The sequence below is a fragment of the Halioxenophilus aromaticivorans genome (genome assembly GCF_042850945.1).
Taxonomy (GTDB): domain Bacteria; phylum Pseudomonadota; class Gammaproteobacteria; order Pseudomonadales; family Cellvibrionaceae; genus Halioxenophilus; species Halioxenophilus aromaticivorans.
Genome location: NZ_AP031496.1, coordinates 5,702,643 through 5,933,328 on the forward strand (window position 1 = coordinate 5,702,643; position 230,686 = coordinate 5,933,328).

Below are 230,686 nucleotides of genomic sequence, written 5' to 3' on the forward strand. Positions count from 1 at the left end.
GCGAGATTATTGTTACTAAAACCAATCTCAATGGGGAAGACGTACTCTACGCTATAACGCGGGATATCTCTGAGAAAAAGCGCCTAGAGCTAGAAACTGCCGCCCAAAAAGAAACCTTCGAAACGCTGTTTAATGAATCCGTGGATGGCCTGTGCCTACTGAATGAGAAATCCTATCTGGATTGCAACCAAGCCTTTTTAACTTTGCTTGGCTTTAGTAAAAAGGAAGACATCATTGGTTTAACGCCGATCGATATATCGCCAGAGTTCCAAAGCGATGGCCGGGCCTCTGTAGATGCGGCGGCTGCCATTATTCAACACGCTTTTACGCAGGGCTCCATCCGCTTTGAATGGATCCATAAAAAGGCGGACGGCACCGAGTTTTGGTGCGAGATTATTGTTACTAAAACCAACCTCAATGGAGAAGATGTACTCTACGCAATTACGCGGGATATCTCTGAAAAGAAACGACTGGAATTAGAAACCGCTGCACAGAAGGAAAACTTCGAAACGCTGTTTAATGAGTCTGTTGATGGCTTGTGCCTGTTAAATGAGAAATCCTACCTGGATTGCAACCAAGCGTTTTTATCGTTACTTGGCTTTAGTAAAAAGGAAGACATTATTGGCTTAACACCCATTGATATATCTCCCGAGTTCCAAAGTGACGGCCGCGCCTCTGTAGATGCAGCTACAGCCATTATTCAGCACGCATTTACTCAGGGCTCCATCCGCTTTGAATGGATCCATAAAAAGGCCGATGGTACTGAGTTTTGGTGCGAGATTATCGTTACCAAAACTAACATAAACGGGGAAGATGTACTCTACGCAATTACGCGGGATATCTCTGAAAAGAAAAAGCTGGAAATCGCGATCAACGACCGCAACGCTGACTTAAAGACGGCCAATGATAGCCTGGAGGAGATGCTGGAAGATCTGCGCCGCACCCAGGACAAGCTGGTGGAATCAGAAAAGATGGCAAGCCTTGGCTCTTTGGTGGCAGGTGTCGCCCATGAGATCAATACCCCCATCGGTATCGGTTTAACCGGCGTTACTCAGCTGATGGAAGAAAGCCGTGATATTCGCCAGAGCTATCAAGCCGGCAAGATGACTCAGGATGATTTTGAGGAATTTCTTGATAGCACCAATGAAATATCCGATATCGTTAAAAAGAACCTGGACAGGACAGCGCATTTGGTGCGTAGCTTTAAACAGGTAGCGGTGGACCAAACTTGTGAAGAAGATCGCCAGATTAATATCAAAACCTATATCGACGAGGTAGTTTTTAGTCTCGCCTCGGTACTTAGAAAGGACAAAGTAGATGTTGCCATCGATTGCGACGCCCACCATGAGGTTATGACAAACCCAGGGCTGCTGTCACAGGTTTTAACCAATCTTATTGTCAATTCAGTGAACCACGGCTTCAGTTATTCCAACGGTGGAGCTATCAGCATAGGCGTTAGCAAAACAGCAGACGATGAGATACAGATCGATTACAAAGACAACGGCCGCGGCATCAGCCAGGAGAATCTACCCAAAATATTTGACCCATTTTTTACCACTCGCCGCAACCGAGGAGGAACTGGATTAGGGTTAAATATAATCTACAACATTATCACGGGCCCCCTGGGCGGCTCCATAGAATGCCATAGTAAAGAAAACGAGGGTGTTCAGTTCCTTGTAAAGTTCAAAGTGCAAAGCTTGTAAGTAAGTTATAGGTAGACTCCTAAGCCAAGACGCTAGCAAGACACCCATAGATGAGCACATGCATTTCTCTGTCCAGGGGTTCGCTCCCTTTCCTTTATCGCTGCTATGGGTGTCTCGATTGTACTCTGGCTTCAGTGACGCCCTTGGGGGAGCTATCAGTATAGACGTTAGCAGAACAGCAGACGACGAAGTACAGATCGATTACAAAGATAACGGCCGCGGTATCAGCCAGAAGAATCTACCCATGATTTTTGACCCATTTTTCACCACTCGCCGTAACCGGGGAGGAACCGGATTGGGATTAAACATAATCTACAACATTGTTACCGGCCCACTGGGCGGCTCCATAGAATGCCATAGTGAAGAAAACGAGGGTGTTCAGTTCCTTTTAAAGTTCAAAGTGCAAAGCTTCTAAGTAAGTTATAGATAGACTCCTAAGCCGCACCATCAAAACAAGACACCTTCACAAAAAGAGAATTTAACTAGATTTAGACTGGGTGCATTGTCTAGGCGTCTTGCCTAGGCGACTCTCCAAAAGGCGATTGCTAACAATGAATTGGCCATCAGCTATTGTTACTGTTCAATATTTTACGACTGTTGGCTTAAGCCGCTACCCATTTCTTTGGGAGATCAAGCCATTCAGGAGGTTGACCAATGCTGTAGCGATAGGCTTTCGCTTTAATTCGTTCAGGTGGATGTCTTAATAAACTGCTATAAAATGGTCCCAGGCAGCGGATATCAATTTTAAGGGTGTATATTATTGTATGCGGGCAGCGTTGCCCCACATGCGAGACGACGGCGGGAGGATTGTTGTTAATATTAGTTCTGGTGCAGCCAATCGCGCGTTAGTTGGCTGGAGCCATTATTGCTCCACCCAAGCTGCAGCAAAGAAATTAACCGAGATAGCTCACAGAGAATTACATCAGCACAATATTCGTGTAGTGGGTTTATCGCAGGGCACTGTAGCCACTGACTTTATGGCAACGATACGCGACGCAAAAATAAATGCTGTAAGTGATTTAGACTGGGTCAGCCATATACCTCCTCACTGGACGGCAGAAGCAGTCGCATTTTATGCGGCGACGGAAGCGGCGCATTCGCTGGAACCGATTTTTCAATAAAAACAGACGAAGGCCGAAAGCTTGTGGGTTTGCCTATCACTTAGCGAGATCTCTCTTGGCGAGACACCCATAACAAAATATTTTCTCAACGGTGCTTGCCTTACTGCGGGTTGCTTTTTCTGTCGTCTGGAATTCAATTCTATACAAACCTGCTTTTATTTAACGTAGCCGATACTAAAATCGCGAAAAAGATTAACTAACCGAACAGTTCATTGACCATGCTTAGTCAGAGTCAAAGATAGTGACCCAACGTCGAATACAATGTATTTGTATAACCAACCATAAAAAAATAGCCATTGCACACTTTGTGCAAATTAGTACGTTTTTTATGACCCCCTTACCTTTAGTTGACTCTCGAGCCAATTGTGACTTTTAGGTCATAGATTTAAGGTAGAAAGATACATCTAATTTATTTCGTACACAAATCGTATTCGTAAGCCCGAAATACGTTACAATCTTTTGCGCCATTTACCTCACTGCAAACACGGATAACGCTTGTCTATTTATCTGGTGTAAGTCACCGCGATAAAGACAAGCACTAAATAACTCAAAGAAATAAACAATATAACTCACGAAGTGAGCAGGAGTTCACACATGAGAAGACGCCGCCTTAGAAGAATAAATACACCCAATTCGCACGGCAATAGAATAAAACCTAGGTTTGTCCTTCATCCAATAGTCCACGCGATAAGCCAATACGTCAAATGTACTGTCAAACCTGCAACACCGGCCACCAGCTTAGCATTACTGATGATGAGTTCTAGTATGGCCAGCGCCGCAACATTTCAAGTCAGCAACACCAACGACTCGGGTCCGGGCAGCCTGCGCCAAGCCGTATTGGATGCCAATATCAATCCAACGCCAGATGAAATCATTTTTGATTCCTCGATTGGTAACACAATTGCTTTGACCAGTGGCCCAATTGAGATCCGCGATGCACTCATAATTACCGGGCCAGGCGCTCAAAATCTCACTATTAATGCTGGGCACAGTTTCGATATATTCGATGTACCTGGCGGCTCAATATCTAATCCATATACAGTAAGCATCTCTAGCTTAACACTGGCTAATGGTGTAACAGCCATCGATGCGGATTCATATGGCGATGTGGAGCTTACGGTGGCAGACAGTGTTATCACTGGCAGCTCTGACACGGGCATCTATCTATCGGCGTATACTTGGTCTGCCTCACTCGCGGTTACCGATACAGTTATCACCAATAACGAAGAGTACGGCGTACTTGTTAGTGGTAGTCGTAACTCTGGCTATCATCAAGCAACTCTGGAAAGAACCAGCATCGTTGACAATACAGGCTACGGAGTAGTGAGTGTCGCTGCCCAAGTGGATGTCATCGATAGCGATCAAGCAACTCTGGAAAGAACCAGCATCGTTGACAATACAGGCTACGGAGTAGTGAGTGTCGCTGCCCAAGTGGATGTCATCGATAGCGTTGTCAGCGGCAATAGCACAGGATTAGGAGCGGCAGCTGATTACTACACCCCCGGCGTACTTTCAGTCTCGGAAACGACAATAACCAGCAATCTGTCCCATGGTGTACAGCTTTTTGATATTGGGAAGCTGACCTTAGAAAACTCAACGGTGGCTAGCAACGGCGGTGCGGGTGTCTATAGCCCTCCACCCGTGGGTTTATACGTAGCCCGAGCCAGTGCACACATTTTAGATAGCACCATTTCCGATAACAGCGCTGGTGGTGTGACGATGGATGCTATTTATAATGAAATCATTCTTGAAAATGCCACCATCTCCGGTAACCACAATGGGCCGGGGGTCCAATTTGATTTGACCTATGCCTATGAGAGTAGCCACATAACTAATAGCACTATCACGGGTAACGATTTGGGCGGTATCAATGACCTTACGTCTGCCTCTAACAGCCGAGAAATTGTGCTGGAAAATTCCGTTGTTGCAGAAAACGGCAGCGGTGATGACCTATTAGGCACCGGCACCTATACCGTACACCATTCGCTGATACAAAACCCAGGCACTGCCACACTTGTGGAACCGAGCCCCGGCTCAAATATTATTGGCGTAGCCCCGATGCTGGGTACGTTGCAAGACAATGGCGGTACCACGCTCACCCACGAGCTGCTGAGCGGTAGCCCTGCCATAGACCAGGGCGAAAACCTTAGCTGCTTAAACACAGACCAACGCGGTATAGTCAGGCCGCAGGATGGCGATAGCGATAATCTGGCTACCTGCGACATGGGTGCTTTTGAACTCGCCGGTTCTAGTACGTCAACGGGTGTAATTGGCGACCGCGTGTGGCGAGATATTAACGGCAACGGCGTGCAAGACACGAACGAACCAGGCTTAGCGGGTGTAGCCGTGAAATTACGGATTAACTGTGACGCCAATAATACCCTCACCGCTATTACAAATAGTAACGGTGACTTCCAATTCGATGGCTTAGGCGTGGGAACCTACCAGTTGGAATTTATCAAGCCTGATGGCTATAGTTTTAGCCCCTATATTGCCGCCGGCGACTACCGTATAGACAGCAATGCCGACCCAGCAACCGGGCTGGACCAATGCCGCTCGCTGAGCACTGGACAAAGCCGCCTGGCCTTGGATGCTGGGCTAGTACCGAGCCTCGCGGATGGCAGTGGTATCATGGGCAACTACGTTTGGAGTGACGACAACGGTGACGGCACACAGGACGCCACCGAACCCGGCCTAGCCGGCGTAACCGTGCGATTGCATATCGATTGCAACCCCACCACATGGTTGAGCACATTCACAGACGCCAATGGTGGCTTTATGTTTGATCGACTGCCGGTCAAAAATTATCGTTTAGAGTTCGTCGCTCCCGATGGCTTTACCTTCAGCCCGCCTATTGCCGCTGGCGACTATGACCGTGATAGTAACGCAGACCCAAACACCGGCAGAGATAAATGCCGAGCCATGCCGGAAGGACGAGAAAGGCTGGCATTAGATGCCGGGCTGGTTCCCTCTGGCTTAGAAAATTAGCCTCGACGATAGTTATATCAATAGCGCCCAAGGCTCAATAACTCACGGCTAAGCACTGCGTAAATTACTATGGCGAATTCGGCATCGGACCTAGGCACTCAGCCATTGCGCAGTGTTTTTACATCAACGCTGCTGGACATCTTTAAGCAGCTCAATATCAGCTTGGTTGTTTCAACCTACCAGGCTGGTAAAGTCATTTTGGTACGGCACGACCAAACGACAAACGCTATAAATACGCATTTTCGTAATTTCGCCAAACCCATGGGCATCGCTGTCAAGGATAACCGCTTGTGTATTGGCGGTACCAATACCGTGTGGGAATACCGCAACCTACCCGCTGTAGCCGCCAAGCTAGAACCGTCTGGCAAGCACGATGCCTGTTACCTACCCAGCAGCAGCCACATCACAGGGGATATTGACGTACACGAGATGGCGTGGAGCGAAGATAACCAACTCTGGTTAGTGAATACTCGGTTCGATTGTTTGTGCACCATCGATACAGAGCATAGCTTCACCCCTCGTTGGCGCCCCAGCTTTATATCTGCGTTAGCACCGGAAGACCGTTGCCACTTAAATGGTATGGCACTGGTTAATGGTAAACCCAAGTATGTAACGGCATTAGGCAAAAGTGACACAGCACAGGGTTGGCGCGATGGTCTGGCAAAGGGTGGCGTATTAATCGATATTGAAACCAACCAGACCTTACTGGCAGGCCTGTCAATGCCACACTCGCCGCGTTGGCATCAGGATTGTTTATGGTTACTTGAATCCGGTAAAGGAGCTTTAACGAAAGTCGATATTAACAGCGGCGCCAGTAGCGCTGTGGCCAATTTAAGCGGCTTTACTCGTGGTTTAGATTTTTATGGTCCCTTGGCTTTCATAGGATTATCTCAAGTGCGAGAAAGCGCTTCTTTTGGAGCCATACCCCTTGTGGCAGAAACAGAAGAACGCACTTGTGGAGTATGGGTGGTACACGTTGAAACCGGACAAACGCTGGGATTTCTGCGCTTTGAATCTGGGGTAGAAGAGATCTTCGACGTGCAAATTATTCCCCACAGCCGATTCCCGGAACTGCTGGAATGGGACGACCCCAAGGTCAATAGCTCTTACGTTATTCCTGAAGAGGCCTTGGCCAAGGTGTCGCCGTCATACTAAGAAACTACAATGAAGTCTTACTGGCACACCCACTCAAAAAACATCTTGCTGAGACATCCACTCAAAAGATAAATTTGCTTAGAGTAGGTGTCTCGATTAGTAGGCCGTCTAGTCCGAGTACTTGACGACTGGTGCGCCGAGTCTCCGGGCTATTACCTTTACTATCCCAGCCGGCGACAAAATACCCCGGCATTCCTAGCCTAACCAAGACACCCATACAAAAAAGCAATACTTTAATTTAAGGTGGGTGTCTCAACTAGAAAGAACTTAAGGTGGGTGTCTTAACTAGAGACATTGAGGGCTATGCTGGCCTCAGAGAGGATTTGAAAGGAACACGCTACCAAGCTAATAATCCCAAAATCGTATCAATGGGTATTGGTAAACAGGGCGTTAAAAGCGTAGTTAGTGGAGGCTTTGTCGTTAGCATTTTAATATCGGCTGGCTTTCACTCGGTTGATCAACTTCTAGATGATCAACGTACCTGGCATGATTTCGTCGGGGGGGTAGCAGTAGATGTAGCAGTCGCCGCAGTATCTTCTGGTATCGCTTGGGGAGCAGTCGGAACATATGTAGGCGGTGCGTCTGCAATGGTGGCCGTCGGTCCACTTCTTGCTATCGTTGCAGTCGGCACACTTGCTACTTTTTTTATTTCCAGAACAATTGATACCGAATCTCTCGCCGATATAATGGCCAACAGTCTAGAGACCTTGGAAGCTGGCATCAGATCTGAATTGGAATCTACTCGCAGAGAAATCAACAGAGTGGAAAAAGAGTATAAGTCAGATCCTCTGGGATTTCTCCATCGATTGTTTGGTATTCCCAGAGTTGGATTAAGCTCTGCACGTCGTTAAAAATCGTAATGCCTAACTCAAATGATAGTCCTTCAAAGCTAGGTATAGCATTACTTGTAACCGTTTTTGTCGGTTTATTGGTTGGCTATTACTTTCGTCTGTTCAAGGAATTATCCGCACTAAAATTGATTAAACTACAGGCTGCAGCTGTCAGTTTGGACTCTGCAGTTATCCCAATGCTAGTTTTTGTGCCGACCATTTTTGTTTTACTGGCGGGTTTTATCAGGCGATGGCAAGGAAAGTTGTCGGATAAAGAAACTACAAGCGGGTTAAGGTTTATCGTTTTCAGCCTACCTCTGTTTCTATTGGTATGGGGTGTTTATGGTTGGCACCAAAATCGTTGGCTAGATTCGGCACATTACCAGAAGTGCCAATTCTTAACAGGGTCTAGCTTTGGAGCTCCTTCTGTCTGGGTGCGGGAGGAACCTTACTGCATCCAGGGCGCACATAGGGTAAACAGCGAGCTTGTAGAGTGGGCAGGCCAGGAAGCGCGCGCTGGAAAAGATGTCAGCGTAGATGAGTTTAAAAATAAGATTGCCGAGCTAAACCAGCCTAAAGCGCGCTCTACGGTATCTCGAGCGCCGGGGGAGTAGCGTCCCGACAAAAACATCAGAAGCTTCAGAAGCTATCAAGACACCCACGCCTTAGTGGGCGTCTTGGCAAGAACCTGTTAGTGGGTGTCTTGGCAAGAACCGCTAAAGGTATTTATTGGCTTAATTTTACTCGGCTTTCCTGTCGCGCTGATTTTTGCTTGGGCGTTTGAGCTGACGCCCGAAGGTGTTAAGCTGACCGAGTCCGTCGCTGATGGCGAAAGCATCCATAAAGAGACAGGCAAAAAGCTCGAAATTGCTATCTTGGTTGGAATCGGGCTAATTGTCGCGCTGTTTGGTTACCAGCAGTTTACGGCTTCCGATTCTTCGGTCACAACCAATTCCGCCACTAATTATTCCGGCAATGGGCCCGCCGCGGGCGTAGGCGGCGATTCTATCGCAGTGCTTCCCTTCGTAGATCTCTCGCCAGATGGCGACCAGGAATATTTTTCTGATGGCATTTCTGAAGAAATCCTCAATGTTTTAGTGCGCATTCCGAAGCTGAAAGTAGCCGGTCGTACCTCTAGCTTCTCATTTAAAGGTAAAAATCAAGATCTACGGGACATAGGTGCGGCGCTCAATGTTGACCATGTTTTGGAGGGCAGCGTGCGCAAAGCTGGCGCTCGGTTGCGCATAACCGCCCAGTTAATTCGCTCCAATGATGGCTTTCATGTGTGGTCGGAAACCTACGACCGGGAATTAACCGATATCTTTGCCATTCAAGATGACATCGCCAAAAACGTGGCCGATGCCATGGCGAAATCACTGGGTATCGCTGCGGGCCAATCTCTAGTGGGTTCACGTACCGATGATCCCATCGCCTACGATAACTACCTCAAGGCACACGAACTCTATCGCCAGCGTGGCGAAGACAATTTGCGTAAGGCGCGAAATTTATTGGCGGATGCCATTGCCAGAGACCCAAACTTTGCCGACGCCTGGGCGGAGATGGGGCTGATCTTGGAGACTTACCCTTGGTACGTTACTGGGTATAGATATGACAACAGCGAATTGTGGGCATCTGCGCTAGACGCTGCAGAACAGATGGCTCGTCGTGCGTTGGCGATTGACCCGGAGAATGTGCAAGCCCTAAGCGTGCTGGGAGAAGCTTATACTCAGAGGCACGATTATGTGCGGGCGTTCGAATACTATGACCGAATAAGTGCCTTAGGCGCGAACATAGTTGTGTTAGGCCCTTGGGCGCAAACCTTGATTCAAGTGGGTTATTTTGACGAAGCCGAAAAAGTCGCCCGGGCTTCTGTGGCGGTGGACCCGCTAAATGCGATAGAGCAAAATTCGTTGGGCTGGTCGTTAGCCGTACAGGGCAGGTATGACGACGCCATGGCTGTGTGGAGTAATCATATCGATCGAGATACGGAATACCGCATCACCTTCCCTTACTTTAATTTAGCCCGTCTCTTCATTGTTTTGGGTCGGTATCAGGACGCCAACGACCTGATTGAACGAGTGTTTAAAAACAGCCCAAATTATTCCGAGAGCGAGCGTGAGCAAAACCTGGCGAGCATGGCCAATCTGCGCAAGTTGGCTGCTGGCGACCTAACACCGGATGAGTACGTAAAAATCGAAGGTGACCCGGTATTGGCCTATACTTCAGAGTCGCTGATTAAACAATTAAATGAACCGGCGCCAGCCGTAAAAAAACTTGAAGCGCTTTGGTTGAAAGATGATGTAGAACTAAAGCTGTTCATGCTCACCAACGACAGTTACGAAATTGCATTTCAGAATCCAACCTGGCAACAAGCGGTGCGCGATAGCGGCGTGTTAAAGCTCTGGCAAGCTCGTGGCTTTCCGTATTTTTGTGAGGCAAAAGGGGAAGACGATTTTCAATGCTATGCGGATCGCGTGCTTCGGAAGCAAACTTAAATTGAACCCGATCTCTGCGTCCAGGAACACCGCTTTGACTCACCAATTACCCAGTCATTTCAGTTTGTTGATAGGTGATAATTAATCCAGTGGCACTAGCTCGAAATCGACGAAATCTTCCCAGTTCTTAAACCACTGATAGAAAAGATCTATGTCATTGGACTCCATCAACTGGTAGCAGATATTGAGCTCTTTATTTACCCAAGAGTTAAGGTAGTAAAGCCCGCTGGGAAACATCCGACCCTTGGCGTCGTACCTTTCATAATTGGCCTCTAAACATCCTTCTTTAAACCGCTCTACAACCATGTACTTCTTCAATACCGAATTCCTCAGAAGTGTGTTCAAGTGTGATAAAGTACCAGCATATTCAGTACCTGTCTCTTTAAAAAAGATGTCTGTCCCACTGTAGAGCAGCAAGTCATCAGTTTTAAACGCCATGGTTTCTCATCGTATTTCGCCATTGTTCTGAGTTTTTTTACAGTCTGCCCCGGTTGCAGCTAAAGGTTGTTTTGTTCCTTGGTATTGTTCCGTTATCTGAGATGGGTGTCTTGCCAAGGAGAAGTTCTTGTCTAGAAATTTTGTGTACATCAATCATGCTTTTAGGTCCCCAATCAACAATCCAGCATTACCCTCAAGTTAATTGACCGCTAAGTTAACCAGCCAATTAATAAAAATATGCGCCTGTTGCTTTAACCTACCGACAGATATTAATCTTGAGGTTACGTTATATCTGTTTTGTTGACGCCGCAACGCTAGCCTATTTTGCTATTTTTATCGTCCTGCATTTCAACCCTTCCTAGAACCGCAGACTGGAGGCCGGTCAATCACATGTCTGATTCAGCCAATAAGCACGAAGACCAAACCATTGATACCCGTGATCTAAAAGAGTCGATGATAGAGATTGAAAGTCGGTTCTTAAAAATTGCTTCAATACAGACGATTCTATCCGTAGCAGCGGTTTTCACCGGTGTTATTGCACTCTACGCAGCCTTAGTGGAGTCCCACGCGGTACGCAAGCAAACCACCGCATCGGTATGGCCTTACGTACAAGCAATCACTCGAGATAACGACAACGGCGAGGCCGCCTATGTACGAATTTCGCTGAATAATGTTGGTGTTGGGCCTGCCAAAATGCAGCAGTTAGAGGTTCAGTACAAGGGCCAGGATATCGGTGGCTGGGAGCCTTTTATTGCGCAACTGGATAAAACAGCCAAGCTTGGTATTAACTACGGCAAGAGCGACGTTCAAGATAGGGTACTAGCCCCAAAAGAGACTCTGTTATTATTCCAGACAGATGAATACAAACTGGCCCAACTTCTCCAAAAGGCAATTGCTAACAATGAATTGGCCATCAGCTATTGTTACTGCTCTATTTTTGACGATTGTTGGCTTAAGCACCTGCCCGATTCTTCTGGCAACCAGCCAATAAAGGAGGTTGATCAATGCCCTACAGCTGCATATTCACTTTAGCGTAATAATGTAGGCGTCTTATTTTTTAGCGTTAGTTTTCAAATAATAATTGCAACATGCACAAGTAGTGCATGATAATCTTCATTTCTTCGTCATAAGTCTCGCGGGCCGATCACATATTTTCGTAATTTTTTGGCAGCGGTAATTGAGATTAAACAATGATTCTCCGCCGAGTGATCGAACATGTAAAAAATCAGCAGTGGATATCTGTTTTTCTTGATTTTTTAATTGTTGCTCTCGGTGTTTTTATTGGCTTCCAACTGGAATGACCAACGTGCGGTCTATAATAATCTTGTTGCGCAACTCGTGAATGTCGAATTAGAAATGTGCGAAAATATAAATCGATTGTCCGAATCTAACGATTACATGAAAAGCCAGGTGCAAAACCTCAGAGTATTGCGCGCCTTTATGGCAGCGCGAGACGAATCGATCTCCGACGATAAGATTTACTCCAATATATGGAGCAGCATCGTTATATACGCTATCAATATGCGCGAAACTGCAACTGAGGCCATGCAGTCCTCCGCCCTGTTTGTGAGAACTGCGGCGCCTGAACTCATCGACGCGTTGGCACGCTGGAATGATACTGTCAGAAGATTGCGCCGCGAGCAGGAAGACTGCCTTAGCTCACGCAACACACTTGTTATTCCGTATATCCTGGCGCACTTTCCTAACGGTTCAATGGCCCAAATCGTGCAGGCTGCCGCCGACTTCGTCGCGCCAAGTCAATATCGCCTCGACAGAAAGGCACTGGCCGGAAACTGGGAGTTCGATAATCGCATCGTGGCCCGCCAAGTCTGTGTAGTACAGGACCTCAGCAGCATCGAAGCCCCTTCCAGTCACGGCCATCGCATTATTGAATCCATTGCCTTGCAAAGGAAGTCGCAATGATTCTGCAACGCCTCGCCACCGCCATCCGCAAACAAGACTGGTTCACGGTGGTGATCGAAACACTCATCGTGGTGTTCGGTGTGTATCTTGGTATTCAGCTTGGCAACTTTAACGCGGCGCAGAATGCGAAGGCTGAAGAAGCGCGGATCATCGAGCGGCTGACCGAAGATTTTCAAAAACAGGAGGAAATCCTCATTCGCCGGGTCGAAATGGCACAGGGCTTCTTGCAGACGGTGGATGATTTGCAACGGCTTATTATAGCCGGCGAAGAGCCGGACGATTCCAAGGTCGTCAGCGATTTGCTCTACCGGCTAACTGGGACGCTGACCCGCGAGGCACCACCAGCGAGCTACGAAGAGCTCGTCTCTTCGGGAGGATTCTCACAGCTAAGCGATGCCGGCCTCAGAGCAGCGTTGTCCAATTACGGTCAGACCAATGAGCTTTGGGCCTATGTCGAGGGGCAACCGCTGGCGCTGATTGATCCGAACTCGGCACTGGCACAATCGATGTGGCTGTCGGAAGACTTTATGGCAGTAACAGAAACGATTGGAGAGCAGCCCAGGGTGGTGGTGTTCGAATATGACTGGGAAAAGCTCAAGGCTGCGCGCCCGGCGTTGGTCGGAATGGCTGCGTATTTTATAACGGGCCGGGTTCGTCATGAGCGAGATCTGGCCGCTGTGCGAATTGTTCTGAGTGCGCTGGAGGCCGTGGAGTGATCCTACAACGCCTAGCCACCGCCATCCGCAAACAAGACTGGTTCACGGTGGTGATCGAAACACTCATCGTTGTGTTCGGTGTGTATCTTGGTATTCAGCTCGGCAACTGGAATGCAGCCAGCAATGCCGCACGCGAGGAGACGGTCATTCTTGAACAACTTCACAGCCAGTTTGAAGATTTCGTCGCTATTACCGAAGTTCGGCTCGAGCAACAGAGAGACAGCCTCAGGGCGACGGACCAGCTGCTGGAGGTGATTGCCACCGGCAAAGAACCCGATGACCGCAACCTGATGATTAATATTCTGCAGCGTGCAGGGCGGCTCAAAGATGCGCCGACGGCGCCTACAACCTTGCTGGAGCTTATCTCTTCCGGCCGTCTGTCTGAGCTTTCATCGGCAACTCTGCGTGGCCAGCTCACGCAATTTCAACAACAGTTGGCTGAACATCGAAACATTGCGGCGATTGCATTACATCGCATTTCCGACCCAACCACAGGCCGGCATAAAGCGGTGATATCGAAACCCTACACTTTAGCCGAAGTCGTCGATTACAACTGGGAACTGATTCCGGAGATGCGCGCTGAACAGCAGGTGCTGCAAATCGGAAAATACCATCTCACCGAACAAATGGCGGGCCTAATCGAACTTGCCAAGGCGATCCTCTCTGAAATCGAGGCAGTGCAACCGTGATCCTCCGTCGCCTTACTCAGCACATCAAAGCCCAGAACTGGTTCGCCGTAGTTCTAGATTTTATTATCGTCGTCGTGGGTGTGTTTGTCGGCCTGCAGGTTTCCAATTGGAATGCCAGCAGGCAAGGCGAATTGAGCCGCGAGTATTATCTCGAACGGCTGGCCACCGATCTCTCCCAAACGATCGCTTTGTCAGAAAGCCTAGAAGAAAGCGCTTTAAAAAAGTCGGCGATCATCGAGCGATTTACGGTAGCATTGAACGACACAGAATCTCAAGCAGATGAACTGGTGGCGGCAACGCGGAGCTACCTGAGTGAAGGCACTCAGTTGATCGGGTTCGGCATAATCTGGGGCACCTATGAGGACTTGTCATCCACAGGTAACTTTTCTGTTCTGCAAAATCAAAAACTGGTCGAAAGGCTGATCAATCTCAGCACCTTTTTTGACTACATGGCCGATAGCTATCGCGTGAACAGCGACTGGATTTTGCCTTTCGACACGAGCCTAGCCAGTGAGTTCGACTGGATGCGATACGAAGACAAAACAGCGCAGCTCTTCCCGGTACTTACACTCGAAGAGCAATCGGCCGAAATCCGCGTAAATGCCACATTGCTGCGCCGCCATGCAGCGCTCCACCATTGGTTCCTCGATTATTCCGTGCGAGCAAACCAGGACAGTATCGCTAAATCCCGACAGGTTCTAGGCATGGTTCAAGGAGAAAGGGGAATCTTCAAATGATCCTCAGACGCCTTGCCAACGCCATTCGCAAGCAAGACTGGTTTACGGTTTTTATTGAAACGTTAATTGTGGTGTTTGGTGTTTATCTTGGTATTCAACTGGGTAACTGGAACTCCGACAGCGCAGCGACGCGCTCTGAGCGAGCGGTTCTCATGCAGCTGCACGGTGAGTTGATTGCGGCGAAAGTCCAAGTAGGACCGGAGGGTTTCTGGTATGTCGATGACTATCCAACCACAATGAAAGCACTTCTTACCGCCTTTTTTGATGGTGATAATAAACTGCCAGCAGGCGCGTTGTGCAATGCCGTGTCGACGTCACATGTTCTGCTGAACGTCGTTGGTGAATTGAGTGCAGTCAGTGAACTGATTTCGACGGGGCGCCTCAGCAGTATCACTGATCCTGAACTGCGAAGTGCTATCGCATCTTTTCATGAGCTGAGCACCAGAAAAAAAGACCGCCTGCCAGAACTGAGCGCGAGGACAAATATGTTGCCCAACCTATTTCCTAATTATTTCTCACTGCGGGCCATCTGGGATGACACGCAGGGCCAGGTTAGGTGGACCTCCAAGTGCGATATCGAAGCGATGCAGGCCGACCAAAGCTTCCGCAATCTTTTGGCGATCAATGCGGATGCCTACGATGGCTGGTACAGAATGTTCATCGACAGGACCGACAAAGGAACTGGATGTGCTGCACGCGCATACCGACAGGGTTCTGGGCATCGTGCATGACGAGGCGGTGGAATGATACTCCAACGCCTTGCCAATGCCATTCGGAAACAAGACTGGTTTACCGTCGTAATCGAGACCTTGATCGTGGTGTTTGGTGTGTATCTTGGTATCCAGTTGGGTAACTGGAATACAGCGCGGAATGCGAAGGCAGATGAACAGAGGATTATTGAGCGGCTCACGCTCGACTTTATATCGCAGGAAAAACTGGTGCTGGACTATATCGACATGGCGCAGGCAATGCTCGCGGATATCGACGAACTGGCCACACTACTGGAAATGGACCAGCCGCCAGAGGATAGCAATCGCGTAAAGCGGATACTCGTCAATATGTTTGGCGTTAGCACAAAAGTAGCGCCGCCGCCGAGCTTTGACGAACTCGTCGCCTCGGGCGGATTTACTCAACTCAGCTCCATCCCACTTAGGCACGCACTCGCGAAATACGGGCAGACCAATTCGCTCTGGGTTTATGTAGAGAATCGGTCAGCAGCGGTGAAGGAACCGCAGTCGCCGCTGGTTCGAGCGCTGCAATATCGGCCAGGCTATCTAGGGTCTGGGGATGAGATCAATAGTCTTATTTACGACTGGGAAAAACTGAAGCAGGCAAAGCCGGATCTGCTTCTTGTTATCATCAATCTCGTCCAGGCGCTCGACCGCCATCAGAAAGACCTTGCGGCGGTACGCAATGTCCTAGACGCATTGGAGCGTGAACAATGATCCTCCAGCGTCTTGCCTTCGCAATTGGTAAACAGGATTGGTTCACGGTGGTTATCAAAAGTAAGTAATCAAGACACCAACAGAAAAGAATACAGGGACCGACTTTAAGGTGGGTGTCTCAGTTAGAAGAAATAGGTGTCTCAGTTAGAAGAAATACGCTACAGCGAGGCTGAAATACTTTCTGCCAAGCTTGTGGCTGGCCTGTCAATCAGCTTGCTAAGGGTTTTACTGCTATCTGCCAAAGCGCCTTCGGCAGCGCATGCGTCGGAATCCGCCAGAATCTCTGCAAAAGGTTGGGGTAGGCCCGCCACCGTGGTTAAGAACTCTAGGTAGCTCTCTTTGGATTGGTTTTGGTACTGCACCGGCTTGCCGCTTTGGCGGGCGATTTCTGCCGCGAAATCCGCTAGGGTGTATGCCTCATCGCCGGCTAGCTCATAGGTTTTGCCTGCATGGCCCTGGGTGGTTAGCACCACTGCGGCAGCCTCTGCGTAATCTACACGGCTGGCGGTGTTAAGGCGGCCTTCACCGGCGGCACCCACCACAGCACCAGTGGCCACAGCCGTGGCGGCGCCCTGGGTGTAGTTTTCGGTATACCAGCCATTGCGCAATATCACCGCTTGAATGCCAGAATCCTTAATCATTTGCTCTGTTTCTTTATGCTCCTGGGCCAAGATCATGGGCGATGTATCTGCCCTCAGAAGGCTGGTGTACACCAGCAGCTCCACGCCGCTGTCTTTGGCTGCATTGATCACGGCCTTGTGCTGGCTTGCCCGGCTTCCAACTTCACTACTAGAGATAAGCAAGAGCTTGGTAACCCCAATTAATGCGTCTCTTACCGTGGCAGGTTGGTTGTAATCAGCGTGCCGCGCCTCTACACCAAGGCTTGTTACTACTTCCTCGTTTTTCTGCTGGCGAACTAGCCCAACGATGGTTTCCTCCGGTGTTTTTGCTTGCAATGCCTTCAATACGAGCTGGCCTAACTGACCATTGGCGCCGGTAACTGCAATCATGTCTTTTGTCCTCTGCTATCTATTCAGTTGTGTTGCTGGATATGCAGGGGATTATGGGCCACAATTTAAGCCATCATAAGTGGGTACAATTGGAATAGGGAGTTCGGTTTATGAGTACAATCAGCAGCGCTCATTTACGCCCACTGGCAACCTTTGCCACGGTAGTGGAGTGCGGCAGCTTTGCCAAGGCGGCCAGAATGCTCAACAGTAGCCGATCTCGGGTTAGCGAACAGATCACCAAATTGGAAGAAGACTTGGGAGTGCGCTTGTTACAGAGGTCTACCCGGCAACTCAGCATCACGCTAGAAGGCCAGCAAGTCTATGAGCAGGCCCGGCAGCTTGCACCGGTGATACAAGGGGTAGAATCCATACTAAACCCGGCTCAACCCAGCGGCAGGGTTGCCATAACCATGACCCACGACATCGCCCACAAATTTCTACTGCCCATCTTGGACGATTTTAAAAACGCCTATCCCAAGGTGGAATTGGATTTAGTGTTGGACGATGCCCGGGTGGATATGATCGCCGAGCAGATCGACTTAGCCATTCGAATAGGTATTCCCAGGGACGAATCTCTGGTTGCACGTGTTATGCACGAGGAAAAGTTTAGCCTTTTCGCCAGTAGTACCTTCGCTGAGCAACATGGGCCCTTTAAAACCGTCAGCCAACTAGAAAAACTGCCCTGGGTGGTATTAAACCAAGCCAGTCACAATGCCATTTTGCATTTACAACAAAGAGGCAAAAGCATCGTTGTTAGGCCACAGCATTACACAGGCTGCAATTCCCCATTGATGGTGCAACAAATGGTACTGGCCGGGCTTGGCGTCGGTGCGTTATTGCCCGGTACCGTGAAAGCCGAGTTAGCATCCGGCAACTTGGTGCAGGTTCTTCCGTCGGTCACCAGTGAATCGGTGGTATTTTCACTGGTGTATCCTTCTCGGCGCCAAGTACCGGCAAGAACCAGAGCATTAATAGATTTTATATTGGGTGCCAAGGTATTTGGGTAGGAGATAGAGCGTCGCCAATGTCGGCCCTCTGCCACCAATCACACTCACTTCACTTGGTGATTTTCAATGCCATTAATATAATTGCGTGGCGCCAACCCGCTCAACTTAGCCAACTTTTGCCAAGCTAAAGCTTTCTCTAACACTGTTCACATCTTCCACTCAGATAATCTCTAAACAAATAAAGACCAGATCACAAAAAATTCGTTTAAAAGATAATAGCTTGTATTTTCGAGGAGATCGCCGCCAAATAATATGTAATCTAGTTATGATAAATATTCATGCGCTCTGCCCTAGCAGAGCCCTTCAGTAGTACCACCCAAATGCCACTTATAAATCAACGTCCGCACATGAGAATGAATCAAGAAGCGACAGCTTAAGCGATTTTTTAAAAAAACAAAAAAATGAAATTACTTTTATCTTGCCCTAGCAAATACCGATACTAAATGGAATGGCGACGGAGTATTAACAAAAAACACGACTCATTCATCATTATATTTAAACCTACTTAGCAAAATATTAAATGGAGTGCTGATTCGTGAAAGCACCCATAAAACTCGTCACCTAGCATGCTACACGGCTCATAAATTCATTTCGTTGAATTTCACCGAGACAAGAAATAGAGCCTCTTCATCACTAACGTTACCTGCCCAATTAACGGTAGTAAAAAGCAGTTCAATTATTTTTCTAGAATTCTGTCACTCCAAAGGTGGCTGCAATTACTCTCTAAAGGTATATATCAATGGCTACAAAACAACCATTTAAGATTCTCTTGGCATGTGCTGTATTTGCAGCAACAATGAGCCCGGCTACTCAAGCGCAAACGACATGCCCGTCCGATGCCATCTGCCGAGATGACCTGGCACCGGGAAAGTATTCCGAGCGTGGTCCTTACGGTTACGACAGCTACAGCATGCCTCTGTTTTCAACTCCTGGTGGCGCAACTGTATATTACCCTGAAGATGCTAAACCACCTTACTCCGTCATGGTATTTTGTCCTCCATATCTAACACAACAAATCGGTTTTAGAGAATGGGGACCTTTTTTTGCCTCACACGGGATAGTTACTGTTTTAATGGACACGACAACAATCTATGACCAAGTAGATTCGCGCTCCGATCAACAAGCAGAGGTGTTAGACGCGATGAAACTTGAACACACAAGACGAGATAGCCCTTTACTGGGAAATCTTGACCTAAATCGTTTTGGTGTCATCGGCTGGTCAATGGGCGGTGGTGCAAGCTGGATTAATTCTGTAGAGTATCCAGAATTGAGATCCGCTGTGACGCTTGCAGGCCATAACCAAACCTCATTAGACCCAGATTCCCGTGGACGCAACACTCGAATACCTACCATGATCTTTAACGGTGCATTGGACACCACTATTTTAGGCGGCTTGGGCCAGTCTGATGGCGTTTATGACAGCATTCCCGCGGGTACACCCAAAGCCTTTTATGAAGTCGCATCGTCCGGGCATTTCGACTGGGGTTATCCTACTCAAGCGAATGACTACGTTGCCGAACTAGCTTTAGCGTTCCAAAAAGCTTACTTAGATGGCGATTTACGGTGGGCACCGTTTATTGAGCGACCTCGCTTTGATGTTTCAGAGTATGAAGAGGAAGACATTCCTAATTAAGCTTTTGTCGGTATTGGGTCGGGTTATTTAATCGCCTGGCCCGATGTACAACACTGGTTACGTTGTGAAATTTAACCTGAGGAGAAACAGTGAAATATATCACAACCATAATTTTCGCTACTGCTATCATCGCCGTTGCCATAGGCTCCAACAAGCATCTTAACAGTGCAGTTCAAAAGCCAGCCCCTCAGGCTGTCAGTTTACAAGAGGAGTCTATAGCTAACCAAACCAGTACATCTGTGATTAGTCAGCCAGCGAGCGCTCGTAATAAGCGAACAACTTCTGTGGACGCTTCCAAAGAAGCAGAAACTGATGAGGCGATAGAAATAAGCAACCAAGATAAGATTATCGATCAAGCGGTTCAGCTATTTCCATTGAATGATTCCGATGAAATCGAGCTGAATGACCACTCCAAGAATTATCTTAACCAAATATACAATGCCCTCGCCAGCCGAAATAGAGATAGTCGATCAAACGAGGCCACATTGGCAGAGCTGCAGTCTCAACTGGAAAAGCAGCTGCCCGATAAGGTCTCAACTGAAGCATCGGCATTGGTAGGAAACTACTTCGCTTACCGCCAAGCAGAGCAGAAAATACTGGTCCCGGAGCTAAGCGGAGAAGATTTAAAAGCCTATTTTTTACAAACCAAACAGCTTAGACGAGCCTACTTAGGAGAAGAAATTGCTCAACTGTTATTTAATCAGGAAGAGCAAATGACACACTACATCATAGACTCACAAATCGTTCAGAGCGACGACACTCTTAGCCGAGAAGAGAAACAGGAGCGCATGAATCAACTTCAGGTTGCATATAATGAAGTTTCCGGAATAAATAAGCGTAATAAAACAAATAAAGAACTCAACGCGCGGGAATAGAAGTAGCGAGCTTACACGTAGCCGAAGCTAGACCAGCAAAGATATATTGGGTTTAATATGCCGCCTTAGAAACGGGCGTCTTGCACCGTATAGCTTTTTAATAATAGCAGGCAAGACACCCACGGCATCGCTATCTACGCTGCCTTGGTCGAGGCCTGCTGTATTTGAACGTCAAGTTTAATTTCGCTGTTTTTTTGCTACTTACATACAACTGCTCGGCTCCTCCGAAGCCAGCGTTTGCGAAAACTAGGTCTGGCCTACGATCGCCATCAATATCACCAACTTCCGCATCGAAACTGGGGTCTAAAATCTCCGGTAAATACACATGGGTCATATCGACGAAAATTCCATTGCCCGCATTGATATAACAGCGGTTTTGCTCGCCAAGAAGTATGTGTGGCGGCTCTCCGGATCTCTCGCCTGCGTTCGCAATGACCGCATCTAGCCAGCCGTCGTGGTTCAAATCCACTATATCCACATCAATACTTGTATCCGCTAATTTAGGTAAATTGGTGCCGGTAACGTCGGTATAAAATCCATGACCATCATTAAAATACAACCTATTTTGCTGACTTCTGCTGTTGGTTACGAATATATCTTTATCGCCGTCGCGGTCCATATCTGCTAATACGATATGCCTGCTAGCATCGCTTATCGGCGGGAGCCTAGTATCTGTTTCATCAACAAAATAACCTCCACCTGTGTTTACCAGAACTTTATTCTGCCCATCATTTGATGAGACTAGGTCTTTATCGCCATCATTATCAATATCGCCGAAACTAAAACCGGTGGTTTGATCCAACGCACTGGGCAACCTTAGGTTAGTTTCATCAGTAAATTGACCAGTACCATCGTTAATGAATAGCCTATTCTGCGCGCCTATACCCCCTGGGATCGGTAGCTCATTAGCAAGGAGAATATCCTTATCGCCATCCTGATCTAGATCGAAGAAATTGACTTCCAAACTGACATCGTCCAATGGGTTAAAAGGAGGCGGCGGTAAGGCTTCCGAGCTAATGTCGATAAAGCTGCCATAGCCATCGTTCAGCAGCAGTTGAGTTGGGCCAACGTTGGCGATTACAGCATCTACAAAACCATCGCCATTAATATCCGCAAAATCCACATCTACGCTACTGTTTGCTATCTGAGGTAACCGGATAATAGTTTCATCTTCGAATAGGCCATCGCCGGAATTTATTAAGAGTCTATTTTGAACACCCACAAAGCCCGCGGTACCCTCTGCCACAAAGATGTCTTTGTCACCGTCATTATCAACATCTACCAGATCAAGATCAAAGCTGTCTGCAGAGTTCTCATTTGGATCCATAGGCAGCAATAAAGTGCTGTCCAGGTACAAAGGAAGTGATGTTGGGTGCCATCCTTTATGAGAGCTCTTTTCAAACACCTCAGTAGAAACGCCCTCAGCCAACGAGGCATCGACAAATAATAAAACACTCGCAAAGACCACAGCATTACCTGCACGTGAGCGCATAATAATCTCCTCCAGGATAATTGAAGTAACAGCATGAAAGTTATTTTTTTGCGCATAACGCAGAGCGCCCAACCCAGTTATTTTATTTATTCCCATATAAAATATGGCCAGAACACATGCGCTATTTATTTGGAGTGCTTTGTTTAGTACTGAAGTCCCACTTAGGTTGCCATCCCGTTATACGCCATTCGGCATTAATCTCGTTATACGCATACTGCGAATCTTCCTGTCTGTCGCAAAGGATATAGTCAAGATTCCTATCAAGACACCCAAATACGTTTTACCCATATATGTATTGATAGGAAATCGCCGAATAACTTCGGTATAGCGCGTGTCCATGCTCGAAGCAAAGTATCCGAAGCCCCTTACCTACTTAGATAGGGTCATAGCGAGCTTTTGGCGATTGGATTTTTTAGCACTGTTTTTTTGGACACGGTCTCGTGTGAGAATACCCAGCACCCATCCGAATATTCCGTGAAGGGCCCTATTCTATATCGGACAAGGCGATTACGGCGCCGCGGCTCACGGCCTCCAATAAAGCTACGATCTTTCAGCCCGGCCGGTATCTCGTTCCAATCCATTCTGTTGCCATCAAAGCGGTAGATGCCGTGCTTGTAGTCGAAATAGAGCAGCTCCTGTTCAAACGGGACGAGCTTAAGCGGCGTCGGTATGCCCGAGGTGACCTAAATATTCAGATGCGGCTCCAGTGGAAGCACGAGGTGATTATTAAAGCGGTGCAACGCGTAGTCGGAGGCTAGGATGATTTCACCTCGAAACCACGCTGCCGATAGAAAGCTCGCCATTTCCGTGCAAGTGGCTTGGCGTACAAGCGACCCGACTACCGAACCAACGTAGAGTAACCCATCGCAACCATAAACCCAGAGCTCCCCCGAAGAATCGGCAAACAGCCCCGTTGGCCGACCTTCGGTTTGTGGTTGCAGCGGGGTTAGACCACCCGCGTCAAGTTGCAGCACCTGGAATTAATGGGTAGCGGCACGGCCCTGCTGGCCCGCCTGATTGGCCTCGATGACCGCCATCATATCTTCTATGGACATGCCATCCTGCAGGGCGCCGGGCTGGAAAGCAGGTGGCGGATCGCTGCGACACAATAGCGCCGCATCACCACCGGCGAGCTCGGCAACAGCAACAACCCGCGTCCGAGGGGTGATTCCCTCAACAGCACCAACCATGGGCACCGCCTCCCAACACTCACCATCGCAAGAAATATAAAGTTGTGCGCCATCTCCGCCCACCACAATCTGCTCTGGGCTTGAGCAAATGGCCCAGGTCTGCCCGCGCCCGCCTGGGCCTGCCAAGCCGGCTCCGGGAATCACGCTACGGGATACGCCTTCGGCGGTGGTGGTACAAACATCGCCCTCGTTACTGAGCGCCATAAGCACAGGCATGGCGCCCTCGCGCATCGCCGGGCGATAACACAGGCTAACGATTTCCCGCTCAATGTCGATGCGCTGCCAAGCCTGTGGCGAGCGCGCGTTGTATTCGAGCAGGATTGAGAAGGGATCGTCGAGATCTGGATCGGCAACCACAACGGCAAACCGTTCTGGGGAGCTGGCCGCAGCTACTTGCAAAGTCGGGGTCCACATGGGTTAGTCCTTTTTAATCGCGATAGCCGTGCCGAGGCAACTTGCACTTTTCGGGGCAGAAACGGGCAAGTCCGAGAAAGCCAATCGTACACGTATGATGGCGCTCAGCCAGCCCGGCCGTTAAGTCTATCGACATCAAATCGCTTAACAATATCATTCTGCCGGATAAGAAATTTTGGCTGTGTATCGGCCCCTCCTCTTCACCTAGCGTTTGCTATGAATCCGCAATGCTATGGATCAGACAGGACAAGCTAGGGCAGCTATAAAAGCATCGCCAGTCCAGTCGCTCGGGTACCGCCTCCTAACATTCTGCACGATCCTAGGTAAGTTCGACCATAAAACCAATCCTTTAGCAAAGGATCTCGAGAGAGGTCACGACACTCGTACACTCCGCATCATTATCGAAACGTGGGAACCTTTATACTTTGCTCAAGATAGTTGAATTTAAGTTATAACAACATTTGCAATGCCGGCTAGCGACTGACTGCCACTCTGTGACATGATTAGCGTCAGCCATAAAAGGAATTTTCTCGGTATGACTCCTAAATTGATCTTCGCCAGCGTCGCAACCTCTACGATGATGCTTTTGTTACTCGGCTGCTCGGATGACAGCGGTACTATGCAAGCAGCGCAGTCACAACAAAAGGCCCCATGCCAAGAAGCAATACCACAATGGTGGCGGAACAGCAGCTTTAACGATGGCCAAGATTTGTCTTTTTATCACTTAGCCAATTACTTTACTGAATTCCGTGAAGCGGAACAGAACCTTTGCCTGGACCCAGGGGCCGATTTAAATCAATTACTCAGCTCGGGCTTAAGCGTTGATGCAGCCGATGCCAGCGGTAGAACTGCTTTAATGCAAGCTTTGATCTTTCACGAAGGACAGCAGCCAACACAGTTTATAGATTGGTTACTAAATAATGGCGCAGCCGTAAACCAGGCCGATAACAATGGGGTAACCGCTTTGTATTTTAGTCCTAACGGGGTTATTACCGAGTTGTTGATAAACCATAACGCCGAAGTTAAACACCGAGATGCGAACGGCAGAACGCCGTTTATGGCTAGGCTCGCGGGCAATGGCATCACCGAAGAAGAAACGCAGCTATTGTTATCACAGGGCGCCGAGGTTAATGCAAAAGATAAATACGGGCTAACGCCGCTGCTATATTTAACTTCACAATCCAGCACAGCCGTTTCACCTAAAAGCATCGTAGGGGTATTAGTACAAAACGGCGCAGACATTGCCACTACCGATGAACAAGGCGCAACCGCATTAATGCGCGCTACCTACGCAGTGGAGTTCTCTGCATTGGCCGAAGCTCTAATCGAAGCTGGTATCGATGTGAATGCAACCGACAACAACGGCAGAACAGTTCTTTTTTATATCGTCACTAAATTTGGCGATTTCTATCAACGAAATAGCGACATTGCACCCGGTGACAGCCGCAACCTAAGGCCCATTTTGGATTTGTTAAAGCAAGCCGATTTGGATTTCAATATCGCTGACGACGATGGGTATACGGCGATAAATTACGCGCTGAAAGCAGACAATACCAATATCGCCAGTTTGCTAGAAGAATATGGCGCAACGCCCTAATCGAAAATCTGGCCATACATTGAGAACATGGATCAGCAAAAATACCCGCCTGGGACCACCGATCGCCGCAGTTTTTGCCTTTGACAGGGCGATACAGGCGACTAAATCACTCACCGCCTGAACCAATTCTCTTACTGTTTACTAAGACCCTAGAGCTTATCCCGACACTCACTTTCGTTTACGCTCACTTCATTTTTCTTTATGCTCTGCTTGCCTTCAGGCACGGCCACTGAGTGAAAAAGAGGCATGGACTGATTGACGTAATACATTGCCAGATCCAAGACTTTGTCATCGATACATTGCATTAAGTCTTTAAAAACAGTCGGCTCAGCTTTCTTCTTAACTTTCTTTTTGGTTATGCTAGTTTTGACTCGAGCTATTTTGAAGTAATACCTAGATTCTTCCGCCACTCTAGTTGGCTGATCCGTTAAAGTAAAAACCAATGTTGACATCGCCCAGCGGTTAAAATTATTACCGAAGATACCGCTACCGGGCAAATAATAGCTGCAGTACATACCAGCGCACTCTTGGCTGTTTTTTATGTGTAAGTAGTGCACTGGCTTACCATCCTGAGGAACATCTTTCACATCAAAATAAACATTACTATTGGATTTAGATTTTACGTACTCTGTTACAGCTTGCGAACGAGAGTAGCCCAACTCGATGTTATCCTTGGCAGAATCAAATACGGTTAATCCCGCCCACTGAACCATAAATGTATCATCTAAGTTATTAACAACAACCACTCGGTCACCTTCATTAAAATTAAGTGGTGCGTTGGTGGTTGCACAGGATGGCAGCAACGAGGCCACCAAAAGAATAAAGAACAGCTTTCTCATAGGTTTATTCCACTTCTGTTTTTATTGAATACTGAAGTTAACAAATTATGTTGTTTTATGGGACTCGCAGCCTGCGTACATTTTGCACAGGCGCACTAGGATTTATTACGATTAATAGGATGTTAGTGCTTTTGTAATATCGAACGCCGCATCGTAGCGGCGTTTTCTAGAAATACTATTGCAATGATATTAATGCAGTTTCTTGCTTGGTAGTTGCATCTTGTACGCGCAGGAATAACCGGCCATTTTTGCGGAAGACAGTTGCGAATTCTATTGGCCCACCAGCACTTACCACCGGCGCCACATGGTAGACATCGGCATTCAGCTTTTGCCATGCGCGAGTTACCACTCGGCCTGCATGTGAGTCTAGGATTTCGACTTTATTTTTAGTCTCGATTTTACCGTTAACCAAGCCGCGCTTACTGGCCAAAGCAGCTATCTCTGGTAGACCATCTCCGGTAACGTCGCCAAGCACTGCAGCACTTGTTAAATCAAACTGCCAGTTTAATCCCTGTACATTACTGACAATACCCGCGGCCACATCAACGGTAACGCTTCGTTTACCCGTACCGACTAGTTTCTCTTGGAAAAATACAAGGTGGTTTAGGCCCAGCGGCTGTAACTCCTCTCCGGTGGATTGTTCAGCAAAATACGATGGCTGGTAGTTTTTACCTGCCCATATGTTTTTTACTAACTTACCGTTTAGGCCTCGTATTTCAACTTTTGTAACACCAGTAACGGCATTAAAGCCAAGCATCGCAAGCTCTGGCTTACCATCAGCGTTGGCATCTGCTACTAGGGATAGATCCATTGGCTCAAAGGTAGGATTAAAAGAAACACTGGTGATTAACTCACCGTTATAGCTGTCTTTTACTTCTGCATAAGTACGGTTTTCTCCACGGCTTAGTACGGCTATTTCAGGTGAGCCATTGCCATTTTGGTCTGGTATAAGCGCCCAACCCTTTGGTGTGAGCTGACTCCTAAAAGATAAAAAGCTAATCGGCGTATTAGTTTCGCTATCAACAATTTGTACGCCGCCAGTGAATTTATCGAATGCGGCAAGCTCTGGCGAACCATTTCCGTTTAAGTCGTTAATGGCTTTTAGCGGCGCTGGGTTTTTGATGATATCGAAGGATACTTTTGTGCCAAGCTGGCCACTACCACCGTACACCACCTGAGCAGATACCCATTCTTCTCCCAGCCAGCGATCATAGGTAACCGAGCTTACTGCGTAGTCTGCATTGCCATCGGCATTTATGTCACCAAGAGAAACCACGGAGTGATTTTTCCATTGTCCCACGAACGCATCCGATAACTTTGCTAACCGATAGCTATCCTGGCCAGCGCTAAACTCTTTTAGCCCGTACATTAAAAAGGTATCGCTTTCAGTAATGGCTACCTGCGGTTTGTACTCGGTGTTTAACGGCGATTTAAAAGACGCTAGCTCACTGGAGTACTTCAAAGTACCGTCTAGATCGTAATTTACGTAGTGTATCGCTCCAGAGGGCGACAGCGGCTGATAGAATAATTCTATACCTCTTTGGCTAACGCTGAGGTTGTTTTCCGCAGATATGGGTATTAAAGGAAAATCAAAATCTTGCGGTTCAGTTTGCACCAGCACGCTAGTGGCGCCACTTTGCTGGTACCTAACGATTCGATGATAGTCTTCACCGCTTAGGATATAAGACCAAGCATCGCTGGTGGCTACAGCCTTCTGCCACATCTGCCCGGCACCGCTTTCGTGGGTGTACAAGGCACCATTAAACCACTGAATATCTTTAACCACGCCCAACGTTGTTAGGTCACGCATATAGGCGCCATCGGTTTGCAGTAGATGGATTTTAAAGTTATTAGGGTTTACAGCAGCGATGACATCATCAGCAACCACTAAATTAGAAATAAGGTTATTTTCTGGGGCCTCTTCCAGGATGTACTGCCATTGCTCTTGGCCGTTAGAATCCAAGCCCATCAGAGTGGTTTCGTAATTGCTGAATGTTTGAGTACGGTAGGTTAAGTACACCCCATTTTCGTCTGCCGCTATCGCTGACAGAGTACCATCAACGCCCCGCTCCCACCGCAGATCGCCCGCGTGCGAATAGGCCAGTATCCAATAGTTTCTAGTGGCACCCTTAGAAATTATATAAACGCCGTGCTGATTAACGGCTAAATTGGCGAGGCGGGCGGGATAAATTTCGTTAGTATCGACACCGCTGCTCAAAGCGAATGGCACCGACCAATTGCGCTCGCCTTTGTGGGTAAACTGGACTAGTTCGCAACCCGGGCATTCGAAAGGCTCACCTTGCTTGTTGGTAACTACGGTATACAGGTAGTTACCGTAGGATGTTAGTCCGTGGGCGTGCTCTGCCGCCGGGTCATCAGCGGTAACGGACCGCTCCCAGCTAGGCTGCTCGGCCCATGCGGCTGTAGTTGTGAGAGCCAAACTTGCATACACTAGGCTCACCAAAGCCAGCGCCCTGCGCACCGAAATACCTTTTAACTGCTGCACACAAAATCCTTTTGATACCATCAAGATTACTTACACCGGCCAATTCTGATCGATTTTTAACCATAATGTGCCTTGGGGCTTATATTTTAAACACATCTACCTAAAATCAACAAAATAAGCTTTGTTAAGCTTCTTTGGGCTCCTTGTAGCCTCATCATTCGATGAATATTCGGGCCTTACTCACTCCTCTTGCTCCCGCCTATGGCTGTTACACAAGTACGCTGTAACCACCTATTATCGAATTGGTCACGTTCTTGCTTAAGTTCTTGTTTGAGTCGTTATTTAAGCCATTGCTTTGATTCACTCGTGCTTCTGCAAAGGGACTACATGGGGTTAGATACATTTGCTTAGGAATACAGGTTTAATCCGATCATTTCGATCACGACGGCTGTATGACGATACTGGCAGGTAATGCTATAAGCTAAACGCAACTGCCTCGTTTTGACAACTGAATTCATGCACGAGCTGCCACATATTTATAAATATTACACAGCGGCTTTGCACATTTAATAAAAACCCGGCTACGCCCTCACAGGCCGCAGCCATTACAAAACAAACACACTATGGAAATTCAAACGCTTTTAGAAGATAAATTTACCAGCATGTGGCTGGGCTTGGTTAAGTCACTGCCTTTAATGGCCATTGGCTTTACGGTATTGATTCTTACCGTGTTGCTTGTAGCTATTATCACTCGCGTCGTAAAGCGTGCGCTTAAGCCCACTCGGCTTAGGCCATCGCTGCAGGATTTGATCGTTACTCTGGTGCGTGTTGGCCTTTGGATCGTGGGTATTTTAGTGGCTACAACAGTGGTCTTCCCATCGCTTACCCCTGCCAAGTTACTCACAGCGCTAGGCCTTGGTTCGGTAGCGGTTGGTCTAGCTTTTAAAGACATTTTTGAGAATTTTTTCGCTGGCGTGCTTATTATGCTGCGCCGGCCAATGAGTCTGGGCGATTTTATCGAGTGTGATTCTATCAGCGGTAAGGTTGAGCATATATCCTTACGTGAGACTTACATCCGCCAAACCGACGATCAACTGGTGCTGGTGCCCAACAGCTATTTGTTTAAAAATCCGCTTAATGTCGTTACCGATAAATCCTTGCGCCGTTATCATATTGTGGTAGGTGTGGCGTACGACGAGGACGTTAGCCAAGCTCGGTCGGTTATTAAAAAGTCGCTCAGCGGTTTGAGTACCATCAACGAGCAAAAGGGCATAGAGGTATACGCCAACGAATTTAACAGTTCATCGGTGGATTTTATCGTGCGCTGGTGGGCAGCGCCAAGACCCATTGAAGAGCTACAAACCAAAGACGAAGTGGTTACTGCGGTTAAGGCAGCACTGGATAAAGCCGGCATTGAAATACCATTCCCCTACCGTACGCTTACCTTTAAAGAGCCGCTGGCCATTAACGGCTTGCAATCTGATCCCGACCAAGCGAAAGCCGAAGCCCAATAACCTGGATTTAACAACCTAGGGCATTTAGCTTTTGGTTAGTGCAGTTGCCTTTTCTTTAGCAAGGTTTGGATAGCGGCATGCAAAGACTGCGAGGCAGCGCTGATTGCACGGCGCTGCCGTTGTGTTTCGATGTAGGTTTGATCAAGGTATGATTAGATTTAATCTACCCCCACAAAGCTAGGCAGTTGATACGGAGCCAGCACGCTTGCCACCTCCTTGGTTAAAACGCGAACAGTGATTTCATGCTGCATATCTTGCTACACTTTTTAGTGCCCGCCGCTATTTGCGCAATATTCTTTCGATCGCACTGGAAAACAGCCTACCTAATTATGCTGGCCACCATGCTGGTGGATATTGATCATATTTTTGCCAACCCAATCTATGACCCTACCCGCTGTAGTATTGGTTTTCACCCGCTGCATAGGCTTCCGGTTATCGCGCTGTATGGTTGCTTGTGTTTTTTGCCTAAGACCAAGCTGCTGGGTATCGGCCTTGTGATACATATGGGGTTGGATTCGTTGGATTGTCAGTTTACCAATGGCCACTGGTTAAACGTTTACGCCGGCGATTTTTGATTGTCCGATATGAGTGCCTGCTGTGATTTTACCTGCATCGTATATCGAGCCCGCTTCATATTAGCAGGTGTGGATTTTTTATTTTGTGGCGGGATTTTTTTGAATACTGATCTAAACTTTAATCGTTATCTTTGATGCACTTGTGAAAGTACGATTATGGAACAGAAAAAGAACGTAGTAATAGAGCAGTTGGATGAGGCCCTTGAAGAACGGCAAAATCCAGACAGACGCAAGATCGATCTGGGCTTCCATGGCCATGCTGAGGCCGAGCGGCGCAAGGGTGACCGCCGTAAAAAGGATGAAGCCAGTAACGATTAATCCGCTATAAAACTGTAGCTTGCCCTGGTTGGGCTTAGCAGTAGGGCTCCTCTTTAAGCCACTACCCTGGGCACCCACGCGCGTGCCCAGGGCTGGTGTTGTTGAATCAAATATCTACTCACCTTTTCTTGTACATACCCAAAAAGTACGGCGAGCCCGTGCAATGCTTTTTCTGTTTGAATTCCGAGCGGCGTAAACGCAAAAAGGGCGACCATCACTGGCCGCCCTTTAGCGGTTATTGCAGGTTAGCCTTTGCTTAGCTAACGGCTTTACGCTGCTTAAGCACGCTTAACCACTCGGCTTTTGCCAAACCGACGTGTGAACAGGGTTAGCATCAGCGCGAACAAGCCAAGTGCACCAAAAGCACCGGAGCCGCCACCGCCAGAAGAGGAACCTCCGGCACTGCTAGAACCACCAGTGTTGCCACTGGCAGGCACACTCTCTTCACCAAAGGAGCCTGGGTCAGAGTCCACTACGTTAACCAAGCCATCCTGGTCGGCGTCGGTGGTATCGGTTACGGTACCATCGCTATTAGCTTGGCCATCGCCTAGGTTACCGTTGTCGATGTCGTAATCACCGGCACCGTCGTTGGCGTAGTTGTCGCTTTGCAGGTCACGGTAGTCCGGCAGGCCATCGCTGTCGGAGTCGGTGGGGTTGTCTGTAGTGCCTTGGTCAGCTAGGTCATCTACCTGAGCGTTACCGTCGCTATCCTCACCGCCAGATTCACTGATATCCGACAGGCTGTCGTTATCGGAGTCTAGGTCGCGGTAGTCTGGAATGCCGTCGCCATCGGTGTCCAAAGGCTCGTACACATCGCTGATGCCGTTGTTGTTAGCATCGGCGGTGGGACCACCGTTGTCGGCGTCTATAGCGTCGTCAATGCCGTCGCCGTCGGTGTCGGCACCAGAGAACGGCGGCACGGTTTCGTAGGCTTCTACGCTATCTGGGATGCCGTCGTTGTCGCTGTCGATATCCAAGTAATCCGGCGTACCGTCACCGTCTGTGTCGGTGTCTTCGGTGTTGGCAGGGTTGTTTTCTACTACATCTGGGATGTTGTCGTTGTCGCTGTCCAAATCCTGGAAGTTGGGGATGCCATCACCGTCGTCGTCGGCTACGGTGCCTTCTTCGCTATCACCCACGCCATCGCCATCGGTATCAAAGGTGACCAGGGCTTGTTTTTGCACGTTCTGGCGGCCGTTGCTGCTCTGGGCGGCCGCAGCGGCGATATCGATAGAGATATCCGTTTGCGTGCCGTCTGGGGTAACGGTGGCGGTGTACTCAGCGCCGGAGACCGCGGTGAATTCGCTCAATGTAGCGTTGGCCAGCGCAATATCGTTGGCGTCAAAGCCGGTAACGTCTTCACTGAAGGTAAAAGTTACGGTAAACGGATCGTTGTTGGTAAACGAGCCCGGCGCGTCCAATCTGGCGACTAGGTCGGTAAGGTCACAAATGGTGCTGCTTAGGCTGGTAATGTGGCCCTGGGCCGGGTCTGCCATGGCTTCAAAGGAATCACCAATCACCAGCTTTACGCCGTAATTGGCCACAAGACCATCGATAAAGTCCTTCACCTCGGTGTAGACGCTGCCGGTGTACACGTCTGCGGCTTGGTCTATCAACACCAACACCAGCTCGGTACCACCGTTTAAGGCCACGAGATCGGCAATGGCGGCTTCCCAGTCGGCACCACCACGGTTACCCGCTGCTGCACCTTCGCCAATGCTGCCCAATTGATCTTGGTTGGCATCGGTAAGCAACACCGCGATTTGCGATGCGCCACTACGGCGGCCGTTGTCGGTAACGCCGTCGGAGTTGGAGTCGGTATTGTCGCCAATGCGCTCTGCCAAATCTTTGGTAGCCCGGCCCAGCCAGGTACCACCGGCGTAGTTACGCTCTTGGTACAGCTCGCGTATGCCGAATAAATCGCCATCAATCACAATGCTGGTGTCGTCGGCAAGGCCATCGCCATTAGGGTCTAGCAGGCCGGTATCGCCGGTATCACCAAAGGTGGCTGTTGCGGGCAAAATATAATCGAATGCACCCTGTGCGTCAGACCAGCCAAAAATTGCTGCCTGGGTACCATCGGCGGCGCTGAACGTAAATTGATCCGTAAGTTGATAGAGAAAATCCAGCGCGTAGATACCTTCTTCGTCTACCACACTGTCTGATTCATCGTTGGCAAACCAAACATCAGCCTGCCCGCTACAAGATTGGGTTTGAGCAAACGCAGGTTGGCTCATCGCGGCCACCACGGTTGCTGAAAAACTAGCCGCTATCATTAGCTGGCGCTTATCAAGCACTGATTTTCTAAAAGGCATACTTAACCTATCCATTTTCTTTTAAATTCCTGCTGAAGCCTGGCGATTGTTTACGCAGCACTTATATACACTAAAGGAGAACAAGAAACACCATTTCATGTTAAACCTAGCAAGTAATTGTAAATTCGCCAGTTTGTTAGGAACGAAAAGAAATAAATGATGGATTAGCTTATTTTAGCGGCCTCTTATTTTGTATGAACATACAACTGCTGATCAGTTTTTGTTCGCTGCTGCGGATTTTCGTAGTGGTTGGATTATCTTTCTTAGAATTTGCCTTTTGGATTAAAACGCTTGGATTAAAGCGCTAGCTAAAACGCGGCTGACGCTTACCGTTGAGTAACACACCCAGCCAAGTACTGCGCACAAATAAGGCGTAGGTGAGTGTACAAATAATAAGCGCCCCCAAGGAGGAAATTAAAAACTCCAGCACCAGCCCAAGCGCAACGTTCATTAGCGCGTATTGGATCAGCAACACAATGGGTAGGTGGATTAGATATATCCAGTAGGAGGCATCGGCCATATAGCGCATAAAACCTACCCGAATATCCAGGTAGCGTTTGGCCAGGATCAACCCAGCCATACTCATTGCAACAGCAATATAGGCGATGCATAACATTAACCCGGCCCGTACCGGCCAGTCTTGGTGGGTGGTTTCTAGGGTGACTTCTTTGGGCACCATAAAAGCCATGGCAATGTACAACGCAACGGAGCCTACTGCCAGCCATGGCAGTAGCGGTTTAAAGCCGGCGACTACGCCCTGGGAATTAAACAACACAAAGCCGTAGGCGAAAAATAATCCGTAAAACAAAAACGGCCAAAGTGTGGGAATAAAACTTTCCGGCGGGTAGATTGGCACAATGGTTAAGCCCAGGCCCGGCAACAGCACCAGGGGTAACACCAGCACCACCGCCCAGGCCGGCATGTTGGCAATGCGTTGCCGCAAACCCGCAAGCGGTAACTTTTGCGCAATACAGGCCACGGCGTAAAACATTATTAAATAGTACAGAAACCAAAGGTAGGTCGTCGTCAGGGGTGGCTCGGATTGATCCGGCGAATCCGCGGCATTGGCGATCAGCCGCAATAAAGGCGGTAGCTCTCCGCCTTGTTCAATTAAAGCCAAAATAGGAATAACAATCGCCGCGGTTACCAAGGGCCAAAAAATAACAAACGGCAAACCCACCCGCAAAGCTCTGTTTTTGGCAAAGGCTTTTACGCCGCGCTTTTGCATCAGCAGGGCAGCAAAAAAACCGGCCACAATAAAAAACAAAGGCATGCGAAAAATGTGGGTAAAATTATTAATAACATCCACAGCCGGGTGCTGCTCCACACTGGCTGACATCCACACCTGGTGCATTATTGGGCTATAAGCCAAACCCGCGTGGAAGAACACCCCCATAATCATCACTATTGCACGCAGGTTGTCCATGTAGTGCAGCCGGTCGTTACTCATCCTTAAGGTCCTACCTCTAAAGCCAAAAGTTTAGTGCATTGTGTATTGCAACGACCTTAGCACGAACCTCTGGTCAACAGAGCTAGCGCATGTTCATTTTTGCCACCGGAGTCTCTTTATTTTTAGGTTTTTGTGAGAATTTAAATTTGCAAAGGCTGGAGAGACCACTGGTCAGATATTTATGTAGCTGTTTGTAAGCGAGTGTAATAATTTATTTGGACATCTAACGATAAAATACGGGCCATAAAAAAAAGGGCGATAATCGCCCCTAAAAAGAAAACACTAAAAGTTATTTCGTATAACGCTCAGTGCGTTTATCACGAATTACTCCGGCCCAGTTTAAGCCGAAAGCAAAATCGTAACGGTTGCCCTGGCTATCCACGTAGGGTTGCATATCCATGGGCACGTCTTCTAACTGCAGCTCTACGGTTTTCATATCCAACGGCATTTGCATGGGCAATAAACCGCTGGGTTCTTCTCTGCCGGTGATCATATCGGCGATGGCACTGACCTGCACACCAAATTCGATAATGATGCTGTCTACCAAAGGCTCTACATCGGCAAACACCATGGGGTTGGTAACACTAACCACCAAAATAATGGGTTTATCACCCATGGTGGCCCGCAGTTCTTTTAGCATGGGCAAATCCAATCGGCTGTTGGATAGGCCGGTTTTGCCTTGGTAGCTACGGTTGGTAATTTCCGGGTCGACCACTGGGTCGCCGGCGGCAATGCTGTTTTTACGGCCGTGTTCGGCAACGTAATCTTCGTGTTGCAGGCTGATGGGTAGGTAGCCATTGCCGCCTTCGGCGCGGTCTTGCTTAGAGTAGCCACTACTCACCGGGCTTTTGACAAACACCAGGGCAAAGTCGGCTTCGGCTGGGGATTCACTCACTTCAAAATCCTTGGCCAGAAGTTTTCTGTCGATAAGGTATTTTTCTTGCGGTGGATCTTGGAAGCCAAAAAAGTTGGTGGTTTCTGGGAAGCTGTTTTTAGGAACGTACACCACCTTTTTATCCTTGGCCAACGGCAAGGTTTGGTCAGCGTTTTTAATCATCACTAAGGATTTTAACTGCGCGTCGTAACCGGCTTTCATAAAGTCTGGCTGGCCCACGGTTCGCTCGGTAGTGTCGGCATCGAGGTAGGGGTTTTCAAATAAGCCCACTCGAAAAATATTTTTTAACAAACGCACGGTAGAGCGCTCAATGCGCGCTCGGGCGGCGTCTGCGCCGTATTTATCTTCCAACATTTGGAATGCGGCTAACACCGGTTGCATATCGTTGTTGCCACCGAATTGATCCAACCCGGCTTCCAGTACTTTAAAATGACGCTCGGCAATGCTGAGCGTTTCTACGCCCCAGCTTTTACCGGCAAAGTCTCCTGGGCTTGCGCCTTCGTCGCCGGTGATCAACCAATCGGTACACACTACGCCGTCGTAGCCCACTTGCTCGCGCAGTAAATCATTGATGATGTATTTGCTGAAACCGTTGCCCACGTTTTCACCGTAGGCGGTATCTTGGTCGTATGAGATGGTGTAGTAGGGCATCACCGCCGAGGCCATCTTAGTTTTGCCTTTAAGGTTAAAGGCACCCTCTACAAACGGTTTTAGATGGGTTTCAAAGGCGTTACCAGGGTAAACGCCAAATTTACCAAAGGCAAAGTGGGCATCGCGGCCAGCTTCGCCGGTGCCACCACCGGGCCAGTGCTTAACCATGGTGTTTACGCTGTGCCAGCCCCAGCCGCCGCCAATTTCATCGCTGCCTTCACTGGTTTGGAAACCATCGATATACGCTTGGGCCATGTCCGTGGCCAGTTGTGGGTGGCCGCCGAAGGTGCCGTAAAAACGGCTCCAGCGCGGCTCTGTGGCCAAGTCTATTTGCGGCGAGAGCGCGGTGGTAATGCCCAGGGCGCGGTATTCTTGACCCGCTATTTCGCCAAACTGCTGGGTAATACTGGGCTCAAAGGTAGCGGAAAGGCCCAGCTGCTCGGGCCATTGTGAAATGGTACCGCCGGAGCCAGCGTTGTATTCGGCATCTTTGCGCGCACCGTGGCGAGGGTCTGAGCTGTTGTTGGCGGGGATGCCAAAACCTATGCCCTCGGCCAGTTGTTGCAGGTTGTTGTTCCAATTAGCCGCCACGCGGGGGCTCTGCACCGAAGTTAACAACACATGTCGCACATTGCTTTGGGTGATAAATTCCAGTTGCTGATCAGACAACGCATCCGCCGCCGCACCGGATTCAGAAAACGGCTTGCCGCTATAGGTGGCGGCAAAATAGCCCTGCTCCGGCGCTGGGATGGCTTGGTGACGGCTGTACAGCATAAGGCCGGCGATTTCTTCTTTGCTTAGCGCAGCGGCCAGGCTGGTGGCCCGGGTAGTGGCATCTAAACGCCAGTCTTCATAGGTATCCAGCTCGCCGTTGCGGTTTAAATCTTTAAAGGGCAGGCCATCAATTTCTAAAATACTCACCCCTGAGCGCGCTGAGTAGCCCAGCGTTGGGCCGCCGGCAACCACCACGCGCCTGATATCGCCGTCTGGTTCGCTCTGCGACCAGCGGTTTTGCGGCTCGCTACAGCCGGCTAGGATGATTGCGCTGGAAGTCAGGGCCATATGGAGTTTAGAAAGTTTGAATTGCATAGCTTTGCCTTTGCCGTTCGCTTGTTTTTAGATTTATATTCATATTGGGATGAGGAATAGTTGGGCTGAGGAATAAAAGGCACGCCAGTGTGTTTTAGAGCTTATAAACCAGCGCCGTGTGCCTTCTCACTACCCATGGTGCGAATCTACAGGACTGACCTAGAGTTTGTAATGACACCGCTGTCATTGTTGGTTAAAAAAACGACCGATATAGAATAAAAAGACCTCTATATACCCTCAGCTTATACTCCTAAAGGCTGTTGGCCATCTGTATACGCGGTTAAGTATCTGCCCGAGCATTAGCGCCACGCTTGTATTCCGATTGCCAGAAAGGAGCCTTTGATAGTGCAATCGCCCAGACTATCCAGACAATTAAAGGCTCGACATTTTCCACCCCAACACTTACTCGTTGGCACCCAACCCGGGCCTTTGCCCGGCCCTGCCTCTGCTCGCTCAGCCCTTGCCAGTTGATTTATGATATATCGTATCATAAAGTGGCCACCCCACTATCAGCACACACCACCACGCGAACGAGAGATTCATACCATGACCAGGGATCACGGCCAGATAAAAACACTCACCCAATTCATCGCCCTTGCCAGCGGCTTAACCGCACTCTGCGCACCGGCAGTTGCCCAAAGCGAAAAAGACGCCTCGTTGGAAGAAGTCTTTGTTGTTGGCGAGCGCCGCGCCTACCAAGGTAATATCAGCCCCATGGAAGCACCGGCGGCGGACCAGCTAGTCGACCTAGAATTACTGCGCGATGTCGGCGCCATTAATTTGGATGAGGCGTTGGATTTGTCTGCTTCGGTAGCACGCCAGAATAACTTTGGCGGCCTTTGGAACAGCTTTTCTGTGCGTGGCTTTGCCGGCGACATCAACCTACCCAGCGGCTTTTTGGTCAATGGTTTTAACGCAGGCCGCGGCTTTGGCGGCCCACGGGATATGGCCGGTATTGAGTCGGTTGAAGTGTTAAAAGGCCCTCGTTCGGCCCTGTTTGGCCGAGGTGAACCCGGCGGAACCGTCAACCTGGTTACCAAGCGGCCCCGTTTTGAAACCCAAGGCGAAGTGCGAGCTACAGTTGGCCGTTGGAGCCAACACCGCATTGAAGGCGATGTGCAAACCGTACTTGGCGCTGGCGACAATGTGGGTGTGCGCGTGGTCGGGTTTTACGAAGACGCTGAGAGCTTCCGTGAAACCGTGGAAACCGAAAAACAAGGTTTTTACCCCTCGGTAACCTGGAAGGTTTCGGAGAATACCAGCCTCAGCTACGAGCTAGAATATACCAACCAAGAAATCCCCATGGACCGAGGTGTGGCCTACAGCGAAGAGTTTGGCTTTACTCCACGGGAGACCTTTGTAGGCGAGCCCAGCGATGGCCCCATTGAGACCGACGTTTTAGGCCACCAACTTGAGGCGCAACACAATTTCTCTGATACCTGGAGCCTGTTGGTTGGCATGGGCTACCGAGATACAGAATTTGCAGGCAACGCTTCAGAAACCAACTTCGCCGGCCGCCAAACCTACTTTGTGGATGGCCAGACCCTGTCTCGTTTTTTCCGTTATCGTGATTTCGACTCTGAATATTCTGTGCTGCGCGCGGAATTAGCCGGCGAGTTTGAAACCGGCACACTGCGACACCGCCTGTTGGTGGGTGCAGACTACGATAAATTCGAAAACAACATGTTGATACTGCGCTATCGCCCAGGCTATTTCGATGCCGCCACCACGGATGTCAGCAGCCTAGACCCAGCAGAGTATTTACTGTTAGATATTAATAATCCGGTGTACGGGCTGTACCCGCAGCCTGTGCCTGGCGCCAACACCAACCGCAGTGAAGTGCTTGAGGGTAACGGTGTTTATATTCAAGATCAGATCGACATCAGCGACGATTTTCAAATCCGGCTGGGCGGCCGCTACGATGATTTTGAGCAAGATCTCACCAACAACCTGGCAGACCCAGTAACCACCACAAGCTCATCCGAGACACGGTTTTCGCCGCAGGTGGGCGCGGTGTATTTGGTTAACGATGGCTTGAGTGTTTACGCCTCCTACGGCGAAGGATTCCGCCAGCAGACTGGCTCCAACTACCTGGGCAATCAGTTCGACCCTAACATTACCGAATCCGCCGAAATTGGTTTGAAATTAGATTTAGGCAACTTTAATGAGGCCGTTGCCGGCACGGTAATGCTGACGTTATTCCAAGTTTATCAAAGCAATATTTTGGTGAACGACGACCGACCAGAGGCAACCGCAGTGGGCTGGTTCTCTCGCTCCGCAGGCGAGGCTCGCAGTCAAGGGTTGGAGTTTGACGCTAACTTAGAATTCGTCGGCGACCTTAGCCTTTGGTTATCCTACGCCTATACTGACGCGACTTTTACCAACAGCAACCCGGATAACGATTGGGGCTCTACCATTGAAAAGGGTGACCCGCTGATTAACTCACCGGAAAACCAAGCCAGCCTGCACATCAGCAAAGGGCTGACCTTAGGTGGCATGCCTGCCAAAATTGGTGGTGGCGTACAGTACACCGATGAACGCCTGGGTTGGACGGCCTTCGATTTTTACCTACCCAGCTACACCACCGCACGCTTTTTTGCCCAACTGGAGCCGGTGCAAGGTTTAGTGGTACGAGCGGATTTGGATAACGCCTTCGAAAAAACCTACTACACCAACTCTTACTCGGATGTGTGGGTGCAACCGGGCAGCCCGAGACGCTACCGCGTAACGGCTTCGTATTCTTTTTAAACCGTAATTAAAAAAAGAAACCACAACGTCGATGGTTAGCGCCATCGACGTTGCGGCGGTTACCCAATTGCGGGTCATCAGTTGGCTATTTCTCCGCGTTCTAACTCAAACAACGATTGCAAAATGCTCTGCCATTGTTCGTATTTTGCATCCAGGTCGCCACTGAGCGTGACCAAAGAATCGTTTACCTCCAACACCGTAGGCAACACTTCGTTATTAAACCCTTGGGACAATTCGTTAATGTATTGCTCTTGGGTTCTAAACCACACGTAGTCGCCGTAAACGTGTTTCATGGAAGGCAAGGTGCCGCGTTGAAACGGATATTTTTGATCCTTTGCGGCGGCTTCTTCTTGCCGTAAATAGATGGCCATTTCTCGCCGGTATTGCCGCCACAAAGTGTATTTGTTTTTCATTTGGGTAAATAAACGCTGATACTGATCGTTTTCAGTATCGATAAATAAATATTCGTACTGGCGTATTTTTAACACCCGTTGCAGCATTGGGTCTTGTTTCGAGGGCAGCCGCGTAAGTTGTAGCAGGCCGGACTCATCCTGGGTTAAATATTCGGTGAAGGTGGCCGGCGACAGGCGCGCGCCGTAGCGCAGCACCGCTATTTCGTTGATGGCCTGTATTTGTGCCGCACTGAGCGTGGCTTTTACGTTTTGCAAATCCGCCGCGATTCGATTAAACAAACCCTGAAACGGATCTTGTTTGGTTTGTTCATAATTTTCTTCCACCGCCATGGCGGAATACTGCTGGTTGAGCCATTCGCGGTTGGTGCTGTCCACCGCGCGAATGGTTAACCGAAGGTATTCTCCATCGGATTGTTCGATGACGCCGGTAATTAATAATGGCGAGAATTCCGTTTCTGTGACGTTGTGAGCCAGGCCTGCCGGCGAATTTTGCGGTGCTTGGTTGCCGGCCATGGCTCGCACCCGGACCACGCCCCATTCGCCGCGGGCGTTCAGCGTTTGCAATAGTACAAACGGCAAATAGCGAGATTCGGCTTGGCGCACCAGGGGCTGAATACCCGCGCTTCGATGCTTGGCGGCGTCTTTGGGCACGTTGGGGTCGAATAGGCCGATGTCTACATCCAGTAGCGGTGTGTTATCCGGCTGGCTGGTTTGGCCGTAGGCATTGTTTATCGGCAACAACACCAAACCCAGCAACTGAAAACCGAGTAAAAGCCAAAAAGCCCTGGGCCGAGGGGCGGGTGCAACGGGGAATCTAAATATCTTCTTCATCTGGGGCAGATCTCTTTGTACACACTTTGCCTTTGGTTAAGGTCTGCACACATTGGTAGGGGTTGGGCACGCCTTCAAATCGGCGGTAGGCGCGGCTGAGCGAGAAGGGTTCTGCGGCTTTATCGTAATACAGCGTGGTGGTGACCTTCATGTGTTCGCCGGTACTCAGCAAAGAGAACCGATGCAACAGCGTCAGGCCCTCCGGCAGGCTCAGCTGGAACACCAACTCGTCGCCATCCCAGCCACAGCGCTCTTGGCCAAAGTTGTTATCAAAGGTTTGCGGCTTTTCTTCACCGTATTCGCAATCCAATGAGAAAGTCTCTTCCCGCTCTATATGAATCGCGTTATAAGTTTGGTCCACGCTCATCACCACGATGCGAGACACCTCATCCACAAATTGCGCCATGGCTAATACAGTCTCGGCCCGGGCAGACAAACCACGGCCACCGCCGGTGCCCACGCTCAACCGACCATCGGCCCGCACGCTGGCGCCGCCCTGGCGTTCGGCCTCTTTGCGCAGGCGATAGAAGTTGTTCTCCAACCGCTCCTGCACGCCGTCTTTAAGGCTGTAGTCCAACTCCCAATGACCAGAGAAATCCACCCGTTTGATGGGTTGGGCGGGCTGGGGCTGTGTTGGGTTTTGACCACATGCGCTAACCAATAGAGCCATTAAGGTGAGGGTGATGTATCTGAATATGCGCATAGTGTGAGTGACTGCGATGGCTAGAGCCGCGCCTGTTGTCGCCGATTCCTTAGAAGTGGTATTGGATGGTATAACGAGCGTTGGGTTCAATCAAAAATAGCCGCCTACTCTAACCTGTACTCGAGCTTTGTTCTGACTAGGCCCCAAGTAACCTATCTTCCAGTGACACCACGGAGCAAAATGGCATACCCTAGGTTTAAGTATTTGGCCCGACAGTACTGACGGAGCCGCTACGCAATAGCATAAACTTAGCTTATATTTCGATTTTCTCATTGACCAAATTTTGTATACTTCGAAATAATAGAGCAGCCCCACCCCCTAACCTTAAGCATCGCATTCGCTATCAACATTCTGGATTTCCCGTTACATGGTAAGCACAAAAACAAGCGAGAGTTATAGTCATGGTCGACAAAGTTAGCGCGTACCTGGCGGTACACGGTAGTATTTATGAAAACATTCGCTTTGCAGATACCAAAGCAACCGCAATAACAGCTGTTAATCTCGCGGTAGTGGGTGGGTTGTACTCACTGGATATATTCAACAACTTAGCAATCGTTTCTTTTTCCATCGCTTGCGCTGCTTTTTTTGCTCTAGCCCTATCAATTATCTTTTCTATGTGCGTAATCCGGCCTAGAGGCAACACCACCGCCAACACGGCGGTGGGCCAATTGACTGACCCCAATAAAATCAAGGCCATCTCCTACGAGAGTTTTCGCAAACGTATGGAGCAAGCGAATGAATATGAAATAATAAATCATATTGGCATTCTCATTTATGACAGAAGCGTTACCAACGATAGAAAGTACCGCTGGCTGTCCTGTCAAATATTGAGCAGCTTCGCCGGCTGGGCGCTGTCTTTAACCAGCATACTTGTGAAGTTACTTAACTAGCGATGCGCGCCTACTAGCAATAGAGAAACGGTTTAACGTTGTACTAATTGGCATCACAATAACACTGCGTATGAAGCGAGGCGGCAATGGATCAACAAGAAGAATTAAATAAGCTGCGTGAAGAGGTATCCGATCTTAAACAGAAACTAAAAGATGCAAACAAAAAGAAACCCTTCTGGGACTTCTCAAGTGGAAAGGATTGGATAACGCTTCTCAGTTTACCAATGGCTGTCATTTTAGGGCTTTATTCGTTTTACGACAATGTCTGGCTGCGTTTTCGCGGGCACGACGCTGAAACCGTGAGCCAGGTTATCGATGGCTTGGCCCAGCTACAGGCTCTGGATCAATCGACCTTTGTAAAACAAGCCGACGGAGACTCCGCTGGTGCCGGCGCAATAGATGCAGCACAAAAAGGCCAACGAGAGAGATTAACAGCGCGGGCATTTGCCTACTGGCAGCGTAGCCCAGAGTTTTTCCAACGCGGCGAGTTAGATACCCTAGCCCATCATTTAATTCTGCAAAGGCGAACAAAAGACGCCATTCAAATTTTGGATTCCCTATCAATGCAAGCCAATGGCGCCTACGACAAAACCGATTTATGGCTCAAAAAAGCAAGAGCCTATGGCGCCGAAGGAGATGCATTTGATCTATTTTTAGCGCGCTCCTCTTTGGATCGCGCTCTAATGCAGGCAGAATCCATTAACGCCCGAGGCACACGTAACTCAGCAATAACTAACATCACGTTTTACCGTGTTTTTATGGAACTACAGAACGAACAAGATTGTAAATACATAACACCTTATATCACGCCACTTGCGGAACTCAATGCAAGCGGCACGGATGCGCAGAGTAGCATTGATGAACAAATAGCGCAGTTAGTGGACATCCATAACCATCGATGTCGTGATGAGTGAGCCTTTGTTGTTTAATCTCTCAGCGCCGCTTAGCCAAACATCGTGCTATACGCTACATTTATTTTCTGTGGTTGGCATACAAATTCAACACAAACTGCCCAGCCGGCCGTGCCCGATAGTCATTAACCACACATTGCATGGCCTGGGGTAATTCCTCCAGTGCAGGCATGGTGGCGGGGCATTGCGGTGGTAATAAAATAGGCGCAGCCAAAGCGGCAAAGGTGATGTCCGCTGCGCTAAGGGCATCACCTACTAAAAATTCTCTGCCGTCAGCAATGATGGTTTCTACTTTATTAAAAACGCTGTCCACTTGGGCTAATGCCTCATCGGTGGCGCTTTCATCGGCGCGGTACATTTTGCGAATTAATTTTTGCGCCCTGGGGATTATAAACGGCACCACCAAGCCCTGCCAAAAAGGCACCTTAGTGCTCCATATTTTACGCAGTAATTTTGGCTCGCTAAGCAGTAGCGAATACGCCCAACGGCGCACGCTGGTGCCCAGCTCGGCGTCGAAGAGCGCTTCCAGGGCGAGGATTTCTGCTCGTTGTTGTTCGTTGCTGGTGTACAGCGGTTGATTATCAGCAAGGCCATTCAGGTAGTTGAGAATATCCGATGAGTCTTGCATCGAATTACCAGCGTGTGCCAACACCGGCACGGTGGTGCCACCGTATTTGGCCGTGGCCTTGCGATGAAACGCCGGCGCGTAGGCGGCTTCTTTGTAGGGTATGGCTAGGTGGTCCAACGCCCAGCGTACTTTTTCGCAGTAGTGGCTTACCGGCAGGGTAATCAACGTAGCGGTTTCCATGGCATGTCCCCAAGTTCGTAGTCAAATTACGTTATCGCGCCACTGTAAGGGTTCTTTACCAGTGGGTCTATGGCGCGCGAGCAGAGTCATCCAAAGTGGGCTATTTTACTACTGTATCAGTTGGTTTTGTTACTAAGCGGCCTTCGCCGCCGTGCTATATTCCGCACATCTGGCCACGCGTGCGGCGCGTAAACCTACCGCTAACGTAGGCCTTGATAACCATCTTGATACTGAGCATCTTGATAAATAAAAGAGAGACGACATGGCCCTGCCCGAGATACTGAAAAACCGACTCCAGCTACCTCTGGTGGCTTCACCCATGTTTATCGTTTCCGGCACCGAATTGGTGATTGAGCAGTGCAAGGCCGGCGTGGTCGGGTCTTTCCCATCGCTCAACGCCCGTGGCGACGGAGAATTTGAACAGTGGCTGCAGCGCATCCAGGCCGCCCTGGCCGAACACGATGCCAGCCACCCTGAGCAACCCGCCGCGCCCTATGCGGTCAACCTAATCGTGCACCGTACCAATCATCGCCTAGAGGAAGACCTCGCCATTTGTGTGAAGTATAAGGTGCCCATTGTGATTACCTCGCTGGGCGCGCGCGAAGATGTTAACCAAGCCATTCACAGCTACGGCGGCATCGTACTGCACGATATTATCAACAACGAGTTTGCCCAAAAAGCGGTATCTAAGGGTGCGGATGGCATTATTGCGGTGGCCGCAGGCGCTGGTGGGCATGCCGGTACCTTATCGCCCATCGCTTTGGTGCAAGAGATTCGCACCTGGTTTGATGGCCCGCTGCTGCTCTCTGGCTGCATGTCTACCGGTGCCGGTATTCTTAGCGCACTGGCCATGGGTGCGGATTTGGCGTACATGGGTTCGGCGTTTATCGCCACCGACGAGGCTAACGCCGTGAGTGATTATAAAACCATGATCACCCAATCCGGCGCCAAGGATATTACTTACACCAGTGCGTTTTCCGGCGTGCACGGCAACTATTTGATTCCTTCCATTATCAACGCCGGGTTAGACCCAAACAATTTGCCCGAGGGCGACCCGGCGCAATTGGCCAAAATGAGCGACACCAATACGGAAGTAAAAGCCTGGAAGACCATTTGGGGTTGTGGCCAAGGCATTGGCCCGGTAACCGAAGTGGTACCTGCCAAACAACGCGTGGCCAATTTAATCGCTGAATTTGCCGCGGCTAAACAGGCGTTAAACGCCAAGCTTTAAATGTGCAATGGGCCAAGGCAAAAACCTTGGCCCGTTTTGAGTTGCTAGATTTTCTACTCCAAAAACGCACCATCCTCATACAAAATCGGTATCGCGCCGAAGCCGCTTCTGGAAATACGTAACCCCTGCACAAACACAACATCGCCATCACCGCTTAGGGTAATTGCGATACCAGTGTTGCGCTCATCCACGGCAACAATATCCACGCCCTGTTCCAATACAATGGTGTCTTCATCGATATTAAAGTCGGCGATGGTGTCGCGCTCTGTAACGCCGTTGTTAGCCGTACTGCCAAACAAGAAATAATCACCGCCGCCCTCACCGAAAATTCCGTCGGCGCCGGCCAAGCCATCGATGGCGTCCGCATCGTCCGTACCGAGCAGGCGATCGTTACCAGAGGTGCCTAACACGCTGATTAAACCGTTGCCGGCAACAATGGGTTCGGGGATGGGCTCTGGCTCTGGTGCTGGCGGCTCTGGCTGAATATCGGTGATGGAAAATGCATCGCTTAAGCGAATAGTTTCATACTGGCCGGTGCTGGTAACGGATGTATTGCGGAAAATTACTCGGTCGCGGTCACTGCCTTGAAACTGCAACACAAAATTACCGTTGCGTGCCCGAGCAGAAAAAGTGCGCGCACCGTGGTCTATCACCAGCACGTCGCGGCCAGGTTCAAAATCCAAAATAATATCTCGGTTGCTCACGCCATCATTAACGTCGGCTCCCACCACAAAAAAGTCACCACCGTCGCCACCGGTCATGCGGTCTCGGGCACCGCCTTGACTTATAAACACATCCACGCCATCGGTACCCTGCAGACGGTCATTACCATCGGTGCCCAAAATAATATCGTCCTCGGTGGGGGCTGGGTCTGGCGCAGGTAAGTCCACTTCGGTAAAACCAAAATCAGACCAATTAAGCGCGTGATCAATAGCGTCCACCGCCACCACATCGACCACCTCATCAATGCTTCTGCCAGCTGCCGCCAGGTCGTCTTCGCTCAGCAAATAATATCGCACGCTCACACCAAAATTTAACACCACGGGGTCGTGCAACCCGCGTACATTTTGCAGTGGCTGGCCATTGTTAAAAAACACCACCAGCGAACGCTCCGTGGTATTGGCGTTAAAAAACTGAAACGGGTTGGTATTTATCGGATTGGTAGACAGGGCGATAACCGCTTCGTCGGCATTATTGCCACGAATTAAATCCGCGTCCAATAACACGCCATCGGCAACACCGCTGTCGGTGAGCTCTGCGCCAAGAAACGATTGGAAGAAATACTTGCCTCTAAATTCGGTATCACTTTGCGCCTGGGCAGTGGTGGCCAAGCCGCCTATCGCCATGGCCATTGAAATAGCAGCTGCGATTTTTTTTACGGTTTTCATAGTATTGCCTTTTAGCCTGTGGGCCAGCGCCCGGGCTATTGTGGGCTGTATTCTGGCGCCGGTAATTAATTAAAGAATCGCTTGCTCTCTATGGGTTGAGTGCGCACGCAGCTTAAAGCAGGGTTAGGGGCGAGGTTTCCCGAAATTTACACGTAAATGTACATTTGAGTTTGGATTTCTAAATGAAACCAATAGCAGGCCGCTATGGCATTCGGCTAACGTGGGTAATGCATGGGCCAGCGATTGATATAGACAGGCGTTAAAAAGGGCAGTCAGGCCGTAAACCAAACGGCGGCGGGGCGCGTCCTACGGACTCGTGATGAAGCTATACCGATGAAAATTCATTTAACTATCCAACTACCGAGGACTCCATGTTGTTAAAAACACCACTGGTGGCGATAACCGCAGCCGTTTTACTGCAAGGGTGCATTATTGTGGATGGCGACCACAGTTGGCACGACGACTCAGGCTGGAAGAAGCAACAGGCCCGAAATGTCGAAAATATTGGCCTGCTGGAACTCAACAGCTCCCGGGCTCAGGTGATGGACATTATGGGCCGGCCGGATTTTACCGAGGCATTTACGCGCGGCGACAAAGACTTTTACGTACTCTACTACCGCACCCATCGCCACAAATCCGATGGCGAAACCAGCAAGAGTGAAACCACACCATTGGTATTTGAGGATGGGCGCTTGATTGGTTGGGGGGATGAAGCCATGCAGTCGGCTATTGTTTATTGACGGCAAGAGTTGTCTTTCCAGCCCCACGTTCGACACCGGAGTTATTAACCGATAATAGTGACTCGGCTGTTCGTATATTAGCACCTTACTTGCAAAATCAATATAATAGACGACAATTGTGGTTGGCTAATCGCCTGGGAGGGGCTTGCCTGGGATCATCCCAAACAAGTCCGATCATAAAAATCATAGATAGGGATTATTAAATGAACTTTCGCCCCGCTGCCATCATCTCATTGTCGTTTATGCTTTTTGGTCTATTGAGTGGGTGCGCCACCCAAGTTACAGAAACCCCCGCTAAACCAATGCGTTCTTCCGTACCCTTTAGCGAGTTTGAAAACGTCGTTTTAGTTGAGGCGGAGCTAGCACCACCCTATACCGGCCAAGGCGCCAATGAGAAGGCCGCTAAAAAAATTAACGAAGTACTGCTGGCCCAAGTAACACAGCAGTTGAATAATGTTAAGGCTGTGTCACTGGCTGATTTTGCATCGAACAGTTACGACAAAACCAGCACCCCCAAAACAACGTTAATCATCAAACCACTGATTAAACAAATCAAATTTATTGGTGGCGCGGCACGTTTCTGGGGAGGCGCCATGGCGGGTAGCTCTGTAGTCGTAATGGATACTATCTTTATTGATGCGGCCACCGGCGAACAGATAGGCGTCTATGGCAATTATCGCAAGGCCGGTGCCTACACGGATGCCTTTGGGATCCAATCAAACGTTATGTTACACAATGCTGCTGAAGACGTAGGCATGTATATTTCCGCCAATCTTTAGGCTCTGCCCCAACAACAGCCAATATCACTCTACGGTATTGGCTGTCTTTCTTCCTCCATATTGCCTTTCCTTTCGTGGTCGTTTTTAATCTCTGTTCTAGATAACGTGAGTACACCAGGATGGATAGTTTCTTACAAGCCGCCTTAGATGAAGCCCGGGCCGGATTGGCCGAGGGCGGAATCCCAATTGGGTCCGTGCTGGTTTTAGATGGCAGGATAATTGGCCGCGGCCATAATCGCAGAATTCAACAGGGCAGTGCGGTATTGCACGCGGAGATGGACTGCTTTGAAAACGCCGGCAGGCTTAGTGCTGCACAATATCAACGCTGTATTCTTTACTCCACTCTGTCACCCTGCGACATGTGCAGCGGCGCGTCACTTCTCTACAAGATCCCTAAAATCATCGTTGGCGATAACGTCAACTTTACGGGGCCAGAAGATTACATCCGCAGCCGAGGCATAGACGTAGTGGTTATTAACGATGCCGAATGCATCGCTTTAATGAGCGATTTTATCCAGTACAATGCCGCACTCTGGCACGAGGATATCGGAGAATAATAGCCAGCATTCGGCCGGTTTGACTTGCATCACGTTGACTGTGCATTAAACACGTATCATTCGAGTTTCTACATACCACACAGTGAGCGCCTGATGGACCAATACAAAAAAATGGCCGGCACAGCGGCGGTGTTTATTTTGGCCAACAAGCACGCTAATTCGCCGGTGGAGCGGGACGGTTTTCAGTGGAGCGCGCAGGAACTGCACCTCGACCAGCTGCCTGCGTCCCTCAACCGAGAGCAGGCTATCGCAACCAGCCTCGCCTTAGAGGGCTTAGAATCCTACAATCCACCGGCCCACGGCGATGTACGCTTTGTAACGGCGCTGAATGCTGACTTTGCCTATATAGATTCGACTAAGGGCTGGGTGGAACTGGACTAGGGTCTGTTTTCAACAATACAGGTTTCTGTTGGTTTACCAGCGTGGCACAGGGAATAACCAAGCAATTTAACGGTTTAACTCATTCAATTTACAGGCAACAAAATACGGTTTCTATCGTACCACCGCGCTAGAGCACGGATTTTCCACGCTATATAAGCGCTATCAGCCACCGCTTTGCATTGCTATTGATTTAGGGAAGCCACGTGTTTGGAGTATTGTTACTGACGCACATATTAGCCGCCACCATTTGGACCGGTGGCCATATTATATTGGCGACCTTAATTTTACCCAAAGCCCTGAAGCAAAAATCGCCCGCGATCTTACTCGAATTTGAAGCTGGCTTTGAACGAGTCGGTATGCCTTCTTTGCTCATTCAAATTGCCACGGGATTAGCCATGGCCCATCGAGTACAACCCGATGTTACTCAGTGGTTCAACCTATCAAACCCATTAGCCCACCCGATTTTAGCCAAAATCATTTTGCTTACGTTCACTGTAATGTTCGCACTCCATGCCCGCTTCAGAGTCATTCCCCACTTATCACCCAGCACACTGCCTGTTATGGCTTGGCACATAGTTCCGGTAACGGTGATTTCTGTGTTGTTTGTGGCAGTTGGGGTTTCGTTTCGTACCGGCTGGCTTTATTAATTCGTTTTCGCCTCACCCTGCTCCTTCACACTTCAACGATATGGGTAACCGACAGAAGCTGCAATTGCAGTGAATGCGCGTGTTAATTAAGTTGCGTGGTTACCTACGGATTTAGTTTCTCGCCTTGGTATTGAAAAGTTAAATCGCCCACAGTGTGTGTAATAATGATTTGATGTGATCGCCTATTGTTGTGCAGTGCGTGTTGTGTAGCGGGGATCGCTTCAACGGTAATAAAGCCAGAGGTTATCAAGGAACTCAAGATGGCCATTGTTAATACAAAGTTATTTGCACCCAGGGCCAGTGTATCGGCGGTTGAGCGACCAGCGCTGGAAGCTGAACTAAACCGAGGATTAAACCTACCGTTTACCCTGGTATGCGCCCCGGCGGGCTTTGGTAAAAGCCAACTGCTTAGCACCTGGGCCCAGAGCGGCGCGTTGCAATTCGGCTGGCTACAGTTAGAAGCCAGCGACAGCGACCCCATTCGATTACTGCACTACCTCACCGCGGCTTTGCGCAGGGCACAGCCCGCTTCCATGACCACCACCTGGGGCTTATTGGAATCCGCCCAGAGCGGTACACAGGACGCAATTTCCCTATCTTTTTTAAACGACGCCTGCGATTTGCAAAGCGACCTAGCGCTGGTGTTGGACGACTTCCACACTCTGGATGACCCTGCCTGCGATGCGTTAATCGCCCAATTAATTGACTACGCGCCACCGCAATTGCATTGGTACATTGCCAGCCGCGAAGACCCCAACCTGCCACTGGCCAAGTGGCGCGCCGATGGCCATTTGGTTGAAGTGCGGGCCAATGATTTGATGTTTTCCGAGGCCGAGGCAGAAATCTTTTTCCGCCAATGCATGGGCTTGGCGCTACCCAGCGAAGCAAGCCAGGCGCTGTGCCGTCGCACCGAAGGCTGGGTTGCCGCACTGCAACTGGCGGGTTTATCACTTAAAAATAAAACCGACATCCAATCGCAGGTGGCCGCGTTTACCGGCTCTAACCGATTTGTGACCGATTATTTGATGACGGAGGTTTTGGCCAACCTGCCCAGCAGCACCAAAGCATTTATTGCCAGCACGGTGTATTTACCGCGATTTACCGTCGAATTGTGCAGTGCGGTGCTGGGCCATGAGGTGCCGCACCAATTGCTGCAGGAGTTAGAGCAAAACAACGGTTTTGTCATCGCTCTGGACGACCAACGCCACTGGTATCGCTATCACCACCTGTTTGCCGATGTCGTCGCCAATCAACACAGCCAATTGGGCTTAGATAAACACACCGTACTAGAGCGAGCCGCCCATTGGTTCCACCAAAACCAATTACCCCTAGAGGCTATTACCACGGCTCTGGCTTGCCACAGCCCAACGCTGTTGGCCGATCTGATAGAGCTCAATTGGCCGCAACTGCGCAGCCATCACAGTGAGGCGGATTTTTTATTGTGGATGCAACAACTGCCACAAAACGAGATTGAGCAGCGGCCGGTATTAGCGGCCCTTTACGGCCTGGCGTTGTTATCGGAAAACTTCCCTCTGGGCCAACAGTATTTGGCCGTGGCCGATGATGGCACCGCCAACCCAGTCATTGTTAACCCCACCGCACAGCAATCCGTGGCCGGTATTGTGGCCATTGGCCAGGCTTACATCAGTGGTGCCCAGGGCGATTTTGTGGCCACCATTGAACACACAGAAACTGCCATCGCCTGCTTGCCGCAACAAGATCACGTTTGGCAGGGGGCAGCCCGTGCCATGCGCGGTATTCAGTATTGGTGTACCGGCCAGCTGGTCGATGCCGTGGCGACCTTGCGCCTGGCGTGCAAACACATGCTGGCCTCGGATGACGCCAGCGCGCAAATCTCCACCCGTTTTTTGTTGGCCTCTTGCCTGCGCACCCAAGGCCGACTCAACGAAGCCACGCAAGAAGTCAGTATTGGCTTGGCCCAACTGCAAAAGCTAAACGGTGTGTTTCCCCAGGGCAGCGTCGACTTGATGGTGTTGCGGGCGGAATGCCATATTGAGGCCAATGAATTGGATGCAGCAAGACAACTGCTGGAGCACGCCGAAAACCTGGGGTCAGCGGCGCAACTGGCCGAGAGCAGGCATCGCCTACCCATCGCCCGGGCCAGCCTCGCCCTTGCACAGGGCAATTATTCGGCAGCCATGGCCGAACTGAATCTGGCAGAGAACATAAAAAGCCACTCGCCGGTTATTGAATTCACCCCCATACCGGCACTCAAGGCACTGTTTGCACTGGCCCAAGGTAAGCTTACCGATGCCGAAGATTGGGCCGAAGCGCAATTAGCCGCAGTTGATTCGCTTAGCCCGCAAGACATCACCCAAGAGAGCGCCAGCAAACAGTGGGTAGTGGCGGTGTATTGTTTGCGGGTGGCCGGCGCTACAAGCAGCGGCCAAAATAACCAGCATTATTTAGCCACCGCCGAATCGCTGCTGGCCGCACTGACGCCCTGGTCCGAGCAACTGGGCAGCCACGAATTCTCCATTGACATAGCCCTGGCAAACGCCGAGCTTGCCTGGTTACAACAGCACAAAAAAGCGGCACTACAGCAATTAGAACGAGCCCTGTTTCTGGCCCAGGAGTACGGCTACCTGCGCGCACTATTATCAAGCCCGGTGGTGGTAAAGCTGTGGCCAGACGTCAATACCGGCCAACTGCAAGCCATCCACAATAAGCTCAGCGCCTTACTGTTTAGCCCCGTCGCCAGCGCGCCGGCTTTAGCCGAGCCCCTGAGCGATCGTGAACTGGACGTGTTACGCCAATTGGACAGCGCCCTAACCGGACCAGAAATCGCCGATACATTGTTTATTTCCCTCAATACTTTCCGCACCCACAGCAAAAATATCTACTGCAAATTGGGCGTCAACAGCCGCCGCTCAGCCGTTGCCGCAGCTCAAGCTTTAGGGTTGCTAAGTTAATACCCCCAAGTTATTTCCCCGCACGCCGGCCTCGACGGCTTCCTATAAAAAACTAATCACCATCAAAATCACATCATGATGTGATGTGGTGAGCCGGCCGGATTTCTACCATAGCCTCATTCAAAACAACACGAGGCAAGGTTATGAAATCTCACACAGCATTGATCACAACATCCGTTTTAGCCGCGGCTTTAATTGCCGCATCTGCCGGCGCCCAGGCCGAACAACGTCCGGTGCAAAGCCGATTGTTTTTGGGCACCAACAGTTTGGACTCCGACTGGGGCGTGCACGATGAGCAGGGCGTTATTGGGGTTATTACCGACATTAAAGCCAACAATTGGCCGGTGGCCATCGCCGCCGATGTGTTTGGGGCCGGTAACGAACACAAGCGCAGCGGCAACAAAAGCGAAGCCTATGTGGCCAGCGCACATTTAGGGCTACGGCTTAAGTGCGACGACCAAAGCAGCTGGCTACGCCCCTATGTGGGAGCCGGTATCGCCCTGGCCGAGGCCGAAACCAAACCCAATACCGATAACGACGGTGGCATTGGTTATTGGGTAGGCATTGGTGCGGATATTCCCTTGGGCGAGCGGTTATCCATAGGCGCGGATTTGCGCTATTGGGACGTTGACGTGGAGGTATCCAATTCTGCCTTAGAGGCTAGCAGTCTCAACGCCGGTGGCTCTCAGTTTGGCCTCACCTTGGGCTACTCATGGTAAGCCAACCGCTACAGGTGGAATTAATTTTTAACGCCCAACTGGCGGCCCACTGTCAGGGCTTATTGGCTGGGTTTGTTTGGACCTACCACGGTCAACAAACCCGAGCCCAAGGCAGTGTAGCCGACCAAGCAGCGCTGTTTGGCGTTTTAAAACTGATCCGCGATTTACATTTACCCTTGGTGGCGTTTCGAGTGCTCAACCAGTAGCCCGTCGCCACCGGTTCACATAAGGCAAACACAATGACCACACACAATCGATCTTTTGCACCAACATCAAAACAACCCATGGCCAAATTGTTACCCATCGCCGCCACCGTTTTACTTTGCGCCTGCGGAGGTGGTGGCGGTGGTAGCAATTCTTCCAACAGCAGCAACACTGGCAACACCCCAGATAACACCACAGGCAATAACGACAGCATAGCCGCACAATACCAAGGCACTTGGTTGGCCGAGGCCTACGGCAGCGCGTTTAAAATTGAAGACGACTCACTGGCACTGTACCGCTTTACCAATAACTATTGTTTTTTAGAAGAGCAGTTTAGCCAAATCGATAACGAAGACGTGCAGCGCGCGTTAAGAATTAATGACAGCGGCCAGATGGAGTGGTATTCACAAAACGGCGACGCCGATTTTGGCGCGCCATCTCATCCCTATAATGCGGCCAGTGATTTACCCGCGGCCTGCCTGGACGGTTTAGAACCGGTACTTGGCCAAGCCGGCTACGATAATAGTGCGGCCTATGTGTACGACGTATTTAGGGATATTTTTAGCCAGTACTTTGTGGACTTAGAAAAAGTCGGCGCTACTTGGCATTCCCTGGCCGACGAGCTTCGCTATCAACTGCCAGAAAGCGCCGACGATGACGGGTTGATTGCCGCCCTGGATGCCCTGTTGGCGCCCTTGGCCGACACCCACAACTACGTGGAACTGCCCAACGGCCAAAGCCTGCGCAGCTTTACCAAGCCCACACTGGACCAAGTGCTGATCAGCGAAGCATTACAGCTGCTGGGCATCACCACGCCGGTGAACGCCAATGACCTCACCAGCCAGCAAATCGACGATATCACCTATTATGTGGACTCGGAGCTAGAACTGATTGAGGCCATCACTTTGAATTACGCCGAGCAACCGGAGGACATTCAGCGCTCGGATAACGGCTTAGTGACGTGGTTTAGCAACCAGGGCATCGGCTATTTACACATTGCCGCCATGACAGGCTACGGCGATGACGACGCGGCAGAGCTGGATGACCTGGCCAGCACCGAAAGCGCCATCGATCATATCGACGCCATCATGGACCAAGCCCTCACCGATTTAGCCGATGTGAGCGCGTTGATTATCGATGTGCGCACCAATGGTGGCGGCAATGACTATATCAGCTTGGCCATCGCCAGCCGCTTCGCGCAACAGGATGTGCTCGCCTACCGCAAGCAAGCACGCCTGGGAAGTGCGCGCACCGAGCCCATGGATGTGGTCATCAGCCCCCGTGGTAACATGACCTATGCCGGCCCGGTATACCTATTGGTGTCGCCCAACACGGTGTCGGCTGCGGAAACCTTTACCTTGGCGATGTCAGCCATGAGCCAGGTCACCCTGGTAGGGGAAGCCACCCACGGCGCCTTTTCCGATGTGCTGGAATGGACTCTGCCCAACGGCCTGCATATTGGTTTATCCAACGAGTTTTACCTCACCCCCGAAGGTCAATGGCTGGAGGGCCAGGGCGTACCGGTAGATATTACGGTGCCAAGCTTCAGCCTAGAGGCCCGTGCCAACCATCAAGATGACGCCATAGAAGCCGTGCTGGAGCAGCTTTAACCGGACTATCCTGTCAGGTCTTTCTATCCAGCGAGCCACATCTGGCTCGCTGGTCAGCAATCCGTAACCGACCGTAAAAATCCCTCTTCTTATAGCGCCAAAAGGAGCTAATTGGCGTGCCAACCTTAGAAACTGTTCTATAGTTAATCGGGTATAGCGTTAATTTTGATCGAGTTGCGGCCCATCTTGGCCGTGTTCAGAGATTTTATATGGGTACACGAGCCAAGATACTGGGAATATATGGGCTACTGCTTGCCACCGGTATCGCCATTTCATCACAGATCTTTTTCTCGGGCCGGGCCATCCAAAAGACCACGGATGGCTTGCTTAGCTCGAACGTGCCCCTATTGGCCGACATCGGCGTTATTAAAAGCTCATTAATAGAATACGAGCGCAGCCAATACGAGTACTACGCCACCACCGACCGTAGCGCCATGCTGCGGCAACAGGCCTCCAGCTACCCCCGTTTAAAAGCGGCGCAAAAACACATTGCCACATTGATACCCAACGAGGCACGCATTGCGTTAGTGAGCAATCACATAGACTCCATGGTGGCACTAAGCACAGAGCTAGACGGCGTGTTATCACCGCGCCAAGTCGACTGGGATAAAGCACGCCACTTATTGGGAGACATCACCTCCGCTAACCAACGTGTATTACCGCTGCTGAATGATTTAGAGCGAGAATCCCAGGCGGCGCTGCTCGGCACCTCGGATTTGGTCAGTGCCAGCACCGGCGTTACCGCCAAAATGGTGTTTGCGTTTTGTTTTTTGGTGGTCATCGTCGCCGGCCTAGTGGGTTACTACCTAGAGCGCTTTATCCGGCTGGCGGCAGACCGGCGCTTTCTAGCCTATTACGACCCGCTCACCAGCCTGCCCAACCGGCAGCAATTTGAATCGGAAACCGAAGATCTAAGCCCAGTAAACGAAATCGGCATGCTGGGCTTATTTAAATTAGATCGGTTTAATTTGGTGACCGCAGGCCACGGCCTGGCGGTGGGTGATGCCATTATCCAAGCCACGGCGCTGCGCATCCAAAAACACCTACCCACCGGCGGCCAACTGTTCCGCTTCGAAGGTGCCACCTTTGCCGTGCTGCTGCCCTTTTTACCGCACAAAAGTTGGTTTGAAGAATTTATCCAAAGCTTTGAACAGCCGTTACAGGCGCAACACGCGGAATTTTATTTGTCTATCAGTGTGGGTTACTGCGTGGTACCCGACGATGGCGAAGACTACCACTCGCTCATGAAAAACGCTGATGCGTGTTTATCCCGCGTTAGCAGTGAGGGCGGCAATGCCTATCGCCGCTACACACCGGATTTATACCAGCTTGAACAAACCTGGTTCACCCTGGAAAACGAACTGCGCGAGGCCATCAACGACCATCAATTACAGTTGTATTATCAACCTCAGGTGGACGCCAAAAGCCTAGAAATTATCGGCATGGAGGCGTTGATCCGCTGGCACAGCCCAGAGCGTGGCATGGTATCGCCAGCCTCGTTTATTCCGCTGGCCGAGCAAACCGGTTTAATTGTGAAAATAGGCGATTGGGTACTGCGCGAGGCCTGTAAGCAAGCTTTGCTGTGGCATAAGGCGTTTGAGCAAGATTGCGTGGTGGCGGTAAACATTTCGCCCAAGCAATTTATTCACCCAGACTTTGTTGCATCGGTACGGCAAGCCCTACAAGAAACCCGTGTCCCCCCGCACTTAATTGAGCTGGAAATTACCGAGGGGGTGATGATGGAAAACACCGAACAGAGCATCGATATATTAAACCAGTTGAAAGGGTTGGGACTATTGCTCTCCATTGATGATTTTGGCACCGGGTATTCATCGCTGGTGTATTTAAAACGGTTTAACATCGACAAACTCAAAGTAGACCAAGCGTTTATTCGTAACCTGGGCACCGACCCGAAAGACGAAGCCATTGTCCGGACTATTATCGACATGGCTCAGAATTTAAATCTAAGCGTGATTGCCGAGGGCGTTGAAACTTTAGAGCAACAAGAAAAACTGCAAGTATTTGGCTGCAATGAGCTGCAGGGCTATTTAATTTCCAAACCCAAACCTGCCAACGAGTTAGTCCACTTTTTTAAACCCTTGGCAGGGCAACACCATGGCAAGGCCAGCCGCGCACAACCTAAAGAAAACTCAATACAAAACAAAAACACCGGTATAGCCGCAAAACCGTTCCAGCGAAAAGATTGCGGATAGCAAACCCTAGCGCTTTCGCCTTGCCAAAAATACATCCCCCGGTTTAAACAACCCAAGCCAAATTGTTGGATAGTAATTCACTCTATAAAATCCTGCGTTAAAAACTGCCACTCGATAACAATTTATCGCCGCTTTTTATTTTAGTGGTAATAATATGTGATACCTTCTGTGGAGCAATGGTGGACAAATGATATCAACTTGCTCGATTTATTTCGGTTCGCATCCAACTTCGTCCGGCGAATCGGTAGAGCCGGTGATTTAATAAAACGAGCCCGTGTTCCGCCAGAAAAATTAATCATAATAATTAGAGATAGCACAGGTGCAGCAAAACTCCCCTTCGGCCAAACAAGAGTGGCAAAATAATTGGACGCTGGTGCTGGCCGCCTCGCTCGGATTTTCTTTTTTTACGGTATTGTTGGCAGCCACCGGGCTGTTTATGGGGCCACTGGCCGAGGAGTTTGGCTGGAGCCGAACCTTACTCTCCTCCGGCCCCTCCATTGCCACCATTATGACGGCACTGCTAGGCCCGTTTTTAGGCATGTTAATTGACCGCTTTGGCACCCGCCGGGTGGCTTTGCCCGGTCTGCTGTTAACCACCGCCTCCATTGCTTCCTTCAGTTTGCTCAATGGCACCCAGGCCCAGTGGATTATGCTGTGGGTGATTTTTGGAGTGGTGTCGGTGACCATTAAGTCCACCGCTTGGACCACCGCCGTGGTAGGTGTGTTTCAAACCTCACGCGGGTTGGCTTTGGGTTTAACCTTAGCCGGCACCGCGGTAGCGCAAAGCGTGGTGCCGCCGCTGGGTAATTTTTTGGTCACCGAGTTTGGCTGGCGTGCCGGATTTGTGTGGCTCGCACTGGGTTGGGGTGGAATCACTTTTATTATGTGTGTGCTCTTTTTATACGACTTACGCGACCGCCAGCGCACCCAGGCCAAACAAACCTCTAGCCAGGCCAGTGCTTCTACCGCCTCTCAAACACCATTGCCAGGCCTAACCATCCCCCAAGCCTGGCGAGATTCCGCCCTGTGGCGGCTGGCCATTTCCAACTTTGTGGTCATGATGTTAACTATGGGCTTGTCGGTGCACTTGTTTCCGATTCTTACCGAGGCCGGCGTATCGCGCGCTAACGCCGCCTGGCTGGTGGGTTTGGCCGGTTTGGCAGGCATTGCCGGCAAGCTAATCACCGGTGTTCTATTGGATCGGTATCGGCCCAATTGGGTGGGTGGGCTCACCCTGGCCGCAGCCTCAGTGACCTTTGCTCTGCTACTGGACGGCATTCGCTCGCCGGGGCTCATCTTGTTTGCTCTGCTGGTAAACGGCTATGCAGCCGGCACCAAAACCCACATCACCGGCTTCCTTACCGCCAGCTACGCTGGCATGAAAAACTTCGGCACCATCTATGGGGTTATGGCCTCTCTGATGGCTCTGGCCGCGGGCATGGGGCCAATGCTAGCGGGTTTAATCTACGACGGTACGGGTGACTACCGCTGGTTTTTAATCGCCGGGGCAGTGGGATGTGCTTTGGGTGGGGTGTTGATTATGAGCATGCCGCGATACCCCGATTGGCAGCAAGCCGAAACGTCTGAACAGTAGATATATTGCTCAGCAGAATAACTAACCAAAGACTTGCTTAACCGGGGAAATAACCCGCATTTAGGTGCGGTTAGTTCCGCCGCACATTGGTGATATAAACGCCATATTTTCTGCTTTAGCGGCCATTTTACGGTTGGCGTTAACAAACCGCTTACATTCATTCCGAGGGCGGTGTACAGTTCGTTAACACACTGCGCATTGGCCCTGGAAGAGTCGCGTTTATCGTCTTTATGCGTAAACAAACGTCTTTATACGCCACTGCAAATACAAAACGAACGCCGGGAGCGTTAGTTGCCAGCCGAGGCAACTGAATGGATACCCATGAACAACATCACCACCGCGATCAGCGCCTTAGTGTTAAGCGCGCTTGCTGCTCTGCCCTCAGCTGTTTTCGCTGCCGGGCCAAGTAGTGGTGTAGTGTATTCCGGCGATCTGCAGTTTAACCTGGGTTACGGTGAAGAAATCGCCGCCAATGAGGCCGATCAAAAGCTCACCGCCGAAGGTCAAACCAATTTACTCAACGATGGTTTTAAGCTGGTGTTGCCGCTGGATTCCATGGGCACCAACACCAGCACCGCCACACTAGACCCAGCGCTAATGGGCGCCATGGGGTTATCCGCAGAGTTTGTGTCGGCGGACATCAGCCAAAATTTTCAGCCATTAGCCGTGGGCCTTAGTCACACCAGCCTGGAGGCAAACTACCTGGGCGATCAATTTTTATCACTCAAGCAGTGGTCGCCCCACCTTACCGGATTTATTGGTGAAAACGTTTCGGTACGCACGGATTACACTCAGTCTCAGAAAAGCTTGGGCGGCCGCCCCGGCCGGGACGCCAATGTAGACTCATTGGGAGCCAACATCTCTTGGTTTATCAACGGCGCCAAGGCTTACTTTTCCCTGGGTGCCAAATACGACACCGAAGACGCGGTGGACCCAGAGCACGACTTCAACGCCAATACCATTAAGCTCAAACTGGCCAAGCATTTCCCGTTTATGACGCGCAGCGGCATCATAAAATTGGGCGCCAGCTACGAGCAGCGGCTGTACAAAAACGGCATTTCTGAACTGGGCGAGCCCAGGGAAGAAGGCCGAACCCGTTACCAGGCCGAGTTGGAGTTGCCTCTTACTCAGCAGTTACAATTGATTGTGAATGCCGAGTTCGCCGACCACGAGTCTAATTTCGCCGAAGCCGAAAACACCAAGTACGTGACGGGCGCCGAGTTAAACTTCAGTTTCTAGCCCCACCGCAGTAGTCCCATGCCCAATATCTATCACGCCCCAGAATCGCACCGGGTTAGCGAACACACCACCGACTGGCAAAAAACCAATTGGTGGCTGCTGGGTGTGGCGCTGCTCATCGCCTACCTCGGGGTAACCTACTTATCTTCCTTTGTTAACAATCTACTGGTGCATCTTTGGGTGGAGCCAACCTCGGTGCTCTACTGGCCGGTACGCTTAACCAGCGATTTATTGCAAAGCTCAGGTTACTTGTTTATTGCCGGAGTGTTATTGGCCCGTGCCACCCACCGCTGGCGCTATTGGGTGTGTGCCACGGTGTGCGCTTTTTTTATGGTAAACACTTTCCGCATTATTGGCTGGCACCATATTATTTTTGAGATGTGCGACTACCACTGGTACGACATTCTAAGCGTGATTAAAACGCCCGTTGCGCTTTTTGGCGGGTGTGTGGTGGGCAGCAAAATGAGACAAATGCCATAATCCTTTGCCCCCCTGCCGACGCCGTTAAAAGCGCTGTTCTTCCGCGTCGTTTCGCTCTAGAGTTTGAGCTGTTAATCTGGCCTCGGTGATCACTGTAGGCCCAAACCGCACAGACGCACAGACGCACAGACGCACAGACGCACAGGAAGGAGACCGCAAATGACAAGCTTGAAAAGTATTTCAGACGTTAACGGTGTAAAGCGGCGCAGCTTTATTGCCATGGCCGCCTTCGCCGGAGTTGTTGCCGTGCCGGTCGGCGCTAGGGAAACCAAGCACGACATGCACAAACATCACGCCGGCCATTCTAAAAATGCTGGCCTAGTGGATGCCGCCATAGATTGCTCCAAGAACGCTATGGTTTGCCGCAATCACTGCATTGACTTGTTGCAAAGCGGCGATGTCACTCTGAGCGACTGCCTCTCTGTGGTAAACGACACCATCGCCATGTGTGATTCTCTGGCTCAGCTGGCCTCTTCAGAATCTGCCCATCTGCCATTAATGGAAAAAGCCTGCTTAGCCGTCTGTAAAGACTGCCAAAAGCAATGTGATAAACACAAAGACCACCACCGAGTGTGTAAAGACTGCATGGAATCTTGCTCAGAACTCATCGGCTTGCTGGAATCCCGCTTGGGCTAAACCGCCAATACCTCAACCGGCGTTATTATCGTGTTGCACATAGATTAACTCATCGGTGGCAAACCCTAACGCTTTGGCCTTGGCTACGAACTGGTCGATCAGTGCCTGGGGCGGGTTGGGTGTGCGGCTTAAAAACCACAGGTAGGATTTATCCGGCCCAGAGATAAACGCAAATTGGTAGTCGTCTTGGTCTAGCTCAAACACGATGTATGAGCCGTAAAACGGGCCAAAAAAAGACACTTTTAAAAAGCCGTGGTCGCTGTCGTTAACAAAATAGGCTTTGCCCTCGGCTTCGTCCCAGGTTTGCTCTTCTGCCGAATAACCGCGATTGATCACCTTTACACCGCCATCATCGCGCAGGCTGTATTCAGCCGTCACATTGCTCAGGCCACGCTCAAAGGAGTGATCCAAGCGAGCTATTTCGTACCACTTGCCGAGGTATCGCGGTAATTCAAAGTTGTTGACGGGTTTTACACCCTCGGGCTGGCTAACACAGCCGGCCAGTGCCGCTAGTAGCACTGCGAGTAAAGGTAAATTTAAGTAGGACGGTAAGGCGAAAATTTTCATGCGTGGGGCTCTTGTAGCGAAAAAGTCATAGTAAACGTTACAGAAAACGTCATAGAAAAGATCATTGAGAGTAGGGCAACATCGCTGTATTCGCAGCCTGCGTGTTTGCAGATCTTTTTCCATCAGCTAAGGCCTAGTTCAGCAATCCCCACGCCAACCTCAGATAGCACCTCGCCCAGCATCTCACTTAGCACCCCAGATGTGCTTACCCACCCGGCCCCACAAACATGCCCACCACCGCGGTGATGACCATGGCGGCCACGCCCCAAAACGCCACTCGACTCATGGCGGGTAGTACTCTGGCGCCGCCCACCTTGGCGGATAACCAGCCCAACAATACCAAACTGGCTACGCTGGCCACGGCTACCCACAGTGTCTCGGCGTTGGCCGGCGCCAGCAAGGCACACAGCAACGGCAGCCCGGCGCCCAGGGTAAACAGCGCGGCAGAGGAGCCTGCCGCCAATAGCGGCCGTTCATGAGGCATGCAAATGTCTAAAAATATCTAGAAATGTCTAAACTACGGTTTCTTAGACATTCGCCAGGACTTGCCGTCAGGCTCAATGACACCCTCTTGTTTCAAGGCCTGAAGCAGGTTTTTGACCTTATTATCCTTTTGGGTGGCATCCAGAACATTGGGCAGCTTGTCTAAAAGAAGCCTGTTAATGTCTACACGCTTCGCTGTGCCGGATTACTTTAAAAAATGAAGGTAAACAATAGTTGTTCTCATTTACACCTAAAATTGCTTGATATTTTGCTAACCGACTACCATAATATCGACACGCTCTTCGGAGCTGGTTGAACCTTTACCTAGTGTTTTGGTTCGTGGCTGCGCCTCAGTCGCCGTTAAGACTGGGGCTTATCTCCCTCCTTGTTTCGTTTCCACCAAAAAACTCGTTCTCTTAATCCGCTCAAGATAGTCTTGGTCTGCTGGAAATGCAGTGACAAACCAATGTGGGCCGCCCGCTTTCCTTGGGTCATCAAATACAACTACATACTTTTCTTCAACGACGACCAATGTTCTACGCTTTGCTGTTTTACCACGATCGGTTTGACGAGATTGGCTGTAGCGCTGAACCGTTCCCGCAGATAGAGCCAGCACTTCTTTTATCCACAATATTCGTCTGGCACGCTTTTTAGAAAAACCGCCATCGTGAATTCCTGCACTGGTTCGGTAATTGGTAGGCTCAGTAAAAGCATGATCAAAAGCACCCGCACCAAACTTGTAGGTTACACCGCACCAATCAGTAAACACTCTAGCATTGCCATTTTCATCATGTATGTAAGTTTTCAGATATACCTCGCGGTATTTTTCTATCAGCTCTTCTTCAGTATCGGCTTTTAGACGCAACTGCGGCCACAGACTTTCTGTCACGGCTATCGTCCCTGCCAATTGAAGATGTTAAAGTTTCGCTCGCCTTTGGTCGTGGTGTAACGCAGGCTGCCTTTCCCTAGTGATTTGGCAAACTCATCTACAAACGCTGATTTGAATGCACTCGCATTGGTTCTGTTTTGCATTTCGTTCCAGCTGTAACCGACGGCTCCCATCAATAAATCAGAGAGCTGTATTAAAGGCTGATTATGTGATTCTACCGGCTCTAAACAGGCAAGCTTGGCACGGCCAGATAATTTGTGAACCAGAATCTGACGCAACTCTTCAAAGCGCGTGCTGCACGCATTCTGCTGCCAATCAAGATAAACATGATAAGTATCGCCGGGCTGCAACCAATGAACCAGTAATTGGTAGTACAGCTTGTAAAACCCAAGCTCTTTATCCCCATCGTTCCACTGTTCGTGATCGAGCTGCCTACGATCGACCACAATACATCGGAACGAAAGCGAATTTTCTTCAGAAAATAATTGAATAAGGTTCTGATAGAATTCAGCCTTGTTAGGGGACAATTTTTTCCAGCCAAATTCGGTCTTAATGCCATGCTTGGTCATCAAACCATGTAAGCGCCCAACAATGCGGTGTTTTTCTTCGCGAGGGCATTGCAGCGCACCAATAACTATATACGGCTGTGACGGGTCTGAAGTGTGGCGACTTTCATCGCAGTAGACGTTGTAAATTGTCATTTCCGTTCCTTAGACTTTTTTCGCCAACTCAAAATGGAAGCCTAAAGCAGCGTCTTCTGGCTTTTGGTCTTTCAATGTCAGCCGGACGAACTTATCAAGCTCAAATCCTTCAGCAAAATCATCGCTTGGGATCATGTCCGAATTTAGCGCGCATGTGTATTGAAAGTTGCATTCCAATCCTTTCCGATGGGCATGCATCAGTGCGAGCGCTCTTTGCCGAGAGTCAACACCATCAAATATGCTACTATCATGAAATAGAAAATCTATTCCGTCTCTTTGTCGCATTAATTCAACGAGCATCAAGTCGTAGCAGAAGATTTTCATCTTCCCAACGCCTTCGCTACTGCTTTTGTTAATTTCAACGTCAAATTTATAGCCGTTGTCTGTCGTATTGATAATCAGGTTGCCTGGCTCATCGTACAATGCCTGGGAGTTCTCATTGAATAGCGAAACCGCACTTTCCCAATCGGTTCGGCTCTGCTCATAATCACGCTGCAACTTGGTTTCCAGCTCTATTTTTGACGCTTTGATATCCTTTTTATGCTGTGCTATATCGCGAATATCAGCAATCCTGCTCTTTATGGCTTCAAGCTCACTTTTCTTTTCAATAACGCGTTCCTGGAGAATCGAAAACTCCTCTAGAGCGCCATGAGTTTCTAGCAGCTTTAAAATATCTGCTCGTTTGTCACATGCAGCCTTTATGCTAGCGTCGCTCGAAGATAATTTATTCTTGAGTTGGGATGCCTCCGCCTCTAAAAACAACTTACGATTCTGAACAATTGCCTTATGAAACCCTTTGGCTTCATCAAGTGATCTTTTGATGCTGTCAGCGAAATGAACACCTGCTTCGAGAAAAAGCTTTTCAACCGAACCACTGTCAGGCATATGTTCTTCTGAAACCGCTCTCTCGTAGCGCTCTAACTTTCGCCTAAACATTAAAGCCTTGTTGGTCAGATCGTGTATTTCCCCGGTTAATTGGTTTGCCTGATCCTGAAGCTCTTTGTACTGAGGATGCACATTAAAGCTTTTTAATGCATCAGATTTCTGCTTAAGTTCCCGCTCTATTCGAACCCGTTCCGCTTCTAGTTCGCCTTGAGTTGCACCGATACCAGCTTTGATCGCAGCGTTTAATGCTTTGGTGGCGCTTTCTTTCTCTCTAATTTCCTGTGCCTCTGAAGCGTGAAGCCAATTCAAGCCAAGAAGAAAAGCATTATTTATTTGCATGTCATATGCTTTCTGGTTTCTAAAATGCTTGAAAGGATCTGTATAAGCATCCGCTCCTTTCCTTGTGAAATATGAAACCAGGCTTCTAAACGAAGGTGCGTACTTTGCTGAAGCTTCATCTTGAATTCTGAACAAGCACTTTCCTAACAGATTCCTCCAGTCGTCATTCTTGTAAAAAATTACGCCTTCAGAATCTTTTTCTGGCGCTATTAGTAAGTTAGACACATCGCCAATAATCTCGATAATCTTAGCGTTCGAAACGCTACGCTTGGCGGTTAAAGTTGTGCCGCACAGGTCTAGGCAGATGTAAAACTCCCAGTCTTGCAACTCATCTTTCGGAAGACTTAAACGATGCAGATCAGCTCCAAGGCAAAAATGGACAATGTTCAATAGCGTAGTTTTGCCCGCACCATTGCGAGTATCTTTTTGGCCAGATTCCAAGGTTCGCTCAGCAAGGATGACATTTAATCCAGCCGAAAATTCAACAGCTTTAAACTGTTTGTCGTTTGCCCATATTTTGTGAATCATCCCTGTACTCTCACTATTTTATTATTGTGCAAATCTACGAGCCCCAGCAGATACAAAAAATCTAGAGCGAGAATAAAGCGCTCAAAGCTTCCAACGGCATTGATTTTTTTAGCTGAGTCCCAAAGCGCTGGTAAATTGCCATTTTTCTCAACAAGAGGGAGCAATGCTGCGCTAATTCCAATTAATGCCTCATCTTCACGAAGGTATTTTGAAGGCATGATCATTTCTCAAACACCTCGCATAAATGAAAAAGGTGGCTTAATATCGCCAACCCTGCCGCCTGCTGCCTAAAACCTTTCTGTCCTGCTTGTGCGAATTCCAACATTGAAGCAAAAAGCTCATCTCCAGATAAGGTTGTCTTAAGTTCCAAATACTTTTCTTTGAAGCCACTTTTGAGCCTTTCAGGAAAATCTTCATCAACATTGGTGGCCATATTGGCGAGAAATCTTTCTACTTCATGGCTTTTGCTTAATCCCATGGCAATATCTGAACGCACGGTGTCAGAGAGCCCATTCTTGTTGATCTTTTCTTCGGGAGGTATAACTTCAAAGCTGTCACCATTTGAAGAATGTTTCCCTGATGCCAGTGCTTTCGCCGCAATCTCTAGCTCCGAAAAAGAGACCTCAGACATACCCTGATCAAGTTGTTCTGCCACCCAAGATTCATGCTCAGCCTTTAAAACAAATAAAAGCTCTGCAGGGTAGTCTTTCTCTTGCTTGTCTATCTTCGTGTGGCAAGTTGGGCAAAGGTAAATAAGATTGTCGTAATGGTTTCTTTGCGCATCTTTCATATTTGCTCGGTAGCGAGCAGAAGCAGGTTTCGTTTTTGTGCCAGGGCTTTCGCCATAAATATGAGCTGCCTCACCAATGATGGCGGGATTAGAGTTTTGGCCATCGGAAGTCAGAACCTTTTGGCAGTCCTTGAAGGCACACCGCCCCCCACTTTTGAATGCGAGGAAGACTCTGGTTGGATAGCTTGCACTCATACTCCCTCCTTAGAGCTCGCCTTTAAAGGCTGAATCGAGAATCGATGCTTTCAAATTTTTTAAATCTTCGATTTTATCAACCAATTCAGTTTTTACAGGATTGGCTAACTGATTAATTTTTGATAGCTCACCTACTATTCTCTTTTGCTGTTCTGCTGACGGCACTGGAAACTTAAAATTCTGAAAGTCTTTATATTTTAGGCTTTCAACTGTAACGCCACCTTTCACCAATTCAGACAAAATGAACGACTCATAACCTTTCAACATATGTTGTGTATATTCTGAGGTGATCCTTTCACTAGGAATGAACACTTTGATATCTTGGTTTACTGTACACTCAGTTTCGTTTATACAGACTGGTAACGTATGCCGCAATATTCCACTTCGAGCCACAATTAATAAGCTTCTGGGCGGAATAAATTTAGCTGATGAACCCGAGACGCCTTCTTTCGTTATTTTCAATTCGGAATCAGTTATCACTGGGGATTTCATGTCCTTGGGTGTAACCCAAAGAATTTCTCCATTCCAAAACTCAGATTTGCTCTTTGACGGCGTGCCGCCACCAGAAAAAGAGCCTAGCTCTTCCAGTGACAATCTTTCATATTCTTTAGATTCATCGCAAACCAATGAACTCAATGTTGATTTAAACAACGCATCAGCCAGTGTGATACTTTCCCGCAAATGCTCGATGGCGGTATCGATGCGGGTGAGCAGCGCATTGAGTTTTTCGACGATGCGCTTTTGTTCGCCTTGAGGAGCCACAGGTACAATAAACTCTGAAAGTTTTGTGCCGTTGATGTTAGGCTGAGCTGCGCCTGCGGCATTCTGACCAACAACCTCCCAGTAAGCAGGTGTTAGGAAGAAATAACTTAAATATTCTGGAATAATGTCCTTCTTGTTTGGAACAATTCTAATCAGGTAAGATGCGAATACGGCACCCTTTGGAGCATTCTTGATTAGAATAGATTTTCCCGCAGTTGCACCACTACGGGCAAAGATCAAGTCATCATCATTCAACGCGTACTTGTTGATTTCTTTTTCTTCTAGCGATACAGTTGGAACTCCCTGCCAGTCGATCTTTCCATCTTGAATATCAGTAATACGCAAGAACTTTGCGTTACCGTTACTTTCTGCTTTAGCTGTGTGTCCATACTGGATATTATGGCTAAGCTTCTTGACTGAATGCCACTCCCATCCATCCGGTAGTGAATATAAAACCTGCTCCATGCTTATTTCTCCGCCAACAAATCTTCAATTTCATCCAACAGCCCTGATACCAGTTTTTCCTTGGTGCGGATCTGCTTAAGGATATCGTTTGGCGCTAAATGCTGGGTATCTTTCTGTTTAGCTGGGTTTTTAGCCGATAAATCATAATCATCAGCTAATTTACTGGCAGATATTGTCCATGAGCGTTCAGTTGTTTCACGGCCGTTATAAAGCTCAACAAACTCTTTTAGGTGATCATCGGTGATCGGTTTGTTTTTGGTGAGCTTTTGCTCGGTTTCGCATTCGTAATACCATACATCGCTGGTGCCGCCGCTTCGCTCGAAGAACAGCACGTTGGTTTTAACGCCGGAATACGGCAAAAACACACCAGCGGGCAGACTTAAAATGGTATGTAAGTTAAAGTTTTCCAGCAGTTCTTGTTTAACTTGCTTAAAGGCGCTGTTGGTTTGGAATAGCACGCCTTCTGGTACTACGATTGCAGCCTTGCCGCCACTTTTCAGGGTTTTCATAAAATGCTGTAAAAACAGCAGTTCGGTGGCATTACTCTGGATAGGGAAGTTTTGCTGTATCTGTGACTTTTCTTTGCCACCAAATGGCGGGTTAGCCAGAATAATGTTGTAACGATCCTTTTCCTGAATGTCGCGGATATTCTGAGTCAGCGTATTACCGCGGAACAGGTTGGGTGATTCGATGCCGTGCAGAATCATGTTCATCATGCCCATCACGTAGGCGAGTGAGGTCTTTTCATATCCCCAGTACGCATCCGCGCGCTGGAAATCATACTCTTCGCTAGTTAATTCCCTTCCTGTTCTTTTTTTAAATGGCTTAGGTTTGTTGTACTCAAATGCTTCAACTAAGAACCCACAAGAACCCGCTGCTGCGTCATAGATTTTTTCAAGTGGTTGCGGGTTTATCGCTTTAACCATCGCCCGCACTACTGGGCGAGGAGTATAAAATTCTCCGGCGTAGCCGCCAGCATCCCCCATGTTTTGCAATAAGCCTTCATATACCTGTGACAGTTCGAACATGTCGTCGTCGGATTGAAAATCCAACGTATCGACAATATCTAATACTTCGCGCAGGGTATGGCCGGAAGCGATCTTGTTGTCCAGGTACTGAAAGATAGCGCCAATTTTGTAGGTAAAAGATTTTGGATCTGCGCCAGTTGCGGCGGCATTAGCAAAGCTTTTCAGATACGGAAATAGCTGATTGTCGACATAATTGGTAAGGTCATCTCCGGTTTTCGCACGTGCCAGGTCCAACTTACCATCAGCTGTTTTAGGGCAGGCCCAGTTTGCCCAGCGATGCTCGTCATCTAATACTGGCTGATAGTCTTTGCCGGACAATACCGCTTCGTCTTCTTTATCTGACTCGTAATCATCGAGAAACCTCAGGAACAAAACCCAGGATGTTTGCTCTGTGTAATGCATGGCACCGCTGATGCCATCGTCACGGCGCAAGATGTCGGTAATGCGGTCAATTTTCTGTTGTAGTGACATGCTTAGAGTTTTCCGATAATAAAATTGTACATATTAGTGATGTCTTCGCTGATTTCTGAGGGTGGAATCAGGTCGATATAGGATTGGAGCTTGCCAATGTCTAGTCCAACACCTTCGGTATTGATCAAAGGGTCGATGACACTTTTGGCATTCAATCGCCGGATATCAGCGTTATCACCTGGGTTATTTGGTTGTAAATAACATGGCTCTCTTAACAGTTCAGCGTTATTGATTTGATCTAAAACACCGTGGTGCTGCAATGCTGAGTGTGAAAGCAGATAGTTTTTGATTTCACGGCGTTTCCACGCAAGCAAATAGGATGTCACCCTCATGTCTTGCGGCCAGCGAATGGCATTCAGCAATTCACGGTACACTTGCCCATTCACTTGAACGCCATTAGCGGCATTCCAATCGAGGGCTGCCTCATCCCGATCACAAATCATAAAAATTTTGGTTGTGACCAAGGGGGATTCGATCTTACTGAGACCGTGGAGCCAATCAATCTTGCCCTTGCCAAAAGTTTCGTTAGCAGTAGCGTAGCTGGATGACTTTTTCATGGCATGCACAGCGGCTAGACGGTCTATGTCTAGCCCTGCACGTGCCGTAAGTTTGGTGAAAATAATCCAATCGTTGTAATCATCTAGTAAGGCAATGTTAGGTAGCTTGCCACACACTTCAAATTCCACCGATTTCGCGCGTGACAATACACTCAGGCGATTGATCAATTGCTTGATTTTGTTTTCTTCGCTGATTCTGCCTTTTTCAACCACTTTAAGGTGCTCAATACGATTCTCTTTGGCTGAAATGGAATCGAGTAAGTGTGTAGTGGTGATGGCGTGGCCTTGGATGCTGTGGAGAAGCCCCCAGAGCTTTTCGACGTTATTATAGTGAAGGTGCGAGTCTGCCTCATCAAATAAGAACAGGGTATTCTCTGAGTCGAATAGGTCAATTAGCGCATATAGGAATAGGAGCTGGTATTCTCCATCACTAAGCTGATCCAGCTCAATTCCCCCTTTGAGAGTAAGTTTTAGGCCATCTCGGCTAATAAAGTAATTATTGTCGGCTGCTTGTGTGAAAAATGCGACAGTTGGATTAAAGCTATGGTTTTGATTGGCTTCCTCATTTTCACTTCGATTAAAATATGAAGCTGAAAACAGTCCATCAGAACCCAAGGTATATGTATTCGAACGTAGTGCCCCTTCAAATTCATAATTGCGACTTATGTTATTAGAGATAAAGCTTTGAAGGCTCTGAAAGTAATCAGTGGCTCTCGCCGAATTTGAGTCAGTCCCGGACTCTTCTTTTTTTTGTTCTACCTGAATAAAGCCAGCATAATGTTTACTTACTTTAAATTTAAAGGATATTTTTGTAGATACGTCTGACTGGGGAGGACCCGAACTTTCCTCTAGATAAGAGTTTTCTCTGAGAAAATACCTAACTTTTCCATTTGCGTGTAAGCAGGTTGCGAGGAAAATCAATAACTTCGACCAAGACTTGTCATAATAAAAGCAATCTAGCTTAAGGCTTTCCTTTCTTCTTCGCTTTCTCTTGAGGTGAGCATTGAATTTTTGCGAATAGGATTCATTTTGCCCTGATGAGAAGCACACGACCTTAAGATTTTCATGATCCAGCCCGGCTAGTCGTTGTTCAAATACCGACTGCAAAATACTGGATTTGCCTGAGCCATTCTCGCCGATCAGCGTAGCGACCTTATCAATTCGCAAGGTCTGTACTTGTCTATGCAAAGGGTTAGGGGCTAAGTTCAGTTCCATTGGTTAGCTCACGTGGTATAACTGGTGTTGTAGTTGTTTGAAGGCAGCGAGTAATTGCGCAGGTTTGCCACCAAAGGCCATGGAGGCATCTTTAGTGGTGCCGAGGCCGGATAGCTCAATCAACGCTGGCAGGCGCTCACGCGCCAGTTCTGTAACGCCCGTTTGCTCGTAGCGGTTCAGAACAAAATGCAGGAATTGCTTGGCCTTTTTCTGTTGGTACTGGTCAAAGAAGGCGTTATTGGCTCGTACTGCTTCTGCTCGTGATTTGCGGGTAGCCATGGGTTGTTCGAAGGCCAAAAACGCCAGCAGGTCAAACATGTCGCAGTCGTCGGCTTCGAACATGCGGCGCAAGGTTGAGAGCTGCTCTTTATCAAAGCCCGCTTGTACCAATTTAGCCAAGAGTTGTTCGCGCAGGTCTGGGTCTGACCAGATTTCACGAAGCTCATCAACGCTCGTGAACAAACCTGGCAGCTGTTGAATTAATCGTTCAACAAACTCCTGAATAGTCAGAGGCTTGCCATTTTCGTCGATATAACGGGTTTCAATATCGATAACCTTAAGCTCGCGGTGCTTGCCAAGTTTTACCTTTAACCTCGGGCGCGGCTCACCTGGCTCTGGTTCCGGTCTGTCGCCGCCTTCGGGCGGCTCTGGCGTGTAGGGTGGCGGTGTCGGTTCTCGGGTTCCGCCTGGCTCTGGCGCTTCGGGCTCGCCATCCCATTCCTCATCATAAAAGTTGTTGGTCGCACCCCGAAAATCCACGATGGTGAAGTAGTCCTTACCATCAAAAACTCGTGTACCGCGCCCCACAATCTGTTTGAACTCCACCATGGAGCCGATGGTTCGATCCAGCACCACATTGCGCACATTGCGGGCATCGACACCGGTAGTGAGCATTTGTGATGAGGTAATAATGGTTGGGATGTCTTTGTCGTTGTCCTGGAATTTTTCCAGCAGTTCGCGGCCGACCTTGCCTTCGTCGCTGGTGACTCGTACACAGTAATGCGGGTCTTTTACGGCTTTGTATTTATTAATCATGTCGCGCATGGTCAGCGCGTGGTTTTGGTTCTCACAAAAGACGATAGTTTTTTCCAGCGGGTTGATGTTTTGTAAGATGGCTTTGGCGACCAGTTCTGTGCGTTCATCAACAATAATTTTGCGGTCATAGTCTTCGACTTGATACAAATCCTGACCAGATTCACCTTCGACGATCACGTCATCTTTGGTGAGCACCAATTCATCCAGATTGGTTCTAACTCGCTTAACTCGGTAGGGAGTCAAGAAGCCATCATTGATCCCGTCTTTTAGTGAATAGACATAAGCAGGCTGACCAAAGTATTCATAGGTATCCACGTTGTCCGTGCGTTTCGGCGTAGCTGTTAAACCCAAATGCACGGCACTGCTGAAGTGGTCGAGAATAGCTCGCCAAGAGCCCGCTTCATTGGCAGCACCACGGTGACACTCATCAATCAACACCAGATCAAAGAAATCTTTGGGATAGGCTTTGTAATAGCCATCGATGTTTTCCCTTTCTGCAATCGCCTGATAGATCGCGAAAAATATGTGGGCATTGGTTGGCACCACACCATTGCGTTTACGTACTTCTTCCCCGTTGATTTTGATCAGGTCTTTTTCATAGGGGTTGAAGGTGTTAATGGCTTGGTCGGCCAGGATATTACGATCAGCCAGAAACAGAACACGTGGCCTGCGTGAGCCAGGTTGGTTACGGTTCCAGCGAGCCTGGAAAACTTTGTGAACGATTTGAAAGGCGATGAAGGTTTTACCGGTACCGGTGGCCAGCGTGAGCAAAATGCGGGATTTGCCTTGACCGATGGCATCTGTTGCCGCATGAACTGCCAGCTCTTGATAATAACGTGGCTGCATGGCCCCTTCTAAATGGAAAGGGACATTTCTTAACTCCTGACTTAAATCTGTTGTTTCTCCGGCATAACGCTTTTCCAGTTCAGCAGGGGTTGGGTAAAACTCAATGTAGTCCCCTTTACCTGTTTCCAGATCGAATTCGTAGGTTTGTTTACCGTTACTGGAATAGACGAAACGAACACGGAGTTTGTTCGCATAGTCAATGGCCTGTTGCAGGCCTTTGGTTGGGTGATCGGATTCTTTTTTGGCTTCTACTACAGCCAAATAACGGTTGTCTTTGTGAAGCAAGTAATCCACGAAGCAACGGCGCCCACGTACTCCTCCGGCCATCTTTCTACCGTCGGTGAAGTAATGCTCCCGAATGATATTACTCGGCTGCCAGTCCGCTGCACGTAATGCAGGATCGATATAATTTGCTCGGGTATCTGCTTCAGATGCCATCAGGCCACTCCTTGGTCACTGGGGTTTGGCACCAACTCCAGTAGGTCGCCCACAGTGCACTCGAATAGTACGCAGATCTGTTCAATTGCTTCCAAATCCACTTTCTGTGCCGTTTCTTTATAGAGCAGGGTCACCGTGGCCCGGCTTAACCCCGTTTCTCTGGCAACGTCGGCAATACGCATCTTGCGCTCGCCCATCATGCGGGCGAGATGGCAGCGGATCATGGCTGTGCCTCTGGCTGGTAATCAAGTTATCAGAATAACAAAGGAGCATACCATGACTTTGATATTTGCCTGGCATTTTGTGAGTTGAAATTGAATTATGTGTGGCTGGTTTATAATGAATTGGATAATGGATTTCTAAATTACGGGGAGTTACGCGCCATACGCGTAATTACGCAAACCATACATAATCGCGCGTAATTTAAATCTCACGGCAGAATAGGGAGGCAAATGTGGTGTAGTAATGCGTACAGGTACTATTGCAGGTACAGGTTTGGGTTGCTGTGAGGAGTAGCTAAGAGGAGGTTGTTTCGAGAAGATTTTGCTATTTGGCGTGCGGCCAATTTTGCTTACCTATGGAAGCATAACCAGGCCAAAGCGGCCCATTATGGTTTCAATACCAAAAGGCCATTGAGAGTAGGGCAACACCGCTGTATTCGTAGCCTGGGTGTTTGCAGATCTTTTTTCATCAGCTAGGGCCTAGTTCAGCAATCCCCACGCAAACCTCCCTGAGCACTTTCGGCACACCTACCCACCTGGCCCCACAAACATGCCTACCACTCCTGTGATGACCATGGCGGCCACACCCCAAAACGCCACTCGGCCCACGGCGGGTAGTACTCTGGCGCCGCCTACTTTGGCGGATAACGATCCCAACAACATTAAGCTGAGCACACTGGCAACAGCTACCCACAGCGCAACGGCATTGGCCGGCGCCAGCAGCGCACACAGCAACGGCAAGCCAGCGCCAAACGTGAACAGAGCGGCTGAAGAGCCTGCCGCCAGCAACGGCCGCGCTCGGCCACTGGCGGAGATGCCAATTTCATCCCGCGCGTGGGCACCCAGGGCGTCGTGCTGCATTAATTGCTCGGCCACGGTTTGGGCCAAATCCGGCGCTAGGCCACGCTGCACATAAATAGCGGCCAGCTCCGCCACCTCTGCCGTGTAGTTCGCCTGCAAAGCACGCCGTTCCATGGCCAAGTCTGCGAGCTCGGTATCTGCCTGGGAGCTCACCGACACGTATTCGCCGGCGGCCATGGACATGGCTCCGGCGATAAGGCCAGCGGTGCCGGTGAGCACAACTGAGTGTTGGTCCACACCGGCGGCGGCCACACCAATAATTAGGCTGGCGGTGGACACAATGCCGTCGTTAGCGCCCAGCACGGCGGCGCGCAGCCAAGAGTTGCGGTGTGATTTGTGAGCGTGGCGGGCAACGCGGGGCATGGCGATTATTGTTCGGCTATGTCAGCGAACGTGGCGTTGGTGGACGCCTGCAATAGGCTTGGGGCCAGCTCTATTTCCAGGCCGCGCCTACCGGCACTGACGAAAATGGTAACCTGGCCTTGGGCCGATGCGTCTATCACCGTGGGCAGGCGTTTCTTTTGCCCGATGGGGCTAACCCCGCCCAGAAAATAACCGGTGGTACGCTGCACGCGTTGCTTATCCGCCATAGCCACTTTTTTCACACCCAAGGCTTTAGCGCAGGCTTTTAGGCTTAGCTGCTGGGCCACCGGCACAATGGCTACCGCCAATTGATCGTCGTGGGTATTCACTACCAGAGTTTTAAATACCTGCTTAGGGTTTAGGCTGAGTTTTTCGGCGGCTTCTAGGCCATAGGACTCGGCGTTGCTGTCGTGATGGTATTCGTGCACCGTAAACTCAGCGCGTTGTTTGGTCAGCAATTTAATAGCAGGGGTCATGGCGTGTGTTCTTTGAGGGGTTCTTTGAGCGGATAGTTTTAGCTGGGCATACTATAAACCACAGCTAACCTTGCTGAAACGAGCCGGCAGCCAAACACCCCCAAGCCGCCACCCCGGCCAAGTTTGTGGCAGAAACTGCAGCTAGTCTTTTGACTTGATTGCGCAGGTATTAATGCCCAATAGTTTATACGCCGGGCAGAAATTCAGCAGGGCGGTGCCAATGGCGGCGCCGGCCACAACAAACAAAACCACCTTTAGCCAAATGGCCCCCGCAATAAAAAGGCCAATGAGTAAGGCAACCACACCAAACGTAAAGCGTACTTTTTTATCCTGCTCACCGACATTATTCATGGTCAACTCCGTCTTTTGCTGGAAAGAGCCACCAGTGTAGCGCTGCCTAATATCCAATAAGTGATTTGAATCAACCAGGATGTGCTTCGCTGCTATAGCCTGCGGCCTATAGGACTGATTCGCCGGGGGCCCATAAATATGCATGGGCCAAACGCAAAGAACCCGGCCAAGGCCGGGTTCTTCTGTACTAGCGTTACGGAATTAGTAAGCCTTTTTGGAAGCCAATCTAAACGGTGTTAACAATAGGATTTTGATATCCAGCAGTATCGACCAGCGGTTGATGTATTCCAGGTCACAACGTACACGATCTTCCATTTCGGAGATGTCAGCAGTCTCCCCACGGTAGCCTCGGATTTGTGCTAGGCCAGTCATCCCGGGCTTAACACGGCCACGAGCCATATATTGCTTGATTTTGTCGCCGTAGAAATCGTTGTGCGATATCGCGTGGGGGCGCGGGCCTACCAAGCTCATGGTGCCAAACAGTACGTTAAACAATTGCGGCAACTCATCCAAACTGCTCTTGCGCAGGAAGTTGCCAATACGGGTAATGCGTGGGTCGTCTTTACAGGCTTGCTTCACCACGGTTTCTGGCTGATGCACGAACATGCTGCGGAACTTCCACACCTTAAAAGTACTGCCATCCCAGCCGTCGCGCTCTTGCTTAAAGATAACGGGGCCTTCGGATGAACGCTTAACCAAAAACGCCAATACCAGAAACACTGGGCTCAGAAGTGCAATCAAAATTGCAGCACTAACTCGGTCAAATGCATTTTTTACAAAGTTTCGAGCGCCGCTGTAGTGTGGTGTTTCGTTCAGAGTGATCAGCGGCAAGCCGGCCATTTCACGCACACAGTGGTTCAGCAGTTCAAACTCATAAATGTCCGGCACCCAAATGATGTCGACCATTTTTTCTTTCAGTGCGTTGTATTGCTCTAGCAATTGCGGGGTTTCCTTCATGCTTAGGGCAATATAAACGCGCTTAACTTCTTTTTTGTCGATCAACGAGATCAAGTCATCGTGATTGAAAATGGAGCGAACATCGGTTGGCAGATCGTAGGCGCGCTGGCTGTTGGAGAAGTCACATACGGCAACCAGTTTTTCGTCCAACCAGATATTACCAGCCATGCGAGAAGCCAACTGATACACGATATCGCCGGAACCGACGATCACCGAATTACAAGCCTCGCTGGCCACGCGGTGAGCGTGCAGTTTGTAACGCGCTAGCGCCACGGCCACTAGGCCCTGCAGGCAGAAGCCACTGATGGCCCAGAAGATCATTATCAGACGCGATACATCATCGGAGCTCTTGGTGGCAAAACCAACAGCGGCCAATAACAAAAGCACGGCACCCCAGGCGTTGAACAAGCGGCGTAAACCAGCAAAGCCGCGCAGGCTGCGGCGGCCAATACCGAAGGTGGGATATACGATGATCATCAACAAGCAAGTAACCACCGCCAAGTAGCGGTAGGTGCTGTGCAGATAGTATTCACTGCCGAACGTAATATGGGCTAATAACGGCGCTACACCGGCGATAAGGTATAAGCCGTATTCAATCCATTGATACACGCTGCTGTGGGTTTGTAAAAGGCGCTTATGTGACATCCGCGCACTGTCGTGTTGCTCACGATAATTGATGAGCTGTTGCGGGAGTTCCCTGGCTGCGGTCATTAACGAGGTCCTTTCTGATTTTGTCAGAGCCTGATAAATATAAATTCCTGGTGTTTCAGTGTTGCGACAAGAAGTTCTATCTCGCTTTACACTTCTTACCAAAAGTGTGAACTAATTCACAAAATTATTGTGAGGTGTAGGTTAGCGGTAGCGCTAACGTCTCTCAAGAGCACTTTAAAGCTATTTACTTCTAACAGTTTGGTTTCTTATTTCGAATCTTATCGACTGCTAATTCTAGCGCGAAAGAAGCTAGAAATTACTATAACTATAGTTGATAAGCTATTGATTAGGAGCCTATTTGACAACTTTTTACTTTTAAAACCAATACTGGACTAGGGCCAGTTTCAGGGCTCAACACTTAATATGGTGTGAACCCTAAAAACAGACTAGGTGAAGGCGTGCTATTCGCCAGTCGCAGGCTGCTCTTATTTGATAGTTAAGCAAGTGTTTTGCCAACTAGCTCACAGAGCAACCGCTTTGACAAGGGAGGGAAGCGATTACTCGGGCTGCCACTCCAGCACTTTAACGTGGTTGGTTTTACCGCCACTACCTGAGATGTCGCCACAGGTGATAACAACCTTTTGACCCGGCTCCAAACCGCCTTGTTCGGCCACCGTGTTCATTGCAGATTGGTAGACGTTATCGCCATTTACCGTGACATCGTAGAAGATTGACTTCACGCCGCGGTACAACGCCATTTTACGGCAGGTAACGCGGTCTCGAGATAAGCCGTAAATGGGTAGACCAGAGGCGTGTCTCGACATGAGCAATGCAGTATTACCAGACTCCGTTAAGCAAATGATTGCGCCAACATTGTCCATGGAGTTGGCAGCATATATGGCTGACATAGCAATGCACTCATCTATGTCATAAAAGTTACGATCTTGCCGATGATCGGTAATTTGCACATCTGGGTGCTTTTCTGCACCAACGCAGGTCGCCGCCATGGCTTTCACGACTTGCTCTGGGAAAGAGCCCGTTGCCGTCTCGGCGGACAACATCACCGCATCGGTGCCATCCAATACCGCATTAGCCACGTCGAATACTTCGGCGCGGGTTGGCACGGGTTGCTTGATCATGGACTCCATCATTTGGGTGGCGGTAATCACCGGCTTTTTAAAACGACGAGAGAAACGAATGATTTTTTTCTGGATGCCAATCAACTGAGGATCGCCAACTTCTACACCCAGGTCACCGCGGGCAACCATGACGGCGTCGGAGGCCTCGATCAGCTCTTCCAAGGTTTGCTCATTGGCAACGGCTTCAGCCCGCTCGATTTTACTGACCACGGCAATGGATGAATTGGCAGCCGCCAACGCCTTGCGCACCGGATTCAAATCGGCGGCACAGCTTGGAAAAGACACGGCTAAATAATCGAGCTCTAATTCGATGGCCAGCTGCATGTCTTGTTCGTCTTTGCTGGTGATGGCCGGCGCCGACAAACCACCGCCCAAGCGGTTTAAACCTTTGCGGGATTTTAACAGGCCACCATCAATTACCTTGCAGGTCACATCGGGGCCAGACACGGCCAAAACCTGCAGGCGCAGCAAGCCATCGTCGAGCAGTAAAATGTCGTCGGCTTTCACAAACTCCGGCAAAGGTTTATAACCCACTGGGATGCAGGTATCGGTGGCGGGTTTGTCGTCGTCGATGGTGAGTGTAATTTCACTGCCATTAACCAATACCACTTCACCGCCGGCTAAATCACCGATGCGAATTTTAGGGCCTTGTAAATCACCCAAAATGGCGGCGTTGCGGTTTTTTTCTTCGGCTACGCTGCGAATTATTTCGGCCTGCTTGCGGTGCCCCTCCGCTGAACCGTGTGAAAAATTCAAACGGAACACATTAACACCGGCATCCAGCAACTTAGCAATCATTTCTGGGCTAGAAGAAGCAGGGCCTACCGTAGCCACAATTTTCGTGCGGCGTAGATAACTAGACATAGGTCGTCCTTTATTATGGAGAATGGGTGCGCGAGGGGGAGCTGTATAATACAGCTTTTTAACGAGTTTTGTGCAACTAAAGTCTAGTCCAGATAGGCAAAACTTCCATCGGTGGTAGGTATTTAGGCCAAGTTGTGAACCCACTGCTGGCACTGCAGTTAACTGCAACAAAATGCAACAGCGCCATGGCCTGGCCCAGCCACAGAATTGCTAATACAACCAGCGAATCAACAACCCTGCCAGCACCATCCACACTAGAATCACCACCGCAGCCGCCACAAAACTCACCGGCTTTTGATTCACCCCCTGCGCCCGTTGCAACGCCCGCGCTTTAACCGCCGCCGGCACCAGCCACAGCACCAGCGCTAACCCCAAGGGCACAATCAATAGATCGTCCAACAAGCCCAAAATTGGAATAAAGTCCGGAATCAGATCAATGGGGCTCAGGGCATAGGCAGCCACCGCAAAAGCCAGCAATCGCAGGTAGGCAGGCGTGCTGCCATCACGGGCAACAAAATACACCACCAAAATCTGGCGCTTAAGCGCCTGGGCCCAGGCTTTAAGTGCTCGCCACATAACAAAACCTACAAAGATAATATCCACTTGAAATCAGAGTTCAGAGTCGGATAACAACGAAGGTGATAAATAGAACAAGCCAATAGAAAGCCAGCGCAGGCTTCTCAACCGCCTCGGTCAAAGCCCGCCCTATAAGACAGACTTCAACCAGCAGGCAGACATCAGAGCGTTAAAAACAAAGCAATGATGTCAGACAATAGTGCCACCGTGTTATTGGCACTAAGTAGAGAACAAATTAAAGCAATGCCTCGATCCGATCCATAATATCGGCCATACGCCGCGCCGTGGCTTGATAGGGCTCAGGCGTGGCCATATCCAAACCGGCTTGTTTTAAAATATTGTAAGGATGATCGGAGCCGCCGGCTTTGAGTACATCGATAAAGGCATCGCGCACCGCGGTGTCACCGGCCAACAGTTGCTCGGCGAACCAGGCCGCACCCGCCATGGACGTGGCGTATTGAAAGACGTAAAAGTCGTAGTAGAAATGCGGAATGTAGGCCCACTCGTTGGTGTATACATCGTCAATTTTTAACACGCCTTCATCGTGGCCGTGGTATTTTTTCAACAGCTCACCGTACAGCTCAGATAGCTTGGCACCGGTTAGCGGCTCGCCGGCTTCGGCGGTTTCGTGAATCAGTAACTCAAACTCGGCAAACATGGTTTGGCGGTAAAAGGTACCTCGCACCGACTCCAACGCCTGGCCCAGGTAAAAGAGTTTTTCTTCTTTGGTTTCGGCCCGCTCAATTAAATACTCCTCCAATAAAATCTCGTTGATGATGGAGGCAATTTCAGCGGTAAAGGTGGAATAGTCGGCTTTTTCAAACGGCTGATTGTCGTTGGCCAGCATGGAATGCACGGCGTGGCCCCACTCGTGGGCGTAGGTGGATAACGACTCGTAGTCATCGTTGTGGTTGAGCAGCACAAACGGATGCACATCGTAGAGCGAGCCATTCATATAGGCGCCGGAACGCTTGCCCGGTTGCGGATACACGTGGGCCCAATTGGCGTTAAGTGCGGTTTCCAAACGCGAGTAGTATTCATCGCCCAATGGCTTTAGCACCTCCAGCGTCATACGTTTGCTGGTGTCTAAATCGAAGGTTTTATCCAGTTCCACCAGCGAAGGATAGATATCGTAATAGCGCATATCGTCAATGCCCAGGATGCGGCCGCGCAGGGCAAAGTAGCGGTGCAACACCGGCAGGCTGTTATTAACTTCTTTAACTAAGGTGCGGTACACGTCCTCGGGCAGATGCTCTTCTTCCAACTGTTGCTGCAACACAGAATCGTAATTGCGCGCCTTGGCCAAAAACACGTTGGCCTGCACTTCGGTATTCAGAATTTGGCCCAGGCTGTCTTGGTAGTCGTCCCACACCTGCCAAAAGGTATCGAACACTAATTTGCGGTCTTCACGGTTGGCGGTGCTGCGGCCCCGGGCATAGCCGGCCTGGTTAAGCAGTAGGGTTTCGCCGGTGGAGAGCATGACATCCGGCCAGGGCATGTCGGCGTTGGCCAACAGCTCGTATATTTGATTGGGGCTGGTGAGCACATCCATGGCCGAGGCCAGCAATTGTTCGCCTTGCTCGTCCAATAAATGGTCGGCCTGCTCCAAGGTGCTCAGCAAATAAAAGTCGAACGGCTCTAGCCGCTCCTCGCGTTTAATATACTTATTTACTTTTTTAGCGCCCAACGACAGGATTTCGGGCTCCAACCACGCCAACGCTTGGCCATAGCTGGAGTACACCGAACGCGCTTTGGCCAACATGGCTTGGCTTTCCGCCACGCGTTGATCGGCATCCATGATTAGGTTGGCGTAGACATAGGCGCGCAGCAGTTCCTTTTGCACACCGGAAATCTGCTCCAGCGTATCGGCCATGGTGCCGGCGTTTTTGCCCAGGGAGCCTTTTAGCTCTGGCAAGCCGGCGATGCGTTTCTCCAGCTCGGCGATGGCATCGTGCCAGGCGGCAAGGTTGGGGTAGATTTCAGTTAGGTCCCACGCCACCACTGGTGTCGACGGCTTGGCCTCAGCCTGCGCCACCGTGGGCTGCCAGGCAAAAGTCGCCACGGCGGTTACGGCCGCCATGGCCAGGGGTAGGATGCGCTGTTTTAGGGTGGCTGAGTTAAGGTTTGCTAACGCCATGCTGATTGTGTTCCCTATGTTATATGGTGTGGTGTGGCTTGGCCGATCATTGCCCTGGGCAGTGGCCTAGTCCCGGCGTAGTCCCGGCTTAAGTGGCCCGGCTTAGTTTTTCGACGAAATAGACAACAAATTCCGCAGTTAGTGTGGAGCTAATCTGGTGGCGGCCCGAGCATAGGATGCTGTAAAGCCACAAAGGGTTGCTTACAAAGCTTGCTGGGCTGACGGCCTGTAAGCGCTTCTATATAAACTCCTTTTATATAGAAGAAGCAACGAAGTCCGCCAACAGGCCCACGGCCTCGGATTGATTATTGCTGGGCCGAGTTAAGCTCACCCCCACGGTACCCAGGCTGGGTAACAATGGGCTGGGCTTTAACACACTGAGATTTTCCGGCACCGTGCTGCGCGCCAGTGGGGTAATGCCCAGCCCCTCGTTAATGGCGGCGGTAATGCCCGATAAATCCGGGTTGGTGTAGGTCACCCGCCAGGACAGGCCTTCTGTGCGCAGCCGCGCTAGGGCTCTGCCGCGATAAACACAGCCGTCCGGAGCCACAATCAGCGGGATGGGACTGTTCTCGGCCAGGCTTTCCCGGCCGTTGCCCACCCACACCAGCTCCTCTTCTTTAACTAAGGCATTACCGGCGGTCTCTGGCCGGTCGTGCAGGGCCAGCACCAAATCAAATTGATTACGCTGCGGCTCACTGAGCAGGGCTTTGCTTAAGGCACTGGTGACTTCTAGGGTAATGTTGGGGTAGGCCCGGGCAAACTGACCCACAATTTTAGGCAGTACCGTGGTGGCAAACTCGCTGGGGATACCAAAATGCACCCGACCAATGACCGCCGTGGTTTGGAACTCGGCCAGTAATCGGTCGTTGAGCGCCAGTATTTGCTTGGCATACCTGTAAAGCACCCGGCCGTGGCTGTTAAGCTCTACCGGCGGGCCAACACGCTCCATTAACTTTTGGCCAACAAAATCTTGCAGGCGTTTTATTTGCAAACTTACCGCCGGCTGCGAACGCCCCAACACATCGGCCGCCGCCGTGTAGCCGCCACTTTCCACCACCGTTACAAAGGCGCGCAGCAGGTCGGATGGTATGTTTCTCATCGCTTCGCCACCATTTACATTGTTAATAGTTGGATTATAACTATTAATTAAACTTATTGGCGGCCGGGCTATACAATTGCGGGTTTTTCCACCGCCCAAACCGTTTACTCCGAGGCCCAGTTATGACGCAGGACGCCGAACTACTTACCACCGCGCTGAACGACCTACACATTTCGCTGGGCGCCAAGATGGTGCCATTTGCCGGTTACAGCATGCCCGTGCAATACCCAGCCGGGGTTAAAAGTGAGCACTTACACACTCGAAATGCAGCGGGTTTGTTTGATGTATCCCACATGGGCCAAGTGCTGGTGCGCGGCCCCAATGCCTGCGAACAGCTGGAGAAACTGATCCCGGTGGACCTGGGCTCCTTGGCCATTGGTAGCCAAAGCTACGGTGTTTTTAGCAATGAGCAGGGCGGCATACTGGACGATTTGATCATTGCACGCTGGGCCAAGAACTTGTTCTTTATTGTGGTCAACGCGGCCTGCAAACACCAAGATATCGCCCACCTAGAGCAACACCTGGAAGATTGCGAGGTGGATTACCTGGAAGACCGCGCACTACTGGCTCTGCAAGGCCCCCAGGCCGCCGACGTCATGGCGCGCTTTAGCGCTGAAGCCTGCCAGCTGACCTTTATGCAAAGCGCGCAAATTACCATCCAAGGCTTGGACTGCTTTGTTAGCCGCTCCGGCTACACCGGCGAGGACGGCTTTGAAATCTCTGTGCCCGCCGCAGACGCCACCGACTTTGCCGCCCAACTGCTGGCCGAGCCGGAGGTTGAAGCCATTGGCCTGGGTGCCCGGGACTCCTTGCGTTTAGAGGCTGGCCTGTGCCTCTACGGTCAGGACATGGACGCCGGTACCAACTTGGCCGAAGCCAATCTGTTGTGGTCCATCAGCGCTAAGCGCCGCGCCAAGGGCGACAACCCCGGCGGCTTTTTAGGGGCCGAGGCACTGTTTGCCGCCCAGACCAACGGCGTGGCCAAAAAGCGCATTGGCTTTGAAGTCAATGCCAAAACTCCTGTACGCCACGGCGCTGAAATTGCCGACCAACACGGTACCGTAGTGGGCGAGGTTACCAGCGGCGGGTTCGGACCAAGCCTAAACAAACCAATGGGAATGGGGTATGTAAGTACTGACTTGTCTAAGTTGGGTACCGAGCTATTTGCCATCGTGCGCGGCAAACAGGTGCCCATTACGGTGGCCAAAACACCGTTTGTGCCGCAGCGTTACTACCGCGGCTAACAACCCTCGTTATTCACTATCAGCCGCCAGCCAGAAGCCGCTGGCGGGCGACTGCTAAATTATCCACACCACTTGTTTAGGAACCACCATGAGCGTGTTGAGCGATACCCCCAACTGGCAAGACTTTTCCCATCGCCACATTGGCCCCGAAACCCGTGAACAGCAACAGATGCTAGAGGTCTTGGGCTACGCCACCATGGCGGAGTTTATCGCCCAGGTGGTGCCAGAGAATATTCGCCAACAAACGCCCAGCCAGCTGCCTGCACCCTTGGCCGAAACCGATGCCCTGGCAGCATTGCAGGCAAAGGCTGCCAAAAACCAAGTGATGCGCTCATTCATTGGCCAGGGATACTACGGCACCTACACGCCGGGGGTGATTTTGCGCAATATCCTGGAAAACCCCGCCTGGTACACAGCCTACACGCCCTACCAGCCAGAGATTTCCCAGGGCCGCCTGGAAGCGCTGTTGAACTTCCAAACCATGATTACCGAGTTGTCTGGTATGGACATCGCCAGTGCCTCCCTGCTGGACGAAGCCACCGCCGCCGCCGAAGCCATGACCCTGTGCCAGCGCATGGGCAAAAACAAAGGCAAGGTGTTTTTTATCGATGAACACTGCCTGCCGCAAACCATCGAAGTGGTACAAACCCGGGCCGAGCCGCTGGATATTGACGTTCGCATTGGTAACCCATTCAAAGACATCACCGACGACTGCTTTGGCGTGCTGTTGCAGTACCCCGGCGTAAACGGTGAGGTTGCCGATTTCACCGCCGTTATCGAACAGGCCCATGAGCACAAAACCCTGGTGGCCGTGGCCGCCGACCTGCTGAGCCTGGTGCTGCTGAAATCCCCAGGCGAGATGGGCGCGGATATTACCGTGGGCAGCAGCCAGCGCTTTGGTGTGCCCATGGGCTTTGGTGGCCCCCACGCCGGCTTTATGGCCACCCGCGAAGCCTACAAGCGTTCACTGCCCGGCCGCTTGGTGGGTGTATCCAAGGATGCCGATGGCAATACTGCCCTGCGCCTGGCCTTGCAAACCCGCGAGCAACACATCCGCCGCGAAAAGGCCACCAGTAACATTTGTACCGCCCAGGTATTGTTGGCCGTGCTGGCTAGCATGTACGCTGTCTACCACGGCCCACAGGGGTTGCGCGCCATTGCCCAACGCGTGCACGCCAGCGCCAGCGCGCTAGCTACCAGCCTGAAATTTTTGGGGGTGGAGGTGTGCAACGAGCAGTTCTTCGACACACTTACCCTCAACACCGGCAATAAAACCGCCAGCATTCATGAGGCCGCCCACAAGGCCGGCATCAATCTGCGCCACATCAACGGCGAGCAATTGGGCATTTCGGTGGACGAGACCACCAGTGCTGCGGACATCAACGCCTTGTTGAGCTTATTTGGCGGCAGCGAGCTGGACGCCGAAGCCGCTATCAACAACGCCGACTGGGCCATTGGTGAGGCCATGCGCCGCCAGGGCCCGGCGCTGCAGCACCCAATCTTTAACCGCTACCACAGCGAAACCGAAATGCTGCGCTACATCCGCAGCCTATCGGACAAAGACATCGCCCTGGACCGCGCCATGATTCCGCTGGGCTCCTGCACCATGAAGCTCAACGCCACTAGCGAGATGATCCCGGTGACCTGGCCGGAGTTTGCCAACATTCACCCACACGCGCCGGCGGAGCAAACCCAGGGCTACGTGGAGATGATTACCGAGCTGGAGCAACAGCTGTGTGAGATTACCGGTTATGCCGCTATTTCCCTGCAGCCCAATGCCGGCTCCCAGGGCGAATACGCAGGCTTATTGGCCATCCGGGGCTACCACCGCGCCCGCAATGAAGGCCATCGCAATATTTGTTTGATTCCGTCATCCGCCCACGGCACCAACCCAGCTTCGGCGCAAATGTGCGGCATGAAGGTGGTTGTGGTTGCCTGTGACAACAACGGCAATATCAACGTCGACGACCTGCGCACTAAGGCCGAAGCCCACAGCTCAAGCCTTGCCGCGATTATGATTACTTACCCGTCCACCCACGGGGTGTTTGAGGAATCGGTAACGGAAGTGTGCGACATCGTGCACCAACACGGTGGCCAGGTGTATATCGACGGCGCCAACCTAAACGCCATGGTAGGCTTGTGCCAGCCAGGGCAATTCGGCGGCGACGTATCCCACCTCAACCTCCACAAAACCTTTTGTATTCCCCACGGTGGCGGTGGCCCCGGTGTTGGCCCTGTCGCGGTAGCCGCGCATCTGGCGGAGTTTTTACCGAATCATGCCGCCCACGCCAGCAACGAGCAGGGCGTAGGCCCGGTATCCGCTGCGCAATACGGCAGCGCCAGCATTCTGCCCATTACCTGGATGTACATTCAAATGATGGGCGCCGATGGTTTGGTACGCGCCACCGAAGCGGCCATTCTTAACGCCAACTACATCGCCCACAAATTAAAAACCGCCTACCCAGTGCTTTACACCGGAGCCAGCGGCTTGGTGGCCCACGAATGTATTTTGGATTTGCGCCCGTTAAAAGACATCACCGGTGTTACCGTAGATGACATCGCCAAGCGCTTAATTGACTACGGCTTCCACGCACCGACCATGTCTTTCCCGGTGGCCGGCACCTTGATGATTGAGCCCACCGAAAGTGAACCACTGCAGGAGCTGGACCGCTTTATCGACGCCATGCTCACCATCCGCCGAGAAATCGACGACGTACAGCAAGGCACCACCGATTACGAAGACAGCCCACTGCACAACGCACCCCACACCGCCCTTCGCCTACTGGCCAGCGACTGGCAACACGGCTACAGCCGCGAGCAAGCGGCCTACCCCGTGGCCAGCCTAAAGCTGAATAAATACTGGCCGCCGGTGGCACGGGTGGATAACGTGTACGGCGATAAGAATTTGGTGTGTGCTTGTTTACCGATATCTGAATATGAGTAATTAGTTTGCGATTCAAGTCATGCGGTTGTGGGTGTAAACTAACGTAGCGGGACTCAATTGTAGTTTCGACATAAAATCACACTAAGCGCAAAGCAATGAACGACTACGACAACCTACCCGATGTACGCGATGGCCTGAATCGTAAAGAGCGGGCTATTTTGTATTGTTTGCATGAAACGCAAAAGGAGATGGGAGGGCGTAATGTGCCCACTATAATGTTGTATGGCCGGGTGTGTGAGTTGGTGGATATTAGCCAGCAGGAATTCCAAATCATACTGGCGCGCTTTACGGGTCTAACCAAAAATTCTAATAGCCCATCGCACTCCGGTTGAGAGGCTTTCACTTCTGATTTGAAATTCAGCACTGACCGGAGTGTTTAATGCCCGCTCTTTAAGCGGATTGTTAAGCAGAATGGGCCGATGGCGGCGCTGGTTCTTCCGCTTGTATCGAATTTCCGTTGGCCAAGCGTGACATCAGCATGGAATATTCTGTTTCGATAACCACCAGTAAGTCCGGCCAGCCGGTGGTGTTTTCGGTGCGTGCTTGCTGCTCAATATTGAACATGATTTTTTGCAAGCGGGGTGCACACAGGCTGGCGGCAGCACCTTTAAGGGTGTGTGCCAGCCCGGCTACTTGTTCTAGGTTGTTTTGAGCCAATTCCTGTTTTAGCTCGGTTATCTTTTCTGGCGTAGATTCTTTAAACGCATTCACTACCAGCTCAAAATGCTTTTGCCGTTGATTGACTTTGTTCATCAATTTGTCGGCGTCCCACACGTCTGAGCTATCTGCCGTTTTAGTTTTCTGCTGTGGCCCTGAGGCGGGTGTATCGGGTTTAGCCACGGGCCGGGCCAACCATTGGCGCAGTACCCGTTGCAAAGAATCTTGCTCAATAGGCTTGGTAATATAGTCGTCCATTCCGGCGAGGTCGCAGCGCTCTCTGTCACCGGCCATGGCAGCGGCGGTTATAGCGATAACAGGCACCTCGCGGGCGGCGTGGCCGGCATCTCCGGCGCGAATTTGTTGGGTGGCGGCGTAGCCGTCCAGCACCGGCATTTGGCAATCCATAAACACCAAATCAAAGGGCTCTTCGGCATCGTGTAAACAGCGTACCGCGGCTGCGCCGTCGGCGGCGGTTACCACCTCCACTGTGTAGTCTGCCAGTATCCCTTCCAACACCGCGCGGTTTGTGGCGTTGTCATCCACCACCAGAATTTTCGCAGGCCTACCCTGGGCGTTTAATGTGGTTACCACACCAGGCTGCAAGCCGGGAGCAGGTAAATTGCTGTCTGTGCACTGTAAAGCAGGCACCAAATCGGCGACGACCAACGCATTGTATAGATCCACCGGTAACACCGGTGCGAATAAGGTTTGCTGCTGTTCGCTTTCCTCAAAGCTCTCGGGTTGGCGCAGCAAGGCGATTACCGGGCAACGATGGGCCAATGACTGGGCCAAATCCTGGCGGCAGATGATGGCGTCAAAGCTGGTGGGGGGAAGGGATTTAACGGTGTCGATGACATCGACTAAGTTTGCTCCCCAGGCGGTTAACTGCCGGCTGATCCCCTGAGCAACAGCTGGAGTTATGCCCACTAAAGCTATGCTAATACCTGACAGGGAATCGGTGGGCCAGCCGGTGATTTGAGCATCTTCGCAGGCCATGACCAAATGGAATTTAAACGTGCTGCCCTTTTCTTTTTCACTAGTGACGGTTATGTCTCCGCCCATGAGCCGGCACAATTGCCGCGTAATGGACAACCCTAAGCCCGTGCCGCCGCGTAGCTGGACAATGCCATCGTCTTCTTGGGTGAACGCATCAAAAATGGTTTCTAAACCAGTGGAGCTAATACCAACGCCGGTATCCTCTACCTGGCCTTTAAGCACAAACTTGCCGTTGCTTTGCAACTCCGTGGACAAAGTGATTTTGACCCAACCCTCATCGGTAAACTTTATAGCGTTACTTACTAGGTTAGTGATGATTTGACGAAACCGGGTGCTGTCTCCCAACAGATAGAAGTGTTTCACTTGGGAGGTGTCTAAAATTAAATCCAGCTGTTTTTCTTCTGCGGTAATGGCCAGGGAGGTGACTACGGATGAGATCACATGGATTAGATTGAACTTTTCCTGGCCGACATCCAACTTGCCAGCCTCTATTTTGGAAATATCCAACACGTCGTTAATTAACCGCGCCAACACTTGGGCACTGTTTTCCGCCATTTCAAAATAGCGTTGCTGGGTTTGCGGTGGGTTGTCTTTTCTTAACAACCGTAGCATACCGATAATGCCGCCCAGCGGAGTGCGTATCTCATGGCTGACATTGGCAATAAAATTACTTTTCGCTTTGCTTGCGGAGAGTGCTTGATTACGGGCCTTTTCCAACTCCTGGGTTCGTAGCTGAACTTGCCTCTCCAAAAGTTCGTGCGTTTCTTTGGCGGTTTCGAGCTCAGTTAAGTCACGTACGATGGCAGCAACCCCCACTACGGCGCCGGAGTTGGATTTCACAGGAGACAAAGCGATAGAAGCAGTAAAGGTATTTCCATTGCGGCGCAGTACATCAACCCGGATAGGATCTAGATAATCACCATCAATAATTTTCTCGATGGAGCTTTGTATTCGGCTTTGGTCGTCAACATCAAACAGCAAATTGACCAGATACTGCCCTTCCGCCTGGCGTCCAGAATAGCCAATGATATTGTGGGCAGACGTATTCCAATTAATAACTTTTCCTTCAATATCTGTGGCTACAATCGCATCTACTGAGCCATCCACAATGGCCTCAAACCGAGCACGTACCTCGGTTAACGCCAGTGACTGTTTCACATTAGACTGATAGTACAAAATAAATGCAATAACGATCACCAGTATACCAGCGCCGATAATTAGAGATTGCGTACTCTGGGCAAAAATAAGCGATTGGTAGGTATCAAAAGGTAGCCCAACGACGATATTTAAAACGATGTTACGGTCGTGTCCGCCTAGGCGAAGGCGATCGTATGAAAAGAAATAGGTGCTATTGGTGACGGTGTTAGTTTGTTTTACCAACTGGCCAAGGTTCACATCCCAATTAAAAGGAGCGAACTCACTATCCCAGGTGGCTGATTTATCGAATTCGTACTCAAACGCTTTGTTTCTGTCTGGGTGAATCAAAAACCCACCCACGTCGTTAGTCAAGTAAAGAACTAGCTCTTGGGGCACGCTTTGCTCAATCTGCTTCAGCATTATGGAGGCATCAACATTGATGACAATCATGCCGAAGATATTCTGCGCTTCATCGTAAATCGGCAAACCCAAACGTAGGGTAGGAGTTTCTGGCTGGGCTACTTGGCCGAACTCTCGATTTAAGTCGATACTGGAAATATAAGTTTGGCCGGGTGGCTGGGCGGCAATTTTTTTGACGTAGCCTCTATGGCCTTTCGCCTGGAGTTTGTCTTCTGTAATCGACACGATATCGTTGTTTTGCCGCTCTACCCGAACGATTTCCCGACCATCATCGGCCAAACCAATAAAGCGGGCTTGAAAGACTTCATTATTGTGCTTTAAAAATGCCTCAAATATGATTTGTAAACGCTGCACCCACAGAGCACTGGTAGTGCCGTCGAATGGATCTACGCCATTATTTTCGCTGGCACGTACGATACCTTGGATGGGTGGGGTAGCGTGTAAAAATTGTATTTTGGTTTTGGCATTTTCAATGGTTTGGGATATAAATTCGACTTCGCTTTGGATAACCCTATCAATGTTTTGCTGCTGTTGATTTAGGATCCTATCACGTGCACCAAAGTGCAATAGAAAACCCACCGCAATACTCACAGTGATTAACAGAGTTATCGCGCAATAGGATCGATTAACGCTGTTAAACTGCTGATTTTTTATACCACTCATAACCATTTAAACACTGTATTCATTAAGCAATCTTTGCATCACCAAGCCCAGGCCATCATAGATCAGAACTCACTACACTGCGGCACTGGACAAACTACCGTTTATTTTCTCAATTACTCTAGGCAGGCTGGAGAAGGGTACGGGTTTAGCGTAGTAAAACCCTTGCACCAAGCGGCAGCCTCTTTGGGCGATAAATCTCTGTTGCTCTGAAGTCTCAACACCCTCGGCCAATACCTCTAGGCCCAGCCCGTCTGCAATGGCGGTAATGGCTCCGACGATGGCGGCGTTTTCTTTGCGATCCAAAGACATAAATGCGCGGTCTATTTTAATAACACTGACCGGATATTTGGCAACGTAGGACAAGCTAGAATAGCCAGTTCCAAAATCATCAAGGGCCAGCGCCACCCCCATGCGGTTGAGCACGCTTAATTTGCTGCACACACTTTCGGATTCGTTTACCAACAAGCCCTCTGTAATTTCTAACTCCAAGCGATTGGGTGGCAGGCCGCAGCGGCGCATGGCTAAATCCGTTGCGCGGATAAAATTAGGGTCATCGAATTGGCGGGGCGAAACATTAACCGCGACGGTGTAATCCTCTTTATGCTGTTTGCGCAGTGTTTGTATTTCTCGGCAGGCTTTGTTTAACACCCACTCACCTAACGGCACTATTAAGCCGGTATCTTCGGCAATGGGCACAAACTGGGACGGGGGTATCATACCTTTCTCTGGGTGAGCCCAACGAAGTAATGCCTCCACGCCAACCACTTTGCCGGTTAACAAATCCACCTGTGGCTGGTAGTACAGCGACAGTTCTTCTTTCTCAAAGGCGCGGTGTAAGTCTTGCTCCAGAGCAATGTGTTTGAGCTTTTTGTCTGCTAGCTCCTGGGTAAAGGCGGCAAACGAGTTGCGGCCGCTTTGCTTCACCTGGTACATGGCGATGTCCGCGTGCTTGAGCAATTCCTCTACGGTTGTGCCGTCATCCGGCGCCATGCTTATGCCGATGCTTGGGGTTACTTTAATACTGGTAGCGCCAAGCCTTATGGGCATCCCCAGGGCATCAATGACTTTTAGCGCTACAATCTCCATGGCTTTATGGTTGGCGATATCGTCTAAGATAATGACAAATTCATCGCCGCCCATGCGGCATACCGTGTCGCTATCGCGCACGGTTTTTTGTAGGCGCTTGGCCACTTCTTTTAGTAACTCATCACCAGCTAAGTGGCCTAGGGTATCGTTAACGCGCTTAAAGTGATCCAAATCGATGGCCAGTATGCCGGTTTTAACGCTGTGGCGTTTGGCAAGGCATACCGATTGGCTGAGACGGTCGTGCATTAGAGCGCGGTTGGGCAATCCGGTAAGGCTATCGTGATGTGCCAGGTGCTCAATATAGTCGTTGGCCTTTTTCTGTTCGGTAATGTCATAGGATACAAACAGAAAGCCGGAGGGCTTGCCGTCTTGATGGCGCATCACCGTGGTGGTGAGGTTCACCGGTAGGGTTTGGCCATTCTTTTGCACGTAGGTCCACTCCTTACTTTCTATAATACCGTGCATGGCCTTTTGAGTGAGGGCGTTAAACGTGGTTTTTTTACTCTCGGTTAATTCAAAATGGGTTGCTGCCAAGTGCTTACCAAGCTCTTCCCTCTCGTGCAAACTCAGAATATTCTGCTTGTGCACCAGCTCTTCCTTGCTGTAGCCCAGTGTGTTTTCAAGCGCAGGGCTAACGGCGGTTATGGTGCCTTCTAAATCCGTGGCTACTATATTAAAGGGCGAGTATTCGATAATGGCGTGCTGAAGCTCCGTGGCCTTACGCATGGTTTCTTCGGCTTTTTTACGCTGGCTGATATTCACCAGGGTAAGCAGCTTTTTTATTTCGCTACCAATATCAATGCTGCTCACCGATACCTCTACCGGTATCACCGTGCCTTCCGATGTGGTTATTTCTATATCTTTTGCATTGTTAGCATTCGCGTCGGGCGTGGCGTGCAATAAATTTTTAAATTCAGCTAGCGATTCGGTAGCAATAAAGTGGTTAACGTTGACGCCCACCAGCTCATCCACCATGGCGCCCATCAGTTGACAGGCGGACTCATTGGCTAGGAACAACTCGCCATCTTCATTAATGGCAGTAATAGCCACCGGCGCCTGCTTTATGACGTCGTGCAATGCGTACTGCACCTGCTTGCTGCTGGTAACATCGGTAAAACTTAGCACGTAGCCGTTGTCGCCCAAACGGACTGACCTTATTTCATAGATGATTTCTGCAGCGTTGTATTCCAAAAACGAATATTGGCCTTCAATTAATGACTGTATTTTTTCGTCGATTTCAGCGTCTGTTTTGCAGCCATTTACCGTGCCGACTTCCGCCAGTAGAGCTGCTAGGTCCAACGTGGTATAGCCAATGGAGTCCAGTAACGCATTGCCTCCACAGAGGGATTTGAAATAGGTGTTGCAATATTGCGCCCGTAGGCTGGCGTCTAAGGTGACTACTCCCTGGGCGATAGCGTCTAACGTCAAGCGAGAGATTTCCCGCTCCCGTTCCAAATCATTTTCCAACCGTGTGGTGCGCTTATCCAGCTCGTGCTTTTTCAGCGAACGCTCTAATACCGAACCGATATAGCCAACATAGTTGCCGTCGCCATCTTTTGTTATAAAGTCTACGGCGCCATTGTTGAGCGCATCAAACGCTAGGCTTAGATCGTTGGCGGCGGTCATAATCACCACAGGAATGTTAAAGTCTGCCCGCACAATGGCTTTTAATAGCTCCACCCCGCTCATGTTTGGCATGTAATGGTCGGTGAGTACAATGTCGAAAGACTCAACCAATAATGTATTAAGCGCCTCTCGGCCATCTTTTACGTGGCAAACGAAGAAATCCTCACTCTCCAATAACGGCACGATCAATGCCGATTGCACGGGGTCATCTTCTACATACAGCAAACGATTGGACCGGGTGATTATTTCAAAGGTTTGGCCGTCATCGTTGGCTACGTTCAGTAGGGTCGAACTGTTTTTCATTCCACGCCTCGATACTCACAAATTGCGATGTAATTCATAGTATAGCGGCTGACACACAACAGCCACGGGCCCACAATGGCGACCAGAAAAACACAGCCTTTTAGATAGTAATTTCCTATGAGGTAATATGCGCCATTGATGTTGAACAAAATAAACCAGCAGATAAACATCCGCTTTTACTTTAATCACTTCACAGGCCAACCTTGTATACACACATTTTATGCAAGGCTTAATAAGGCCCTTGTATGACTGGACATTCTTGCTTTTCGATCTTCTTAAACTTTTTTTACATTTACAATAACTACATGGCAGCGGAAACCTTGCCACTCATTGCATTGGGTTCCATACCTGCATCGCTGCTCGGTGCACAATCCTTTTTCAATATATTCAGGCTATGTTTCGTAGCACTTGTCGTTGGTCTTGCAACAACCTGTCTTATGTAACAATCTGAATTGTCTAGTAAATTATTTATTTTATACAATCATGCCTATAGTTTTTTTCAATAGATGCAACGATTGCCTTCAGGTCGTTTTAAGCGACCACAATCGGCTTGAGTGAATTTAATGTCAGTATTGATGCCCAATTTTTCATAGCAAAGTAGTGACTAGTTTTTAGGCTGGTCAGTTCTTTTCGCTATATAATTCGCACTGTTAACCTTATAACCGTTGGCCAGATTAGGCCTGTTAGCTCCAGGATTAATGTTAATGAGTCACCCCTTCGATGCGGCCATTGTTGGCGGCGGTGTAAAAAAGATTTTAACCACACTTCATACCGTGCGTCGCATGGGCATTCGAACCAGCGCCAGGGCCTTAAATGCCAACAATGCCTGTAAGGCTTGCGGTTTGGGTATGGGTGGCCAACGAGGTGGCATGACCAACGAGTTAGGGGAGTTCCCGTCGGTTTGCAACAAAAGCGTGCAGGCCCAATCCAGCGATAACCGACCGGCCATTCCCGAAGCGATTTTTGACCATCCCATCGACGAATTTAAAAAGCTCAGTGGCTGGGAGATGGAATCTTTGGGCCGGCTCAACACGCCGCTCATTAAAAGAGCCGGGGCACAACATTACACCCCCACTAGCTGGGCCGAGGCGTTGCGCTTTGCGGGCGATGCCCTATTAGCCACCCAACCCCAACGCAGTTTTTTCTACGCCTCTGGCCGCTCATCCAATGAGGCCGGGTTTGTGCTGCAGTTAATGGCACGATTATTTGGCACCAATAACGTCAACAATTGCTCCTATTATTGCCACCAAGCCACCGCCGAGGGTTTGGCTAACAGTATTGGCAGTGGCACGGCTACCGTCGAGTTAGCCGACTTATCCGGTTGCGATTTTATATTTGTTATTGGCGCCAACCCGGCCAGTAACCACCCCCGGTTTATCCATCAGTTGCAAGCCTGCCGCCAGCGCGGAGGCCAAGTTATTGTTATAAATCCTGCCAAAGAACCCGGCTTGGTACGCTTTGCCGTGCCCAAAAGCGTTAAATCTCTGATCGCCGGCGGCAGTGAGATTGCATCCGATTATTTACAGCCCAAAATCGGTACCGACCTCGCCCTCTTCACCGCCCTGGGCAAAGCCGTGCTGGAATTACGCGGCGAGGACCAGGCCTATATTGATGCCTACACCACCCACTTTGTGGATTACCGCTCACAGTGCGAGCTCAGTGATTGGGACGACCTGTGCACCATATGCGGGGTTAGTAAGCAGGCTATTTTTCGGGTAGCCAAAGCTTACTGTAAAGCCAAGCGCGCTGTGTTTGCCTGGGGCATGGGCATTACCCAGCATCAAAATGGTGTGGACAATATAGAAGCCATTGCCAACCTGGCGCTGATGCGCGGCATGGTGGGCAACCGTTATTGTGGCCTGCTGCCGCTGCGCGGCCACAGTAATGTGCAGGGCATAGGCACCATTGGCGTGGTCCCGGTATTAACAGAAGTGGTATTCGACAACCTAGAGAAGCATCTGCAGGTAACGCTGCCCTCGCAGCCCGGCCTGGATACCTTGGCCTGCCTGGAGGCTGCCAGCCGTGGTGAAATGGACAGCGCAGTATTGATGGGCGGTAATTTGTATGAGGCCAGCCCGGATAGCCGCTGGGCACAAACCGCCCTTAACAAGATTGGCTTTAAATGCTTTTTAACCACGACGCTGAACCGCGGCCATGTGCATGGCGTGGAAGACGGCGATGTGGTTATTCTGCCCGTCACCGCCCGTGACGAAGAGTGGCACGCCACCACCCAAGAATCCATGTTTAATTTTGTACGTCTTAGCGATGGTGGTATCGAGCGGTTTGATAACGTACGCCCGGAAACGGAAATTTTATGCGACCTAGCCAACCGCTGTATTGAACACAGCGCCATCGATTTCCATCAATTTAAATCCCACGGCAATGTGCGTAAGGCCATTGCTGCCACTGTTCCTGGTATGGAGTTGTTGGCCGATATCGATATCGCCCGGCATGAGTTTCACGTTAAGAATCGCCTGCTGCACAAGCCTAAGTTCCACACCGCCAACAAGCGGGCAAGGTTTACGCGTCACTGCTGGGACCCAGCCCTACTCAACAATGAGCAATTTCCGTTTCGACTGATGAGCGTGCGCAGCGAAGGCCAATTTAACTCCACTATTTACGAGCAGTGCGATACCTACCGCGGCGCAGACAAACGCTGGCTGGTGATGTTAAACCCAAAAGATATGGCCAATGCAGACCTAGCCGCCGGTGACTTTGTGCACCTACATTCGCCCTATGGCACCATGCGCGATGTAGAGATACAGCCTTTTGATCTGCCCTGCGGCAATGTCATGGCCTACTACCCCGAAGCCAACGTATTGGTTGGCCGCGAGCGCGACCCGCGCAGCCAAACGCCGGCCTTTAAGTCGGTGGCCGTGGCCATTGAGGTTGCCCTGCGGCACAGCGAAGCGTAAAGCGGTTGTAAAACTACACGGCCATTATGGCCATTGGCTGGCGCCTTTCATAGGCACTGTGGTGACGGTTTGCTATCATCCGAGCTTTGTGGCGCCAATTATGCGCTGACGATTCACTCAAAGGGGACACTCACACGGTTTTGCCCGTACCGTCTTGTAAAGGAACATTCCATGGCTCGACTTGCACAACTTGTACTGATTACTTTCGCCCTGGCACTGGCCGGCTGCTCCACCGCCTACTACGCTGCCTGGGAAAAACTCGGCGTTGAAAAACGCGATCTTATGGTAGACCGGGTGGAAGACGCCCAGGAAGCCCAAGAAGACGGTAAAGAACAATTTGCCACCGCCCTGGAGCAGTTTAAATCCGTGGTTGAATTTGATGGCGGCGACCTGGAAGACTACTACGATTCGCTCAACAGCGAATTGGAAAATAGCCAAGAAGCCGCCGAAGAAATCACCGGCCGCATTAACGATGTAGAAGACGTAGCCGAGGATTTGTTTAAAGAGTGGGAAAACGAGTTGGATCAATACACCAATGCCAACTTCCGCCGCGACAGCGCCGCTAAACTGAACGAAACCCGTAGCCAATACCAGCGCCTAATCACCTCCATGCGCAGAGCCGAGTCTTCCATTGAGCCCGTGCTGGCGGTATTGAATGACAACGTGCTGTATTTAAAGCACAACCTAAACGCCCGTGCCATTGCCTCGCTAAAAGGCGAACTGGCTACGGTTAATCAAAACGTGGATAAACTGATGTCCAATATGCAGGCGGCCATCGATGAATCCAACTCGTTTATTCAGTCGCTAAATAACTGATCAGCACACGGCAGCTTTGCCGTTTAACTGCTGAACACTAAAAAGGGCAGCCTAACAAGGCTTGCCCTTTTTTATTGCCACTCAATTAAGCAATGGTTTTATTTATTGTCGTAGCGGTTGTAATCCAGCCAACCGGCGATGTCCGGTTGTTGACGATGGTACTGGTTGTGCAAATCATCACTCACTTGCCAAAAGTCGGCGTTGGTGCGGCGCACGCCGTATTTATCCACCAGCTGGGTGTAGTCGCTGTCTTTTTCCATGGCAACCAGGTCATCCGCGAAGGCCGACAACTGCTGTTCGGTAACCGAAAAAATAACATTGGGGTAATCGCCCACCAGGCCATGGGTTACCGTAATGGTATCCTCCGATGGCATACGGTTGTCTTTTTCATCAAACAAACTGGTAATGTTTAAGTGCGCGCGGTTAGCCAATACGCTGAACAATTGCTTGGCGCCGTTGCTTTGTTCCACCATTAAAATAGACGTTTCTGATAATAGTGCCGCCGGCGCACCTTTAGTATTTTGCACGCGCAGTAGCGGCTGTTTAATGCCGTCGGCCACCTCGGCACTGGCGAGGTTATAGCGCTGGGATACGGCAGGCCCAATGCGATCTTGTATGCGCTGGTATAGCGCTTGTTTTGGATCTTCGTCGCCATACTCAATCGCCGGCTCCGGTAATTCCGCCAGAGAGTAACTCAGCAAATGTTTGTGTAGGCGATCGGATGACTCTCGGTACCAGTAATCTCGCACGGCGGTGCGTTGCGCCACTGGCAGCAAGGTTAAAAAGTTCAGCTCGCCTTCAATACGCAAAAAGTCCATGTACAAGCGGGTATTGAGCTGATGGGTTAAATTACCGTACACATCGAAATCCACTGTTAGTAAATAGTGGATACGCTCCAACAATGGATAGTCAATTAACCAAGCAGTTTTGGGTGGATTACCAATAATGCCCTTGCGCACGGCGGCATCGTCGAAATTTCTGAACACCGTTAATGCCGCGTTTTGATTGATCTGGTTGCCGTCCCATACCAAGTTCATATCAATGGGTTGTTCGGTAAAAAACTGCTGCAGCTTTTGCGATTTGGCTTTTTGGTATTTCAGATGCAATTCGGAGTAGGTGGTCCAATAAGACAGCAAACCTCCGTTGCTTCCTTGCTCACCGGGCAATCGGAGATTGGAAGCCTGTTGTTCTAAAAAGCCATCCAACATAGGCGCTGCGTTGGTATCAGGGTTAACAAAAAATACCCAGAAGTGATCGTTAATCACGTCCACTGCCACTTGGCCTCGGCACACCGGGCCTTTGATAAAACCGGCGATGTAAAAATGCGCTTCTTCCAACAAAAATCGGTAACGCGATCGCGCTGGAATTTGTTCAAAGGTCACAAACGGATTGAAGTTTTCTTGTTGGTAACCGGGTAGAGAATTCACCTGGTATTGCGGGGTAAAAAATAATTCTGTAATCCACTGCTCCCGCTTATCGTTTAACGCATAGGGCAGGTGGGTTTTACTGACCAACTCTACTGGCTGATACTGTAATCGATAATAAAATTCGGTAGTGCCGGGGTGGTCTGAAGGAATGCGCGTAGCAATAACATCAATGGCTTGCCCCGGCGGGGTTTTAGAGCGCACCACTTTAAAGTAACTGCGGTTATCTGGTTGCGGTTCTACTTGGTCAAAAAACAGATTGGCCAAAAATAGGTGCTCGTAAAAATAGCGGGCAAATAGGCGAGACTTATTATCAGTTTGGTTTAATAGCGCCTCCCATTTTTCCACCGCCGCCTGCAGGCCGGTACTGAGTGGCTTGGTCTCTGGCAGCCAAGCGCCATCGGCCACCCACTGCTTAATGGTTGCCGTTTGTTGCTCGTCTAGGCCAGGCAGGCCGTAGGGCATTCCGGCTTCCGGGTAGGCTTTGGCGTAGTAGTCGAAGGTTTCTACCTTGGGGCATTGATTCTCTCGGTTAAGGGCAAAATCAAAATGGTCTTCGCTGAGTATCTTGTCGCCGGGCAGCGGGTGGCGGGCTTTCAAATCCAGCACTTTAGCCAAAAGGCTGCCCTCTAGGTTGGCCTCCGGTTGATCTCGGCGCTCGTTAACTACCGGGTAAAAGCCGCGCTGGCGCCAGCCGTCGGTGTCGGGTTCATCCACAAATAAGCGGGTGGGATCGGAGGCGGTTAAGCGCTTGCCACGGTACACAGGGTAGTCGACTAGGCCGCGGTCAATACCTTGGGCCGAGCTGAGCTTGAGCTGGCAGGGAGCATCGTAACAGGCGTGGCACACCACACAGCGGCTATCCAGAATAGGCTTTACCTCCTGCTCAAAAAAATCCACCTTGGGGTTCGATTCCACCAGCCGATCTTTGGTTTCCGGTTCACCGTATTGGCGATTAAACTCGTGGTAGGTGTAAGCCGCGCAGGCAGTGAGAGCTAAGCACAGAGCGAACAGTGTAATGCGGTTAACCCGCCTAAAGAAAAGGGCCATAATCTCTTGTAGTAAAAAATGTCTTGCTTAAAAATAGTCGTCTTTGTGTAGTGTCTTTCGACGGTTATTTGTGTTAGTCACTCGCTGGGCGATTTAGCCTAAATACTCGAACAGCATAGGCTTTAAAATCGCCAGCACGGTGACGATAAACATCCAAAATAACCGCCACAACAATTACCACCCCGGTGATCACCCGCTTGGTGGGTTCAGAGGCTCCCACCTGGGCTAGTCCGGTTTGCAACACGGCGATAATCAACACCCCCAAAAAGCTGTTAACCACCGAGCCACGGCCGCCGGCTAGGCTAGTGCCGCCAATCACCACCGCCGCGATGGCAGATAGCTCAAGGCCAATGCCTGCGTTGGGGTCTGCGGATTCTAAATAGGCCACATGAAATAAGCCACCTAAGCCTGCCATTAACCCCGAAATCACAAATGCGGCAATTTTGATGGGCGTTGTCTTAATACCCGATAACCGTACCGCTTCTTCATTGGTGCCCACAGCTATTAAATAACGGCCAAACACGGTTTTAGATAACACCACTTGGCCAATGACCACCAACAGCACCGCCAACACCAGGGACGGTGATAGCCCCAGGCCCGGTAAAGGTGTAGCAATAGCCGAAACCGAGGCCCCAAGATAGTGCGTCTGCGAGCCGGTTGTTAAATAGGCCGCACCGCGCCCAATCTCTAACATGCCCAGGGTGACAATAAACGAAGGGATGGCCCAGTGGGCACTGATAAAGCCATTGATCAAACCACAAACAGCTCCGGCCATTACCCCTACGCAGGCAGCCACCAGGATGGATTGTTGCCAGTCCACCAGCACCCAGCCAATCAACGCCCCGGACAGCGCCAATAGCGACCCCACCGACAAATCAATGCCGGCAATCAGCAGCACAAAGGTCATTCCAATGGCAATAACGGCCAGGGCGGGTATCTGGTTGGCAATGGTGGTGAAGGTTAACAGCGTTAAAAAGTGATCACTCAACAGGCCAAAAAGGCCAATGAGAGCCAGCAAAACACAGAATAAACCCAGGTACTCCCAGGGCAGGTAGCGCAGCGGTGATTTCATAGTGAATTTTCTTACAGGCTAGGGCCAACGGACGCTTGCGGACGCCGGCCGGGTATTAGAAAGTTTTCGCAGGCTGCGGCCATAAGCTGCTCTTCGCTCCATTGGCCGCGGTTAAATACCCGAGTGATTTCGCCGGCAGACATCACGGCTATGCGATCGCACAAATGGGTCAGTTCTTCGCTTTCACTGGAGACCACTACAATGGCCTTGCCAGCACGGGCAAGGTCGTCCAACAGTTGGTAGATCATGCGCTTGGTGTGCACATCGATGCCGCGGGTGGGCTCGTCAAACATCAGCAGGTCGCAATCGCGCAGCAACCAGCGCGCAATAATGGCTTTTTGCTGGTTGCCACCGCTGAGCTCGCCAATGGGCTGGTCGATATGGTCGCATTTTATAGCCAGTGCCTGCTGCCAATGCCCGGCGGTGGCGGCCTCTTTTGTGCTGTTGATCCAGCCCTTGCCGCTTACCGTGGACAGCTTTGCCAAGGTGATATTGTGTTTGATGGCCAGCGGCAACAGCGCCGCCTGCTGCTTGCGGTCTTCGGCGATCATGCCAATACCTGCCGCCACCGCTTGGGCTGGGCTTGCCGGTGCGTAGGCTTGCGCCTTCTGGGCCCTCGTTATTGTCATTTCGCCCTGGCTGCCCGCCGGGGCTAGGTCGGCCCCAAAAATGGCCCGCAATAGCTCGGTACGGCCGGCGCCAATCAAACCGCCGATGCCCAAAATCTCGCCCCGGCGAATGGTTAGGTTGATGTTATTGAGCAGCGGCGGGCGGCTTACCTTGGTTAGGGTAAGTAGGGCATCGCCCGGGGGCCTGGGAGCAAAGTGTTGCGCCTGGTCGCTGGCCACACCGGACATATCCTTCACTATTTGCTCGGCGCTGATGTCGGCCTTGGCCTGCCGGGAGACGATATTGCCATCACGCAAAATGGTTACCGTATCGGCGATGCGCTCAATGTCTGCCAGGCGATGACTGATGTATAAAATGGCCACTGCCTGTTTTTGCAAACGCCGAATTTGCTGAAACAGTATGTCGATTTGTGGGTCGGTGAGGGCAGCGGTGGGCTCATCCAGCAGCAGTATTTTGCAGGGCTGACTGATGGTTTTGGCTATTTCCACCAATTGTTGTTGGCCCACCCCCAAGCGATGCATGGGTGTCGTTGGGTCTAGGGATTCCAGCCCCACCATGGCCAGGGCTTGGCTTGCCTGTTGGTTGAGCCTTGGGTAGTCAACAAACCCCCAACGCTTGGGTAAATGTGCCAGGCCAATGTTCTCTGCCACCGACAGCTGGTTAATTTGCGACAGCTCCTGGCGCACCATGCGCACACCCAGGCGTTCGGCCTCGGCCACCCCCCCGGGTTGGTAGTCCAAACCCTGCAGGCGCATACTGCCAGTGCTGGCCGCCAGTTGACCACTGATGATATTGCACAGGGTACTTTTCCCGGCACCGTTGGCCCCCATTAACGCCAGCACCTCACCCGGAGCCAGCGTTAAATCAATGCCTTTGAGCACAGCCGCGTTAAAGGTTTTGCCCAAGCCGTGCAGCTCTAGCAGGCTCATGGCGTGGCGGCTTTGGTAATCAGATCCACCGGGGTTTTCTTATCTTTGGGTTGGCCACCGGCCAGTATCTCCAGCGCAAAATCAATCCCAAACACCGCCAGTTGGCCACCGTACTGCTCCGCCGTGGCCACTAGGCGATCGTTGGCCAGCAGCTCTTTGGCGGCGGCGATATTATCGAAGCCAACCAGTTTAATTTGCTCGGATTTACCGGCCTGTTTCAGCACCGCTGCAGCGCCCAAGGCCATGCTGTCGTTGGCGCACAAAACGGCCGCCAAGTTAGGGTATTCGTTGACCAAAGCCGAGGTAATGGTGCTGGCTTTGGCCTGTTGCCAATCGCCATTTTGAACCGACACCACCTTCATACCCGTTTGCTGCATGCTGTCTTCAAAGCCGGCCTGGCGCTGTTGGCCGTTAAAGGCGGTGGCAATACCGGCAATAATGGCGACCTCGCTGCCGGGCTGCAGTTGCTTGGCCAGGTAGTCACCCACCTTTTTGGCCCCGGCCCGATTATCCGGCCCCACAAAAGGCACGCTGAGGTTGGCCTGCTGCAGTACCGACTGATCCAATTGATTGTCGATATTCACCACCACAATGCCAGCGTTTACCGCACGCTTTAACACCGGCACCAGCGCTTTGGAATCCGCCGGGGCAATCACAATCACATCCACCCCAATGGCCATCATCTGCTCTACCAAGGTCACCTGCTGGGTAAGGTCGCTTTCGTCTTTGATGCCGTTAACAATTAGGTCGTATTGGCTGCTGTGCTCAGCGTGGTGCTGGCGAGCACCATCGGCCATGGCCACGAAGAATTCGTTGGCCAGGGATTTCATAATCAGCGCTACCTTAGGCCTTTGCACCTCGGACTGGCCGTTAGATTCCGTGGCGCTATCGCTGCAGCCTAGCAGGGCGCAGAACACCGAAATTAAAGCAAATAAAGAAAATGCCGAGCGCAATCGACTTCGCGCGGTACATCGTCTCACCGTACTAATTAATAAAAAATTCAAATAAAAGCTCATAGAAGCTCCTCATAACTTGCTACAAACCTAAACCTTTGTTTGGTTCGTGATGTATCTAACTTCTCCGAATACACGGTAGTACTATAAAAGTACTACATAAAATTGCGGATTTCTCATACTTCGAATGAATTTAGCAGTCAGCCCATACCGACGGACCGACGGGCGCTATTGCTGTTGAAGACTTAATTCCTCGCTGAACCAATTTTACATTTTAACCTGTGTTGGATGTTCGATTTCTCGAGAACAGGCATTAAAAATAAATTCAAACCCTGTAGCTTGTGTAAAAAAACTAAAGGAGCAAAACTACTATGGAAATCGTTACCATGACACCAGCTGCACGAAGAGAGCTTGAGCGAGCATGTTCAAAACAATCTAATTGGAATGACTTTGGTTATTGGATTGGTAAAGGTAATGCACCAAATTGTTTTCAACGAGAACACGATAAAAGTACCATCTCACGCGTAATCTTCTTCCCGTCCGATGACAGCGCAAGTCGTTGGAACTCTGCGTGGGAAAGAGAAATAAGGCACGGCGGACATTGTGGCACCGTGGGGTTAACTGTAGCCGTCACGCTAATATCTTCCGCTGGAGTCGGCGCAGTAGTTGGGACCATTGCTGCTATTTTTAAAGATGAACTCCAAGCTAAACTGTTCTACCCCAAAGTCGAGCGAGAATGGTCCTGCAACATCTGTTTCAATCACGAATATCGTTGGGCTCCGCACCCATCTGAAAGAAAAGAATTTTATCAAACCATTGAAGCGAAGATTACCGATCACAATGGAGAAATCGTATCTGAGTTTGATAAAGCCTACGCCCATTGATTCGATAACGTACCACAAGAGCTAGCAATTAAGCTCAGTACCGTTAGGGACTCCACTAAATTCATCAGCTTCTGACCCTGCACTTCATCAACAAATCGTACGTCGCTGACCCGTAAATGCATAAAATAGCAATAACAAGAGCCTCCTTATTCGGTATGAAGAGCAAGCTTACAACCGTACAAACCACTACTATCAAGAATAATCGTATGGTCTTTTTTGGATCAAATCGCCACATGCAGATTCCGCTAAGCTTTTTGTTGAATAAAAGATCCAAGGTGTAACGCCAGCTTAACAGGTTTCGTTGAACTATCGAACACACAGCACCATGTTGGAGCTCTAGCTTGCTCAGTGTCATCACCATAGATAACTAAGGCTAGCCTACATCGCTTGCTTTCCAAAGTGGTAGCAACACTCAATCATGTGCCTGCAGCCAGCAGCGCCTGGATTTCGGCGCGGTTTGGCACCGAGCTCATGGCACCGGCGCGGCCCACTGATAGCGCGGCAGCGGCGCAGCCAAATTGCACGGCATCGCGCAGCGCGGCACCTTCGGAGAGGGCCACGGCTAGGCTGCCATTGAACACATCACCGGCTCCTGTGGTATCCATCACCGGCACATGAAAGCCCGGCGCGGTGAAGGTTTCGGTTTGGCTGGCAACGAATACGCCGTCGCCGCCCAGGGTTACAATGACCACCTGAGGGCCTTTTTTCAACAGTACCGCCGCGGCTTTTTGCATGTCGTTGGCATCGTTGATTTTAAAACCGATGATTTGCTCCATCTCCACCTGGTTGGGTGTAACGATATCGCTGTAGGCCAACAGAGCAGAATCCACCGCGGCCGCCGGTGCCGGGTTAAGGATCACTTGGCTGCCAGCGGCCTTTGCCGCCTGGGCAGCTGCCACCACGGTGGGCATGGGGATTTCCAGCTGGATTAGAGTGTGGCTTGTGTTGGTCATTAAGCCAGCCACACTGCTGATGTGATCGCTGGTTAAGCCCGCGTTAGCGCCATCGGCCACGCCAATGCAGTTTTCCCCTTGCTCATCCACAAAGATCAGGGCCGTGCCGGTGTTGGTCTGTGGGATGGTAATCAGCCCCTCTAGGCTCATACCCAACTGACCAAGCTGAGCCCGAACCTGCTGGGCTACGCCATCGTCGCCAAGCGCCGACACAAACAACACCTCAGCGCCGGCTTTAGCCGCAGCCACCGCCTGGTTGGCGCCTTTGCCGCCCAATGAAAACTGACTTACGCCACCGGCTACGGTTTCTTTTGGCCGTGGTATGCGCGGCAGCTTTAAGGAAATATCCCAATTTGTACTGCCAACCACAGCGATTTTTGTCGCCATTTTATACACTCCTGAAACCCATTTGTCGGTACTGTGTGATCCCGTGCCTCGTGTTTGACGAAGCAATGCACATAAGCCTTATAGCAAAAGCGCCCACTGGCCTCTTGTTCGGGAGCGAATCGGTACTTGCCAAGTAGTTAAAATTTCAGTTTACTCGCCTGCCGCTGTGGTTTTGAGCGTACGAAGAGTAATAAATTAACGTCTTTTTACGACAGGTACCGCATCAAAGCTTTGTATTGCGTATCAGCACATGTTTTGGCTGGTTTCTAGCTGTTAGCATCAAAAGTATTAAGAATTGCAGCGTTTTTATTTACCATCCTTGCGAATGAGAGAGTTGTTATGAAGCCGAAGATTTGGCAACAAATGTGTGTGTTGTCTTTGTTACCCGCATTCACCGGTTACACCCAAGCCGCTGGTTTTAAAGTGAATGAATACAGTACCAGTGCCCTGGGAGCCGCCAACTCCGCCGGCGCCGCGCAAGCCAACGATGCCACCACGGTGTTTTCCAACCCCGCCGGTATGACGCAACTGTCCAAGCAGCAGGTGATTGGTAACTTCAGCTTGATTGATATCGACGCCGAATTCAGCAACAACGGCTCCTTCGACGCCGCCGGTCAACCCGTTGCTGGCAGCAGCGGTGGCAACGCCGCGCCCCTTTTGCACGTACCTGCTGGTTACTGGGTAAAACCGCTCAACGACACCATGGCCGTGGGCTTGGGTATTACCGTTCCCTATGGCTTAACCACCGAGTACAACAGCAGCTTTGTCGGCCGTTACGGCGCACTGGAATCCGAGCTGCTCACCGTAGATTTTAACCCTTCGTTTGCCATGGAACTAAGCGATAATTTCTCCGTTGGTTTTGGTGTATCCGCCCGCTACGCCGACGTAACACTCAGCAACGCCATTGAATACGGTGCTGTGTGTTTCAGCGCTCTGGCGCCAACCTTGGGTGCCGCGGCACCGGCTGCGTGTGTGGCCAACGGCTTGGCCCCGCAGGCCGTAGACGGAACCGTTGAGCTAGCCGGTGACGATTGGGGCTTTGGTTACAATATTGGTGTGTTGTATCACACCGATTCCTTTAAAGTTGGCGCGCAGTATCGCTCAAAAGTGGAGTTCGACCTTGAAGGTGACGCCAACTTCACTAACCCGGCCATTGTAAACGCCGTTTTAGGGGCAGGTGGTGCTTTTGCGGATACCGGTATTACCGCCGAGCTAAACCTGCCAGAAACCTGGAATTTAAGCGCCGCCTGGATGATCAACAGCCAGTGGACCATCATGGCCGATTACCTACACACCCAATGGTCTCGCTTCCGTACTCTAGCGGTGGAATTTGATAACCCAGCCCAGCCCGACTTAGTAGAAAAAGAGCACTGGGATAACGTTGCTCGTATTTCTGTGGGTACCGAATACAAGCACAACGACCAGTGGACTTTCCGCGCCGGTATTGGCCACGATGAAAGCCCGGTGCCAGACGAGTACGCGCGCCCACGCATCCCCGATTCCGACCGCTTTATTTACGCCGTTGGTTTCGCTTGGAGCCCAGATCAACACTGGACGGTGGACGCAGCTTATAACCTGCTGATTGCTGACGACTCTGACTTGGCCAGTGAAGGCAACTACGGCGAAACCTTAATTGGTAGTTACGATTCCACCAAAGTGAATTTGTTAAGTGTGGGCTTAACCTACACCTTTTAAATTATACTTTTTAACCTTCGGCGTTTTGCCGATGCTTAGACCAAGGGCCGCACATGCGGCCCTTTTTTTGTTATTTTTTCTGTTTGCTATTTTTTCGCCAGCCAACGATCCAGTTGATCGGCGAAGGCTTTGCGATCGGATTGGCTGAAGGCCGGGGGTCCACCGGATTCAATACCGCTGGAGCGCAGGGTATCGAGAAAATCGCGCATGTTTAAACGCGCTTTAATATTGGCTTTGGTTAACAGCTCTCCGCGCGGACTGAGCGCCTTAGCTTGCTTGTCTATTACCTCAGAGGCCAGGGGGATATCGCTGGTAATCACCAAATCTCCGGCGCTGACGCGCTGCACAATTTCGTTATCGGCTACGTCGAAACCGGCGGTCACTTGCACCGATTGAATAAACGGCGACTTAGGCACCCGCAGAAACTGATTGGCCACCAAGGTAAGTGGTGTTTTGGTTCTGTCGGCGGCGCGGTAAAGAATTTCCTTTACCACCACCGGGCAGGCGTCCGCGTCTACCCATATATGCATAGTGTTACCTTACTGCTGTTTGTAGACCTTACCGGCTTTCATCACAAAATCGACATCCAATAACTCGCTGATGTCGTCCAAGGGAGAGCCGTGGGTGGCGATAATATCCGCCGCTTTGCCGCGCTCCAAGGTGCCTAAGGCGGCGCTTTGGTCAATTAAGTCTGCAGCATTCACCGTGGCCGACTTTAAAATGTCCATGGCCGGCATGCCAGCTTCAAACATGAGCACCGCCTCTTGGGCATTGATACCGTGCCGCGATACGCCACTGTCAGTGCCAAAGGCGATATTAACACCGGCTTGGTAGGCCTTGGCAAAATTGCCTTTCATATCGCCACCCACTTTGATTGCCTTGGCTTTGATTTCTTCGCTCAAAAAATCCGACTCATTGGCCATTTGCACCACGGTATCACCGGCCAATAAAGTGGGCACCAAATAGGCTCCGGTTTGTTTAAACAGAGCAAAGGCCTCTTCATTGGCGTAGGAGCCGTGCTCGATGCTGGCCACACCGGCCTTGAGGGCGGCAATGATACCGTCTTCTTGGTGGGCGTGGGCAGCCACTTTTTTACCCATGGATTTGGCCGCTTGGACAATTTCTTTGAGTTCATCCAACGCCATTTGTTGGCCGGTGCCGGTGTCACGGTCGGTTAAAACACCGCCGGTGGCCGACACCTTAATCAGATCTCCGCCGAATTTAACGGCCCGCCGAGCAGCTCGACGACAGTCGTAGGGGCCATCGCAAATTTGCTTACTTGTGTAAAAATCCAATAGGTCATGTTTCATGCCACTGACGTCGGAGTGGCCACCGGTGATGCCCACACCACCGGCGGCAATGATTCGGGGGCTATCCACCCAGCCTTCGTTCACGGCCTTGCGCAGGGCGTACATTTGCTGTTCGTCGGAGCCCACATCGCGCACGGTGGTAAAGCCGGCCAGTAAGGTTTTTTTACCGAAATGAATGCTGCGCATGCCAATCTCTTCACTGGACATTCGCAGATTTTCGCTGTCATTTTTGGGGCTAATTTCAAACTGGATATGCACATGCATATCCATTAATCCCGGCATCACAAAACTGTTTTTTAAATCGATGGTTTGGCTGGCGGTAGGCACCTCGTTAAAGCCTGGCGTAACCGATTTAATAATGCCATCTTCTATTAACACGGTGTGCTGTTCCAGTGGCTGCTGCCCGGGCACCGCCAGTAATTTTCCTGCATAAATGGCGATAGTTTCCGCATTAGCTTGCGCCGCCGTTAGCAAAAGCGCAGACGCAAAAGCGAGAGTGCCTGGGAGGGCCAAAGCCCAGCGCTTTAAGCGTAGATTTGAATCAGAATGCATGGTTGGATTCCCGTGATTTATTAGCGCCTAGCCTTAGGTGTTTGGTTGCAAGCTAGTTAACCTTCATGACTATTTAAGGTTGATAAAAAGAGGTCGCCCATCACTGTTGAAACAGCGGGCAAAGCTAAATGCAATTGGGCTGGCGCCGTGTTCGGCAATGTGGGCCAATTTCTTTCTTGCCTCGGCAACACTGGGTTTATGCCCCTATGACAGATACCATAACGCTACATAACGCTAGATGAAACTTGAGATGCTCAAACCATTCCTTGCGACGGCGCATAATCGCTTTATGGTCCGCTTTGCGGTAAATAACAGCCATCAGCGACTCACAATCCTGCCAAACAGATAGATTAAAACTGTAATGGTGGTCGCCGGGGAAGGCTCTTCATCGGACTCGCGGTCGGCATCGCTAAAACGCCAAATAAAGCCCGGGGCAGCCTCGGCCAGCGAATTAACACGATCAATATTGTTTGCAAAGTCTTGGTTGGCTGGATCATCAGCCGGCAATATAAAGCGAGCAATATTGACTTGGGCTAGTGACATCGGCATCGGCAGATGTATCAGGCGCTCTGCTTTTGGTTTAAGCGACGTTTTTGAAATGGCCGATTTGCCGCTATTTCACAACAGTGCCATTTCACAACAGTGCAATTTCACAACAGTGCCATTTCACTTCAGAGCCAAAAGGTAAAGAAAGTAACCGCTAGCCTAGGCTAGCGGTTATATTATTAAGAGCTGGGATTGGCTTGTTTAAAGGCACGAATGGCATCGTTAAATTTATTGGCTAGAGTTTCTTCGGCATTTACCGCGGCGTTGTATTTATCGGTTAACGCTTGATACTCGGCTTTGATGGCCTTTAATGCTGGCTTATCACCACCGCTGGCCAATTTAGTTTTGCTGGCTTCGATGGCTTCGTTTAAACAGCCTAAATATTCTGAGTTTTCGGTTTGGAAGGCCGTAACCGCTTCCTTACCTGCTAACATGGCCTGCATGTCGGCATTTTTACCATTCGGTAATTCGGGCATAGCGGGTAGGCTACAGTCTGTGGCCCACACGGTAGATACTCCCAACATCAAACAGATAAACGCTGCAATCTTGGTCGCTTTCATGTCTCTTCTCCTAAGATATCGTCCTGTGGTTGTTATTATTTGGTTAGATTGACTTCGCTGTCTTTGGTTCTCGGATAGGGTCTTGAATTTCGGTTGTCGATAACGTGATTCACCTCCGCATGACCTAAGCACTTAATAACCCATGACTCTCTGTGGGCTATTTGCACGTACAGGTGCGGCCTATGGGCGCCAGCTGTCATCGCCACCAAAGTTAGTTTACCCCATGCTCAGCACAGTGCCTACCTCGTAGCTCGCCAGTTAGGTAAAGGCCTGTAAAATTAAGGCTGTTGCTGGCGCTCTATTAATGCCTCTAATTGATGCACTTCTTGCAATAGCTGCGCATTTAATAGGGTTAATTGCTCGGTGACGCTCTGCTGGGCGTATTCGATTTCGCGCATTTCAGCCAAGGCCTGGGCGCGGTTCTGTTGGTTACTGTTATTATTTAAAATAACTTGTTCAAGCACCTGTTTTTGTTCGTAATAATTGGCTTGCTGAATTTCCAATGCGTCGATATCACTGGCCAATTGATCAACGATTTTTTGCTGCTGATAACGCTCTAACCCGTCGTGATAGCCCAACTCAAATTGCGCTCGGGTACCCAGCGGGCAAAAGGTTGGCATGGCAGCACCACGGTTGCCCACGGACAAGCCATTGCTGTAGTTGCAATAGCGCGTTAGGCCCTCATCGTGGCCGCGTTCATAGGCGGTTAAATCCGGTGTAATATTGACCTTGGCACAAGCCTTTCGGTGGCGGGCTAGGTTGTTTCTGGCTTTGCCGTTACTGCCGTCTTCTAGGCCAATTTGGTACCAATCGGCATTTAAACACTCTTGTTTGGATAAACTGGAACAGCCGGTAATCAGTACCAGCAACGATGTTAGTAGCAGCCCCTGCCCACATCGAATCAACATGCGACTTTCCTTGTGTTAGCAACTTGTTAGCGTTTGTTATAGTGCTTTATGGTAAACCATATCCTTGCTAAACCATATTCGACGCCAGTGCTTGACCAGTACATGAATAGACGAGAAACGGCAGGCCTGCCGTTTCTCGGCCAAGGTTACGCTAAGGCTTTATCGATAGCGCCGCTCAAAATGGGATCGCTGGGCGTCATATCCGGTGCAAAGTGCCCGATGACTTCACCGTTACCATCCACCAGAAACTTCTCAAAGTTCCACATTACCTGACCATCCACCACGTTGATGCCGTAGTTTTTTAGTTTTTCTTCAAAACCGCTGTCCGGTGAGGTGGTGCGCTCTGGCATGGCGTCAAAGAGAGCGCTGTAAAGTGGGTGGCGGTCGTCGCCGTTGACCTCTATTTTGGCAAACATCGGGAATTCGATACCGAATTTCATACTGCAAAACTCTTTAATGGCCGCCTCATCGCCGGGCTCCTGGCCACCAAATTGATTGCAAGGAAAACCCAATACCTCTAGGCCTTGGTCTTTTTTCTCCTTGTAGAGCGCCTCTAGGGCTTCGTACTGCGGCGTTAGACCACACTCCGATGCGGTGTTAACAATGAGTAAGGTTTTGCCTTGGTAATCGGCCAATGACTTGGTTTCGCCATCGATGGTTGTAACATCAATACTATGGATACTGGACATGAGTTTCCCCTGGGTTGCTTCGACTGTTGTTGTGAATGTAATGAAACGATATCGGTTATTTATTGGCCTGGGATTGCAGTTTTTCTAGCAGTTCTTTGATATCCAAACGGATGCCATTGAGCCAATCCAGGGGCGCGTCTAGCTTGCACACCATGGATTGTGGAACATCTACCGCGTCTTGCATTAAAGATTCGCCCTTGGCAGTGATGTCGATATCCACTCGGCGCTCATCATCTAAGTTGCGATTGCGCATCAACAGGCCGGCCAGCTCCATGCGTTTTAGCATGGGGGTCAGCGTGCCAGAGTCCAAATACAGTAATTTTGCCAATTCACCCACGGATGTGGTTTTGCGCTCCCACAACACAAGCATAACTAAGTATTGCGGATAGGTTAAACCGAGCGGCTCGAGTAAAGGGCGATAGGACTTGGCCACCAAATTAGCGGCAACGTGGATAGGAAAACACAGCTGGTTTTCCAGTTTTAGATGCTCTGGAATATCGGCCATGGGCAGACCTTGGCAATGCGCCTTGGGACAATTTCATCAACGATAGCACAAAATTATATTGTGCACCAAGCATTATTTTTGGGGCGGGATATCCGGTATTAGACCGCCTTTATGGCTTATCATCCGGCGTAGATACAGCAATTTATGTCTAGTGTCCTCCTGCCAGGACTCACTGTGGCCCAGCCGCCGTTCAACCCATTTACTGAAAGAGCGGCGCGGCGCATAAGAAGCTTCACCAGTGGTAAGCTCCGCAGGTTTATTCGGGTTACCGGCCCAGGTTATGTTTATTTGGCTTTCTTTTCGTAAAAAATAGATGGCTCTGGGGGATTGTTGGCCCGATGACGGATCCAGCGCCACCGCTGCAACACCTGCAAAAGATGAAAGTAACTCGGTATCCATATCACGCAGTAAAGAGTCTGTAACAAACACAGGTTGCCCACTTTTGGCCATGTGTTTTTCCAGCGCTGTTAACAAGCTTTCCTCCACCGACTCACCATAATATTCGTAGAGTGAACCCCGATCCACTACGATGGCATCGCAACCGATTTCTCGTTTTAGGGTGCCGAATAGAGCCGCTATTGTCGGTTCTTCGGAACTCATTGAGTCTCGCGATGCGAAGTGGACTTCGCAGGTAGATTGATACATGGCATGGCGTAGGGAGCGATCTCTCTGCAAAACCACCAAATAGCGATCTATTTGGAGACGGATGTGTTCTAAAGTTGGCAAATTAACCCAGCGGCGGGCCAGTGAGTGGCAAGTGATTAACGCAGACAATTGCCCCGCTACAACAACAGCAAAGGACACCGAAGAATTAACACCCATGTTGGCCATATATTGTTTGTGGACTGACGACACACTTCGCAGATCTACCTTGGTTAGATCTAAACTTTGATAATTGCCATACACAAGTTGGTCAGGCTCGTCGACGTCGACGATTTGTCGCCAACCATTTTGCACGTACAAATTGCGTGCAATTTGAGGAATGTCGCTGGCCGGGTAGCGTAAATCCAAATAACTGCCCAACTCCTTATCGGTTACAACTTCCTCAATCACCACTCCGTCGCCATTGGCTGCAAATTGGTAGTACATCACTCGCTGATGACCGGTGACCTTTTGCACCCAGTTGAGTAAATGCTTGCGATAGAGCTGCGGCTTGTTTACCTCCGCAGGCGGTGTAGGCAAATCGGCGACTTCGAATTGGTCTTGGTGCTTATAAAACTCAAAGTAAACCGAGTCATTGAAAGGGATCACGTTCACATCAAAATAGGATCCTTTAGTGCCAGCTCGTAAAACCACGTAGGGCCCCTTACTGGCGCTGTGTGCTAATTCTTTTATCCAATCCGGGGCAGCCGACGCCACCGACAGCGGTTGGCCATGGATATCAAACTGCGAAAAATTAGCAGAGATATGGGTGACTGTTTGATTAACATCGACCACTAGCAAGGCACCATGCCCCTGTATCTTTCCGCTTTTATGCAACTGCTCATTTTCGCAAGTCGCAATAAAATGGTTCTGCGTCTGCACGTCTTGAAACCCCATTTTTATGAACGCCGTAGCTCTCTAAATCCTATTGGATCAGTCGTTCGAAATCGCTTATTTCTAAAGGCTTGTTAAACAAAAATCCTTGAACATGGTCACAACTGTTGGTGGTTAACCAATCAAGCTGTTGTTGCGTTTCGACACCCTCAGCGACCACGCTCATTTTTAATGCCTTAGCTAACGACAAAATCGCCAAACATATCGATTCGTCGCTTTCATCTGTACCCAAACCATCCACAAAATCTTTGTCGATTTTAACTTCGCACAGAGGTAGATTCTTCAAATACACGAGTGAAGAATAACCTGTGCCAAAATCGTCTACCGCGATACCAAAGCCGTTTTCACGTAGGGTCTCTAGGTTTTGTTTGGCAATCGGGCCGCGATCCATCATCGCCCCCTCGGTGACCTCAATTTTGAAATAATTGGCCGGCACTTGGTATCGCTGAATGATTTTGATCAATTGGCTAACAAAGTCCTCCCGCTGTATGACCCTGGCAGACACATTAAACGCCAAGGTAGGGATTGCATAGCCCAAGTTGTGCCAGCGTGCAGCAAGAGAAATAATAGTCTCACACACAAAATTGGTTAGCTCTAGTATATTCCCGTTATTTTCCGCTAACGGAATAAATTCAGTAGGCGCTATATTGCCCAGAACGGGATCGTGCCAACGTAACAGCGCTTCCGCTCCCACTAATTTGGAGCTATCGCTGGTGGCGTATTGCGGTTGTAAAACCAAGCGGAACTGATTCTGCCGCAAACCATACCGCAACGAGCTCTCTAGATCAGATTGTCTCACCAAGGTGGCGCGCATCTCTTCGTGGAAGAACTGGTATTGATTGCGGCCCAATTCTTTTGCCCGATACATAGCGGTGTCTGCATTTTTGAGCAACCCCAGTGCCGTAGATTCATCGTCGGGGAAGACTGAGATACCAATACTGGCAGAGGCAAATATTTTGCGTACGCCTGCGTCTATTGGATCTGATAAAACTTCCAATATGCGCTCGGCGATACTGTTTACATCAGCGACATTTAAATCGTTAATCAATACCGTAAACTCATCGCCACCAAAACGCGCTACGGTATCCAAAGTACGCACCAAGCCAGATAATTTCTCCGACACCCCTCGCAAAAGTACATCGCCGACGTCATGACCTAGGGTGTCGTTGATAGATTTAAAGTCGTCTAAATCAATAAACATCACCGACACTGTACCTCCGCCACGCTCGTAACGAGCCAGGGAATTTTGCAACCGATCCATAAACAAGCTTCGATTAGGTAAGCCTGTAAGTGAATCATGGGTGGCCAGAAATTCCACCTTACGCTGCGAATCCTTAAGGTTACTGATATCCGAGAACACTGCTATGTAATACTGCCGCTTGCCGTCGCCGTCAGCAATCTCATTAATGGTGATCCACTCTGGGTATTTATCGCCATTTTTACGTTGGCACTCGATCTCGCCCTGCCATTGGCCTACATCGTTAATTCGCTCCAAAGCTTTACGGTAAATCACTTCACTGCTGGAACCTGTGCTAAATAAAACATCCATGCTTTTACCAATAACTTCATCGGGTAGATACCCAGTGATTACGGTAAACGCATCGTTGATAGAAGTAATGGTACGTTGTAGGTCGGCCACTACAATGGCTTCTCCAGCTTGTTGGTAAACCTGCGCCGCAATTTTAAGTTTGTCTTCCACCATTTTTTTATCAGTGATGTCTTCGGTTTCAGTAATAATACTGGCCGGCTTACCACTGGCATTACGCAACACTTGACGGCGTGTGCGGTATATTTTATTGGAAGCGCTAGTGTTAAGCCGGCTTTCGGATTCAACAACATCCAAAGAAGCTAAAGCGCGTAAATCGTTAGACCAAACATCGGATGCGTAGGTGTCCGGAAATAAATCAAAATCGGTTTTATCTATGTAGTCGTTACTGTCGATATTAAACTCTTTAATAAATGCTTTGTTGGCAAATTGGTACTTACCGGCCATGGTTTTCATGGCGATTTGCACCGTGGTATTTTGCATTATTAATTGAAGCTTGTTTTCAGACTCGTACAGTTTTTGCTCAATTTCTCGCACATTGGAGACATCGGTTATGGTAACAGCGATAAACGCTACTTCGTCGGAATCATTTAATGCCGGGTTGAGCACAATCTTGTAAGCACTATTATCGGTGGATATGTATTTTTCGGCTTTATTTTTAGTTTCTATAACACCTTCAATTAGATTGATTAAGCCACGCAGGTAGGGCGGTGCGTTAAGCTGGGTAATTTGCACCATACTGTAATTACCATTGATAGAATACAATTTACGTGCGCCAAAGTTCATGCGGGTGATATTGAGTTTTCTATCCACCATTAAGAAGGCAGCTTCAAACGAATCGTATAGGTGCTGGTATTCATTATTTAGCTTGGTGAGCTCTCGTGTTTTAGCATTAAGTTGTTCATTTAAGCTCAGCAGCTCTTCGTTAGTAGCTTGCAACTCCTCATTGGTGGCCTCCATTTCTTCGTTGGCCGCTTGCAGCTCTTCGTTTGACGCTTGGGCCTCTTCGTTCAGTGACTGCATCTCTTCGTTGGCGGTGGCCAACTCTTCAATCAGTGTGTGCAGTTGTTCACGCGTTGCTGATAATTCGTTATTGTAACTGTTCTCATCGGATTCGCCTTTTACAAGTAGATCCGGCGGGTTAGCATCGGTGATCAGCAACAATACTTGGTCATCTAAGCGGGAGTTCGGGTGCGATAGAGACACCCGGCAGTGTTTATCGCCCACCGGGATGGGGCCGTATTCTTGTACTTCCGTGGACTTATTTAATTTATAAAGTGCGGTGAGTACGACGCTTTTTAGCTCGGGTATGATGGCTTCGATAACGTTATGGGTGCGTCTACCCTGCCGTAGCATTAAGTACTCGTCCGCCGCGCCGGAAACCTGGCTTATATCGCCGTCTTTGTTCATCATAGCGGCGGCTGCGTTAAAGTGTTTGGTAACCGCCCTAAGTAATACCTCCGGCGGATAGCTTTTAGATTTGTCTTTCTTGGGTTTTCGTCGTACGGCGAAATTTTCTTTTTGTACCGTATTGGTTAACGCTTTTTCAAATACTCTTGCCTTGGCATCGATGGGCTTGTAGAGTTTATCCACCACGGCGATACTCTCGGATTTACCCAAAAATAAAAGGCCATGGTCTTTTAACGAATAATGGAATCTGTTTAACGCTTTGTTTTGTAGAAATGACTCTAAATAAATTAAAACATTGCGACAGGTGATTAAATCCATGTGTAGGAAGGGCGGATCATCCAGCATATTGTGGCGCGTAAATATCACACAGTCTCTTATCTCTTTATTTACAATGTAATAACCGTCTTTGAGTGAACGAAAATATCGGGTTTGGTATTTCTCAGGTAGGGCTTTAATAGCTTCTTCCGAATAGACACCCTTACGGGCGATTTCCAAGGCGTCTTCTAGTAGGTCTGACGCAAATATCGATAGCGAAACGCCGGATAAGTCCGCATCCCGCATTATTTCTTTGAATAGAATCGTTAAGCTGTAGGCTTCTTCTCCGGTAGCGCAGCCAGCAACCCACACTCTGATATCGTCTTCGTCTTTAACCTTGTCAACCAATGTCTCCAACGACTTGCGCAGTACATTAAAAGCCGCGCGGTCACGAAAAAATGAGGTTACCGAAACCAATAAATCGTTGGACAGCTTTTCTACTTCGTTTTCGTTAACCTTCAAAAAGTCGACGTAGGCTGATATCTCTTCAATACCCAGATGGACCATGCGGCGTCGCACTCGGCGCGATATGGTGCCGGGCTTGTAGCCAGTGAGATCCACTTGGCCCAGTGTATTAATGCATTCAATAATTTGGTTTAAATCCGACCCGTTGTAACTAGCGTCTGCGTCTACCACATAGTTATCTGTGGTTTCCATAAGCCGGTAGGCGATTTCTTCTGGGGGTAAAATGTTATCCGTCAGCTCCATTTCCTGGGCTGATAGGGGCATACCGGAATACTTAGCAGAGCCGGGCTCTTGAATAAAACATTGGCCGCCGGCATCGTGCAACGCTTTTAGACCATCGGAGCCGTCGTTACCGGTGCCAGATAACACCACACCTACTGATATTTCTGGTTGTTCTTCAGCAAGGGATTTAAAAAAGGCATTAATACAGGGCAGGGGAGTTCGCTCTTGGGGCGGATCCATAAGCATGATACGGCCATAACGAAACACGGCATTTCTGTTTGGTGGCACCACATACACTCGGCCAGGTACGGGCTTGGTGCGGTTTTTTATTGGCTCTACTACAAGTAAGGTTTCCCTGGCGAGTAAATCGGGTAATAGCGTAGTGTGCTTGGGTGACATATGTTGTAGCACCACCACAGCAAACTTGATATCTGGTCGGAGCACGGACAAAAATTGCTTGGTAGGCTCTAAGCCACCTGCGGACGCACCCACGCCCACTAAGGGTACCGGTTTATGTTCAGCCATCTTGGATCCTTTTCGGGATTTACTATCGGTAGGTCTTTGCCCGGTACCTCTGGGGCTCCATAGCCAGCAGAGCTGATATCGTTTTTATTCTGCCAGTGATTGTTATTATTACCTTATTTATTGCACTTCTGAACATTTATGTGAAGCCTTTAACGAAAATGGCGCGCCGTTCATTGTGACTAAACTGACAGCCCGGCGTTATTGTATTTATTAGCGGGGCTTATATTGGTTGGTTTTCTTTATTTAATTATTTTAGGCAAAAAAATTGTTGGACAGCAGATGATAAATAAACGGATAGCCGGGTTTTAAAAAGCCCACTCGCTGACTTAATCCAATACACCGTGCTGGTGTGCTAGTGGCCATTTTTAATGCCGCGGCTGGGCTTACTGCGGTAAACACAGCGCAATTCTTTACCGCCGCCTGCATGTCCAAACACGAGCCTGCGAGGGTGCCATCGGCCACAGTAAGTTTGCCATTGGCTTTTACGATTTGTTGATCCTCAAAGCCAAAACGGATTTGCTCACTGCCCACATGGGCCATGGCATCGGTGACTAAATAGGCTCGCTCCTCACCCAGTGCTTTCACCGCTGTTTTTATGGCAGCAGGATGCACATGATGGCCATCGGCAATGATACCGGCGTAAAGCGAGTCTGACGCCAGTGCTGCACCCACCATGCCCGGAGCCCTGCTTTGCAAAGCTGACATGGCATTAAACAGATGAGTAACAGACGTTGCCCCGGCCTCTATGGCCGCCAACGCAGTATCGTAATTGGTGTTGCTGTGGCCGAGGCTAACCGTCACGCCCTGACGAACAAGATCTTTAATCACATCCGGCGGTACGATTTCGGGCGCTAGGGTAACCATCACCTTGCCCAAAATTTTTTGTGTATACAGTGCCAAGTGTTTATCGGATAACCCCACAAAGCGCTGTTTATTGTGAATACCGGCCCGCTCTTTGCCCAGATGTGGGCCCTCAAAATGAACCCCTAAAACACCCGCCTTACCCTGATTGATGTAATCCGCCACCGCCTGGGCCGCAGCTTGTAATATGGGCCAGTCACTGGTGATTACGGTGGCGAGCAGGTGCCGAGTGCCGTAATTGAAATGAGCGTCTACCATGGCACTAAGGGTGGCTATGGTAGGCTCTTGGCAGAACAGTTTGCCGCCACCGCCATTGACCTGTAAATCCACCAAGCCGGGCACCACTATGCCGGGTAACGGCGTATGGCCTTCGCCAGCCGGCTGCTCAGTGATTGAGGTAATAAAGCCGTTATCCACGATAATTTCCACCGAGGATAAAAACTCTTCGCCGTTAAATAGCGTTTCTGCCCAATAACTTAACATGGCTTAGCCTCGGCTACGTGCAGGTTTTTAGCCAATATAATGGCGCCGGCCAAGGGGCTGGTACCGGGCGACGATAACGCCCGCTGTACCGCTGGTGATAAATAAGCTTGCAGTGCTTTGCTCATGCCGCCGGTAAGGGCAACTCGGACGGCGCCCATGGATTGTACTCTGGCCACCAGTTTTTCGACGTAGTCACAGGCCTCTTGAATGATGGCGAGTGCCAATTCGGATTGTTCAGCATATTGGAACACCGTAGGCGCAAGGCTTGCGAATTGAGCCGGCACTGCTGCGCTGTAGTTTTCAAAAACCGACTCACCATCGTGGCACTGGATTTGGGATTGGACTGCCTTCAAAAACTTGCAGGCAGGTATCAAGCCATCAAACATTTGCAGTAAGTATTCAATACTCTGGGCACCCAACCACGCGCCGCTGGCTTGGTCGCCCAGGGTTAGGCCGTAACCGCCCAATTGTTGGTGCTGGCCAGCATGCTGTACAAAGGCCGCAGAGCCGGTACCAGTAATGATGATGGCGCCGTCTGCACCGGCGTGAGCACCGGCGCAAGCAATGTGCATATCGCTGGTGATGTAGGTGTGTTCAAACGGCGATTGCCACCCGTCGATGCCACGCTGGCCACGGGCCATATTATATCCAGCCAAGCCTAAAACGCATTGGGTATGTTGGTAGTCTGCCAGGCTAAACTGGTCGCCTGCGGCGGCAATGGCCTGGTTTATTGCGGCCTCAATATTAGCAAGGGCCCGGCCCGGTTCTGAGGCAAGGTTGGCAGGCCCGGTATTCGCAGCACCCAAAACTTCCCCTGCGCTGTTCTCCAGCCTCGCTCGGCAGGTAGAACCACCGCCATCTACGCCTAAAAAGAATGTCATATTAAAACTCTGCGCCGTGGGCGGTAAGAAACGCTTGCTGCGATTCAATTAAACCGTTGCGCTGGGCTCCGCGAAAGCTGGCGCCGCTAATGTGAGCATCGGCGTAGCCATGGCGAATAAACTCAGTGGCATTTAGCAAACAATGGTCTAACGTGGCCTGGGTTAAATCGCAGCCCATCAGCAGTACGCCGTCTAAATCGGCACCGGTTAAATCGGCTTGGTGTAGGTTGCTTTGCAGCAGGGATGAGTTGGACAAGTTAGCCTCACGCAGATTGGCCGCCGTAAAATTGCAGCCTTGCAGATTACAGTTTTTTAACTGCACTCCGCGAAGATCAGCGCCGGATAAATCTAAGCCAGACAAATCCAAGCTTAATAACACTTGGCCGTGATACTTTTTAAAATTGAGCGATTGGCGCAGCTTGGTTAACTCTTTAGTGGTTAAATTACCACTGACATAACGCTGCTCGAGTTGGTAATCGGCATTGTTGTGATAACCACCTCGCTCCCAAAAGCCCAGTTGATCCTGGGCGATAAACTCTATGTGTTTAAGCCATTTTAAACTTTTATAAAAATACCGGCTAGGCGCAAAGGTGCGCACGGGAAACCCGTGTTGTGGTAACAGAGGTTGGCCGTTGATTTTGTGGGCCAGTATCAGGTTCTCTTGCAGGCACACCGCCAGTGGTAGCGATGTATCGTGGTTGCGATGCGAGTAGGCCACAAAGCGCACAAACTGCGTCTGCGGCGCAATGGCCAATGCGCTGAGCAAATCCTTAAACAGTACGCCTGTGAAGCTATCTTGTTGTCGGCTCCAGCGAGTGACGCAGTGAATATCGTGGGTCAGCTCGGTTTGCGGCATGGCCAGCAGATCGTCAAAACCGATCGTCTGGCCGTCATTGCCACCACCAGCGAGAGTAAGCCGCCAGTTTTGTTGGTTGAGCTCTTGGTTAGGCGCTTGCTCGCCAACCACGGGGAATTTTTGGGTGAGTTGCTGACGTGCCGGTAGTAGTCTATCCAAACCCATGGCCATCTCCCAGCCAGCTTGGCGTACATTGCCCCGGGCGGGCTTGGTCTGCTACATTTACGATATTGATCGTCATTAATGGATGGTGCCTAGTTTGCGCTCTTGGTTTGGCCGTTGTCTTGTTAGTACCCTGGTGATTGCGAGCCTTTTGCTGCAATCCTGGCTGGTGCACGCCTGTAACGAGCCCGCTAAAGCTCAGGCTGCTGCCGATAAGCATGCACACTCTTTAAGCGCGGATACTACCACAGGCCATTGCCGCGATGGCGGCGTTGAGCCAAATCCCGTGGTTAATAGCGAACAACATCCGTCCGCTGATGATGCCTCGAAGGATTCAAAAGCCCCCTGTGATCATTGCGATCACGGCCACTGCAGCAAAGCACCCTCGGTAACCGCCAATGCCGCGCCGCAGGCGTTGATACGGCACTGCACTAGTTGCCTTAATGGCAACAGCCGATTGCCCAAAGCCCCCATCACCAACCTAGAACACCCACCCAAAGTCGCCTAGCACAGGGCAAATCCGCCCTAATTTCGTATAAACCGGCCTTAATTTGGCCGAAATGCTTTCTTTTTAGTTGAGATTCTCCAATGCGACGGCTTTTTACCGCCACAGTACTGCTTGCTGTTGGCTTAGGCGCTGGCTATTTTGCTGCGCAACTTCAACCCGGCAACCACAACGGCGACACCCCAACCTCCGTCAAGCCCCTTTACTGGACGGCACCCATGGACCCCGATTACCGACGGGATGCTCCAGGCAAATCGCCCATGGGCATGGATTTGATTCCGGTGTACGACGAGGCTGCAGAAACAGAGCAACCCGGCACCGTTGCTATATCACCCACGGTGGTCAATAACCTGGGCGTGCGTACCGCTGAAGTGGGCTTAAAGGCGCTCAACCCCAGTATCAAAACCGTGGGCATTGTGCAGTACGACGAACAGCAACTAGAACACCTACACCCCCGGGTAGCCGGTTGGATAGAGCAGTTGTTTGTGCAATCCACCGGCGACACCGTAGAACAAGGGCAGCCGCTGTTTTCTCTCTACTCACCGGATTTGGTGTACGCACAAGAGGACTTACTGCAAGCGGTAAACCAGGAAAACGCTCGGCTGGTAAAAGCCGCCGAGGCGCGTATGCGGGCGCTGAAAATACCGGAGTCGCTCATTCGGCAGGTGCGCAGCCAGCGTAAGGTTCAACAACGGGTCACCTTCTACGCTCCCAAGAGCGGGGTGTTGGATAACCTAAATGTACGCGAGGGTTTTTACGTGGAACCGGGGCTGCAGTTGATGTCCATTGCCACCTTGGATACCGTTTGGGTTGAGGCAGAAATCTTTGCCCAGCAGTCGCAACGGGTACAAGTCGGCCTACCGGTTACCATGACCCTAGATTACACCTCGGCGCGGGAGTGGGCCGGCAGCGTTGATTATATTTACCCACAATTGGACCAACAAAACCGCAGCGTACGCCTGAGACTGCGCTTTACCAACCCCGATGCAACCCTAAAACCGGGCATGTACGCCAGGGTCACCATTGCCCAAAACCAGGCGCCGGTTCTGGCGGTGGCCAAAGAAGCCATTATCCGTACCGGTAACCAAAACCGCGCTGTGCTGCAGTTGAGCCCGGGTCAGTTCAAATCCGTCGCCGTCACCCTGGGGGCCAGTGACCAGTACTATTTTGAAATCTTGGATGGCTTAGCCGCCGGCGACACGGTGGTCACCTCGGCGCAATTTTTATTGGATTCTGAATCCAGTAAAAGCTCCGATTTTTTACGCATGGCAAGTACCCAGGCGCGCAAAGCAACTGAAAAAGCGGTGCAAAGTGCGGCGGTAATGGGCCAGGTTAACGACGTCAACCCAGCCGATAAAACCGTAAACATCAGCCGCGGGCCCATTGAAAAATGGAACCGGCCACCGGCCACCATGGACTTTACCGTGGCAGACAATATCGATTTCGATTTATTAATGCCCGGCAGCAACGTGCATTTTGTGTTTGAGATTCGCGCTGGGGATTTTGTTATTACCCAAGTTCACCCAATGGCGAAAATGGTAGAACCCACCACGCAGCACGAGGGCCATCAGCATGATTGAGGCCATTATTCGCGCCGCCATCGCCAACCGGTTTCTAGTGCTATTGGCCACCGCAATTACTATTGCTGTGGGTTTAATGGCGGTAAAAAATACGCCGGTGGATGCCATTCCCGATTTATCCGATGTGCAGGTGATTATTAAAACCCGCTACCCCGGCCAGGCGCCCAAGGTGGTGGAAGATCAAGTCACCTATCCACTTACCACCGCCCTGCTTTCGGTGCCCGGCGCCAAAACCGTGCGCGGCTTTTCGTTTTATGGCGACAGCTACATCTACGTCATTTTTGACGATGATACCGACCTCTATTGGGCCCGGGCCCGGGTGCTGGAATATCTTAACCAAGTAACCCTGCCCAGTGCCGCCAAACCACAGCTGGGGCCGGATGCCACCGGAGTGGGTTGGGTTTACCTTTATGCATTGAGTGACCCCACCGGGCAATACGATTTGGCCCAACTGCGCAGCTTGCAAGATTGGTTTTTAAAATACGAATTACAAACCGTTCCCGGCGTGGCGGAAGTGGCCACCGTGGGCGGCATGGTGAAACAATACCAAGTAGAGGTGGACCCCCTCAAACTGCGCGCCTTTAACATCCCTTTGGCCCACATTCATACGGCAATCACCAACGCCAACCAAGAGGTCGGTGCGTCAGTGGTAGAGATGGCCGAGGCGGAATATATGGTGCGCGCCACCGGCTACATTCAAACCATCGCAGACCTAGAAACCATTCCCCTGGGTATTAATAACCAGGGCACACCGTTGTTGTTAAAAGACATAGCTGATGTTCGCACCGGCCCAGCCCAACGCCGCGCCATCGCCGAGCTTAACGGCCAAGGCGAAACTGTGGGCGGGGTTGTGGTAATGCGCTTTGGCGAGAACGCCCAGCAAACCATAGATGGCGTCAAACAAAAACTGGCCAGTTTAACATCCAGTTTACCTGCCGGCGTAGAGATAACACCGGTCTACGACCGCTCCCATTTAATTCAGCGCGCGGTACAGAACCTTTGGCACAAGCTGGCCGAAGAAATAGGCTTAGTGGCGCTGGTTTGTGCCGTGTTTTTATTGCACCTGCGTTCGTCGTTGGTGGCCATTATCAGTTTGCCGGTGGCGATTTTAATAGCGTTTATCGTGATGCAATGGCAGGGCGTGAATGCCAATATCATGTCGCTGGGTGGCATCGCCATTGCCGTGGGCGCCATGATCGACGGCGCCATAGTGATGATAGAAAACCTGCACAAGCATTGCGAACAAACGCCACTCACCAAACACAACCGCTGGCAGGTGGTTAGCCGAGCGGCCCAGGAAGTGGGGCCGTCGCTATTTTTTAGCTTGCTGATTATCACCGTCAGCTTTGTGCCAGTATTTGCGCTGGAGGCCCAGGAAGGCCGCATGTTTTCGCCATTAGCCTACACCAAAACCTACGCCATGGCGGCGGCAGCAGTCCTGGCCATTACCTTGGTACCGGTACTGATGGGCTATTTTGTGCGCGGTAATATTTTGCCCGAGAATAAAAACCCGGTTAACAAAGTTTTATTGGCGCTGTACCGGCCGGTGTTGCGAGCGGTGCTGCATTACCCGAAAACCACGGTGGCGTTATCGCTATTGGTGCTGGCTAGCAGTTGGTGGCCTCTGCAACATCTTGGTAGTGAATTTATTCCGGATTTAGACGAGGGCGATTTAATGTACATGCCCAGCACCTATCCGGGGGTTTCCATTGGCCAAGCGAGGCAAATTTTACAGCAAACCGACAAACTGATTAAAACCCTGCCAGAGGTAGACACCGTGTTTGGCAAAATAGGCCGCGCCAACACCGCCACCGATCCAGCCCCGCTCACCATGATTGAAACGTTCATCCAGTTTAAACCGCAATCGCAATGGCGTGCCGGGAAAACCAAACAGGATTTAATCGATGAATTAAACCAAAGGGTGCAACTACCCGGCTTAACTAACGCCTGGGTACAGCCCATTAAAACACGCATCGATATGTTGGCCACCGGAATAAAAACACCGCTGGGCATTAAAGTGGCCGGCCCGGACATCAACCAAATACAAACCATTGGTAAGCAAATAGAGCACTTGTTGGCGGATATTCCCGGTACCGCCTCGGTGTATTCCGAACGGGTTGCCAGTGGCCGATACCTGACCTTGGATATTAATCGCTTGGCCGCAGCGCGCTACAATGTGTCGGTTGCCGAAATTCAAACCTTTTTGGCCTCAGCCATTGGCGGCATCAGTATTAGTGAATCGGTGGAAGGTTTAGAACGCTACCCCATTAACGTGCGCTATCCACAACAGTATCGCGATTCGCCAGAAGCCATTGCGCAGCTCCCCATGGTAACCCAGCAGGGCATTCAAATTACCCTGGGTGATGTTGCCACCATTAGCGTGGACAGTGGCCCGCCGATTTTAAAAAGCGAAAACGCGCGGCTTAACGGTTGGACCCTGGTGGATATTAAAAACCGCGACCTAGGTGGCTATGTGGCTGAGGCACAACAGATGTTGGCCCAGCAATTAACGCTGCCGGCAGGCTACTCGTTAACCTGGGCCGGCCAGTACGAGTACCTGGCCCGGGCAAAAGCAAAATTCACCACCATCATCCCGATTACCTTAGCCATTATTGTGGTGCTGTTGTATTTGAATTTTCGCAGCTTCACCGAGGTGGCCATTTTAATCGGCACCTTTCCTTTGGCGTTGGTTGGCAGCGTTTGGTTAATGTACGGCCTGGATTTTAATTTTTCGGTGGCGGTGGCCGTGGGCATGATTGCCTTAGCCGGGGTTGCCATTGAAACCGGCATCATCATGTTAGTATTTTTAAAGTCGGCCATGGCTAACCTTGAGGCCCGCGACAACTCCAACCGGACGGCTGTTGAGCAAGCACTGGCGGAGGGGGCCAGCCGGCGCCTACGGCCGGTGATGATGACCGCCATAGCCACCATTGCTGGCCTGGTGCCAGTACTATTTGGCAGCGGCACCGGCAGCGAAGTTATGAGCCGATTGGCCGCCCCCATGGTGGGTGGCATGCTCACCACACTGCTGCTAACACTATTGTTACTACCGGCTATTTACAGCTGGCGCTACCAGCGTGGGGCACTTTCTGATTAATCCGTACTCTTATTTTGAAGCGCGAAGCGGCGATAATACCGCTTCTTAATGTGTACCGAAAAAGGAGTGAGCATGAAAGCCGTTGGCTACCAAGACACCAGTGAGCGCGCCGTAGAGGGCTGCTTGCAGGATATCGACATTGCCAAACCTAGCCCCGGGGCAAAGGATTTATTGGTGGCGATTCAGGCGATTTCGGTAAACCCCATCGATACCAAAATTCGGCGCCGCGCCGCCGCAGATGCTGGCCAGTACAAGATTCTGGGGTGGGATGCCGTCGGTGTGGTGGAGGCGGTAGGTGCCGAGGTCAACCGATTTAAACCCGGCGACCGCGTGTTCTACGCCGGCGACGCCGCCCGGCCTGGTGTTAACGCCGAGTACAACCTGGTAGATGAACGCATTGTTGGCAAAGCACCGCTGCAACTGAGCAACGCTGAGGCCGCCGCCATGCCACTGACCTCGGTTACCGCCTGGGAAATTTTATTTGACCGATTGCAAATCAATGTTGGCAAAAGTGCTAGCCAGCAACGATTATTAATCATCGGTGGCGCCGGCGGTGTTGGCTCCATTATGACCCAGCTAGCGCGCAAGCTCACCGGTATTGAGGTGATTGCCACCGCTTCTCGGGAATCCACCCAGGCCTGGGTTAAGAAAATGGGCGCCCATCATGTGATAGACCACAGCAAGCCGCTAAGTGAAGAACTCAGCGAGCTGGGCATTGATGGTGTAGATTACGTTGCCAGCCTTACCCATACCCACGAACACGTTAGCGAAATACAAAAAGTACTTAAGCCCCAGGGCAAGCTAGCGCTGATCGACGACCCAGATGTGTTTGATATAAAAATCTTTAAAGATAAATCTATATCCATTCACTGGGAATTGATGTACACCCGTATTAAATACAATACACCGGATATGGCGGCCCAGGGGCAGATATTATCTGAGGTAGCCTACCTGCTAGATGAAGGCGTGCTGCAAACCACGCAGACGGAACACTTTGGCACTATTAACGCCAAGAATTTAACCTTGGCTCACCGGGCCATTGAAACCAATAAAACCCTCGGCAAAATCGTACTGGAAGGATTCTAGGAACCTCTTTTTTTACTCTGCATCGACGCATTGCCGATGCAGAGTAAATTAAGCTAAGGGTTTTTCAACTCATTAATATCAACTCAACTACAGCCTCATTATAGGCCACCGTGGGTCAGTTTTGCTGGGTCTAATAGCTGGGTTAATTGCTCTACAGTTAATTCCGTATTCTCCGCCGCCACATCAATAACCGGGCGTTTTTCTTTGTAGGCTTGCTTGGCAATTTCTGCGGCTTTTAAATAACCAATCACCGGATTAAGCGCGGTAACCAAAATAGGGTTGCGGGCCAGCGCCTCTTGCAGTTTGTCTTCATTCACTTTGAAGCTGGCAATGGCTTTGTCGGCCAGTAATTCACTGACGTTGGTCAACAGTTCAATGCTCTGCAGTAGATTATAGGCAATCATCGGCAGCATCACGTTTAATTCAAAATTACCGGCCTGGCCACCCACAGTAATGGCAGCATCGTTGCCGATTACCTGGGCAGCCACCATGGCGGCTGCCTCGGGTATCACCGGGTTGACTTTACCCGGCATAATGGAGGAGCCGGGCTGCAACGCCTGCAATTCAATTTCCCCCAAACCTGCCAGCGGGCCGGAGTTCATCCAGCGTAAATCGTTGGCGATTTTCATAATGGTTACCGCCGTGGTTTTAAGCTGGCCGGATAAGGCGACGGCAATATCTTGGGAGCTGATGTGGCTGAAAAAATTATCCGCCGGCTTAAAGTTTAAACCGGTATCGGCATTCAAGGCATCGGCGTATTGTTGCGCGAATTCTGGGTGGGCGTTAATGCCGGTACCTACGGCGGTGCCACCTTGGGCCAGGGTTTGCAAACTTGGCTCTAGCTGTTGCAAATGGGCAATATTTTGCTCAATTTGCGTCGCCCACCCGTTTAGGCTTTGGCTCATGCGCACCGGCATGGCGTCCATTAAATGGGTGCGGCCGGTTTTTACAAATTGGTCCACGGAGCTTGCTTTAACACGAGTGGTTTTCGCTAAGTGAGCCAGCGCCGGCAATAGTTTTTGATGCAGCTCGATGGCCGCACTGATGTGAATACTGGAGGGAATAATATCGTTACTGCTTTGGCCACAATTAACGTGGTCGTTAGGGCTAACATTGTCGCCATAAACACGGCTAGCCAAGGTTGCCAACACTTCGTTGGCGTTCATATTAGAGCTGGTGCCAGAACCGGTTTGAAACACATCCACCGGAAAGTGGCTCATCAATTCTGGGGCTTGTAGCAGATCATCCACCACCGTCTCTATGGCGTCTGCCATTTTGGCCGGAATTTGATCCAACTGACTGTTAGCTTTCGCAGCGGCAGACTTAGCTCTCAGTAGAGCTTTAATAAACGATTCCGGCATGGCCAAGCCACTCACCGTAAAATTGTTGATGGCGCGTTGTGTTTGGGCACCGTACAAGGCATCCGCCGGTACTTCCAACTCACCCATGCTGTCACGTTCGATTCGTGTATTAGTCATATTGGGTATCCTTTACATGATGAAGTTTAGTTCTTGCGACAAAGCCTGCCCTAGTGCACTAACCCAGCCTGCACATAGCGACTGGATATCGCCAATTCTTGGTACAAACGGCGCACGTGTGCTTCCCTTGCCGGGTTATCGCACAGCTGTTTTAACCCGCATAATGGCTTGTAAATGTGATCCAGGCAGCTGCAGCGCCAATGGGCGGGTAACAGGTCGTCCAGTACCGTTTCCAGTAGTAACTGAAACTGGAAGTGATAACGGCGACGCTGCCTTGCCGTGCTACAGCAGCCGCAAGGAGCTTGTGATATAGACCTCAAATTGCAACAACGTTCTCGCGCCAGCCAATGCGTAATCAATTGGGGATTATCCGGCTCCACTGCCCAACGCACCTTGTGCCGTAGTTGCGCCAAGTTCGACTCTACCATTTGAATCGCTCCCGATTTGGAGAATGGAGAATGGGGAATGGAGAACAGGGAGCGGCGAACATAACGATCACTGCCCACCCCAGACTGGACGCTTATAATATATTAATGATAATCATTTGCAATAAGATTTGCAGCATTCTCCCCAACTGAACACGACTGTAACTGGTTAGATAGGGGGAAATTGGTAGTTTAGGCTTGGGCAGGCTAGAGGTGCAGGTCGGCATCGTAGCCGCCAACCTCATTTTCAACGTTGTATTTAATCAACAGCGGTCCGCAGACAGCCACTGTTGATTAATTGAGGATTATCTGGGCATTCGGCGTAACGCACCTGTCGCCTGAGTCGTATCAGCTGAGCTTGCTGAACTGTCTGGGGACTCATTACCATAATTTAGAGCGCTCAACACTTTAGTGCAAATGATTATCATTACATTAATTATTTTGTAACTAGTCTCTTTGCTACTGACACCAGGCTGTCAGTAGGGGGCAGTCACAATGGCTGCATCCATAGAACTTGGATGCCCCTCAAACTACCCTGGAGAATGATATGAACAACCAACCGCTGACTACCTGGTTCGAAATCCCTACCACCGATTACCCTCGCGCTAAAGCCTTTTATGAAGCCGTATTCGCCACCAAACTGCACGAAGAAACCCATCAAGACTTAACCATGGCGATATTCCCCCATACCGAGCCGCACAGCGGCGGGGCCGTGGTTAAATGCCCGCAAAGCACACCGAGCGATAACGGCGTGGTGGTGTATCTCTATACAATGGAGTTGGACGCAACCCTGGCTCGCATTGAAGCCAACGGTGGTAGTATTGTGCTACCCAAAACAGAGATTCCCGCAGGCATCATTGCTTTGTTTATCGATAGCGAAGGCAATCGTGTAGGCCTGCACAGCCAAGGTTAGAGGGAGGTAACCCGATGCGCCGAGCCGACCGATTGTTTCAAATGGTGCAGATTCTACGACGCGGCAAGGTCATCACCGCCGCCGCCATGGCCGAAGAGCTGGAAATAAGCGAACGCACGGCGTATCGGGATTTACAGGATTTATCCGCCCGCGGCGTACCCATCCGGGCTGAGGCCGGTATTGGCTATCAGCTAGAGAGTGGCTTTGATATTCCGCCGCTGATGTTTAACCAGGACGAGCTGGAAAGCTTAGTCATCGCGGCTCGGATGTTAGACGCCTGGGCGGACCCGCAAACTAAACGCCAAATACAGTCGGCCCTGGAGAAAATCGAGCAGGCGCTGCCCAATAAATTGCGCGACCGGCCAGCGCGGGTAAAAGTGTTTGCGCCGGATTTTTTAACCCAGGCCAATATTTGGCAGGCGTTACCGGATATTCGCCAAGCCGTTAACGAAAAGCGTAAATTGCAGTTCGACTATTGCACCGAACAACAAAAAATCAGCACCCGTACCATAAGACCTTTAGCGGTGTATTTTTGGGGCCGGGTTTGGACTTGTGTTGGCTGGTGCGAACTGCGCGATGATTTTCGAAACTTTCGATTAGATCGAATGACCCATTGGCAGTTGTCGGCACACAGTTATGTCGACGAACCCGGCAAAACCCTAGCCGACTTTGAAGCACTGCATATGCAGCCAGATTGCGAAGACTTCGCCAACCACTTTGCACGCAAAAAACTCGGCGACACACCTGCCCAATAACCCAGGGCAGCTTGTCACACAAACAACATATTTCTTCCACATGGTTGTAAACCCCAACTCGGATACTGCTTATAAAGTCGATGGGCAGTGTGCGCATGCTAAATATTTTGGTTATTTACGATGGCAAGGCCGGGCACCTTTCACAGTCGCAGGGCTTGGCGCAATTAATCGCCAAGCACCACCATAGTCGTTGTAACCTTCAGATATTACGCGCCAAGCCCCGGTTAAAATTACTCAATAAGGCGCTGCAATTTTTAGCCCAGTATCTACCTGCTACGATTGTTCTATGCCTAGTGCGGCTCTATAGAACTAAGGTTATTGGCGACGCAAAACACCCCGCTAAAATAACGGCGCCAAATTTGTTTATTTCCTTCGGCGGTAATTCCATAGCCTTGAACATCGCTTACCGTCGTTATTGGCGCTGCCGCAATATTGTTATTGGCAATAATTATAACGTAGGCAAAAATAGCATATCTGCGCATCTTACTGCTTTTGGTAGTCCTGCTCGCAACGCCATTGCCACCGGCATAGCGCTCAGTAAGATTGATCGCGAAAATTGCAATAGCGCCGCCACGGTAATAAAAGAGACTAACCCCCACACCCGTTATTGGGGTGTATTAATCGGCGGCAATGGTAGCGGTTATGAGTACCAACAAAGCGATTGGCAGGCATTGTCACACGGGTTAAACGAACTGAGCCAAAAATACAGTATCCATTGGTTAATTTGTGATTCTCGCCGTACGCCACAAGGCGCCATCGAACTGCTCAACACTCAACTTGGCTCATTCACCGGTGTAAGCTTTATTGGCTACAACCAACCGCAGCGACTGTCTATTGAAGCCGTAATGGGCGCCAGTGAGAGGCTGTTTTGTACGGAAGACAGTTTGAGTATGCTGTCCGAGGCCGTAGCCATGGCTAAACCGGTAATAAGCCTACAACCTCAAACGAATAGTCCTCGTCCGGTGCACGCAAGGATGATAAACCATATCGTTAACACCGGGTTGGTAGAACGCCAGCCTATATCTCAGTTAGCCAACTATCAGATTAATTTCTTTTTTCCGAGTGTGCCCTACGAACATCAAACGGTTGCAGTTTATAGTCGTTTGAGCGCTCTAGGCGTGCTAGATAATACCGTAGCCAGCCCCGCCGCTAACCAGCTGGCCTACCCCAGCCCCCAATAAAATCTCAACCGCCGTGATTCTTTTGACGAAGGGCTTCCACCAATTCCGCCCCCAAATAGATTACGACTGGATAACGCGTAAAATCCACTGCGCTATCCACCAAATGCTGTGTTTAAACCACTTACCGGCTTTGCAGGCGGGTACGCCCGCGCCGTTTGATGCAAATTCAATTACGCTTTAAAGCAAACGGTAAATCCAAATCAATTTGCAAGGGGCCTGAGCCAATCTTGTCGGTGCTCAATTGCTACATACCAACTTGTTAGCGCCCCGGCAGCTGGGCGGCGAACTGTCTCAGTTGTTTACATTCAACAATAAAATTGACGAATCTACGATGAAAAGAAGATCTACAACGCGCAGTAACACCGTGCACTGACTGTGGGGTATTCAGTAAAATAACCAGCGTATTTGGCTCATAATCAATTTGCATTATGGGCTCCACGGTTCTCGCGTTAGGCCATTTTACGCTGCCTTCCGTCACCGGCGTTAACCGTCTATAGAGCACAAGGTTACCGCCAGCGGTGTCCTCTGGCTGCCTAAAATAATACAACCCAATGAACAGTTTATTGGGGTGGTCGGTGTGGGGGCCAGTAATTTCGCCCCGCCGCCAATGGGGTGTGTTTACTGCTGTCAGCGCATCGACCCACAGGTCGGCATCGCTCTCACTGCCTCGCCTTGCCACGCGCAGATCAGCCTCTAATAGACTGGGATAGTGCTGTGCAATGGCGCCGGCAAACAATTCCAGTAGTCGGTGGGTAAACGCAGATGAGCTGTGTGCGTCGATAAAGTCCCGCCACACTTGCGCTATCTGGGGTTGGTGCACTGCGTATTTAGCCGGCAGGTTAACGCGTCGATTACCGCGGTTTAAATGTCGCAGGCTTCGTTTCAGCGATTTAGCATTGGGCTCTTGGCGGCAGGCGTCTTGTAACGCCGATTTAATTACCGGCTTGGAAGGGAAGGCGGCAGCCAGCGCCTCATAAAGGTGGAGCGGCAGAGCACCTTTCACCACCACATGTGGAAAAGGGTGCAGCACGATATCTTGCTGAGTGATATTATCTAAAACATTGGCTGACACTGTAGAGCCCTGTTAATTGTCTCATCACGGTTCTTTTTGGTTCAGTTCATCACTACAAGGATAGTGCGCTTGAGTGGAGTATTTATGACACACATCGGCAGCCAGCCGCAGGCCCCTGCATTAACGTCCAGTGCATTAGGGCCCAGTGCTACACCGTTCAAGTTACGGTGTTTTATCATTAGCCTAAACCCCAGCACCAAAAGCAGCAGGAATTTGTATCACCAGCTAGAACAACAAGGCGTTGGTGCTGAGTTTTTTACGGCGGTGGACGGCCGCAGCCAACCACCGGCTCTGTTACCCGGTGAGAGGCTTCAGCCCCATTTGAGTTTATTGCGGCTTGGAAGAACCCTGAGCAACACCGAGCTGGCGTGTTATTTATCGCACCTACGGGCCGTGCAAAAGGCCTACGACTCGGGGGCCAGCCACGTTTGCTTATTGGAGGACGACGTGGTGATTGAACCGAATTTTGCCAGTACCCTGGATGCACTGGTGGTGGATGAGCTGGAGAACGTGCGCCTAATGGCGTTAAAACTGCGCCGGCGCAAAACCGTAAAAACACTGCCCAATGGCGTTGTACTCACCCGGCCAGAGCGCGGTACCCTGGGAACCCAAGCCTATTTGCTTAACCGTGCTGGGATGATTAAATTTTTACGCCACGCCAGCACCATTTATGAGGCCATTGACCACGTATTCGACCACTTCTATTTGTTCGATTTAGCCAGCTATGGCGTTGAGCCCCATGTCGCCTACGAATTGGGCCAGGGCAGTAGCGTGAGCAAACGGCCAGAACCCGCCGGCCAGCAACCCAGCTGGCTGCACAGGTTAGCCTACCAGCCAACCAAACTTTGGTTTAGCCTGCGCCGGCACTGGTATTTAACCCGCCACCATTCGCTCTTCTACCCTGCCCATTATCCCAGCAGCAAACCCGGTAAAAGCCCTCGCTTGCGGGGCAAAGGCAAAGCCGCCAATGTGCTTTGATTCCCCAATTTATCCTTTTTTGAGGGCGGTTTTGTCACAGCCTTGCTGGTAATATCGCCGATTTCAGAACAAAAAGGATGACTTACCGTGGCAAGCCCCGCATTTCATAGCGCATTTCGTAAATATCACCGTTGGTTAGGGTTTTTTCTGGCGGGGGTTATGACTCTGTACGCATTGAGTGGTGTGTTATTAATTTTTCGCACCACCGACGTCTTAAAATTTGAACAAACCGAACAAAAACAACTGGCACCTGGCCTTTCTGGCGATGCCTTAGGCCCAGAGCTGCGTTTGCGTGGCTTTAAAGTAAATGAAGAAACAACAACCCTGATTACCTTTAAAGAGGGCCAATACAACAAAGAAAGTGGACTAGCAACGGTAACCAGAAAGGATTACCCAGCAGCCATCGCCAAGGTGGTGGGTATGCATAAGGCCACAACAAATAGCCCGCTGTTTTTCCTAAACATCGCCTTCGGTGCAGCGCTACTGTTTTTCTCGGTGTCGGCGTTCTTAATGTTTATGCCGCGTGTTCCGCAATTTAAAAACGGTTTGAAGATTGCCGCTGGCGGATTTCTTCTGGCATTACTGGTGGTTATATTTAGTTAGTTTCTAAGGTAAGACCGGCTCTGGTAAACACTAGGGCCGGCCGGCTTCAAACAAACTGTGTCTGCACAAACCCTAAAACAATCATACTCACCCCTCCCACTTCGCCCACAATCAATGCCCACATTCCCCAAGTGGTAGTAAAATTTTTATCGGAAAATTGGCTGCGAGTTTGGCCCTGTAAACCCAGCTTGATATACGTGGCGATGGATACGGCAAAGAAGAATAGCGGAACCGCCGCGATCCAAAGTTGAAACGTGGCAGAGTAGGGGCTGTAAATAAGCAATTGCGCCATCACCAGTGCCGCAAATGAATACATAAGCGCCGCTCGATGAGCGACATCAATGTAGATAGGAGCGCGTTGGTTTTCACTCACCATCATCGCCTTGTATTTGAGGATGCCAGTCAGTAACCCAACCCACAGAAATAGCCCAGCGCATAATAGGCAAAGTTTGACCGCAAATATCATAACCACCTCTTTATTATTATTTTTTCAATTAGTAGGCTGTAATTGTATTTTTTACATACCAGAAATCTCTAATACCTTATCTTGAATAGTGCATCCATTTAGGCCACCGTCGTTAGTCGCAGCCCTTTTCCTCCCACAGGAGCCCGTCTCCACTGGTTATAACCAAAACATCGGTGGTTATTCGAATTAGCACTTAAAACAACCAACACACACATGAGATTGGCACGCAAACTGATTAACAAGTTAATAATGTCAGTTAGCACCAGTGCCAACCCAACCCTGCGCGTTATGCTCTGGGGCCTCACACTAGCGGCTAATGAACTAGTTTTTCGGAATACTTTGAAATTCTAAACTACACTTTATTTAAGCGCCCAAACTGTAGGTAGCTGCGATGATTTATCCCAGTTTTAGTGAGTCAGCAAACGTGCAAGAACCGTTACAACCCGCCAATCCAACGCTACTGATTGTTGATGACGATCTTTCCACCTTAAGTGGCATGGAGCTATTCTTCTCAGTCCAATATGACACGGTTACCTGCGATAATAGCGAATCTGCGTTGGCCGTTGCTCAGCAAGGCCATGTGGATTTGATATTGTTGGATGTAAATATGCCCGGCATGAATGGCCACGAGCTCTGTGCCACCCTGCAGCAACGCGCAACCACAAAAAACATCCCGGTCATCATCCTCACCGGCTCCATCGACGACAATACCGAATTTAACAGCCTAAACGCCGGCGCCGTGGACTTTATGCCCAAACCGGTGGACCTACAAACGCTGCGCCTAAAAGTGGAAAACCACATGAAGTTGGCGCGCCACCGCCGCGAATTGTCGGAGATGTCCTACACCGATGCGCTTACCGGCGTAGCTAATAGGCGTTACATTGAAAAAATCCTACGGCGGGAATGCCAGGCCGCGGTGCGTACTGAGCAACCGTTGAGCCTAGCGATTATCGATATCGATAACTTTAAAGACTACAACGATACCTTGGGCCACCAAAAAGGTGATCAATGCCTAGCCCAAGTGGCGCAAACCCTTAAGGGCACTCTGCGTCGGGAAAACGATTTGATAGGCCGCTTTGGCGGCGAAGAATTTATGGTGATACTGCCCAATACCGACCTTGCCGGTGCCGAAGGCATCGTCGACCAAATGCTGACTAAACTGCGCGAAGCGGCGGTGCTGCACCCGGCCAGCGACTGCAGCAACCTGGTAAGCGTCAGTGTGGGTATTGCCAGCTACTCACCGGATTTGCTCAGCGACGACGAACTCAACGCCGATGCGCTCTTCGCCCAGGCCGATGACAAGCTGTACCAAGCGAAACAGAACGGAAAAGATTGCTACTGCAGTTGATCCCACCGTGTTCAACACTTCTCGCCGTTAACAACCTGCCATTTTAGGCAGTAATTTCCTACTTTCGTCGAAATTTGTTGAATAACACTCGCCTTTTGCTGACAACGCTGCCACAATTGTAATCGATTACAATAACAGCCAAGCAGTATTGGCAACGTGTTCAACTAAGCTCTTTCGACAGTGGCACTACCAAGACTAACTGTACCAAGACAGTCAAAGGCAATGGTAAAGCCTATAAACAACTTTATTTCGCGTTGATGTTCCGAGCCCCAGTGCACCGGCATTAACGAGATTTCAAACTCTGGCATTAACCGGTACTAGAATGCAGCATCCCTGGTACCACGCCTGAGCCAGCATCTAACGATGCTGAGCCCCGGTGGCGACTCACCGCGCCAACTGGGGCACCTATTTAAAGGGCTCTTTTACAGGATCGGCTAGAACCCGTGCAGCAAACAAGACTGCGCTAGGCCGGCACAAGCGCCCATAAATGAGTTGGCAGCAGCTCATAAGCAGAACCTAACTTTGACATTCACTTGTCTTAATTTTTGGCCACCTAAGACGTGGCCTTTTTTTTAATTTCATTCCCGATGTCAGCTTTGAAATGGTGCCCTACTATTTCGCGCAGTACCGATAACGAACAATAACTGGCATTTTTATTTTTTTAAAATCAATAACTTATGCCAATCACGTCGGTGGCCGCCCCGAGCCACTGCAATCGAAAGGAGCATTCAATGAATCGCCAACGCTTTGCCAATTGGACGCTGGGCTACCTGATGCTGGCCGCCAGCCACACAGCCCTGGCCGATAAAATCACAGTTACGCCTATGACTGATGAGCAGGCGCCGGTTATTGCCCGCCACATTTACGGCCAGTTCTCAGAGCACCTAGGGCGCGGTATCTACGACGGTGTGTGGGTAGGTGAGGATTCTAACATCGCTAATACTCGGGGCATTCGCAATGATGTGGTGGCGGCGCTAAAAGCCATACAGGTACCGGTGATTCGCTGGCCCGGTGGCTGCTTCGCCGATGAATACCACTGGCGCGATGGCATAGGCCCCCGTCAACAGCGCCCGGTTCGTAAAAACAACTGGTGGGGCGGCACCCCGGAAGACAACGCCTTCGGCACCCACGAGTTTTTTGATTTTGTGGAGCAGATTGGTGCCGACGCCTATGTCAGCGTCAATGTGGCCTCATCCACGCCCACCCAGATGCGCGAGTGGATCGAATATATGACTTCCACCGGCCAGGACACCCTGGCAAACGAGCGCCGCAGCAATGGCCGCGAGCAACCGTTTGGGGTGCCCTTTATCGGTATTGGCAACGAGAGTTGGGGCTGCGGCGGCAATATGACACCGGAATACTATTCCAACTTGTACCGGCGCTGGGCTGCCTTCTTCCATAAAAACGGCTCCAACTTCCATCAGCAAAACGACAACAAAGCCCTGCGCGTGGCCTCCGGTGCAAATAACCTGGACACCAACTGGACCAAAGTGGTTATGGAACAAGCCGGGCATGGCATGGATGCCATATCGCTACACTTTTACACCCTGTGGACCGGCGATTGGCCTAAGCGCAACGAGGCCGCTGCCACTGAGTTTAACCAAGACCACTGGTTTGAAATTCTCTACCAGGCCAGCCGCATGGAAGAAGTATTGCAGGCCCACGAAAAGGTCATGGACAAAATCGACCCGGACAAGCGCATCGGATTATACGTGGACGAGTGGGGCACTTGGTACAACACCGAGCCTGGCACCAACCCCGGCCACCTGTACCAGCAAAATACCCTACGCGATGCCTTGGTTGCCGCCATTTCGCTGAATATATTCCACCAGCATGCCGACCGAGTGCGCATGGCCAATATTGCGCAAACCGTAAACGTATTGCAGGCCATGCTGCTCACAGAAGGCGCGGCCATGGCAAAAACACCGTCTTATTATGTCTTTAAAATGCACCTGCCGTTTCACGATGCCAAGTTACTCCCCCTGCGCTACACATCACCCCAGTTAACCGCGCCCTCGGGTAAATTTGCCGCCATCAGCCTTAGCGCAGCCTTACCTAAAGAGGGTGGTGTAGTCATAAGTTTGGCCAACAGTGAGTTAACCCAACAGCATGAACTCAGCGTGAACCTAGGTGATCTTCAGTTGACCAACGTCAGCGGAGAAATATTAACCGCTGATAGCCTGGACGCGCACAACCTGCCGGGTAAACCAGAAACGGTGAGCCCAAGCCACTTCACCGGCGCTACATTAGATAATGGCAATCTCACCGTTAATCTGCCGGCGAAATCGGTGGTGGTGTTACGGGTTCGTTAGCAAATAACGGCAGCCTTACGGTTTTGCCCAAATTTCAGGCAAAAAAAAGCACCGGGTTTGAAGCTTTCTTACCCGGTGCCAAGCTATAGATTCGGTATTAAGGTTGGCCGGAACGTCGCACCTGAGCTTGCGCCGCCAAACGCACCTGGGAGTTGGCTTCGCCATAGTTGCCGTAGCGGTGGCGTTGCAATACTTCAAAAAACAAGCCGTTTATAGAACGCGTGTAGAAATGAATAAAATGCCCAGTTTCGTTTTGGTCATAGAGCATATTGAACTGACGCAAATCGGCTAACAGATCGTCGTCGAGTTCATAGCGAGCTTCCAGGTCATCGTAGTAATTGCCAGGGATTGGCAAAATAATGCTTGGGTCCACCCGACGCACAAAGGCGCGAATATCGTCGCAGCTCATGGCAATATGCTGCACGCCGCTGCCGCGATGCACTTCGCGGAAGCGCTCGGTAGAGGCGCCCCAACTGCGCGACATATTAAAGGGCAGGCGAATGCGTTTATCTTGGTTAGTTGCCGCCCGGCTGACCACAATTCCATAGGGGTCGATTAAATCCTGTGGCTGGGCCACATCCAAATCCAACAGGGATCGGTAAAACAGCGATACCGATAAAAATTCGGTTTCTGCGACACCGCTGGAAACATGGTCAAAATTAAGTGAATCATCCGGCGTCACTAATGCTTCGCTTTGATCATCGGCAACAAAATCGACGTCGTAAAAGCGCGTGCCGTCGGTATTTTTCTGTACAAAATACACCAGCTCGCCGGTGATACTTTTGATGGCAGGGATATCCAACTCGCCACTTTCTACGTCGCTTTCAAACGGGTGGTAACCGTAGTAGTCGGCCCGCTCGGCCATGCCCTCTGCGTCGTCGGTACCATAGGCAATGGCACATACAGAGGTACCATGTACTAGGCTGTAGTGCTGGGCAAAGCTGTCGGATTCTTCGTTAATGACTAGGCTTACATCTCCCTGGCGATACAAGCTCACTTCTTTGGAGCGGTGTTTGTGGGTGCGGTGAAAACCCAATTTATGCAACATGCCTAATAGATCGTCGCGCATTTGATCGTCTGCGGCAAATTCCACAAACTCAAAATTTTGCATATCCGCTTTGGGCGGCTGGTAAAAGCTGCTGTTTTTGCGGTCGAGCATTAAATCCGGCTCATCCATCACCACTTGCTCTTGTAACCAAAGCAGTGAGCGCATGCCATCAATGGCGGTGGCGCGGCAGGGCGAAGATCGGAATTCGTCGTTGAAAATCTCGTGGGAGAAATAACCGTTGTAGCCAGTTTTTATAATGGCGCTCATAAAATCTTGCATGGGGAAATCGCCTTGGCCTGGGAAGCACCGGAAGTGACGGCTCCACTGCAGTACGTCCATTTTTAAACGCGGCGCATCCGCCACTTGCACCAGTACAATACGGTTGCCGGGAATTTCCGCCACGGTGGATAAATCCGCATCCCGAGCGTACATATGAAAGCTGTCTAAAATAATGCCCAGGTTTTTATGATCTACACGCTTAACCACATCCCAAGCCTGCTCGTACAAACTGACGTTGCGTCCCCAGGCTAGGGCTTCGTAACCTAGCGTAATGTCGCGTTTCTTAGCACGCTCGGCCAGTTCGTAAAATTCTTCCACCGCACGGTCGGTGTCGTCGATGCACTGGGGCGAGACATTACTGCAAATCAGCATGGCTGTAGTACCCAGCTCTTGCATCAAATCGAATTTGCGCTCGGCCCGGTCAAAGTTTTTCTGCATTTTCGCCTTTGGCATGCACTCAAAATCGCGGAACGGCTGAAAAGCGACAATTTCCACCCCGGCATCTTCTACCATGCGTCGCACGGCTGCCGGCGTTTCGCCAAACAACATAAAATCGTTTTCGAATATTTCAATGCCGTCGTATCCGGCTTCGGCAACGGCTTCTATCTTTTGGCGTAGATCGCCAGACAAACACACCGAGGCAATAGATCGTTTCATCTTTATTTTCTCCTGCTGCACACGTTGGCCAAACGGTGATGCGGGTTTAGGCACTGCGTTTGTAGCGCATTTTTGTACGCCGGCGATGATCTAGCCGGCATCATTATTTTGTTATTGTTGTGGCGTTAGTCCAACCAGCTTAACGCTTCGGAAATTAGATCCTGGCTGTCTTCCACGTCGACGCCGGTAAAAATTTTAAAGGCGTCTAAACCTTGATAAATCCACAAATCAAAACCGGAAATACACTGCAAACCAGCAGTACGGGCGGCAATAATAAATTCGGTGTCCAGAGGCGTATACACCGCATCAAACACCCACTGCTGGCCACCCAAAACGCTTGGGTCAAATAAATTGCCGGGGTGGCTGTACATGCCAATGGCGGTGCAATTTACCAAACCGTCGGCCGCGGTAATTGCGTCTGCCAAATCCTGCTGTTGCACTACCCGCGCGTTGTAACCGGCTGCATTAAGCGTAGCGCACAACGAGCTGGACTGTTCTAAGTGGATATCGTACAGGGCGATTTCAGTGGCACCCAATTCGCCTAAACCAAACGCAATGGCGCGGCCAACTCCGCCGGCACCGGCCATAAGCACTTTGCCGGGTGCAAGCTTGCCTCGACGAAAGCGATAGCCGCGCATAAAGCCGCTAAAGTCCGTGTTGGCACCGCGAATAACGCCGTCTTTAAAGGTCAGCGTATTGTATGAGCCGATGTGCTCATGGCCGGCCACTGCAGGCTCACTCACCAGGGGCCAAACTCTCTGTTTGTAAGGATGGGTTACATTAATACCACTAAAACCTTCGGCCAGGCACTGTTGCGCCCGTGCCACCGGGTCAAAACCGTCGACGCCTTCGCCATCTATTAGGCAATAGTTGACGTTCACACCCTGTTGAGTGCCAAGAAATTGCTGCAAGCGCGGCATTCTGGAACGCGAAATACCTGCGCCCATCAAGCCCATGACCATGGTCATAAAACACCTTTTGTTATTCATTTTCTACGCGATTTACCGGGTGTCGGCTTTGTGTAAGCGGGATTCTCACCAAGTATCGCAAACTGGCCGATATTTAAGTGCAGGGGCAGTGAGTGAGTAAAATATCTATTGTTCAGCCGCCTATAACACTGCGTTATCCGCGTACAATTTTTTGGCTTTCTGCGTTTAAAAGCTGTTAGGGCGCGTAAATACTGCTAGCATGCAGCCGAACCGAGTGGATCGATAGGAGCTTGCCAATGCAACTGAACTTCAGACAGCTTGAAGTTTTCAGAGCCATCATGATCGCTAAAACCGTCAGTGGCGCCGCGGAACTGTTGCATGTTTCCCAGCCTGGCATTAGCCGGCTACTGAAATACATGGAGTACAAGTTAGGTATAGCATTGTTTGAACGGCACAAAGGCCGATTGATCCCCACGCCAGAGGGCGAAGAGTTATTTCACGAGCTGGAACCCATCTATCAGCGAATCGAAGAATTAGACGTCACTATTGAGCGCATTACCCGGCCCGATAATCATCTCTACCAGATTGCTTGCACACCCAGCCTTGCCACCTACGTGTTGCCGCGCTTATTAGCCCGGGTTAAAGCGCGTATGCCACACATGCAAGTCAAACTTGAGGCGCTTTCCAACGAAGAAATAACCGATTTTATTACCCAGCGGCGGGTGGATTTTGCCCTGGCGTTTTACGATACCGAGCACCCACTGGTAATGTCGGAGCCTTCCATTAACGTGGGCATGGTGGCGGTGGTGCCCCAGGATCACCTATTGGCTAAACGCAAAAGCCTGCAGTTTGCGGATTTGGTGGAGCATGAGTTAATCATGTATTACCCAGAGACTTTATTGGGCACCACATTAAATAAAGCGCTGGATACTTTGGAGTTGGATACGCCGCCTCGCATGGCGGCCATGGTACGCTACGGCGACGATGCCTGTGCCATGGTAGAGCAAGGTATGGGCATAGCAGTGGCGTTTGAATACACCGCCATGCCCCATCGCTTCCCTAAGTTGCGCACCATACCGGTAAAAACCCCCAAACAGCAGGTACATTTTTTACGCCACAACGGTATTTCGCTATCCAATAATGTGCGCCAATTTTACGAGCTGATGAAATCTGAGATTCGTTCGCTGAATGAGGACATTGTTTAGCTAGCCATTAAATAATTCAACGCCGCTAAGTAACCCGCCATACCCATACCGCAGATCACGGCATCGGCCCGGCCCGATACCCACGAGTGGTGGCGAAATTTTTCTCGCTTGTGGATATTCGATAAATGCACTTCCATAACCTTTCCTTCAAAGGTATTCAGCGCATCTAAAATAGCCACCGAGGTGTGGCTGTAGGCCGCCGGATTAATAATAATGGCGTCGGCTTCGTTGCGGGCGCGGTGAATTTCTTCAATAATTTCGCCCTCGTGATTGCTTTGCATAAAACTGAGCTGGGCGTTATTACCGGCGGCAGCGCGCATTTGACTCTCTAAATCGGCCAAGGTGTCGTAGCCGTAGATTTCCGGTTGACGAACGCCCAATAGATTTAAATTAGGGCCATTAATTACTGCGATGCGAATGGTCATGAAAAGCCTTTGGTCTATTATTACTTACAATTAAAATCAACAAAACGCACAGGGTAGCCGCGGGGTACCGCGGCTTGCCAATATCCAGGTGCGTATCAACCATAACTCGAGGTTAAACCATTCTCGCTGTGATGTACGCTGCCAATATTAGCCCCAGCGGTATTAGCTTTAACGATTGGCGCCATAATGCCATGTTATAGGGCGGGGACGTATGAGTATTTGAACCCACCCCAAAGCCAACCCTACCATGACGCAAACTAAGATCAGCCTGTCTGAATTAATCCTATAAATACCATAAGCACAGGAAACCACATGGCTTCTGATACACACAGCGCCCCATCTGCTATGAACAGCGGGCCAAGCTCCCTTCCCTTTGATCAATACGTGCAAAAGCTACGCACCCTGGTAGACGACAATCCCATGTCGAAAATCCAACTACTTGTCGTGGCCATTTGCTTCGTACTCAATATGCTCGATGGTATGGACGTTGTTTTGATGTCCTACGCCGCACCGGTATTGGCCGAGGACTGGGCTATCCCCGCCGCCGCCTTGGGTGCGGTATTCAGCTCCGCCTTGGTTGGCATGACCTTAGGTTGCCTGGCCATCGCCCCTTACGCCGATGTTATTGGCCGCCGCCGCATGATTTTACTGGCCATTTTTGTGATTGCCACGGGTATGTTGGTATCCGGCGTTTGCCAGAGTATTTGGCAGCTGGCCGCCGCCCGGGTGTACACCGGTTTGGGGGTAGGTGCGATTTTGGCCAGTATGGCCGCCATGACCAGTGAGTACGCCAACGATAAACAGCGCAACCTGTGCGTGGCCATTGTCCAGGCCGGCTACCCCATCGGCGCGGTACTCACCGGTTTTGCCTCCGCCGCCATTATGCCAGAGCACGGCTGGCGCCCCATGTTTATATGGGCCGGCGTTATCACCGGCGCTATGTTCCCCATCGTGTATTTTTTGATGCCCGAGTCGCTGGAGTTTTTGGCCAAAAAGCAGCCCCGCAATGGGCTTAAAAACCTCAATAAAACCCTGGTACGTATGGGTGCCGAGCAAATGGATGGCCTGCCAGAGAAACCCGCCGATATGCAAAAAACCAGCGTTAAAGCCCTGTTCGACGGCCCGCGCGGATTCTCTACTTTGATGCTGTGGTGCGGTGTGTTTCTAGGGTTCTTTACTCTGTATTTTGTCATCAGCTGGATTCCAAAAATTGCCGTGGACGCCGGCTTGCCGTTGGAGAAAGGCATCTTCGCAGGCACCGCCTATAACCTCGGCTCCTTTGCCGGCAGTATCTTCCTGGGTTGGATCTCCGCTCGCTACGGCCTGCAGAAAATGATTTGCCTGTTCTTCTTTATCGCCGCCGTGATGCTGATGGTGTTCGGCTCGGTAAGCATGAACGTGTTCTTTATTCTGTTGTGCGCTTTTGTCATTGGCATCACCTTAAATGGCGGCTTCAACGGCTTTTGGCCCACTGCGGCACGGCTGTACCCAACCGAAATCCGCGCCACCGGTGTGGGCTGGGCTGTGGGCGCCGGCCGCGCTGGTGCAGTGGCCGGGCCGTTAGTGGGCGGTTACTTACTGCAGTCTGGTGCCGGTTTATCAGTGACCTTTGCCGTGTTCGCCGTGCCCCTGGTATTGGCCGGCATAGCCGCACTGAATATTCGCTCCAGCGACTTTGCCTAGTAGATCAAATTTGCTCCGCAGACCTGCAATGGATTTTGTTTTGGCGATCGGAGCTACCTAACTTTAAAGGCGTCTGCGGGCCTTGGTACAAGACTGTATGCAGCAGGGATGCTGCATCCAAGCCCCCAAGGATGGGTTTACGGCGTGTCTTGTACCAAGGTTTGCAGATCCAGAGATCCAGCCAAAGGGTGCTCACCTCACCTAGGGCCTATTAACACTTATTCGGAGCCTCTGTTGAGTCAGGAAATAGTCCAATCTAGGCGCGAGCCGCGAAGTTTGGTGGGCCCAAATAAGCGGTGAGCAACAACGAGTGGGCTATTTCCTGGCTCAACCCGAAGGGCTGGGGCTGGGCGCCCCCGACCCGCTTCTTGTTCACCGTTGTTGCCAATCGCTCATGTAGGCCCACTACATTTCACTCTTGGCGCCTAGTTGAACGAGAAGCTACCCGGGGCGCGTAGCCTCCAGCAGTGGTGCCAAATTAGCGTTAACAGGCCCTTGGATGTTTAGCCCCGCAGCAAGCTTAATGCTGCTTCAATTGCGCGTTGCGCTCTCTCTAATGGTGGCACCCCTTGCTGGCGCAGGGCTTCGGTAGGCACTTCCAAACTTAGCGGCAAATCCGCCGGTAGGCACATCAACAATTGTTTTAGGTCCACATCCCCCTGGCCGGGAAAGCAGCGCTCGTTGCGCGCTTGGCGGATAATCTCGTCCATGTCGCTGGGGGGTGGGCCAGCGATGTCGCACAACTGGGCGTAGCGCATCCAGCCCGGTGGTATTTTGGCCACTTCGGTGATGGCGCTGTGCGAGCGATTGAGGTGAAACGGGTCGATCAGCATGCAAGCATTGTTATGACCTTGTTGCCGCACGGCTTGCACTATTCGCCGGGCCTGGGGCAGGTTAACCACCCCGGTCCAGGGCATAAATTCTAGGTGCGGGAACAAATTGTAAGTGAGCGATAACTCACATAATTTGGCAAAGTTGTCTATGGTGCGGGCTTCCGAGTCATCATTACCCGCCACCAGTACCGAATCCGCGCCCAGTTCTGCCCCCAGGGCGAGCACTTCTTCGTAGTCTTGGCGCACGTCGGTGTTGGGTTTTAAACGCAGAATCTCGATATCGATGACCCGCAGGCCGGTATCGGCCAGGGCCTTCTTAGTTTGTTTTAGCCGCTGGGGTTGGCCCAACAGGGTTTGGTGTGGCTCGCCCTCGGCGGCGGGCAGTAAGCGGATGCCCACAGCATCGAACCCCGCCTGGGCTGCCACTCGGATTTGCTCCCAGGGCGGTAATTCCAGCACGGTGAGTGCCGCCAAAGATATTATGGGTTTACTGCTCACGGTTGGCCTCCGTTTGATCTGCCGCGTGGTTGCCGGCGACGTAGCCAAAGGTCATGGCCGGGCCTAGGTTGATGCCTCCGGCGGGGTAATGGCCGCCCATAATGCTGGCCATATCCGCACCGGCTGCGTAAAGCCCGGGGATCACTTGGCCTTGGTTGTCTAACACCTGGGCCTGGCCGTTGGTGGCAAGTCCAGCAAAGGTGCCAAAACTGCCCGGCACCACTTTTACGGCGTAAAACGGGCCCTGCTCTAGGGGTGCCACGCAGGGGTTGGGCTGATGGGATGGGTCGCCATTTTTGCGGTTGTAGGGGCTGTTGCCACGGCCAAAGGCCGGGTCTTCCCCGTTGCGAGCGTGCTGGTTGTATTCGGCCACGGTTTGCTCCAAGCCCTGGGCATCTATGCCGCATTGCTGGGCCAATTCGGCCAGGGTATCACCGGCTTTTAAATAGCCGCGTTTAATCCAGTGGCGCAAGGGCAGTGGGAATGGCCGGGTAATGCCCAAACCGTAGCGGCGCTGAAAGGCGTGGCTACACACCAACCAACTGCACACTTCCTGGCCCTCGGGCACCTGCTGCACAAAGGCATCCACGTAGTCGAAGTAACCATCGGCCTCGTTCACAAAGCGCTTACCATTGGCCAGCACACCAATAACGCCGGGTTTGGCGCGATCAATAATATGGGGGAAATGGCCTGTGCTGCCATCGGCAAAGGGCACCAGGGATACCGGTGCCCAGGCCGCAGCGGAGTAAACATCGGTATCGACTTTTGCACCGATGGCCTCGGCGATATTGAGCCCGCCTCCGCTGCAAGAAGCCGGAGGCAGGGGCCAGTGCTCTGTGCCGGTTGGGGTGCGTTTAAACAGGGCTTGGCGGCGGCTGACATCGGCGGGGAAGCCACCGGCAGCCAGAACCACACCGCAGCGAGCCTCAATATTCATGCTGCCCTGGGCGGTTGTGGCTTGCACACCGGTGACTCGCCCATCTTGGCGGTGTAATTGTGTGGCCGGAGCATCGGTATAACAGGTAACACCCAGCTCAAAGGCCGATTGTGCCAAGCGGCCCACCAAGGCCACGCCATTGCACAATTGCATGGCTCGGCGGTAGCGCAGCATATCCCAGCCATGGCGGGTAAGCCTGAGCGCTGCGTGGGTAAAATCTTTTAGGTTTCGGGTGCTGTTTAAAAACGCCCACAGATCTGGCCCGGCTTGAATCGGCATACCCCAAAAAGATGTCTCTCGCATGGTGGTGCGCAGCTTGGCAATATCAGCGCCGAGGGCCCTGCCATCCATAGGTTTAGCGATAAGTGAGCGCCCACCAACGCCAGCGCCGGGGGTTTGGTAATGGATGTCGGCGATGCCATTGCCGTGGTCAAATTGTAGATGGGTGTTGTGGTGAAAGAACTCCGCCATCATCGGCGCTTGGTTGAGGAAGGCATCAATACGCTCGGCATTAAAGCGTGGGCCGAGTTCGTGCTCTAGGTAGCTTCTAACCGTGGCTAGGTCTTCGTTAATGCCGTCGGCCTTGGCCAAAAAGTTGCGCGGCACCCACATCCAGCCACCCGACCAAGCCGTGGCGCCGCCGAGGGTGGTGTCTTTTTCCAGTAAGACTACGTTTAAGCCGCGGTGGGCGGCGGCGACGGCAGCGGCCAAACCCGCGGCGCCGGAGCCCACTACAATTAAATCGGTGCTCAGGTGTTGCATACAGCGTAGCTCCCTGTTTTGCTGCATTTAAAACCAAAAAACCCGCGGTCATGATGGCCACATAAGGCGCCACCACAAACCGCGGGAAAGGTCAGTTCAGAGACTAAATCAGAGACTAAAAACGAACCGTGAAGCTAGCACCCATGTAGCGATCGTGATCGCGTGCAACGGTGTGCATGGCACCACCACCCTGGGTAGAAGACACAGAGCGCAAGCTACTGTTGTAGTCTTCGTCGAACAGGTTCTTAACGAACATGCTGAGTGTCCAGGTATCATCCGGGGAGGATACGTCGAACACCAGGCTGCTCAGGGCGAAAGGATCCCGCGGCTGGTTCTCACCAAACCCGTAGTAAGTTTTGCTGGTGTAGGTGTAAGTCCAGAACAAGCCAGCTGGGTAGTTGCCGATGTCGAAGGCGTAATCCAGGCTTAGGTTGTACTTCAGCTCTGGTGCCAGCAGCACCAAGGTGCCATCGGCGCTTTCGCCACCCACGGTTACGTCTGGATCGTCGATGACCGCTTTACCAGAACTAAAACCACCGTTGACGGTAAGCGCATCGGTTGCCGCCCAGGTGAAGTTACCTTCAATACCCGAGGTGTTCACATCACCAGCCACCAAGCGACCCACAGCGCGCGCGCCACCACCCGTGGCAGAGCCATCGGTATGGAGGCCTTCGATGTCGGTATCGTAGTAGGTTAAGTCGAAGCGCCAGGCATCGAAGCTACCTTTCAAACCAATCTCAAAGCCTTCACTTTCTTCAGGCTGAGTTGGCGCGTCTTGGATATCGCCAATTTCATCAAAGATGAAGATATCGGCGTTTACCGCTGGCGACTTGTAGCCAGTACCGTAGGAGGCGTACAGCATCATGTCTGGGCTGATGTCGTACTGGCCACCGATTTTGTAGATAACAGCGGTATCGGAATAGTCGTAATCAAATTCCAACGCGCCCTGGCCACCTTGGCTACCATAACCATTAACAGCATCCAGCGCGGCGCCGGACTGCTGCACGCGGGTTTGCGAGCGGTAGTCTGCTGTGGTGGCATCACCGGTAATGGCGGTCAAACGAGACAGCGCATCGGCATCGCCCAAGTCAGCGGCGTCTGCTAATTCATCCAGGTAGGGTACGCTTTCGATCAAACGCAAAAACGAGAAGTGGTTGCCGTAAGGGCCCACGGCGTTGCGCATTTTCCAGGTGGAGTTTTCGTCGATGTAACGCGCACCACCAAACAGCGTGAACTCCTCGGTAACGTGGTAGTTCAGGTGGCCATACACCGAGATATTTTCGGTCTCAACTGAGGTGATGGTGTCACCGTATTTGTAGCAAGAGGCATCGGCACAGGTTACCGCACCGGTTAAACGATCGATGTTGGTAATGGGGTTGTCGGCAATGCCGCCGCCGTTGCGGTTCCACTTACCGGCAATGGTCAAATCCCGCTCAACCAACTGCTTGCCGTAGTACAAACCGGCAATGTAATCGAAGTGTTCACCCATAGGTGAAGTGATGCGCAATTCCTGGGAAAAGGTCTCGTTAAATTCCAAACTGTTGTTGGTGCCCAGAGTGCCATCGGCGTTGGTCATAAAGCCTAGGGAGTTGTAGGAGATCTCGCCCAGTTGCGCACGCGCTGCGGCAATTTCTGCGGCGCTGGCGGTTTCACCGAAGGCGGTGGTACCCATCATCCAAGCCACTTCTTGTGGGTTTAAGCCACTTAATTGCGCGTAGGAGGAATCACGGTCACGGCTGGTGTAGGAGTCCCACTCACGATAGGCGGTGATAGAGGTTAGGGTGAATTCGTTATCGAATTCGTAGTTAGCTTCCACCGATAGGCCCCAGTTACGCTGTTCGTTCAGCTGGGTTACATCGGTTTTGATATCTGAGCCAAACTGGTCAGCGGATACACCCAACCACTCCGGGGTAGTGACTGCGTAGCCGTTAACGGGGTCGTAATCGCCGGTTTCCAGGTTGAAACGGGCGTTGGCGCTGCCCTGGCCGCCATCGGTGGCGTGGGGTGCCATAGCACAGCAGTTGGAGTCTTTCTCGGAGTAATCACCGGTAAACAACATGGACAGCTTATCGCTAGGCTCCCACAGCACTTTACCGCGCAGACCTTGGGCATCGATGCCGTTTTCATCGGTGCCATCAAATAAGTTTTTCGCCACGCCTTCAGCTTGACGATCAAATACAAATAGGCGGTAGGCCAGCTCATCGGACAATGGGCCGGTTAACGACAGCTCGTAACCGCTCTCGTTGTTCTCTGCCATGGTGGCTTTAAAGCGGCCTTCAAACTCAGTCATATTAGGCTTTTTGGTGCGAATGCTCACCACACCGGCAGAAGAGTTTTTACCAAACAAGGTACCCTGCGGGCCGGCCAGTACTTCTACTTGCTCAATATCGCCTAGGGTATCAAAGGCGTTACCGATACGAGTCAGTACAACGCCATCCACAACGGTAGAAACCGAAGGTTCTACACCGATACTGAAAGAACGAGTACCAATACCGCGAATGGAAAAGTTAAATAAACGCGCTTCATCGGCGGAGTCGAAGTTCAGTGTTGGCGCCAACAATGCGATGTCTGAGGCGTCAACCATGGACATTTTATCGATGGTGTCACCACCTACGGTGGATACTTGAACGGGAACGTCTTGCATGCTTTGTTCACGTTTTTGAGCGGTAACGACCACTTCTTCAAGGGTGGCAGCAGTTGCGGTAGTTACGGCGGCACTGAGTAAACATGCTGAAGCGGGTGCGAATGCTTTTCTCCAATGATTCATTGAAAGAAATCCTCTTTTATATATGTAGGTATTATTTTTATTCCACAGTGCTTATGTATGTGGCGAGTTAGGTGTACTCCCAGGTCACACCAACCACATTAGAAGGCACTGTAAACCTGGACGCTATTCGAACAAAACGGCGTATCGCTTGAAAATACTTTATGGTTGCTGGTGTATAACTCTCGGTTATCTGCTTGCAAATTGCAGCTGGCGCGCTTATCTGTGGATTTAAAGTAATCGTTTTCATTACCACAAACCCGAGGCATTTCAGCGTTATTTGAGCCTACACAGCATTTGCCCTGCCGTGGATTAATTCCTACTAAAGAACGAGGAATAAAGTGCTATTAATTCCCACTGTGCTGCCATGGCACAGAATATAGGAAGAGAACACAGGTTATTTTCGATGACCACCTGCGTAATCGATCCTTATTCCGGACCAATCTATGGAATCTCATATACAGGTTTAAAGCTCTGGGTTGACTTTTGTTATTAAACAGAGGTAGCGAGTATCTTCCTTTCAATCATCTCGATCCAATCACAATTGGCCATTCACTATCATCCGTTTACTGGCATCAAATGACTTATATAACTGCAGAAGAATTAATAAATGATGGTGGCAGTTTATAAACGGACGGTGGTGGTGGTGGTGGTGGTGGTGGTCAATACTCTATTGCCGAACACGGCTAAGTTTCTGCCAACCAAACATTAAAAATAAGGACACAGTTTATGTATCGCTAAAATATTTTTATCACTACCCAAAATAGCTTTTTAAATTGATTACGATCAAAAAAATACCCTGGTTTGAATTGGAAAGAACACAACGAGCACATCACTAAATTGGATAAAAGTATTCATTGGATTTAAAAACCACACATTGACGGCTACTTATTTTACTTGAGAAAACCGCAAGTCGCCGCTTTGCCATTATCATCAAATCGCCGAATAAATCTCTAGGCGATCAGTCAATGGCTAATAGAAATGACCTTTCCCCTAAGTTAATACCACTCCCTCGATGAGATATTTGCCTTATGCTGCCTGTGCCGCGTAGGCTACTGGCGTCATGTAATTTAATGAGCTGTGCGGCCGCTCATGGTTATAGTGCGCACGCCATTGATCTATTTCGTAGCGGGCTTCCTCTATTGTTCGGAACCAGTGCTGATTCAGACAGGTGTCTCTAAACTTGCCATTTAGGCTTTCGACGAAGGCGTTTTGCGTTGGCTTGCCAGGCTGAATAAAGTTGAGTTTGACCTGATTTTCTTTACTCCAGAAGAACATGGCTTTGCTGGTGTATTCAGTACCGTTGTCACAAGTGATACTTTCAGGCTTACCACGGGTCTCGATTAGTTGATCTAAGAAACGGGCTACGCGATTTCCACTAATAGAAAACTCTGCCAGCTGTCCGACCAGTTCGCGACTGTAGTCATCAACTACATTTAGTATTCGGAAACGTCTACCATTACTCAGTTGATCTGATACAAAATCCATAGACCAGCGCTCGTTGATTTGCTTAGGTAAGTCCATCACAGGCACAGGGCGCGTGAGCTTTTTACGCTTTTTTGTACGAACCTGCAGTCCTTCCTCTGTGTAAACACGGTAGGTTCGCTTCTTGTTAGTCACCAACCCTTCGGCTTTCAGTAACCCGTGTAGCAAGAGGTAGCCATACCGACTGTATTGTGCTGCTAGCTCTTTCAATCGCTTCCGAAGAACATCGTCGTCGTAGCCCTTAGCCCGATAGCGATAGCCTGTTCGGCTAATACCAGAAAGCCAGCAAGCACGGCGCTCGCTCAAGCCAAACGTTTCGACCAGATAACTGGCGACAGGCTTACGTTCAGCCGGCTTTACCACTTTTTTGACAAGACATCCTTCATGGCCTCCACTTCAAGTAGCTTTTCTGCAAGAAGCTTCTTCAACCTGGCGTTCTCCGCCTCCATATCCTTCATGCGCTTAGCTTCATTGACTTCCATGCCAGCATACTTGGACCGCCAGTTGTAGAAAGTACCTTCAGATATCCCCAGCTCGCGACAAATATCAGGCACTTTGGTACCCGCTTCATGCTGTTTGATCGCTTTGATGATTTGCTCTTCGGTGTATCGTTTCTTCATAGTAATGAGATCCCCTTGGGAGTAGATTAACTGGAAATCTCATCAACGTCATGGTTCTATTTTTCGGGGAAAGGTCAGAAAGTAACCAATACATAGGCTTCTCGATTTTTCGAACTTATCACCTTGGCATAGGGCGGCGAGTCAATATGGTGCAATTTAAGTAGCGGCCAGCGCATAGCACCAAAACCGGTCAATTAACGCAGAGCATAACGAACGTTACAGATAAAACTGTAAGTTTAAGGTTGTGAAGGACAGGTCGCCTTGCGGCGCGTGAATCAACAAGGTAGGATTGGTTAAGATTTTACATTTGCTTTTATTTTTACTATGCAAGTTCTCCGATGTAATGAGATACGCACCATCACTCCTCTCACAATTCTCCACCCAAAAGCCCTAGCGCCTAGTTGTGCCAAGGAAAATCAGGCCATTGAAACAGGGGATTACCGTGGTTGATAAAAGCTGGATGCTCAATGCGTCTGCCATCCGTGCAGCAAAGCAATGCGTTAGCGTCGTTAAAGACGAAATGGGCATAAAATTACTTTTATCTAACCCAGAGTTTTATTTTTTATTGCAAGAATACGTCGACCTGACGCAATCGCAACGGTTAGCTGAAGCGTTTAAAAAATTACAGCAGTACGCCGATCCAAACATCGCCAAGGCCGCCCAAAGAAGGCAGGCGAAAGACGACAACGTTTCTGGAGAATCCGTTACCGTATCCGGTAAAACCTATGCGCGCTTTCGCGGCAGCAAAGAGTTCTCAGGCCTGTACCGCGGCCAGCCGGTGTACCGTTAATTTAAGTAACTTAACCTAATCAAATTTTTCGCTGGTTTCGGCGCTGCCTTGTTTCCAATAGCCCGAGGCCTTAAACCATTTTTTATTGTGCTGACGCTCATCCAGCAAATAACGGCGCAGTTGTTTGACCATGCCGGATTCGCCGGCCAACCAAATAAACGTATCCTCGGTTAATTGAATATCCGCCAGTTCTCTCTGAATTTGGTCGGCCTCAGACCCGGCACTTTGCCTTACGATCCAGCGGCAGTCTCGGGCTAGGCGCTGTTTCTCTGCTGCACTGGAAACCACAACCAAACTCGTGGCCTGGGCCGAGGGTGCCAACTCCTCCAAGCGGCGAGCAATGGCCGGCAGGGCGGATTCATCGCCAATCAACAACCAGCGTTGCACAGCATCGGATACCACTTGGCTACCGCGTGGCCCACCAATCTGCAAGCTATCGCCCACCTGGGCCTGCTTCGCCCATTGGGTGGCCGGGCCGGCATCGTGTACCACAAAATCGATGGTTAATTCGTTTCGCTCGGCGTCATAGTGGCGTGGGGTGTAATCGCGTTTACCGAGCGCTTCACCGGCCTCATCCACCAAAAAGAGTTTAATATGATCGTCTGGCGAAGCACTGGTAAAGCCGTGCAAGTCATCACCGGTGAGCACCAACCGAATCATGCTCGGGGTCAATGCGATGCGCTGGCATACCGTTAGGTTGCGCAGGCGCAGCTCGTGGCGCACGCGCCGTACTAATTCAGTACCGTCATCGGTAACAGGGGTGTAAGTTGTCATAGAAGGGCGCCTCCATTGGCGTTCTTTGGTTTTCTCAATATAATTGACACTGTCAACCAAATAGTGGTTGATACTATCAACTATGTCAAGAGGATTTTGCCGTGCCCCTGTCTCATTTGGCCATTGAGCGAATCGCCGCTGTGTTTCACGGCTATAAAACCCATATCTCCCAGGAGTTTGCCGCCGCCGGGGTTCAAGGCCCGCCAATACAGTTGCGCGTGCTGCGCTTAATACAACAATTGTCGCCCTGTACTGGGCAAATGCTGGCCACAGAGATGAAACGTGATAAGGCCCAGATAACCCGGCTGCTGCAAGAAATGAAAACCAACGGTTTGGTGCAACAGGTGCCTAACCCGGCGGATAAACGCAGCCAATTGCTGGAAATCACCGCCACCGGGCAACAAACCATGGTCACCATGATTGCCGCCGATGACCGTGTGCTGGCAAAGCTGTCAGCGCTGCTGACCGACGAAGAGAGCAAAAGCCTCATGGCAACATTGGAGAAATTAGACGATGCGTTAAACCGGTCGTCACTCGTCTAACCGAGGCCAGTCTTCGGCTACCAGTTAGGCCGAGGCGCCTCCATCACTACCAATAATTGCACGCTCTATGAATACCCGCTCCGCCGTTAAACAGGCCGCAATAGACGCCATCCCACTGTGCCTGCCCGCCATTCCCTTCGCCTTTGTCATTGGTTTGGCCATTCACAACGCCAATATGAACCCCGCTTTGGGCTGGTCTAGCTCGTGGATTATTTTCGGCGGTGCTGCCCAGCTTACGCTTATTACTTTGTTAGGCGCAGGTAGCGGGGTGCTGGCCGCCATAAGCGCGGCTTTGGTGGTGAATGCCCGGCACTTGATGTATTCGGCGGCCCTGGCGCCACACTTTCAGCATCAGCCGCGCTGGATGCAGTGGTTTGGCCCCTATGTGCTTATCGACCAGAGCTTTGCCTTGGCTATGCTGCGCGATAAAACACCGCCGGAGCAGTTTCGCGCCTATTACCTCACCGCCGGGTTTACCTTTTGGGGCATGTGGCAAATCACCACCGCCCTGGGTTTGATTTTAGGGCCAGTGGTGCCGGCCAGCTGGGAATTGCAGTTTGCGGTACCCATTTTGTTTTTAGCCATGGTTGTTATGGGCATAGACGGCCTGACCAAACTGGTGGCGGCCTTGGTGGGCGCCGGTGTAACGCTGCTGTGCATCGATCTGCCCAATAAAATGGGGCTGTTAGTGGGTGCCTTGTGCGGCATTATTGCTGGCAGCGTTTGCGAGAGGATTAAACCATGACTATTTTCTTGGCCATAGTTGTGGTGGGCTTGGGCACCTACGCCAGCCGCGCGGTATTTATTTTATTATTCGCCAACCGCAAGATCCCACACACCCTGCAAAGCGCTTTGCAGTACGTGGCACCGGCCACGCTGTCGGCATTGATTGTCACCGTGCTCGTGGATGACAACGGCCAATTCGCCGTTGGACTGGCGGAAATGACCGGGCTTGGGTTAGGCGCATTGGTGGCTTATTTTACCCGCAATCATTTGTACACCTTGGTGGTGGCCATGGGCAGCTTTCTTACCCTCAACGCGCTGTTGTAAATTTTATCCTGTTAGCATTCGCTAACGCGCTGCGGCTGTTCTCTTCTCTCAAATAAAGTAAATGTCTAGTCGGTGTACGCCTACTGGGCAACGACCCGCTGGTAGACGGCCAATTGGTGCTTATTCCTGGCCGTGCAGACAATTTTTATATCAAAAAATTATCGTTAATAGATTAATTATAAAGAAAAGTAACGATTCCACTGGCATTTTTTCCAACCATGTATACTTTTAAAGTAACAACACGCATTACTTATATTCTTTTGCACTGTTGTGGATAACGAGTGCCCACCACTTTTATCGGGCATTGATAACGCACACGGATGTACCCGCACAGGCAAATAGTGGCTGTGCAAAAATAAAAATAGCACTTGGGTGTTTCGAATCCGCGTAACAGCAAGGATGCTGATTCAGGATAATAACTAACTAAGAAGTAAAAATTAGGAGTTTACGTTTGAAGATTTATCCTCCTCGCACGCTCGATACTCGGACGCGCGTATCTGCCTCAGCGAAAGTATTACAAAAATCCTTACTCGCTTTTTCTCTTGCATCCGCGACCACCGTCTACGCGGCCGACATTCCACTGTTTAGCAACAGCGGTCAATCGCTGGGCGATGCCTATAGCACCAAAGATTTCGCCATGGCGGATTTGGATGGCGACGGCGACTTAGATGTTATCGTCCACGCCGCCAACGCCGATAACGATTCGTCCTCTACTGTGTGGTTTAACGATGGCAGCGGTAACCTAATGTTACAGCAAACTTTGCCGCTAGAATCGTCTACCTCGGTTGCCGCTGGCGATTTGGATAACGACGGCGATATTGATGTTATTTTTGGTGGCAGCGATAGCGGCACGGTTTATTTAAATGACGGTACGGGTAATTTATCCGAAGCTTTTACAGTGCCAGGTTTGTACGGTGACTACATAACGCTAGGTGATATTGACGCCGATGGCGACTTGGACGCATTGTTTTACTACGACAATGAAGACGAAGATTCCTTTTTTGCATTTAATGACGGCACCGGAAATTTTACCGAAATCGACAGAGCCACAAGTGGCACATCTTATACCCAACTGCTCGATTACAATAATGACGGGTATCTGGACATAGTACAAAAAGCACGAGTAAGACAGAGCGACGGCCCTAATTCTTTTGACTTAACATTTAGTTTTAATGGTAATGTCTCTGCCTTCTTTGTAGATTTTGATAACCAAAACGGCCTAGATCTGGCCGTAACCGATCATTCAACTCTTTTCTTTATCTATCCTAATACAGGCTCTGGAGGATTACCGGAAACTGAAGAGGAGTTGATTATTTCTGACGCTCTGCCAGAGTTCCAGCGCTACCACGCTGTTGATTTCAACAGCGACGGCTTTAACGATGTTATTTTTCTAAACGACTCTCAAGTATCCTATTTAGAAAACGACCAAGGCACCGGTTTCTTACCGTTAACCGAAGACGTTATCACCACTAACAATGCTACCCGTTGGGCCCTGGGCGATTTAAATGGCGATGGCATTGTCGATCTAGTGATCAACGGTACCGAAGGTACAAACGAAGTTTGGTTTGGTAATAATATTAATCCAAAAGACACCGACGAGGACGGAATTTTGGATGAAGCGGACAACTGCCCGGCGGTAGCCAACCCAGAGCAAGACGACTTTGACGCCGATGGTTTGGGTGACGCCTGTGATGCCGACGACGACGGCGACAACGTCAGCGACACCTTGGACAACTGCCCCTTCACCGCCAACCAAGATCAGCTCGATCTCGACGGTGACGGTTACGGCGATGCCTGTGACAACGATCCGGACGGCGACGGTGTGGCCGAAGGCGATAACTGCCCGTTAATCCCCAACGATGACCAATTGGACACCGACGGCGATTTACTGGGCGATGCCTGTGATAGCGACGACGACGGCGATAGCTTTGCCGATGACGTTGATAACTGCCCAGCCGTTGCCAACGATGATCAATTCGACTTTGATGGCGATGGTATTGGCGACGCCTGTGACGCCGACCTGGACGGCGACGGCACCGAAAACGTGGTCGATAACTGCCCATTAATCGTTAACAGCAGCCAGGACGACAGCGATGGCGATGCCTTTGGTGATGCCTGTGATAACGACGATGACAACGACGGTATCGAAGATGAATTTGATAACTGCCGTTTAATCGTTAATGCCGACCAAGCCGACCTGGATGGCGATTTGATTGGCGATGCCTGCGACAACGAAAACGACGGTGACGGCGTAAGCGATGACGTAGACAACTGCCCACTGATTGGCAACAGCGATCAAAACGATTTTGATGGCGACGGCATCGGAGACGCCTGTGATACCGACATCGACGGCGACGGCGTTACCAACGCGGAAGATTCCTGTGAGCAATCCGACTTAAGCAGTGAAATCGACCCGGAAACCGGCTGTAGTGTAGAGCAGCGCTGCCCAGACTTTGCCCCACGTGGCCGCAATGATTTGTGGCGCAACCACGGCAAGTACATGGCCTGCTACGCACATATCACCAAGCGTTTTGAAAAGCACCACGTCATTAGCAAAGAACGCCGCAAGGAGTTCATGGAGCGCGCCGCAAAACGTATTGATTACTTCAAGAAACGTCGTCACGGACACCGCTAAGCGGTAACCCGTTGATGTTAAAGCGCCGGCATGCCGGCGCTTTTTTTTTGGCATTTATTTTGTCAATTTTATTAATCGAATAATAAGAATCCAAGAGAGTAACAAATCGCTCTAATCAGCTCTCATCTAAGCCCTCGCCAGCCCCAGACTTTTCACCTACCTTGATACATGAATCGGGATAATAGGTGTAATGAAAATAAGCACTCAATTTATCCTTTACTATGTTTGCCTAGCCTAAGACTATAAATTCATGGACTAATCGATATTAATAATTCCCCACGGTTTAGATCCAAGACGCATTTTTTATACTCGGCCTAATTCATAAACAACAAACAGCAACGTGGCAAATACGCTTTGCCCACGCAACCGGCGCTAAACTCTGTAAGGAGCCTGTATGACCAAACTCACCGTAAACGGCCAAGTCGTCGAGGCACAAGCCCCGGCTGATACACCCTTGCTGTACGTGCTACGCAATGAACTCGATGTTAAGAGCCCGCAGTTTGGTTGCGGTATGGCCCAGTGCGGCGCCTGCTCGGTGTTACTGGATGGCCAAGAGGTGCGCGCCTGCATTACCCCGCTTAGCGCCGTGGCCGGTAAAGAGGTCACTACCCTAGAGGGGTTACCCGCACGCTGGGCACAATCCACCCAAGCACAAGAAGACGAGTTACACCCCGTGCAGCAAGCCTGGATTGAACAACAGGTGCCACAATGCGGATTCTGCCAAAGCGGCATGATGATTAAATCGGTGGAGCTATTGGAACAAAACCCCACGCCCAGCGATGACGAGATTAAAGCAGCGCTCACCACCTCTGGCCCTTCACCGCACCTGTGCCGCTGCGGCAGCTACCAAGCCATATTAGAAGGCGTACAGCACGCTTCTGCGCTGATCAGCCAGAAGGAGTCGGAATCATGAGTGACAAAACCACAGTAACCGTACACGGCGCACAGCTCAGCCGACGCAAATTTCTGCGCGACAGCGGGGCACTGGTGGTGAGCTTAGGCCTGCTGCCAGGTTGCGGTAGCAGCAGCGACAACACTGCGGCTGAAACGCCAGCCACGGCTGAAACCGAAGATGCCAAACCGGGCACCACCCTGGATGCCTCTCAACCCACCTCCTGGGTGGAAATACTGGCGGATAACACCGTCACCATTCGCACCGGTAAGTGCGATTTTGGCCAGGGCTCTATTTACACCGCCTACCCACAAATCGTAGCCGAGGAACTTGGCGTTAGTTTTGATGCCATCACCCGCGTGGTCAGTGGTGACACCGACACCACCCCGGATGGCGGCGGCACCTTTGGTTTGTTGCGCACCAATGTATTAAACCTACGTAAAGCCGCAGCCTATACCCGCGAGGCCCTACTCACCGTGGCCGGCGAGCGCTTTGGCGTAGAATCATCTGCCTTGAGCATTAACGATGGCGTGATCACTGGCGGTGGCCAAAGCATCACACTGGGCGAACTGGTAAGCGGCCAGCAGTTAGAATTAACCATTCCGGTGTCCGGAGAGCTGATCAGTTTTAGCGGCCTGGTAGTCGCTGGCGACCCGCCATTGAAACCTGCCCGCGAGTACAAAATCGTCGGTCAATCTTTTGAAAACCCCATTATTGCGGAGAAAGTCAGCGCCAAAACCACCTGGGTTGGCAACGCTAAACTGCCTGGTATGGTGCATGGCCGTGTGGTTCTGCCCAAAACCTTGGGCTCTAAGTTAGTCAGTGCCGGTCGGCTTCCTAAAACCCGTTTCCCAACCGCGCAAACCGTTGTAGTAGGCAACTTTCTGGGCGTTGTGGCCGATACCGAATGGGAAGCCATTCAAGCCTCCCAAGCCGTGGCCAGCACCACTCAATGGAGCGACTGGCAGGGTTTACCGGGCTCCGAAGGCCTGTTTGATTACCTGCAAAACGATGCCGACTGGGATGCCGTGCCAGCCAATTTGGGCGGTAAAAATACTGGTGATGTGGCCAGCGCCAAGGCCGCCAATAGCATCAGTGGTAGCTATAAAGTACCGTTTCAAAAACACGCCCCCATTGGCCCAAGCTTGGCCTTGGCCGATGTGCAAACCGACGGCCGGGTAGAGGTACACACCCACACCCAAAATCCACAACAACTGCGCCGCCAAATTGGTTTGGTGCTGGGCACCAGTACCGATAACGTGGTGATTCGCACCTACCCAGGCCCCGGCCATTACGGCCGCTCTAACGGCGGCAACGCCGGCGCTGAGGACCAAGCCGTATTGTTGTCACAGGCGGTGGGTAAACCGGTGCGCCTGCAGTGGATGCGCCCGGAAGACATACAGTGGTCCACCCAGGCGTCGCCCAATTACGCCGAGGTCACCATCGGCCTGGACGACAACGGAAAAATACAATCCTACAAGGCTGACCACTACGGCCTACCCATGCAAGATGACCGCAATCTAGGGGCTTTATTGAGCGGCAAACCAACCATCCAGGGCCCAACTCCGGATAACCCCGAGCGGGTGCAAGGCATGGGCAACTTTATGGCCGATGGCTGGACCTACGGCGCGGTGCCTAACGTGTTGGAAACCGCCCACAGTACCTGGCAATTGGGCTTTCGCGAATCGGAACAAAACATTGGCCTGCGCAACCACAGCCTGCGCACACCCACACAATTCCAACAGAACTTCCCGCGCGAGGTCGCCATCTCTGAAGCGGCCACCGTCGCCGGTGTCGATACCCTGCAATTTAGAATCGACAACACCGACGACCGCCGGGTGAAACGCCTGCTCACCATTCTGCGCGATGAAAGCCAGTGGGACACACGGCCATCGCCGCAAGCCAATGCCAGCGCCAGTGGCGCAAGCGAACAAATAGGGCGCGGGGTATCGCTGATGTTTCGTGGCAACGGCTATTGGGCCTGTGCCTGCCGCATCGGCGTTGTGCCAGAAACCGGCAAGGTGCGCGTGCAGGAAATGGTTGTGGCTGTGGATACCGGCGTGGTGGTAAACCCAACCCAATTGAAACGCCAGGTACAAGCGGGCGCGTTAATGGGCGTTAGCCAAGCACTGCACGAGGAAGTCACCTTCGATACTGGTACCGTGACCAGCCGCGACTGGTTTAGCTACCCCATCTTAACCATGGCGGAAATGCCTAACTTAAAAGTGGTACTGGCGCCGGACCCAGAAACCGATATTTATGGCCAGGGTTCCGAAGGGGCCAATGCGCTGGTGCCATCGGCCATAGCCAGCGCGGTATTCGATGCCACCGGCAAGCAAATACGCCAAATACCGTTGAAGCCAGAGTACGTCAAAGCACAGCTAAACGCGTAATGGCAGCAATTTTTTATCGCGTATCGGAAAATACCCTGTAGTACCTGTTTCGTTTAATGCTGGCTGTAGAGCCGGCTTAAACGAAACAGGGTTTGATAATTTTGCAAGGATTGCTCAACGCAAAAAAAACCAACGTGCCAAGACAAAATTACAGTGACATCCAAGCTTTTATTGCCGTTGCGCGGGAAAAAAGTTTTACCAAAGCCGCGGCCAATTTAAGTGTTTCACAATCGGCGCTCAGCCACACCGTTCGTAATTTGGAATCCCGCCTAGGCATCCGCTTACTAACCCGCACCACCCGCAGCGTTTCTACCACCGAAGCCGGCCAGCGCCTTGTGGATATGCTGGTGCCCCGGTTTGAAGAAATCGATGCAGAAATCGCCGCCCTTGGCGAACTGCGTGACAAGCCCGCGGGTACGGTTCGGCTTTCGGCCAGCGACCACGCCGTAGACACCATATTGTGGCCCAAGCTCACGCCCATCATGCAAAACAATCCCGACATCATTATCGAATTTAATATCGATTACGGGTTAACGGACATTGTTAAGCAACGCATTGATGCCGGGGTACGCTTTGGCCGCAAGCTAGAAAAAGACATGATTGCCGTGCGCATTGGGCCGGATTTAAGCCGGGCGGTGGTGGCCTCACCAAAATATTTCGCCAATAAAAACAAACCGCTAACGCCACAGGAATTGGTAAACCATCATTGCATCAATATGCGCCTTCCTAGCTACGGTGGCTTGTTTGCCTGGCGGTTCCAAAAGGACGGCAACGAAATTACGGTTAACGTTAATGGACATATTATTGTTAATACCATGCCCAATGTTATGCGCTCGGCACTGGAGGGTCACGGCCTAGCCTATTTACCCGAAGACTGTGTGGAGCCGTATTTGCAATCCGGCGAGTTGATTCAAGTATTGCAAGACTGGTGCCCCAAACTGCCCGGCTACCACCTGTACTACCCAGACCGACGCAACCCGTCACCGGCCTTTAGGATGGTGGTGGATGCGCTGAAGTATTCAGAGCCCGAATTTAAACCCAGGTTTAACCATTTTCGTTAATCTATTTACAAAATAGTCGTCCCTCAAGCCGAAATCCCTCTACAGCTTTGTTATCCTGTTCCGATAGAAAGAAAAACGAATAAAACAATTATTTGAGGGATCAAAATGTTACGCCTATTACCGCCCTGCCTTATAGCCTCAACCACCCTAGCCTTGGCCGCCTGTGGCGGTGGGGGCGGTAGCAACGGCAATAGTTCAAACGCTATTTCCAACAATAACCTTGGCAATAACGGTCCCGGCCTCAAAACCGGCCCAGAGATCGCCCAAGAAGTGGCGGTTGTATCCGGGTTGTTGGCGCAAACCGATGCTTTAGGCTCGGCCGGCACTCTGCCGTTAGGCTCGGCCGGGAAACCGGTACTGACTGCTTTTAACAAAGCACGCCAAAAAATCGATTTCCAGGCTACCTTGGACTGCGACGAGGGCGGCCAAACAAAGTTGATCAACGGCAGCGACGAATACCAATTCAGTTACTTTACCCCGCCATCCAACACCCGCGTTTCCTACTACAAAATGGATAACCAAGACTGTGTGTTTGTGTATTACGATGAGCCCAGCCTGAGCGACGCCAATGCAAGCTCGGTGGACGTTACCATCGCCTCTGACGGCAGCTTTGCCATTGGCAACAGCAACAGCCTTGGCCCAAATTATGGGTTTACCACCATGGGTGAAGAAAGCGGTGCTGAGTACTACCAAGAGGTCAGTGAAGTGTCTGCCATTGATGGCTCACCGGTATCCGATTCCACGGTGTACAGCCGCATGCGGTTAGAAACCGAGTCCGACGACGGTATTAACATCGCTCGGTTATGGCTGGAGATGGCCAGTTCCACAGAATTCTACAGCTCTGAGCTGGCCCACCTTTCTGGCCAACGGGATATCACCGCCGGTACGCCACAATTCCCCATGGAAATCATTCATAACGCAAACACCGGCACCATGACCATCGACGGTGATTATGAATACCGAGGTGAAGACTGCAGCGTCACCCGGGCAATAGAAACCACCCAGCCGTTATTGGTGAGCAACTTTACTATCAATGCGGCCAGTGGCGCGTTTATAGATGGCGAGGTTGTGATTAGCGATAGTGCCGATTCCGTGGTAGTGCAATTTAATGGCGATGGCTCGGCCACGGTAGAACTAACCAATGGCGATGTCATTGAAATAAGCGCAGAAGAATTAGGCGAAGCTCTTAGTAATCCGCCGGTGTGTGAGTTTTAGCTAGACGATCAAAGTGCCCTTTATTTAAGGGCTATTGTTTGCAAACAAAAACGGCGCGCTCAATTAAAGATTATTAAGCGCGCCGTTGGTGATGCAATTTAACTGCTAACTAAACCGCAGACATTGCCCTACCAAGCAACAGTCTAAGGGGTGGTAAATGCCACGGATTCTACGGTACCGTCGTTAAGCACGTTGACGGTAAGCACCTTGTCGTTGGCATCATTTTTTACCGTGTAAACAAAGGTCGAACCATTGCGGCTGGCCAACACAATGTTGTCATCGGTGATGGACTGCCAACTTCGGCCCAATTTTCCTGCCTCAAAGCCCATATCTTTAAAGGTCATTTGCTGAACGGTAATGGTTACCAAGTTTTTGGCAGAGCCCCGTTTAAGGCTTGTGGGCGGTGTTTTTTTGCCGTGGGCGCCTGCCGTTGCAGAAAACAGCGCTGCGACCAAAACCAGCGAAATAGTTGCGGTTTTCATACCTGTATCCTTTTCAATTAACTCGTCTTACAGCATCCGTGGATGAGAGTATTCGCCACTGAATTGTAAGGTTATCTCTACCGGCTCCCAGGAGTCGTTCTCAAAATACCAGCCGTGGCTGCCTGCAAACGGGGCGATAAAACTGCCTTTCATGGAATCCGCCTTGGCAACCGTGTAACTTTTAAAATAGCCGGTACTATCGCCCTTGGGCTCGCCGTGCATATCCACATAAACCCGGCTGCCGGCGTCCCATTGGTAATCCACCTGGGCACCGGCCACCATACTCATTTTATATTCCAAACCACTGTTAGCCGGCACCACCAGCTGCACGGTCTTTGGTTGGCCGGCCAGGGCCGCCTCTGCATTGGCTGCATTATCGTCCGGCTGGGCGTTTGCGGTGCTGCTAGCGGGCGCCAGGGCCGTTAACCCCAAGGCTTTACCGGCACCGGTTGGGTCTAGCCCGTATTCCGCAGGCCACACCAGGGTAACCAGCACCACTAGGCCAACAAGCAATGCCGCTGCCGTAGCTTGCCATAGAGTTTTTGAGGGTACTTGATGTTCCGCCATTGTGAGAGTTTTTTACCTTAAATTTTACTAATATTTGCACTCTGCCACCGAAAAGTTATCGGCCGCAAAAGCAACACGCCAACAAAACCAAAAAATAATGATTATCGCGCCACAAAAAACCCGGTAAGCTGATAACCCACCATCATCACACCACAGGCCATTAATAGGGTATTGGTAACCGTGGCAAAGCGCTTATAAGACGGTGAGCTACGCCAAGCCGCCAAGAGCAACACAACCACCGCCAAGGCCATAAACTGGCCGATCTCAACCCCCACATTAAAGGCAATGATGTTGGCCAACAGCCCCTTCTGGGGGATGGCAAATTCTTGCAGCTTGGTGGCCAGCCCAAAACCGTGAAATAAACCAAACACCAAAACCATTGCCCGGGTATCCGGCGCAAACCCCAATACCCGTTTAAAGCCGCCCAGGTTATCAAAGCCTTTGTAAAAAACCGACAACCCGATAATGGCATCAATAAGAAAAGCGTTTATTTGAATATTGGCCAACACACCCGTCAACAGCGTGATACTGTGACCAAGCGTAAATAAACTGACATACACTAGTACGTCTTTACTGCGATACAGAAAAAAAACGACACCGATTAAAAACAAAATATGATCGTAACCGGTAATCATATGCTTAGCGCCAATATACAGAAATGGTACAAACTGTATGCCAGTGTTCAGTTCTAAAAAAGCTCGGGTATTGTCATCGACACCATGGGCCAACACAGCGGGATTAACCAAAAGAGCCAAGAGCAATAAACCGAAAATACCCGTAGTTTTAATCACTGGATTATTGAATAAAGAAAGACTGACAAAATACATTGGGCACACACCGGTAGGGCAGCGGTTAAAATCACCACGATTCTATCATTTGCCCGATTGATTAAGAAACAAACTTAAATTGCAATTTAATCACTTAGTATTAACACTCACAGCGGTAGGGCTAGCACAAACCGCCATTGTGCTTATGCAGACGTACCGGGTAATGAGCGTAGGCTATGCATCATCAAAGATGTGATCTAGGCCACGATGATATTTGAATAATTGTACTAACCTCTCAAGCATCAAAGGAAGGGCGCAATACCATCCTATAAAAATGCACGAATTGCCGCCATCACAAGGAGTGATCATGCCTGAACAACTGTACACCATCGCACCCAAAGATTGCCTTTGGAATCTCTGCCAACGTTTTTACCACAAAGCCACGCTTTGGCCGTTGTTATTTGCCTACAACAACCGCCCTGATGCCGTTCGGCGCACTGGCACCGTTATCTTAGACCCGGATTTAATACTGGTTGGGCAAAAGTTGATCATTCCCGATGTTTCTGCTCTTAAAGGCAACGCCGAGCAGATCAAACGCAAGATCGGCCAACAAAGGGAAGACTTTCAACGCAAAGGCCCTGCGCAGCAAACCCAAATACGCCGCTTGCGCCAATCTCAACCCCCAAGTGGTCGCGGTAGCGAGCCCATGGGGCGCAGCCCGGCAAAACCCCTGGCCAAACCCGCCTTTGTGGTAGATTTAGGCGAAAGCACCATCCCGCCGGTTAAAGGAACTGGTTTTACGGTCAACTTAAAGCTCAGCGGCCAGCTTTTGGTGCAAAGCACACAGTCAGTCGTGGGCGGTTTAAGTGTCGAGAACTTAAATCGCGTTAAGTTTAGAGCCAAAAACGAAGCCGAAACCGTCGCCGGTAAACTGCTCCAAGACATCAAAATCAACTTTGATCCCAAAAATAAAAAACTGAATCTCAGTTGTGGTTTAACTACCCAAACCAATATGCCTAACGCGCCAGAGGTTAGCCTAGTGGCCGGTGTTAATGCCGCGGGGTTGCCCACCTTAACCGGCAGTGTGACCTATAAAATGGTAAAAGGGACCTATCAACAAATGTTATTGGCCAGTGAAGAAGTGACTTTTTCATTGGAAATAATAGGTGAACAAAAAGATCCAGGTAGAGAAATGGATTGGGCAACTGCGCTCGGCATCGCTGGGGTGGTAGTTTTGGCAGCAGGGGCGGTGGTCATAGTCGTTGGCACCCTTGCAGAAGATGTGGTCACACTCGGAGCGGGTATTGCCGACGACCCAGCCTCTTTTGCCATCGCAGGCGGAATGTTGGCCGCTTCTGGTAAATTATTAGCCACCCACTTACCCAAATTATCACCTCGCATGGCCACCGCACTTGGGTTAACCGTGGCTGCCCCAATGACAACCGCAGATAAAACGATAACTGAGGAATAGACATTGCCCGCTGGTTTATCTCGCAAAATAAAAATAGTCAAAAAAGTCGCAGCCTTAGCGGTTGCGGCGCTTATGCTCGAGGGAGCAGGCTATTTTTATGGCTTCCGAGCATACGATATTTATTACCACTATACGCAATACCCAGCAGAAAAATCACGCATCGAACAGCAATACGGCATTCAGATAAACGGCACCATTGAGTCTGAGAACTTTCCCCCTAACGAAATAGTCGACGGGGAAATCGATAAATACACCGTCATTACGTCTGTCAAAAATAAATTCGACTTTTCTCAGTCTATCAGCGTGATAGCTGACTCGTTTTCACTGTATCCCGCGACAATTTTAAACAACAATCTCAACAACGCCTATATCGTTGACGATTTGACGTTGGGCGGCGCTAACGTATGGGGGACTTACAGTATAGAGAAAAGGAGCCTGTATATTTTGAATTTGTTTCAATATCACTATCCGCAGGGGGAAATAAAACGCAACCTCGAAAAAATGCTACATCATGAAATCAGCTCTGTGCTAATGAAAAACCATCAATTTGATACCGCACTTTGGCGATCGGCCATAGGGGAAGGGTTTCAATACGAAATCGATAAAGACCCTTGGTACCAATGGATGTTAATTCGTGATTATATTGAGCCCGAAGAGTTGAGCAGTGAAAAAGAACTACTTCAGCGAGGTTTACTGCGACAGTACGCCGAAACCGGTGTGGAGAATGATTTTAATACTTACGCCGAAGTTATCTTTGGTGAACCCAAACGTATGCGCAAACTGATTAGTGATTACCCAATTATTGCCAGAAAGTATCAGGTGTTTAAAGAATTCTACCTAAGTATTGACCCTGGTTTTGCGCCTGTTTTTGCGAAAATAGACGGTGGTCACAGTCTAATAGCATCGTCAATGCCGTAGTTGCAGTTGCCCATTGCCGTGCATTAATCGCGGCGCTAAGCGCAGAAAGAATCAGGCACATTAAGTTTAGAGCCAAAAACGAAGCCGAAACCATGGCCGGTATACTGGTCCAAAATATCAAAATCAACTTTGATTCAAAAAATAAAAAGCTGAACCTCAGTTGTGGTTTAACTACCCAAACCAATATGCCTAACGCACCAGAGGTTAGCCTAGTGGCCGGTGTTAATGCCGCAGGGTTGCCCACCTTAACCGGCAGTGTGACCTATAAAATGGTAAAAGGGACGTATCAACAAATGTTATTGGCCAGTGAAGAAGTGACTTTTTCGCTAGAGCTGATATTTGAACAAAAACATGCAGGTAGAGAAATGGATTGGGCAACTGCGCTCGGCATCGCTGGGGTGGTAGTTTTGGCAGCAGGGGCAGTGGTCATAGTCGTTGGCACCCTTGCAGAAGATGTGGTTACACTCGGAGCGGGTATTGCCGACGACCCGGCCTCTTTTGCCATCGCAGGCGGAATGTTGGCCGCTTCTGGTAGATTATTAGCCACCCACTTACCCAAGTTATCACCTCGCATGGCCACCGCACTTGGGTTAACCGTGGCTGCCCCAATGACAACCGCAGATAAACCGATAACTGAGGAATAGACGTTGCCCGCTGGTTTATCTCGCAAAATAAAAATAGTCAAAAAAGTCGCAGCCTTAGCGGTTGCGGCGCTTATGCTCGAGGGAGCAGGTTATTTTTACGGCTTCCGAGGGTATGATGTTTACTATCACTATACGCAATACCCAGCAGAAAAATCACGCATCGAACAGCAATACGGCATTCAGATAAACGGCACCATTGAGTCTGAGAACTTTCCCCCTAACGAAATAGTCGACGGGGAAATCGATAAATACACCGTCATTACGTCTGTCAAAAATAAATTCGACTTTTCTCAGTCTATCAGCGTGATAGCTGACTCGTTTTCACTGTATCCCGCGACAATTTTAAACAACAATCTCAACTACGCCTATATCGTTGACGATTTGACGTTGGGCGGCGCTAAAGTATGGGGGACTTACAGTATAGAGAAAAGGAGCCTGTATATTTTGAATTTGTTTCAATATCACTATCCGCAGGGGGAAATAAAACGCAACCTCGAGAAAATGCTACATCATGAAATCAGCTCTGTGCTTATGAAAAACCATCAATTTGATACCGTACTTTGGCGATCGGCCATAGGGGAAGGGTTTCAATACGAAAACGATAACGACCCTTGGTACCAATGGATGTTTATTGGTGGCTATATTGAGCCCGAAGAGTTTAGCAGTGAAAAGGAACTACTTCAGCGAGGTTTACTGCGACAGTACGCCGAAACCGGTGTGGAGAATGATTTTAATATTTATGCAAGCGTTATCTTTGCTGAACCCAAACGTATGCGCAAACTGATTAGAGATTATCCAATTATTGCCAGAAAGTATCAGGTGTTTAAAGAATTCTACGTAAGTATTGACCCTGGTTTTGCGCCTGTTTTTGAGAGAATAGACAGTAAACGCAACCATTTGGCATCGCGCACCTCGCCTACAGAGAAGACTATTTCAAGTTACTAGTTAGATACTCAATAAGCACCTGTGGGATCATAATAAAGTTGGTAACAAAACACGCCGAGAACCTAAATTCTATAGCAACTAATCTATAGTGGAAATAAATAAAGTCAGTAACTTTTGTGGAAGTTTGCAGAAAACCGACCAATTTTCAAACTAATAAAGTTGGTAACTTAGATTCGGCTGACCTGCCCCCAGTCTTTAATCCAACTGCTCCCTAGTAATGTCCGGTACTGACCCTGACCCCGTATTAGGTCCATCCAGAGTTGGAAAAATCCGGCTCCTGACCCTGACCCCGTATTAGGTCCATCCAGAGTTGGAAAAATCCGGCTCCAATTGCTTCTGTTTTATTCGTGAAACCGCATGCTTCCTGGCGTAGTCAGAGGGCGTGGACCACTCCAATGCGGAATGGGGACGAACTTGGTTATAGAACGTCCGCCACGCCTCGATTTTCTCTCTGGCGTCTGCCAGTGACAAGAACCAGTTTTCATTCAGGCACTCCTGCCGGAGTCGTCCATTGAAAGATTCTACCGTTGCGTTGTCGGTAGGTTTTCCGGGCCGCGAGAAGTCGATTTCGATGTTGCGCTCATACGCCCAGCGATCCATGACCTTGCCGGCAAACTCCGAACCGTTGTCGGTCTTGAGAACGTCCGGGTTACCTCGTAAGCGTGCAATCGCCGTCAGGGCTTCCTGAACATCGTGGCCCTTCAGGCTCTGACCAACGACGATGCCGAGGCACTCCCTAGTGAACAGGTCAATGATCGTCAGCAAGCGCAGTCGCCGACCATCAAACAGCGCGTCTGAGACAAAGTCCATGCCCCAGATGTGATTGGGGTGGTGGGCTTGTTGAAGTGGCTGACGGTTCTTGGCCGCCTTGTTTCGTCTAGGACGCTTTAGGCGAAGTGACAATCCCTGCTCTCGGTACAGTCGGTAGACCCGCTTGTGATTATCACGCCAGCCCTCCCGTTGCAGCTGGACATGCACGCGCCGATAACCGTAGTGAAGCCTTGTAAGGGTGATCTCACGGATCCTCCTCGCCAAGGCCGACGAGTCCCTCGCTACCGATTGGTATCGACAAGACGCCCGGGAAAACTGCAAGACCGCACACGCCTGGCGTTCGCTGACCCCATATCGCTTTTGCAGGTCGGCCACCAGTTGGCGTTTACGAGGCGGTCTCAGAGCTAATGGAATGGTCCGCTCCCACCTTCCATAATTTTGGGAGGCACGCCAACGGAGGAAAGCAGCCATGTCAAACAACAAAAGCGTTGTCACTTTCGGAATCGATCTGGCCAAATCAATGTTCCACGTCTGTGGTCTGGATGCTGACGGAAAACGAGTCGTCAGCAAGAAGCTCAGACGAACACAAATTGTGACGTTCTTTGCCAATCAGCCGCCCTGCGTCGTGGCGATGGAGGCTTGTGCAGGCGCTCACTGGCTGGGGCGTAAATTAACTGGTCTGGGCTTCCAGGTTCGAATTCTACCAGCGCAATACGTGAAGCCCTTCGTCCAGAATCAGAAAAATGACGCCAATGACGCGCTGGCGATTGCTGAAGCCAGTCAGCGCCCGTCGGTGAGACCGGTACCGATCAAGACCCAATCTCAGCTGCACCTTCAAGCTCTTCATCGAGTGCGTGACCGTTTGGTGAATCAGCGAACCCGCTTGATCAATCAAATGCGTGGGTTCTTGTTGGAGGAAGGCGTTATTCTGCGCACCGGTGTTGGCAACTTCAAAAGCCAACTTCCAACAGTGTTAAGCGATCCGGCCGAGGAAATCTCGCCGGCAATGACCGCTTTGATCAATGAACTTTGGGATGAGCTGCTTGGCCTTGAGAAGCGCCTGAAATCGATCAATTACCAAATCGAAGCGTGGGCCTCCCAAGACCAGGCAGCCCGCAGACTTCAATCTATACCCGGCATCGGCGCGCTGTCTGCGACGGCTATCATCGCGGCAATTGGCAACGCTAAGGAGGGTCTGATTAACGCCCATTTTCCGTTGAGTCGCTTTTCAGATCCTAAAAAAAGCCATTCAAACGCAATTTGGGCATGATCACCCCCCCACTTGTTCGTTTTTTGCCCACTTCCCGCCGTTTTGGCGGAAAACAGGCGCACTGACCCTACGCCAGCAGATATTTTTCACCAATCAGCAGGTTGCTGAACGCGGCCAGCAAGTGCAGCCGGTTGTTGTTCTTGGCCAGGCCGCGATAGCGGACCTTGCCATAACCGAATACCTGCTTGATGTAGCGGAATGGATGCTCCACTTTGGCACGTACACTGGCTTTGATTTTTTCGGCTTTCAGCTTGTCGGCATCCAGTTTCTTCCGAGCCCCAGGTCGTTTGGCAATGAACCAAGAGACGTCTTTGCGATCCTTATGCTCATCCCGCTTTTGGATCCCAAGATAACCGGCATCGCCGAACACTCGTTGCTCGTACCCGTGCAGCAGGTTTCCCGCGGGCACGATGTCATGAACGTTGGCCGACGTGGTGTCGATGCTATGGATCAACCCGAGAGTGTCATCAACGCCGATGTGCATCTTCATGCCGAAGTGCCACTGATTCCCTTTCTTGGTCTGATGCATTTCCGGATCTCTTTCGCCCTTATCGTTTTTAGTGGAGCTGGGCGCAGAAATAATCGTAGCGTCGACAATGCTGCCTTCGCGCAGCATCAGGCCGTTTTTCTCAAGGTGCTTGTTCACTTCTTTGAACAACACTTTGCCAAGGCCGTGGCGCTCCAGGAAATGGCGGAACTTGAGAATCGTGGTTTCGTCTGGCAAACGGTCCAGCTTCAGCCCGGCGAACTGGCGCATGGATTCGATCTCGTACAAAGCATCTTCCATGGCGGGATCACTGAGGTTATAGAACAACTGCATGCAGTGAACGCGCAGCATGGCAGACAGCGGATAGGGAGGCCGGCCGTTCTGGCCCTTGGGGTAGTAACGGGCTACCTTCTTCTCCAATTGCTTCCAGGGAATCAGTTTCTCCATTCGTTCCAGAAAGATCTCGCGGCGGGTCTTGCGCTTCTTGCTCTGGTACTCGGCTTCGGAGAAGGTGATCTGATCCATGGCAGCACTGAATCCTATGCGGTTGACGATGGCCGTATTATCGCTGAATTTGAGACTTATTCAGAGTCTCCCTAGGGTAACGGGAATCGCAATGCCCACCACCAAACCCGCACGCAGGCCGATCGCGAGTATGCTGACCCCCATCACAACGGCCAGCGCAACCACAAACTTGACTTGAAAAAGATCAACCGCCTGAGTGATGGCTTCAGCCTGATCGGTCAGGGTCTGTATTGACATTCCCAGGGGGAGTCTGCCCTGTTCAGCTCTGACAAACTCGCGCAGCCGCTCACCAAACTCCAGGCCATTTTCGCCCGCACGCATGACGACACCCAGGAGGATCGCATCCTCACCGTTGGAGCGGACGATGTAGCTCAAAGGATCTTCATAACCCAAACGCACCTCGGCCAGATCAGACACGGTGATAAGCTGGTCTCCGATACGCAGAGGCACTGAGGTGAGGCGCTCAATGTCAGACAGGTCAATGTTGCTGCGGACATAAACCCGCGGGCCGGCAAGATCAACAAAGCCAAGAGGCTGAAGACGATTGTTGGCCTCTATCGCCTGAAACGCTGCTGCTGCCGACAAACCGAGGTTGTTGAGCCGGTCCTGATCAAATTCGAGATACACCTGCTCAGGACGCTCCGCCAGGAGCTGTGCTTTTTGCAAGCCGGGCAGCCGTTGCAAGCGATTTCGTATCGATTCTGCCTCGCGGGTCAGTTCACGCATTGGCATTCCGGGTGCCGTCAGCGCCAGCAGGGAGAAATACACATCCGAGAAATTATCGTTAACGATAGGGCCGATCACACCCCGGGGCAGGTTGGGTCTCTCATCGGACATGCGTTTGCGGACTTGATAGAAGAGGTCCGGCACTTTTTCACTCGGCGTAGAATCCTGGAATCGGATAAGCATGGCGGCCTGGCCGGGCCGAATGGTTGTTTCAATGGTATCGGTATACGCCACCTCCTGGATTCGCTTTTCAAGACGATCTACGACCTGATTCTGCAGCACCTCGGGGGTTGCTCCTGGCCAGATTACAGAGACCACCATCGCCCGGACGGTGAACGCAGGGTCCTCCGCCCGACCAAGGGACGAGAACGCGTAGAATCCGGCAATAACGGACAGCAAAAGAAAAAAGAGAGTGACCGAACGCTCGCGCACTGCCAGCGCGGAAAGATTCGGTAAGCTCATTGAGTCAGCTCCCGCACCGCCATGCCACGTGTGAGCAGGTGTGTCCCCAATGCGACGATGGACGTTCCCGCGTTGATATTGGCCTTGATCTGCGCATACTCCTCACCCAAATTAATAACCTCGACCGCAAGGGGCTTCACCGTGCCGTCGGAGACCAACCAGACCTGCGGCGTTTGCCCTCTCTCATCCAAGGCACCCAGCGGTACGCGATGGCTGGGCTCGGTTTGCTTCTGTGCTAACCGGACACTCACCACCGAGCCCAGGGTTAAAGAGGAGGGGTAGGGCCCCTCCAGGCTGTACCGGGCTCGCCAGCTCCGGCTTCTGGGGTCGGCAGCCCCGGCAATCTCTCTCAGACGCATAGCGATCTGTTCGCCATTGGCTAACGGAAGATAACCGCCCCTAGGCGGGTTACTGCCCTCTGGCAAAAAAACCTCTACTTCCAGTAATTGATTTTCGGCCAGAACGGCAAGGGTTTGTCCGATACCCACAACCTGGCCGGGTTCGACGCTGACCTCAGTAACCACGCCTGCATTGGAGGCTTTTAGTTCCGCATACCCCAGGGCATTCTGAGCCTGCTTGTTGCGTGAAGAAGCCGTTTCCACCTGACTGCGCGCCTCACGCTCTGCTAATTCAAGGCGTTGCAGGGTTTGTTCGCTGACAAACTGACGCTCCACGAGCTGCTGCTGGCGCTGGAGCTCATTGGTGGCAATGGCCAGGGCCGCTTCTGCACGCTTCAGATCCGCGGCGGCTCCCACCGCCGTTGCTGCAAGGTCTCGTGTATCGAGCTTGAACAGTAAGTCGCCTTTTTCCACGCGCTGACCGGGATCGATGAAACGCTGTTGAATCCGACCGGCGATCTGAAAGGACTGAGGAACTTCGTGGCGGCCTCGCAGGGTTCCTGAAAATCTCTGCGCTGTTGGGCCCGCCTCCTTTAGTTCCACGGTTTTTACCCAGGGGATATGGGCGGGGGCCTCTGGGGTCGTTTCCGAAGACTGCTGACAACCCGGAAGAATGAGCATTGAGATAAACAGAGTCAGCATACAGCGCATGGCAGGCGTCCCGATTGGCAAAATCCAGGTGTGGGTATCAGTTCTCGCGGTAGCCGGACCAAGCAAGTTGCAGGATGGCATCGCGAACGGTTTTTGTCTGCTCCATGGGCAGAAAATGAGTCGTACCTTCAAGAACCCTCACGTCAGCAGAAGGCAGCACGGTCTGCAGGCGTTTTCGCGCCGCCGGCGAGAAGGTTGACCCGCGTTCCGCAGCCAGCGCGATAACCGGGCACTGCAACTGACGAATACCAGGCCAGGGGTTGTGTTCGGTATGGGCAAAGGTGGTGCTCTCCCACTCCGGCGCACACGCCAGTCGAACTTGATCGTCCTGCGGTAGGAAGGCGTGTTGGACGTAGGCTTCCAGCCATGCTTCGGGCCAGGTTTTGAAGCCACCGCGGCCACGATAGTTGTCCAGCGCAGCAGCGGGCGAGTCGAATACCCTGCGCCGACGTGCCGCTCCGGCAGCCAGTGACAAACGATGTGACCGGCGTAGCAGCTTGGCCAGCCAAAGCTTCAGGCCCTGTCCCGGATCCATGATCACGGGTTCGGCCAGAATCAGGCCCAGTACTTTGTCTGGCCGTTGGGCAGCGGCCATGATGCTGGTGGTGGCACCGATGGAGTGGCCGGCAAGCCAGACCGGCTCGTCCAGGCTTTCCAGCAGAGCGGCCATGTCGCGATAGTAGGTTTCCCAGCCCCGGAATGTCGAAACGTTCGCCGCACCGGCGCTGGCCCCATGCCCGCGCATGTCCCAGGCCAGGACATTGACGTCCGTGGCAAGATCGTCAAGGAGGGGGTGGTACAGGCGACCATGGAAACCCGTGGCATGCGCCCAGTGCAGCGTGGGGCGCGCTTTGGATTGCGGCCAGCGCCACAGTGCGATCTCCGCGCCATCCGGCGCCTGGAACTCGTCGCGTTCAGGTTTGTTGTGCTTGTTGTTCATGAAGATCTTCTTGTTTGGGGGCGATTGTCGGGAGCAACAACTGAACCTGACCGCTGGCGATCAGTTTGCTCTTATCGCCCTGCCAGCAGATCACCCGGACCAGGCTGGTCCGCCGGCCTTGCCGAACAATTTCGGCGCTGGCAAAAGTCGATCGGGCCTTCGCGGAGCGAAGGTAGTTAATGTGGCTATCGAGAATGCGTGGGCAACGTTTGCCCGTATCCTGGCTTTGCGCAGCAACCCGCGCGGTGAGTTCGATCAGGGCGCCAAGCACACCGCCATGGAGCGCAGGTAGCATAAAGTTGCCAATCAGCGCCTCACGACAGGGCATATGAACCAATAGAACTGCATCGTCGCGCTGAACCTCAAGCCCAAGGTGCTGTGCGTAGGGAATGCGCTCCAGCAGGGCCTGCCAGTCGGCACATTCTTTCTCCTTTTCCGTAGGGCTTGAACTTTGTTGTGCCGAATCGCCGATAGTCTTCATGCACCCTCCTTTGCTCGTCCACCTGCATGAAACTGCTGGCCCTGGGTGTTACGCATGAAGGTGGCGTTTGCCGTCGCTAACATCTCACGATTGCCCTCGCTGAGGATGTCGCAATGGATGAACGCGACCTCGTCCGTTAAATGACGACAGGTGGCTACCGCTAACAGGGCATGGTCGCCGCTGGCAGGGCGCAAATAATCCATGCGCAAATCCAGCGTGGCAATGGGCGACAACTCCCGGGCCTCTGCGAACACCGCCAGCCCACTGGCTGAGTCTGCCAGCGAGTAGAGTACGCTGGTGCAGATGTCTTCGGTATTATCTTCGGCGAACATCCACGGCTGTGGGGTCACGCTCATGCAGACCTGGTTTCCGTTCACAGAGACAACCTGCATACCCAGGTCCCTGCCGTGGGGAACCTGTTCGGTGAACTGCCACGCCGTCGTCACAGCGTCACTGTGCTGAACTCTGTTCGACTCCGTCATCAGATCTGCCCATCCCGGTTTGCATTTAGCGCAGGGGCGGAAATGATGGGAAACAGCTGATTTTTATAGATCATTGCCACGTCATTTTCTTCCGAATAACATTGTTTCTGGATTTTAGTTGGTTCACCAACCAAAAGTCAAGAATCTGTTAAGGCAAATGGCACGCTACCTGTGTAATGGCGTACGATCAGTGCAACGAGTCAGGTGGTGGCCGCTCTGATGAATAACAAACTGGCTTGCTGAGGAGATGTTTAAGCCATGGTTGACAGACAGATTACTCCTGCAAGCAAACTGGGCGGTCAGGGCGATGTATTGTCTAACGCAGCCCGGCTTTTTCGTGAGAAAGGGTTCGAGAGGACCTCGCTCAAGGAAATTGCCGAGGCCTGCAATATGCTACCCGGGAGTCTGTATTATCGTTACAGCACCAAGGAAACGCTGCTTGTCGAACTGATGCGCCGGGGAGTCGACCTGGTTACCGCAGAGGTCGGGTCGGCTTACGCCAGCTCGGATGACCCGGTTGAGCGATTGCGCCTTTGTATCAACGCGCATTTGCGGGCGCTGTTGGTTGATTCGGACGCGGTTTACGTGCTGTTGTTTGAATGGCGAGCGCTTGGCCCGGAGGCTCGCGAGGACATCATCGAACTGCGTGATCAGTACGAGTCCCTGTGGGCCGGTATCCTCGAAACAATGGTTGAACAGGGCGTGATCCGGAAGAATGTTGACGGCCGTTTGCTCCGCCTGATCGGCCTTGGGGCTCTCAACTGGGTTGCAACCTGGTTCGACCCGAACGGGGCCCATTCACTCGACGCCATTGGTGATTTGATCTGGCAGATCGCTATGGACGGTGTGATCAATAAAGGGGGGCAGGCATAGGTTCTGGCTTCACAAACGCAAGTAGCCTCTTTTTATGATCACTAATCATACGGATGCACGGTTTGTGATCTGACATTTTGCCTGAATTGCTCAGGGGACTGGTCAAACCAGCGCTTGAAGGCGCGTCTGAAATTGGCACTGTCGTGATAGTTCATCAACGCGGCAATGGCCTCGATTGACAGTTGGCTGTCACGCAAGTAAGTCGCTGCCTGCTGGGACAGAATCTCGTCGCGAACTTTCCGAAAACCGCTGCGTTCCTGTTTGAGTTTGCGTGCCAGAGTGCGTTTGCTCATGAACAACGAGGCCGCTGCTTCGTCTTCACTGAGCGTTCCGGGCGGTCGGGACAACATCATCATCTTCAGCTGGGTCTGATAGCTCGGTTTATCCGACTGAAGTTGCGCAAGCATCGATTCACACTGTTGCAAGGCCAGACGATAGTTTTCGTGATTGGCGGAGGCATTTGGTTCCCGACACAACGACATCGGCAACGCAAGTTTTAACTGGTGGCAACCAAAGTGAATCTGCCCGGACAAAAAGTCCGAATACATCGCGTGGTACGTGGGCTTCGGATGGGCAAAGCATATTTCGGCCTCATGCAAAGGGCGGCCAACCATAAACTCGCCAAACTCCAAAAGTGCCTTGACCATCGCATCCGAGAGACACCGTTGTATGTCATCGTCCAGCGACTCCTGGTAGTCCAGAATACATTCCAGGCGCTCGTTGACTTGCCGCAAATGCAGTTGGATGAAGCTCGCGCGCGTGGGCAGAAAAGTATGAATCGCCTGCAGCGCAGTGAGAAAGTCGGGGCTGCTGTAGGCCACGAATCCCATCGCACCATGGGTTGCCGGGGTCAGTCGCTTGCCTAGCCATAACCCTAATTCCGGTTGGCCGGACAAATCCAGTGCGTTGCGTAGAATCCGCACCTGCTGCGCTGCGGTAAGCAGGCTTTCCTCGCTCAGGAATTGCGTCACGCCAAGCCCGGTGCCCAGCAGCAGACGTGGCAGTTGTTTGGCGGTTAAATCCAGCTCACGGGCAATTAGCCGTGAATAATTCGATGGAATGTCGGATCCGGGTTTTTGCGAACCACCCGTCTTCTGCGTCGTCATCATTGATCTTACCCGTCATGAATGACCGCCATTTTGTCTTTAAATGACCTCAACTTGTCAAGAAATGACCTGACAGGAGTGTCGGCAGACAGCCAATATCTGCTACCGAACACGACCGGCAGGAGAACAATATTGGGCAAGATTACTTTTATAGAACATGATCACACTGAACATGTTGCTGAATTCAAAGCTGGTTCCTCGGTAATGCAAGTCGCCGTTGACAACGCAATTCCCGGCATTGACGGGGACTGTGGCGGTGAGTGCGCCTGTGGTACCTGCCATGTCATCGTCACGAACGAATGGTTCAACAAGACAGGCACGCCTGGTAATGAAGAAGAACAAATGCTGTCAATGACACCGGAGCGGGCGAGCACTTCGCGCCTGGGCTGCCAGGTGGTCACTACTGATGAAATGGACGGCATGACCGTGCATTTACCCGAGTTCCAGATGTGAACATAGGAGGACGCATGCCTACACTGTCCAGAACGATTGACGATTTTCAGTCCCGAGTGATTAATGCCACCTCGAGAGTTGTGCCGATGCACAGACAAATCCAGGGGCTGAAACTGTTAATGAGTGCCAAGAAGAAGACCTTCGGCCCACGCCGACCGGTGCCCGAATTCGTTGAAAAACCCACCCCGGACGTTAATACGCTGGCCCTTGAGGACATCGATGTCAGCAATCCTTTTTTATATCGGCAGGGTCAGTGGCGCGCCTACTTCAAACGGTTGCGTGATGAGGCTCCGGTGCATTACCAGAAGAACAGCCCGTTCGGCCCCTTCTGGTCGGTGACTCGCTTTGAAGACATCCTGTTCGTGGATAAAAGTCATGACCTGTTTTCCGCCGAGCCGCAAATCATTCTGGGTGACCCTCCAGAAGGGCTGTCGGTTGAAATGTTCATAGCGATGGATCCGCCAAAACACGATGTGCAGCGCAGCTCGGTGCAGGGAGTGGTGGCACCGAAGAACCTGAAGGAAATGGAGGGCCTGATCCGATCGCGTACCGGCGAGGTGCTTGACAGCCTGCCTCTGGACACGCCCTTTAACTGGGTACCTGTTGTGTCCAAGGAGCTCACCGGCCGCATGCTGGCTACCCTTCTGGATTTTCCTTACGAGGAACGTCACAAGCTGGTTGAGTGGTCGGATCGGATGGCCGGTGCAGCCTCAGCGACCGGCGGCGAGTTTGCCGATGAAGAGATCATGTTTGACGACGCGGCAGACATGGCCTGGTCTTTCTCCAGGCTTTGGCGGGATAAGGAGGCGCGCCACGCGGCAGGCGAAGAGCCCGGCTTCGATTTGATCAGCCTGCTACAGAGCAACGAAGACACCAAAGATCTGATCAATCGCCCAATGGAATTTATCGGCAACCTGACGCTGCTCATCGTTGGCGGCAATGATACCACTCGCAACTCGATGAGTGGTGGCCTGGTGGCCATGAACGAGTTCCCGGAAGAATTCAAAAAGCTGAAGGCTAAACCGGAATTGATTCCGAACATGGTATCGGAAATCATCCGCTGGCAAACGCCGCTGGCCTACATGCGCCGAATCGCCAAGCAGGATGTTGAGCTGGGCGGCCAGACCATCAAGAAGGGCGATCGCGTTGTGATGTGGTACGCCTCGGGTAACCGGGACGAACGCAAGTTCGAGAACCCCGATCACTTCATTATTGATCGCAAAGACGCGCGAAACCACATGTCGTTTGGCTACGGTGTGCACCGTTGCATGGGCAACCGTCTGGCGGAATTGCAACTGCGCATCCTCTGGGAAGAAATACTCCAGCGTTTTGACAACATCGAAGTCGTCGAAGAGCCCCAGCGGGTGCAGTCCAACTTCGTGCGGGGTTATTCGGAGGTGATGGTTAAACTGACACCGAAAGGTAAATAAGCCGGCTGACCAGGATGACGACCATGCCATTTGATTATGTGGTGGTTGGCGCGGGCTCGACCGGATGTGCCGTCGCCAACCGCCTGTCGGAGAGCGGCGGCTATTCAGTGCTGCTGCTCGAAGCCGGCCCGGAGAGCCGGCGCAACCCTTTCGTGAACATGCCGCTGGGTTTCCTGCAGTTGATGTTCAGCCGCCGCTACAACTGGCAGTTCAATACCGAACCGCAGCGACATATGTACGACCGGGCACTGTTCCAGCCCCGGGGCAAGATGCTCGGTGGTTCCAGCGCCATGAACGCGCAGGTCTATATCCGCGGGCATGCCCGGGACTACGACGAGTGGGCACGGCTGGGGTGCAACGGGTGGTCGTACGCCGAGGTGCTGCCCTACTTCCGACGATCTGAACATTTCGAGCCGCAATGTACGCCGGGTGAGGCAGAATTTCATGGTCGGGGTGGTCCGCTCAATGTGGCCGAGCGTCGCTATACCAATCCGCTGAGCACGGCGTTTGTCGAGGCGGCGACCCAGGCAAAGTACCGGCTCAATACCGATTTCAACGGCAGTGAGCAGGAGGGCGCGGGCTTCTACTACGCCTACCAGAAAGACGGCACACGCTGCAGCAACGCGCGGGCCTATCTCGAACCCGCCACGGCGCGTTCCAACCTGACTGTCCGCAGCAGCGCGCAAGTCACCCGGGTGCTACTCGAAGGCACCCGCGCCATCGGTGTCGAATACCGCGATGCAACAGGGCTGACGCAGGTTCGTGCCCGGCGCGAAGTTGTGCTCTGCGGCGGCGCGTTCAACTCGCCGCAACTGCTGATGCTATCCGGGATCGGTCCGCGGGAGGAACTGTCCAGACATGGCATTGAAGTGCGCCATGCGCTGGAGGGCGTCGGGCAGAATCTCCAGGACCATATCGACGTGTTCGTGCGCGTCAGCGCCCGCAGCCGTCAAAGCATCTCAATGCATCCGAGCTACTGGCTCAAGGGACTGTGGGGTCTGCTGCAATACCTGAGTGGTCGGCGGGGTATACTGTCGAGTAACGGCGCCGAGGCCGGCGGGTTCATCCGCTCCCGGCCCGAGGAGCCGATACCCGACCTGCAACTGCACTTCGCGCCAATGCTGTACGACGATCACGGGCGGGACCTGAAGACCGCCATAAGCGGTTATGGCTACGCAGTTATGATCTACGGGCTCAGACCGTCGTCGCGCGGGCGTGTCGGTCTGCACAGTGCCGACCCGTTTGCGGCGCCGCTGATCGACCCCAACTACATGGCCGATTCCGTCGATGTCGAGCGACTGGTACGCGGGGTACATCTGGTGCGCGGAATCCTGGCGCAGCCGGCCTTTGCCCCACACCACGAGGTTGAGGTCTCGCCCGGGCCGGCGCTGCAGAATGACGACGACCTCGCCGCATGGGTGCGGCGCAGCGGTGAATCGGCTTATCACCCGGTTGGCACCTGCAAGATGGGTGTCGATCCGATGGCGGTGGTCGATCCGCGCCTGCGCGTGCATGGCCTGCAATGTCTGCGGGTGGTCGATGCCTCCATCATGCCGACGCTGGTCGGCGGAAACACCAATCAGCCGGCAACCATGATCGGCGAGAAAGGTGCCTCGATGATACTTGAGGATGCCGGGGAGACGGTCGGCTGAGCTCCGCACGCGGGCGTCACAGGGCGCGCAGTTGGCATCTGGACGTCTGGTCAATCTGATTCCAAAGAACAATAGACAGAGACAAACTATGGCAAACCAACAAAAAGAGACGACAGTCATCGTTGGCGGCGGGCACGCAGCAGGTGCGCTCCTGACAACCTTGCTGCAAAAGAAATATCAACATGAGGTGGTCCTGGTGGGCGAAGAACCACACCCACCCTATCAGCGGCCGCCCCTGTCCAAGAACTATCTGGCAGGAGAGGTTGATCAGGAGTCGCTGTACCTGAAGCCTCGCTCGGTGTACGAGAACGCCGGCCATCAGTTGCGTCTCGGTGTACGTGCCGAACAAATTGATCGGTACAACAAGACCATCAGCTTGTCGGGCCAGAGCACATTGAAATACGATCGACTGGTCCTGGCCACGGGGTCACACGTCCGACGCCTGAACGCACCCGGAGCCGACTTGAAGGGCATTTATTATCTGCACGACATAGCTGACTCGGATGCCCTGCGTGAAAAATTACTTCCGGGGAAGCGCCTGGTTATCGTGGGTGGTGGTTACATTGGCCTTGAAGTGGCAGCCAGTGCTACCAAAAAAGGCGTTAATGTCACGGTACTGGAAGCGGCCGGGCGTCTTATGCAGCGTGTGACAGGCCCGGAAATGTCGGAGTTCTTTTACGCCAAACACAGCAGCGCCGGCGTGGATCTGCGTCTGAACGCAGCGGTAACCAGTTTCGAAGCGGGCGACCAGGGGCATGTGGCTGGCGTGACGTTGGCGAGCGGCGGCACTGTACCGGCCGACATCGTGCTCGTTTCAGTTGGTGTCGTGCCGGAAACCGCTCTGGCAGAGGCCGCCGTCCTGCCCTGTGACGATGGTATTATTGTTGACGAGTTTACCCGTACCGAAGACCCCGCCATCCTGGCGATCGGCGACTGTACCCGCCACCGGAATCTTTTCTTCGAAAAGATGCAACGCCTTGAGTCTGTCGCCAACGCGGTTGATCAGGCCCGGACAGCGGCGGCGACTCTTATGGGCGAGCAGAAACCCTATGATAGCCCCCCATGGTTCTGGTCGAACCAGTATGACGTGCGCCTGCAGATGGTGGGTTTATCCCAGAGTCATGATCAGCGCGTGGTTCGCGGCAGCCCCGGGGATAAGGGATTTGGCGTGTTCTATCTCCGCGACGGCTGCGTCATTGCTGTTGACGCCGTCAATCTGCCCATCGCTTTTATGGTCGGTAAGACACTCGTTCAACAAAGCAGGAAGATCAAGCCAGAAATACTGAGTGATCCAAATATCGACCTGAAGTCTTTGGTGAGTGGTTAGTCCATAAACCTGAAATTGACGACCGGGTCCGACCTCAACAACCGCCACAGCACAACCAGCCTTGTACGCGGCTTTTAGCATCCTGATGGGCGGGGTGACTAGCCGCGTTACCCAGCGCCACCGCGCCAGGGAGTTTCTGGATTTTTTGTGACGGATCGACCGGGAAAGCCAGAAGGATCTGGATTTGCAGGTGATCCTGGATAACAGCTCGACTCATAAGACCCCGGAGGTCGAAACCTGGCGGGCCAAGTACCCTCGCTTCAAACCGCATTTAACGCCTACGAGCGCATCGTGGCTGAACGCCGCACTCTTTATCGAGTGCATTTTCTCCAGCGTTGGTGAGTTGAGATCAGCGATTAAAAAGTACATTAAGGTCCACAACAAAAAACGCCAAGCCGTTCCAGTGACATAAAAGCGCTGAAACTATTATGGAGGGTCTGATTAATTTATAATAAGCACGCGAATTAACCGAACGGGGCACCTAGTAACCTCGCGTTGCAGTTACCGAGGAAAACATGAACCTAATCTTATCCACAAAAAAGAATCGAGGGCTTTATCGGCCATTATGGGTAGAGGTGCCGATCACTCAATTCTTCATAAACCACATCGACCATTTGGTGTCGACCTCATGTTTTGGTTCAACTGAGAATGAGCTTTTTCATGTAGATGGATGGTGGCACCCAAGACAGGGCTTTTCAGACTGCAAGCTGCGAGCGATGTGTAGATCAAACACAGTAAGATTCCAGATTATTGAAGGTGCGCATCGAAAACCGATAGTTACGAGCGGTATTAATATTAAGACACTTGCTCGATTAAATGAAACTTACGGAACTACTGAAAAGGTTTTTTATAGTAAGGACGTGCCCGTCCTGATGGCCATATATTACTCGACTAAACGATGTGACATCCTTAAATGATGTATAATATTGAGGCTATATATCTAAGGCAGGTCTGAATAACCGCTGATTTTGCCCATTTTCCGCTATTTTGGCGGAAAATGGGCGCACTGGTCTTACGCAGCAGGTATTTTTTACCGATCAGCAGGTTGCTGAACGCGGTCAGTAAATGCAATGGTTGATGTTGGCATTTAAAAGCGATATGTGGCTCCGATCCCAACGATAGTGGGGTGTACTCTCACTTCTGCCTGAACAGGGGCTGCCCCCAAATTACCGGTGATATCTGTCTTAAAAGGCGCATATCTAATATCAAAATTTGCCGACCAGTTGTTATGCATGTTCCAGCGAAAACCAGCTTGAATCGCAGGGGCCCAGGTATCTTCGACGTCAAAATCGGTTAATGCGCGGTCCTTCTCATCTAAAAAGAGAATTCGTCCTACGCCCGCTCCAACGTATGGAGAGAAGTTGCTACCTGTCAAAACATGGTACTGAAGCGAAAGAATCAACGGTCCATAATCTGTTTGACCAAGAAAAAGCCCGGAGAGAGACCCGTCGCCTTGGAGGTCCGCACTAGCGGGAATGCCGCCAAAAACGTTAAATGCCAGCTGATTGTTCAGAAAATACGACACGTCGAATGAAACGGTCGTATCGTTGTTAATAGACAGGTTGGCATTCGGAACGGAGGCACCACCTGCAGAGGCTGAACGCAAATCTTCATCGGTTAGAACTCTGGTGGCGTTCAGCCCAATCACCCAGTCACCTCTGCTATAAACTGGCTCAGATTGAGCGTTCGCCAAGCTTGCGGTAACTGAAAGTAAGAAAAATGCTGCTAATGAGACTTTATTATTTATCTGATGTTTCATATTTTTTTATCCTTGTTGGTATTTATATGAATTAGATTTAACTAAAGTTACAATTTTCGCCAGAAAAATGACAAGTATTTGATGCTAGCTTGCCGGCCGATTGACTAACACTTCTCCATATTCAGAACGCAATTTGTTTTTTAACACCTTACCAGTGGCATTGCGTGGCAATGCTTCCACAAAAATCACGCGATCCGGGGTCTGCCACTTGGCGACTTTTCCCTGATAATGAGCAAGAAGTTCCTCCTCCGTAATATTTGCGTCGGGTATTTTTACTGCCAACAGGATCGGTCGTTCATCCCATTTATCATGGGAGGCCGCCACCACAGCAGCTTCATTGATGGCAGAATGGCCCATTGCGATTCCCTCCAATTCGACTGTCGATATCCATTCCCCACCAGATTTAATAATATCTTTTGAGCGGTCACGTATTGTCATAAACCCATCATCATTGATCGAAGCAACATCACCTGTCTCGAACCAACCGTCTTCCTCAAGAGTCTGATTTGGCTCAAAACCAAAGTAGTCGGCTACCACCCAATGACCACGGATACGGAGATTTCCCTGAGCAACGCCATCTTCGGGCAGTTGATGGCCGTCTTCTCCCACAATTTTGAGCTGCACCCCGTAGGGAGGCCGTCCTTGGCTTTCACGGATTTTATTTCTTTCTCCTTCTAAAAGGGTATCGTGTTTCGCCAGCAGTGCATTGACGGTTCCGATCGGTGATGTTTCAGTCATTCCCCATGCATGGACAACATCTACGCCGTACTTACCACGAAACTCTGACATCATTGAGGGAGGGCAAGCGCTACCACCTATCACCGTCCGTTTGAGCGTCTTTGCCGAGGAGCCAAGCTCGTCCAAAGCCGAAAGAAGTCCCTGCCAAATCGTGGGCACACCCAGCGCAATCGTTACGCTTTCTGAATCGATAAGCTTGACCAAACTTTGTCCATCCAGGCCGGGACCAGGCAACACCAGTTTGGCTCCAACCATCGCCGTAATGTAGGGTACCCCCCACGCATTTACGTGAAACATAGGAACAACCGGCATCACCACGTCCCGTGCCGATAAATTCAGTGCGTCAGGTTGAGCAGCTACCAGCGCGTGCAGAACGGTGGAGCGGTGTGAATAGAGCACCCCTTTGGGATTTCCAGTGGTGCCCGATGTATAGCAGAGGCTTGAAGCCTGGTTTTCGGCGATTTCAGGCCAATTCGCGTTAGGCGTTCCTCGCTGGAGAAACTCTTCATAAAACAACAATCCTGGAAATTGCGCTGCAATTTCTTCGTCCGGTTCGGACATCAATACAAATTCCTCAACCGTCTCCAGTCGGTCACGGATATTTGAAACAATCGAAAGGAACGTTTTGTCAAAGAATATGGCTTTGTCTTGAGCATTGTTGATAACGTAAACGAGTTGTTCTGGAAACAGTCGCGGGTTAATGGTGTGACACACCATCCCGCCACCAGAGATGCCAAGATAACATTCCAGGTGCCCCACGTTATTCCAACAAATGGTCGCGCACCGATCCCCCTGGACATAGCCTGCCGTTCGAAGCGCCGACGCAAGTTGTCGCGACCGCCTCGAAACAGTTGCCCAGTCAGATCGACTGGGATTTCCATCCGTTCCTATCGACACAATCTCAGCGTCTCCATGGTAGCGAGCAGCATGGTCGATCAAAGAATTCACGGTGAGTTCTACGTTCATCATTTTGCCAAGCACGTTTATCTCCTCTCCATTTCTACTGCTCGTGGGACGGAATAGTTGGCGTCAGTAGTGTCCGCGGTGGGCGTGGGCGTCATAACCCGAGCCTGAACCGTGACATTTCCCAGGAGGATGTCGGCTGCATTTTCGGCAATCATCATGGTGGGTGCGTTGGTGTTACCGGCAACCAAACTGGGCATTATCGAAGCATCGACGACTCTAAGCCCTTCAATGCCTCTGACTTTCAACTCTGGATCAACGACTGACTCCGGATCCACGCCCATACGGCAGGTGCCAACGGGGTGGTAGATAGTCTCTGCATTTTCCCGGATGAAGTCCGCAATCTGATCGTCCGAGGACACAGAGTTTCCGGGCATGACTTCTCGCTTACTATGCAAAGCCATTGTCGGTGCCGCGAGTACTCGTCGCCCGAATTTAACGGCGGAAATCATTGTCTTGATGTCTTCGGGGTCACTCAGATAATTGGGCTGAATCAACGGATCGGCTAATGGATCAGGGCTTTTCAGTCCAATAAAACCCCGGCTTTTGGGCAGCAGATCGCAAATGTGTAAGGTGTAGCCATACCCGGTCATCACTTTTCGCCCATGATCCTTCAAAAAAGTTGGCAAAAAATGGAATTGCACATTCGGTCGTTCACACGAAGGGCTGGATTTAACAAAGCCTCCTGCCTCGGCTACATTACTGGTGAGAAACCCGCGTCGCGCAAAAATATAGGAAAAAAGTGCGCTCACTCCCCGAAGCAGGAAGCTGGGGGCAACACCAATAGGCAAACGTGAGTTCGCCGCGTGCATCAGCGTAATATCCAAATGATCGACCAGATTCTTGCCCACCTCAGGAAGGTGATGGACCAGAGGGATTCCGTGTTTCCGAAGCTCTTCGCGATCACCGATTCCGGAAAGCAAAAGTAGCTGTGGTGAATTAACCGCCCCGCCGGACAAAATGACTTCACCGCCATTATTGAGTCTGAGCTGGCGATATTCGCCCCCTTGGTTCAGTGTCACCCCAACCGCCCGCTGGCCATCCATTACCACCCGGGTTACCCGAGCGTCCGTTAGCACATCGAGGTTAGGCCGTTTCTCTGCGCCACGCAGAAACGCCTGCGCCGAACTCCAGCGCCGACCATTTTTTTGTGTCACCTGGTAGGGGCCCAGTCCCTCTTGCGTTTCGCCATTGAAATCCGTGTTCACCGGGACATCCACATGGGAAGCGGCGCGAACAAAATCCCGACTTAACGGATTGACCGATCTCAGATCGCTTACGCTGAGTTCACCGCCCTTGCCGTGGTAAGCATCCGGTCCGAAACGTTCGTTATCTTCCAGTCGGCGAAACAATGTTAATGCGCGGTCCCATCCCCAAAGGTCGGTTCCGGCAGCCTGACCCCAGTGTTCATAATCGGCTTTGTGGCCCCGGATGTAGACCATGGCGTTGATGGAGGAGGAGCCGCCAAGAGTTTTACCCCGGGGCCAGAACAGACGGCGCCCCTTGAGATGTTCCTGAGGCTCGGTTTCGAAGGCCCAGTTCACCTGCTTGCTATTGGCAAGAAGTGCAATACCCACAGGCATATGTATGAGCGGGCTCTTATCCTTTGGCCCTGCTTCAAGTAACGCTACTCGCTTCGAGGGATCGGCAGTCAGTCGGTTAGCCAATACACAGCCAGCCGACCCGGCGCCAACAATAATGTAATCGTACATAGTGACTCTCTTGTTATTGGATTATGCTCAGCCCAGAATACGAACAGCAGCATCTATGAGCCGCCGGACCCAGCGTGTATAGGGAGGAAAAAGCAGGTGGATGAGAGAATGCTTATCCTCCATCAGCGCCTTTTCATGGGAAAAAGCGCGGAAACCGTATTCACCGTGGGATGCCCCTATTCCAGAATTATTCACTCCGCCAAAAGGCAGGTCCGGATGCAGGAAGTGCACGACTGTAAGGTTAATCCCTGCAGCGCCGGAACTCGTTCGTTCGATAATATTTCTGGCAAAAGACTTGTTCTGGTCGAATACGTAAAGCGCCAGTGGCTTGGGGTTATCGTTGATTTTGTTGATAACTGAATCAATATCATCGAACTCAATAACCGGTAATATCGGGCCGAATAACTCCTCACGTGAGATATCCATGTCGCTGGACATATTTGCAATCAACGTCGGCGCAATGAAATTTTCTTCAGCATCTGTAATACCGCCTTCAAAGACGTTTGCGCCTTTGCTTTTGGCATCTTCTATCAGGCTTGACACGCGCTGGAAATGACGGGCATTTACAATCCGGCAATAGTCAGGCGTCGATTGCCGGGCTTCCGGCGTTTTCCCGTAGATGCGCCCGATTTGCTGTTTAAGTGCTTCATTGAATGGGGCTGCAATGCTTCTGTGTACAAAAACATGGTCCGGAGCGATGCAGGTCTGGCCATTATTGGCAAACTTCCCCCAGACAATGTATCGGGCAGCCTTCTTGATGTTGGCATCCGGGCCTACAATGGTCGGGGATTTTCCCCCCAGTTCCAGTGTCACCGAGGAAAGGTTCCTGGCCGCAGCCTCCATGACCAGCTTGCCGACCGCAGGGCTGCCAGTGAAGAATATGTGGTCGAAGGGCAGGGCCAACAGTTTCTGGGCTACAGCGGCATCGCCTTCAATCACCGAAACAAGATCGGGGGGGAAGGTTTCGGCGACAATGTTGGCAATCACCTTTGAGGTGTGGGGTGTCATTTCCGAGGGTTTAATGATGGCTCCGTTCCCCGCAGCCAACGCTGAGACGAGAGGTCCGAGCGCAAGATTGAGAGGATAATTCCATGGCGCGATAATTAAACACACACCCTTTGGCTCTGGCCGAACATAAGACCTCGTACCCCAAACACCAATGGATGCAGCCACTCGCTTCGGACGCATCCATTTACGCAAGTGTTTTTTAGTGTGTCGAATTTCCTGAAGCACCGGCAGGAGTTCAGTTAATTTGACTTCTGGAGCGGGTTTTCGAAAGTCCGCCGCGCAAGCCGCAATGATGTTTGATTCGTAGCGTTTAATTGAATCCCGCAGCTGGTCGAGCTGCGCTATTCGAGCCTCTAAGGTAAAACTTCCGCGACGCGCAAGTTGTGCCCGCTTTAGGGCCGCGAACGTTGAATCAATCGTATCGCTGGTTGACACATTGGGCAGCCCAACCTCCGCCAGACTAGCAATCTGCATTATAAAATCACCTCTTTCCGAACGAGACTGTTGTTATTTTAAATCGGATTATTAGTCTTCATAGAGGACATAGTCCTCTTTTGTGGCACCACAGTCCGGACAGCACCAATCGTCTGGAATATCTTCAAAACGAGTGCCGGCAGGGAAGCCTTCGGCTTCATCTCCGAGAGCTTCATCGTAGATATGGCCGCAAGTGATGCAGACCCACTTCCGATAGGTATCTTTTTGAGTCGAGTCTTTGGGCGATTTTGAAGAGGTAGGCTTCGGTTTCGCTTTGGGCTTTGTTTTATTTTTAGCTGAAGGAGTAGATGCGTCCGTTGCTTTCTGCGATGCTCCCTCGGTCTTAGCTTGGCTGGCAGTACGGACCGCTATATTGGTTGCGGACACCGAAAGTTCCGAGTTCGCTTCTTGAAGCGCAACGAAGTCAACCTTATCCCTGACGGCACAGTCTGGACAGGACCAGTCTTCAGGAATTTTTTCCCAGGTCGTTCCTGCAGGAAAGCCTTCGTGCGGATCACCAACCACTTCGTCGTATACATAACCACAATCCGGGCATTGATGTTTAGCCATTTAAAGCACCTTTCAAACGATATTATTGTCTTTGTTTTGGTAGCGCCCGACGCGCACCCTCTTTCAGGTGCACGTCAGAGGCTCTTTTTCTGCAACGTAAATAAAGTAAACGACGTATATAAGTTCTAATTAGCCGATCATTTAGACGCTGCGGTATCGACTGATTCAGAATCAGTCCCACCAAATTTACGCACATAGAATTCACGCTTGCCGGGTTGAATCTGAATCTTATCGAGATCTCCTTTAGCCCAATCCAGCACCCGGTGGTCCATTATCGACCGAAACCATGAGGGAAACATTGCGGCCAGGAACATTCCGGGATATCCCGATGGTAAGGAAGGCAGGTCTTTGAAGTCGCGAAGCGATTGATAGGACCTTGTAGGATGGGCGTGATGGTCGGAATGTCGTTGCAAATGAAACAGAATCAGGTTCGACATAATATGGTTTGAGTTCCATGAGTGGTGCGGTTGTTGACGCTCATAACGTCCATCCGACATCTTCTCGCGCAGCAATCCGTAATGCTCAATGTAGTTGGCGCTGGTCAGCTGCCACCAGCCAAAGGCCATTTGAATGGGCAAAAAGATCAGCATTAACGGGCCAAAAAACGCCAGCAATCCCGCATAAAGCACAGCGGTCAAAATCATAGGCTGAAGAACTTCGTTCTCCAGGCTCCAGACACTTTTTCCACAACGACTGAGGCGCTGTTCCTCTAAATCCCATGCCCGCTTGAAAGCACCGGGAATTTCACGCAGTGAGAATGAGTAAATGGACTCGCCCATGCGGGATGTCGCCGGGTCCATCGGCGTAGCCACATCACGGTGATGCCCCTTATTGTGCTCAATGAAGAAATGACCATATCCGACCACGGCGAGGACAAGCTTCGCCATCCAACGGTCAAACGTTTCTTTTTTATGGCCAAGTTCGTGGCCTGTGTTCAGAGCCAGGCCATTCACGATTCCCAGGGAAAGGGCCAATGCCAGAAACTCGAAAACACTCATTGGTTGCGTGGATACCCACCAGGCACTGACAATCAAGGCGGCATAGTGAATAGGAACCGTCAAGTAGGTCAGTACCCGATAGTAACGATCCTGTTCAAGCCGAGGCACAGCCGACTCGGGGGGGTTGGAAAAATCCTCTCCAAACATGGCATCAATCAAGGGAACTGCGCCATACCAAAGGATCAACACCAATCCGTACCAGATGCTCCATCCGGTCTGGGCGACCAGATAAAGGCCTATAAGAGGTGTTGCTGGCCACAGCACAGAAAGGATCCACAGGTGGCGCTTTCTGTCCACATAGTTTTCGGCACCAGGGTCCCTTTGAAGGGACTCTGTTAGTACATTTTCTGACATTGACATGAGGATCACCTTATTGTTATTAGATTCATCATCTTTTTACATATTGTATTGTTTTGCATCGCGCACAACGGGCCACTCAGATGAGCGGGCCGGTTGTACGCAGTTACAGGATTGGCTATAAGTTGGGGTCAAACAACTACCCGAACGGGTAGGTTTGGCGCCGGATAACGGTCGATATACGTCATGCCCTGGCGCGCTCGCGTTCCGGGCTGGCAAAGCGGGAGACTTGACTGTCATGACACACCATAGCCTGGAAGACTGGTGTCGAAGGATGTCCGGCCGGATGTGGGGTCGTCAGCGCTTCATCACTCAAGGCTGTACAGACCGCCAGCGCCTGGGTGCTTCTGCGACGCCTGAGGCAAAAGTCGTTCTGTACCGGGCTCCGCCGGGCTACGGAAAATCTGTACAGGTCGCCCTGGCAGCAAACCGTCGTGATCCGGAACACGAGAGCGCCGTCTATATCAATGGACGATCCTACCCGGACCCGCGCGAAGTCACTGACAGCCTGTTTGCGGCGTTGGTTTTATACCAGATTGAAGGACCTGAATCCCGGGAAGCGCTGAAAAGTGACACTGACACCATCGAAGCGCTTCGGGACGCCTTGTTCAATGCAAGAAAGACCATAAGAATTTGCCTTGACGGGCCCGGTGAAGGGGCGGATAACGGGGATCTGATTGAGGATCTGATCTGTGAAACACCGGACAATGTAAAATTTTTTATTGCGCCCGGCAGCGCCGGGGCATTGCCGCGTTTGTCGCTGATGACGGGTGTTGTGACCTATGGTGCTGATGAGCTTGCCTTTACAGAAGAGGACCTAAAGGAGCCGGAGAAGCTTGGTGAGGTAACGGGTATAGGTGGCTCCGAAGCAGGCAACATTATACAAGCCACGGGCGGATGGCCCGCACTCGTCAGACTGATGCGCCAAACCCCGAACCCGGACCTGCCTCCCGAATCCTGGCCGGAAACCCGCTCGTATTTCAGGGACAATCTCTTGTCCGTGCTACCCAGACATGCGCGAAGGTTTGTTTGCAACGCCGCGATGCTCGAGGAGGTCAGCGCGGAGTGCTATGACTATGTCTATAAAACGCAGCAGGCTGATCAGGAAATTTCGTTTGTTAACGAAAAATTTGCACTTTTAGCCCCCACCGTTTCCTCCGGCGAGCGCCTGGCCATGCACCCTGTGCTGAGAGGGTATTTGCGTAGTGTGTTTAATGCCACTCAACGGGAGCGTCGTTCGTATGTACTGAAACGCGTTGCGTTCTGGCATTGGCGCAGGGGAGAGTACCTCCATTCAATCAACGTCGCCCTGGAGGCTAGTGACCATCGGTGGGCGCGCGTGGTCAGTGACAGCATCATACTGGACGTGGCGCTCCGGCAAGGTGAAATTGAAGTGCTTCGCACGTGGTTTGAAAAGGTGCCGGTCCGCACGATAAAAAAAATCGCTTCCTTAGGCATAGGATATGCCTGGACCCTGTATTTCAGCCAGCAGGCGCGGCAGGCAGAGGAAATGCTGGCCAGTTCGGACCATCCGATTTCCAGGGGGCTGGGCAACCTTGATGAGGAAGGCTGGCGGGAACTGGTTAACGCAATAGGTAAAGCGACCCAGGATGAATTGCTGGAAAGCGAGACTCTTTGTCAAAAATGGATTGATTGTTTTGGTGAGCGCAACATGGTTGGTAAGGGTGCAGCGCTTACGTGCCAGGCATTCATCGCTTCTAGTGGCCGCCGCTTTGACGATTTAGAACGACTTTTGCATAGAGCGGCTGTGGCTAATCAGTCCTCCAATCAGCATTATGCTTTTATTTGGCTTAAAACTGCGGAGATCCAGGCGGAACTGTTTAAAGGTAATATCGTCCGAGCAATGAGCCTGTTGCGTCAAGCCAACAAAATTGCAGAAAAGATTGAGGTGCCAAAAACGTTTTTAAGTAAGATGTTTGGTTCCCTTGAGTTACAAATCCTGCACGAACAGAACCATCATCTGGTTACCCACGATTCTGCAAAGGCATCGTTCAATTTCGCGTTAAATTACGGCGTCACAGATGTCCTGTGGGGGTGTACGCATACCTACAGTAGCTTTCTGTACCATGAAGGATTCCGGGATCAAGGCATGGCCGTATTAGAACAAACTCGCCTAGCCGCCTGCGAACGGGATCTCCCTCGCCTCAACATTCTGATTAGAGTTCAGTTAGCTGAGTTTATTCTTATAAACAACGAAGAACTGGGTCCACCCATACTCCCTGATGAATGTGAGCTGACATTCCTGCCAAATCAGAACCAAGCCATTCGGGCACGTATTGCCCTAATAAACTCAATGTATAGATTAAGGCTTGGGAAACAGTTTGGTGTTGCCGAAAAATATGCCAAACAAGCATTACAAAGCGCCAGTGCAATTTCAGACGCTAGAACTAAGGTCGCCGCCCAATATTGCCAGGCAGTGGCAGCCTTTGCCCTCGGTTCGTCAAAAGTAGCGAAGCGCACGATTCTTGATGCCAACCTACTTTCTGAACATCTGAATTGTCACTTTACACGGCTCTGGATCAAAGAAGCGCTGCTTTCTCTTAGTCCGATTGCTCAGGATTTTTTTGATGAGTTGCCGGACGACTCCGGGACGATAGCTACAAAGGAACTCGAGCTCAAAACAGAGGACTCCAGCGCACCTCCGATACCAGACAATGGCCACTCAGCGATCACAATAAAGCAGATTTCCCTGTTGAAATGTGTAAGCAACGGAATGACTAACAGAGAGATCGCTGAACGGCTTCTTGTGACGGAGGATACCGTCAAATGGCATATGAAGAAGATTTTCAGCGAACTTAAAGTAACCAACCGGGTTCAGGCAGTCACTGAAGCTCGACTGCGCGGGCTTTTATAGTGCTACAAAAACAAAAGAGGAATCGAACGAGTATGCAAAAAATTGTTATCGTTGGTGCTGGAATAGCCAGCCTGACCGCTGCGGAAGCTCTTCGCCAGAATGGATTTGAAGGAAAAATTACGATTCTTGGCGAGGAAAACACGTTACCTTACCAACGTCCCCCATTGTCCAAGGCCTACCTGACATCGGACGAGTTACCCTCACCAACTCCGATCCGTTCTCCAAATTTCTTTCGGGACAATAACATTGAGTTTGAACAAGGCTGCGAAGTAACAGCGCTTGATCGAACCGCAAAACAAGTGGTTATTCAAGGCGGCAGGAAAGTCCAGTACGATATCCTGATTTTGGCAACGGGGGCTAGGCCACGCCCTATTGACTTACCCGGCGAAAATTCAAAAAATGTTTTCTATCTCAGGAATTTCGATCATTCCGCTGCATTGCGTAATGCCTTGTCAGCTCCTGAGCATAAGAAGGTTGCCATCCTTGGCGCGGGCGTTATCGGGCTCGAAGTGGCCTCCGCTGCCAATCTACTGGGAAAACAGGTTTCTGTGTTTGAGGCCAGTAGTCGAGCGATGTGCCGAGTGGCTTCGCCATTAACAACGAATTTTGTCACGAATCGTATGGCCTTGGACGGCGTATCCTTCTGCTTTAACGCTTGCGTTAATCAGATCCTCTCCGAAGAAGACCGAGTTTCCGGTATCCGATTGTCCGACGGCACAACCAAACCCGCCGATGTGGTAGTTATTGGCATCGGAGCTGTTCCCAATGCCGAGCTTGCGCAAGACGCAAACCTGAGTTGTGACGGTGGTATTTTAGTGGATAGCAACATGTGCAGCTCTGATCCAGACATATTTGCCATAGGAGATTGCGCAAAAGCCGTCAACCTTTCCACCAATACACCCATCCGAATAGAAACTATTCACAATGCCATGCTTCAAGCACAAATTGCTGCAGCCCATATCTGTGGCAAACCTTCTCCGCCTATCTCCCCTCCACGTTTTTGGTCGGATCTAAACGGAATGAAAGTCCAGTGTGTTGGAATCGCCACCGGATATGACCGGATTCAGCAGCGTCCCACCGAGAACGACAACGCCCGGGAATTTTGGCTCTTCTCTGGGGATCGGATGATAGCAGCTGAAACAGTTAACCTTCCCACCCGGCAGTCCAAGCTGTCTGAAGCTCTTTCAGAACGATGACCTGATCAGATCTGGCCGTTACTACAAACTTAAAAAAGACTGAATATTTTGAGGTGGACCCGATCAGTTGGGCAGCTTGAAGGTGGAGTTAAACTCTGATCCGGTTGCATTCCCAGCAAGGAAACCGTGACGGGACAGGACTACCTTCCGGATGGCCGGAGGGTACTCGAAGAGCGTGATCAGATTGTCCCAATGGTTGTGCCAGAGATGCAGGATGCCGAAGTCGACCTGACACTGGTGAGCTTCCCCGGAGTGCTGCACTCATTCACCAACCCGGACGCCAACAAGATCGCCGAGGAGTTCGGCATGCCGGTTGGTTATGACGAAGAGGCATCCTAAACGAAGTATTTGAAATTCCAAAGCTTTGGGGTTCGTTGCCAAATTTGGGAGAGAATCTTGATCCGGACACTGTGGATGCGATTTTGGAGGAAGCTGGAAAAATTGCCATTAGTGTCCTGGCGCCGTTGAATCGCCGTGCTGATGAGCAAGGTTGTAATTGGAAAGATGGAGAAGTGACAACGCCCGAAGGCTTCCGGGAAGCATACCAAACGCTTGTGGAAGGTGGTTGGAATGGTTTGGGTGGCAACCCGGAATTCGGCGGCATGGGCATGCCCAAGACCCTGGTGGCCCAGTTCGAGGAAATGATGCAGGGTGCCAGCATGGCCTTTGGTCTGGCCCCGATGCTGACCGCCGGTGCCTGCCTGGCCCTGGATGCCCACGGCAGTCAGGAGCTGAAGGAAAAATACCTGCCCAACATGTATTCCGGTGTCTGGTCCGGTGCCATGGACCTGACCGAGCCTCACGCCGGCACCGACCTGGGCATCATCCGTACCAAGGCCGAGCCCAATGATGATGGCTCGTTCAATGTCACCGGCACCAAGATCTTCATCACCTGGGGCGAGCACGACATGGCGGAGAACATCATCCACCTTGTGCTGGCCAAGCTCCCGGACGCGCCGAAGGGGCCGAAGGGTATTTCCCTGTTCCTGGTGCCCAAGTTCCTGGTGAACGAGGACGGCTCCCTGGGTGAGCGTAACAGCTTCAGCTGTGGCTCCATCGAGAAGAAGATGGGCATCAAGGGCTCCGCCACCTGCGTCATGAACTTCGACGGCGCCAAGGGCTGGCTGGTCGGCGAGGAGAACAAGGGCCTGGCTGCCATGTTCACCATGATGAACTACGAGCGCCTGGGCGTATGTTCGGCGACAATTAGGGTGACCGGTTGACGACAACTATCTTGGCCGGTTGGGTGTGACAATAGGTACTTTGTTTTCCACTTTGGAGCACAGAGTGCCGGGTCAACACATAACCAACCGACAAGAGGAGCTGTACATGCAGCATCGACAAGACGGCGCCAGCCAGGAAGTGGCGGCCGCTAAGGCAGGAATTTCCGTCCGCTCTGGACGACGCATCGAAAAATCAGGCGCACCTCGCATTCAAACCCAGAGAGATTGGCGCACACGCGAAGACCCGCTTAACGCGGTATGGAGTACCGAACTGGAGGTATTGCTTGAGCGGGAGCCGTCACTGACCGGCACGACCTTATTGGAATATCTGGAAGAGCATTACCCGGAACATTACGACCAGCGTGTTCTGCGTACCTTGCAGCGACGGGTCAAACAATGGAAAGCACTGAATGGCCCCGATCAGGATGTTATCTTCCGCCAGCAGGCGGCCATTGCACAGCAGGGTTTCTCTGACTTCACTCACCCTGACAGCCCGATCACTATCCAAGGGACGCCCTTAAAACACCTGCTGTATCAGTTCCGCCTGGCCTACAGCGGTTGGCGCTCGGTTACCGTGGTGCAGGGTGGAGAAAGCTATGCTGCTCTTGCTTGCGGGCTACAGCGAGCCTTGCAACAGGCCGGTGGCAGCCCGATTGAGCACCGCACCGACAGCTTAAGTGCAGCACGCAACAATCGACAAAATGTCTGGACCGACGCCTATGGCGAGTTATGTGCACACTATCGGATGCAGCCCACCCGCAATAACCTGGGGCAGTCACATGAAAACGGTGTGGTTGAGTGCGCCAACGGGTCGCTAAAACGTCGCCTGTCGCAGCAACTGAAGCTGCGCGGGCACCATGACTTTGACAGCATTGAGGCCTACCAAGCGTTCATTGATCAGGTGGCATCCAAACTCAATCGCCGCTCTCACTCGCGTTTTACTGAAGAGCAGCAGGCCTTACAGCCCTTACCTAGTCATGAGGCCGCCGATTACCAAACGCTGAATATCAAAGTCACACGCTCTTCGACCATAGAGGTCCGGCGCGTGGTCTACACCGTGCCCTCGCGGCTAATCGGTGAGCGCGTTCAGGTCAGGCTGCATCATGACCAGCTGGTGTTGCACATCGGGCAGCAGCAGGCACTAACGCTACCACGTATCTACCCTAAGCCAGGAGAGAGCCGTGCCCGCTGTATCAATTACAAGCACGTCATCCGCTCACTGGCGTCCAAACCTCAGGCGTTCCGCTACTCTCAGCTGCGCGATGATCTCTTGCCCGACGACAACTACCGCCAGCTTTGGCGTCATGCCGATCAGCAGCTGGAGGCTCGCGAGGCCTGTAAGTGGATCGTCACCGTACTCAGGCTAGCCTATGAATACGATGATGAGCAGGCGCTAGGGCAGGACTTGTTGGTTCACGCTAAAGCCGGCAAGTTCGCGACAATTACGGAGCTTCAGGCCCGCTACCTCACCAGCCATCAACCCACCTTGCAAGCCACCTCCACCCAGCATGAGCTGATTAGCTATGACGAGCTGCTGTCAACGATAACGGGCGATAGCCGGCTGCTAGATCTGGCGCAGGAGGTGGTGTTGTGAGCGATTCAGTCGCCCTGCTATTAAAAGAGCTGAAGCTGCCGGCCTTTGTTCGGCACTACCAGTCGCTGTGGGACACGGCTGTGGAGAAAAGCTGGTCCCACACCGACTACCTGGCGGCTCTATGTGAGTACGAGCTATCTGATCGTTATCAGCGCAGGACTCAAAAATGGATACGCGAAGCCAGGCTCGCAACCAGTAAAACCTTCACAGCCTTGGATAACAGCAGCTTGAGCAGACCCAATCAAGCGGTACTGGCCAAACTGCAACAAGATACAGACTGGGCGCACAACGCGGATAACGTCCTGCTGATTGGCCCCAGTGGTACCGGCAAAACCCACATAGCCAACGCTTTGGGTCACCGGCTTGTTGAGCAAGGAGTGCGCTGCAAGCTGTTTCCGGCCATCGCACTGGTTCAGCTCTTGCAGCAAGCCAAGCGGGATCTTGACCTGATGACGGCAGTGACCCGACTGGATAAATACCGGGTCATCATCATTGACGACATTGGCTATGTGAAGAAAACCGATGCTGAAACACATGTGCTGTTTGAGTTTATCGCCCATCGTTACGAAAGTGGCAGCCTGATCATCACCGCCAACCAGCCCTTCAGTGAATGGGATCAGATCTTCCCCGACAGCATGATGACAGTGGCAGCTGTCGATCGGCTAATACACCACGCGACAATTATCGAACTTGAGGGGGAAAGCTATCGAAAGCAGCACCAGTTAGCACAAGCAAAAAGCAGTAAAAGTAAAAGCACCTAACCGGCCATCATAGTTGTCGCGGGCCGGACAAGATAGTTGACGTCTAACAGGCGTAGGCATCCAGGGTATCGGTGCTGCCGAAGCTTCCCTGCAGAATGCCCGCGAATACGCCCTGGACCGTATCCAGAGCCGTGCCCCGACCGGTGCCCAGCAGCCCGAAAAGGCCGCTGACCCGATCATCGTGCATCCGGACGTGCGCCGCATGCTGCTGACCATGAAGGGCTATGTTGAAGGGGGTCGAGCCTTCTCCACCTATGTGGCCCAGTGGCTGGATATCTCCAAGTACGCGGATGACGACGAGCGTCGCAAGCACGCCGAAGGCATGGTGGCATTGCTGACTCCGGTAGCCAAGGCGTTCTTGACCGATCGGGGCCTGGAGGCCTGCATTCTTGGTCAGCAGGTGTTCGGTGGCCACGGGTTCATCCGTGAGTGGGGCCAGGAGCAGCTGGTTCGGGACTGCCGGATTACCCAGATCTATGAGGGTACCAACGGCATCCAGGCGCTGGATCTGATGGGTCGCAAGGTGGTTGGCAGCCAGGGCAAGTTGTACGAACTGTTTGCCCAAGACGTCACCAATTTCCTAGAGGAGAACAGTGGCGACGAGCAGCTGTGACCCTGACCCCGTATTAGGTCCACCCAGAGTTGGAAAAATCCGGCTCCAATTGCTTCTGTTTTTTTCGTGAAACCGCATGTTTCCTGGCGTAGTCCGAGGGCGTGGACCACTCCAATGCAGAATGGGGTCTGACTTGGTTATAGAACGTCCTCCACGCTTCGATTTTCTCCCTGGCATCGGCCAGTGACAAGAACCAATTTTCATTCAGACACTCCTGCCGGAGTCGTCCATTGAAGGATTCTACCGTTGCATTGTCGGTAGGCTTTCCGGGCCGTGAGAAGTCGATTTCGATGTTCCGCTCATAGGCCCAGCGGTCCATGACCTTTCCGGCAAACTCCGAACCGTTGTCGGTTTTGAGAACTTCAGGATTACCACGAAACCGTGCAATCGCAGTCAGGGCTTCTTGAACATCGTGCCCCTTCAGGCTCTGCCCAACCACAATGCCCAGGCATTCCCGGGTGAATAAGTCGATGATCGTCAGCAGGCGCAGCCTCCGGCCATCAAACAGCGCATCCGAGACAAAGTCCATCCCCCAGATGTGATTGGGATGGTTGGCTTGTTGAAGTGGCTGACGGTTCTTGGCTGCCTTGTTGCGCTTGGGACGCTTGAGGCGAAGCGACAACCCCTGGTTCCGATACAACCGGTAAACCCGTTTGTGGTTATCACGCCAGCCCTCTCGTTGGAGTTGGACATGCACACGCCGGTAACCGTAATGAAGCCGCGTGAGGGTGATCTCGCGTATCCTCATCGACAATGCCGATGAATCCCTCGCCACCGATTGGTATCGACAAGACGCCCGAGAAAACTGTAAGACCGCACACGCCTGGCGTTCGCTGACTCCGTACCGTGCTTGTAAGTCAGCCACCAGTTGGCGTTTACGAGGCGGTCTCAGAGCTTTTTTGCCACCACATCCTGGAGCATGGCCTTGTCCAGGCTCAAGTCGGCCACCAATTTCTTGAGGCGATGGTTTTCCTCCTCCAGTTGCTTGAGCCGCTTCAGCTCAGACGGGCCAAGGCCGCCATACTTCTTGCGCCAGTTGTAGAACGTGGCATCCGAGACGCCCATCTTGCGACAAACCTCGGGAACCGGGGTGCCCAGCTCGGCTTGCTTCAGGGCAAAGGCAATCTGCTCTTCGGTGTAACGGGATCGCTTCATGGCATGATCTCCTGCTCAGGGTTCTATCATGCCGGATTTTCCAGTTTTAAATGGACCTAAATTCTGGGGTAGGGTCAACCGTGCACCAGGAACTCATGCGTAAAGGGATGACCAAGCAGCTGTTGTGGGAGGAATACACAGCTCAGTATCCCAACCGCTGTTACAGCTACTCCCAGTACTGTGACCGTTACCGGCACTGGCTGAAGCAGCAGAAGCGCTCCATGCGCCAGACCCATAAGGCCGGTGAGAAGTGCTTCGTGGATTACTGCGGCCCGACCGTGCCGATCATCAACCCGCAGACCGGTGAGGTCCGCGCGGCTCAGGTGTTCGTGGCGGTGCTCGGTGCCTCCAACTACACCTATGCCGAAGCCACCTGGAGTCAGAGATTACGAGACTGGCTATCCAGTCACGTGCGCACCTTTGAGTTCTTCGGCGGCCTTCCGGAGATGGTTGTGCCGGACAACCTGCGCAGCGGTGTCAGCAAGGCCTGTCGGTACGATCCAGAACTGAACCCCAGCTACCAGCAACTGGACGAGCACTATCAGGTGGCCATCCTCCCGGCCAGGCCCTACAAGCCCAAGGACAAATCCAAGGCGGAGGTCGGCGTGCAAATTGTGGAGCGCTGGATCCTGGCCCGGTTGCGTCACCACACCTTCTTCACTCTCGCCGAAGCCAACCAGTGCATCCGGTCACTGCTTGAAGAGCTGAACAGCCGCCCGTTCCGGCGGCTGCCGGATAACCGGCAGACAGCCTTCGAGACACTGGATCAGCCAGCCCTGCGTCCCTTGCCGAAACAGCCCTATGAGTATGTCGAAATCCGGCGTTGCCGGGTCAATATCGATTACCACATCGAGTTCGACCAGCATCATTACTCGGTACCGCACCAGTACGTGGGCGAACAGGTGGAAGTCCATGCCAGCGATCATCTGGTGCAGGTCCACTTCCGGCAACGCCAGGTGGCAAGCCACCCACGGCGTCACAGACCGGGTACCACCACCGAAGCCGGTCATATGCCTGCCCGGCATCGCAAACAGCAGCAATGGACGCCCGGGCGTCTCAAGAACTGGGCCCGGGACATCGGGCCAGACACGCTGGCCTGGGTCAGTGATCGACTGAATGAACGGGAACACCCGGAGCAGGCCTACCGGGTCTGTCTCGGGTTACTCAACCTGACTCGGGAGTACCCTAGCCAACGTCTGAATGCCGGCTGCCGCATCGCCAATCGGGAAGGTCTGAACCGGCTGAAGCACATCAAGGCCATTCTCCGGAGCAACCGGGACAAGCTGCCGGAGCAGTTGCTCCTGAACGCCGAACTCCCTCAGCACCACGAGAACATCCGTGGCCCGAAGAGCTTCCACTAGGACATCACCCATGAGCACAACACAGACCCTGGCACGACTGAAAGACCTGAAGTTAGGCGGCATGGCTGCCGCCCTGGAACACCAACAAAACCAGCTGGGCACCTACGACGAACTGCCGTTCGCGGAGCGCCTGGAACTGCTACTGGACCGAGAGTTCCAGACCCGAGAGCACCGGAAACAGGACCGCCTGGTACGCCAGGCCCGCTTCAAACTCCGGGCCTCGATCCAGGACATCGACTACCAGCACCCTCGCAACCTGAAGAAAGCTCAGGTGGTCCAGCTGGCTCAGACCGACTGGTTGGAGCGCGGACAGAACCTGTTGATCACCGGCCCCTGTGGCAGCGGTAAAACCTACCTGGGCTGCGCACTGGGGCATCAGACTTGCCTGAACGGCCTCAGCACCCGGTATTACCGAATCTCCCGGTTACTGCTGGAACTGACTCAGGCCAAGGCTGACGGCACCTACCAGAAGACGCTGAACCAACTGGCCAAAGTAAAGTTGCTGATCCTGGATGACTGGGGGCTCGAAGCCCTGAAACCGGCACACCGGAACGACCTGATGGAGATCATGGATGACCGACACGGCACGCACTCGACCATGATCATAAGCCAACTGCCTACCGATCAGTGGTATGCCGCCATCGGTGATAACACCCTGGCTGACGCCATCCTGGACCGGCTCATGCACAATGCCCATCGCTGGGCTCTGAAGGGGGAATCGATGAGAAAACGACTTCAGGAAATTGACTGAACGTGAACACCCGGAGTACAAACTCCGGTGGGTGATGCGTTAAGAAAAAAGGTGTTCACCTTCAACCGGTATGGGTGTTCACGTTCGCCGGAATACGCAGGCGCCAGATAAGTGTCGAAGGAGCTGAAAGCCTGGGCACCTGCCCATTCATTTTGCAGGGTGCCGAGAAAGTTCACCATCTGGCCAATGGCGCTGGAGAGATGCCTGGGAGGCCCGGCTTCCACTTTTCCCGGCACGCCATTGAGCCCCTCGTGCAGCAGGGTTCGCAGGGACCAGCCGGCACAGTAACCGCTGAGCATGTCCAGGTCATGAATGTGCAGGTCTGCCTCACGGTGGGCCTGGCCGATTTCCGGGGTATACACCTCGTTCAGCCAGTAGTTGGCAATCACCTTGCCAGCCGTATTCAGAATAAGGCCGCCCAGGGAGTACCCCTGATTGGCATTGGCGTTTACCCGCCAGTCGCTGCGGTGCAGGTATTCACCAACAGTAGCGGAGATATTCAGCAAGGCCGGATCAACAGGGTGCGAAGTGGCGTGGGCAAACATCAGGTTCCTCCTGGAAGCGCGTCAGGTTGTCGCAATATTTGCAGCAACATTCACGAATACAGGAGGCCAGGCACGGGCGAGCGCCCGAGACATGATCGGCTGTTCACCCTGAATCGCGAAGGTGCAGTGCTTGTGATCCTGGCAGGTCTTCGGACTCAGGGGCGTGAACCTTCCAGCTCTGCCTTGCGTGGCGACTTCCCAGCTTACGCCAGTGTCATCATGCCACGGTCGTTCCCCAATACCGCTGCGCGTCAGTTCCGGATTCTCACCGGATTCCTTGCCACGAACACAACATGTTGTGGCTTACCAAGACAAAAACACTATATACACTGGAAACTTCAGATTCAAGGAAAACAGATATCTATTTTATTTGAACACGAGACAGGGTCCGCCTGCGCAGCATTTGCCCCACAGGCGCCAGAAATCAATCAGTAACCGACCTTCTTACCGGTACCGACAAACGCAAATTCCCACTTGACATCAAACGGTGACCACCATTTGCCAACACCGGTTTCTTTGCCTTATGACGGTAGAAGCCCTGATAGGGCTGCGGATCAATACTGTAAACCACGTGGTACCTGCCCGGGCCATCCAGCTTGAGGTTCGCACCGTAATGGCAACCATCGGCATAACCACACCGGCACCAAAACCTTTGTTATTACCTGGCAGAGCTACAATATCGGCCTCATGGAGAATGTCTTTATCACCCATGCCCGGCAGCTCCGGGGTCATCATCACCTACTGCAGATAAACAGCACCTATTTCCATGCCGTGCATTTCCACCGACTCACCAATTCTTACCTCACTGGCACCAACATTGCATCGCCAAGTTTATCCGATCTGCCCAATGTTGCAATGAACTAGCCCCTATAAATGCCCTGTTGTCTGGAGGTGTTCTGGGATGCGGGATGCGCTTGTGGTGGCCAGGAAATGCAAGGTTGATATAAGGGGTTGGCCAGTTCAATGAGTTTTGCAATAAACGCTGCTCTAAAGTGTCAAGCGCAGCCTGCCAATCAAAGTCGCGGTGTGGTTGCTTCAAGAGCAGCGTTGACAACCAATTTTTATAGTCAGATGTATCGACTTCCAGAAGAACATATCGTTTTCCACTTTTATTCAACAGGTTAAAGGATATACACCGCGGATTACCGTCCTTCAGTAAATGTTTGGAGTAACCTGGAAGCGCCGGTAACTTTCTGACGCCCCCAAAGACCTGTCGACAGCCCTTGGTTTTGAGTAGTTCAACAACAGCAGCAAACGCCTCAAACTTATGTGCATATAGGTGCAAGTCATCACTTTGATCATCAATAGCATTGAACCCTGCAGCCGGTAACTGACCCCGGATGGTCGGTTCGTCGGTACTGACTTCTGTTTGACCATCGCCTGTTTCACTACCTTCTTCCAACCCTTCTTTGGCCCCGGATCGCCGACGGCCACTAGAAGCTTTACGCGTTGTCATAACAGGCTGGGAAAACGACAGTGTTACCGGCGGAACATCCAGAATGTGTTCCTCTGAATCCACCGCTGGCAACTCTTCATCGTTAATCAGCACCTGGTTTGTAGAAACTGCCGCTTTTTGAACGCCCCCACCTTTACCTGCCTGTGACTCAGCAAATCTGGGGTCAAAAAACTCAACCACTTTCGAGCTCCGCGTACTCAAGTTTTCAGCGCCGTAAATCTCATATACAAAGAAAACCTGGGATTCTTTGTGGAACTGGCCCCGTACCGAGAGCTCCACGTTTGGCAATTCCGGCGGGTCAAATCGAAACTTCCAGAGCCTGTGGCCATTTCTCTCTTCCCCCTCTCTAAGCTGGTGTTGAGCAATGCTGATGAAAGACCGGCGAGCTTCCTCGTCTAGCAGAACCCAGGCCAGCACTCGCCGCTGATCGTTGTTCCCACGCGCTTTCAGGGGAAGTGTGCTGGTCGGAACGATATGAATTTCGGTTATGTCTGGATCATCGCCCGGCTGGATATCGAACTCCTCGTTCAATCCGTTGGGAATCATCGCCAGTCGGGCCATGTAGGCATAGTGGAAAAATAGCACACGGGCCAGCTCTATCTGGGGCAAGAAGAATTCGATGCCGTCGGATTCAAAACTGAAACACCACTGGTCTTGGTCCTCTTGCTTACTGACGTTCCTGATCGGGCAATCTCGTATTCTTCGATGTGACCAGGCTGTGGCATCTTCTATGTGTATCGTCCAGGGGTACCCGGCTGGTTTGAAGTGCTTCGTTGCATTCAGAACTCGCCGCCTTGGCAACAATGCCAGCTGTGAAATACTGAAATTCTTTTTGCCCTGGCCAGGCTCCAGTTTGATATTGATGCGCCAATCAGAACCGCCCAGGCGCCGATAAACCGAACCGATTTCTTTAACCCGACTGTTATCCTTGATTCCCTTGATAGGCGGTGTGGCTGTCTTCGAGGCCATTCAGATAGTCCCATGCTTCATAGGTAAGCCGTATTTCACTGAGACCGGCACAGCGCAATAAGCGCCAGCGAGGCGGGTACACAAAGTTTTGCCGGAGTTCCTTCCACGCGTTCCGCAACCGCCGCACCTGGTATTGAGCAACGCTTTCGGAATATCGCAACAGAAGCCGCCTGGTTCGGGGCAAGCAGTGAAGTTTCTTTTCCAGCGTGGAGCTCTTGCCTAATTGTTTGAGCATGAAGGTTTGCGACCGCCGGGGCCCAGACGTACTCGCTCGTAATAACCGGAGAACCTCTCGTAATTTTGCCAGGTGCTGCCGATCTCGCTGCTGCCAGTCAATTCTTGGTTTTCTTTTAACCTTTGTTGCCCGTTGCCGAGTGCTATTTACCTGTTTCAGCCAAAGCCGGTTGTATCGGTACAGCCTTGCATAGAGCGCCGGTTTGGCAGCCCTCGCTACTTTCGGCGGACACTCCTCCAGCATTCTCACCCAATCCTGCTGATCTTGTGTTAAATCGAGCGAGGCTTCAACCCTTGCTCTTTTAGGCATTGCTATCATTGATCGCACTAGCAAATCCCGGACACAATCAATAACTTCACCCATATGCCAGAACTCTGGCAACAACGCTTCGTGAACAATAATGTGCTGGAGATAGCTGAAGGATTTCCGGTGTTTTCGGAATATGGCTTGCAGCCACAAGCTACCTGCCTGGCCCCCTATCCCCAATCCATACCGACGCAAAAACTTTGAGGACCATCTGGCTAACACGGCTTCGAATATAGCGGTGTGGTCGATCTGGGTCTGCCCGCGGATAAAGCCATGCTGTTGAGCCAGCCAATGGTAATGAACTGACCACTGCTCAAAGCCCGGAGATACAGCCGGCCTTTGCTGCAGTAGCTGTCGGATCTGATCCTGAATCTTCACTGATCGGGCACAAACCGACTTTTGCGGGAACAAGGGGCATGCCTCAGGCGAAGCTGCACGATAGAGGTGTCGCTCTACCAACGGGCGGGGGATAGCAGTATTCAGCAACTCACCATGCCTTTCGCAGCATTCAACACCCGCCACTTGCCATTCACGCTGCCAAAAATATTCTCCAACAGCACGTCCTTGCTCTTTAAGGCATCCCGGGCAATATCGAACGTGACCCGGCACTTTCACAAGTGAGGCAGCTACGCCCATCGCGAGGTGTATCGCACCTTGGGATTCCCCAGCCATCCATGCCAGACAACGTTTACGACGCTCTTCGGGGATAAACGGGGCATACAATGGGAACAGGGTGTGGCGGTATGCTAGGGTTTCAACATTGTAGGGGAGCGGCAACCAGCGAGTAACCTTCTCCAACTGGTTGGGCAAGTCCAGCGTTGCTATGACCTTTCGATTGCCATAGATTTCATCCAGTAACTGCTTGGGGCTTACAATGCCTTGCCGAATCCCCGCTCTCGCTACTGTGCTGTAAAGCAGCTCTTTATCGTAAGGTATTGGGAAATTCAGCATATCGCTTATCGACTAATCAACGGAAGCTAGCCACTGATCGGTATTAAAAACTAATCCCGATTGCTGAACCGCGCCCAGCATCTGCTCTTCGTTGGCTGCCTGAGAATGCATGAAGCGAAGGTCGTCTGAGTTCAGCGTATGCCAGTCTTTTGCCTTGATCGATTTGGGCTTTTGCTTTCTTTTTACAGGTGGTGATTGCTCAGAGGACTGGTACCATTTCAGGATGATAGGCATCAGGTCTTTGATCTGTAATTCGGTATATTCTTCGAATGCTCTTTGAACCAACGGTTCCAGCAACTCCGAATCGTAACCCATATCAACCAGCATGTTGTGCAACCGGATTGCCTGATCGTTACCTCCATACTGCACCGATTTTCGGATCTGATCCTTACTGGATTCCAACAGGTTACTGAGTTCCAGAATTTTCTTGTCGATGTCCGGAATCGTGAGGTCTGAATAGCGGGCAATTTTGCTTGGATCACCCGAACGCAGTGCTTCCATCATGGGATGAATCGGTTTCAGCTCATCTTGGTACACGGCTCTCATTATGTTGGGCGTGATTCGTTCCGTACCTGTCACTACCGCTCGAATCTGAGAGAGCACAAACAACTTGATGACAACATCCATGATGCCCTGAGAAAGATCGAACCATAGATCCCTCAGTTCATCCGGAATGGTTTCACTGGCTTTGGTCAACCACTGGTATTTCCACAGCTTTTGTGTAAACGCCCCCCATTCGGTTCGCAGCACGTTTTCTTCAGCTGAGGGTTTGCTCAAGGGTTCCCAAAATATCGAGCCAAACCCGGCTCCACGGCGTGCAGACCGCAAGTCTGTTTCAAAGACCGGCCTGGCTTTCGGCGTACCCACCATGACGACCGGCACCGAGATCTCATTCACAAGGGTTACGAAAAAATTCAGCATCTTCTCCGCACCCCCGGATGCGCGAACGCTCAGGTGCTGAATCTCATCAATCACCAGCAAGCCGATGGCATAGGTATTTGCCAGCTGCGACATGAGAGTAATCATCGTCTCCACGCTGTGGCGTTTCTCGCCGTAGCGCCCAACATAATTTGTGGCGAGGATAGAATCGATTTCCCGGAAAAAATTGTGGCACAGGCTTTTGAGGGAACCGTCGTGGGGACAGTCGATTTTCAGGAATACAATTTGAGTGAAGTTATGCTCTGGGTGGTGTATCAACTGTGGATAGGTTGCCAGAATACGGTTGAGCGAACTGGTTTTGCCGGAACCGGAACACCCAATGAACGCCAGGCTTTTCGCGGTCGACTCAACATGGTCAAACCGAAAAGCTGACAGGTCTCCACGCATGATGCGCTCGTAGCCGTTCTGTATATGCGCCGAGAGGTCTCCAGTGGCCAGATTTCTACCAACGTATCCTCCGCGCAGCATGATCGAGATCTTGGATTCCAGCTGAATATGGCGTGCTAACAGCTGAAAGAAGCCATCGAGCAGCTGGGAGATGATGTGAATTCTCGTCTCACCATCAAGGTATATATCCGCCGGTCGGAGCTTTATGCTTCCGCCAAGCCCGGCCTTTAGCTGTTTGCGTTCAAGGATCGGTGGCAACGCCTCGATCAACGGATTTCCCTGGTAGCTCGGCACGCCCGTCTCCCGGTATACCGCATTCACCATCCCTGAGGGTAGAGTCATTCATCATCTCCAAACAACTCGTCGATAAAGTCCGGGAAACCGCCGTCATCCGGTTTGCCATGCAGGTAGGTTACCTCAGACTTCGGTTTACTGCGGTCGGGCTGTCGTGCTTTTGTTTGCTCGGCCCTCTGGGCATCCCGCTCTAGCTTTCGATTGTCGCGTATGCCCCTGACTGCCTCTGCTTTGGATTGTTTGAACACCGTGGGGCGGGAACGTTCAGCGTCCTTGATGGTTTGGCTGACCAGGTTTTCAAGATTTCGCTTGCTTGTGGTTTCAGCAACCTTTGCGGCGCTGGTAGCTTGCCGCTGCTGTTCCTGACTGGCCCACAACTCCCATATCGACTTGCCTCGATACTGACGTGAACGGTCTGTCAGAGAGCACACCCAGTATTCCGGGCTGCCTTCTTCGGGGAAAAGATAGATACAGTCAGCAACTGCGGGGTCATAGGCCGCATACAGGTTGGTTACCCTGCGATCCCCGTTGCGATGCAGCCAACCGGATGCCAATAGCTCCTTGGATGTGTAGTAAGCACCAAAACAGCTCACACCCAGATCGGACAAATAGGCCTTTTGCCTCGGCAACATAGCAATTCGTAGAGCTTCTTCAGATGCATTCCTCAATCGACCGGTCCGGTATTGTATGCCCCAGTTCCAGATGTTGAGCGGGGTTAGTGCCATGTCATTGGGCATATCCGCATCACGATCATATTTTGGCAACACCGCGTACTGATTCCGGTGCAGAATGGAGGCGAGCATAATGCGGGTAAAATCATCCAGAGTCAGCGTTGCGTCCAGCCGGTAATCCTTGCCTCCCTGTTTTCTAATTCTTGAACCTGTCACCACACCGGGCGCAAAAGGTTTGAATTCGGCCTGTAGGGTGCGGAAGTAACGCTCGACGATGCCTTTCGCATCGCCCCGGTATGGCGGCGTGTTTTCAATCCTTACGCCGAAAGCCTTTTCGAGGGACTCTATCTGATGACCCAGCAACTCTCCACGGTCTGCCAGGATAGCATCGGGGATTCCAACAGTAGGCCACTGGTCAGTGGTAATCTCAAAGCCGTACCGGCCACACAGTTCAGTCTTCTCAGACACAGCGGTGATCAAAGCCCTCATGGCCGTCACATACGATGGGTTTTCCAACCCCACATAAAAGCCTGTCACCATGCGGCTAAAAACATCGACCACTACGTATAAGGTGGGGCGGCCAATCACGTTTTGCCGATCAGCGGATAGCAGGTAGATATCGGCAATCGTCGCATCGATTTCGTACCTGGAGCCAGGCCCCGGGACCCCCGCCGTAGCGGAACCAATCAATGGACGAACGTCTTTCTGGTAGGAGATTCTGTTGGCTCGCAAGCGAATTCGGTCCGCTTTTTTGTACTCACGTTCGTAGAAATATCTCAGTTGAATGATCGTTGGGTAATCCTCGCGTGACACATTGGGATTTCCCACCTCGAACATATCGATAAATCTTCTGTGGACATAGGGCATTGAGTGGCCCTTGTCATTAACGTAGTGACGATCGAGCACGATTCGAAACATTCGTTCGATGGACTGGTCAACGGTAATGCCAGTGCCTGGGGCGGCTTTCCGTGGCCGACCCAGTTTCTTCTTTGATGTTTTCTTTTGGCCTTTTCCGCCGGACCTGCTGTAATCCGGCAACAACGCATTTGGTATCGCTCCCCGCTGCCAGTACTGTCGCAAGTGCTTGTAAAGGGTTTTTCTTGGTGTGCCAGTAAGGTCGCTCCGGGCTTGTACCAACTGGCCCCTGCCACTGCGATAGTAAATTTCCTCGTCAGCAAGCAACGGTGCGATTAGTTGGTGTCGTTCGTCGCGTATTTTCTGGGCTTTTGTCCCTTGATGAACAGAAACCGATGCCAGATAGGAGAAAGGATCGTCTGCCCGCCTGAGGGCTTCATCAAGCATCCATTGGTCAACATTGGACGTTGTAACGACTTTGGGAAAAGCTTTGGCTGAATTAATGTCTATCCAGATAACAAATTTTCCTGAGATCGTCAGGACCCGGTATCGCTCTTCCTCCAGCTGAACGACATCATTGATTCGCAACATAACTCGCCCTCAACAATGTTATGTCCGCAACAACCTGGATATCGCCAGCCACCAATCGATTCCATGGAATCGAGATATCAAATGCCAGTGCCCGTAAAGCCATCAAGGCCCGTAATCGTGCCAGAGCAGTGCCAGGCTCCAGAGAATAGGACTGGTCGATCAACATCCCGACTTCGGGGAGCTTGGTGTTCGGATTCGTGTTCAGGGAGTCTAAGTACGCAGGAAGGCTATTGAAAAGTACTGCAGGGCTCTCGCTTTGGACTCTGGCGGAGTAAAGCATCTCCAGATTACTCACCACGGTTTTGGGGATCTGCTTTTCAGTGACTAAATACCAGGAAACTTCTTTCTTTTGCCAGTAGCGGCGCTCAAGTTCCAGCTTTTCGACCGTGCGTGGGTCTTTGAGATCGGAGGAGGCTTTAACCTGGATAGCCATTCGCTGGGGCCCGGACGGTGCCGAGACATCAACAACGAAATCCGTGGACATGACTTGTGTACATCCGCCGATTTCGGGATGCCGAATGTTGGCTTCCTCAGCGAGAGCCAAAGTGTCTTCTAAACGCAAGGGGAATTGCTCGCGGATATCAGTGACGGTCGGGTTCCATTCGAGCAAGAGGAAGGCCGCCAGTTCCATGTCGGACAGGAGGTGATGGGTCCGTTGCGTCAGATGGCCCATTACCCGATGTGAACGGCCTTGGGAAGGCAGATCCCTGACAGTGAGCCAAGGGTGATAGTCCCCCACTTCCTTTGCCTCGCTCTTCTTTCAGCCACTTGCGGGTGCGATTGTCGAGCTTGTAGTCGGTCATTCCCTATTATTCCTGAGAAGAATGACCTGACTTTGCCACAACGCCCAAAAGTTACCAACTTTATTACAAAGTTACCGACTTTTTTATGTTGTTACCAACTTTATTATGATCCCACAGCACCAAAGCGTGTAAAAACAAACTCTATTCTACTGTCACAGACTTGGCCAAATTCCTCGGCTGATCCACATCCGTACCTTTGTTAACCGCCACGTGATAAGACAACAACTGCAGGGGTAGGGTGTAGATAATGGGGGCGATGGATTCTTGGCAGTGGGGAATGTTAATCACTGTGGTTTGTTCGTCGTTGGTAAAGCCTGCGTTTTCGTCGGCGAATACGTATAACTTACCGCCACGGGCAGCCACTTCTTCTAGGTTGGATTTAATCTTTTCTAACAGGTCGCCGCTGGGTGCCACGGCCACCACGGGCATATCGCTATCCACCAATGCCAATGGGCCGTGCTTTAGCTCACCGGAGGGGTAGGCCTCGGCGTGGATGTAGGAGATTTCTTTGATTTTTAGCGCACCTTCCATGGCGATGGGATACTGCACGCCACGGCCTAGAAATAAACTGTGGTGGCGTTCGGTAAAGTGGTGGCTAATGGTTTGAATATGGCTATTGAGTTGCAGTACTGCGGCGGCAAATACGGGCAAATCCATTAAGCCTTTTACCAGTTGCTTTTCCCGCTCGGCGTTGATATTTGAGCGCCGGCCCAGGGCAATGGCCAACAACTGTAAGGCAATTAATTGGGTGGTAAAGGCTTTGGTGGAAGCCACACCAATTTCAATACCGGCCTGGGTTAGAAATACCAAATCGGAATTGCGTACCAGGGCGCTGCTGGCCACGTTACAAATCGCTAGGCTGGCCAAGTAACCTTGGCTTTTGCTTTTGTCCAAGGCCGCTAGGGTGTCTGCGGTTTGGCCGGACTGGGAAATGGTCACAAACAAGGTGTTAGGCAGAGTGACGGTTTTGCGATAACGGTATTCGCTGGCCACTTCCACATTACAGGGGATGCCGGCCCAATCCTCTAACCAATATTTGGCTACAATACCGGCGTGGTAACTGGTACCACAGGCAACGATTTGCACGGCTTTTACTTGGTCAAAAATATCGCTGGCTTCGCTGCCAAAGGCCTGTTCCAGTACCGCATCATTACCGGTACGGCCCATTAGCGTGTCTTTTAACGCTTTGGGCTGCTCAAAAATTTCTTTGAGCATAAAGTGGCGAAATTCGCCTTTGTCGATACTTTCTATTTCATCGGTGGCGCGTTCGATTTCACGCTCAACGGCTTCACCGCCAACATTATAGATGGTGTAGCCCTGCAGGGTAATTTCTGCGGTTTCGTTATCTTGCAAATACACAAAGCGGTCGGTGACCTGGCGCAACGCTAACGGATCTGAGGCGACGTAGTTTTCTTCGATGCCCACGCCAATCACTAATGGGCTGTCTTTTTTGGCCACGGCGATGACGTTGGGGTTATCGGCCTGCATGGCGGCGATAGAAAACGCGCCGCGCAATTGTTGCACCGTGGTTTGCAAAGCGGCTACAAGACTCGCCTCGGTTTTTAATGCCTCATGCATTAAATGGGCAATAACCTCGGAATCGGTTTGCGAGGCAAAGACGTAGCCTTTGGCAATTAATTGGTCGCGCAGTGTTTGGTAATTTTCGATAATGCCGTTGTGCACAATGGCGACGGAACCACTGGTGTGCGGGTGAGCATTAATGTGGTTGGGTTTACCGTGGGTGGCCCAACGGGTGTGGGCGATTCCCACATTGCCTCGGGCGCCGTCCACGGCTTCTTCCAAGGCCGCCACTTTGCCCACCACCTTGCGGGTGATCAGTGCGTGGCTGTCCGGCTCTAACAACGCCAGGCCGGCGGAATCGTAACCGCGATACTCTAGCCGTTTTAGTCCTTCCAAAAGAATGACGGTGACGTTACGTTTGGCGATGGCCGCGACAATTCCGCACATAGGTTTTCCAGGTAATAACAGTGTTAAAGGGTAGAGCAAAGCGGGGTTGCCCACACGTTAAATAATGCCGGTGTTATTTGTCTTTCTTCTTTGGCCGAGGCCAGTCTGCTTTGTGCATTTGTTTCGCACGGGTAACGGCTAGGCTGTTTTCCGGAACCGAGCGGCCTATAGTAGAGCCGGCACCAATGGTGGCGTTTTTGCCGACTTCCACCGGTGCAACTAATGCGGTATTGGAGCCAATAAAGGCGTTATCGCCAATGACGGTTTTGTGTTTGTTTACGCCATCGTAATTGCAGGTAATGGTGCCAGCGCCGACGTTCACATCGCTACCCAACTCTGCATCGCCAACGTAGCTTAGGTGGTTAACTTTGCTGCCTTCTCCAATCACGGCGTTTTTGGTTTCGACAAAATTGCCAATCTTTGCGTTTTTAAACAGCTGGGTGCCCGGGCGTAAACGGGCATAGGGCCCAACCACGCAGTCGCTATCAATAATGGCGTTTTCAATGTGGGTAAAAGCTTTAATGTGGCAACCATCGTTGATAATGGCATTTTTAATGTGGCAGTGGCCTTCGATGGTGACGTTATTGCCAATGCGTACTTCGCCTTCAAAAATGCAATTCACATCGATACTGACGTCTGCTTCACACACCAAGTTACCACGCACATCCAAGCGCGTTGGATCCAACAGGGTAACGCCTTCTAGCATTAATTGGTGAGCGTATTGCTCTTGGAAAACACGCTCTAACTGCGCCTGCTGAATACGATCATTAACGCCAAGAATCTCAAACAATTGGGTTGGATCGGTGGTTCTTACCTCACGGCCATCGGCCACGGCCATGGCGATAATATCGGTAAGGTAAAATTCGCCCTGAGCATTATGGTTACTCAATTTCGGTAACCAGCGCTCTAGGTCTTCATTGCGCACGGCCAGAATGCCGGTGTTGATTTCGCCGATGGCCAACTGGCTGTCGCTAGCGTCCTTTTGTTCCACAATGGCGGTAACCCGGTCGTGTTTGTCACGCACAATGCGGCCGTAGCCGTTAGGGTCTTCTAGTTCTGTGGTTAGTAACGCCAGGGAATTTTCATCCACCAGCTCTACTAAATCGCGAATGGTGGTCAGCGAAATCAACGGTACATCGCCGTATAACACCAAGCTGATACCGTATTTTTGTAACGCGGGTAGGGCGCAGGCTACCGCGTCGCCGGTGCCCAGCTGCACCTCTTGGTAAACGCGATTTACGGGGTAGTGCTCTAACACTTCGGAAACCTTGGCCGACTGATGGCCCAATACCACATGGATATTAGCGCCACTGATCTTTAGGGCGGTATTGAGCACATGCTCAATTAAGGTAGAGCCGGCCAATTTCTGCATCACCTTAGGCAATTGCGATTTCATGCGGGAGCCTTTGCCGGCGGCGAGGATAATAATATCGATCATGTTATGAGCGCGCTGTGTTATTGGGTGTATTTGGATGACTGCCGAGTGTAGGAGTGAGTATCTTTACTCTACATGAACCTAATGGCTACCGACTTAGTAAGGCAGCCATGATAAACCCTGGCGCAGCATTATTCAGCCTTGGTTTTGACTTAACGCAATGTGGCAGGTGAGGTGACGTTAAAAGACGTATTTAGCGCCAAGAGTTGGGATTGCCTAGCTAAGGCAGGAAAGGGAGACAACGCAGGGCTAACCATACAGGCACAAAAAAAGGCAGCCGAGGCCACCTTTTTTTGTGCTGAGCTGTACGCTGCCAAGAATCTTTGCCTAGTGGCCCAGCTTCTTTTTGATGGCTTGTACGGTTCGCAGCTGCGCTGCAGCTTCTGCCAGTCGCGTGGCGGCTAAACTGTAATCCAGATCACCGGATTGGTTGTTCAGCTCGGCTTCGGCTTCTTTAACAGCTTGAGCAGCTTTTGCTTCGTCGAGATCATCGGCGCGCATGGCGGTGTCTGCTAGAACAATTACAACCGAAGGCTGTACTTCTAGGTAGCCACCGGAGAGGTAAAAGATCTCTTCTTCGCCGCCTTGCTTGATGACGCGAATTGGGCCGGGTTTTAAGCCAGTGAGCAGGGGCGCGTGGCCATAGGCAACACCAACGTCACCTTCAGAACCCGCCGCTATCACCATTTCAACCAACCCAGAAAAGATCGATTCTTCAGCGCTAACGATGTCGCAGTGCACGGTCATAGCCATGTCAGTGCCTCTTGGTTAGTGGTTGCGCGGTGCAAGCACCGCGCTTTACACAGCCGATACAGCGGTGTTACTTCATGCTGCTGGCTTTCTCGATCGCTTCGTCGATGGTACCTACCATGTAGAAGGCCTGCTCTGGCAGAGCGTCAAACTCGCCATTGAGAATGCCTTGGAAACCACGGATGGTTTCTTTCAGAGGTACGTACTTACCAGGAGAACCGGTAAAAACTTCCGCTACATGGAAAGGCTGAGACAAGAAACGCTCGATTTTACGGGCACGGGCTACGATTTGCTTGTCTTCTTCAGACAGCTCATCCATACCCAAAATAGCGATGATGTCTTTCAGCTCTTTGTAGCGCTGAAGAACAGTCTGTACGCCACGGGCAATACCATAATGCTCAGTACCGATGATCAGAGGATCCAACTGACGAGAAGTGGAGTCCAGAGGATCTACCGCCGGGTAAATACCCTTAGCAGCGATGTCACGAGACAGTACAACGGTTGAATCCAAGTGCGCAAAGGTGGTTGCAGGGCTTGGGTCAGTCAAGTCATCCGCAGGTACGTATACTGCTTGTACCGAGGTGATGGAACCCGTTTTGGTTGAGGTAATGCGCTCTTGCAGTACGCCCATCTCTTCAGCCAATGTAGGCTGGTAACCCACCGCAGAAGGCATACGACCCAACAGTGCAGATACCTCAGTACCGGCTAGGGTGTAACGGTAGATGTTGTCTACGAACAACAGAACATCTTTACCTTCGTCACGGAATTTCTCAGCCATGGTTAGGCCGGTCAATGCAACACGTAAACGGTTACCTGGAGGCTCATTCATCTGGCCGTAAACCATGGCAACTTTATCCAGTACGTTGGATTCTTTCATCTCGTAGTAGAAGTCGTTACCTTCACGAGTACGCTCACCAACACCGGCGAACACAGACAAACCACTGTGCTCTTTAGCGATGTTGTTGATGAGTTCCATCATGTTTACGGTTTTACCAACACCGGCACCACCGAACAGGCCAACTTTACCACCCTTGGCAAAAGGGCATACCAAGTCAATTACTTTAATACCGGTTTCCAGCAACTCAGCAGAAGCCGCCAATTCATCGTAAGCAGGCGCTTTACGGTGGATAGGCATGGTTTCTTTTTCGCCGATTGGGCCCGCTTCGTCGATTGGGTTACCCAGTACGTCCATGATGCGGCCTAGGGTTTCTATGCCTACAGGAACTGCGACTGGTGCGTTGGTGTTTTCTACGGGTAGACCGCGGCTAACACCTTCCGATGAACCCATGGCGATGGTCCGTACCACACCGTCGCCCAATTGTTGCTGTACTTCCAGGGTTAAACCCTTCTCAGCAACTTTCAGAGCGTCGTAAACTTTTGGTACGGAATCCCGTGGAAACTCAACGTCGATAACGGCACCGATGATCTGCACAATGCGTCCGCTACTCATTTCCGATTCCTCTTAAATTTAAATTTAAAAAACGTAAAACTGTGATTACCAAGGCGCGATTAAACCGCAGCAGCACCGCTTACAATCTCCGACAGCTCTTGCGTAATGGCTGCCTGACGGGCCTTGTTGTAGGCCAATTGCAAATCGTTAATCAGATCGCCAGCATTATCGGTGGCGTTCTTCATGGCGATCATTCGGGCAGCTTGCTCACAAGCGCCATTTTCGATCACTGCTTGGTAGACCTGTGACTCTATGTAGCGAGTCAGTAAGCCTTCCAACAATTCGGAGGCTTCAGGTTCGTACAGGTAATCCCAGTGGTGTTTTAAGTCTTCGTTTTCTTCTTTTACCAAAGGCAGCAGTTGGTTAACGACTGGTTTTTGAACCATGGTGTTAACAAACTCGTTACCGACCAAATACAAACGGTCGATTTTGCCCTCAGCATAGGCGTCTAACATAACCTTAACGCTACCGATCAAATCAGCCACGCTTGGGGTCTCGCCCAAATCACGAACGCGGGCTACCACGTTACCGCCAACACTATTAAAGAAGGCAGCCGCTTTGGCACCAATAAGAGCGAAATCAACCTGTTTACCTTGGTCGGCCCACTCTTTACTGGCGCTTAGCGCTTTCTTGAAAACGTTAATGTTTAAGCCACCACACAAACCGCGGTCACTGGAAACAATGATATAACCCACACGCTTTACTTCACGCTCTTGCATAAAGAGGTGCTGGTATTCTGGGTTGGCGTTGGCAATGTGGCCCACCACCGCCCGAATACGCTGCGCGTACGGCTTACCAGTTTCCATACGATCTTGGGCACGACGCATTTTACTGGCAGCAACCATTTCCATGGCGCTGGTAATTTTTTGCGTGCCCTTAATACTGGTTATTTGTGTGCGTATCTCTTTTCCGACTGCCATATCTGGCCCTCGAATATTTGACGTGAATTTTGTTTGCTTTTTTGAGCCAAAAATACACCCTGTATTTTTATCTCGGTGGCCTTGGCCTTGCTGGTGCATTCTTAAGAAAGAGCTGAGCAAGTTAGGGCTTGCATGAGCGGTGCTCATGAGGCACATCCCTGTGCCTTACTAAGCGTTTTTATTAACTGTGTAAAAACGACTTGTTAAAAAAACGCCTTAAAAAAGCAAACGTTTAACCTGATTACCAGGTTTGCGTCGCCTTAAATTTCTCAACGCCGGCTTTAAACGCGTTGGCGATGTCATCGTTGTAGTTACCACTGGCAACGATGTCCTTCATCAACTCGCCGTGCTCGGCATTCATGTAAGAAAGCAGGGCCGCTTCGAAGTCACCAATTTTGGCCACTTCCACGTCTTGCAAATAACCTTCGTTAGCGGCGTACAGCAACACTCCCATTTCAGCAATGGACTGAGGCTGGAACTGCTTTTGTTTCATCAGTTCGGTTACGCGCTCACCGTGGTCTAACTGTGCTTTGGTGGCGTCATCGAGGTCAGAAGCGAACTGCGAGAACGCGGCCAATTCACGGTACTGTGCCAACGCGGTACGAATACCACCGGACAGTTTCTTAATGATTTTGGTCTGCGCTGCACCACCCACTCGAGATACCGAAATACCGGCGTTCATTGCAGGACGAATACCCGCGTTAAACATGTCAGTCTCCAAGAAGATCTGACCATCGGTAATCGAAATTACGTTGGTTGGTACGAATGCAGATACGTCACCAGCTTGGGTTTCAATGATAGGCAGGGCGGTTAGAGAACCGGTTTGGCCTTTCACTTCACCGTTGGTGTATTTCTCTACGTACTCGGCGTTAACGCGAGCAGCACGCTCGAGCAAACGAGAGTGCAAGTAGAATACGTCACCGGGGTAGGCTTCACGGCCTGGCGGACGACGTAACAACAGGGAGATTTGACGATAAGCCCAAGCTTGCTTGGTTAAATCATCGTATACGATCAGGGCATCTTGGCCGCGATCGCGGAAGTATTCACCCATGGTACAACCGGCGAAAGGTGCCAAGAACTGCATAGACGCAGGGTCAGATGCGGTAGCGGCAACGACGATGGTGTGATCCATAGCGCCGTGTTCTTCCAGCTTACGTACTACGGCGGCAACAGAAGAAGCCTTCTGACCAACAGCCACGTAGATACACTTAATGCCAGAACCTTTCTGGTTGATGATGGCATCCACTGCTACCGCAGTTTTACCGATTTGGCGGTCACCAATAATCAGCTCACGCTGACCACGACCTACCGGTACCATGGCATCAATCGCTTTAATACCAAATTGAACGGGCTCATCAACGCCCTGACGGGCGATTACGCCGGGGGCGATTTTTTCGATGGCGTCGGTTTGGCTGGCCTTGATTGGGCCTTTACCGTCGATGGGGTTTCCCAGTGCGTCTACTACGCGGCCAAGCATCTCGTTGCCCACAGGCACTTCCAAGATACGACCAGTACACTTACAGGTTTGCCCTTCGGCAATGGTTTGGTAATCACCGAGAATCACCGCACCAACGGAGTCTTGCTCAAGGTTAAGTGCCAAACCATAGACACCACCTTCGAATTCGATCATCTCACCGTACATGGCGTCGGCCAGTCCGTGGATGCGAATAATACCGTCGGTTACGGATACTACCGTGCCCTCGTTTTGGGCTTCGGCTTTGACATCAAGAGATTCGATGCGGCTCTTGATGATTTCACTGATCTCTGAAGGGTTCAGTTGCTGCATGCTAGTTCCTACCCTATGAATTAGGCGTTCATTGCTTCGGCGAGTTTAGCCAGACGACCTTTGACTGAATCATCGATGACGGTATCCCCGGCGCGGATAACTACTCCGCCCAGCAGAGATTCATCAACCGAACTCTGCACGGTTACGTCACGACCCAGCTTAATTTGCAGTGCCGCTGCTAGTTTGTTCAGGGTTTCCTGTGGCAGTTCGAAAGCGCTGGTTACGTCAACGTCGACGGATTTTTCCAAGTTCGCTTTAAATTCTTCGAACAGCTCAGTGATTGCTGGAAGCAAACCTAAACGTTTATTCGCCGCCAAATTACGGACAAAGTTTTGACCGTGTGGATTCAGTGTGTCGCCACACAATTGCACAAAGACATTGCCTTTTTCCGCTGCGGTATGAACGGGAGAAGATAGCACTTTACCAACGGCTTCGGATTGCGACACCGCTGCTGCAACTGACAACTGAGATGCCCACTGCGCTAAAGCATTTTGCTCTTTGGCGTATTCAAACGCCGCCTTAGCGTAGGGACGGGCAAGTGTTGTTAGTTCTGCCATAGTCTCCTCGCTTAAAGTTCGTTGGCCAGTTTCTCAACCATGGCGGTATTGGCGGCCGGATCGATGTTTTTCTGCAGTACTTGTGAGGCACCGGCTAAAGCTAGGCTGGCAACTTTGCTGCGCAGGTCTTCTTTGGCTCGGTTAACCATCTGTTGTACTTCAGCATCGGCGGCTGCTTTAACGCGGTCGGCTTCGACAACGGCTTGTTGTTTGGCTTCTTCGACGATTTGGTTAGCGCGCTTGTTCGCCGCATCGACAATGGAGGCTGCCTCTTGTTTGGCTTCCTTCATTTGCTCAGTGGCTTTTTTCTTTGCCAATTCCAAGTCTTTATCTGCACGTTCGGCAGCTTCCAGACCCGCGGCAATTTTAGCTTCGCGCTCGGCCATCACACCGATCAACGCAGGCCACACGTACTTCCAACAAAACAAAATGAATATGAAGAAAGTAATCGACTGACCAATCAGCGTTAAGTTGATATTCATATCAACACCTCATGTTTAGTGGATTAATAACGTTGAGTCGCGCTCAATTAACCCGCTAAACCAGGTGCAACTACGAAGATCAGGTACATGCCGATACCTACACCGATCATTGGAACCGCATCCAAAAGACCAGCCATCAGGAACATTTTACCTTGCAGGGCAGGGCCTTGCTCTGGCTGACGTGCTGAACCTTCCAGCAGCTTGCCACCCAAAGAACCGAAACCGATCGCAGTACCCAGGGCACCCAAACCGATCAACAGCGCTGCAGCAACGTATACTAAACCTAATGCTTCCATTGTTTTCTCCTACTTTTAAGTTTAAAAAATGAAAAATAAAAAAACGAAATCAAAACTCACACGCAAGCCCCTGCAGTTCGCGCCGCCGGGCCTTAACGTCTAAAAACTGCTTAGTGATCTTCACCTGTGTCGTGTGCCATGGCCATGTATACGGTGGTCAACACCATAAATACAAACGCTTGCAGGGTGATTACCAGAATATGGAAGACCGCCCAGGCCCACTGCAACACACCGCCGAAGATACCCAACACCAAACCGGCACTGAACATTAAGGCAATCAGGATAAAGATCATTTCACCCGCATAGAGGTTACCGAACAAACGCAAGCCCAGAGAGATTGGTTTGGCGATTAACGATACGGTTTCGAGAATCAAGTTGATGGGGATCAGAAAGATGTCGATGTATATCTTGCCGGAGTGGAAGGGGTGCAATGTCAGCTCTTTGATGAAGCCCATTAAGCCCTTCTCTTTGATGCTGAAGAAAATCATCAGCGCAAATACCGCAACGGCCATACCCAACGTGGCGTTGGGGTCTGTGGTGGGTACCACTTTGAAGAACAAGTGGTCATCACCAGCGATCTTGGCAGCTGCCATTGGCAACCAGTCCACAGGGATTAAATCCATTAGGTTCATGAGGAATACCCACATGAAAATGGTTAATGCCATAGGGCCGATTAAACGATTTTTGTAGTGGAAGATGTCTTCTACGGTGTTGTTAACAAAGCTCACCACCATCTCAACGAAGCTTTGCAAACCACGTGGAGTGTCAGTTGTGGCACTTCTGGCAACTTTACTGAACAAAAAGAGGAATAAAGCACCTAATACGATAGACCAAGCCATGGTATCCACATGAATGGCCGAAAAACCCATATCGGCGGCTTCCTGGGAAGAGTGGGCCATAGTCCACTGGGTGGATTCTAAAACGTGTTCGTGACCTTCAGCGTCCACTCGTACGTAACCCGCGGGCAATTTGCCGTAGGTCATGTTTTGCAAGTGGTGCTGAATATAACCGGTCGAGGTTTGCTCGCTAGCCATAGTTGATGTCGCACCTAAAAAGTTAAAAAAACTGGTTTTTCAGCACTCGCTACCGCCGGCGGGTCATCTGAGTAACCGGCCCAATCATTGGCAGTGGATTAGCGATGTATCACCTTGGCACTAGCAACCCAATAAACAAAGGTCATGGCCAAAAAGGCGCTGAACAGGGCCACACTGTGTAACGGCTTGACGAGCAGAAACACCAGGGCGAACCCTACAAGGGTGAGGGTAAATTTTCCCATCTCACCACGATAAATTTGTTGTAAAGCAAAGTTTACATGCGCTGCCCCCACTATACGGAAGGCAAAGTAAGCAAAGTAGGCACTGGGGATAATTTGCAACAATCCACCCAGCAGCAGGGAGTAGGAGAAAGTCACACTCAACCCTAAACCGATGGCAGCCATCGGCAGAAGAATGGACATCTGGATAAGGCAAACTTTAAAAACCGGTGGTTTTTGGATGCTAACCTGATTCATTGGCTCTTATCTGTGTGGTGTACCCGGTTAAATGTTCAGTCATTTGTTCGGTCACTGCCACGGCCAACTGCATCATTGCCAAGTTTGGTTATTGTTAAACACCTAATGGCTTGCTGGTTAACATTGGTTGCTTGTTCCTGAAGCGATTCCTAACTCACACTCAACGCGCCCTAAAATTGTGCTGAACTCTCTGCGGAGTTCGAGCGGCGTGAATTATAGGGTTATTCCCCACCACGTTCAACAAACGGCGTTCGGTTTTGGACTACAACTTTATGGGGAGAAAGACCGTACAACCGCCGTAGTTAAGTACGATTACAAGCAAACGCAATAATAAAACGCTCGCTAATTCAGAATATAACGATGCTTACTGGCCAAAGCGATGACAAGCAGACAAAACACCTCATCCGGCGGCTGAGATGAGCGCTGACGCCCTAATTTAGACCAATGTCTAAGAGGATAATTGCCCTGAAACGGATCTTTACCTATCCCCTACTGGATAACTGAAAAGGGACCCGTTGGGCGCCACCGCCTGCTAAATCACCACTGCCGAATGGGGCGCTAGTATAGCGGGGCATAGCCAGTTGTACATATAGCCACTTGTACATAAAGTGCTTGCCGTTCGCTGCGCCCAGGCTACAAGGTTGCTGTGAATCCGGGAATTATTGGCAGCCAGCTAACGGATTTCGGATCTGGCGGCCCTTCGACGGGCCGAGGGCAGTTTTATTCGAGGTCTAAGTGTTTACAGGGCGATGGCATAAAATGGAAATTTGTTCACTCTAGGCCCGTAATTTCAGAAATCTGAACCACCCGATGCTCTCTCGCACTGATCAAAGCCGCATCCAAAATCGCGGTTACATGCAAAGCATCATCAACCGCAACGGGCAGTTCAGCTTCCCCGTTCAGACTGTCTCTCAGCTGCAGATAGAATGCCGGCCAGTCTCCCTGGAGCGAGGGAACTTTCTCACAGGTTGCACTGTGAAATAAGGTGCCCCATTTTTCTTCCGGTTCCACCCCCCACTGTATCTGGCTCGACGACGGATGACGACCTGCGAAGGCCTGTTCAGTCTGGATATCCAGCCCATCCAGTTGAAACGAGGCTGACTCACCATCCGCACGAAAGCGAGGCCCGGGATTATGCTGCATCATAAGGCCGTTCACATGGCTGCGCTGTCCGGATTTGTGCGTAAGAATAATATAAAAACCATCATTCAGGTCCAAGTCGTGGGCCATTGCGTCCACTTGCGCGTAAACAGATGTGACCAGGCCCATAAGCATTACCTGTTGATCCACCAGATGACTGCCGAGATCTCTCAATAGCCCGCCACCGGACGCATTGCCCTCATTCTGTGGCGCGAAAGCTTCGATTGCATTGTAAAGGCGACGCAATCTGCCAAGCTTTCCGGAGGACAGTACGTGCTTGACTGTACGCACATCGGAATCCCAGCGGCGATTCATAAAAATAGTGACAGGTGTCTGATATTTTACCGACAGGGTTTTCAGGTTTCTGGCACTGGCATAGTCCATAGCAAAAGGTTTGTCAGAAACCACAGTGACTCCAGCTTTTAGCGCCAGTTCTATTAACTCGAACCGGCTGTCAGGTGGCGTGGAGATGACGACAGCATCAACGCCGGCCGCCAGCATGTCTGTCAAAGAATCGAAAATCGGCGTATTAGAGTAGCGCTCAGCAATCACTTGTCTTCGTTCATGTGAACGGGTGATGATTCCCGCTAGTTGCAAACCCTCTGTGGTAGAAATCAAAGGGGCGTGATAGTTGCTGCCGCCCACACCGAATCCAACGAGACCAATTTTACGCATTTTCGCACTCCAAAGATGGCAAACTGTTAAAGCTCTGCCGTGCAGTCACGAGGCTATTGCGGTGATCTGCTACTCGCGCGGAGCTTTTTAAAATAAAAATACCGAATAATTATAATTTGAAATTAAATTATCATTTATAATCAATGATTGGCAATCAGTTTGTCTTGAGAGTGTGTTCAGAAGAACTGCAGTGAAGATTTGAGAGCTAAGAAGTCGCTTAGTCTGTAAAGGCGCTAAAAGCTGGCGTAGCCGTTTTGTGAAGCCTGTGCCTAACATCAGCATTGGGGGGCTTTCTTGCGAATCCACTCGTGTAGCGCCGGTTGCAAACCAAATTCATGTACTCGAATAGAGACGACGTCGATTTGAGTGCTTTCGCACCGTGGGTGGCGCAGGTTTCAGCGATTCGTTGAATCACCCTGAGAAAAGCGAGGCATGGATGCCGAAGCTGAACGGGCATGGATTGAGAAGCGTACTGGATACGACGACAGAAATTTAGCTGTAGACCGGGCCGCAGCGTAGAACAACCCCTTAGTGCGAATGGCAATGCCACATTAAAAGCACTAGCTTGACCGCTAAAGGCAAAAAACAGCACAAACCCATGGCCAAAGTCGATGCAAAAAACGCGATTATTTAGCGTCATACCCCAAGTGGGCCAAGATGCCATCCAACTCGTCTAAGTTGTTGTATTTCAACACCAGTTTACCGGCGCCCTTGGCGGTGTGGTTGATCACCACCGGCACACCCACCTTCTCGGCCAAGCCTTCTTCCAGGTTTTTCAGGTCTGGGTTGGGTTGGGCCACGGGTTTGGTGTTTTTGGCTTGCTCTTGCAGGCGGCGCACCAGGGCCTCGGTTTGGCGTACGGATAGGCCTCGGGCAATGACTTGGTTGGCCACCTGCATTTGCTCATCCAACGACAGCGTCAGCAAGGCGCGGGCGTGGCCCATTTCTATGTCACCGTTTTCCAGCAGTTTTTTCACTTCATTGCCCAGGGCAATCAGGCGCAGCAGGTTGGTTACCGTGGTGCGAGATTTACCCACGGCTTCGGCCACTTCTTGGTGGGTAAGATCGAATTCGTCCTGTAACCGTTTTAGAGCGAAGGCCTCTTCCATGGGATTGAGGTCTTCGCGCTGGATGTTTTCGATCAACGCCATGGCGATGGCGGCTTCGTCCGGTACGTCGCGTACTACCGCCGGGATTTTATCCAATTGCGCCAGCTGTGTGGCGCGCCAGCGGCGTTCACCGGCAATGATTTCATAGCGATTGCCGCCCACCGGGCGCACCACGATAGGCTGCATAATACCCTGGGCTTTGATGGAGTCGGCCAGCTCTTGCAGGGCCTCGGGGTTCATATCCCGGCGGGGCTGGTATTTGCCGCGTTGGATAAACTCTATCGGGATCTCCATCAACCGGCCGTCTTCACCGGGGCTGGGTGAGGTCACCGACTCTATGGCTTCCGATACGCTGGCTGCGGGTTGTCCTTTGGGGGTAGCGCTGCCGCCGAGCAAAGCGTCTAAACCTTTGCCGAGTCCTTTTCGTTTACTGGTTGCCATGGTGTTTTACTGATTCGGTAGGGGTTATTGTTGCAGGGTTGGTTTACACCGCCTGGGCGTTGGATTCCGCCGTCGCATTGTGACGCCGCAGAATCTCGCCGGCCAAGGCCATGTAGGCCATCGCGCCTTTGGATTGTTTATCGTAGGCAATGACCGGCATACCGTGGCTGGGGGCTTCGGCCAGGCGCACGTTGCGCGGGATGACTGTGCGATATAGACGCCCGCCGAAATGTTCAGACAATTGCGCCGAAACATCGGTGGTCAAGCTACTGCGCGGGTCGTACATGGTGCGCAGTATGCCTTCGATGACCAGCTCCGGGTTGGTGTAGGTTTGGATCTGTTCGATGGTGCTCAACAGCGACGATAAGCCCTCCAGAGCGTAGTACTCGCATTGCATGGGGATAATCACACCATCACAAGCGGTGAGGGCGTTAACCGTGAGCATATTCAGTGATGGTGGGCAATCGATAAAAACGTAATCGTAATTAGGCCTAACCACTTCGATGGCTTTGCGCAGTTGTTGCTCGCGCTGGTCAATTGCCAGCAATTTGACTTCCGCTGCGGTTAAATCACCGTTGGCGGGCAGTACATCGAATTTAAACTCGTTGGTCACTGCGGCTTGTTCAATGCTGGCTTCGCCCACCAGCACTTCGTTCACCGATAGTTCTACATCGTTTTTATTCACCCCTGCACCCATGGTGGCATTGCCCTGTGGGTCCAGGTCGATCATCAACACA

The 230,686-nt window shown here is 51.1% G+C and carries 189 protein-coding genes, 4 pseudogenes and 1 riboswitch (2 of these 194 only partly in view); of the genes and pseudogenes, 89 read left to right on the forward strand and 104 right to left on the reverse strand.

Going from position 1 to position 230,686, the window contains the following annotated elements:
* The 8 genes from ACGHM3_RS24325 to ACGHM3_RS24360 form a co-directional block, all read left to right on the forward strand.
* Positions 1-1,703: the 3' portion of a PAS domain-containing protein gene (locus ACGHM3_RS24325; protein WP_345420749.1), read on the forward strand. 685 nt of this gene lie to the left of the window's left edge; the window shows 1,703 of its 2,388 coding nt (coding positions 686-2,388); its start codon lies beyond the left edge, outside the window; it ends in the stop codon at positions 1,701-1,703.
* A 58-nt stretch (positions 1,704-1,761) separates the two neighbouring features.
* Positions 1,762-2,118, forward strand: coding sequence for a HAMP domain-containing sensor histidine kinase (locus ACGHM3_RS24330; protein WP_345420747.1), 357 nt, complete (start codon positions 1,762-1,764; stop codon positions 2,116-2,118).
* A gap of 349 nt (positions 2,119-2,467) precedes the next feature.
* Entirely contained in the window at positions 2,468-2,824 is a 357-nt protein-coding gene (locus tag ACGHM3_RS24335; RefSeq protein ID WP_345420744.1) for an SDR family oxidoreductase, read from the forward strand.
* A 750-nt stretch (positions 2,825-3,574) separates the two neighbouring features.
* The gene (locus ACGHM3_RS24340; protein WP_345420742.1) at positions 3,575-5,812 is read left to right on the forward strand and encodes an SdrD B-like domain-containing protein; all 2,238 of its coding nucleotides are present in this window, start codon (positions 3,575-3,577) and stop codon (positions 5,810-5,812) included.
* A gap of 69 nt (positions 5,813-5,881) precedes the next feature.
* Complete coding sequence (locus ACGHM3_RS24345) at positions 5,882-6,967, forward strand: TIGR03032 family protein (RefSeq protein ID WP_345420739.1); 1,086 nt, start codon at positions 5,882-5,884, stop codon at positions 6,965-6,967.
* Between the two features lie 272 nt (positions 6,968-7,239).
* Positions 7,240-7,818 (forward strand): hypothetical protein, encoded by a 579-nt coding sequence (locus ACGHM3_RS24350; protein ID WP_345420736.1) that lies wholly within the window; start codon positions 7,240-7,242, stop codon positions 7,816-7,818.
* A gap of 8 nt (positions 7,819-7,826) precedes the next feature.
* A complete protein-coding gene (locus ACGHM3_RS24355; protein WP_390517718.1) occupies positions 7,827-8,411 on the forward strand; it encodes a hypothetical protein in 585 nt (194 codons plus the stop codon).
* A gap of 84 nt (positions 8,412-8,495) precedes the next feature.
* The gene (locus tag ACGHM3_RS24360; protein ID WP_345420727.1) at positions 8,496-10,292 is read left to right on the forward strand and encodes a tetratricopeptide repeat protein; all 1,797 of its coding nucleotides are present in this window, start codon (positions 8,496-8,498) and stop codon (positions 10,290-10,292) included.
* Between the two features lie 81 nt (positions 10,293-10,373).
* Here ACGHM3_RS24360 and ACGHM3_RS24365 read toward each other — a convergent pair whose 3' ends face one another.
* Positions 10,374-10,610, reverse strand: coding sequence for a DUF3303 family protein (locus tag ACGHM3_RS24365; RefSeq protein WP_345420724.1), 237 nt, complete (start codon positions 10,608-10,610; stop codon positions 10,374-10,376).
* Positions 10,611-11,120: 510 nt separating this feature from the next.
* Between ACGHM3_RS24365 and ACGHM3_RS24370 the strand changes: the two genes are divergently transcribed.
* From ACGHM3_RS24370 to ACGHM3_RS24400, 7 genes are all read left to right on the forward strand, one after another.
* Positions 11,121-11,762: a hypothetical protein gene (locus ACGHM3_RS24370; RefSeq protein WP_345420721.1), complete on the forward strand. Its 642-nt coding sequence runs from the start codon at positions 11,121-11,123 to the stop codon at positions 11,760-11,762.
* A gap of 324 nt (positions 11,763-12,086) precedes the next feature.
* Positions 12,087-12,653, forward strand: a complete 567-nt coding sequence (locus tag ACGHM3_RS24375) for a hypothetical protein (protein WP_345420718.1) — start codon at positions 12,087-12,089, stop codon at positions 12,651-12,653.
* A complete protein-coding gene (locus ACGHM3_RS24380; protein WP_345420715.1) occupies positions 12,650-13,369 on the forward strand; it encodes a hypothetical protein in 720 nt (239 codons plus the stop codon). The genes ACGHM3_RS24375 and ACGHM3_RS24380 overlap by 4 nt, the downstream gene beginning before the upstream one ends.
* A complete protein-coding gene (locus ACGHM3_RS24385) occupies positions 13,366-14,058 on the forward strand; it encodes a DUF6090 family protein (protein ID WP_345420712.1) in 693 nt (230 codons plus the stop codon). Before ACGHM3_RS24380 ends, ACGHM3_RS24385 begins: the two co-directional genes overlap by 4 nt.
* Positions 14,055-14,795 carry a hypothetical protein gene (locus ACGHM3_RS24390; protein WP_345420708.1) on the forward strand — a complete coding sequence of 247 codons (741 nt, stop codon included), beginning with the start codon at positions 14,055-14,057 and terminating at the stop codon, positions 14,793-14,795. Before ACGHM3_RS24385 ends, ACGHM3_RS24390 begins: the two co-directional genes overlap by 4 nt.
* Positions 14,792-15,526, forward strand: a complete 735-nt coding sequence (locus tag ACGHM3_RS24395; protein WP_345420705.1) for a hypothetical protein — start codon at positions 14,792-14,794, stop codon at positions 15,524-15,526. Before ACGHM3_RS24390 ends, ACGHM3_RS24395 begins: the two co-directional genes overlap by 4 nt.
* A gap of 12 nt (positions 15,527-15,538) precedes the next feature.
* Complete coding sequence (locus ACGHM3_RS24400) at positions 15,539-16,240, forward strand: hypothetical protein (RefSeq protein WP_345420702.1); 702 nt, start codon at positions 15,539-15,541, stop codon at positions 16,238-16,240.
* Between the two features lie 158 nt (positions 16,241-16,398).
* Here the strand turns inward: ACGHM3_RS24400 and ACGHM3_RS24405 are convergent, their stop codons facing one another.
* Entirely contained in the window at positions 16,399-17,250 is an 852-nt protein-coding gene (locus ACGHM3_RS24405; protein ID WP_345420699.1) for an SDR family oxidoreductase, read from the reverse strand.
* 110 nt (positions 17,251-17,360) lie between these two features.
* On the opposite strand from ACGHM3_RS24405, the gene ACGHM3_RS24410 reads away from it, so the two are divergent.
* The 3 genes from ACGHM3_RS24410 (at position 17,361) to ACGHM3_RS24420 (ending at position 20,765) form a co-directional block, all read left to right on the forward strand.
* On the forward strand, positions 17,361-18,257 hold the full coding sequence (locus ACGHM3_RS24410; RefSeq protein ID WP_345420696.1) for a LysR substrate-binding domain-containing protein: 897 nt from the start codon (positions 17,361-17,363) through the stop codon (positions 18,255-18,257).
* 739 nt (positions 18,258-18,996) lie between these two features.
* Positions 18,997-19,890 carry an alpha/beta hydrolase gene (locus ACGHM3_RS24415; RefSeq protein ID WP_345420693.1) on the forward strand — a complete coding sequence of 298 codons (894 nt, stop codon included), beginning with the start codon at positions 18,997-18,999 and terminating at the stop codon, positions 19,888-19,890.
* Between the two features lie 89 nt (positions 19,891-19,979).
* On the forward strand, positions 19,980-20,765 hold the full coding sequence (locus tag ACGHM3_RS24420; RefSeq protein ID WP_345420690.1) for a lipase secretion chaperone: 786 nt from the start codon (positions 19,980-19,982) through the stop codon (positions 20,763-20,765).
* 130 nt (positions 20,766-20,895) lie between these two features.
* Here the strand turns inward: ACGHM3_RS24420 and ACGHM3_RS24425 are convergent, their stop codons facing one another.
* Both ACGHM3_RS24425 and ACGHM3_RS24430 read right to left on the reverse strand, forming a co-directional pair.
* Positions 20,896-22,353 (reverse strand): VCBS repeat-containing protein, encoded by a 1,458-nt coding sequence (locus tag ACGHM3_RS24425; protein WP_345420687.1) that lies wholly within the window; start codon positions 22,351-22,353, stop codon positions 20,896-20,898.
* Between the two features lie 884 nt (positions 22,354-23,237).
* Positions 23,238-23,861 carry a hypothetical protein gene (locus ACGHM3_RS24430; protein WP_345420684.1) on the reverse strand — a complete coding sequence of 208 codons (624 nt, stop codon included), beginning with the start codon at positions 23,859-23,861 and terminating at the stop codon, positions 23,238-23,240.
* 535 nt (positions 23,862-24,396) lie between these two features.
* On the opposite strand from ACGHM3_RS24430, the gene ACGHM3_RS24435 reads away from it, so the two are divergent.
* Entirely contained in the window at positions 24,397-25,458 is a 1,062-nt protein-coding gene (locus ACGHM3_RS24435; protein WP_345420681.1) for an ankyrin repeat domain-containing protein, read from the forward strand.
* A 149-nt stretch (positions 25,459-25,607) separates the two neighbouring features.
* Here ACGHM3_RS24435 and ACGHM3_RS24440 read toward each other — a convergent pair whose 3' ends face one another.
* Positions 25,608-26,297 (reverse strand): hypothetical protein, encoded by a 690-nt coding sequence (locus ACGHM3_RS24440; RefSeq protein ID WP_345420678.1) that lies wholly within the window; start codon positions 26,295-26,297, stop codon positions 25,608-25,610.
* A gap of 175 nt (positions 26,298-26,472) precedes the next feature.
* On the reverse strand, positions 26,473-28,803 hold the full coding sequence (locus tag ACGHM3_RS24445) for a VCBS repeat-containing protein (protein WP_345420675.1): 2,331 nt from the start codon (positions 28,801-28,803) through the stop codon (positions 26,473-26,475).
* A 563-nt stretch (positions 28,804-29,366) separates the two neighbouring features.
* Between ACGHM3_RS24445 and ACGHM3_RS24450 the strand changes: the two genes are divergently transcribed.
* The 3 genes from ACGHM3_RS24450 to ACGHM3_RS24460 all read left to right on the forward strand — a co-directional run bounded on the left by ACGHM3_RS24450 (position 29,367) and on the right by ACGHM3_RS24460 (position 31,150).
* Complete coding sequence (locus tag ACGHM3_RS24450) at positions 29,367-30,257, forward strand: mechanosensitive ion channel family protein (RefSeq protein ID WP_345420672.1); 891 nt, start codon at positions 29,367-29,369, stop codon at positions 30,255-30,257.
* Positions 30,258-30,499: 242 nt separating this feature from the next.
* Entirely contained in the window at positions 30,500-30,832 is a 333-nt protein-coding gene (locus ACGHM3_RS24455) for a DUF6122 family protein (protein ID WP_345420669.1), read from the forward strand.
* A 156-nt stretch (positions 30,833-30,988) separates the two neighbouring features.
* A complete protein-coding gene (locus tag ACGHM3_RS24460; RefSeq protein WP_345420666.1) occupies positions 30,989-31,150 on the forward strand; it encodes a hypothetical protein in 162 nt (53 codons plus the stop codon).
* 278 nt (positions 31,151-31,428) lie between these two features.
* Here the strand turns inward: ACGHM3_RS24460 and ACGHM3_RS24465 are convergent, their stop codons facing one another.
* From ACGHM3_RS24465 to ACGHM3_RS24475, 3 genes are all read right to left on the reverse strand, one after another.
* On the reverse strand, positions 31,429-33,426 hold the full coding sequence (locus tag ACGHM3_RS24465) for an Ig-like domain-containing protein (RefSeq protein WP_345420663.1): 1,998 nt from the start codon (positions 33,424-33,426) through the stop codon (positions 31,429-31,431).
* Positions 33,427-33,769: 343 nt separating this feature from the next.
* Entirely contained in the window at positions 33,770-34,915 is a 1,146-nt protein-coding gene (locus ACGHM3_RS24470; protein ID WP_345420660.1) for an acyltransferase family protein, read from the reverse strand.
* 289 nt (positions 34,916-35,204) lie between these two features.
* Positions 35,205-37,550, reverse strand: a complete 2,346-nt coding sequence (locus ACGHM3_RS24475; RefSeq protein WP_345420657.1) for a glycoside hydrolase family 3 N-terminal domain-containing protein — start codon at positions 37,548-37,550, stop codon at positions 35,205-35,207.
* 546 nt (positions 37,551-38,096) lie between these two features.
* Between ACGHM3_RS24475 and ACGHM3_RS24480 the strand changes: the two genes are divergently transcribed.
* Positions 38,097-40,298 (forward strand): TonB-dependent siderophore receptor, encoded by a 2,202-nt coding sequence (locus ACGHM3_RS24480; protein ID WP_345420654.1) that lies wholly within the window; start codon positions 38,097-38,099, stop codon positions 40,296-40,298.
* A gap of 77 nt (positions 40,299-40,375) precedes the next feature.
* On the opposite strand, the gene ACGHM3_RS24485 is transcribed toward ACGHM3_RS24480, so the two are convergent.
* On the reverse strand, positions 40,376-41,542 hold the full coding sequence (locus ACGHM3_RS24485; RefSeq protein ID WP_345420652.1) for a hypothetical protein: 1,167 nt from the start codon (positions 41,540-41,542) through the stop codon (positions 40,376-40,378).
* Positions 41,526-42,245 carry a hypothetical protein gene (locus ACGHM3_RS24490; RefSeq protein ID WP_345420649.1) on the reverse strand — a complete coding sequence of 240 codons (720 nt, stop codon included), beginning with the start codon at positions 42,243-42,245 and terminating at the stop codon, positions 41,526-41,528. The genes ACGHM3_RS24485 and ACGHM3_RS24490 overlap by 17 nt, the downstream gene beginning before the upstream one ends.
* Positions 42,246-42,646: 401 nt before the next feature.
* Between ACGHM3_RS24490 and ACGHM3_RS24495 the strand changes: the two genes are divergently transcribed.
* The gene (locus tag ACGHM3_RS24495) at positions 42,647-43,135 is read left to right on the forward strand and encodes a Pycsar system effector family protein (protein ID WP_345420647.1); all 489 of its coding nucleotides are present in this window, start codon (positions 42,647-42,649) and stop codon (positions 43,133-43,135) included.
* An 86-nt stretch (positions 43,136-43,221) separates the two neighbouring features.
* Positions 43,222-44,049 (forward strand): hypothetical protein, encoded by an 828-nt coding sequence (locus tag ACGHM3_RS24500; RefSeq protein ID WP_345420645.1) that lies wholly within the window; start codon positions 43,222-43,224, stop codon positions 44,047-44,049.
* A gap of 58 nt (positions 44,050-44,107) precedes the next feature.
* Here ACGHM3_RS24500 and ACGHM3_RS24505 read toward each other — a convergent pair whose 3' ends face one another.
* Entirely contained in the window at positions 44,108-44,854 is a 747-nt protein-coding gene (locus ACGHM3_RS24505) for a glutathione S-transferase (RefSeq protein WP_345420643.1), read from the reverse strand.
* A 262-nt stretch (positions 44,855-45,116) separates the two neighbouring features.
* On the opposite strand from ACGHM3_RS24505, the gene ACGHM3_RS24510 reads away from it, so the two are divergent.
* Positions 45,117-46,085 carry a nitronate monooxygenase family protein gene (locus tag ACGHM3_RS24510; protein WP_345420640.1) on the forward strand — a complete coding sequence of 323 codons (969 nt, stop codon included), beginning with the start codon at positions 45,117-45,119 and terminating at the stop codon, positions 46,083-46,085.
* 53 nt (positions 46,086-46,138) lie between these two features.
* Here ACGHM3_RS24510 and ACGHM3_RS24515 read toward each other — a convergent pair whose 3' ends face one another.
* On the reverse strand, positions 46,139-47,473 hold the full coding sequence (locus ACGHM3_RS24515) for a hypothetical protein (protein ID WP_345420637.1): 1,335 nt from the start codon (positions 47,471-47,473) through the stop codon (positions 46,139-46,141).
* Positions 47,474-47,844: 371 nt separating this feature from the next.
* Between ACGHM3_RS24515 and ACGHM3_RS24520 the strand changes: the two genes are divergently transcribed.
* From ACGHM3_RS24520 to ACGHM3_RS24585, 14 genes are all read left to right on the forward strand, one after another.
* The gene (locus tag ACGHM3_RS24520) at positions 47,845-48,213 is read left to right on the forward strand and encodes a DUF3192 domain-containing protein (protein WP_345420634.1); all 369 of its coding nucleotides are present in this window, start codon (positions 47,845-47,847) and stop codon (positions 48,211-48,213) included.
* Positions 48,214-48,416: 203 nt separating this feature from the next.
* Positions 48,417-48,992, forward strand: a complete 576-nt coding sequence (locus ACGHM3_RS24525) for a hypothetical protein (RefSeq protein ID WP_345420631.1) — start codon at positions 48,417-48,419, stop codon at positions 48,990-48,992.
* A 119-nt stretch (positions 48,993-49,111) separates the two neighbouring features.
* Entirely contained in the window at positions 49,112-49,549 is a 438-nt protein-coding gene (locus tag ACGHM3_RS24530) for a nucleoside deaminase (RefSeq protein ID WP_345420628.1), read from the forward strand.
* 93 nt (positions 49,550-49,642) lie between these two features.
* The gene (locus ACGHM3_RS24535) at positions 49,643-49,930 is read left to right on the forward strand and encodes a hypothetical protein (RefSeq protein ID WP_345420625.1); all 288 of its coding nucleotides are present in this window, start codon (positions 49,643-49,645) and stop codon (positions 49,928-49,930) included.
* A gap of 203 nt (positions 49,931-50,133) precedes the next feature.
* Entirely contained in the window at positions 50,134-50,577 is a 444-nt protein-coding gene (locus tag ACGHM3_RS24540; protein ID WP_345420622.1) for a CopD family protein, read from the forward strand.
* 260 nt (positions 50,578-50,837) lie between these two features.
* Positions 50,838-53,510, forward strand: a complete 2,673-nt coding sequence (locus ACGHM3_RS24545; RefSeq protein ID WP_345420619.1) for a LuxR C-terminal-related transcriptional regulator — start codon at positions 50,838-50,840, stop codon at positions 53,508-53,510.
* Positions 53,511-53,653: 143 nt separating this feature from the next.
* On the forward strand, positions 53,654-54,229 hold the full coding sequence (locus ACGHM3_RS24550) for an outer membrane beta-barrel protein (RefSeq protein ID WP_345420616.1): 576 nt from the start codon (positions 53,654-53,656) through the stop codon (positions 54,227-54,229).
* On the forward strand, positions 54,223-54,435 hold the full coding sequence (locus ACGHM3_RS24555; protein WP_345420612.1) for a hypothetical protein: 213 nt from the start codon (positions 54,223-54,225) through the stop codon (positions 54,433-54,435). Before ACGHM3_RS24550 ends, ACGHM3_RS24555 begins: the two co-directional genes overlap by 7 nt.
* Positions 54,436-54,468: 33 nt before the next feature.
* On the forward strand, positions 54,469-56,043 hold the full coding sequence (locus tag ACGHM3_RS24560; RefSeq protein WP_345420609.1) for a S41 family peptidase: 1,575 nt from the start codon (positions 54,469-54,471) through the stop codon (positions 56,041-56,043).
* 209 nt (positions 56,044-56,252) lie between these two features.
* Positions 56,253-58,256, forward strand: a complete 2,004-nt coding sequence (locus tag ACGHM3_RS24565; RefSeq protein WP_345420606.1) for an EAL domain-containing protein — start codon at positions 56,253-56,255, stop codon at positions 58,254-58,256.
* A 319-nt stretch (positions 58,257-58,575) separates the two neighbouring features.
* Entirely contained in the window at positions 58,576-59,850 is a 1,275-nt protein-coding gene (locus ACGHM3_RS24570; RefSeq protein ID WP_345420603.1) for an MFS transporter, read from the forward strand.
* A 321-nt stretch (positions 59,851-60,171) separates the two neighbouring features.
* Positions 60,172-61,089 carry a hypothetical protein gene (locus tag ACGHM3_RS24575; RefSeq protein ID WP_345420600.1) on the forward strand — a complete coding sequence of 306 codons (918 nt, stop codon included), beginning with the start codon at positions 60,172-60,174 and terminating at the stop codon, positions 61,087-61,089.
* Between the two features lie 18 nt (positions 61,090-61,107).
* Entirely contained in the window at positions 61,108-61,569 is a 462-nt protein-coding gene (locus tag ACGHM3_RS24580; RefSeq protein WP_345420597.1) for a hypothetical protein, read from the forward strand.
* 159 nt (positions 61,570-61,728) lie between these two features.
* Positions 61,729-62,205 (forward strand): four-helix bundle copper-binding protein, encoded by a 477-nt coding sequence (locus tag ACGHM3_RS24585; protein ID WP_345420594.1) that lies wholly within the window; start codon positions 61,729-61,731, stop codon positions 62,203-62,205.
* Between the two features lie 12 nt (positions 62,206-62,217).
* On the opposite strand, the gene ACGHM3_RS24590 is transcribed toward ACGHM3_RS24585, so the two are convergent.
* The 20 genes from ACGHM3_RS24590 to ACGHM3_RS24685 form a co-directional block, all read right to left on the reverse strand.
* Entirely contained in the window at positions 62,218-62,772 is a 555-nt protein-coding gene (locus tag ACGHM3_RS24590; protein ID WP_345420591.1) for a lipocalin family protein, read from the reverse strand.
* A gap of 205 nt (positions 62,773-62,977) precedes the next feature.
* Complete coding sequence (locus ACGHM3_RS24595; RefSeq protein WP_345420588.1) at positions 62,978-63,256, reverse strand: VIT1/CCC1 transporter family protein; 279 nt, start codon at positions 63,254-63,256, stop codon at positions 62,978-62,980.
* Between the two features lie 372 nt (positions 63,257-63,628).
* On the reverse strand, positions 63,629-64,144 hold the full coding sequence (locus ACGHM3_RS24600) for a hypothetical protein (RefSeq protein WP_345420585.1): 516 nt from the start codon (positions 64,142-64,144) through the stop codon (positions 63,629-63,631).
* Between the two features lie 2 nt (positions 64,145-64,146).
* Positions 64,147-64,845: a DUF3800 domain-containing protein gene (locus ACGHM3_RS24605; RefSeq protein WP_345420583.1), complete on the reverse strand. Its 699-nt coding sequence runs from the start codon at positions 64,843-64,845 to the stop codon at positions 64,147-64,149.
* Between the two features lie 9 nt (positions 64,846-64,854).
* Positions 64,855-66,597: a DUF2326 domain-containing protein gene (locus tag ACGHM3_RS24610; RefSeq protein WP_345420581.1), complete on the reverse strand. Its 1,743-nt coding sequence runs from the start codon at positions 66,595-66,597 to the stop codon at positions 64,855-64,857.
* Positions 66,594-66,821: an ABC-three component system middle component 6 gene (locus ACGHM3_RS24615; protein ID WP_345420578.1), complete on the reverse strand. Its 228-nt coding sequence runs from the start codon at positions 66,819-66,821 to the stop codon at positions 66,594-66,596. The genes ACGHM3_RS24610 and ACGHM3_RS24615 overlap by 4 nt, the downstream gene beginning before the upstream one ends.
* Positions 66,818-67,582, reverse strand: a complete 765-nt coding sequence (locus ACGHM3_RS24620) for an ABC-three component system protein (RefSeq protein WP_345420575.1) — start codon at positions 67,580-67,582, stop codon at positions 66,818-66,820. The genes ACGHM3_RS24615 and ACGHM3_RS24620 overlap by 4 nt, the downstream gene beginning before the upstream one ends.
* A gap of 9 nt (positions 67,583-67,591) precedes the next feature.
* The gene (locus tag ACGHM3_RS24625; RefSeq protein ID WP_345420572.1) at positions 67,592-68,809 is read right to left on the reverse strand and encodes a restriction endonuclease subunit S; all 1,218 of its coding nucleotides are present in this window, start codon (positions 68,807-68,809) and stop codon (positions 67,592-67,594) included.
* A 2-nt stretch (positions 68,810-68,811) separates the two neighbouring features.
* Positions 68,812-70,308 carry an N-6 DNA methylase gene (locus tag ACGHM3_RS24630; RefSeq protein WP_345420569.1) on the reverse strand — a complete coding sequence of 499 codons (1,497 nt, stop codon included), beginning with the start codon at positions 70,306-70,308 and terminating at the stop codon, positions 68,812-68,814.
* 2 nt (positions 70,309-70,310) lie between these two features.
* The gene (locus tag ACGHM3_RS24635; protein ID WP_345420567.1) at positions 70,311-72,080 is read right to left on the reverse strand and encodes an AAA family ATPase; all 1,770 of its coding nucleotides are present in this window, start codon (positions 72,078-72,080) and stop codon (positions 70,311-70,313) included.
* A 3-nt stretch (positions 72,081-72,083) separates the two neighbouring features.
* The gene (gene hsdR / locus ACGHM3_RS24640; protein WP_345420565.1) at positions 72,084-74,399 is read right to left on the reverse strand and encodes an EcoAI/FtnUII family type I restriction enzme subunit R; all 2,316 of its coding nucleotides are present in this window, start codon (positions 74,397-74,399) and stop codon (positions 72,084-72,086) included.
* Complete coding sequence (locus ACGHM3_RS24645) at positions 74,399-74,623, reverse strand: helix-turn-helix transcriptional regulator (protein WP_345420562.1); 225 nt, start codon at positions 74,621-74,623, stop codon at positions 74,399-74,401. Before ACGHM3_RS24645 ends, hsdR begins: the two co-directional genes overlap by 1 nt.
* 525 nt (positions 74,624-75,148) lie before the next feature.
* Positions 75,149-75,844 (reverse strand): VIT family protein, encoded by a 696-nt coding sequence (locus ACGHM3_RS24650; RefSeq protein WP_345420560.1) that lies wholly within the window; start codon positions 75,842-75,844, stop codon positions 75,149-75,151.
* Positions 75,845-75,849: 5 nt separating this feature from the next.
* A complete protein-coding gene (gene ybaK / locus ACGHM3_RS24655; RefSeq protein WP_345420558.1) occupies positions 75,850-76,320 on the reverse strand; it encodes a Cys-tRNA(Pro) deacylase in 471 nt (156 codons plus the stop codon).
* Between the two features lie 141 nt (positions 76,321-76,461).
* Positions 76,462-76,671 (reverse strand): DUF2892 domain-containing protein, encoded by a 210-nt coding sequence (locus tag ACGHM3_RS24660; RefSeq protein WP_345420555.1) that lies wholly within the window; start codon positions 76,669-76,671, stop codon positions 76,462-76,464.
* 201 nt (positions 76,672-76,872) lie between these two features.
* Positions 76,873-78,339, reverse strand: coding sequence for an undecaprenyl-phosphate glucose phosphotransferase (locus tag ACGHM3_RS24665; protein WP_345420552.1), 1,467 nt, complete (start codon positions 78,337-78,339; stop codon positions 76,873-76,875).
* A 497-nt stretch (positions 78,340-78,836) separates the two neighbouring features.
* Positions 78,837-80,282 (reverse strand): pyruvate kinase, encoded by a 1,446-nt coding sequence (gene pyk / locus ACGHM3_RS24670; protein WP_345420549.1) that lies wholly within the window; start codon positions 80,280-80,282, stop codon positions 78,837-78,839.
* Positions 80,283-80,492: 210 nt separating this feature from the next.
* Positions 80,493-80,858 carry a DUF1232 domain-containing protein gene (locus ACGHM3_RS24675; RefSeq protein WP_345420546.1) on the reverse strand — a complete coding sequence of 122 codons (366 nt, stop codon included), beginning with the start codon at positions 80,856-80,858 and terminating at the stop codon, positions 80,493-80,495.
* 235 nt (positions 80,859-81,093) lie between these two features.
* Positions 81,094-82,995, reverse strand: a complete 1,902-nt coding sequence (gene pepF, locus ACGHM3_RS24680; protein WP_345420543.1) for an oligoendopeptidase F — start codon at positions 82,993-82,995, stop codon at positions 81,094-81,096.
* Positions 82,996-83,248: 253 nt separating this feature from the next.
* A complete protein-coding gene (locus ACGHM3_RS24685; RefSeq protein ID WP_345420540.1) occupies positions 83,249-84,097 on the reverse strand; it encodes a LysR family transcriptional regulator in 849 nt (282 codons plus the stop codon).
* A gap of 122 nt (positions 84,098-84,219) precedes the next feature.
* On the opposite strand from ACGHM3_RS24685, the gene gcvT reads away from it, so the two are divergent.
* The 3 genes from gcvT (at position 84,220) to ACGHM3_RS24700 (ending at position 88,617) form a co-directional block, all read left to right on the forward strand.
* Complete coding sequence (gcvT, locus tag ACGHM3_RS24690) at positions 84,220-85,341, forward strand: glycine cleavage system aminomethyltransferase GcvT (protein WP_345420537.1); 1,122 nt, start codon at positions 84,220-84,222, stop codon at positions 85,339-85,341.
* 88 nt (positions 85,342-85,429) lie between these two features.
* The gene (gene gcvP / locus ACGHM3_RS24695; RefSeq protein WP_345420534.1) at positions 85,430-88,285 is read left to right on the forward strand and encodes an aminomethyl-transferring glycine dehydrogenase; all 2,856 of its coding nucleotides are present in this window, start codon (positions 85,430-85,432) and stop codon (positions 88,283-88,285) included.
* Positions 88,286-88,380: 95 nt separating this feature from the next.
* Positions 88,381-88,617, forward strand: coding sequence for a hypothetical protein (locus tag ACGHM3_RS24700; protein WP_345420531.1), 237 nt, complete (start codon positions 88,381-88,383; stop codon positions 88,615-88,617).
* Positions 88,618-88,687: 70 nt separating this feature from the next.
* On the opposite strand, the gene ACGHM3_RS24705 is transcribed toward ACGHM3_RS24700, so the two are convergent.
* Complete coding sequence (locus ACGHM3_RS24705; RefSeq protein ID WP_345420528.1) at positions 88,688-92,161, reverse strand: ATP-binding protein; 3,474 nt, start codon at positions 92,159-92,161, stop codon at positions 88,688-88,690.
* Positions 92,162-92,233: 72 nt separating this feature from the next.
* A complete protein-coding gene (locus ACGHM3_RS24710) occupies positions 92,234-95,176 on the reverse strand; it encodes an EAL domain-containing protein (RefSeq protein WP_345420525.1) in 2,943 nt (980 codons plus the stop codon).
* 704 nt (positions 95,177-95,880) lie between these two features.
* Between ACGHM3_RS24710 and ACGHM3_RS24715 the strand changes: the two genes are divergently transcribed.
* The gene (locus ACGHM3_RS24715) at positions 95,881-98,091 is read left to right on the forward strand and encodes an FdhF/YdeP family oxidoreductase (protein WP_345420522.1); all 2,211 of its coding nucleotides are present in this window, start codon (positions 95,881-95,883) and stop codon (positions 98,089-98,091) included.
* Positions 98,092-98,262: 171 nt separating this feature from the next.
* Complete coding sequence (locus ACGHM3_RS24720) at positions 98,263-98,907, forward strand: DUF2959 domain-containing protein (RefSeq protein WP_345420519.1); 645 nt, start codon at positions 98,263-98,265, stop codon at positions 98,905-98,907.
* A 98-nt stretch (positions 98,908-99,005) separates the two neighbouring features.
* Here ACGHM3_RS24720 and ACGHM3_RS24725 read toward each other — a convergent pair whose 3' ends face one another.
* From ACGHM3_RS24725 to ACGHM3_RS24740, 4 genes are all read right to left on the reverse strand, one after another.
* On the reverse strand, positions 99,006-101,381 hold the full coding sequence (locus ACGHM3_RS24725; RefSeq protein WP_345420516.1) for a fatty acid cis/trans isomerase: 2,376 nt from the start codon (positions 101,379-101,381) through the stop codon (positions 99,006-99,008).
* Positions 101,382-101,454: 73 nt separating this feature from the next.
* Entirely contained in the window at positions 101,455-102,453 is a 999-nt protein-coding gene (locus ACGHM3_RS24730) for an ABC transporter permease (protein WP_345420513.1), read from the reverse strand.
* An 11-nt stretch (positions 102,454-102,464) separates the two neighbouring features.
* Positions 102,465-104,012, reverse strand: coding sequence for a sugar ABC transporter ATP-binding protein (locus ACGHM3_RS24735; RefSeq protein ID WP_345420510.1), 1,548 nt, complete (start codon positions 104,010-104,012; stop codon positions 102,465-102,467).
* Positions 104,009-105,028 (reverse strand): sugar ABC transporter substrate-binding protein, encoded by a 1,020-nt coding sequence (locus tag ACGHM3_RS24740; protein WP_345420508.1) that lies wholly within the window; start codon positions 105,026-105,028, stop codon positions 104,009-104,011. The genes ACGHM3_RS24735 and ACGHM3_RS24740 overlap by 4 nt, the downstream gene beginning before the upstream one ends.
* Before the next feature lie 308 nt (positions 105,029-105,336).
* On the opposite strand from ACGHM3_RS24740, the gene ACGHM3_RS24745 reads away from it, so the two are divergent.
* Positions 105,337-105,849: a hypothetical protein gene (locus tag ACGHM3_RS24745; RefSeq protein ID WP_345420506.1), complete on the forward strand. Its 513-nt coding sequence runs from the start codon at positions 105,337-105,339 to the stop codon at positions 105,847-105,849.
* A gap of 416 nt (positions 105,850-106,265) precedes the next feature.
* On the opposite strand, the gene rbsK is transcribed toward ACGHM3_RS24745, so the two are convergent.
* A complete protein-coding gene (gene rbsK, locus ACGHM3_RS24750) occupies positions 106,266-107,189 on the reverse strand; it encodes a ribokinase (protein ID WP_345420503.1) in 924 nt (307 codons plus the stop codon).
* Between the two features lie 339 nt (positions 107,190-107,528).
* On the opposite strand from rbsK, the gene ACGHM3_RS24755 reads away from it, so the two are divergent.
* Entirely contained in the window at positions 107,529-108,884 is a 1,356-nt protein-coding gene (locus tag ACGHM3_RS24755) for an outer membrane protein transport protein (RefSeq protein WP_345420500.1), read from the forward strand.
* A gap of 86 nt (positions 108,885-108,970) precedes the next feature.
* Here ACGHM3_RS24755 and ACGHM3_RS24760 read toward each other — a convergent pair whose 3' ends face one another.
* From ACGHM3_RS24760 to ACGHM3_RS24825, 14 genes and pseudogenes are all read right to left on the reverse strand, one after another.
* Positions 108,971-109,414 (reverse strand): YaiI/YqxD family protein, encoded by a 444-nt coding sequence (locus ACGHM3_RS24760; RefSeq protein WP_345420497.1) that lies wholly within the window; start codon positions 109,412-109,414, stop codon positions 108,971-108,973.
* Positions 109,415-109,423: 9 nt separating this feature from the next.
* A complete protein-coding gene (locus ACGHM3_RS24765) occupies positions 109,424-110,746 on the reverse strand; it encodes an amidohydrolase family protein (RefSeq protein ID WP_345420494.1) in 1,323 nt (440 codons plus the stop codon).
* 69 nt (positions 110,747-110,815) lie between these two features.
* A pseudogene (locus ACGHM3_RS24770) lies at positions 110,816-110,938 on the reverse strand (hypothetical protein); the annotation flags it as partial.
* A 4-nt stretch (positions 110,939-110,942) separates the two neighbouring features.
* The gene (locus ACGHM3_RS24775) at positions 110,943-111,065 is read right to left on the reverse strand and encodes a hypothetical protein (protein ID WP_390517719.1); all 123 of its coding nucleotides are present in this window, start codon (positions 111,063-111,065) and stop codon (positions 110,943-110,945) included.
* The gene (locus ACGHM3_RS24780) at positions 111,065-111,289 is read right to left on the reverse strand and encodes a DUF3291 domain-containing protein (protein WP_345420490.1); all 225 of its coding nucleotides are present in this window, start codon (positions 111,287-111,289) and stop codon (positions 111,065-111,067) included. The genes ACGHM3_RS24775 and ACGHM3_RS24780 overlap by 1 nt, the downstream gene beginning before the upstream one ends.
* 182 nt (positions 111,290-111,471) lie before the next feature.
* Positions 111,472-111,852 carry a hypothetical protein gene (locus ACGHM3_RS24785; RefSeq protein WP_345420487.1) on the reverse strand — a complete coding sequence of 127 codons (381 nt, stop codon included), beginning with the start codon at positions 111,850-111,852 and terminating at the stop codon, positions 111,472-111,474.
* Between the two features lie 278 nt (positions 111,853-112,130).
* Positions 112,131-112,760: a DUF2799 domain-containing protein gene (locus tag ACGHM3_RS24790; protein ID WP_345420484.1), complete on the reverse strand. Its 630-nt coding sequence runs from the start codon at positions 112,758-112,760 to the stop codon at positions 112,131-112,133.
* A 146-nt stretch (positions 112,761-112,906) separates the two neighbouring features.
* Positions 112,907-113,449 carry a glutathione peroxidase gene (locus ACGHM3_RS24795; RefSeq protein ID WP_345420481.1) on the reverse strand — a complete coding sequence of 181 codons (543 nt, stop codon included), beginning with the start codon at positions 113,447-113,449 and terminating at the stop codon, positions 112,907-112,909.
* Between the two features lie 55 nt (positions 113,450-113,504).
* A complete protein-coding gene (locus ACGHM3_RS24800) occupies positions 113,505-113,954 on the reverse strand; it encodes a MarR family transcriptional regulator (RefSeq protein WP_345420478.1) in 450 nt (149 codons plus the stop codon).
* 72 nt (positions 113,955-114,026) lie between these two features.
* Positions 114,027-115,493: a hypothetical protein gene (locus ACGHM3_RS24805; protein ID WP_345420475.1), complete on the reverse strand. Its 1,467-nt coding sequence runs from the start codon at positions 115,491-115,493 to the stop codon at positions 114,027-114,029.
* Between the two features lie 28 nt (positions 115,494-115,521).
* Positions 115,522-119,973, reverse strand: coding sequence for an EAL domain-containing protein (locus ACGHM3_RS24810; RefSeq protein WP_345420472.1), 4,452 nt, complete (start codon positions 119,971-119,973; stop codon positions 115,522-115,524).
* 252 nt (positions 119,974-120,225) lie between these two features.
* On the reverse strand, positions 120,226-121,317 hold the full coding sequence (gene nagA / locus ACGHM3_RS24815; protein ID WP_345420470.1) for an N-acetylglucosamine-6-phosphate deacetylase: 1,092 nt from the start codon (positions 121,315-121,317) through the stop codon (positions 120,226-120,228).
* Entirely contained in the window at positions 121,311-122,198 is an 888-nt protein-coding gene (locus ACGHM3_RS24820) for a BadF/BadG/BcrA/BcrD ATPase family protein (RefSeq protein ID WP_345420466.1), read from the reverse strand. Before ACGHM3_RS24820 ends, nagA begins: the two co-directional genes overlap by 7 nt.
* A 1-nt stretch (position 122,199) precedes the next feature.
* Positions 122,200-123,219: a molybdopterin-dependent oxidoreductase gene (locus tag ACGHM3_RS24825; RefSeq protein WP_345420464.1), complete on the reverse strand. Its 1,020-nt coding sequence runs from the start codon at positions 123,217-123,219 to the stop codon at positions 122,200-122,202.
* A gap of 133 nt (positions 123,220-123,352) precedes the next feature.
* Between ACGHM3_RS24825 and ACGHM3_RS24830 the strand changes: the two genes are divergently transcribed.
* From ACGHM3_RS24830 to ACGHM3_RS24845, 4 genes are all read left to right on the forward strand, one after another.
* The gene (locus ACGHM3_RS24830; protein WP_345420461.1) at positions 123,353-123,724 is read left to right on the forward strand and encodes a hypothetical protein; all 372 of its coding nucleotides are present in this window, start codon (positions 123,353-123,355) and stop codon (positions 123,722-123,724) included.
* 80 nt (positions 123,725-123,804) lie between these two features.
* Positions 123,805-125,301: an efflux RND transporter periplasmic adaptor subunit gene (locus ACGHM3_RS24835; RefSeq protein WP_345420458.1), complete on the forward strand. Its 1,497-nt coding sequence runs from the start codon at positions 123,805-123,807 to the stop codon at positions 125,299-125,301.
* On the forward strand, positions 125,294-128,398 hold the full coding sequence (locus ACGHM3_RS24840; protein WP_345420455.1) for a CusA/CzcA family heavy metal efflux RND transporter: 3,105 nt from the start codon (positions 125,294-125,296) through the stop codon (positions 128,396-128,398). The genes ACGHM3_RS24835 and ACGHM3_RS24840 overlap by 8 nt, the downstream gene beginning before the upstream one ends.
* A gap of 72 nt (positions 128,399-128,470) precedes the next feature.
* The gene (locus ACGHM3_RS24845) at positions 128,471-129,484 is read left to right on the forward strand and encodes a zinc-binding alcohol dehydrogenase family protein (RefSeq protein WP_345420452.1); all 1,014 of its coding nucleotides are present in this window, start codon (positions 128,471-128,473) and stop codon (positions 129,482-129,484) included.
* A gap of 98 nt (positions 129,485-129,582) precedes the next feature.
* Here the strand turns inward: ACGHM3_RS24845 and ACGHM3_RS24850 are convergent, their stop codons facing one another.
* The gene (locus ACGHM3_RS24850) at positions 129,583-130,962 is read right to left on the reverse strand and encodes a class II fumarate hydratase (protein ID WP_345420450.1); all 1,380 of its coding nucleotides are present in this window, start codon (positions 130,960-130,962) and stop codon (positions 129,583-129,585) included.
* A 972-nt stretch (positions 130,963-131,934) separates the two neighbouring features.
* Here ACGHM3_RS24850 and ACGHM3_RS24855 point away from each other — a divergent pair.
* The 3 genes from ACGHM3_RS24855 to ACGHM3_RS24865 all read left to right on the forward strand — a co-directional run bounded on the left by ACGHM3_RS24855 (position 131,935) and on the right by ACGHM3_RS24865 (position 134,236).
* Complete coding sequence (locus ACGHM3_RS24855) at positions 131,935-132,300, forward strand: VOC family protein (RefSeq protein ID WP_345420447.1); 366 nt, start codon at positions 131,935-131,937, stop codon at positions 132,298-132,300.
* Positions 132,301-132,314: 14 nt separating this feature from the next.
* Positions 132,315-133,055 (forward strand): YafY family protein, encoded by a 741-nt coding sequence (locus ACGHM3_RS24860; RefSeq protein ID WP_345420444.1) that lies wholly within the window; start codon positions 132,315-132,317, stop codon positions 133,053-133,055.
* Positions 133,056-133,150: 95 nt separating this feature from the next.
* Complete coding sequence (locus tag ACGHM3_RS24865) at positions 133,151-134,236, forward strand: ELM1/GtrOC1 family putative glycosyltransferase (protein ID WP_345420441.1); 1,086 nt, start codon at positions 133,151-133,153, stop codon at positions 134,234-134,236.
* 259 nt (positions 134,237-134,495) lie between these two features.
* Here ACGHM3_RS24865 and ACGHM3_RS24870 read toward each other — a convergent pair whose 3' ends face one another.
* Positions 134,496-135,308: a hypothetical protein gene (locus tag ACGHM3_RS24870; protein ID WP_345420438.1), complete on the reverse strand. Its 813-nt coding sequence runs from the start codon at positions 135,306-135,308 to the stop codon at positions 134,496-134,498.
* 84 nt (positions 135,309-135,392) lie between these two features.
* Between ACGHM3_RS24870 and ACGHM3_RS24875 the strand changes: the two genes are divergently transcribed.
* Both ACGHM3_RS24875 and ACGHM3_RS24880 read left to right on the forward strand, forming a co-directional pair.
* A complete protein-coding gene (locus ACGHM3_RS24875) occupies positions 135,393-136,286 on the forward strand; it encodes a glycosyltransferase family 25 protein (protein WP_345420435.1) in 894 nt (297 codons plus the stop codon).
* Between the two features lie 87 nt (positions 136,287-136,373).
* Positions 136,374-136,889: a hypothetical protein gene (locus ACGHM3_RS24880; protein WP_345420432.1), complete on the forward strand. Its 516-nt coding sequence runs from the start codon at positions 136,374-136,376 to the stop codon at positions 136,887-136,889.
* A gap of 46 nt (positions 136,890-136,935) precedes the next feature.
* Here the strand turns inward: ACGHM3_RS24880 and ACGHM3_RS24885 are convergent, their stop codons facing one another.
* Positions 136,936-137,355: a hypothetical protein gene (locus tag ACGHM3_RS24885; RefSeq protein WP_345420429.1), complete on the reverse strand. Its 420-nt coding sequence runs from the start codon at positions 137,353-137,355 to the stop codon at positions 136,936-136,938.
* Positions 137,356-137,746: 391 nt separating this feature from the next.
* Between ACGHM3_RS24885 and ACGHM3_RS24890 the strand changes: the two genes are divergently transcribed.
* Together ACGHM3_RS24890 and ACGHM3_RS24895 are read left to right on the forward strand one after the other, a co-directional pair.
* Entirely contained in the window at positions 137,747-138,703 is a 957-nt protein-coding gene (locus tag ACGHM3_RS24890) for a diguanylate cyclase (RefSeq protein WP_345420425.1), read from the forward strand.
* 731 nt (positions 138,704-139,434) lie between these two features.
* Entirely contained in the window at positions 139,435-141,015 is a 1,581-nt protein-coding gene (locus ACGHM3_RS24895; RefSeq protein WP_345420422.1) for an alpha-N-arabinofuranosidase, read from the forward strand.
* Between the two features lie 97 nt (positions 141,016-141,112).
* Here the strand turns inward: ACGHM3_RS24895 and ACGHM3_RS24900 are convergent, their stop codons facing one another.
* Both ACGHM3_RS24900 and ACGHM3_RS24905 read right to left on the reverse strand, forming a co-directional pair.
* On the reverse strand, positions 141,113-142,999 hold the full coding sequence (locus ACGHM3_RS24900) for a TIM barrel protein (protein WP_345420419.1): 1,887 nt from the start codon (positions 142,997-142,999) through the stop codon (positions 141,113-141,115).
* A gap of 125 nt (positions 143,000-143,124) precedes the next feature.
* A complete protein-coding gene (locus tag ACGHM3_RS24905; protein WP_345420416.1) occupies positions 143,125-143,988 on the reverse strand; it encodes a hypothetical protein in 864 nt (287 codons plus the stop codon).
* A 236-nt stretch (positions 143,989-144,224) separates the two neighbouring features.
* Between ACGHM3_RS24905 and ACGHM3_RS24910 the strand changes: the two genes are divergently transcribed.
* Complete coding sequence (locus ACGHM3_RS24910) at positions 144,225-145,133, forward strand: LysR family transcriptional regulator (protein ID WP_345420412.1); 909 nt, start codon at positions 144,225-144,227, stop codon at positions 145,131-145,133.
* Here the strand turns inward: ACGHM3_RS24910 and aroQ are convergent.
* The gene (gene aroQ, locus ACGHM3_RS24915; RefSeq protein WP_345420409.1) at positions 145,130-145,558 is read right to left on the reverse strand and encodes a type II 3-dehydroquinate dehydratase; all 429 of its coding nucleotides are present in this window, start codon (positions 145,556-145,558) and stop codon (positions 145,130-145,132) included. The two genes, ACGHM3_RS24910 and aroQ, sit on opposite strands and share 4 nt — an antisense overlap.
* 312 nt (positions 145,559-145,870) lie before the next feature.
* On the opposite strand from aroQ, the gene ACGHM3_RS24920 reads away from it, so the two are divergent.
* Positions 145,871-147,241, forward strand: a complete 1,371-nt coding sequence (locus tag ACGHM3_RS24920) for an MFS transporter (protein ID WP_345420406.1) — start codon at positions 145,871-145,873, stop codon at positions 147,239-147,241.
* Positions 147,242-147,744: 503 nt separating this feature from the next.
* On the opposite strand, the gene ACGHM3_RS24925 is transcribed toward ACGHM3_RS24920, so the two are convergent.
* The 4 genes from ACGHM3_RS24925 to ACGHM3_RS24940 all read right to left on the reverse strand — a co-directional run bounded on the left by ACGHM3_RS24925 (position 147,745) and on the right by ACGHM3_RS24940 (position 155,140).
* Positions 147,745-148,572 carry a sugar phosphate isomerase/epimerase gene (locus tag ACGHM3_RS24925; RefSeq protein ID WP_345420403.1) on the reverse strand — a complete coding sequence of 276 codons (828 nt, stop codon included), beginning with the start codon at positions 148,570-148,572 and terminating at the stop codon, positions 147,745-147,747.
* Positions 148,562-150,271: an FAD-dependent oxidoreductase gene (locus tag ACGHM3_RS24930; protein WP_345420400.1), complete on the reverse strand. Its 1,710-nt coding sequence runs from the start codon at positions 150,269-150,271 to the stop codon at positions 148,562-148,564. Before ACGHM3_RS24930 ends, ACGHM3_RS24925 begins: the two co-directional genes overlap by 11 nt.
* Before the next feature lie 115 nt (positions 150,272-150,386).
* Positions 150,387-153,038 (reverse strand): TonB-dependent receptor, encoded by a 2,652-nt coding sequence (locus tag ACGHM3_RS24935; RefSeq protein WP_345420397.1) that lies wholly within the window; start codon positions 153,036-153,038, stop codon positions 150,387-150,389.
* A 1,026-nt stretch (positions 153,039-154,064) separates the two neighbouring features.
* Positions 154,065-155,140, reverse strand: a protein-coding gene (locus ACGHM3_RS24940; protein WP_390517440.1) for an IS3 family transposase whose coding sequence is annotated in 2 segments (ribosomal slippage) — positions 154,065-154,891 and positions 154,891-155,140 — 1,077 coding nt in all. Because the reading frame shifts where the segments join, the coding sequence is not laid out codon by codon here.
* Positions 155,141-155,582: 442 nt separating this feature from the next.
* Between ACGHM3_RS24940 and ACGHM3_RS24945 the strand changes: the two genes are divergently transcribed.
* Positions 155,583-155,930, forward strand: coding sequence for a hypothetical protein (locus ACGHM3_RS24945; protein WP_345426290.1), 348 nt, complete (start codon positions 155,583-155,585; stop codon positions 155,928-155,930).
* Between the two features lie 15 nt (positions 155,931-155,945).
* On the opposite strand, the gene ACGHM3_RS24950 is transcribed toward ACGHM3_RS24945, so the two are convergent.
* On the reverse strand, positions 155,946-156,704 hold the full coding sequence (locus tag ACGHM3_RS24950; protein ID WP_345426292.1) for a siderophore-interacting protein: 759 nt from the start codon (positions 156,702-156,704) through the stop codon (positions 155,946-155,948).
* A 101-nt stretch (positions 156,705-156,805) separates the two neighbouring features.
* Here ACGHM3_RS24950 and ACGHM3_RS24955 point away from each other — a divergent pair, with 101 nt between their 5' ends.
* The 8 genes from ACGHM3_RS24955 to ACGHM3_RS24990 all read left to right on the forward strand — a co-directional run bounded on the left by ACGHM3_RS24955 (position 156,806) and on the right by ACGHM3_RS24990 (position 166,492).
* A complete protein-coding gene (locus ACGHM3_RS24955; protein WP_345426294.1) occupies positions 156,806-157,246 on the forward strand; it encodes a MarR family winged helix-turn-helix transcriptional regulator in 441 nt (146 codons plus the stop codon).
* 67 nt (positions 157,247-157,313) lie between these two features.
* Positions 157,314-157,991: an AzlC family ABC transporter permease gene (locus ACGHM3_RS24960; RefSeq protein ID WP_345426296.1), complete on the forward strand. Its 678-nt coding sequence runs from the start codon at positions 157,314-157,316 to the stop codon at positions 157,989-157,991.
* Entirely contained in the window at positions 157,988-158,296 is a 309-nt protein-coding gene (locus tag ACGHM3_RS24965; RefSeq protein ID WP_345426298.1) for an AzlD domain-containing protein, read from the forward strand. The genes ACGHM3_RS24960 and ACGHM3_RS24965 overlap by 4 nt, the downstream gene beginning before the upstream one ends.
* Before the next feature lie 451 nt (positions 158,297-158,747).
* Positions 158,748-160,931 (forward strand): thrombospondin type 3 repeat-containing protein, encoded by a 2,184-nt coding sequence (locus tag ACGHM3_RS24970; RefSeq protein WP_345426300.1) that lies wholly within the window; start codon positions 158,748-158,750, stop codon positions 160,929-160,931.
* Between the two features lie 394 nt (positions 160,932-161,325).
* Positions 161,326-161,844 carry a (2Fe-2S)-binding protein gene (locus ACGHM3_RS24975; RefSeq protein ID WP_345426302.1) on the forward strand — a complete coding sequence of 173 codons (519 nt, stop codon included), beginning with the start codon at positions 161,326-161,328 and terminating at the stop codon, positions 161,842-161,844.
* Positions 161,841-164,216 (forward strand): molybdopterin cofactor-binding domain-containing protein, encoded by a 2,376-nt coding sequence (locus tag ACGHM3_RS24980; protein WP_345426304.1) that lies wholly within the window; start codon positions 161,841-161,843, stop codon positions 164,214-164,216. Before ACGHM3_RS24975 ends, ACGHM3_RS24980 begins: the two co-directional genes overlap by 4 nt.
* A 134-nt stretch (positions 164,217-164,350) precedes the next feature.
* Complete coding sequence (locus ACGHM3_RS24985) at positions 164,351-165,277, forward strand: LysR family transcriptional regulator (RefSeq protein WP_390517720.1); 927 nt, start codon at positions 164,351-164,353, stop codon at positions 165,275-165,277.
* Positions 165,278-165,382: 105 nt separating this feature from the next.
* A complete protein-coding gene (locus ACGHM3_RS24990) occupies positions 165,383-166,492 on the forward strand; it encodes a hypothetical protein (RefSeq protein ID WP_345426308.1) in 1,110 nt (369 codons plus the stop codon).
* Positions 166,493-166,635: 143 nt separating this feature from the next.
* On the opposite strand, the gene ACGHM3_RS24995 is transcribed toward ACGHM3_RS24990, so the two are convergent.
* From ACGHM3_RS24995 to ACGHM3_RS25005, 3 genes are all read right to left on the reverse strand, one after another.
* A complete protein-coding gene (locus ACGHM3_RS24995; RefSeq protein WP_345426310.1) occupies positions 166,636-166,974 on the reverse strand; it encodes a DUF6488 family protein in 339 nt (112 codons plus the stop codon).
* A gap of 27 nt (positions 166,975-167,001) precedes the next feature.
* The gene (locus ACGHM3_RS25000) at positions 167,002-167,541 is read right to left on the reverse strand and encodes a hypothetical protein (RefSeq protein ID WP_345426313.1); all 540 of its coding nucleotides are present in this window, start codon (positions 167,539-167,541) and stop codon (positions 167,002-167,004) included.
* A gap of 101 nt (positions 167,542-167,642) precedes the next feature.
* Positions 167,643-168,368, reverse strand: a complete 726-nt coding sequence (locus ACGHM3_RS25005) for a HupE/UreJ family protein (RefSeq protein WP_345426315.1) — start codon at positions 168,366-168,368, stop codon at positions 167,643-167,645.
* A 307-nt stretch (positions 168,369-168,675) separates the two neighbouring features.
* On the opposite strand from ACGHM3_RS25005, the gene ACGHM3_RS25010 reads away from it, so the two are divergent.
* From ACGHM3_RS25010 to ACGHM3_RS25025, 4 genes are all read left to right on the forward strand, one after another.
* Entirely contained in the window at positions 168,676-169,779 is a 1,104-nt protein-coding gene (locus tag ACGHM3_RS25010) for a hypothetical protein (protein ID WP_345426317.1), read from the forward strand.
* Between the two features lie 3 nt (positions 169,780-169,782).
* Entirely contained in the window at positions 169,783-170,697 is a 915-nt protein-coding gene (locus ACGHM3_RS25015; RefSeq protein ID WP_390517721.1) for a hypothetical protein, read from the forward strand.
* A 92-nt stretch (positions 170,698-170,789) separates the two neighbouring features.
* Positions 170,790-171,341, forward strand: coding sequence for a hypothetical protein (locus ACGHM3_RS25020; RefSeq protein ID WP_345426159.1), 552 nt, complete (start codon positions 170,790-170,792; stop codon positions 171,339-171,341).
* Between the two features lie 3 nt (positions 171,342-171,344).
* Positions 171,345-172,286, forward strand: a complete 942-nt coding sequence (locus ACGHM3_RS25025) for a hypothetical protein (protein ID WP_390517722.1) — start codon at positions 171,345-171,347, stop codon at positions 172,284-172,286.
* A gap of 294 nt (positions 172,287-172,580) precedes the next feature.
* Here the strand turns inward: ACGHM3_RS25025 and ACGHM3_RS25030 are convergent.
* A pseudogene (locus tag ACGHM3_RS25030) lies at positions 172,581-173,462 on the reverse strand (IS3 family transposase); the annotation flags it as partial.
* A 64-nt stretch (positions 173,463-173,526) separates the two neighbouring features.
* Here ACGHM3_RS25030 and ACGHM3_RS25035 point away from each other — a divergent pair.
* Positions 173,527-174,327, forward strand: coding sequence for an IS110 family transposase (locus ACGHM3_RS25035; protein WP_345426527.1), 801 nt, complete (start codon positions 173,527-173,529; stop codon positions 174,325-174,327).
* 67 nt (positions 174,328-174,394) lie between these two features.
* On the opposite strand, the gene ACGHM3_RS25040 is transcribed toward ACGHM3_RS25035, so the two are convergent.
* The 6 genes from ACGHM3_RS25040 to ACGHM3_RS25065 are packed head-to-tail and all read right to left on the reverse strand — an operon-like array spanning position 174,395 to position 179,479.
* Positions 174,395-175,339, reverse strand: coding sequence for an IS5 family transposase (locus ACGHM3_RS25040; protein ID WP_345426525.1), 945 nt, complete (start codon positions 175,337-175,339; stop codon positions 174,395-174,397).
* Between the two features lie 60 nt (positions 175,340-175,399).
* Positions 175,400-176,527 (reverse strand): efflux RND transporter permease subunit, encoded by a 1,128-nt coding sequence (locus ACGHM3_RS25045; RefSeq protein ID WP_345426523.1) that lies wholly within the window; start codon positions 176,525-176,527, stop codon positions 175,400-175,402.
* Entirely contained in the window at positions 176,524-177,657 is a 1,134-nt protein-coding gene (locus ACGHM3_RS25050) for an efflux RND transporter periplasmic adaptor subunit (protein ID WP_390518276.1), read from the reverse strand. The genes ACGHM3_RS25045 and ACGHM3_RS25050 overlap by 4 nt, the downstream gene beginning before the upstream one ends.
* Positions 177,614-178,516, reverse strand: a complete 903-nt coding sequence (locus ACGHM3_RS25055; protein WP_345426521.1) for an alpha/beta hydrolase — start codon at positions 178,514-178,516, stop codon at positions 177,614-177,616. Before ACGHM3_RS25055 ends, ACGHM3_RS25050 begins: the two co-directional genes overlap by 44 nt.
* Positions 178,491-178,997: a PaaI family thioesterase gene (locus tag ACGHM3_RS25060; RefSeq protein ID WP_345426519.1), complete on the reverse strand. Its 507-nt coding sequence runs from the start codon at positions 178,995-178,997 to the stop codon at positions 178,491-178,493. The genes ACGHM3_RS25055 and ACGHM3_RS25060 overlap by 26 nt, the downstream gene beginning before the upstream one ends.
* A complete protein-coding gene (locus ACGHM3_RS25065) occupies positions 178,994-179,479 on the reverse strand; it encodes a PaaI family thioesterase (protein ID WP_390517723.1) in 486 nt (161 codons plus the stop codon). The genes ACGHM3_RS25060 and ACGHM3_RS25065 overlap by 4 nt, the downstream gene beginning before the upstream one ends.
* A gap of 258 nt (positions 179,480-179,737) precedes the next feature.
* Between ACGHM3_RS25065 and ACGHM3_RS25070 the strand changes: the two genes are divergently transcribed.
* Complete coding sequence (locus tag ACGHM3_RS25070) at positions 179,738-180,352, forward strand: TetR/AcrR family transcriptional regulator (protein WP_345426515.1); 615 nt, start codon at positions 179,738-179,740, stop codon at positions 180,350-180,352.
* A gap of 41 nt (positions 180,353-180,393) precedes the next feature.
* Here ACGHM3_RS25070 and ACGHM3_RS25075 read toward each other — a convergent pair whose 3' ends face one another.
* The gene (locus ACGHM3_RS25075; RefSeq protein ID WP_345426513.1) at positions 180,394-181,461 is read right to left on the reverse strand and encodes an AraC family transcriptional regulator ligand-binding domain-containing protein; all 1,068 of its coding nucleotides are present in this window, start codon (positions 181,459-181,461) and stop codon (positions 180,394-180,396) included.
* 18 nt (positions 181,462-181,479) lie between these two features.
* On the opposite strand from ACGHM3_RS25075, the gene ACGHM3_RS25080 reads away from it, so the two are divergent.
* The 5 genes from ACGHM3_RS25080 to ACGHM3_RS25100 all read left to right on the forward strand — a co-directional run bounded on the left by ACGHM3_RS25080 (position 181,480) and on the right by ACGHM3_RS25100 (position 186,732).
* Complete coding sequence (locus ACGHM3_RS25080; RefSeq protein WP_345426510.1) at positions 181,480-181,911, forward strand: 2Fe-2S iron-sulfur cluster-binding protein; 432 nt, start codon at positions 181,480-181,482, stop codon at positions 181,909-181,911.
* Between the two features lie 14 nt (positions 181,912-181,925).
* Positions 181,926-183,341, forward strand: coding sequence for a cytochrome P450 (locus tag ACGHM3_RS25085; RefSeq protein ID WP_345426508.1), 1,416 nt, complete (start codon positions 181,926-181,928; stop codon positions 183,339-183,341).
* Between the two features lie 23 nt (positions 183,342-183,364).
* Positions 183,365-184,993, forward strand: a complete 1,629-nt coding sequence (locus tag ACGHM3_RS25090) for a choline dehydrogenase (RefSeq protein WP_345426506.1) — start codon at positions 183,365-183,367, stop codon at positions 184,991-184,993.
* A gap of 88 nt (positions 184,994-185,081) precedes the next feature.
* Positions 185,082-186,320: an FAD-dependent oxidoreductase gene (locus ACGHM3_RS25095; protein ID WP_345426504.1), complete on the forward strand. Its 1,239-nt coding sequence runs from the start codon at positions 185,082-185,084 to the stop codon at positions 186,318-186,320.
* 190 nt (positions 186,321-186,510) lie between these two features.
* Positions 186,511-186,732 carry an IS3 family transposase gene (locus ACGHM3_RS25100; protein WP_390518278.1) on the forward strand — a complete coding sequence of 74 codons (222 nt, stop codon included), beginning with the start codon at positions 186,511-186,513 and terminating at the stop codon, positions 186,730-186,732.
* Between the two features lie 675 nt (positions 186,733-187,407).
* Here the strand turns inward: ACGHM3_RS25100 and ACGHM3_RS25105 are convergent.
* The 6 genes from ACGHM3_RS25105 to ACGHM3_RS25130 form a co-directional block, all read right to left on the reverse strand.
* A complete protein-coding gene (locus ACGHM3_RS25105) occupies positions 187,408-188,079 on the reverse strand; it encodes an OmpW family outer membrane protein (RefSeq protein ID WP_345426502.1) in 672 nt (223 codons plus the stop codon).
* Between the two features lie 84 nt (positions 188,080-188,163).
* On the reverse strand, positions 188,164-189,798 hold the full coding sequence (locus ACGHM3_RS25110; RefSeq protein WP_345426500.1) for a long-chain-fatty-acid--CoA ligase: 1,635 nt from the start codon (positions 189,796-189,798) through the stop codon (positions 188,164-188,166).
* Positions 189,799-189,800: 2 nt separating this feature from the next.
* A complete protein-coding gene (locus ACGHM3_RS25115; RefSeq protein WP_011784147.1) occupies positions 189,801-191,492 on the reverse strand; it encodes a GMC family oxidoreductase in 1,692 nt (563 codons plus the stop codon).
* 27 nt (positions 191,493-191,519) lie between these two features.
* Positions 191,520-192,974, reverse strand: coding sequence for an aldehyde dehydrogenase family protein (locus ACGHM3_RS25120; RefSeq protein WP_011784148.1), 1,455 nt, complete (start codon positions 192,972-192,974; stop codon positions 191,520-191,522).
* A gap of 51 nt (positions 192,975-193,025) precedes the next feature.
* The gene (locus tag ACGHM3_RS25125) at positions 193,026-193,544 is read right to left on the reverse strand and encodes a rubredoxin (protein ID WP_011784149.1); all 519 of its coding nucleotides are present in this window, start codon (positions 193,542-193,544) and stop codon (positions 193,026-193,028) included.
* A 137-nt stretch (positions 193,545-193,681) separates the two neighbouring features.
* Positions 193,682-194,902 (reverse strand): alkane 1-monooxygenase, encoded by a 1,221-nt coding sequence (locus tag ACGHM3_RS25130; protein ID WP_011784150.1) that lies wholly within the window; start codon positions 194,900-194,902, stop codon positions 193,682-193,684.
* Positions 194,903-195,185: 283 nt separating this feature from the next.
* On the opposite strand from ACGHM3_RS25130, the gene ACGHM3_RS25135 reads away from it, so the two are divergent.
* From ACGHM3_RS25135 to ACGHM3_RS25165, 7 genes and pseudogenes are all read left to right on the forward strand, one after another.
* Positions 195,186-197,774, forward strand: a complete 2,589-nt coding sequence (locus ACGHM3_RS25135) for a LuxR C-terminal-related transcriptional regulator (protein ID WP_345426491.1) — start codon at positions 195,186-195,188, stop codon at positions 197,772-197,774.
* Positions 197,775-197,806: 32 nt separating this feature from the next.
* On the forward strand, positions 197,807-198,970 hold the full coding sequence (locus ACGHM3_RS25140) for an FAD-dependent oxidoreductase (RefSeq protein WP_345426489.1): 1,164 nt from the start codon (positions 197,807-197,809) through the stop codon (positions 198,968-198,970).
* 192 nt (positions 198,971-199,162) lie between these two features.
* Complete coding sequence (locus ACGHM3_RS25145) at positions 199,163-199,309, forward strand: hypothetical protein (RefSeq protein WP_390517724.1); 147 nt, start codon at positions 199,163-199,165, stop codon at positions 199,307-199,309.
* A pseudogene (locus tag ACGHM3_RS25150) lies at positions 199,303-200,163 on the forward strand (acyl-CoA dehydrogenase family protein); the annotation flags it as partial. The gene ACGHM3_RS25145 and the pseudogene ACGHM3_RS25150, both read left to right, overlap by 7 nt.
* Positions 200,164-200,299: 136 nt before the next feature.
* Positions 200,300-201,787: an IS21 family transposase gene (gene istA, locus ACGHM3_RS25155; protein WP_390517725.1), complete on the forward strand. Its 1,488-nt coding sequence runs from the start codon at positions 200,300-200,302 to the stop codon at positions 201,785-201,787.
* Positions 201,784-202,548 carry an IS21-like element helper ATPase IstB gene (istB, locus tag ACGHM3_RS25160; RefSeq protein WP_390517726.1) on the forward strand — a complete coding sequence of 255 codons (765 nt, stop codon included), beginning with the start codon at positions 201,784-201,786 and terminating at the stop codon, positions 202,546-202,548. Before istA (ACGHM3_RS25155) ends, istB (ACGHM3_RS25160) begins: the two co-directional genes overlap by 4 nt.
* 112 nt (positions 202,549-202,660) lie before the next feature.
* A complete protein-coding gene (locus ACGHM3_RS25165; RefSeq protein ID WP_345427240.1) occupies positions 202,661-203,161 on the forward strand; it encodes an acyl-CoA dehydrogenase family protein in 501 nt (166 codons plus the stop codon).
* 13 nt (positions 203,162-203,174) lie between these two features.
* On the opposite strand, the gene ACGHM3_RS25170 is transcribed toward ACGHM3_RS25165, so the two are convergent.
* Positions 203,175-204,316, reverse strand: a protein-coding gene (locus tag ACGHM3_RS25170; RefSeq protein ID WP_345427037.1) for an IS3 family transposase whose coding sequence is annotated in 2 segments (ribosomal slippage) — positions 203,175-204,064 and positions 204,064-204,316 — 1,143 coding nt in all. Because the reading frame shifts where the segments join, the coding sequence is not laid out codon by codon here.
* Positions 204,317-204,393: 77 nt separating this feature from the next.
* On the opposite strand from ACGHM3_RS25170, the pseudogene istA (ACGHM3_RS25175) reads away from it, so the two are divergent.
* Positions 204,394-205,677 (forward strand): annotated as a pseudogene (gene istA / locus ACGHM3_RS25175) (IS21 family transposase); the annotation flags it as partial.
* A 10-nt stretch (positions 205,678-205,687) separates the two neighbouring features.
* On the forward strand, positions 205,688-206,428 hold the full coding sequence (gene istB, locus ACGHM3_RS25180; protein ID WP_345427039.1) for an IS21-like element helper ATPase IstB: 741 nt from the start codon (positions 205,688-205,690) through the stop codon (positions 206,426-206,428).
* Here istB (ACGHM3_RS25180) and nrdD read toward each other — a convergent pair.
* The 21 genes from nrdD to ACGHM3_RS25285 form a co-directional block, all read right to left on the reverse strand.
* Positions 206,413-206,973 (reverse strand): anaerobic ribonucleoside-triphosphate reductase, encoded by a 561-nt coding sequence (gene nrdD / locus ACGHM3_RS25185; RefSeq protein WP_345427041.1) that lies wholly within the window; start codon positions 206,971-206,973, stop codon positions 206,413-206,415. The two genes, istB (ACGHM3_RS25180) and nrdD, sit on opposite strands and share 16 nt — an antisense overlap.
* Before the next feature lie 122 nt (positions 206,974-207,095).
* Positions 207,096-207,299, reverse strand: a riboswitch (cobalamin riboswitch).
* Positions 207,300-207,397: 98 nt separating this feature from the next.
* The gene (locus tag ACGHM3_RS25190) at positions 207,398-207,544 is read right to left on the reverse strand and encodes a hypothetical protein (protein ID WP_390517727.1); all 147 of its coding nucleotides are present in this window, start codon (positions 207,542-207,544) and stop codon (positions 207,398-207,400) included.
* 231 nt (positions 207,545-207,775) lie between these two features.
* Positions 207,776-209,398, reverse strand: coding sequence for a Tn7-like element transposition protein TnsE (locus ACGHM3_RS25195; protein ID WP_345427045.1), 1,623 nt, complete (start codon positions 209,396-209,398; stop codon positions 207,776-207,778).
* Positions 209,352-210,890, reverse strand: a complete 1,539-nt coding sequence (locus tag ACGHM3_RS25200; RefSeq protein WP_345427047.1) for a TnsD family Tn7-like transposition protein — start codon at positions 210,888-210,890, stop codon at positions 209,352-209,354. The genes ACGHM3_RS25195 and ACGHM3_RS25200 overlap by 47 nt, the downstream gene beginning before the upstream one ends.
* Before the next feature lie 12 nt (positions 210,891-210,902).
* On the reverse strand, positions 210,903-212,558 hold the full coding sequence (locus ACGHM3_RS25205; protein ID WP_345427049.1) for an AAA family ATPase: 1,656 nt from the start codon (positions 212,556-212,558) through the stop codon (positions 210,903-210,905).
* Positions 212,555-214,627, reverse strand: a complete 2,073-nt coding sequence (locus ACGHM3_RS25210) for a transposase family protein (RefSeq protein ID WP_345427051.1) — start codon at positions 214,625-214,627, stop codon at positions 212,555-212,557. The genes ACGHM3_RS25205 and ACGHM3_RS25210 overlap by 4 nt, the downstream gene beginning before the upstream one ends.
* Positions 214,611-215,258 carry a TnsA endonuclease N-terminal domain-containing protein gene (locus ACGHM3_RS25215; protein WP_390517728.1) on the reverse strand — a complete coding sequence of 216 codons (648 nt, stop codon included), beginning with the start codon at positions 215,256-215,258 and terminating at the stop codon, positions 214,611-214,613. The genes ACGHM3_RS25210 and ACGHM3_RS25215 overlap by 17 nt, the downstream gene beginning before the upstream one ends.
* A 313-nt stretch (positions 215,259-215,571) precedes the next feature.
* Positions 215,572-217,398 carry a glutamine--fructose-6-phosphate transaminase (isomerizing) gene (gene glmS, locus ACGHM3_RS25220; protein ID WP_345427056.1) on the reverse strand — a complete coding sequence of 609 codons (1,827 nt, stop codon included), beginning with the start codon at positions 217,396-217,398 and terminating at the stop codon, positions 215,572-215,574.
* Between the two features lie 73 nt (positions 217,399-217,471).
* Positions 217,472-218,836, reverse strand: a complete 1,365-nt coding sequence (gene glmU, locus ACGHM3_RS25225) for a bifunctional UDP-N-acetylglucosamine diphosphorylase/glucosamine-1-phosphate N-acetyltransferase GlmU (RefSeq protein ID WP_345427058.1) — start codon at positions 218,834-218,836, stop codon at positions 217,472-217,474.
* Positions 218,837-219,160: 324 nt separating this feature from the next.
* On the reverse strand, positions 219,161-219,586 hold the full coding sequence (locus ACGHM3_RS25230) for a F0F1 ATP synthase subunit epsilon (RefSeq protein ID WP_345427060.1): 426 nt from the start codon (positions 219,584-219,586) through the stop codon (positions 219,161-219,163).
* 67 nt (positions 219,587-219,653) lie between these two features.
* Positions 219,654-221,033: a F0F1 ATP synthase subunit beta gene (gene atpD, locus ACGHM3_RS25235; RefSeq protein ID WP_345427062.1), complete on the reverse strand. Its 1,380-nt coding sequence runs from the start codon at positions 221,031-221,033 to the stop codon at positions 219,654-219,656.
* Between the two features lie 59 nt (positions 221,034-221,092).
* Positions 221,093-221,953 carry a F0F1 ATP synthase subunit gamma gene (atpG, locus tag ACGHM3_RS25240; RefSeq protein ID WP_345427065.1) on the reverse strand — a complete coding sequence of 287 codons (861 nt, stop codon included), beginning with the start codon at positions 221,951-221,953 and terminating at the stop codon, positions 221,093-221,095.
* Between the two features lie 241 nt (positions 221,954-222,194).
* A complete protein-coding gene (gene atpA, locus ACGHM3_RS25245; protein WP_345427067.1) occupies positions 222,195-223,739 on the reverse strand; it encodes a F0F1 ATP synthase subunit alpha in 1,545 nt (514 codons plus the stop codon).
* A gap of 20 nt (positions 223,740-223,759) precedes the next feature.
* Positions 223,760-224,296 carry a F0F1 ATP synthase subunit delta gene (locus ACGHM3_RS25250; protein WP_345427069.1) on the reverse strand — a complete coding sequence of 179 codons (537 nt, stop codon included), beginning with the start codon at positions 224,294-224,296 and terminating at the stop codon, positions 223,760-223,762.
* Between the two features lie 11 nt (positions 224,297-224,307).
* Positions 224,308-224,778 carry a F0F1 ATP synthase subunit B gene (locus ACGHM3_RS25255; protein ID WP_345427071.1) on the reverse strand — a complete coding sequence of 157 codons (471 nt, stop codon included), beginning with the start codon at positions 224,776-224,778 and terminating at the stop codon, positions 224,308-224,310.
* Between the two features lie 47 nt (positions 224,779-224,825).
* Positions 224,826-225,074 carry a F0F1 ATP synthase subunit C gene (gene atpE / locus ACGHM3_RS25260; RefSeq protein ID WP_345427073.1) on the reverse strand — a complete coding sequence of 83 codons (249 nt, stop codon included), beginning with the start codon at positions 225,072-225,074 and terminating at the stop codon, positions 224,826-224,828.
* A gap of 110 nt (positions 225,075-225,184) precedes the next feature.
* Positions 225,185-226,108 (reverse strand): F0F1 ATP synthase subunit A, encoded by a 924-nt coding sequence (atpB, locus tag ACGHM3_RS25265; protein ID WP_345427075.1) that lies wholly within the window; start codon positions 226,106-226,108, stop codon positions 225,185-225,187.
* Positions 226,109-226,206: 98 nt separating this feature from the next.
* Positions 226,207-226,584: an ATP synthase subunit I gene (locus ACGHM3_RS25270; protein WP_345427077.1), complete on the reverse strand. Its 378-nt coding sequence runs from the start codon at positions 226,582-226,584 to the stop codon at positions 226,207-226,209.
* Positions 226,585-227,355: 771 nt separating this feature from the next.
* Entirely contained in the window at positions 227,356-228,399 is a 1,044-nt protein-coding gene (locus tag ACGHM3_RS25275) for a Gfo/Idh/MocA family oxidoreductase (RefSeq protein WP_345427079.1), read from the reverse strand.
* A gap of 626 nt (positions 228,400-229,025) precedes the next feature.
* Positions 229,026-229,949 carry a ParB/RepB/Spo0J family partition protein gene (locus ACGHM3_RS25280; RefSeq protein ID WP_345427081.1) on the reverse strand — a complete coding sequence of 308 codons (924 nt, stop codon included), beginning with the start codon at positions 229,947-229,949 and terminating at the stop codon, positions 229,026-229,028.
* Between the two features lie 43 nt (positions 229,950-229,992).
* Positions 229,993-230,686, reverse strand: the 3' portion of a protein-coding gene (locus tag ACGHM3_RS25285) for a ParA family protein (RefSeq protein WP_345427083.1). Its footprint extends 98 nt past the window's final position; only the last 694 of its 792 coding nucleotides appear in the window; its start codon lies beyond the right edge, outside the window; its stop codon occupies positions 229,993-229,995.

Bases quoted from the DNA above. Each gene is read 5' to 3' on its own strand.
- ACGHM3_RS24330 (WP_345420747.1), top strand. From the start codon at position 1,762: ATGCATTTCTCTGTCCAGGGGTTCGCTCCCTTTCCTTTATCGCTGCTA.
- ACGHM3_RS24335 (WP_345420744.1), top strand. From the start codon at position 2,468: ATGCGGGCAGCGTTGCCCCACATGCGAGACGACGGCGGGAGGATTGTT.
- ACGHM3_RS24340 (WP_345420742.1), top strand. From the start codon at position 3,575: ATGATGAGTTCTAGTATGGCCAGCGCCGCAACATTTCAAGTCAGCAAC.
- ACGHM3_RS24345 (WP_345420739.1), top strand. From the start codon at position 5,882: ATGGCGAATTCGGCATCGGACCTAGGCACTCAGCCATTGCGCAGTGTT.
- ACGHM3_RS24355 (WP_390517718.1), top strand. From the start codon at position 7,827: ATGCCTAACTCAAATGATAGTCCTTCAAAGCTAGGTATAGCATTACTT.
- ACGHM3_RS24370 (WP_345420721.1), top strand. From the start codon at position 11,121: ATGTCTGATTCAGCCAATAAGCACGAAGACCAAACCATTGATACCCGT.
- ACGHM3_RS24375 (WP_345420718.1), top strand. From the start codon at position 12,087: ATGTGCGAAAATATAAATCGATTGTCCGAATCTAACGATTACATGAAA.
- ACGHM3_RS24380 (WP_345420715.1), top strand. From the start codon at position 12,650: ATGATTCTGCAACGCCTCGCCACCGCCATCCGCAAACAAGACTGGTTC.
- ACGHM3_RS24395 (WP_345420705.1), top strand. From the start codon at position 14,792: ATGATCCTCAGACGCCTTGCCAACGCCATTCGCAAGCAAGACTGGTTT.
- ACGHM3_RS24400 (WP_345420702.1), top strand. From the start codon at position 15,539: ATGATACTCCAACGCCTTGCCAATGCCATTCGGAAACAAGACTGGTTT.
- ACGHM3_RS24405 (WP_345420699.1), bottom strand. From the start codon at position 17,250: ATGATTGCAGTTACCGGCGCCAATGGTCAGTTAGGCCAGCTCGTATTG.
- ACGHM3_RS24410 (WP_345420696.1), top strand. From the start codon at position 17,361: ATGAGTACAATCAGCAGCGCTCATTTACGCCCACTGGCAACCTTTGCC.
- ACGHM3_RS24415 (WP_345420693.1), top strand. From the start codon at position 18,997: ATGGCTACAAAACAACCATTTAAGATTCTCTTGGCATGTGCTGTATTT.
- ACGHM3_RS24425 (WP_345420687.1), bottom strand. From the start codon at position 22,353: ATGGGAATAAATAAAATAACTGGGTTGGGCGCTCTGCGTTATGCGCAA.
- ACGHM3_RS24430 (WP_345420684.1), bottom strand. From the start codon at position 23,861: ATGTGGACCCCGACTTTGCAAGTAGCTGCGGCCAGCTCCCCAGAACGG.
- ACGHM3_RS24435 (WP_345420681.1), top strand. From the start codon at position 24,397: ATGACTCCTAAATTGATCTTCGCCAGCGTCGCAACCTCTACGATGATG.
- ACGHM3_RS24440 (WP_345420678.1), bottom strand. From the start codon at position 26,297: ATGAGAAAGCTGTTCTTTATTCTTTTGGTGGCCTCGTTGCTGCCATCC.
- ACGHM3_RS24450 (WP_345420672.1), top strand. From the start codon at position 29,367: ATGGAAATTCAAACGCTTTTAGAAGATAAATTTACCAGCATGTGGCTG.
- ACGHM3_RS24455 (WP_345420669.1), top strand. From the start codon at position 30,500: ATGCTGCATATCTTGCTACACTTTTTAGTGCCCGCCGCTATTTGCGCA.
- ACGHM3_RS24460 (WP_345420666.1), top strand. From the start codon at position 30,989: ATGGAACAGAAAAAGAACGTAGTAATAGAGCAGTTGGATGAGGCCCTT.
- ACGHM3_RS24465 (WP_345420663.1), bottom strand. From the start codon at position 33,426: ATGATAGCGGCTAGTTTTTCAGCAACCGTGGTGGCCGCGATGAGCCAA.
- ACGHM3_RS24470 (WP_345420660.1), bottom strand. From the start codon at position 34,915: ATGAGTAACGACCGGCTGCACTACATGGACAACCTGCGTGCAATAGTG.
- ACGHM3_RS24475 (WP_345420657.1), bottom strand. From the start codon at position 37,550: ATGCAATTCAAACTTTCTAAACTCCATATGGCCCTGACTTCCAGCGCA.
- ACGHM3_RS24480 (WP_345420654.1), top strand. From the start codon at position 38,097: ATGACCAGGGATCACGGCCAGATAAAAACACTCACCCAATTCATCGCC.
- ACGHM3_RS24485 (WP_345420652.1), bottom strand. From the start codon at position 41,542: ATGAAGAAGATATTTAGATTCCCCGTTGCACCCGCCCCTCGGCCCAGG.
- ACGHM3_RS24490 (WP_345420649.1), bottom strand. From the start codon at position 42,245: ATGCGCATATTCAGATACATCACCCTCACCTTAATGGCTCTATTGGTT.
- ACGHM3_RS24495 (WP_345420647.1), top strand. From the start codon at position 42,647: ATGGTCGACAAAGTTAGCGCGTACCTGGCGGTACACGGTAGTATTTAT.
- ACGHM3_RS24500 (WP_345420645.1), top strand. From the start codon at position 43,222: ATGGATCAACAAGAAGAATTAAATAAGCTGCGTGAAGAGGTATCCGAT.
- ACGHM3_RS24505 (WP_345420643.1), bottom strand. From the start codon at position 44,854: ATGGAAACCGCTACGTTGATTACCCTGCCGGTAAGCCACTACTGCGAA.
- ACGHM3_RS24510 (WP_345420640.1), top strand. From the start codon at position 45,117: ATGGCCCTGCCCGAGATACTGAAAAACCGACTCCAGCTACCTCTGGTG.
- ACGHM3_RS24515 (WP_345420637.1), bottom strand. From the start codon at position 47,473: ATGAAAACCGTAAAAAAAATCGCAGCTGCTATTTCAATGGCCATGGCG.
- ACGHM3_RS24520 (WP_345420634.1), top strand. From the start codon at position 47,845: ATGTTGTTAAAAACACCACTGGTGGCGATAACCGCAGCCGTTTTACTG.
- ACGHM3_RS24525 (WP_345420631.1), top strand. From the start codon at position 48,417: ATGAACTTTCGCCCCGCTGCCATCATCTCATTGTCGTTTATGCTTTTT.
- ACGHM3_RS24530 (WP_345420628.1), top strand. From the start codon at position 49,112: ATGGATAGTTTCTTACAAGCCGCCTTAGATGAAGCCCGGGCCGGATTG.
- ACGHM3_RS24535 (WP_345420625.1), top strand. From the start codon at position 49,643: ATGGACCAATACAAAAAAATGGCCGGCACAGCGGCGGTGTTTATTTTG.
- ACGHM3_RS24545 (WP_345420619.1), top strand. From the start codon at position 50,838: ATGGCCATTGTTAATACAAAGTTATTTGCACCCAGGGCCAGTGTATCG.
- ACGHM3_RS24550 (WP_345420616.1), top strand. From the start codon at position 53,654: ATGAAATCTCACACAGCATTGATCACAACATCCGTTTTAGCCGCGGCT.
- ACGHM3_RS24555 (WP_345420612.1), top strand. From the start codon at position 54,223: ATGGTAAGCCAACCGCTACAGGTGGAATTAATTTTTAACGCCCAACTG.
- ACGHM3_RS24560 (WP_345420609.1), top strand. From the start codon at position 54,469: ATGACCACACACAATCGATCTTTTGCACCAACATCAAAACAACCCATG.
- ACGHM3_RS24565 (WP_345420606.1), top strand. From the start codon at position 56,253: ATGGGTACACGAGCCAAGATACTGGGAATATATGGGCTACTGCTTGCC.
- ACGHM3_RS24575 (WP_345420600.1), top strand. From the start codon at position 60,172: ATGAACAACATCACCACCGCGATCAGCGCCTTAGTGTTAAGCGCGCTT.
- ACGHM3_RS24580 (WP_345420597.1), top strand. From the start codon at position 61,108: ATGCCCAATATCTATCACGCCCCAGAATCGCACCGGGTTAGCGAACAC.
- ACGHM3_RS24585 (WP_345420594.1), top strand. From the start codon at position 61,729: ATGACAAGCTTGAAAAGTATTTCAGACGTTAACGGTGTAAAGCGGCGC.
- ACGHM3_RS24590 (WP_345420591.1), bottom strand. From the start codon at position 62,772: ATGAAAATTTTCGCCTTACCGTCCTACTTAAATTTACCTTTACTCGCA.
- ACGHM3_RS24595 (WP_345420588.1), bottom strand. From the start codon at position 63,256: ATGCCTCATGAACGGCCGCTATTGGCGGCAGGCTCCTCTGCCGCGCTG.
- ACGHM3_RS24605 (WP_345420583.1), bottom strand. From the start codon at position 64,845: ATGACAATTTACAACGTCTACTGCGATGAAAGTCGCCACACTTCAGAC.
- ACGHM3_RS24610 (WP_345420581.1), bottom strand. From the start codon at position 66,597: ATGATTCACAAAATATGGGCAAACGACAAACAGTTTAAAGCTGTTGAA.
- ACGHM3_RS24615 (WP_345420578.1), bottom strand. From the start codon at position 66,821: ATGATCATGCCTTCAAAATACCTTCGTGAAGATGAGGCATTAATTGGA.
- ACGHM3_RS24620 (WP_345420575.1), bottom strand. From the start codon at position 67,582: ATGAGTGCAAGCTATCCAACCAGAGTCTTCCTCGCATTCAAAAGTGGG.
- ACGHM3_RS24625 (WP_345420572.1), bottom strand. From the start codon at position 68,809: ATGGAGCAGGTTTTATATTCACTACCGGATGGATGGGAGTGGCATTCA.
- ACGHM3_RS24630 (WP_345420569.1), bottom strand. From the start codon at position 70,308: ATGTCACTACAACAGAAAATTGACCGCATTACCGACATCTTGCGCCGT.
- ACGHM3_RS24635 (WP_345420567.1), bottom strand. From the start codon at position 72,080: ATGGAACTGAACTTAGCCCCTAACCCTTTGCATAGACAAGTACAGACC.
- hsdR (WP_345420565.1), bottom strand. From the start codon at position 74,399: ATGGCATCTGAAGCAGATACCCGAGCAAATTATATCGATCCTGCATTA.
- ACGHM3_RS24645 (WP_345420562.1), bottom strand. From the start codon at position 74,623: ATGATCCGCTGCCATCTCGCCCGCATGATGGGCGAGCGCAAGATGCGT.
- ACGHM3_RS24650 (WP_345420560.1), bottom strand. From the start codon at position 75,844: ATGCCCCGCGTTGCCCGCCACGCTCACAAATCACACCGCAACTCTTGG.
- ybaK (WP_345420558.1), bottom strand. From the start codon at position 76,320: ATGACCCCTGCTATTAAATTGCTGACCAAACAACGCGCTGAGTTTACG.
- ACGHM3_RS24660 (WP_345420555.1), bottom strand. From the start codon at position 76,671: ATGAATAATGTCGGTGAGCAGGATAAAAAAGTACGCTTTACGTTTGGT.
- ACGHM3_RS24665 (WP_345420552.1), bottom strand. From the start codon at position 78,339: ATGACCGCAGCCAGGGAACTCCCGCAACAGCTCATCAATTATCGTGAG.
- pyk (WP_345420549.1), bottom strand. From the start codon at position 80,282: ATGTCTAGTTATCTACGCCGCACGAAAATTGTGGCTACGGTAGGCCCT.
- ACGHM3_RS24675 (WP_345420546.1), bottom strand. From the start codon at position 80,858: ATGTGGCGAGCACTTAAAGCCTGGGCCCAGGCGCTTAAGCGCCAGATT.
- pepF (WP_345420543.1), bottom strand. From the start codon at position 82,995: ATGGCGTTAGCAAACCTTAACTCAGCCACCCTAAAACAGCGCATCCTA.
- ACGHM3_RS24685 (WP_345420540.1), bottom strand. From the start codon at position 84,097: ATGAGAAACATACCATCCGACCTGCTGCGCGCCTTTGTAACGGTGGTG.
- gcvT (WP_345420537.1), top strand. From the start codon at position 84,220: ATGACGCAGGACGCCGAACTACTTACCACCGCGCTGAACGACCTACAC.
- gcvP (WP_345420534.1), top strand. From the start codon at position 85,430: ATGAGCGTGTTGAGCGATACCCCCAACTGGCAAGACTTTTCCCATCGC.
- ACGHM3_RS24700 (WP_345420531.1), top strand. From the start codon at position 88,381: ATGAACGACTACGACAACCTACCCGATGTACGCGATGGCCTGAATCGT.
- ACGHM3_RS24705 (WP_345420528.1), bottom strand. From the start codon at position 92,161: ATGAGTGGTATAAAAAATCAGCAGTTTAACAGCGTTAATCGATCCTAT.
- ACGHM3_RS24710 (WP_345420525.1), bottom strand. From the start codon at position 95,176: ATGAAAAACAGTTCGACCCTACTGAACGTAGCCAACGATGACGGCCAA.
- ACGHM3_RS24715 (WP_345420522.1), top strand. From the start codon at position 95,881: ATGAGTCACCCCTTCGATGCGGCCATTGTTGGCGGCGGTGTAAAAAAG.
- ACGHM3_RS24720 (WP_345420519.1), top strand. From the start codon at position 98,263: ATGGCTCGACTTGCACAACTTGTACTGATTACTTTCGCCCTGGCACTG.
- ACGHM3_RS24725 (WP_345420516.1), bottom strand. From the start codon at position 101,381: ATGGCCCTTTTCTTTAGGCGGGTTAACCGCATTACACTGTTCGCTCTG.
- ACGHM3_RS24730 (WP_345420513.1), bottom strand. From the start codon at position 102,453: ATGAAATCACCGCTGCGCTACCTGCCCTGGGAGTACCTGGGTTTATTC.
- ACGHM3_RS24735 (WP_345420510.1), bottom strand. From the start codon at position 104,012: ATGAGCCTGCTAGAGCTGCACGGCTTGGGCAAAACCTTTAACGCGGCT.
- ACGHM3_RS24740 (WP_345420508.1), bottom strand. From the start codon at position 105,028: ATGAGCTTTTATTTGAATTTTTTATTAATTAGTACGGTGAGACGATGT.
- ACGHM3_RS24745 (WP_345420506.1), top strand. From the start codon at position 105,337: ATGGAAATCGTTACCATGACACCAGCTGCACGAAGAGAGCTTGAGCGA.
- rbsK (WP_345420503.1), bottom strand. From the start codon at position 107,189: ATGGCGACAAAAATCGCTGTGGTTGGCAGTACAAATTGGGATATTTCC.
- ACGHM3_RS24755 (WP_345420500.1), top strand. From the start codon at position 107,529: ATGAAGCCGAAGATTTGGCAACAAATGTGTGTGTTGTCTTTGTTACCC.
- ACGHM3_RS24760 (WP_345420497.1), bottom strand. From the start codon at position 109,414: ATGCATATATGGGTAGACGCGGACGCCTGCCCGGTGGTGGTAAAGGAA.
- ACGHM3_RS24765 (WP_345420494.1), bottom strand. From the start codon at position 110,746: ATGCATTCTGATTCAAATCTACGCTTAAAGCGCTGGGCTTTGGCCCTC.
- ACGHM3_RS24775 (WP_390517719.1), bottom strand. From the start codon at position 111,065: ATGGCTGTTATTTACCGCAAAGCGGACCATAAAGCGATTATGCGCCGT.
- ACGHM3_RS24780 (WP_345420490.1), bottom strand. From the start codon at position 111,289: ATGTCACTAGCCCAAGTCAATATTGCTCGCTTTATATTGCCGGCTGAT.
- ACGHM3_RS24785 (WP_345420487.1), bottom strand. From the start codon at position 111,852: ATGAAAGCGACCAAGATTGCAGCGTTTATCTGTTTGATGTTGGGAGTA.
- ACGHM3_RS24790 (WP_345420484.1), bottom strand. From the start codon at position 112,760: ATGTTGATTCGATGTGGGCAGGGGCTGCTACTAACATCGTTGCTGGTA.
- ACGHM3_RS24795 (WP_345420481.1), bottom strand. From the start codon at position 113,449: ATGTCCAGTATCCATAGTATTGATGTTACAACCATCGATGGCGAAACC.
- ACGHM3_RS24800 (WP_345420478.1), bottom strand. From the start codon at position 113,954: ATGGCCGATATTCCAGAGCATCTAAAACTGGAAAACCAGCTGTGTTTT.
- ACGHM3_RS24805 (WP_345420475.1), bottom strand. From the start codon at position 115,493: ATGGGGTTTCAAGACGTGCAGACGCAGAACCATTTTATTGCGACTTGC.
- ACGHM3_RS24810 (WP_345420472.1), bottom strand. From the start codon at position 119,973: ATGGCTGAACATAAACCGGTACCCTTAGTGGGCGTGGGTGCGTCCGCA.
- nagA (WP_345420470.1), bottom strand. From the start codon at position 121,317: ATGTTAAGTTATTGGGCAGAAACGCTATTTAACGGCGAAGAGTTTTTA.
- ACGHM3_RS24820 (WP_345420466.1), bottom strand. From the start codon at position 122,198: ATGACATTCTTTTTAGGCGTAGATGGCGGTGGTTCTACCTGCCGAGCG.
- ACGHM3_RS24825 (WP_345420464.1), bottom strand. From the start codon at position 123,219: ATGGGTTTGGATAGACTACTACCGGCACGTCAGCAACTCACCCAAAAA.
- ACGHM3_RS24835 (WP_345420458.1), top strand. From the start codon at position 123,805: ATGCGACGGCTTTTTACCGCCACAGTACTGCTTGCTGTTGGCTTAGGC.
- ACGHM3_RS24840 (WP_345420455.1), top strand. From the start codon at position 125,294: ATGATTGAGGCCATTATTCGCGCCGCCATCGCCAACCGGTTTCTAGTG.
- ACGHM3_RS24845 (WP_345420452.1), top strand. From the start codon at position 128,471: ATGAAAGCCGTTGGCTACCAAGACACCAGTGAGCGCGCCGTAGAGGGC.
- ACGHM3_RS24850 (WP_345420450.1), bottom strand. From the start codon at position 130,962: ATGACTAATACACGAATCGAACGTGACAGCATGGGTGAGTTGGAAGTA.
- ACGHM3_RS24855 (WP_345420447.1), top strand. From the start codon at position 131,935: ATGAACAACCAACCGCTGACTACCTGGTTCGAAATCCCTACCACCGAT.
- ACGHM3_RS24860 (WP_345420444.1), top strand. From the start codon at position 132,315: ATGCGCCGAGCCGACCGATTGTTTCAAATGGTGCAGATTCTACGACGC.
- ACGHM3_RS24865 (WP_345420441.1), top strand. From the start codon at position 133,151: ATGCTAAATATTTTGGTTATTTACGATGGCAAGGCCGGGCACCTTTCA.
- ACGHM3_RS24875 (WP_345420435.1), top strand. From the start codon at position 135,393: ATGACACACATCGGCAGCCAGCCGCAGGCCCCTGCATTAACGTCCAGT.
- ACGHM3_RS24885 (WP_345420429.1), bottom strand. From the start codon at position 137,355: ATGATATTTGCGGTCAAACTTTGCCTATTATGCGCTGGGCTATTTCTG.
- ACGHM3_RS24890 (WP_345420425.1), top strand. From the start codon at position 137,747: ATGATTTATCCCAGTTTTAGTGAGTCAGCAAACGTGCAAGAACCGTTA.
- ACGHM3_RS24895 (WP_345420422.1), top strand. From the start codon at position 139,435: ATGAATCGCCAACGCTTTGCCAATTGGACGCTGGGCTACCTGATGCTG.
- ACGHM3_RS24900 (WP_345420419.1), bottom strand. From the start codon at position 142,999: ATGAAACGATCTATTGCCTCGGTGTGTTTGTCTGGCGATCTACGCCAA.
- ACGHM3_RS24905 (WP_345420416.1), bottom strand. From the start codon at position 143,988: ATGAATAACAAAAGGTGTTTTATGACCATGGTCATGGGCTTGATGGGC.
- ACGHM3_RS24910 (WP_345420412.1), top strand. From the start codon at position 144,225: ATGCAACTGAACTTCAGACAGCTTGAAGTTTTCAGAGCCATCATGATC.
- aroQ (WP_345420409.1), bottom strand. From the start codon at position 145,558: ATGACCATTCGCATCGCAGTAATTAATGGCCCTAATTTAAATCTATTG.
- ACGHM3_RS24920 (WP_345420406.1), top strand. From the start codon at position 145,871: ATGGCTTCTGATACACACAGCGCCCCATCTGCTATGAACAGCGGGCCA.
- ACGHM3_RS24930 (WP_345420400.1), bottom strand. From the start codon at position 150,271: ATGCAACACCTGAGCACCGATTTAATTGTAGTGGGCTCCGGCGCCGCG.
- ACGHM3_RS24935 (WP_345420397.1), bottom strand. From the start codon at position 153,038: ATGAATCATTGGAGAAAAGCATTCGCACCCGCTTCAGCATGTTTACTC.
- ACGHM3_RS24950 (WP_345426292.1), bottom strand. From the start codon at position 156,704: ATGACAACTTACACCCCTGTTACCGATGACGGTACTGAATTAGTACGG.
- ACGHM3_RS24960 (WP_345426296.1), top strand. From the start codon at position 157,314: ATGAATACCCGCTCCGCCGTTAAACAGGCCGCAATAGACGCCATCCCA.
- ACGHM3_RS24965 (WP_345426298.1), top strand. From the start codon at position 157,988: ATGACTATTTTCTTGGCCATAGTTGTGGTGGGCTTGGGCACCTACGCC.
- ACGHM3_RS24975 (WP_345426302.1), top strand. From the start codon at position 161,326: ATGACCAAACTCACCGTAAACGGCCAAGTCGTCGAGGCACAAGCCCCG.
- ACGHM3_RS24980 (WP_345426304.1), top strand. From the start codon at position 161,841: ATGAGTGACAAAACCACAGTAACCGTACACGGCGCACAGCTCAGCCGA.
- ACGHM3_RS24990 (WP_345426308.1), top strand. From the start codon at position 165,383: ATGTTACGCCTATTACCGCCCTGCCTTATAGCCTCAACCACCCTAGCC.
- ACGHM3_RS24995 (WP_345426310.1), bottom strand. From the start codon at position 166,974: ATGAAAACCGCAACTATTTCGCTGGTTTTGGTCGCAGCGCTGTTTTCT.
- ACGHM3_RS25000 (WP_345426313.1), bottom strand. From the start codon at position 167,541: ATGGCGGAACATCAAGTACCCTCAAAAACTCTATGGCAAGCTACGGCA.
- ACGHM3_RS25005 (WP_345426315.1), bottom strand. From the start codon at position 168,368: ATGTATTTTGTCAGTCTTTCTTTATTCAATAATCCAGTGATTAAAACT.
- ACGHM3_RS25010 (WP_345426317.1), top strand. From the start codon at position 168,676: ATGCCTGAACAACTGTACACCATCGCACCCAAAGATTGCCTTTGGAAT.
- ACGHM3_RS25020 (WP_345426159.1), top strand. From the start codon at position 170,790: ATGGCCGGTATACTGGTCCAAAATATCAAAATCAACTTTGATTCAAAA.
- ACGHM3_RS25035 (WP_345426527.1), top strand. From the start codon at position 173,527: ATGTCAAACAACAAAAGCGTTGTCACTTTCGGAATCGATCTGGCCAAA.
- ACGHM3_RS25040 (WP_345426525.1), bottom strand. From the start codon at position 175,339: ATGGATCAGATCACCTTCTCCGAAGCCGAGTACCAGAGCAAGAAGCGC.
- ACGHM3_RS25045 (WP_345426523.1), bottom strand. From the start codon at position 176,527: ATGAGCTTACCGAATCTTTCCGCGCTGGCAGTGCGCGAGCGTTCGGTC.
- ACGHM3_RS25050 (WP_390518276.1), bottom strand. From the start codon at position 177,657: ATGCCATCCTGCAACTTGCTTGGTCCGGCTACCGCGAGAACTGATACC.
- ACGHM3_RS25055 (WP_345426521.1), bottom strand. From the start codon at position 178,516: ATGAACAACAAGCACAACAAACCTGAACGCGACGAGTTCCAGGCGCCG.
- ACGHM3_RS25060 (WP_345426519.1), bottom strand. From the start codon at position 178,997: ATGAAGACTATCGGCGATTCGGCACAACAAAGTTCAAGCCCTACGGAA.
- ACGHM3_RS25065 (WP_390517723.1), bottom strand. From the start codon at position 179,479: ATGACGGAGTCGAACAGAGTTCAGCACAGTGACGCTGTGACGACGGCG.
- ACGHM3_RS25070 (WP_345426515.1), top strand. From the start codon at position 179,738: ATGGTTGACAGACAGATTACTCCTGCAAGCAAACTGGGCGGTCAGGGC.
- ACGHM3_RS25075 (WP_345426513.1), bottom strand. From the start codon at position 181,461: ATGATGACGACGCAGAAGACGGGTGGTTCGCAAAAACCCGGATCCGAC.
- ACGHM3_RS25080 (WP_345426510.1), top strand. From the start codon at position 181,480: ATGACCGCCATTTTGTCTTTAAATGACCTCAACTTGTCAAGAAATGAC.
- ACGHM3_RS25085 (WP_345426508.1), top strand. From the start codon at position 181,926: ATGCCTACACTGTCCAGAACGATTGACGATTTTCAGTCCCGAGTGATT.
- ACGHM3_RS25090 (WP_345426506.1), top strand. From the start codon at position 183,365: ATGCCATTTGATTATGTGGTGGTTGGCGCGGGCTCGACCGGATGTGCC.
- ACGHM3_RS25095 (WP_345426504.1), top strand. From the start codon at position 185,082: ATGGCAAACCAACAAAAAGAGACGACAGTCATCGTTGGCGGCGGGCAC.
- ACGHM3_RS25105 (WP_345426502.1), bottom strand. From the start codon at position 188,079: ATGAAACATCAGATAAATAATAAAGTCTCATTAGCAGCATTTTTCTTA.
- ACGHM3_RS25115 (WP_011784147.1), bottom strand. From the start codon at position 191,492: ATGTACGATTACATTATTGTTGGCGCCGGGTCGGCTGGCTGTGTATTG.
- ACGHM3_RS25120 (WP_011784148.1), bottom strand. From the start codon at position 192,974: ATGCAGATTGCTAGTCTGGCGGAGGTTGGGCTGCCCAATGTGTCAACC.
- ACGHM3_RS25125 (WP_011784149.1), bottom strand. From the start codon at position 193,544: ATGGCTAAACATCAATGCCCGGATTGTGGTTATGTATACGACGAAGTG.
- ACGHM3_RS25130 (WP_011784150.1), bottom strand. From the start codon at position 194,902: ATGTCAATGTCAGAAAATGTACTAACAGAGTCCCTTCAAAGGGACCCT.
- ACGHM3_RS25135 (WP_345426491.1), top strand. From the start codon at position 195,186: ATGTGGGGTCGTCAGCGCTTCATCACTCAAGGCTGTACAGACCGCCAG.
- ACGHM3_RS25140 (WP_345426489.1), top strand. From the start codon at position 197,807: ATGCAAAAAATTGTTATCGTTGGTGCTGGAATAGCCAGCCTGACCGCT.
- ACGHM3_RS25145 (WP_390517724.1), top strand. From the start codon at position 199,163: ATGGTTGTGCCAGAGATGCAGGATGCCGAAGTCGACCTGACACTGGTG.
- istA (WP_390517725.1), top strand. From the start codon at position 200,300: ATGCAGCATCGACAAGACGGCGCCAGCCAGGAAGTGGCGGCCGCTAAG.
- istB (WP_345427039.1), top strand. From the start codon at position 205,688: ATGAGCACAACACAGACCCTGGCACGACTGAAAGACCTGAAGTTAGGC.
- nrdD (WP_345427041.1), bottom strand. From the start codon at position 206,973: ATGTTTGCCCACGCCACTTCGCACCCTGTTGATCCGGCCTTGCTGAAT.
- ACGHM3_RS25195 (WP_345427045.1), bottom strand. From the start codon at position 209,398: ATGGCCTCGAAGACAGCCACACCGCCTATCAAGGGAATCAAGGATAAC.
- ACGHM3_RS25200 (WP_345427047.1), bottom strand. From the start codon at position 210,890: ATGCTGAATTTCCCAATACCTTACGATAAAGAGCTGCTTTACAGCACA.
- ACGHM3_RS25205 (WP_345427049.1), bottom strand. From the start codon at position 212,558: ATGACTCTACCCTCAGGGATGGTGAATGCGGTATACCGGGAGACGGGC.
- ACGHM3_RS25210 (WP_345427051.1), bottom strand. From the start codon at position 214,627: ATGTTGCGAATCAATGATGTCGTTCAGCTGGAGGAAGAGCGATACCGG.
- ACGHM3_RS25215 (WP_390517728.1), bottom strand. From the start codon at position 215,258: ATGGAACTGGCGGCCTTCCTCTTGCTCGAATGGAACCCGACCGTCACT.
- glmS (WP_345427056.1), bottom strand. From the start codon at position 217,398: ATGTGCGGAATTGTCGCGGCCATCGCCAAACGTAACGTCACCGTCATT.
- glmU (WP_345427058.1), bottom strand. From the start codon at position 218,836: ATGATCGATATTATTATCCTCGCCGCCGGCAAAGGCTCCCGCATGAAA.
- ACGHM3_RS25230 (WP_345427060.1), bottom strand. From the start codon at position 219,586: ATGGCTATGACCGTGCACTGCGACATCGTTAGCGCTGAAGAATCGATC.
- atpD (WP_345427062.1), bottom strand. From the start codon at position 221,033: ATGAGTAGCGGACGCATTGTGCAGATCATCGGTGCCGTTATCGACGTT.
- atpG (WP_345427065.1), bottom strand. From the start codon at position 221,953: ATGGCAGTCGGAAAAGAGATACGCACACAAATAACCAGTATTAAGGGC.
- atpA (WP_345427067.1), bottom strand. From the start codon at position 223,739: ATGCAGCAACTGAACCCTTCAGAGATCAGTGAAATCATCAAGAGCCGC.
- ACGHM3_RS25250 (WP_345427069.1), bottom strand. From the start codon at position 224,296: ATGGCAGAACTAACAACACTTGCCCGTCCCTACGCTAAGGCGGCGTTT.
- ACGHM3_RS25255 (WP_345427071.1), bottom strand. From the start codon at position 224,778: ATGAATATCAACTTAACGCTGATTGGTCAGTCGATTACTTTCTTCATA.
- atpE (WP_345427073.1), bottom strand. From the start codon at position 225,074: ATGGAAGCATTAGGTTTAGTATACGTTGCTGCAGCGCTGTTGATCGGT.
- atpB (WP_345427075.1), bottom strand. From the start codon at position 226,108: ATGGCTAGCGAGCAAACCTCGACCGGTTATATTCAGCACCACTTGCAA.
- ACGHM3_RS25270 (WP_345427077.1), bottom strand. From the start codon at position 226,584: ATGAATCAGGTTAGCATCCAAAAACCACCGGTTTTTAAAGTTTGCCTT.
- ACGHM3_RS25275 (WP_345427079.1), bottom strand. From the start codon at position 228,399: ATGCGTAAAATTGGTCTCGTTGGATTCGGTGTGGGCGGCAGCAACTAT.
- ACGHM3_RS25280 (WP_345427081.1), bottom strand. From the start codon at position 229,949: ATGGCAACCAGTAAACGAAAAGGACTCGGCAAAGGTTTAGACGCTTTG.